The 230,686-nt window shown below is 72.2% G+C and carries 193 protein-coding genes, 10 pseudogenes and 1 riboswitch (2 of these 204 only partly in view); of the genes and pseudogenes, 90 read left to right on the top strand and 113 right to left on the bottom strand.

Features of this window, described 5'->3' with window-relative positions:
* From Q3Y56_RS25415 to ureA, 6 genes and pseudogenes are all read right to left on the bottom strand, one after another.
* Positions 1-1,003, bottom strand: a pseudogene (locus tag Q3Y56_RS25415) (LPXTG cell wall anchor domain-containing protein) (it extends 331 nt beyond the left edge of the window).
* Between the two features lie 95 nt (positions 1,004-1,098).
* Positions 1,099-2,718 (bottom strand): citramalate synthase, encoded by a 1,620-nt coding sequence (gene cimA, locus Q3Y56_RS25410; protein ID WP_304464144.1) that lies wholly within the window; start codon positions 2,716-2,718, stop codon positions 1,099-1,101.
* Between the two features lie 341 nt (positions 2,719-3,059).
* On the bottom strand, positions 3,060-3,668 hold the full coding sequence (locus Q3Y56_RS25405; RefSeq protein ID WP_304464143.1) for a TetR/AcrR family transcriptional regulator: 609 nt from the start codon (positions 3,666-3,668) through the stop codon (positions 3,060-3,062).
* 39 nt (positions 3,669-3,707) lie between these two features.
* Positions 3,708-4,751 carry an agmatine/peptidylarginine deiminase gene (locus Q3Y56_RS25400; protein ID WP_304464142.1) on the bottom strand — a complete coding sequence of 348 codons (1,044 nt, stop codon included), beginning with the start codon at positions 4,749-4,751 and terminating at the stop codon, positions 3,708-3,710.
* Between the two features lie 33 nt (positions 4,752-4,784).
* Positions 4,785-6,476 carry an urease subunit alpha gene (locus Q3Y56_RS25395; RefSeq protein ID WP_304464141.1) on the bottom strand — a complete coding sequence of 564 codons (1,692 nt, stop codon included), beginning with the start codon at positions 6,474-6,476 and terminating at the stop codon, positions 4,785-4,787.
* The gene (gene ureA / locus Q3Y56_RS25390) at positions 6,473-7,171 is read right to left on the bottom strand and encodes an urease subunit gamma (protein WP_304464140.1); all 699 of its coding nucleotides are present in this window, start codon (positions 7,169-7,171) and stop codon (positions 6,473-6,475) included. The genes Q3Y56_RS25395 and ureA overlap by 4 nt, the downstream gene beginning before the upstream one ends.
* 176 nt (positions 7,172-7,347) lie before the next feature.
* Between ureA and Q3Y56_RS25385 the strand changes: the two genes are divergently transcribed.
* Entirely contained in the window at positions 7,348-8,772 is a 1,425-nt protein-coding gene (locus tag Q3Y56_RS25385; RefSeq protein WP_304465793.1) for a cytosine permease, read from the top strand.
* Between the two features lie 76 nt (positions 8,773-8,848).
* Here the strand turns inward: Q3Y56_RS25385 and Q3Y56_RS25380 are convergent, their stop codons facing one another.
* Together Q3Y56_RS25380 and Q3Y56_RS25375 are read right to left on the bottom strand one after the other, a co-directional pair.
* The gene (locus Q3Y56_RS25380) at positions 8,849-9,943 is read right to left on the bottom strand and encodes a branched-chain amino acid aminotransferase (RefSeq protein WP_304464139.1); all 1,095 of its coding nucleotides are present in this window, start codon (positions 9,941-9,943) and stop codon (positions 8,849-8,851) included.
* 203 nt (positions 9,944-10,146) lie between these two features.
* Positions 10,147-11,190: a 3-isopropylmalate dehydrogenase gene (locus tag Q3Y56_RS25375; protein ID WP_304464138.1), complete on the bottom strand. Its 1,044-nt coding sequence runs from the start codon at positions 11,188-11,190 to the stop codon at positions 10,147-10,149.
* Between the two features lie 130 nt (positions 11,191-11,320).
* Here Q3Y56_RS25375 and Q3Y56_RS25370 point away from each other — a divergent pair, with 130 nt between their 5' ends.
* A complete protein-coding gene (locus Q3Y56_RS25370) occupies positions 11,321-12,907 on the top strand; it encodes a metallophosphoesterase family protein (protein ID WP_304464137.1) in 1,587 nt (528 codons plus the stop codon).
* Between the two features lie 10 nt (positions 12,908-12,917).
* On the opposite strand, the gene Q3Y56_RS25365 is transcribed toward Q3Y56_RS25370, so the two are convergent.
* From Q3Y56_RS25365 to Q3Y56_RS25355, 3 genes are all read right to left on the bottom strand, one after another.
* On the bottom strand, positions 12,918-13,055 hold the full coding sequence (locus tag Q3Y56_RS25365) for a hypothetical protein (protein WP_304464136.1): 138 nt from the start codon (positions 13,053-13,055) through the stop codon (positions 12,918-12,920).
* A 292-nt stretch (positions 13,056-13,347) separates the two neighbouring features.
* Positions 13,348-14,979 carry an L-glutamate gamma-semialdehyde dehydrogenase gene (pruA, locus tag Q3Y56_RS25360; RefSeq protein WP_304464135.1) on the bottom strand — a complete coding sequence of 544 codons (1,632 nt, stop codon included), beginning with the start codon at positions 14,977-14,979 and terminating at the stop codon, positions 13,348-13,350.
* A 113-nt stretch (positions 14,980-15,092) separates the two neighbouring features.
* Positions 15,093-16,019 carry a proline dehydrogenase family protein gene (locus Q3Y56_RS25355; protein WP_304464134.1) on the bottom strand — a complete coding sequence of 309 codons (927 nt, stop codon included), beginning with the start codon at positions 16,017-16,019 and terminating at the stop codon, positions 15,093-15,095.
* 223 nt (positions 16,020-16,242) lie between these two features.
* Here Q3Y56_RS25355 and Q3Y56_RS25350 point away from each other — a divergent pair, with 223 nt between their 5' ends.
* Positions 16,243-17,694 (top strand): CdaR family transcriptional regulator, encoded by a 1,452-nt coding sequence (locus Q3Y56_RS25350; RefSeq protein WP_304464133.1) that lies wholly within the window; start codon positions 16,243-16,245, stop codon positions 17,692-17,694.
* Between the two features lies 1 nt (position 17,695).
* On the opposite strand, the gene Q3Y56_RS25345 is transcribed toward Q3Y56_RS25350, so the two are convergent.
* The 4 genes from Q3Y56_RS25345 to Q3Y56_RS25330 all read right to left on the bottom strand — a co-directional run bounded on the left by Q3Y56_RS25345 (position 17,696) and on the right by Q3Y56_RS25330 (position 20,894).
* A complete protein-coding gene (locus Q3Y56_RS25345) occupies positions 17,696-18,370 on the bottom strand; it encodes an HD domain-containing protein (RefSeq protein ID WP_304464132.1) in 675 nt (224 codons plus the stop codon).
* Positions 18,371-18,535: 165 nt separating this feature from the next.
* Positions 18,536-19,231, bottom strand: coding sequence for a DJ-1/PfpI family protein (locus Q3Y56_RS25340; protein ID WP_304464131.1), 696 nt, complete (start codon positions 19,229-19,231; stop codon positions 18,536-18,538).
* Positions 19,232-19,437: 206 nt separating this feature from the next.
* Positions 19,438-20,385, bottom strand: a complete 948-nt coding sequence (locus Q3Y56_RS25335) for a GlxA family transcriptional regulator (RefSeq protein WP_304464130.1) — start codon at positions 20,383-20,385, stop codon at positions 19,438-19,440.
* A gap of 11 nt (positions 20,386-20,396) precedes the next feature.
* A complete protein-coding gene (locus Q3Y56_RS25330; protein WP_304464129.1) occupies positions 20,397-20,894 on the bottom strand; it encodes an Lrp/AsnC family transcriptional regulator in 498 nt (165 codons plus the stop codon).
* 108 nt (positions 20,895-21,002) lie between these two features.
* On the opposite strand from Q3Y56_RS25330, the gene Q3Y56_RS25325 reads away from it, so the two are divergent.
* Positions 21,003-21,989, top strand: a complete 987-nt coding sequence (locus Q3Y56_RS25325) for an EamA family transporter (protein WP_304465792.1) — start codon at positions 21,003-21,005, stop codon at positions 21,987-21,989.
* 31 nt (positions 21,990-22,020) lie between these two features.
* The gene (locus Q3Y56_RS25320) at positions 22,021-23,232 is read left to right on the top strand and encodes a serine hydrolase (protein ID WP_304464128.1); all 1,212 of its coding nucleotides are present in this window, start codon (positions 22,021-22,023) and stop codon (positions 23,230-23,232) included.
* A gap of 59 nt (positions 23,233-23,291) precedes the next feature.
* Here Q3Y56_RS25320 and Q3Y56_RS25315 read toward each other — a convergent pair whose 3' ends face one another.
* The 8 genes and pseudogenes from Q3Y56_RS25315 to Q3Y56_RS25280 form a co-directional block, all read right to left on the bottom strand.
* Positions 23,292-24,797, bottom strand: a complete 1,506-nt coding sequence (locus Q3Y56_RS25315) for an MFS transporter (protein ID WP_304464127.1) — start codon at positions 24,795-24,797, stop codon at positions 23,292-23,294.
* Positions 24,798-24,859: 62 nt separating this feature from the next.
* On the bottom strand, positions 24,860-25,522 hold the full coding sequence (locus tag Q3Y56_RS25310) for a TetR/AcrR family transcriptional regulator (RefSeq protein ID WP_304464126.1): 663 nt from the start codon (positions 25,520-25,522) through the stop codon (positions 24,860-24,862).
* Positions 25,523-25,772: 250 nt separating this feature from the next.
* Positions 25,773-27,377, bottom strand: a complete 1,605-nt coding sequence (gene serA, locus Q3Y56_RS25305) for a phosphoglycerate dehydrogenase (protein WP_304464125.1) — start codon at positions 27,375-27,377, stop codon at positions 25,773-25,775.
* Positions 27,378-27,972: 595 nt separating this feature from the next.
* Positions 27,973-28,971, bottom strand: coding sequence for a ketol-acid reductoisomerase (ilvC, locus tag Q3Y56_RS25300; protein ID WP_304464124.1), 999 nt, complete (start codon positions 28,969-28,971; stop codon positions 27,973-27,975).
* Positions 28,972-29,138: 167 nt separating this feature from the next.
* On the bottom strand, positions 29,139-29,663 hold the full coding sequence (ilvN, locus tag Q3Y56_RS25295; RefSeq protein WP_304464123.1) for an acetolactate synthase small subunit: 525 nt from the start codon (positions 29,661-29,663) through the stop codon (positions 29,139-29,141).
* 47 nt (positions 29,664-29,710) lie between these two features.
* A complete protein-coding gene (locus Q3Y56_RS25290) occupies positions 29,711-31,591 on the bottom strand; it encodes an acetolactate synthase large subunit (RefSeq protein ID WP_304464122.1) in 1,881 nt (626 codons plus the stop codon).
* A 243-nt stretch (positions 31,592-31,834) separates the two neighbouring features.
* A pseudogene (locus Q3Y56_RS25285) lies at positions 31,835-34,827 on the bottom strand (putative bifunctional diguanylate cyclase/phosphodiesterase).
* Between the two features lie 351 nt (positions 34,828-35,178).
* A complete protein-coding gene (locus Q3Y56_RS25280) occupies positions 35,179-36,147 on the bottom strand; it encodes a 2-hydroxyacid dehydrogenase (RefSeq protein WP_304464121.1) in 969 nt (322 codons plus the stop codon).
* Positions 36,148-36,222: 75 nt separating this feature from the next.
* Here Q3Y56_RS25280 and Q3Y56_RS25275 point away from each other — a divergent pair, with 75 nt between their 5' ends.
* From Q3Y56_RS25275 to Q3Y56_RS25265, 3 genes are all read left to right on the top strand, one after another.
* Complete coding sequence (locus tag Q3Y56_RS25275) at positions 36,223-37,335, top strand: aldo/keto reductase (RefSeq protein WP_304464120.1); 1,113 nt, start codon at positions 36,223-36,225, stop codon at positions 37,333-37,335.
* 118 nt (positions 37,336-37,453) lie between these two features.
* The gene (locus tag Q3Y56_RS25270) at positions 37,454-38,614 is read left to right on the top strand and encodes a sorbosone dehydrogenase family protein (RefSeq protein WP_304464119.1); all 1,161 of its coding nucleotides are present in this window, start codon (positions 37,454-37,456) and stop codon (positions 38,612-38,614) included.
* A gap of 73 nt (positions 38,615-38,687) precedes the next feature.
* Positions 38,688-38,855, top strand: a complete 168-nt coding sequence (locus tag Q3Y56_RS25265) for a DUF6191 domain-containing protein (protein WP_304464118.1) — start codon at positions 38,688-38,690, stop codon at positions 38,853-38,855.
* Here Q3Y56_RS25265 and Q3Y56_RS25260 read toward each other — a convergent pair.
* From Q3Y56_RS25260 to Q3Y56_RS25230, 6 genes are all read right to left on the bottom strand, one after another.
* Positions 38,833-41,967: an AAA family ATPase gene (locus tag Q3Y56_RS25260; protein WP_369696798.1), complete on the bottom strand. Its 3,135-nt coding sequence runs from the start codon at positions 41,965-41,967 to the stop codon at positions 38,833-38,835. The genes Q3Y56_RS25265 and Q3Y56_RS25260 overlap by 23 nt on opposite strands.
* 12 nt (positions 41,968-41,979) lie before the next feature.
* Entirely contained in the window at positions 41,980-42,147 is a 168-nt protein-coding gene (locus Q3Y56_RS25255) for a hypothetical protein (RefSeq protein ID WP_304464117.1), read from the bottom strand.
* Positions 42,148-42,335: 188 nt separating this feature from the next.
* A complete protein-coding gene (locus tag Q3Y56_RS25250) occupies positions 42,336-43,124 on the bottom strand; it encodes a DJ-1/PfpI family protein (protein WP_304464116.1) in 789 nt (262 codons plus the stop codon).
* On the bottom strand, positions 43,121-44,125 hold the full coding sequence (locus tag Q3Y56_RS25245; protein ID WP_304464115.1) for a GlxA family transcriptional regulator: 1,005 nt from the start codon (positions 44,123-44,125) through the stop codon (positions 43,121-43,123). Before Q3Y56_RS25245 ends, Q3Y56_RS25250 begins: the two co-directional genes overlap by 4 nt.
* Complete coding sequence (locus Q3Y56_RS25240; RefSeq protein WP_304464114.1) at positions 44,122-44,349, bottom strand: DUF397 domain-containing protein; 228 nt, start codon at positions 44,347-44,349, stop codon at positions 44,122-44,124. Before Q3Y56_RS25240 ends, Q3Y56_RS25245 begins: the two co-directional genes overlap by 4 nt.
* A 151-nt stretch (positions 44,350-44,500) precedes the next feature.
* Entirely contained in the window at positions 44,501-45,430 is a 930-nt protein-coding gene (locus tag Q3Y56_RS25230; protein WP_304464113.1) for an oxidoreductase, read from the bottom strand.
* An 80-nt stretch (positions 45,431-45,510) separates the two neighbouring features.
* On the opposite strand from Q3Y56_RS25230, the gene Q3Y56_RS25225 reads away from it, so the two are divergent.
* Together Q3Y56_RS25225 and Q3Y56_RS25220 are read left to right on the top strand one after the other, a co-directional pair.
* Positions 45,511-46,104 (top strand): TetR/AcrR family transcriptional regulator, encoded by a 594-nt coding sequence (locus Q3Y56_RS25225; RefSeq protein ID WP_304464112.1) that lies wholly within the window; start codon positions 45,511-45,513, stop codon positions 46,102-46,104.
* 136 nt (positions 46,105-46,240) lie between these two features.
* Positions 46,241-47,071 carry an SDR family NAD(P)-dependent oxidoreductase gene (locus Q3Y56_RS25220; protein WP_304464111.1) on the top strand — a complete coding sequence of 277 codons (831 nt, stop codon included), beginning with the start codon at positions 46,241-46,243 and terminating at the stop codon, positions 47,069-47,071.
* Here Q3Y56_RS25220 and Q3Y56_RS25215 read toward each other — a convergent pair whose 3' ends face one another.
* From Q3Y56_RS25215 to Q3Y56_RS25205, 3 genes are all read right to left on the bottom strand, one after another.
* Positions 47,072-47,176 (bottom strand): DUF397 domain-containing protein, encoded by a 105-nt coding sequence (locus Q3Y56_RS25215; RefSeq protein ID WP_304464110.1) that lies wholly within the window; start codon positions 47,174-47,176, stop codon positions 47,072-47,074.
* A 66-nt stretch (positions 47,177-47,242) separates the two neighbouring features.
* Entirely contained in the window at positions 47,243-48,490 is a 1,248-nt protein-coding gene (locus Q3Y56_RS25210; RefSeq protein ID WP_304464109.1) for a PQQ-binding-like beta-propeller repeat protein, read from the bottom strand.
* Positions 48,491-48,580: 90 nt separating this feature from the next.
* Positions 48,581-50,848, bottom strand: a complete 2,268-nt coding sequence (locus Q3Y56_RS25205) for an MMPL family transporter (RefSeq protein ID WP_304464108.1) — start codon at positions 50,846-50,848, stop codon at positions 48,581-48,583.
* 459 nt (positions 50,849-51,307) lie between these two features.
* Between Q3Y56_RS25205 and Q3Y56_RS25200 the strand changes: the two genes are divergently transcribed.
* Positions 51,308-52,513 (top strand): hypothetical protein, encoded by a 1,206-nt coding sequence (locus Q3Y56_RS25200; protein ID WP_304464107.1) that lies wholly within the window; start codon positions 51,308-51,310, stop codon positions 52,511-52,513.
* Positions 52,514-52,593: 80 nt separating this feature from the next.
* Positions 52,594-52,848 carry a hypothetical protein gene (locus Q3Y56_RS25195; RefSeq protein ID WP_304464106.1) on the top strand — a complete coding sequence of 85 codons (255 nt, stop codon included), beginning with the start codon at positions 52,594-52,596 and terminating at the stop codon, positions 52,846-52,848.
* Between the two features lie 81 nt (positions 52,849-52,929).
* On the opposite strand, the gene gatB is transcribed toward Q3Y56_RS25195, so the two are convergent.
* The 7 genes from gatB to Q3Y56_RS25160 form a co-directional block, all read right to left on the bottom strand.
* Positions 52,930-54,438, bottom strand: coding sequence for an Asp-tRNA(Asn)/Glu-tRNA(Gln) amidotransferase subunit GatB (gene gatB, locus Q3Y56_RS25190; RefSeq protein WP_304464105.1), 1,509 nt, complete (start codon positions 54,436-54,438; stop codon positions 52,930-52,932).
* A gap of 14 nt (positions 54,439-54,452) precedes the next feature.
* Complete coding sequence (locus tag Q3Y56_RS25185) at positions 54,453-54,692, bottom strand: hypothetical protein (protein ID WP_304464104.1); 240 nt, start codon at positions 54,690-54,692, stop codon at positions 54,453-54,455.
* Positions 54,689-56,182, bottom strand: a complete 1,494-nt coding sequence (gene gatA, locus Q3Y56_RS25180; protein WP_304464103.1) for an Asp-tRNA(Asn)/Glu-tRNA(Gln) amidotransferase subunit GatA — start codon at positions 56,180-56,182, stop codon at positions 54,689-54,691. The genes Q3Y56_RS25185 and gatA overlap by 4 nt, the downstream gene beginning before the upstream one ends.
* A 5-nt stretch (positions 56,183-56,187) precedes the next feature.
* Positions 56,188-56,484, bottom strand: a complete 297-nt coding sequence (gatC, locus tag Q3Y56_RS25175; RefSeq protein WP_304464102.1) for an Asp-tRNA(Asn)/Glu-tRNA(Gln) amidotransferase subunit GatC — start codon at positions 56,482-56,484, stop codon at positions 56,188-56,190.
* 325 nt (positions 56,485-56,809) lie between these two features.
* Positions 56,810-58,900 (bottom strand): bifunctional diguanylate cyclase/phosphodiesterase, encoded by a 2,091-nt coding sequence (locus Q3Y56_RS25170; protein ID WP_304464101.1) that lies wholly within the window; start codon positions 58,898-58,900, stop codon positions 56,810-56,812.
* Between the two features lie 236 nt (positions 58,901-59,136).
* Complete coding sequence (gene ligA, locus Q3Y56_RS25165; protein WP_304464100.1) at positions 59,137-61,326, bottom strand: NAD-dependent DNA ligase LigA; 2,190 nt, start codon at positions 61,324-61,326, stop codon at positions 59,137-59,139.
* 15 nt (positions 61,327-61,341) lie between these two features.
* Positions 61,342-62,352, bottom strand: coding sequence for a methionine synthase (locus Q3Y56_RS25160; protein WP_304464099.1), 1,011 nt, complete (start codon positions 62,350-62,352; stop codon positions 61,342-61,344).
* A 121-nt stretch (positions 62,353-62,473) separates the two neighbouring features.
* Here Q3Y56_RS25160 and Q3Y56_RS33585 point away from each other — a divergent pair.
* Positions 62,474-62,653: pseudogene (locus Q3Y56_RS33585) on the top strand (DUF3592 domain-containing protein); the annotation flags it as partial.
* A 53-nt stretch (positions 62,654-62,706) separates the two neighbouring features.
* On the opposite strand, the gene Q3Y56_RS25155 reads toward Q3Y56_RS33585, so the two are convergent.
* From Q3Y56_RS25155 to Q3Y56_RS25135, 5 genes are read right to left on the bottom strand one after another with little or no spacing between them, the layout of a single operon-like run.
* Positions 62,707-63,396, bottom strand: coding sequence for an SDR family oxidoreductase (locus Q3Y56_RS25155; RefSeq protein ID WP_304464098.1), 690 nt, complete (start codon positions 63,394-63,396; stop codon positions 62,707-62,709).
* A gap of 24 nt (positions 63,397-63,420) precedes the next feature.
* Positions 63,421-63,960 carry a TIGR00730 family Rossman fold protein gene (locus Q3Y56_RS25150; protein ID WP_304464097.1) on the bottom strand — a complete coding sequence of 180 codons (540 nt, stop codon included), beginning with the start codon at positions 63,958-63,960 and terminating at the stop codon, positions 63,421-63,423.
* Between the two features lie 59 nt (positions 63,961-64,019).
* Positions 64,020-66,554 carry a tetratricopeptide repeat protein gene (locus Q3Y56_RS25145; protein WP_369696797.1) on the bottom strand — a complete coding sequence of 845 codons (2,535 nt, stop codon included), beginning with the start codon at positions 66,552-66,554 and terminating at the stop codon, positions 64,020-64,022.
* Positions 66,555-67,178: a DUF6879 family protein gene (locus tag Q3Y56_RS25140; protein WP_304464096.1), complete on the bottom strand. Its 624-nt coding sequence runs from the start codon at positions 67,176-67,178 to the stop codon at positions 66,555-66,557.
* Positions 67,165-67,440 carry a hypothetical protein gene (locus Q3Y56_RS25135; protein ID WP_304464095.1) on the bottom strand — a complete coding sequence of 92 codons (276 nt, stop codon included), beginning with the start codon at positions 67,438-67,440 and terminating at the stop codon, positions 67,165-67,167. The genes Q3Y56_RS25140 and Q3Y56_RS25135 overlap by 14 nt, the downstream gene beginning before the upstream one ends.
* Before the next feature lie 197 nt (positions 67,441-67,637).
* On the opposite strand from Q3Y56_RS25135, the gene Q3Y56_RS25130 reads away from it, so the two are divergent.
* A complete protein-coding gene (locus Q3Y56_RS25130) occupies positions 67,638-68,525 on the top strand; it encodes an alpha/beta fold hydrolase (RefSeq protein ID WP_304464094.1) in 888 nt (295 codons plus the stop codon).
* A gap of 15 nt (positions 68,526-68,540) precedes the next feature.
* On the opposite strand, the gene mnmA is transcribed toward Q3Y56_RS25130, so the two are convergent.
* Entirely contained in the window at positions 68,541-69,698 is a 1,158-nt protein-coding gene (mnmA, locus tag Q3Y56_RS25125) for a tRNA 2-thiouridine(34) synthase MnmA (protein WP_304464093.1), read from the bottom strand.
* A gap of 123 nt (positions 69,699-69,821) precedes the next feature.
* Between mnmA and Q3Y56_RS25120 the strand changes: the two genes are divergently transcribed.
* Positions 69,822-70,604 (top strand): N-acetylmuramoyl-L-alanine amidase, encoded by a 783-nt coding sequence (locus Q3Y56_RS25120; RefSeq protein WP_304464092.1) that lies wholly within the window; start codon positions 69,822-69,824, stop codon positions 70,602-70,604.
* A 27-nt stretch (positions 70,605-70,631) separates the two neighbouring features.
* On the opposite strand, the gene Q3Y56_RS25115 is transcribed toward Q3Y56_RS25120, so the two are convergent.
* Positions 70,632-71,801 (bottom strand): cysteine desulfurase family protein, encoded by a 1,170-nt coding sequence (locus Q3Y56_RS25115; RefSeq protein ID WP_304464091.1) that lies wholly within the window; start codon positions 71,799-71,801, stop codon positions 70,632-70,634.
* A gap of 101 nt (positions 71,802-71,902) precedes the next feature.
* Here Q3Y56_RS25115 and Q3Y56_RS25110 point away from each other — a divergent pair, with 101 nt between their 5' ends.
* Positions 71,903-72,346, top strand: a complete 444-nt coding sequence (locus tag Q3Y56_RS25110) for a carboxymuconolactone decarboxylase family protein (protein WP_304464090.1) — start codon at positions 71,903-71,905, stop codon at positions 72,344-72,346.
* Between the two features lie 32 nt (positions 72,347-72,378).
* On the opposite strand, the gene Q3Y56_RS25105 is transcribed toward Q3Y56_RS25110, so the two are convergent.
* The 8 genes from Q3Y56_RS25105 to Q3Y56_RS25070 all read right to left on the bottom strand — a co-directional run bounded on the left by Q3Y56_RS25105 (position 72,379) and on the right by Q3Y56_RS25070 (position 81,305).
* Entirely contained in the window at positions 72,379-73,041 is a 663-nt protein-coding gene (locus tag Q3Y56_RS25105) for a trimeric intracellular cation channel family protein (RefSeq protein WP_304464089.1), read from the bottom strand.
* 87 nt (positions 73,042-73,128) lie between these two features.
* Positions 73,129-74,169 carry an ABC transporter ATP-binding protein gene (locus tag Q3Y56_RS25100; RefSeq protein WP_304465789.1) on the bottom strand — a complete coding sequence of 347 codons (1,041 nt, stop codon included), beginning with the start codon at positions 74,167-74,169 and terminating at the stop codon, positions 73,129-73,131.
* A gap of 23 nt (positions 74,170-74,192) precedes the next feature.
* Positions 74,193-75,290, bottom strand: a complete 1,098-nt coding sequence (locus Q3Y56_RS25095; protein WP_304465788.1) for an ABC transporter ATP-binding protein — start codon at positions 75,288-75,290, stop codon at positions 74,193-74,195.
* Between the two features lie 50 nt (positions 75,291-75,340).
* On the bottom strand, positions 75,341-76,339 hold the full coding sequence (locus Q3Y56_RS25090; RefSeq protein ID WP_304464088.1) for an ABC transporter permease: 999 nt from the start codon (positions 76,337-76,339) through the stop codon (positions 75,341-75,343).
* 116 nt (positions 76,340-76,455) lie between these two features.
* Positions 76,456-78,249, bottom strand: coding sequence for an ABC transporter substrate-binding protein (locus tag Q3Y56_RS25085; protein ID WP_304465787.1), 1,794 nt, complete (start codon positions 78,247-78,249; stop codon positions 76,456-76,458).
* Between the two features lie 40 nt (positions 78,250-78,289).
* A complete protein-coding gene (locus tag Q3Y56_RS25080; RefSeq protein ID WP_304464087.1) occupies positions 78,290-79,288 on the bottom strand; it encodes an ABC transporter permease in 999 nt (332 codons plus the stop codon).
* Between the two features lie 343 nt (positions 79,289-79,631).
* Positions 79,632-80,426 carry an enhanced serine sensitivity protein SseB C-terminal domain-containing protein gene (locus Q3Y56_RS25075; RefSeq protein WP_304464086.1) on the bottom strand — a complete coding sequence of 265 codons (795 nt, stop codon included), beginning with the start codon at positions 80,424-80,426 and terminating at the stop codon, positions 79,632-79,634.
* Positions 80,427-80,537: 111 nt separating this feature from the next.
* A complete protein-coding gene (locus Q3Y56_RS25070; protein WP_304464085.1) occupies positions 80,538-81,305 on the bottom strand; it encodes an enhanced serine sensitivity protein SseB in 768 nt (255 codons plus the stop codon).
* Between the two features lie 224 nt (positions 81,306-81,529).
* Here Q3Y56_RS25070 and Q3Y56_RS25065 point away from each other — a divergent pair, with 224 nt between their 5' ends.
* Entirely contained in the window at positions 81,530-82,048 is a 519-nt protein-coding gene (locus Q3Y56_RS25065; protein WP_304464084.1) for a hypothetical protein, read from the top strand.
* Positions 82,049-82,084: 36 nt separating this feature from the next.
* Here Q3Y56_RS25065 and Q3Y56_RS25060 read toward each other — a convergent pair whose 3' ends face one another.
* The gene (locus tag Q3Y56_RS25060; RefSeq protein ID WP_369696796.1) at positions 82,085-82,705 is read right to left on the bottom strand and encodes an AAA family ATPase; all 621 of its coding nucleotides are present in this window, start codon (positions 82,703-82,705) and stop codon (positions 82,085-82,087) included.
* Positions 82,706-82,930: 225 nt separating this feature from the next.
* Positions 82,931-83,038, top strand: a riboswitch (glycine riboswitch).
* A gap of 142 nt (positions 83,039-83,180) precedes the next feature.
* On the opposite strand from Q3Y56_RS25060, the gene gcvT reads away from it, so the two are divergent.
* The 4 genes from gcvT to Q3Y56_RS25040 all read left to right on the top strand — a co-directional run bounded on the left by gcvT (position 83,181) and on the right by Q3Y56_RS25040 (position 87,644).
* Positions 83,181-84,299 (top strand): glycine cleavage system aminomethyltransferase GcvT, encoded by a 1,119-nt coding sequence (gcvT, locus tag Q3Y56_RS25055; protein WP_304464083.1) that lies wholly within the window; start codon positions 83,181-83,183, stop codon positions 84,297-84,299.
* A 131-nt stretch (positions 84,300-84,430) separates the two neighbouring features.
* Positions 84,431-84,808 (top strand): glycine cleavage system protein GcvH, encoded by a 378-nt coding sequence (gene gcvH / locus Q3Y56_RS25050; protein ID WP_304464082.1) that lies wholly within the window; start codon positions 84,431-84,433, stop codon positions 84,806-84,808.
* A gap of 12 nt (positions 84,809-84,820) precedes the next feature.
* Positions 84,821-86,077, top strand: coding sequence for a serine hydroxymethyltransferase (gene glyA / locus Q3Y56_RS25045; RefSeq protein ID WP_304464081.1), 1,257 nt, complete (start codon positions 84,821-84,823; stop codon positions 86,075-86,077).
* A 184-nt stretch (positions 86,078-86,261) separates the two neighbouring features.
* Positions 86,262-87,644: an L-serine ammonia-lyase gene (locus tag Q3Y56_RS25040; RefSeq protein ID WP_304465785.1), complete on the top strand. Its 1,383-nt coding sequence runs from the start codon at positions 86,262-86,264 to the stop codon at positions 87,642-87,644.
* Between the two features lie 9 nt (positions 87,645-87,653).
* Here the strand turns inward: Q3Y56_RS25040 and Q3Y56_RS25035 are convergent, their stop codons facing one another.
* Positions 87,654-88,310, bottom strand: a complete 657-nt coding sequence (locus Q3Y56_RS25035) for a flavin reductase family protein (protein ID WP_304464080.1) — start codon at positions 88,308-88,310, stop codon at positions 87,654-87,656.
* 66 nt (positions 88,311-88,376) lie between these two features.
* Here Q3Y56_RS25035 and Q3Y56_RS25030 point away from each other — a divergent pair, with 66 nt between their 5' ends.
* Together Q3Y56_RS25030 and Q3Y56_RS25025 are read left to right on the top strand one after the other, a co-directional pair.
* Positions 88,377-89,105: a helix-turn-helix transcriptional regulator gene (locus Q3Y56_RS25030; RefSeq protein ID WP_304464079.1), complete on the top strand. Its 729-nt coding sequence runs from the start codon at positions 88,377-88,379 to the stop codon at positions 89,103-89,105.
* Between the two features lie 107 nt (positions 89,106-89,212).
* Entirely contained in the window at positions 89,213-92,131 is a 2,919-nt protein-coding gene (locus tag Q3Y56_RS25025; RefSeq protein WP_304464078.1) for a CHAT domain-containing protein, read from the top strand.
* 14 nt (positions 92,132-92,145) lie between these two features.
* On the opposite strand, the gene Q3Y56_RS25020 is transcribed toward Q3Y56_RS25025, so the two are convergent.
* From Q3Y56_RS25020 to Q3Y56_RS24985, 8 genes are all read right to left on the bottom strand, one after another.
* Positions 92,146-94,008, bottom strand: coding sequence for a caspase family protein (locus Q3Y56_RS25020; protein WP_304464077.1), 1,863 nt, complete (start codon positions 94,006-94,008; stop codon positions 92,146-92,148).
* Complete coding sequence (locus Q3Y56_RS25015) at positions 93,930-94,994, bottom strand: 1-acyl-sn-glycerol-3-phosphate acyltransferase (RefSeq protein WP_304464076.1); 1,065 nt, start codon at positions 94,992-94,994, stop codon at positions 93,930-93,932. The genes Q3Y56_RS25020 and Q3Y56_RS25015 overlap by 79 nt, the downstream gene beginning before the upstream one ends.
* Positions 94,991-95,752: a GNAT family N-acetyltransferase gene (locus tag Q3Y56_RS25010; protein WP_304464075.1), complete on the bottom strand. Its 762-nt coding sequence runs from the start codon at positions 95,750-95,752 to the stop codon at positions 94,991-94,993. Before Q3Y56_RS25010 ends, Q3Y56_RS25015 begins: the two co-directional genes overlap by 4 nt.
* A 147-nt stretch (positions 95,753-95,899) precedes the next feature.
* Positions 95,900-97,150, bottom strand: coding sequence for a cytochrome P450 (locus Q3Y56_RS25005; protein ID WP_304464074.1), 1,251 nt, complete (start codon positions 97,148-97,150; stop codon positions 95,900-95,902).
* Positions 97,147-97,692: an ATP/GTP-binding protein gene (locus tag Q3Y56_RS25000; RefSeq protein WP_304465784.1), complete on the bottom strand. Its 546-nt coding sequence runs from the start codon at positions 97,690-97,692 to the stop codon at positions 97,147-97,149. The genes Q3Y56_RS25005 and Q3Y56_RS25000 overlap by 4 nt, the downstream gene beginning before the upstream one ends.
* Before the next feature lie 85 nt (positions 97,693-97,777).
* Positions 97,778-98,140 (bottom strand): DUF742 domain-containing protein, encoded by a 363-nt coding sequence (locus Q3Y56_RS24995; RefSeq protein ID WP_304464073.1) that lies wholly within the window; start codon positions 98,138-98,140, stop codon positions 97,778-97,780.
* Positions 98,137-98,565: a roadblock/LC7 domain-containing protein gene (locus Q3Y56_RS24990; protein WP_304464072.1), complete on the bottom strand. Its 429-nt coding sequence runs from the start codon at positions 98,563-98,565 to the stop codon at positions 98,137-98,139. Before Q3Y56_RS24990 ends, Q3Y56_RS24995 begins: the two co-directional genes overlap by 4 nt.
* Positions 98,562-99,974: an ATP-binding protein gene (locus Q3Y56_RS24985; RefSeq protein ID WP_304464071.1), complete on the bottom strand. Its 1,413-nt coding sequence runs from the start codon at positions 99,972-99,974 to the stop codon at positions 98,562-98,564. The genes Q3Y56_RS24990 and Q3Y56_RS24985 overlap by 4 nt, the downstream gene beginning before the upstream one ends.
* A 240-nt stretch (positions 99,975-100,214) precedes the next feature.
* Between Q3Y56_RS24985 and Q3Y56_RS24980 the strand changes: the two genes are divergently transcribed.
* Both Q3Y56_RS24980 and Q3Y56_RS24975 read left to right on the top strand, forming a co-directional pair.
* On the top strand, positions 100,215-100,775 hold the full coding sequence (locus tag Q3Y56_RS24980; RefSeq protein ID WP_304464070.1) for a glycoside hydrolase family 25 protein: 561 nt from the start codon (positions 100,215-100,217) through the stop codon (positions 100,773-100,775).
* Positions 100,776-100,832: 57 nt separating this feature from the next.
* Positions 100,833-101,141 carry a hypothetical protein gene (locus Q3Y56_RS24975; protein ID WP_304464069.1) on the top strand — a complete coding sequence of 103 codons (309 nt, stop codon included), beginning with the start codon at positions 100,833-100,835 and terminating at the stop codon, positions 101,139-101,141.
* 46 nt (positions 101,142-101,187) lie between these two features.
* On the opposite strand, the gene Q3Y56_RS24970 is transcribed toward Q3Y56_RS24975, so the two are convergent.
* The 6 genes and pseudogenes from Q3Y56_RS24970 to Q3Y56_RS24940 form a co-directional block, all read right to left on the bottom strand.
* Positions 101,188-101,406, bottom strand: a complete 219-nt coding sequence (locus Q3Y56_RS24970) for an EF-hand domain-containing protein (protein WP_304464068.1) — start codon at positions 101,404-101,406, stop codon at positions 101,188-101,190.
* A 70-nt stretch (positions 101,407-101,476) separates the two neighbouring features.
* Complete coding sequence (locus tag Q3Y56_RS24965) at positions 101,477-102,073, bottom strand: N-acetylmuramoyl-L-alanine amidase (RefSeq protein ID WP_304464067.1); 597 nt, start codon at positions 102,071-102,073, stop codon at positions 101,477-101,479.
* A 412-nt stretch (positions 102,074-102,485) separates the two neighbouring features.
* A pseudogene (locus Q3Y56_RS24960) lies at positions 102,486-102,988 on the bottom strand (ATP-binding protein).
* Between the two features lie 286 nt (positions 102,989-103,274).
* Positions 103,275-104,042 carry an enoyl-CoA hydratase/isomerase family protein gene (locus Q3Y56_RS24955; RefSeq protein WP_304464066.1) on the bottom strand — a complete coding sequence of 256 codons (768 nt, stop codon included), beginning with the start codon at positions 104,040-104,042 and terminating at the stop codon, positions 103,275-103,277.
* 64 nt (positions 104,043-104,106) lie between these two features.
* Positions 104,107-105,231: pseudogene (locus Q3Y56_RS33580) on the bottom strand (Ig-like domain-containing protein); the annotation flags it as partial.
* Between the two features lie 246 nt (positions 105,232-105,477).
* Positions 105,478-106,704, bottom strand: a complete 1,227-nt coding sequence (locus Q3Y56_RS24940) for an Ig-like domain-containing protein (protein WP_304464065.1) — start codon at positions 106,702-106,704, stop codon at positions 105,478-105,480.
* Between the two features lie 410 nt (positions 106,705-107,114).
* Here Q3Y56_RS24940 and glgX point away from each other — a divergent pair, with 410 nt between their 5' ends.
* From glgX to Q3Y56_RS24925, 3 genes are read left to right on the top strand one after another with little or no spacing between them, the layout of a single operon-like run.
* Complete coding sequence (gene glgX, locus Q3Y56_RS24935) at positions 107,115-109,568, top strand: glycogen debranching protein GlgX (protein WP_304464064.1); 2,454 nt, start codon at positions 107,115-107,117, stop codon at positions 109,566-109,568.
* A gap of 51 nt (positions 109,569-109,619) precedes the next feature.
* The gene (locus Q3Y56_RS24930; protein WP_304464063.1) at positions 109,620-111,530 is read left to right on the top strand and encodes an ABC transporter ATP-binding protein; all 1,911 of its coding nucleotides are present in this window, start codon (positions 109,620-109,622) and stop codon (positions 111,528-111,530) included.
* Positions 111,527-113,338 carry an ABC transporter ATP-binding protein gene (locus Q3Y56_RS24925; RefSeq protein ID WP_304464062.1) on the top strand — a complete coding sequence of 604 codons (1,812 nt, stop codon included), beginning with the start codon at positions 111,527-111,529 and terminating at the stop codon, positions 113,336-113,338. The genes Q3Y56_RS24930 and Q3Y56_RS24925 overlap by 4 nt, the downstream gene beginning before the upstream one ends.
* A gap of 93 nt (positions 113,339-113,431) precedes the next feature.
* On the opposite strand, the gene Q3Y56_RS24920 is transcribed toward Q3Y56_RS24925, so the two are convergent.
* Positions 113,432-113,791, bottom strand: coding sequence for a DUF6463 family protein (locus Q3Y56_RS24920; protein ID WP_304464061.1), 360 nt, complete (start codon positions 113,789-113,791; stop codon positions 113,432-113,434).
* 86 nt (positions 113,792-113,877) lie between these two features.
* On the opposite strand from Q3Y56_RS24920, the gene Q3Y56_RS24915 reads away from it, so the two are divergent.
* The 3 genes from Q3Y56_RS24915 to Q3Y56_RS24905 are packed head-to-tail and all read left to right on the top strand — an operon-like array spanning position 113,878 to position 115,135.
* Complete coding sequence (locus Q3Y56_RS24915) at positions 113,878-114,600, top strand: TetR/AcrR family transcriptional regulator (RefSeq protein ID WP_304464060.1); 723 nt, start codon at positions 113,878-113,880, stop codon at positions 114,598-114,600.
* On the top strand, positions 114,597-114,896 hold the full coding sequence (locus Q3Y56_RS24910; protein ID WP_304464059.1) for a hypothetical protein: 300 nt from the start codon (positions 114,597-114,599) through the stop codon (positions 114,894-114,896). Before Q3Y56_RS24915 ends, Q3Y56_RS24910 begins: the two co-directional genes overlap by 4 nt.
* Positions 114,893-115,135 (top strand): hypothetical protein, encoded by a 243-nt coding sequence (locus tag Q3Y56_RS24905; RefSeq protein ID WP_304464058.1) that lies wholly within the window; start codon positions 114,893-114,895, stop codon positions 115,133-115,135. The genes Q3Y56_RS24910 and Q3Y56_RS24905 overlap by 4 nt, the downstream gene beginning before the upstream one ends.
* 147 nt (positions 115,136-115,282) lie before the next feature.
* On the opposite strand, the gene Q3Y56_RS24900 is transcribed toward Q3Y56_RS24905, so the two are convergent.
* Positions 115,283-116,458, bottom strand: a complete 1,176-nt coding sequence (locus tag Q3Y56_RS24900) for an alpha/beta hydrolase (protein WP_304464057.1) — start codon at positions 116,456-116,458, stop codon at positions 115,283-115,285.
* A 218-nt stretch (positions 116,459-116,676) separates the two neighbouring features.
* Here Q3Y56_RS24900 and Q3Y56_RS24895 point away from each other — a divergent pair, with 218 nt between their 5' ends.
* The gene (locus Q3Y56_RS24895) at positions 116,677-117,642 is read left to right on the top strand and encodes a helix-turn-helix transcriptional regulator (RefSeq protein WP_304464056.1); all 966 of its coding nucleotides are present in this window, start codon (positions 116,677-116,679) and stop codon (positions 117,640-117,642) included.
* 77 nt (positions 117,643-117,719) lie between these two features.
* Here Q3Y56_RS24895 and Q3Y56_RS24890 read toward each other — a convergent pair whose 3' ends face one another.
* Entirely contained in the window at positions 117,720-118,265 is a 546-nt protein-coding gene (locus Q3Y56_RS24890; protein WP_304464055.1) for a DinB family protein, read from the bottom strand.
* 452 nt (positions 118,266-118,717) lie between these two features.
* Here Q3Y56_RS24890 and Q3Y56_RS24885 point away from each other — a divergent pair, with 452 nt between their 5' ends.
* The 3 genes from Q3Y56_RS24885 to Q3Y56_RS24875 all read left to right on the top strand — a co-directional run bounded on the left by Q3Y56_RS24885 (position 118,718) and on the right by Q3Y56_RS24875 (position 124,921).
* Positions 118,718-120,958 carry a M4 family metallopeptidase gene (locus tag Q3Y56_RS24885; protein WP_304464054.1) on the top strand — a complete coding sequence of 747 codons (2,241 nt, stop codon included), beginning with the start codon at positions 118,718-118,720 and terminating at the stop codon, positions 120,956-120,958.
* 338 nt (positions 120,959-121,296) lie between these two features.
* Positions 121,297-122,943, top strand: a complete 1,647-nt coding sequence (locus tag Q3Y56_RS24880) for a M4 family metallopeptidase (protein ID WP_304465782.1) — start codon at positions 121,297-121,299, stop codon at positions 122,941-122,943.
* Positions 122,944-123,253: 310 nt separating this feature from the next.
* Positions 123,254-124,921 (top strand): M4 family metallopeptidase, encoded by a 1,668-nt coding sequence (locus Q3Y56_RS24875; protein WP_304465781.1) that lies wholly within the window; start codon positions 123,254-123,256, stop codon positions 124,919-124,921.
* A gap of 94 nt (positions 124,922-125,015) precedes the next feature.
* Here the strand turns inward: Q3Y56_RS24875 and glgP are convergent, their stop codons facing one another.
* Entirely contained in the window at positions 125,016-127,676 is a 2,661-nt protein-coding gene (gene glgP / locus Q3Y56_RS24870) for an alpha-glucan family phosphorylase (RefSeq protein ID WP_304464053.1), read from the bottom strand.
* Positions 127,677-128,082: 406 nt separating this feature from the next.
* Here glgP and Q3Y56_RS24865 point away from each other — a divergent pair, with 406 nt between their 5' ends.
* From Q3Y56_RS24865 to Q3Y56_RS24830, 8 genes and pseudogenes are all read left to right on the top strand, one after another.
* Positions 128,083-130,086 (top strand): alpha-1,4-glucan--maltose-1-phosphate maltosyltransferase, encoded by a 2,004-nt coding sequence (locus tag Q3Y56_RS24865; protein ID WP_304464052.1) that lies wholly within the window; start codon positions 128,083-128,085, stop codon positions 130,084-130,086.
* The gene (treS, locus tag Q3Y56_RS24860) at positions 130,083-131,804 is read left to right on the top strand and encodes a maltose alpha-D-glucosyltransferase (protein WP_304464051.1); all 1,722 of its coding nucleotides are present in this window, start codon (positions 130,083-130,085) and stop codon (positions 131,802-131,804) included. Before Q3Y56_RS24865 ends, treS begins: the two co-directional genes overlap by 4 nt.
* Before the next feature lie 341 nt (positions 131,805-132,145).
* Positions 132,146-133,374, top strand: a pseudogene (locus Q3Y56_RS24855) (phosphotransferase); the annotation flags it as partial.
* A gap of 308 nt (positions 133,375-133,682) precedes the next feature.
* Positions 133,683-133,898 (top strand): annotated as a pseudogene (locus Q3Y56_RS24850) (maltokinase); the annotation flags it as partial.
* A gap of 516 nt (positions 133,899-134,414) precedes the next feature.
* The gene (gene glgB, locus Q3Y56_RS24845) at positions 134,415-136,637 is read left to right on the top strand and encodes a 1,4-alpha-glucan branching enzyme (protein WP_304465780.1); all 2,223 of its coding nucleotides are present in this window, start codon (positions 134,415-134,417) and stop codon (positions 136,635-136,637) included.
* A gap of 72 nt (positions 136,638-136,709) precedes the next feature.
* Positions 136,710-137,197: pseudogene (locus Q3Y56_RS24840) on the top strand (DUF3515 domain-containing protein).
* Between the two features lie 119 nt (positions 137,198-137,316).
* A pseudogene (locus tag Q3Y56_RS24835) lies at positions 137,317-138,333 on the top strand (glycoside hydrolase family 16 protein); the annotation flags it as partial.
* A gap of 227 nt (positions 138,334-138,560) precedes the next feature.
* A complete protein-coding gene (locus Q3Y56_RS24830) occupies positions 138,561-138,980 on the top strand; it encodes an RDD family protein (protein WP_304464050.1) in 420 nt (139 codons plus the stop codon).
* 58 nt (positions 138,981-139,038) lie between these two features.
* On the opposite strand, the gene Q3Y56_RS24825 is transcribed toward Q3Y56_RS24830, so the two are convergent.
* Positions 139,039-140,169, bottom strand: a complete 1,131-nt coding sequence (locus Q3Y56_RS24825) for a methyltransferase (RefSeq protein WP_304464049.1) — start codon at positions 140,167-140,169, stop codon at positions 139,039-139,041.
* Between the two features lie 136 nt (positions 140,170-140,305).
* Positions 140,306-141,697: a cation:dicarboxylate symporter family transporter gene (locus tag Q3Y56_RS24820; protein WP_304464048.1), complete on the bottom strand. Its 1,392-nt coding sequence runs from the start codon at positions 141,695-141,697 to the stop codon at positions 140,306-140,308.
* 254 nt (positions 141,698-141,951) lie between these two features.
* Between Q3Y56_RS24820 and Q3Y56_RS24815 the strand changes: the two genes are divergently transcribed.
* The 8 genes and pseudogenes from Q3Y56_RS24815 to Q3Y56_RS24780 all read left to right on the top strand — a co-directional run bounded on the left by Q3Y56_RS24815 (position 141,952) and on the right by Q3Y56_RS24780 (position 156,416).
* Entirely contained in the window at positions 141,952-143,799 is a 1,848-nt protein-coding gene (locus Q3Y56_RS24815; RefSeq protein WP_304464047.1) for an ATP-binding protein, read from the top strand.
* Complete coding sequence (locus tag Q3Y56_RS24810) at positions 143,796-144,512, top strand: response regulator (protein ID WP_304464046.1); 717 nt, start codon at positions 143,796-143,798, stop codon at positions 144,510-144,512. Before Q3Y56_RS24815 ends, Q3Y56_RS24810 begins: the two co-directional genes overlap by 4 nt.
* 146 nt (positions 144,513-144,658) lie before the next feature.
* Complete coding sequence (locus Q3Y56_RS24805) at positions 144,659-147,025, top strand: Orn/Lys/Arg decarboxylase N-terminal domain-containing protein (protein WP_304464045.1); 2,367 nt, start codon at positions 144,659-144,661, stop codon at positions 147,023-147,025.
* A 152-nt stretch (positions 147,026-147,177) separates the two neighbouring features.
* Positions 147,178-148,625, top strand: a pseudogene (locus Q3Y56_RS24800) (alpha/beta hydrolase family protein).
* Positions 148,626-149,019: 394 nt separating this feature from the next.
* Positions 149,020-152,910, top strand: coding sequence for a helix-turn-helix domain-containing protein (locus tag Q3Y56_RS24795; RefSeq protein ID WP_304464044.1), 3,891 nt, complete (start codon positions 149,020-149,022; stop codon positions 152,908-152,910).
* A 124-nt stretch (positions 152,911-153,034) separates the two neighbouring features.
* Positions 153,035-154,399, top strand: a complete 1,365-nt coding sequence (locus Q3Y56_RS24790) for an ABC transporter substrate-binding protein (RefSeq protein WP_304464043.1) — start codon at positions 153,035-153,037, stop codon at positions 154,397-154,399.
* A gap of 26 nt (positions 154,400-154,425) precedes the next feature.
* On the top strand, positions 154,426-155,376 hold the full coding sequence (locus tag Q3Y56_RS24785; protein WP_304464042.1) for a carbohydrate ABC transporter permease: 951 nt from the start codon (positions 154,426-154,428) through the stop codon (positions 155,374-155,376).
* A gap of 29 nt (positions 155,377-155,405) precedes the next feature.
* Positions 155,406-156,416 (top strand): squalene/phytoene synthase family protein, encoded by a 1,011-nt coding sequence (locus Q3Y56_RS24780; protein ID WP_304464041.1) that lies wholly within the window; start codon positions 155,406-155,408, stop codon positions 156,414-156,416.
* On the opposite strand, the gene Q3Y56_RS24775 is transcribed toward Q3Y56_RS24780, so the two are convergent.
* Together Q3Y56_RS24775 and Q3Y56_RS24770 are read right to left on the bottom strand one after the other, a co-directional pair.
* The gene (locus Q3Y56_RS24775; RefSeq protein WP_304464040.1) at positions 156,406-156,618 is read right to left on the bottom strand and encodes a DUF397 domain-containing protein; all 213 of its coding nucleotides are present in this window, start codon (positions 156,616-156,618) and stop codon (positions 156,406-156,408) included. The genes Q3Y56_RS24780 and Q3Y56_RS24775 overlap by 11 nt on opposite strands.
* Positions 156,615-157,487, bottom strand: a complete 873-nt coding sequence (locus Q3Y56_RS24770) for a helix-turn-helix transcriptional regulator (RefSeq protein WP_304464039.1) — start codon at positions 157,485-157,487, stop codon at positions 156,615-156,617. The genes Q3Y56_RS24775 and Q3Y56_RS24770 overlap by 4 nt, the downstream gene beginning before the upstream one ends.
* 246 nt (positions 157,488-157,733) lie before the next feature.
* Between Q3Y56_RS24770 and Q3Y56_RS24765 the strand changes: the two genes are divergently transcribed.
* The 5 genes from Q3Y56_RS24765 to Q3Y56_RS24745 all read left to right on the top strand — a co-directional run bounded on the left by Q3Y56_RS24765 (position 157,734) and on the right by Q3Y56_RS24745 (position 160,045).
* Entirely contained in the window at positions 157,734-157,994 is a 261-nt protein-coding gene (locus Q3Y56_RS24765; RefSeq protein WP_304464038.1) for a hypothetical protein, read from the top strand.
* Complete coding sequence (locus tag Q3Y56_RS24760) at positions 157,966-158,415, top strand: hypothetical protein (RefSeq protein WP_304464037.1); 450 nt, start codon at positions 157,966-157,968, stop codon at positions 158,413-158,415. Before Q3Y56_RS24765 ends, Q3Y56_RS24760 begins: the two co-directional genes overlap by 29 nt.
* A gap of 243 nt (positions 158,416-158,658) precedes the next feature.
* Positions 158,659-159,021, top strand: a complete 363-nt coding sequence (locus Q3Y56_RS24755; protein WP_304464036.1) for a hypothetical protein — start codon at positions 158,659-158,661, stop codon at positions 159,019-159,021.
* Between the two features lie 15 nt (positions 159,022-159,036).
* The gene (locus Q3Y56_RS24750; protein ID WP_304464035.1) at positions 159,037-159,618 is read left to right on the top strand and encodes a hypothetical protein; all 582 of its coding nucleotides are present in this window, start codon (positions 159,037-159,039) and stop codon (positions 159,616-159,618) included.
* A 184-nt stretch (positions 159,619-159,802) separates the two neighbouring features.
* Entirely contained in the window at positions 159,803-160,045 is a 243-nt protein-coding gene (locus Q3Y56_RS24745; RefSeq protein WP_304464034.1) for a chaplin, read from the top strand.
* A gap of 100 nt (positions 160,046-160,145) precedes the next feature.
* On the opposite strand, the gene Q3Y56_RS24740 is transcribed toward Q3Y56_RS24745, so the two are convergent.
* Entirely contained in the window at positions 160,146-160,688 is a 543-nt protein-coding gene (locus Q3Y56_RS24740; RefSeq protein WP_304464033.1) for a DapH/DapD/GlmU-related protein, read from the bottom strand.
* A 155-nt stretch (positions 160,689-160,843) separates the two neighbouring features.
* Here Q3Y56_RS24740 and Q3Y56_RS24735 point away from each other — a divergent pair, with 155 nt between their 5' ends.
* From Q3Y56_RS24735 to Q3Y56_RS24700, 8 genes are all read left to right on the top strand, one after another.
* Complete coding sequence (locus Q3Y56_RS24735) at positions 160,844-161,194, top strand: DUF6191 domain-containing protein (RefSeq protein WP_304465779.1); 351 nt, start codon at positions 160,844-160,846, stop codon at positions 161,192-161,194.
* 59 nt (positions 161,195-161,253) lie between these two features.
* Entirely contained in the window at positions 161,254-161,700 is a 447-nt protein-coding gene (locus Q3Y56_RS24730; protein WP_304464032.1) for a DUF3995 domain-containing protein, read from the top strand.
* Between the two features lie 121 nt (positions 161,701-161,821).
* A complete protein-coding gene (locus tag Q3Y56_RS24725; protein WP_369696865.1) occupies positions 161,822-162,328 on the top strand; it encodes a hypothetical protein in 507 nt (168 codons plus the stop codon).
* Positions 162,292-162,795, top strand: coding sequence for a helix-turn-helix transcriptional regulator (locus Q3Y56_RS24720; protein ID WP_304464031.1), 504 nt, complete (start codon positions 162,292-162,294; stop codon positions 162,793-162,795). Before Q3Y56_RS24725 ends, Q3Y56_RS24720 begins: the two co-directional genes overlap by 37 nt.
* Positions 162,796-162,998: 203 nt before the next feature.
* On the top strand, positions 162,999-163,838 hold the full coding sequence (locus Q3Y56_RS24715) for an alpha/beta fold hydrolase (protein WP_304464030.1): 840 nt from the start codon (positions 162,999-163,001) through the stop codon (positions 163,836-163,838).
* Positions 163,839-163,931: 93 nt separating this feature from the next.
* Positions 163,932-164,834 (top strand): carbohydrate ABC transporter permease, encoded by a 903-nt coding sequence (locus Q3Y56_RS24710; protein ID WP_304464029.1) that lies wholly within the window; start codon positions 163,932-163,934, stop codon positions 164,832-164,834.
* A gap of 158 nt (positions 164,835-164,992) precedes the next feature.
* Positions 164,993-165,613: a helix-turn-helix transcriptional regulator gene (locus Q3Y56_RS24705; protein ID WP_304464028.1), complete on the top strand. Its 621-nt coding sequence runs from the start codon at positions 164,993-164,995 to the stop codon at positions 165,611-165,613.
* A gap of 162 nt (positions 165,614-165,775) precedes the next feature.
* Positions 165,776-166,456, top strand: coding sequence for a helix-turn-helix domain-containing protein (locus Q3Y56_RS24700; RefSeq protein ID WP_369696794.1), 681 nt, complete (start codon positions 165,776-165,778; stop codon positions 166,454-166,456).
* Between the two features lie 25 nt (positions 166,457-166,481).
* Here Q3Y56_RS24700 and Q3Y56_RS24695 read toward each other — a convergent pair whose 3' ends face one another.
* On the bottom strand, positions 166,482-167,507 hold the full coding sequence (locus tag Q3Y56_RS24695) for a 6-phosphofructokinase (protein WP_304464026.1): 1,026 nt from the start codon (positions 167,505-167,507) through the stop codon (positions 166,482-166,484).
* 218 nt (positions 167,508-167,725) lie between these two features.
* Between Q3Y56_RS24695 and pta the strand changes: the two genes are divergently transcribed.
* The 3 genes from pta to pyk all read left to right on the top strand — a co-directional run bounded on the left by pta (position 167,726) and on the right by pyk (position 172,500).
* The gene (pta, locus tag Q3Y56_RS24690) at positions 167,726-169,852 is read left to right on the top strand and encodes a phosphate acetyltransferase (RefSeq protein ID WP_304464025.1); all 2,127 of its coding nucleotides are present in this window, start codon (positions 167,726-167,728) and stop codon (positions 169,850-169,852) included.
* The gene (locus Q3Y56_RS24685) at positions 169,849-171,003 is read left to right on the top strand and encodes an acetate kinase (RefSeq protein ID WP_304464024.1); all 1,155 of its coding nucleotides are present in this window, start codon (positions 169,849-169,851) and stop codon (positions 171,001-171,003) included. The genes pta and Q3Y56_RS24685 overlap by 4 nt, the downstream gene beginning before the upstream one ends.
* A gap of 72 nt (positions 171,004-171,075) precedes the next feature.
* Positions 171,076-172,500, top strand: coding sequence for a pyruvate kinase (gene pyk / locus Q3Y56_RS24680; RefSeq protein WP_304464023.1), 1,425 nt, complete (start codon positions 171,076-171,078; stop codon positions 172,498-172,500).
* A 120-nt stretch (positions 172,501-172,620) separates the two neighbouring features.
* Here the strand turns inward: pyk and Q3Y56_RS24675 are convergent, their stop codons facing one another.
* The 4 genes from Q3Y56_RS24675 to Q3Y56_RS24660 all read right to left on the bottom strand — a co-directional run bounded on the left by Q3Y56_RS24675 (position 172,621) and on the right by Q3Y56_RS24660 (position 176,756).
* Positions 172,621-173,970, bottom strand: a complete 1,350-nt coding sequence (locus tag Q3Y56_RS24675; RefSeq protein ID WP_304464022.1) for a hydrogenase expression protein HypF — start codon at positions 173,968-173,970, stop codon at positions 172,621-172,623.
* Positions 173,948-174,478 (bottom strand): DUF6114 domain-containing protein, encoded by a 531-nt coding sequence (locus Q3Y56_RS24670; protein ID WP_304464021.1) that lies wholly within the window; start codon positions 174,476-174,478, stop codon positions 173,948-173,950. The genes Q3Y56_RS24675 and Q3Y56_RS24670 overlap by 23 nt, the downstream gene beginning before the upstream one ends.
* A 125-nt stretch (positions 174,479-174,603) precedes the next feature.
* Positions 174,604-175,221: a DUF6230 family protein gene (locus Q3Y56_RS24665; protein WP_304464020.1), complete on the bottom strand. Its 618-nt coding sequence runs from the start codon at positions 175,219-175,221 to the stop codon at positions 174,604-174,606.
* A gap of 575 nt (positions 175,222-175,796) precedes the next feature.
* Positions 175,797-176,756, bottom strand: coding sequence for a tetratricopeptide repeat protein (locus tag Q3Y56_RS24660; protein WP_304464019.1), 960 nt, complete (start codon positions 176,754-176,756; stop codon positions 175,797-175,799).
* 318 nt (positions 176,757-177,074) lie between these two features.
* Here Q3Y56_RS24660 and Q3Y56_RS24655 point away from each other — a divergent pair, with 318 nt between their 5' ends.
* Entirely contained in the window at positions 177,075-177,662 is a 588-nt protein-coding gene (locus Q3Y56_RS24655; protein WP_304465777.1) for a TetR/AcrR family transcriptional regulator, read from the top strand.
* On the opposite strand, the gene Q3Y56_RS24650 is transcribed toward Q3Y56_RS24655, so the two are convergent.
* The 5 genes from Q3Y56_RS24650 to Q3Y56_RS24630 all read right to left on the bottom strand — a co-directional run bounded on the left by Q3Y56_RS24650 (position 177,637) and on the right by Q3Y56_RS24630 (position 183,253).
* Entirely contained in the window at positions 177,637-179,142 is a 1,506-nt protein-coding gene (locus tag Q3Y56_RS24650) for a hypothetical protein (RefSeq protein ID WP_304464018.1), read from the bottom strand. The genes Q3Y56_RS24655 and Q3Y56_RS24650 overlap by 26 nt on opposite strands.
* A gap of 46 nt (positions 179,143-179,188) precedes the next feature.
* On the bottom strand, positions 179,189-180,889 hold the full coding sequence (locus Q3Y56_RS24645; protein ID WP_304464017.1) for a methylmalonyl-CoA mutase: 1,701 nt from the start codon (positions 180,887-180,889) through the stop codon (positions 179,189-179,191).
* A gap of 85 nt (positions 180,890-180,974) precedes the next feature.
* A complete protein-coding gene (locus tag Q3Y56_RS24640; protein ID WP_304464016.1) occupies positions 180,975-181,307 on the bottom strand; it encodes a DUF3817 domain-containing protein in 333 nt (110 codons plus the stop codon).
* Between the two features lie 70 nt (positions 181,308-181,377).
* Positions 181,378-181,884: a MarR family winged helix-turn-helix transcriptional regulator gene (locus Q3Y56_RS24635; protein WP_304464015.1), complete on the bottom strand. Its 507-nt coding sequence runs from the start codon at positions 181,882-181,884 to the stop codon at positions 181,378-181,380.
* 70 nt (positions 181,885-181,954) lie between these two features.
* A complete protein-coding gene (locus tag Q3Y56_RS24630) occupies positions 181,955-183,253 on the bottom strand; it encodes an MFS transporter (protein ID WP_304464014.1) in 1,299 nt (432 codons plus the stop codon).
* A gap of 81 nt (positions 183,254-183,334) precedes the next feature.
* On the opposite strand from Q3Y56_RS24630, the gene Q3Y56_RS24625 reads away from it, so the two are divergent.
* Positions 183,335-184,342, top strand: a complete 1,008-nt coding sequence (locus tag Q3Y56_RS24625) for a DUF5937 family protein (RefSeq protein WP_304464013.1) — start codon at positions 183,335-183,337, stop codon at positions 184,340-184,342.
* Between the two features lie 14 nt (positions 184,343-184,356).
* Here Q3Y56_RS24625 and Q3Y56_RS24620 read toward each other — a convergent pair whose 3' ends face one another.
* The gene (locus Q3Y56_RS24620; protein ID WP_304464012.1) at positions 184,357-184,701 is read right to left on the bottom strand and encodes a DUF3817 domain-containing protein; all 345 of its coding nucleotides are present in this window, start codon (positions 184,699-184,701) and stop codon (positions 184,357-184,359) included.
* Positions 184,702-184,824: 123 nt separating this feature from the next.
* Between Q3Y56_RS24620 and Q3Y56_RS24615 the strand changes: the two genes are divergently transcribed.
* The 4 genes from Q3Y56_RS24615 to Q3Y56_RS24600 all read left to right on the top strand — a co-directional run bounded on the left by Q3Y56_RS24615 (position 184,825) and on the right by Q3Y56_RS24600 (position 187,385).
* Positions 184,825-185,463 carry an AIM24 family protein gene (locus Q3Y56_RS24615; RefSeq protein ID WP_304464011.1) on the top strand — a complete coding sequence of 213 codons (639 nt, stop codon included), beginning with the start codon at positions 184,825-184,827 and terminating at the stop codon, positions 185,461-185,463.
* Positions 185,463-186,113 (top strand): AIM24 family protein, encoded by a 651-nt coding sequence (locus Q3Y56_RS24610; protein WP_304464010.1) that lies wholly within the window; start codon positions 185,463-185,465, stop codon positions 186,111-186,113. The genes Q3Y56_RS24615 and Q3Y56_RS24610 overlap by 1 nt, the downstream gene beginning before the upstream one ends.
* 14 nt (positions 186,114-186,127) lie before the next feature.
* Positions 186,128-186,814: an AIM24 family protein gene (locus Q3Y56_RS24605; protein ID WP_304465776.1), complete on the top strand. Its 687-nt coding sequence runs from the start codon at positions 186,128-186,130 to the stop codon at positions 186,812-186,814.
* A gap of 94 nt (positions 186,815-186,908) precedes the next feature.
* Positions 186,909-187,385 carry a MarR family winged helix-turn-helix transcriptional regulator gene (locus Q3Y56_RS24600; RefSeq protein ID WP_304464009.1) on the top strand — a complete coding sequence of 159 codons (477 nt, stop codon included), beginning with the start codon at positions 186,909-186,911 and terminating at the stop codon, positions 187,383-187,385.
* A gap of 18 nt (positions 187,386-187,403) precedes the next feature.
* Here Q3Y56_RS24600 and Q3Y56_RS24595 read toward each other — a convergent pair whose 3' ends face one another.
* Together Q3Y56_RS24595 and Q3Y56_RS24590 are read right to left on the bottom strand one after the other, a co-directional pair.
* Positions 187,404-188,828 carry a cell wall metabolism sensor histidine kinase WalK gene (locus Q3Y56_RS24595; RefSeq protein WP_304464008.1) on the bottom strand — a complete coding sequence of 475 codons (1,425 nt, stop codon included), beginning with the start codon at positions 188,826-188,828 and terminating at the stop codon, positions 187,404-187,406.
* Positions 188,821-189,483 (bottom strand): response regulator transcription factor, encoded by a 663-nt coding sequence (locus Q3Y56_RS24590; RefSeq protein ID WP_304464007.1) that lies wholly within the window; start codon positions 189,481-189,483, stop codon positions 188,821-188,823. Before Q3Y56_RS24590 ends, Q3Y56_RS24595 begins: the two co-directional genes overlap by 8 nt.
* Positions 189,484-189,612: 129 nt before the next feature.
* Between Q3Y56_RS24590 and Q3Y56_RS24585 the strand changes: the two genes are divergently transcribed.
* On the top strand, positions 189,613-190,050 hold the full coding sequence (locus Q3Y56_RS24585; RefSeq protein ID WP_304464006.1) for a PepSY domain-containing protein: 438 nt from the start codon (positions 189,613-189,615) through the stop codon (positions 190,048-190,050).
* Positions 190,051-190,136: 86 nt separating this feature from the next.
* Here Q3Y56_RS24585 and meaB read toward each other — a convergent pair whose 3' ends face one another.
* Positions 190,137-191,096 (bottom strand): methylmalonyl Co-A mutase-associated GTPase MeaB, encoded by a 960-nt coding sequence (meaB, locus tag Q3Y56_RS24580; protein ID WP_304464005.1) that lies wholly within the window; start codon positions 191,094-191,096, stop codon positions 190,137-190,139.
* Positions 191,097-191,148: 52 nt separating this feature from the next.
* Entirely contained in the window at positions 191,149-192,357 is a 1,209-nt protein-coding gene (locus Q3Y56_RS24575; protein ID WP_304464004.1) for an acetyl-CoA C-acetyltransferase, read from the bottom strand.
* A 139-nt stretch (positions 192,358-192,496) separates the two neighbouring features.
* Here Q3Y56_RS24575 and mce point away from each other — a divergent pair, with 139 nt between their 5' ends.
* The 8 genes from mce to Q3Y56_RS24535 all read left to right on the top strand — a co-directional run bounded on the left by mce (position 192,497) and on the right by Q3Y56_RS24535 (position 203,973).
* A complete protein-coding gene (gene mce, locus Q3Y56_RS24570; RefSeq protein WP_304464003.1) occupies positions 192,497-192,937 on the top strand; it encodes a methylmalonyl-CoA epimerase in 441 nt (146 codons plus the stop codon).
* Positions 192,938-193,123: 186 nt separating this feature from the next.
* Positions 193,124-197,419 carry a polarized growth protein Scy gene (scy, locus tag Q3Y56_RS24565; protein ID WP_304464002.1) on the top strand — a complete coding sequence of 1,432 codons (4,296 nt, stop codon included), beginning with the start codon at positions 193,124-193,126 and terminating at the stop codon, positions 197,417-197,419.
* A gap of 254 nt (positions 197,420-197,673) precedes the next feature.
* A complete protein-coding gene (locus Q3Y56_RS24560) occupies positions 197,674-198,612 on the top strand; it encodes a cellulose-binding protein (protein WP_304464001.1) in 939 nt (312 codons plus the stop codon).
* Between the two features lie 176 nt (positions 198,613-198,788).
* A complete protein-coding gene (locus Q3Y56_RS24555; protein WP_304464000.1) occupies positions 198,789-199,796 on the top strand; it encodes an ABC transporter ATP-binding protein in 1,008 nt (335 codons plus the stop codon).
* Positions 199,797-199,798: 2 nt separating this feature from the next.
* Positions 199,799-200,569: an ABC transporter permease gene (locus tag Q3Y56_RS24550; RefSeq protein ID WP_304463999.1), complete on the top strand. Its 771-nt coding sequence runs from the start codon at positions 199,799-199,801 to the stop codon at positions 200,567-200,569.
* The gene (locus tag Q3Y56_RS24545) at positions 200,566-201,480 is read left to right on the top strand and encodes a hypothetical protein (RefSeq protein WP_304463998.1); all 915 of its coding nucleotides are present in this window, start codon (positions 200,566-200,568) and stop codon (positions 201,478-201,480) included. The genes Q3Y56_RS24550 and Q3Y56_RS24545 overlap by 4 nt, the downstream gene beginning before the upstream one ends.
* A 187-nt stretch (positions 201,481-201,667) precedes the next feature.
* A complete protein-coding gene (locus tag Q3Y56_RS24540) occupies positions 201,668-202,945 on the top strand; it encodes an ABC transporter ATP-binding protein (protein WP_304463997.1) in 1,278 nt (425 codons plus the stop codon).
* Entirely contained in the window at positions 202,942-203,973 is a 1,032-nt protein-coding gene (locus tag Q3Y56_RS24535) for an ABC transporter permease subunit (protein WP_304463996.1), read from the top strand. The genes Q3Y56_RS24540 and Q3Y56_RS24535 overlap by 4 nt, the downstream gene beginning before the upstream one ends.
* Positions 203,974-204,003: 30 nt before the next feature.
* Here the strand turns inward: Q3Y56_RS24535 and Q3Y56_RS24530 are convergent, their stop codons facing one another.
* On the bottom strand, positions 204,004-204,327 hold the full coding sequence (locus tag Q3Y56_RS24530) for an ATP/GTP-binding protein (RefSeq protein WP_304463995.1): 324 nt from the start codon (positions 204,325-204,327) through the stop codon (positions 204,004-204,006).
* A gap of 206 nt (positions 204,328-204,533) precedes the next feature.
* Here Q3Y56_RS24530 and Q3Y56_RS24525 point away from each other — a divergent pair, with 206 nt between their 5' ends.
* Positions 204,534-205,568: an LLM class flavin-dependent oxidoreductase gene (locus Q3Y56_RS24525; RefSeq protein ID WP_304463994.1), complete on the top strand. Its 1,035-nt coding sequence runs from the start codon at positions 204,534-204,536 to the stop codon at positions 205,566-205,568.
* A 221-nt stretch (positions 205,569-205,789) separates the two neighbouring features.
* Here Q3Y56_RS24525 and Q3Y56_RS24520 read toward each other — a convergent pair whose 3' ends face one another.
* Positions 205,790-206,182, bottom strand: a complete 393-nt coding sequence (locus Q3Y56_RS24520) for an SCO5389 family protein (protein WP_304463993.1) — start codon at positions 206,180-206,182, stop codon at positions 205,790-205,792.
* A gap of 212 nt (positions 206,183-206,394) precedes the next feature.
* Between Q3Y56_RS24520 and nucS the strand changes: the two genes are divergently transcribed.
* On the top strand, positions 206,395-207,057 hold the full coding sequence (gene nucS / locus Q3Y56_RS24515; protein ID WP_304463992.1) for an endonuclease NucS: 663 nt from the start codon (positions 206,395-206,397) through the stop codon (positions 207,055-207,057).
* A 107-nt stretch (positions 207,058-207,164) separates the two neighbouring features.
* On the opposite strand, the gene Q3Y56_RS24510 is transcribed toward nucS, so the two are convergent.
* From Q3Y56_RS24510 to Q3Y56_RS24495, 4 genes are all read right to left on the bottom strand, one after another.
* Positions 207,165-209,636 carry an ATP-binding protein gene (locus tag Q3Y56_RS24510; protein WP_304463991.1) on the bottom strand — a complete coding sequence of 824 codons (2,472 nt, stop codon included), beginning with the start codon at positions 209,634-209,636 and terminating at the stop codon, positions 207,165-207,167.
* 390 nt (positions 209,637-210,026) lie between these two features.
* Positions 210,027-210,350 carry an STAS domain-containing protein gene (locus Q3Y56_RS24505; RefSeq protein WP_304463990.1) on the bottom strand — a complete coding sequence of 108 codons (324 nt, stop codon included), beginning with the start codon at positions 210,348-210,350 and terminating at the stop codon, positions 210,027-210,029.
* Between the two features lie 292 nt (positions 210,351-210,642).
* Entirely contained in the window at positions 210,643-211,491 is an 849-nt protein-coding gene (locus Q3Y56_RS24500; RefSeq protein WP_304463989.1) for a 3-hydroxyacyl-CoA dehydrogenase family protein, read from the bottom strand.
* Positions 211,492-211,569: 78 nt separating this feature from the next.
* Positions 211,570-212,223 (bottom strand): TetR/AcrR family transcriptional regulator, encoded by a 654-nt coding sequence (locus Q3Y56_RS24495; protein WP_304463988.1) that lies wholly within the window; start codon positions 212,221-212,223, stop codon positions 211,570-211,572.
* A 79-nt stretch (positions 212,224-212,302) separates the two neighbouring features.
* On the opposite strand from Q3Y56_RS24495, the gene Q3Y56_RS24490 reads away from it, so the two are divergent.
* The 3 genes from Q3Y56_RS24490 (at position 212,303) to Q3Y56_RS24480 (ending at position 214,588) form a co-directional block, all read left to right on the top strand.
* Positions 212,303-213,094 carry an ABC transporter ATP-binding protein gene (locus Q3Y56_RS24490; protein ID WP_304463987.1) on the top strand — a complete coding sequence of 264 codons (792 nt, stop codon included), beginning with the start codon at positions 212,303-212,305 and terminating at the stop codon, positions 213,092-213,094.
* 117 nt (positions 213,095-213,211) lie between these two features.
* Entirely contained in the window at positions 213,212-213,967 is a 756-nt protein-coding gene (locus tag Q3Y56_RS24485) for an ABC transporter permease (RefSeq protein ID WP_304463986.1), read from the top strand.
* Positions 213,968-214,015: 48 nt separating this feature from the next.
* Complete coding sequence (locus Q3Y56_RS24480) at positions 214,016-214,588, top strand: cob(I)yrinic acid a,c-diamide adenosyltransferase (RefSeq protein ID WP_304463985.1); 573 nt, start codon at positions 214,016-214,018, stop codon at positions 214,586-214,588.
* A gap of 22 nt (positions 214,589-214,610) precedes the next feature.
* Here Q3Y56_RS24480 and Q3Y56_RS24475 read toward each other — a convergent pair whose 3' ends face one another.
* Positions 214,611-215,222, bottom strand: coding sequence for a hypothetical protein (locus tag Q3Y56_RS24475; protein WP_304463984.1), 612 nt, complete (start codon positions 215,220-215,222; stop codon positions 214,611-214,613).
* 158 nt (positions 215,223-215,380) lie between these two features.
* On the opposite strand from Q3Y56_RS24475, the gene Q3Y56_RS24470 reads away from it, so the two are divergent.
* The 3 genes from Q3Y56_RS24470 (at position 215,381) to Q3Y56_RS24460 (ending at position 219,249) form a co-directional block, all read left to right on the top strand.
* Positions 215,381-216,628, top strand: a complete 1,248-nt coding sequence (locus tag Q3Y56_RS24470) for a sensor histidine kinase (RefSeq protein WP_304463983.1) — start codon at positions 215,381-215,383, stop codon at positions 216,626-216,628.
* Positions 216,625-217,275: a response regulator transcription factor gene (locus Q3Y56_RS24465; protein ID WP_304463982.1), complete on the top strand. Its 651-nt coding sequence runs from the start codon at positions 216,625-216,627 to the stop codon at positions 217,273-217,275. Before Q3Y56_RS24470 ends, Q3Y56_RS24465 begins: the two co-directional genes overlap by 4 nt.
* Positions 217,276-217,629: 354 nt before the next feature.
* On the top strand, positions 217,630-219,249 hold the full coding sequence (locus Q3Y56_RS24460) for a glycosyl hydrolase family 18 protein (RefSeq protein WP_304463981.1): 1,620 nt from the start codon (positions 217,630-217,632) through the stop codon (positions 219,247-219,249).
* Between the two features lie 167 nt (positions 219,250-219,416).
* Here Q3Y56_RS24460 and Q3Y56_RS24455 read toward each other — a convergent pair whose 3' ends face one another.
* The 12 genes from Q3Y56_RS24455 to Q3Y56_RS24400 all read right to left on the bottom strand — a co-directional run.
* Positions 219,417-219,866, bottom strand: a complete 450-nt coding sequence (locus Q3Y56_RS24455) for a DUF2550 domain-containing protein (protein ID WP_304465775.1) — start codon at positions 219,864-219,866, stop codon at positions 219,417-219,419.
* A gap of 118 nt (positions 219,867-219,984) precedes the next feature.
* Complete coding sequence (locus tag Q3Y56_RS24450; RefSeq protein WP_304463980.1) at positions 219,985-220,362, bottom strand: F0F1 ATP synthase subunit epsilon; 378 nt, start codon at positions 220,360-220,362, stop codon at positions 219,985-219,987.
* A gap of 129 nt (positions 220,363-220,491) precedes the next feature.
* Positions 220,492-221,934: a F0F1 ATP synthase subunit beta gene (atpD, locus tag Q3Y56_RS24445; protein WP_304463979.1), complete on the bottom strand. Its 1,443-nt coding sequence runs from the start codon at positions 221,932-221,934 to the stop codon at positions 220,492-220,494.
* Positions 221,934-222,854, bottom strand: a complete 921-nt coding sequence (locus Q3Y56_RS24440) for a F0F1 ATP synthase subunit gamma (protein ID WP_304463978.1) — start codon at positions 222,852-222,854, stop codon at positions 221,934-221,936. Before Q3Y56_RS24440 ends, atpD begins: the two co-directional genes overlap by 1 nt.
* 2 nt (positions 222,855-222,856) lie before the next feature.
* Complete coding sequence (gene atpA / locus Q3Y56_RS24435; RefSeq protein WP_304463977.1) at positions 222,857-224,428, bottom strand: F0F1 ATP synthase subunit alpha; 1,572 nt, start codon at positions 224,426-224,428, stop codon at positions 222,857-222,859.
* Positions 224,429-224,549: 121 nt separating this feature from the next.
* Positions 224,550-225,365 (bottom strand): F0F1 ATP synthase subunit delta, encoded by an 816-nt coding sequence (locus Q3Y56_RS24430; RefSeq protein ID WP_304463976.1) that lies wholly within the window; start codon positions 225,363-225,365, stop codon positions 224,550-224,552.
* The gene (locus tag Q3Y56_RS24425) at positions 225,362-225,910 is read right to left on the bottom strand and encodes a F0F1 ATP synthase subunit B (RefSeq protein ID WP_304463975.1); all 549 of its coding nucleotides are present in this window, start codon (positions 225,908-225,910) and stop codon (positions 225,362-225,364) included. Before Q3Y56_RS24425 ends, Q3Y56_RS24430 begins: the two co-directional genes overlap by 4 nt.
* Before the next feature lie 40 nt (positions 225,911-225,950).
* Positions 225,951-226,199 (bottom strand): F0F1 ATP synthase subunit C, encoded by a 249-nt coding sequence (locus Q3Y56_RS24420; protein WP_304463974.1) that lies wholly within the window; start codon positions 226,197-226,199, stop codon positions 225,951-225,953.
* A 73-nt stretch (positions 226,200-226,272) separates the two neighbouring features.
* Positions 226,273-227,082, bottom strand: a complete 810-nt coding sequence (atpB, locus tag Q3Y56_RS24415; RefSeq protein WP_304463973.1) for a F0F1 ATP synthase subunit A — start codon at positions 227,080-227,082, stop codon at positions 226,273-226,275.
* A 264-nt stretch (positions 227,083-227,346) separates the two neighbouring features.
* A complete protein-coding gene (locus Q3Y56_RS24410) occupies positions 227,347-227,802 on the bottom strand; it encodes a hypothetical protein (protein WP_304463972.1) in 456 nt (151 codons plus the stop codon).
* A 318-nt stretch (positions 227,803-228,120) separates the two neighbouring features.
* Positions 228,121-228,432 carry a hypothetical protein gene (locus Q3Y56_RS24405; RefSeq protein ID WP_304463971.1) on the bottom strand — a complete coding sequence of 104 codons (312 nt, stop codon included), beginning with the start codon at positions 228,430-228,432 and terminating at the stop codon, positions 228,121-228,123.
* Positions 228,433-228,593: 161 nt separating this feature from the next.
* Positions 228,594-230,686: the 3' portion of a LuxR family transcriptional regulator gene (locus Q3Y56_RS24400; RefSeq protein ID WP_304463970.1), read on the bottom strand. The gene runs 652 nt beyond the window's last position; 2,093 of the gene's 2,745 nt are visible here — the last part of the coding sequence; the start codon falls outside the window, past its right edge; it ends in the stop codon at positions 228,594-228,596.

Raw genomic sequence — 230,686 nt, 5'->3', positions numbered from 1 at the left:
GGGACGTCGCGGGGCGCGCCGCCGGCCGGGGCCCAGGAGGCGTCGGTGGTCGAGGGGCCGTGCCGGGGGTCGAAGAAGCACGGTGGGCGGCGCTCGGGCGGCGGGTCGCCCGAGCGGCGCGCGGCCAGCGCCGCCAGCGCGAAGCGGCCGTCCCCCAGCGCCTCGGTGACCGCGCGGACGTCGTCCGGCTTGGTGGCGGCGGCCATGCGCGCCTTGGCGGTCTCGTAGGAGTCCAGGGCCCGTTCGTAGTCGCCGCGCATCGCGTCGTCGGCGGCCGGGTCCGCGGGGTGGAAGTCGAGGCGCTCCAGCTCCTCGCCGAAGGCCGTGATGTCCTCGTCGACCACCACGCGCAGCTTGTCCAGCGCCAGCCGCTCGCGCTCGGCCCGCCGGCTGCGGCGGCGCCGCGTGGTGACGTACATCGTGCCGCCGATCATGACGGCGAGCAGGCCGAGGACGACCAGGCCGGTGACGCCGGAGCCGGTCTGCCGGGAGCCGTCCCAGGAGGCGGGGCGTCTCCCCTGGCCTGTGCCAGCGCGCGGTCGACGAAGTCGTTGAGCTGGGCGGCCGCGTCGGTGCCGCCGGACCGTTCGACGGAGGCGGTGAGGTTGCGCACCGCCTGGTTGGACATGACGGCGGCGTCGGCGCGCGCGTCGAAGCCGTCGCCGAGGCGGACCGCGTAGACACCGGTGATCCCGGTCCTGGCGCGCAGGTCGGGCAGCAAGCCCTCCGGCGGGAACTGATCGCTCTTGGGCAGTACGGCGACGAAGACGGCCCGGTCGGCGTCCTCGATCTTCTGGGCCAGGTCGTCGGCCTCGGCGGCGGACAGCTGGTCCCTGGCACCGGGGTCGACGTAGACCGGCCCGTGCCGCAGGGCGTCGGCCGCGGCGTCCAGCCCGCTCTCGGCCGCCCGCGCACCGGGCGCGGCGACGGCCAGCACGGCGAGCAGGACGCCGCACAGGGCCATGAGCAGCCCGGCGAGAAAGACGATGGGCCTCGTCCGCATACCTTGACGCTACCCGAATGGGGTAATAAGCGACATAGCACCCAAGGGCGGAGTCCGGCGTCGCCCGCCGGACCCGCCCGCAGGTGTTCGGCTCGCTATTCCTGCGGCTCCACCCCGGCCCGTCGCAACCCGTACGCGTACGCGTCGTCCAGCGCCTGCCACGACGCGGCGATCACGTTCTCCGCGACGCCGACGGTGGACCACTCGCCTCGCCCGTCCGTCGTGGAGATCAGCACGCGCGTCGTGGACTGCGTGCCGTGCTTGCCTTCCAGGATGCGGACCTTGTAGTCCACCAGCTCCATGTTCGCCAGCTGCGGATAGATCGGTTCCAGGCCCACTCGCAGCGCCCGGTCCAGGGCGTTGACCGGGCCGTTGCCCTCTGCCGTGGCGACGATGCGCTCGCCCTTGGCCCACAGCTTCACGGTCGCCTCGTTGGCGTGGGTGCCGTCCGGGCGGTCCTCCACGATGGCGCGCCAGGACTCGACGCGGAAGAAGCGGCGGGCGCGGCCTTCGACCTCCTCGCGGAGCAGCAGTTCGAAGGAGGCGTCGGCGGCCTCGTAGGTGTATCCGGCCAGTTCGCGTTCCTTGACGCGCTCCACGACCCGGCCGATGAGCGCGCGGTCGCCGCCCAGGTCGACGCCGAGCTCCTTGCCCTTGAGCTCGATCGAGGCGCGCCCGGCCATGTCGGAGACGAGCATCCGCATGGTGTTGCCGACCCGCTCGGGGTCGATGTGCTGGTAGAGGTCGGGGTCGACCTTGATGGCCGAGGCGTGCAGCCCGGCCTTGTGGGCGAAGGCGGACAGGCCCACGTACGGCTGGTGGGTGGAGGGGGTGAGGTTGACCAGCTCGGCGATGGCGTGCGAGATCCGGGTCATCTCGGCCAGCGCGCCGGGCGGCAGCACCCGGCGGCCGTACTTGAGCTCCAGGGCCGCGACGACCGGGAAGAGGTTGGCGTTGCCGACCCGCTCGCCGTAGCCGTTGGCGGTGCACTGGACGTGGGTGGCGCCCGCGTCCACGGCGGCGAGGGTGTTGGCGACCGCGCAGCCGGTGTCGTCCTGGGCATGGATGCCCAGCCGGGCGCCGGTGTCGGCCAGGACGGTGCCGACCACCGCCTGCACCTGGGCCGGGAGCATGCCGCCGTTGGTGTCGCACAGGATCACCACGTCGGCGCCTGCCTCGTGCGCGGCGCGCACCACGGACTTGGCGTACTCGGGGTTGGCGCGGTAGCCGTCGAAGAAGTGCTCGCAGTCGACGAAGACCCGGCGGCCCTGGGAGACCAGATGCGCGACGGTGTCGCGGACCATCTCCAGGTTCTCCTCCAAGGTGGTGCGCAGCGCCAGCTCGACGTGGCGGTCGTGCGACTTGGCGACCAGGGTGATCACCGGGGCTCCGGAGTCGAGCAGCGCCTTGACCTGCGGGTCGTCCTCGGCGCGGGCGCCCGCTTTGCGGGTCGCGCCGAACGCGACGAGCTGCGCGTGCCGGAAGTCGATCTCCGCGCGGGCGCGGGCGAAGAACTCGGTGTCCCGCGGGTTGGCGCCGGGCCAGCCGCCCTCGATGAAGCCCACGCCGAAGTCGTCCAGGTGCCGGGCGATGGCCAGCTTGTCCGCGACCGTCAGGTTGATGCCCTCGCGCTGCGCGCCGTCGCGCAGGGTGGTGTCGAAGACATGGAAGCTGTCGTCCGGAACACCCGGGCGGGTATTGGCTGCGTCCGTCATGCTGATCTGACTCCATCTGGGATCTCGGTCTTCTACCGGAAGGACCGGTTCCGCGCCCTCCTATGATCCCTCGCGCTCCGCGTCCCCGACGGGGTGGGCCGGGAAACGAAAAGACCCCTCGCGGGTGCGAGAGGTCTGCGCGCGGGTCTGGGGACACGGTGCCCGCGCCGTACCGGGTCGTACGGGGCGGTCACTGCGGACCGGCGCGCCTGCTGCCCATAATCATGGCCAACGAGAGCATGGGGGCAGTCTTGCACAGGGCCGCCGCACGCGGTGCGCCGTCTCAGGATGCGAGCCGCGGCGCGTCAGCCCTCCGCCCATGCCCGTCCTGCCCGCACGGCCTATGGCAGCAGCGCCTCGTCCAGGAACTCCCGCATGTGCCCCAGCGCCAGTTCCCGGTCCACGCCCGGCAGCCCGACCACCAGGTGGGTGCCGAAGCCGTCGAGCATCGCCCGCGTACGCACCGCGAAGCGCTCGGCGTCCACCGCGCGGAACTCGCCGCGCGAGGCGCCCTCCACCAGCAGCGCCACCAGGTCGCGGTGCCAGGCCAGCTCCAGTTCCAGCTGGCGGGTGCGGGTGGTGTCGGCGGCGGCCTGCGAGCGGTTCCACACCTCCAGCCACAGCGTCCAGCGCGGGTCGCGTACCGCGTCGGGGAGGTACAGGTCGACGAACGCGTCCAGCCGCTCGCGGACCGGCACCGGGCGGGACAGGGCCGCCCGGCGCTCCGCGCCGAGCTGGTCCTCGCTCCACATCAGGGTCTCCAGCAGCAGGGCGTCCTTGCTGTGGAAGTAGTACAGGAGGTGTCCGCTGCTCATGCCGACCTGGCGACCCAGCCCCGCCATGGTGAGCGAGGCCAGCCCCTCCTCGGCGATGGTGCGCATGGCGGCGGCCAGCACCTCCTCGCGCGGCGGGCTGGGGCGCCGCTTGTTCCGGCCGGCGTTCCCCGCCATCGCTCCCCCTTCGTCACCTGGTCGCGTGCCGTCACCTGGTCATACGCGCGGCTGCTGCTGGGTGATGCAGTGTATGCCGCCGCCGCTGGCGAAGATCTCGCGGGCGTCGACCAGGGTCACCGTCCGGTCGGGGAAGAGGCGCCGGAAGATCCCGGCCGCGTGCTCGTCCCGCGGGTCGCCGAAGGCGCACAGCACCACGCCGCCGTTGCAGAGGTAGTGGTTGACGTACGAGTAGTCCACCGGCTCGCCGTCCGCCTCTGTGATCGTCGGGGCGGGCAGCTCCACGACCTCCAGCGCGCGGCCGCGCGCGTCGGTGGAGTGCCGGAGCAGCTTGACGATCTCCTGGCACACCTCGTGGTCGGGGTGGAGCGGGTCGGGCTGGGTGTGCGCGACGACCACGCCGGGCGCGGCGAAGGCGGCGACGATGTCCACGTGCCCGCGGGTGCCGAACCGGTCGTAGTCGCGGGTCAGTCCGCGCGGCAGCCAGATGGCCTTCTCGGTGCCGAGGTGGGCGTGGAGTTCGGCCTCGACCCGCTCGTGGCTCCAGCCGGGGTTGCGGCCCGGGTCGAGCTGGACGGTCTCGGTGAGCAGCACCGTACCCTCGCCGTCCACATGGATCCCGCCGCCCTCGTTGACCAACTCGGAGGCGTAGGCCCGGGCACCGGCCTTGCGGGCGACGAACGCGCCGATCTCCCGGTCCCGGTCCCATACGGCCCAGTCCTGTGCGCCCCAGCCGTTGAACACCCAGTCGGCCGCGGCGAGCCGGCCGTCGTCGGAGGTGAGGAAGGTCGGGCCGATGTCCCGCATCCAGGCGTCGTTCAGCGGTGCCTCGAAGACGTCGATGCCGGGGCCGAGGTACCTGCGGGCCATGCGGCCCTGGCCGGGGCCCGCGACGACGGACACCGGCTCGAAGCGGCGCACCGCGCGCGCGACGGCCGACCAGGCGTGGCGGGCCCGCGCCAGCACCTCGCCGCCCTCCTCCCCGAAGGTGAAGTTGGGGCCGGGCCAGGCCATCCAGGTGCGGTCGTGCGGCGCCCACTCGGCGGGCATGCGGAATCCGTCGGCGGCCGGGGTGCTGGTCATGGGGGTCCTTGGGGAGTGCGAACGGGGCAGGCGTCAGAGGAAGTACAGGCGGGAGAGGGAGACCTGGTCGGCCGGGTCGGAGCGCAGCGGGTCGCCGTCGAGGGTGACCAGGCCGCTGCGGTCGTCCACCTGGACGTCGCCCAGGCGGGCGTTGCGGACGAGGTCGGCCGGGCCGATGCCGCGGGTGCCGCGCACGGCGACCCGGCGCCGCCGCGTGGGCATCGTGTCGTGCTCCCGGTCGACGGCGGCCTGGGCGGTGAAGGCGACCGAGATGTCGGCGGGGGTGGCGCCGTACGCGCCGAACTGCGGGCCGAGGACCAGGGGTTCGCAGGTGTCCGTGGCCGCGTTGGGGTCGCCGGTCACGCCGTACGCCGGGAAGCCGGCCTTCAGCACGAGCTGCGGCTTGGCGCCGAAGAACTCCGGGCGCCACAGCACGATGTCGGCCAGCTTGCCCACGGAGATCGATCCGACCTCGTGCGCGAGGCCGTGGGCCAGCGCCGGGTTGATGGTCAGCTTGGCCATGTAGCGCAGTACGCGCGCGTTGTCGTCGTACGCCCCGTCGTCGACCATGGGGCCGCGTTCGGCCTTCATCTTCCCGGCCATGGCGAAGGTGCGGCGCACGGTCTCGCCCGCGCGTCCCATGCCCTGGGCGTCGGAGGAGGTGATGCCGATCGCGCCGAGGTCGTGCAGGACGTCCTCGGCTCCCATGGTCCCGGCGCGGATGCGGTCCCGGGCCATGGCCGCGTCGCCCGGCAGGTCGGTCTTGAGGTCGTGTACGGAGACGATCATGCCGTAGTGCTCGGCGACCGCGTCCCGGCCGAACGGCAGCGTGGGGTTGGTGGAAGAGCCGATGACGTTCGGCACGCCCGCCATCTTCAGCACGTTCGGTACGTGTCCGCCGCCGCAGCCCTCGATGTGGAACGCGTGGATGGTGCGGCCTTCGAGGGCGGCGAGGGTGTCCTCGACCGCGAGGCACTCGTTGAGGCCGTCGCTGTGCAGGGCGACCTGGACGTCGTGGTCCTCGGCGACGCGCAGCGCGGTGTCCAGCGCGCGGCGGTGCGCGCCCATGTCCTCGTGCACCTTGAAGCCGCAGGCACCGCCCTCGGCGAGGGCCTCGACCAGCGGGGCCGGGTCGGAGGAGGAGCCGCGGCCCAGGAAGCCGATGTTGACCGGCCAGGCGTCGAAGGCGTTGAAGGCATGGCGCAGCGCCCAGGGCGAGTTGACGCCCACGCCCCACACCGGGCCGAACTCCTGCCCGATGATCGTGGTCACGCCGGAGGCGAGGGACGCCTCCATCACGCGCGGCGACAGCAGGTGGACATGGGTGTCGACGGCGCCCGCCGTGGCGATCAGGCCCTCGCCGGAGACGATGGCGGTGCCGGTGCCGACGACCACGTCCACGCCGTCGAGCGTGTCGGGATTGCCCGCGCGGCCGATGGCGTGGATGCGGCCGTCGCGGATGCCGACGGACACCTTGCGGATGCCCAGCAGCGCGTCGATGACCAGCACGTTGCTGATGACCACGTCGCAGGTGTCGCGGACGGCGGCGGCCTTGAGGTGCATGCCGTCGCGGGCGGTCTTGCCGAAGCCCGCGAGGAACTCGTCGCCGGGCTTCTGCGAGTCGGACTCGACGCGGACGACCAGGCCGGTGTCGCCGAGGACGACGCGGTCGCCGGCGCGGGGGCCGTGGACGGCCGCGTAGTCGCGGGGATCGATGGCGGTCATGGGTTCTCCTCCTTCACCTCGGCACCGAGATAGCCGCAGGCGGCGGCGGTGCGCAGAGCCTCCTCGCGGGCCCCGGGCGCGTCCAGCGGGCCGTCCACCAGTCCGGCGAAGCCGATGGCGATCCGGGCGCCGCCGATGGGGACCAGGCCGACCTCGACGGCGGCGCCCGGGTCGAAGCGCCGGGAGGACCCGGCGGGCACGCACAGCCGCATCCCGTACGCCGCCGAACGGTCGAAGTCCAGCCGCGGGTTGGCCTCGAAGAAGTGGAAGTGCGAGGTGACGCTGACCGGCACGGTCGCGGTGTTGGTGACGGTCAGCCGCACGGCTGGCTCGGGCTCGGGGTCCGCCGGGCCCGGTAGGACCGCGCCCGGGGCCCGGTCCCCCAGCGAACCGGCGGATATCGGGTCGGAGACCACCGCGAGCCGGGAGCCGTCGTCGAAGACCGCCTCCACCATCACCTCGGTGACCACGTCCGCCACGCCCGGGAGCACGTCGTCGGGGCCCAGCACCTTGCGGGCCGCGTCGATCGCCTCGGCCAGCCGCCGGCCGTCGCGGGCGGCCTCGCAGACCGTGTCGGCGATGAGGGCCGTCGCCTCCGGCACATTGAGCCGCAGGCCCCGCGCCCGGCGCGCCCGCGCCAGCTCCGCGGCGCCGAACAGCAGCAGCCGGTCGCGCTCCGTAGGGGTCAGCCGCACTCCGTACACCTCCTCGATTTAGAGCGTCACTCTAAACGAGGAGTCGAGCCATGAGAAGGGGGTTCAACCAGCGAGAAGGGGTTGACGGGCGGCCCCAGCTGGTTCACATTGAACGCCACTCTAAAAGCCGCCGTCCCCGGCCCCCGCCCTACGTCCCCAGGGAGATCGCCATGGCGATAGCGAGAGAACAACGCGGAGTCGACACCATCCCCGACGAGGAGCGCACCAGCTCACCGCGCGACCTCGTCAGCATCCTGCTCGGCTCCAACCTCGCGCTGGGGGTCGTCATCTTCGGCTGGCTGCCGGTCTCCTTCGGACTCGGCTTCTGGCCCTCGGTGACGTCACTCGTCGCGGGCACGCTCGTCGGCACCCTGCTCACGGCACCGCTCGCCCTGGTCTCCCTGCGCACCGGGACCAACCTGTCCACCTCCAGCGGCGCCCACTTCGGCGTCCGCGGCCGCCTCGTCGGCTCGGTGATCGGCCTGCTGCTGTCGCTCGGCTACACGGCCCTGACGCTGTGGGTCGGCGGCGACGCCATGGTGGGCTGCCTGACCCGGATGGTCGGGATGCCGGACAGCGGCCTCACCTACGCGGCCGTCTACGCGCTGCTCGCCGGGTGCACCGTGGTGGGCGCGGTCTACGGCTACCGCGTACTGCTGCGGCTCAGCCGCCTGCTGGCCCTCGGCATGACGCTGCTGCTGGCCGTCGGACTGGTCGCGTACGCGGGCGAGTTCACCACCGCCGCCCCGGCCGGGAGCACCTACCTGCTCGGCGGCTTCTGGCAGACCTGGCTGCTGGCCGCCGTCTCCGCCGGGCTGAGCGGGCCGATCGCCTTCATCACGCTGCTGGGCGACTACACCCGCTACATCTCGCCCCGCCGGCACAGCTCGCGCAAGGTCTTCTGGGGCGCCTCGCTGGGCCTGGTGATCGGCCTGCTGGTGCCGCAGCTCTTCGGTACGTTCACGGCGCTGGCGGTGGGCGCGGGCGCGGACTACGCGGGTCCCCTGGTGGCCGGCTCCCCGGCCTGGTACCTGCCGCCGCTGCTGCTGGCCGCATCGGCCGGCTCGATCGGCAACGCCGGCCTGATGCTCTACAGCATGGGACTGGACCTGGACGCCATCGTGCCCCGCGCCACCCGCGCCCAGGCCACGTATGTGGTCTCCGCGGTCTCCACCGTCCTGGTCTTCGCCGGCCACTTCGCGTGGGACGCGCAGGACGCGATGACGTCGTTCGTCCTGGTCCTGACCGCCGTCGGGACGCCCTGGGCTGTCATCACGGTGATCGGCTACGTCCGCTGCGGCGGCGCGTACGACGCGGAGGCGCTCCAGGTGTACAACCGGCGGGCGCGCGGCGGGGCTTACTGGTACACGGCGGGCTGGCACGTGCGCGCGACGGCGGCCTGGGCGCTCGGCGCGGCGGTGGGCCTGGCGGCGGTGGCCACCCCGCTCTACAGCGGCCCGCTGCTGGACAACACCGGTGGCATCGACGTCAGCTTCCTGCTGTCGGCGGCGGTCACCGCCGCGGTCTACCTCACGCTGACGGCCCGCGACCCCCGCCCGGCGCCCCCCGTACGGGCCATGGCCTCGGCCGAGGTCTCCTGAGACGGTTGAGGCCCGCCCGGACGGGGGCGGGCCTCAACCCTGGTCAACGGCGATCGGCCGGCAGCGTCAGCGTCGATCAGCCTGCAGCGCCGAGGCGATGCATCCAGCCGTGCATGTCCGGCGCCGCGCCCGTCTGGATGTCCAGCAGCGCCTTGCGCAGCTTCATCGTCACCTCGCCCGGCTGCCCGTCCGCGACCGTCCAGTCGCCGCGGGCGGACTTCACCGAGCCGACCGGCGTGATCACCGCGGCCGTACCGCAGGCGAACACCTCCGTCAGCGAACCGTCGGCGTTGCCATCGCGCCAGTCGTCGACCGAGATCCGGCCCTCGGAGACCTCGTAGCCCAGGTCCGCCGCGATCCGCAGCAGCGAGGCGCGGGTGATGCCCGGCAGCAGCGAACCGGTGAGCTCGGGCGTCACGATGCGGTTCCCGTACACGAAGTACAGGTTCATGCCGCCCATCTCCTCGATCCAGCGGCGCTCGATCGCGTCCAGCCAGACCACCTGGTCGCAGCCCTGGTCGGCGGCCTGCGCCTGGGCCACGAGCGAGGCGGCGTAGTTGCCGCCGGCCTTGGCCGCGCCGGTGCCGCCGGGGGCGGCGCGCACGTACTCCTCGGAGAGCCAGACCGAGACCGGCTTGACGCCGCCGGGGAAGTACGCCCCGGCGGGCGAGGCGATGACGACGAACAGGTACTCGTTCGACGGCCGGACGCCGAGCCCGACCTCGGTGGCGAACATGAACGGCCGCAGGTACAGCGACTGCTCACCGTGGCCCGGCACCCACGCCTTGTCCTGGGTGACGAGCGCGTCGCACGCCGCAACGAAGGTCTTCACGGGTAGTTCGGGCATGGCCAGCCGACGGGCGGAGTCCTGGAAGCGCTTGGCGTTCTCCTCGGGGCGGAAGGTCGCGACGCCGCCGTCCGGCTGGCGGTAGGCCTTGAGCCCCTCGAAGATGGTCTGCGCGTAGTGCAGGGTCATGTTGGCCGGGTCGATCGACAGCGGCGCGTACGGCACGAGCTGGGCGTCGTGCCATCCCAAGCCCTCCGTCCACCGGATCGTGACCATGTGGTCGGTGAAGTGCCGGCCGAAGCCGGGGTTCGCCAGGATCTGCTCCCGCTCCGCGTCGGACAGCGGATGCGAGGAGGGCTTGAGCGCGATCGTGGTCGTCGTCATGTGTTACGTGTCCTTCACCTTTTGTCGTGGCGGACCGCGCTCGCCTGGACGTCCCGCGAGTTACTAGGACGTCCGAGTTTCCCCCCAGCCTCGTGGCGCGGCTCCACGTTCGATTATCGCCCGCGTGGCAGCGGCATGGGAACGGCACCGCGCGGTATGGGTCGATGGTCGCACCCAACCGCGCGGTAACCCAGCCTCGGAATTCAGTTCGTGACGGCCGTGGCGAGCGCGTCGCCGATCTGGTCGGTGGTGCGCCGCGCCGCCGGGTCGCGCTCGGCGAGGTCGGCCGCGACGGCCGCCTCGACCCGGGCCGCCTCGCCCTCGTACCCGAGGTGCCGCAGCAGCAGGGCCACCGACAGGACCGTCGCGGTGGGGTCGGCCTTGCCGGTGCCCGCGATGTCCGGCGCGGAGCCGTGGACCGGCTCGAACATCGACGGGAAGGCGCCGGTGGGGTTGATGTTGCCGCTCGCGGCGAGCCCGATGCCGCCGGTCACGGCGGCGGCCAGGTCGGTGAGGATGTCGCCGAAGAGGTTGTCGGTGACGATGACGTCGAACCGCTCGGGCTGGGTGACGAAGAAGATCGTCGCCGCGTCCACGTGCAGGTAGTCGGTGGTGACGTCGGGGTACTCCTCGCCGACCTTGTCGAAGATCTTCTTCCACATGTGGCCGGCGTAGACCAGGACGTTGTTCTTGTGGACCAGCGTGAGCTTCTTGCGCGGGCGGGCCTGGGCCCGCGCGTAGGCGTCGCGCACCACGCGCTCCACGCCGTAGGCGGTGTTGACGCTGACCTCGGTGGCGACCTCGGCGGGGGTGCCGGTGCGCAAGGACCCGCCGTTGCCGGTGTACGGGCCCTCGGTGCCCTCGCGGACCACGACGAAGTCGATGTCGGGGCGCCCGGCCAGCGGGGTGGCCGTGTTGGGGAACAGCTTCGAGGGACGCAGGTTGACGTAGTGGTCGAAGGCGAAGCGCAGTTTGAGCAGCAGCCCGCGCTCCAGGACGCCGGAGGGCACCGACGGGTCGCCGATGGCGCCCAGCAGGATGGCGTCGTGCCGCTTGAGCGACTCCAACTCCGCGTCCGGCAGGGTCTCCCCCGTGGCGTGCCAGCGCTTGGCGCCGAGATCGTACTCCCGGGTCTCCAGCTTCACGTCCTGAGGAAGGACGGCGGAGAGCACCTTCAGGCCCTGGGCCACGACTTCCTGGCCGATACCGTCACCGGGGATCACTGCGAGGCGAATGCTGCGAGACATACCGGGACCCTACTCCGCGTCCCATTGCATGACACGCGACGTCCGCCATTCGGACTCATGGGGCGCCGTACGCGCCGCGTTCACCCGGAATACCGCGTGATGTCGCCGCTGCCTGGCACCGTCACGATCCATGGACACACCACGGACCGGCATCCCCGACCACCTCGCCAGCCGTATGTCGATGGCCGAGCAGCACGCGTATCTGCGCGAGCGGTTCTCCCGCAGACGGCTGCTGCGGACCGGTGCGGCGGGGGCGGGCGGCGTGGTGGGCGCGGGGCTGCTGAGCGGCGCCGCGTGCGGCGGCCCGTCGCGGTCGGCGTCCCCGGCACCCACCCTGGTGCCGTCGTCGGCGGCGACCCGCGTGGACGGCTCGCTGGTGGCGCCGTTCGGCCGCCACCTGGCGTTCGGCGCCGATCCGCGGACGCAGATGCGCGTCTCCTGGCAGGTGCCCCTCGCGGTGCGCAGGCCGTACGTCCGGGTCGGACTGCGGCCGTGGGAGCTGAGCCGCAAGATCGAGGCGGAGGTGCGCCCGCTGCGCACCCCGCCGCTGAGCGACAGGCTGCCGAGCGTCGACCAGTTCTATCTGCACGCCGCGCTGGACGGGCTGCGGCCGGGCACCACCTACTACTACGGCGTCGGCCACGACGGCTTCGACCCGGCCGACCCGCGCCGCTTCGGCGCCCTGGGCACGTTCCGCACCGCGCCGGCGAAGGCGGAGAAGTTCGTCTTCACCGCCTTCGGCGACCAGGGCGTCAGCTATGACGCGCTCGCCAACGACCAGGTGATCCTGGGTCAGAACCCGTCGTTCCACCTGCACGCCGGAGACATCTGCTACGCCGACTCCTCCGGGCAGGGCAGCGATGACGACACCTACGACGCCCGGGTGTGGGACCAGTTCCTCGCCCAGACCGAGTCGGTGGCCTCGCGGGTGCCGTGGATGGTGACGACCGGCAACCACGACATGGAGGCGTGGTACTCGCCCGACGGCTACGGCGGCCAACTCGCCCGCTGGTCGCTGCCGGAGTCCGGCCCCGACCCGCGCAAGGCGCCCGGCGTGTACGCGTTCAGTTACGGCAACGTGGGCGTCGTCGCGCTGGACGCCAATGACGTCAGCCACGAGATCCCCGCCAACCGCGGCCACACCGGCGGCCGCCAGACGCGCTGGCTGGACCGGACGCTGCGGCGGCTGCGCGGCGACGACGACATCGACTTCATCGTCGTCTTCTTCCACCACTGCGCGTTCTCCACCACGTCCGCGCACGCGTCGGACGGCGGGGTGCGCGACGCGTGGGTGCCGCTGTTCGACAAGCACCAGGTGGATCTGGTGATCAACGGCCACAACCACATCTACGAGCGGACCGACGCCATCCGGCGCGGCGCCGTGGGCCGGCGGGTGCCCGTCGGCGCGACCACCGACCCCACGCGCGACGGCACGGTCTACGTCACCGCGGGCGGCGCCGGGGCCAGGCTCTACTCCTTCCCCGTTCCCGACAGTTACGAGGGGCACGAGAAGGACCTCGACCACGTGGACACCTACCACTGGACGAAGGACCGGAAGAAGGCACCGGAGGAAGTGGAGTGGTCGCGCGTGCGCTACACCGGCTTCTCGTTCCTGGCGGTCGAGGCGGAGCCGGGCGGCCGGCCGACGCTGCGGGTCACCGCGCTCGCCGAATCCGGCGAGCGGGTGGACCACTTCACCGTGCGGCGCGGCCGCTGACCGTCGGCGGTCAGTGGCCGGTGGCACCACCGTTGTCGCGGCGGTCGAGCGCGCGCTGGAGCGCCGCGGCGGCGTTCCTGCGGTCGGTGTCGTCGGTGGCGCGGCGACGGGCGGTCGTGCGGGGCTTGCGGACAGCGGTCTCGGCCATGGGTCACGTCTCCTCTTACGGTGGAACCCGAGAAGGTGGACGCCGGAAAGGGCGGGGGCCGGGGTGCGACAGGGGTCGCCTGCGCGGGCACCGGGCCGCGGCCGCCAACGCTGGATGGAGCGAGACGTTCGGCTTCCACCAACGTAAGGCAGCCGGGCCGAGCTGTCTGCACAGTTACTCGGACTTCCTACTATCTGAGACGGCTGCCGGTGCGAGCGCCGACATGGCGACCGCCCCCGGGCGGCGCGGCGGCCGGCCCGGGGGCGGTGGTCATGGGTGGGACGGAAGACCGTTAGCCCATGTGGGGGTAGCGGTAGTCGGTCGGCGGGACCAGCGTCTCCTTGATGGAGCGCGTGGAGGTCCAGCGCATCAGGTTCTGCTTGGCGCCCGCCTTGTCGTTGGTGCCGGAGGCGCGGCCGCCACCGAAGGGCTGCTGGCCGACGACGGCGCCGGTGGGCTTGTCGTTGATGTAGAAGTTGCCCGCGGCGAAGCGCAGCGCCTCGCAGGTGGCCGCGGCGGCGGCGCGGTCCCGCGCGATGACGCAGCCGGTGAGGCCGTAGGCGGAGGCGGACTCCATCTGCTCCAGCATCGCGTCGTACTGGTCGTCCTCGTAGACGTGGACGCCGAGGATCGGGCCGAAGTACTCGTCCTTGAAGATCTCGTTCTCCGGGTCGGTGGAGACCAGGACCGTCGGGCGGACGAAGTAGCCCTCGCTGTCGTCGTAGGTGCCGCCGGCGACGACCTCGATGGTCGGGTCGGCCTTCGCCCGGTCGATGGCGGCCTTGTTCTTGGCGAACGAGCGCTCGTCGATGACCGCGGACATGAAGTTCGACAGGTCGGTGACGTCACCCATGGTGAGCGAGTCGACCTCGGCGGCGAACTCCTCCTTGAAGCCGCCCTCCCAGATGGAGCGCGGGACGTAGGCGCGGGAGGCGGCGGAGCACTTCTGGCCCTGGAACTCGAAGGCGCCGCGGGTCATCGCCGTCTTGAGCACCGCCGGGTCGGCGGACGGGTGGGCGACGATGAAGTCCTTGCCGCCGGTCTCGCCGACCAGCCGCGGGTACGTCTTGTACTTCTCGATGTTGGTGCCGACCGTCTTCCACAGGTACTGGAAGGTCCGGGTCGAGCCGGTGAAGTGGATGCCGGCGAGGTCGGGGTGGTTCAGCGCCACCTCGGAGACGTCCTTGCCGTCGCCCGTCACCAGGTTGATGACGCCCTTGGGCAGACCGGCCTCCTCCAGCAGCCGCATCAGCAGCACGGCGGCGTGCGTCTGGGTCGGGGACGGCTTCCAGACCACCACGTTGCCCATCAGGGCGGGCGCGGTCGGCAGGTTGCCCGCGATGGCGGTGAAGTTGAAGGGCGTGATCGCGTAGACGAAGCCCTCCAGCGGCCGGTGGTCGCTGCGGTTCCATACGCCCGGGGAGTTGACCATGGGCTGCTCGGCCAGGATCTGGCGGGCGAAGTGGACGTTGAAGCGCCAGAAGTCGACCAGCTCGCAGGGCGTGTCGATCTCCGCCTGCTGGGCGGTCTTGGACTGGCCGAGCATGGTGGAGGCGGCCAGCGTCTCGCGCCACGGGCCCGCCAGCAGGTCCGCGGCCTTGAGGATGATCGCGGCGCGGTCGTCGAAGCTCAGCGCGCGCCAGGCCGGGGCGGCGGCCAGGGCGGCGTCGATGGCGTCCTGCGCGTCCGCCTGGGTGGCGTTGGCGTACGTGCCGAGAACGGCGGAGTGGTTGTGCGGCTGCACCACGTCGAAGCGCTCGCCGCCGCCCATCCGCTGCACGCCGCCGATGGTCATCGGCAGCTCGATCGGGTTGTCGGCCAGCTCCTTGAGCTTGGCCTCGAGCCGCTGCCGCTCGGGGCTGCCGGGGGCGTAGGTGTGCACCGGCTCGTTCGCCGGCACGGGGACCTGGGTCACAGCGTCCATGGTGGCCGTTGTCTCCTTCGATCGTCGGGTCGTACGGGGCGTACGGAGGTTCTGGGGCGGCGGATCGGCGGCCGGCCGGCCGCGGGTCAGCGGGTCAGCCGCGGGTCAGCGGGTCAGCCGCGGCTGACCAGCGACCGCAGGAAGAACGTGAGGTTGGCGGGGCGCTCCGCGAGCCGCCGCATGAAGTACCCATACCAGTCTGTGCCATACGGGACGTAAACCCTCATACGGTGACCTTCCGCTACGAGCCGCTCCTGCTCGGCCTCGCGGATGCCGTACAGCATCTGGAACTCGTACTCGTCCAGCTTGCGCCCGTAGGAGCGGGCCAGTTCCTGCGTGATGGCGATCAGCCGGGGGTCGTGCGACCCGATCATCGGGTAGCCCTCGCCCGCCATCAGGATCTTCAGGCAGCGCACGTACGCCCGGTCCACCTCGCGCTTGTCCTGGAACGCGACGCTCGCGGGCTCCTTGTACGCGCCCTTCACCAGGCGCACCCGGGAGCCTTCCCCGGCCAGCGCGTGGCAGTCGTCCTCGGTGCGGAACAGGTAGGACTGGACGACGGCGCCGGTCTGCGGGAAGCGCTTGCGCAGCTCGGCCAGGATCGCCAGCGTGGAGTCGACCGTGGTGTGGTCCTCCATGTCGAGGGTGACGGTGGTGCCGACCTCCGCGGCGGCCTCCACGACCGGGGTGACGTTGGCCAGCGCCAGGTCGTGGCCGCCGGGCAGCGCCTGCCCGAAGGCGGACAGCTTCACCGACATCTCGGCGCGCTCGCCCAGGCCCTCGCCCTTGAGCGCCTCGGTCAGCGCGAGGTACGCGTCGCGGTTGCGCAGCGCCTCGACCGGGTCGGTGATGTCCTCACCGAGGTGGTCCAGGGTGACCTCCATGCCGCGGCCGGTCAGCGCGCGCACGGCCGTCATGGACTCGGCCAGCCGCTCGCCTGCCACGAAGCGGTCCACCACTGGGCGGGTGACCGGCGTGGCCGAGACGATACGGCGGATGGCGTCGCTGCGCGATGCGGCGAGCAGCACGGGACCCAGCACGGGGCACCTCCGTTGTGGTGTTCTTCGGGTGACCGCGGCGACGGGCCGCGCGAACAAATCGAGCCACCGTGAAACCTAAGGATCTCTCCGGGGCCGGGCCATCGACAGGTGTCACGCGTTCGTGGCCGAGATCTCATACAGATGTATGACAATGGCTGTGGGGGTTCTGTCCGTTCGGGCGACACCCCGGCCCGGGAGTGTGAGGAAGGGGGCGGCGCGGCCGATGCGCGGCGACTATCAGCAGCTGGTGGACGAGGTCTCGGCCACGCTCGGCGCGCCCGCGACGCTGGAGGACCGCGACTTCGCGCTGATCGCGTTCGGCGCGCACGACAGCGAGGGCGACGTCGGCGAGCTCGCGCTGGACCCGGTGCGTACCCGGTCGATCCTCCAGCGGCGCTCGACGGCGGCGGTGCGGGCCTGGTTCGAGGGCTTCGGCATCGCACGGGCCCAGGCGCCGCTGCGGATCCCGCCGGACCCGGCGGCGGGCGTCTTCATGGGCCGGCTCTGCCTGCCCGCGCTGCACCGGGGCATCGTGCGCGGCTACGTGTGGCTGCTGGACGACGGCCACCTGTCGGACCTGGAGCTGGGCGGCCCCGGAGTCCCGCCGGACCCGCGGCTCGCGCACGCGATGGAGACGGCGGCCCGGATCGGCAAGCTGCTGGCCGCGGAGGCGCGGGCGGACGTGGAGCTCGGCGAACTCCTGCGCGCCCTGCTGGTGGGGCCCCCGACCGGCCGCGAGGCGGCGAGCGCCGACCTGCGGGAGGCACTGCGCCAGGTGGCGGACGGCCCGCTGGCGGTGGTGGCGGTGACCCCGTGGAGCCCGGACGACGGCGAGAGCTCCCCCGCGCCGAACGTGCCGGGGGTGGCGGCGGTGTGCACGATCCCGTACGCCGCCTCGGCGGGCCACGCGGGGGCGGGTCACGCCGGGGCAGGGCACGCGGGGGCGGGCGGCGGCCGGGAGGAGACCACCGGGCGCGGCGACCTGGCCGCGCTGGTGCGGCTCCGGACGACCGGGGCACTGGACCCGGCACGCACGGCGGGCGAGCAGCTGCTGAGGTCGCCAGGTGCGGCGGGGAGCGGCGCGGCGGGGCACGGCGGTGCGGCGGCCGGGGCCGGAACGGCAGGAACGGCGGGGGCCACACGGGCCGGGGCCGGAACGGCGGGAGGCGCGAGAGCCGGGACGGCGGGGGCGGCCGGCGCCGCCAGGGCCGCCGATGCGCGGACCGGGGCCGCAGGCCCCGCCGAGGCGGTGGCCGGACGGGGCGCCGCGGCGGGCGTCAGCGATCCGCGACGCGGGCTGGAGGAGCTGCCCACCGCCTGGCGGGAGGCACGGGCCGCCGCCCGCGCGGCGCGCGCGGAGCCCCGGCTGGGCCCGGTGGCGGCGTGGTCGGAGGTGGGGCCGTACCGCCTGCTGACCGGGTTGCCTGGCACCGGCGCGGACCCGGCCGCCCGGCCACTGCTGGAGCGTGCGCACGCCGAACTGGCGCGCACCGCCGAGGTGTTCCTGGACTGCGCCGGGCAGGCGGGCCGCGCGGCGCAGACGCTCGGCATCCACCGGCAGACGCTGTACTACCGGCTGTCACGAGTGGAGCAGCTGACCGGGCTCGACCTCGACGCGGGCGAGGACCGGCTGCTGCTGCACATGGCGCTGAAGGCGGCCCGGCTGCCGTCGTGATCTAGGACGCGTAGCCGTCGTAGCCGTCCCAGTCGGCGGCCACGGTCAGCTGCTCCCAGGTCGGCCATGGGGAGCCGGTCCGAGCGCGGTGGAGGTCGCCGGGCACACTGAACAGAGGGGCCTTGCCCGGCTTGTCGAGCGTCTGGGCGACGATCGCGTCCCGCAGCACCGGGGAGGCGTGCAGGCGGGGCAGCGCGGCGTGGACGCGGTCGACGTACGCGGCCGGGAGGGGGTCCGGTCCGCCGATGATGTCGAATTTGGTACCGGCGGACACCAGGGCGATCTCGGGGCGCTTGCGGATGGCGATGCCGTCGCTGGTGTGCAGGGCGATGGCGTCCCAGACGACCTCCACCTCGCCCGCCGGAACTCCCTGCTTGGTGAGGAACTCGGCGGCCAGGTCGGCGCCGTCGACCTCGAAGCGCTGGTCACCGTCGCCCTGGGCGCTGAGCCCGACATCGTGCAGTACGCAGCCCAGGAACAGCAGTTGGTCGTCGTAGTCGCGGCCGGGCTGCAGGCCCCGTCGCTCACCGAGCAGGCGACCGTAGAAGTAGGTGCGCACGCTGTGGTGGAAGATGGCGGTGTGCTCGATGCTCTCCGCGAAACGCAGTGCGGCCAGCGCCACCTCGGTACGCGGTAACGGCAGTCCGTCGCGGGCAAGGTCGTGGGCGAGGTCCATCAGGTCATCCTTCCGAGCGGGTTCGGTAACGGGGCGGTGTGCCGTGCCAGGTGAGCGCGGACCACGGAGTGAAGGGCCGGCGCGGGTGTGGCCGGAGCGCTCCGGCGCCGGAGCGCTCCGGGTGCCGGCGGGTGCGGCGCGTCCGACGCGCCGGGGCCGAGTGGCCTACGCGGCTTGCCAGACGGTGCCGCGGCGTTCGTACTCCAGTACCTCTTCGGCGAACACCGCGGTCCCCGGGCCGTAGGAGCGCTCGACGAGCCACAGGGCCAGGTCGATCCCGGAGGTGACGCCCCCACAGGTGACCAGGTCGCCGTCGTCGACGACCCGGCCGCCGACCACCTTGCCGCCCTCCGCCGCCAGGTCCTTCTTGGCGATGTGGTGCGTGGTGCAGGGCCGTCCGTCGGTGATCCCGGCGGCGGAGAGCAGCATCGTCCCGGTGCACACTCCGGCCAGGGTCAGCCCGGGCCGCCGCGCGGCGGCCAGTGCCTTGGGCAGGGTGCCGCGGCTGATCTGCTCACTCAGCGCCGACCCGTCCCCGTAGCCGCCCCCGGGCACCATGATCAGGTCGGCCGTCCGGGGCGACCACGGTGCACGGATCACGATCTCCATACCGGAGTGCGTGATCACCGTCCCCGGGCCGTCAGCGGTGACGAAGGTCTGTTTGATCCGGTCATCGATGATGCCGAAGACCTCCACCGGACCGGCGAAGTCCTGCTCCTCCACTCCGTCGTAGAGCACCGTGTGCACCCGCAGCGGTCTGGGGCGCCTCCCGGAGGGCGACGCCGGGCCTGCGGTGACCGCCCCGAGTCCGAGGCCGGTCGTGGCGACCACGCCGGAGCGAAGAAGATTCCGTCTGCGCATGGAGTGCTCCAGAAAGTGCTGGGCGAATCGGTGCGTCGCCAAGTCTGTCGGCGCCGGAGGCCGTCCGACAGTGGCACGACTGCCCATGATCCGTAAGATACGGCCACCTTCGGCGGGTGCCGGCGCGAGCGCTCTCCCCCGTGCTGCCCGAGCCGCGCCCGGGACGCGTGCCGCCCGAGCCGCGTCCGGGGCGCGTGCCGCCGCTCTCAGCCCCGGAACGTCGCGCGGTACGACGTCGGGGTGGTGCCGACATGCCGGGCGAAGTGGTGCCGCAGCGTCTCGACCGATCCGAACCCCGCCGCCTGGGCGATCCGCTCCATGGTGAGGTCGGTCGTCTCCAGCAGCTCTCGCGCCCGCTGCAGGCGCCGGTTGAGCAGCCAGCGCAGCGGCGTGGTCCCCGTCTGCGCCCGGAACCGCCGCGACAGGCTGCGGGGGCTCATGGCGGCCCGGCGGGCGATGTCGGCGATGGTCAGCGGCGTGTCGAGGTTGTCGTGCATCCACTCCAGAGTCGGGCCGAGGCCGTCGGTGTCGCCGACGGGGTCGCGGTAGTCGATGAACTGCGCCTGGCCGCCCGCGCGCTGCGGCGCCATGACGATCATGCGGGCGGTACGGGCCGCCGCGGCCGCCCCCAGGTCGCGCCGCACCATGTGCAGGCACAGATCAAGGCCCGCGGCGACGCCCGCGGAGGTCAGGATCCGGCCGTTGTCGACGAACAGGACGGAGGGGTCCACCTCCACGTCCGGGAAGGACTCCGCCAACCGGTCGGCGAACATCCAGTGCGTGGTCGCCCGTTGCCCGTCGAGCAGCCCGGCCGCCGCGAGCACGAACGCCCCGGTGCAGATGGACGCCACGCGTCCGCCCCGGTCGGCCACCTCGCGTATCAGCCGCACGGCTCGCGGCGAAGGCGCCCGGTCCGGGCCGATGCCCGGCACGATCACCGTGTCGGCGTCGCGGGCGGCGTCCAGACCGTACGGTGAGGAGACCCGGAAGGACGGCTGCTTGCCGGCGGTCGCGGTGACCGTCCGCTCGGCGCACACCCTCACCTCATAGGCAGGCGTGGCATCCTGGCGCCACGTCATGGCGAACACCTGGCAGGGGATGGCCAGATCGAAGGCAGCCACGTCCTCAAGGGCCAGGATGGCAACTACGTGCATGCGGCCAGAGCTTAGTTCCCGGGCGCCGCCGGCCCCGATCCGTGTGCGGCGCCGCCCGCCAGCAGAGGCCGCTCGAAGATCGTGCGCAACGCGATCGTCGTGCCCGTGCCCTGGATCGGAGGGATGGCGCGGATACGGTCCAGGACATCCGCCAGCTCACCCGTCGAGGCCACTCGCACCTTGATCAAGTAGCAGTCGTCCCCCGCGACCTGATGCGCCTCCAGCACGCAGGGCTCGCGCCGCAGGGCCTCGTCCACCGTGGCGCGGGCCTCTTCGCCGGGGCCGAACCTCAGGGCGATGAACGCGGCCGTGGCGGCGTCGACGCTCTCCGGTGCCACGGCCGCCTGGTAGCCGGTGATCACTCCATCGCGCTCCAGGCGCTGTATCCGCTCGCGTACAGCCGGCTCCGACAGCTCCACATCCTTGGCCAAGGCCCGCAGGGTCCTGCGCCCGTCGGCACTCAGCGCGCGGAGCAGGGCCCGGTCGGTGTCGTCCAGTCGGCGGCTCATCGAAGACAGCTCCTCCATCACACGGCCCGCATATGGCTTGTCGCCGAACTCTCCCATACCTAATATACGGAAGCGATCAGGTTGCATCTCTTAAAAAGATAAGGCTTGGTGACCACAGTGGCTCATTTAAGGAAAGATCACGCCCTGTCATGGACGGCCCTGGTGACCGTCTGGATCGTCTGGGGGTCGACCTATCTCGGCATCAGCGTGGCCGTCGAGACCATCCCGCCGTTCCTCATGGCGGGCACCCGCTTCCTGGTCGCGGGTGCGCTGATGTTCGCCTTCGTGGCACCACGCCACGCCCGCGGTGAGCGGCGTCCGACCTGGCCGCACATCCGATCCGCGATCATCATCGGCGCCTTGATGCTCGTCGGAGGGAACGGCCTGCTCAGCGCGGGCGAGGAGCATCTCGACTCGGGCCTGGCGGCGTTGATCGTCGCCACCGTGCCGGTGTGGATGGTGCTGATCAACGCCCTCGTCACCCGCACGCGCATACCGGCGACCCTGGTCGCGGCGCTGGTGCTCGGTACGACCGGGATCGCGATCCTGGTCGGCGGCCCCGGCGGCGATGTGGACGTCGGGGCCGCCGTCGTGGTGGTCATCGCCTCCGCGCTGTGGGCCGCCGGGTCGGTGTACGCCCGGAGCGCGCCGCTCCCCTCGCACCCGATGGTGGCGGCCTCGACCCAGATGATCGCCGCAGGCGTGATGCTGCTGGCCCTGGGAGTCGTACGGGGCGAGCCGGCGCGGGTGGACGTCGCGGAGATCTCGGGGGCCTCGCTCGCCGGGCTCGCCTGGCTGGTGTTCGCCGGCTCGATCGTGGCGTTCACCGCGTACGTGTACGCCAACAGCACCCTGCCCAACGACACCGTGGCGACCTACGCCTACGTCAACCCGGTGATCGCGGTGATCCTGGGCGTGACCCTCGGGGACGAGACCGTCGGCGCCAATGTGTACCTCGGCGGCGCGGTCATCGTGGGCGCGGTGGCCCTCATCGTCACCGGCCGCTCCAAGGGCCGCCCGCCGCGGCGCCATGACCCGCCGCGGACGCGCCTTAGGGGGCGTGTCAGGGACCGGCGGGGGACATCCCCCGTGTGACCGCGGGCGCACGCCCGCCACGGTGGGAGGCATGACGACGACACCCCACTCCCCCGCGTCGCGGCGCGCCCTGCTGGGCGCGGCCGCGGCCGGTACCGCCCTGGCCGCCGTGGGCCTTCCGGCCCCGCGCGCGGCCGCGGCGACCGGCCCCACCCCCGCGCCCGCCGCCCCCGCCCCCGTACCCCTGCCGCCGCTCGACCCCGCCGCGTTGCACGCCGCGATCGGCGATCTGGAGCATCCTCCGGCCACCGCCGCCCAGTTACAGGTCAGCGGCTCCGCGGGCCGCTGGTACGGCACGTCCGGGGTGGCCGACCTGAGGTCGGGGCGCTCCGTCAGGGCGGGCGACAAGGTCCGTATCGGCAGCATCACCAAGATGTTCGTCGCCACGGTCGCGCTCCAACTGGTAGCCGAGCGCCGGCTCTGCCTCGACACGCCCGTCCGGCGCTGCCTGCCCGGTCTGCTCCCCGCCCGGTTCGGCACCGTCACGCTCGCCCATCTGCTCGGCCACGGCAGCGGGTTGCCGGACGAGCAGGGCGTCCCGCACCTCAGTACGCCGGAGAAGGTCTTCGCGCACCGTTTCGACCCGTGGACGCCCGAACAGATCGTGGCCATGGTGACCGTCGGCGACAGAGAGCTGAAGTTCGCCCCCGGCTCGAAGCAGGAGTACCGCGGCATCAACTACGTCCTGGCCGCGCTGGTCGTCGAGAGGCTGACCGGCCGCCCGTACGGCGAGGAGATCGCCCGCCGGATCCTGCGCCCGCTGGGCCTGCGCGACACCTCGGTGCCCGGCGACGAGCGCCGTATCCACGGCCCGCATGTGCATGGCTATCTGCGGATGTCCGACGGCGGGCTGCGCGACATCACCGAGATCAACCCCTCGGGTTCCTGGGGCGAGGGCGAGATGATCTCCACCACCGACGATCTGACGCGGTTCACGCACGCGCTGTTCTCCGGCGCGCTGCTGCCGCCGCACGTGCTGCGGGTGATGTTCACGATGCCGCCCGACGACGTACGCATGGTCGACGGCGGCCCGGCGCGCTTCAGCACCGGGCTCCAGACGGTGACCGTCAACGGGGTCACGTTCTGGGGCAAGACCGGTGAGCAGTACGGCTACGCGTCGTTCGCCTTCGCCACCCGCGACCAGCGGCGGTGCATGGTGCTGTCGTTCAACCCGACCCAGCGGGACCGCAGCCAGGAGCAGATGAGCCTGCGGGTCGCGAACGCGGTCACCGGAGGGGCCTGAGCGGACAGGCTCCTCCGGTGCGGCGTGCGGCGTGCGTGCGGGTCCCGGGCGCGGGGCGGTCAGCCCATGTGGACCGTCAGCGGCTCGGCGTCGTCGACGCCGGAACCGCCCTTCGGGCGCGGGGTGTTCATCAGCACCGCCACCGCCGCCGCGGCCACCACGAGGATCACGGCGGCGTAGACGAACGCGTGGGAGAAGCCCTCGACGAGGCCGTCCCGCAGGACCTGCGGCGTCACCTCGTGCCCGTTCCTGGCCGGGTCCACGTACTCGGCGGTGGCGTCGGCGGCGACGGTGTTGAGCAGCGCGGTGCCGATCGAACCCCCGACCTGCTGGGCGGTGTTGATGGTCGCCGACGCGATGCCGGCGTCCTCGGCGCGCACGCCGTGGGTCGCGTAGTTCATCGACGGGGCCATCACCAGGCCCATGCCGAAGCCGACCAGCACTTCGCCGGGCAGCACCCCGGCCGCGTACGAGCTGCCCGCGTCCAGCGGCACCAGCAGGGCCACGCCGGTGGCCGCGATGAGCAGTCCGGGGGCGATGAGGACGCGCGGCGGGACCTTGGGGATCAGCCGGGAGGCGATGCCGCCGGCCGCGACCAGGACGGCGGCGGTCATGGGCAGGAAGGCCACGCCGGTGCGCATCGCCGAGTACTCCTTGACGACCTGCATGTAGTAGGTGAGGAAGAGGAACATCGCGAACATGCCGACCACCGACAGCCCGACGGCGAGGTAGGCGGCGCCGCGGGTGCGGTCGGTCACCACGCGCGGCGGCAGCAGCGGCCGCGCGACGCGGCGCTCCACGGCGACGAAGGCGAGGAGGAGCACCGCGCCGAGGGTGAGCAGCCCGGTGACGGTCAGGGAGTCCCAGCCCTCGGACTCCGCCTCGCTGCACCCGTAGACCACGGCCACCAGGCCCGTCACGGCCAGCAGCACACCGGGGATGTCGAAGCGGGAGGACGCGCTGCCGGCCCGGGTGTCGGCGGGCAGGACGTACCGGCCGAAGGCGGCGATGACGGCGATGGGCACGTTCACGTACAGGCACCAGCGCCAGTCGAGGTACTCGGTCAGCACGCCGCCCAGGACGAGGCCGATGGCGCTGCCGCCGGCCGCGATGGCGCCGAAGATGGCGAACGCCTTGGCGCGTTCGCGCGGTTCGGTGAAGCTCACCGCCAGCAGGGACAGCGCCGAGGGGGCCAGCAGCGCGGCGAACGCGCCCTGGAGCGCGCGGGCCGCGAGCAGCACCCCGAACTCGGGGGCGGCGCCGCCGAGCGCCGAGGCCGCGGCGAAGCCGAGCAGTCCGATGAGGAAGGCGCGGCGGCGTCCGGTGTAGTCGGCTATCCGGCCGCCGAGCAGCAGCAGGCTGCCGAAGGCGAGGGTGTAGGCGGTGACGACCCACTGCCGGTCGCCGTCGGAGACGCCCAGGTCCTGCTGCGCGGAGGGCAGGGCGATGTTCACGATGGTGATGTCGAGGACGATCATCAGCTGGGCGAGGCCGATGAAGATCAGGGCCAACCAGCGGCGCGGGGCGGCCGCGGCGGTGGCGGTGCCGGTGGTGTCCGTGCTCATGACGCTGCCTTTCGTCAGGCGTGGCGATGTCGCGGGGCGTGAGATGCCGTCGGGCGTGGGTGTTACGCGTCGGGGCCGCGGTCGGTCGCCGAGGAACCGGCGATGCGCGACCGGAGGGCCTTGAAGCCGTCGGCGTCGATCGCGGGGCCGGGTGGGCCGCCCGCGGGGCGGTCGGCGCCGGGCGCGCGCAGCCCGTCGAGGTAGAGGTCCAACTGGCGGTGGGCGAGGGCGTCGTCGTACGGGACGACGCCGCCGGGCAGCGGCCGGCTCAGCCGGACGATCATCAGGGAGATGTCGCCGAAGGCCGCGTCGTCGCGGATCAGGCCGGCCCGCTGCGCGCGGGTGAGCATCTCCTGGACCGCGTCGACCGCGTCGCCGTGCACTCCGTCCAGCACCTCGTCCAGGTCGAACCGGCCCGAGAGGGCGGGCATCACGGCACCGACCTTGAGATCGAGCGCGGCGTGGGCGTACCGGCGCAGGCCCTCGGCCGGGTCGGTCTCCTCCGACAGCGCCGACCACGCGGCGCGGCCGAGCGCGGTGAGCACGTCGGTGGCGACCGCCGCGATCAGGGCGGCGCGCTCGGGGAACCGCCGGTAGAGCGTGGCGATGCCGACGCCGGCGCGCTGCGCGATCTCCTCCAGCGGAGCGTCCGGGCCCAGGTCGACGAAGACCTCACGGGCGGCTCGCAGCAGCTTCTCGCGGTTGCGCTGGGCGTCGGCGCGCATGGCAGACCTCCGGTGACCGGCAGGGAACGACCCATCAGGTGGATGAATTTTCTCCACTTAGAAGCCAGCGTAGCGGCGGGGCCCGCGATATTCAACGCACGATGAAAAAACCTCGGAGGCCGAACGGGAGCGGGCCCGGGAGCCGACCGGGAAAAGCACCGGGGCCCGGCCCTCGCGCGGTGGCGAGGGGCCGGGCCCCGGTGCTCGGTGGTGGGTGGTGGGTGGTGGGTGGCCGGTGTGTGTCGGCCGGTCAGTCGACCAGGTTGACCGAGCGCGCGCTCGTGGCGCCGATCTCCTCGGCGATCTCGCCGAGGACCGCCGCCGGGATGGTGTCGTCCACGGTCAGCGCCACCATCGCGGCACCGCCCGCCGTCGCCCGCGAGACCTGCATGCCGGCGATGTTGATGCCCGCCTCGCCCAGGATGCGGCCGAGGGTGCCGACCACGCCGGGCCGGTCGGTGTAGTGGAGGAACGCCATGTGGTCCGCGAGCGCGAGGTCCACGTCGTGGTCGCCGACCGCGACGATCTTCTGCAGGTGCTTGGGACCGGCCAGGGTGCCGGAGACGGCGATCTCGTCGCCGCCGGCCAGGGTGCCGCGCACGGTCACCACGTTGCGGTGCTCGGACGACTCCGAGCTGGTGGTGAGCCGGACCTCCACGCCGCGCTCCTGCGCGAACAGCGGCGCGTTGACGTAGGACACGGTCTCGTCGACGACGTCCTCGAACACGCCCTTGAGCGCGGAGAGTTCGAGCACCTTGACGTCGTGCTGGGTGATCTCGCCGTACACCTCGACATCGAGCCGGACCGCGACCTCGCCGGCCAGCGCGGTGAAGATCCGGCCGAGCTTCTCGGCCAGCGGCAGGCCCGGCTTGACGTCCTCGGCGATGACGCCGCCCTGGACGTTGACCGCGTCCGGGACCAGCTCGCCGGCCAGCGCCAGCCGTACGGACCGGGCGACCGCGATGCCCGCCTTCTCCTGCGCCTCGCCGGTGGAGGCGCCCAGGTGCGGGGTGACGACCACGTTGTCGAACTCGAACAGCGGGGACTCGGTGCACGGCTCCTTGGAGAACACGTCCAGGCCCGCGGCCGCGACCCGGCCCTCCTTGAGGGCGCTGGCCAGCGCCTCCTCGTCCACGATGCCGCCCCGGGCGGCGTTGACGATCCGCACCTCGGGCTTGACCTTGTGCAGCGCCTCGTCACCGATCAGACCGAGCGTCTCGGGCGTCCTGGGCAGGTGCACCGTGATGAAGTCGGCGGTCTCCAGCAGCTCGTCCAGCGTGAGCAGCTTGACCCCCATCTGCGCGGCCCGAGCCGGCTGCACGTACGGGTCGTACGCGACGATCTTCATCCCGAACGCGGACATCCGCTGGGCGACCAGCACGCCGATCCGGCCGAGGCCCACGACGCCGAGGGTCTTCTCGCTCAGCTCGACACCGGTGTACTTGCTGCGCTTCCACTCGCCGTTCTTGAGCGCGGCGTTGGCCTGCGGGATGTTGCGCGCGGTCGCGACCAGCAGGCCGCAGGCCAGCTCGGCGGCGGTGACGATGTTGGAGGTCGGCGCGTTGACGACCATCACGCCGGCCTTGGTGGCGGCCGCGACGTCGACGTTGTCCAGACCGACACCCGCGCGGGCGACGACCTTGAGCCGCTTCGCGGCGGCGATGGCCTCGGCGTCGACCTTGGTCGCACTGCGCACCAGGATGGCGTCGACGTCGGCGATGGCGGGGATCAGCTCGGCGCGGTCCGCGCCGGTGCAGTGCCGGATCTCGAAGTCCGGTCCCAGGGCGTCGACCGTGGCGGGCGACAGCTCCTCGGCGATCAGTACAACCGGTTTGCTGGACGAAGCAGTGCTCACGGGGTCCTCAGTCCTCACTAGTCCTTCGCGGACGACCGTCCCGACGGCCGAAGGCGGTGAAGGGGGCAGCCGCGCGGAAGACGCACGACGCTGTGAGCCTGAACGCGCTTGTGGAGAGCAGTGTAGTGGCGTACGGGCGGGAGTCCTGCGCCGTGACGGAAGTATCACCCGCGCGTGGCCCTTCCCACCCACCCGCCCTGACACCGGGGACCGCCCCCGGCCCCCTGTTACGTCGGGCAGGGCACCCGCACCTCCCGCGAGGCGGAGCCGAGCTCGACACACGCGCCCCGGCCGGCTCCCCCGCGCGGAGGCGCCCACGGCCGAGCCCCGCACCGGGCGAGACCTTCCCCAGCCCCGCCCCTCCCCGTAACCGGGGGCAGAGCCCCCGGACCCCCTGCTACACGGGCGGGCCCCCGCGAGGCGGGCGGGCCCGGGGCACGCGCCCCGGCCAGCTCCGCCGCGAGGAACTCCGCCCCGGCGATCGGCTCGGCGCGCGGGGCCGGCGGCCCGGCGACGGGCCCACCTGAACCACCGTGGTTCCGGGCTCGCCCGTCGATGGGCGAGCCCGGAACCACGGCCCCTAGCCGGGAGGCGGTTACGCCTCCTCGTCGACCCAGCTCATCAGCTTGCGCAGCTCCTTGCCGGTGGTCTCCAGCAGGTGGTCGCCGTCCGCCTTCTTGTACTCGTTGTACTTCGGCAGACCCGCGTGGTACTCGGCCATCCAGTTCTTGGCGAAGGTGCCGTCCTGGATCTCGCCGAGCACCTTCTTCATCTCCGCCTTGGTGGCGTCCGTGATGATCCGCGGGCCGGTGACGTAGTCGCCCCACTCGGCGGTCTCGGAGATCGACCAGCGCATCTTCTCCAGGCCGCCCTCGTACATCAGGTCCACGATCAGCTTCAGCTCGTGGAGGCACTCGAAGTACGCGATCTCCGGCTGGTAGCCGGCCTCGGTCAGTGTCTCGAAGCCCGCCTTCACCAGCGCGGCCGTACCACCGCACAGCACGGCCTGCTCGCCGAACAGGTCGGTCTCGGTCTCCTCGGTGAAGGTGGTCTTGATGACGCCCGCGCGGGTGCCGCCGATCGCCTTGGCGTAGGACAGGGCCAGCGGGAACGCAGCTCCCGAGGCGTCCTGCTCGACGGCCGCGATGCACGGCACGCCGCGGCCCTCCTCGTACTGGCGGCGGACCAGGTGGCCCGGGCCCTTCGGGGCGACCATGCAGACGTCGACACCGGCCGGCGGCTTGATGAAGCCGAAGCGGATGTTGAAGCCGTGGCCGAAGAACAGCGCGTCGCCGTCCTTCAGGTTGTCCCTCACGGACTCCTCGTAGACCTTGGCCTGGATCGGGTCCGGCACCAGGATCATGATGACGTCGGCCTCGGCCGCCGCCTCGGCCGGCGTGACCACGCGCAGGCCCTGCTCCTCGGCCTTGGCCTTGGACTTGGAGCCCTCGTGCAGGCCGACCCGCACGTCGACCCCCGAGTCGCGCAGGGACAGCGCGTGGGCGTGGCCCTGGCTGCCGTATCCGAGAACCGCGACCTTGCGGCCCTGGATGATGGACAGGTCGGCGTCGGCGTCGTAGAACAGCTCGGCCACTTCGGGTATCTCCTAAAGTTTCGGGGTGTGCGTCCCACCGTATGACGGACGGGTGGGGGCAGGTGGCGGGGTCTCGCTATACGGTCCGGGGTGCGGACCGTATCGGCCTGCGGTCCGGGTGCGGATCGCCCGGCCTGCGGTCCGGGTGCGGACCGTGGGCCGCGGGCTTACGCGGACCGGTCGAGCGCGCGCAGGCTCCGGTCGGTGATGGAGCGGGCGCCGCGCCCTATGGCGATGGTGCCGGACTGCACCAACTCCTTGATGCCGTACGGTTCCAGCATCTTCAGCATGGCTTCGAGCTTGTCGGCGCCGCCGGTGGCCTCGATGGTGACGGCCTCCGGCGAGACGTCCACGGTCTTGGCGCGGAACAGCTGGACGATCTCGACGATCTGGGAGCGCGTCTCGTTGTCGGCGCGCACCTTCACCAGAACGAGTTCGCGCTGGATCGCGGAGCTGTCCTCCAGCTCGACGATCTTGAGCACGTTGACGAGCTTGTTGAGCTGCTTGGTCACCTGCTCCAGCGGCAGTTCCTCGACGTTCACCACGATGGTGATCCGGGAGATGTCGGGGTGCTCGGTGACGCCGACAGCGAGGGAGTCGATGTTGAAGCCCCGGCGGGAGAAGAGGGCGGCGATCCGGGCGAGGATGCCGGGAGTGTTCTCCACCAGGACGGAGAGCGTGTGCTTGGACATGGGCTCGTCTCTCTAGGACTCGGAAGTCTCTCTCGAATCGTCTTCGCTCAGTCGTCTTCGCTGTAGTCGCCGAAGTCCGGGCGGACGCCGCGCGCCGCCTGGATCTCGTCGTTGGAGGTGCCCGCGGCCACCATCGGCCAGACCATCGCGTCCTCGTGGACGATGAAGTCGATGACCACCGGGCGGTCGTTGATCGCGTTGGCCTCGGCGATGACCTTGTCCAGCTCGTCCGGGCTCTCGCAGCGCAGCGCGACGCAGCCCATGGCCTCGGACAGCTTCACGAAGTCCGGGACGCGGGTGCCGGCGCCGGGCTGCGTGCCGTCCGCCTCCGGGCCCGAGTGCAGCACCGTGTTGGAGTAGCGCTGGTTGTAGAAGAGCGTCTGCCACTGGCGGACCATGCCCAGCGCGCCGTTGTTGATGATCGCGACCTTGATCGGGATGTTGTTGAGCGCGCAGGTGACCAGCTCCTGATTGGTCATCTGGAAGCAGCCGTCGCCGTCGATCGCCCAGACCGTGCGGTCCGGCTGACCGGCCTTGGCGCCCATCGCCGCCGGGACCGCGTAGCCCATCGTCCCGGCGCCGCCGGAGTTCAGCCAGGTGGCGGGCTTGTCGTAGTCGATGAAGTGGGCGGCCCACATCTGGTGCTGGCCGACGCCCGCCGCGTAGATGGTGCCCTCGGGGGCGAGCCGGCCGATGCGCTGGATGACCTGCTGGGGCGAGAGGCTGCCGTCCTCGGGCAGGTCGTAGCCCAGCGGGTAGGTCTCGCGCCAGCGGTTCAGGTCCTGCCACCACTCGGCGTACCGGTCCCGCGCCGCCGCCCCGGCGTGCCCGGAGGAGTCCAGCTCGGCCTGGACCGCGACGACCAGGTCCGCGATGACCTCGCGGGCGTCGCCGACGATCGGCACGTCGGCGGCGCGGTTCTTGCCGATCTCCGCCGGGTCGATGTCGGCGTGCACCACCTTGGCGTGGGGGGCGAAGGAGTCGAGCTTGCCGGTGACGCGGTCATCGAACCGGGCGCCGAGCGCGACCAGCAGGTCGGCCTTCTGCAGGGCCGTGACGGCGGCGACCGTGCCGTGCATGCCCGGCATGCCCAGGTGCTGCGGGTGGGTGTCGGGGAAGGAGCCGAGCGCCATCAGCGTGGTGGTGACGGGCATGCCGGTCAGCTCCGCCAGCACCTTGAGCTCGGCCGTGGCGCCGGCCTTCATCACGCCGCCGCCGACGTACAGCACGGGGCGCTTGGCCTGGGTGATCAGCCGGGCGGCCTCGCGGATCTGCTTGGCGTGCGGCTTGGTCACCGGACGGTAGCCGGGCAGGTCGGTCTGCGGGGGCCAGACGAAGGTGGTGCGGGCCTGGAGGGCGTCCTTGGCGATGTCGACGAGCACCGGGCCGGGGCGGCCGGTGCTGGCGATGTGGAACGCCTCGGCGATGGTGCGCGGGATGTCCTCGGCCTTGGTGACCAGGAAGTTGTGCTTGGTGATCGGCATGGTGATGCCGCAGATGTCCGCCTCCTGGAAGGCGTCCGTGCCGATCGCCTTGGAGGAGACCTGGCCGGTGATCGCGACGATCGGGACGGAGTCCATGTGGGCGTCGGCGATCGGGGTGACCAGGTTGGTGGCCCCCGGCCCCGAGGTCGCCATGCAGACCCCGACCTTCCCGGTGGCCTGGGCGTACCCGGTGGCGGCGTGGCCCGCGCCCTGCTCGTGGCGGACCAGAACGTGCCGGACCTTCGAGGAGTCCATCATCGGGTCGTACGCGGGAAGGATGGCACCGCCGGGGATACCGAACACGGTGTCGGCCCCGACCTCCTCAAGCGAGCGGATGAGGGACTGCGCACCCGTGACGTCGTGCTCGACGGTGGCGGGCTGCTGCTGCCCGCCGCTACGGGTCCGCGGCTGCGGATGGTGGGACCCGGAGGCCTGCTCGGTCATCGCGTTCTCTTCTCGAAGATGAGGGTGTGTGCGGGGGCCGGTGGAGCGCCCCCCGGTTGTGTTTGCGGGGGTATGTCAGGTTCTTGTGCAAGAAAAAACCCCTCGTGCCGTGAGGCAAGCGAGGGGAGCGCGCCGGAGAGGTCCGCAGGGCTTCATGGATGGCCCTGCTCAGCCGACGCGCTTTCCAAGTACGAGAATTCGGGTGCGCATGGCTCCGACCCTCTCCCCGAGACCTGGTGAGTGTCAAGTGGGTGGGACGGGGGTCTCATTATTTGAGCGCAACGGGGGATGGGTATGCGGCTCCGGGCGCCTGCTGCCGTGCGGGGTGCCCAGGTGCTGAGCGCCGCCCGGACCCGCGCTCAGCGCCGTGCTGTGGCCTCCGGCGTGCCGCACGGGCAGCGCCGCGGCGGCCAGTACGGGCGCGTCCGTACGCGGCACGGCGTACGCCCCGCGGGTCAGCGCCCGGCGCAGCCGGTTCTCGTCCAGCGGCCCGGAGAACGCCGGGCCCTGGGCGTGGGTGCAGCCCATGGCCCGCAGGGCCACGACCTGCTCGGGCAGGTCCACTCCCTCCGCGACGGACTGCATCCCCAGATCGCCCGCGATCCGCAGCAGCCCCGAGGTGATCTTGTGCAGCCGGGAGGACTCCACCACGCCTTCGACCAGGCCGCGGTCCAGCTTGAGGATGTCGATGGGCAGCCGTCGCAGGGCCCGCAGCGCCGCGTACCCGCCGCCGAAGCCGTCCAGCGCGATCCGCACGCCCAGTCGGCGCAGCGAGGCGAGGCGGTGCTCCAACTCGTCCAGCGGGACGCGCGGATCGCTGTCGGTCAGTTCCAGGATCAGTGCGCCGGACGGCAGGCCGTGCCGGGCCAGCAGGGTCTCCACGGCGCGGGGCGGCATGGCCCGGTCCACCAGGCGCCCGGCCGGGAGCCGGACGGAGACCGCGGTCACGTGGCCGGCGGCCCGCCGCCGGGCCGCCTGTTCGACGGCCGCCTCCAGCGTCCAGCGGCCCAGCTCGGCCATCCGGGCCGCTTCCTGGGGGCCGCTGCCGCCGCGGCCTGATCCGAACTCTGTTCGGGAGGTGCCCCCGGAGGTCACGCGCAGGAACTCGGCCGGGGTGAAGAGGATGCCCTGGGCCGAGCGCCAGCGCGGCTGGGCGGCGACGGCGGTGATGCGGCCGGTGCTCAGCTCGGCGACGGGCTGGTGCAGCAGCACGAACTCGCCTTCGTGCAGGGCGGCCCGCAGCCGGGTGGCGAGCTCGGCGCGGCGCGCGACCTCGGCCTGCATCTGCGGCGCGTACAGCTCGACGCGGTTCTTGCCGGCGGACTTGGCGCGGTACATCGCCAGGTCGGCGTTGCGCATCAGGGCGCCGGGGCCGATGCCGGGCTCGGCGAAAGCGACGCCGATGCTGGCCGCGACCCGGACCTCGGTGCCGCCCTCCACCCGGTAGGGCTGGGAGAGCGCGACCCGCAGCCGGTCGGCGATCTCCAGGACGTGGCACTCGCGGGCGGCGTGGTCGTCGTCGCCGTCGCCGAGGATGAGGGCGGCGAACTCGTCGCCGCCGAGCCGGGCGGCGCAGTCGCCGGAGCCGGACCGGACCGATTCCTGGAGCCGGCGGGCGGCCTGCACCAGCAGTTCGTCGCCCGCCTGGTGGCCGACGGTGTCGTTGACCGCCTTGAAGCCGTCGAGGTCGATGAAGAGCACGGCGGTGCCCGCGTCGGTACGGCGGCGGCCGCCCAGCGCCTGGCGGACGCGCTTGGTGAACAGGGCCCGGTTGGGCAGGTCGGTGAGCGGGTCGTGTTCGGCGTTGTGCTGGAGCTGCGCCTGGAGGCGGACCCGCTCGGTCACGTCGCGGCTGTTGAAGATCAGCCCGCCGTGGTGGCGGTTGACGGTGGACTCCACGTTGAGCCAGTCGCCCGAGCCGGAGCGGAACCGGCACTCGATCCGAGTGGTCGGCTCCTCACCGGCCGGGGCGGCCAGGAATCTGCGGACCTCGTGGACGACCGCGCCGAGGTCCTCGGGGTGGATGAGCGAGGCCAGTTCGGAGCCGACGAGTTCGTCGGCGTCCCGGCCGTAGACCCCGGAGGCGGCCGGGCTGACGTAGCGCAGGATGCCGGTCGGGGCGGCGATCATGATCACGTCGCTGGAGCTCTGCACCAGCGAGCGGAAGTGGTTCTCCTTCTGCGCCAGTTCCTGCGTGAGGGTGATGTTGTCGAGCAGCATGATCGCCTGCCGGACGACCAGGGCGAGCACCACGCCGCAGGCGGTGAAGATCACCGTACCGTCGACAGGACTGCCGTCCATGACGTTGTAGAGCACGCCCAGGGTGCACACGGCGGCGGCCAGGTACGGCGCGAGCGCGGCGAGGGAGCCGGCGATGGGCCGGGGGGCGGCGCGCCGCGGCGGGCCGGGGCGGACGGCCGGTCGGCGCCGGAGGCGGAGCGGGTGATCCACGGGGCGTAGGCCAGCAGGATCGAGCCGGCGAACCATCCGGCGTCCAGGATCTGTCCGGAGCGGTAGTGCTGGCGCAGCACGGGCAGCGTGAACAGGGCGTCGCACAGCACGGTCAGGGCGAGCGCCGCGATGGCGGTGTTGATCGCGGAGCGCTGGGCGGGCGACCTCTTGAGATGAAGGGCCAGCACCATGGAGACCAGGACGATGTCCAGCAGCGGGTAGGCGAGGGAGAGCGCGGCGCGCGCCACGCTGGCGCCCTCGCCGCTGAGTTGCGCGCTGTGCGCGAGGGCGAGACTCCAGGAGAGGGTCAGCAGGGATCCGGCGATCAGCCACGCGTCCAGGGCGAGGCAGATCCAGCCGGCCTTGGTGACCGGGCGCTTGGCCAGGACCAGCAGTCCGACGATGGCGGGCGGCGCGAAGAGCAGGAAGCAGAAGTCCGCGACCGAGAGGGTGGGGACGGACCGGCCGAGCACGACCTCGTACCACCCCCAGACGGCGTTGCCCAGCCCCGCCATGGCGGAGGAGACGGCGAACAGCATCCAGGCGGGGCGGAACCGGCCGGAGCGCGTCCAGCCGAACCAGAAGCAGGACGCGGCGGCGGTGAAGGCGGCGGCGCTCAGCCCGAAGTCGCCCATGATGACGGCGACGCGCGGCGATCCCCAGCCGAGCACGGCGCCGGTCGCGTAGCCGCCGCACACCAGGGCGAGCACGACCTGCCGCAGCAGCCCGCCACCGCCGCGGGAGGTCACCGACGGCCGGGCCAGGACCGCCCCTGTGGTGCTCATCGGACTGCCGTCCGCCGCGCCGCACGGCGGGTGCCGGGCCGTATGGCACGCCGCGACCGGTGTGCCGTACGTCGCGCGAGGGGGTGGGATAGCCGCCCTCGACACCTGAGTCGCGTCGGGTCGTTGATCCATCGGCTGTACATCGCCCGTCGCCCCCCTCACGTTCTGGTCCTTCGCTGCCGCCGTTCGGACACTGGCGCAGCCCCCGCTCGGGACGATACACCAGTCGGTCACTCAGGGACATAGGCCATGTACGTAGCGTAAGCACGGAGAGCCGGATGGACACGGACCGCATACATTCGGTGCCTGTGCGTGGTGCCAGCGGCATGTGGAGCCCGTCCGGGCCCCCGGTCAGCCGGTGACGGCGACCACGTGACCCAGCGGCTCACCCGCCGCGAACCGGTGCAACTGGGCGCGCAACAGCCGCTTGGCGCGCGGCAGGAAGGCCGACGAGGGACCTCCCACATGCGGGGTGATGAGCACTCCAGGAGCGTGCCACAGCGGATGGCCCGGGGGCAGGGGTTCGGGGTCGGTGACGTCCAGCGCGGCGCGCAGCCGGCCGCTTCGCAGCTCCGCCACCAGAGCCTCAGTGGTCACAACCTGCCCACGGGCGACATTCACCAGCAGCGCGCCGTCCTTCATCCGCGCCAGGAAACCCGCGTTGACCAGGCCACGCGTGGCCTCGGTGAGCGGCGTGCACACGATCACCACATCCGCCTCGGGCAGCAGCCGCGGGATTTCATCGACCGGGTGCACGGGGCCGCGCTCAGTGGCACGTCCGGAGCGCGCGACGCGCACCACCCGCTCACACTCGAAGGGCATGAGCCGGTCTTCGATCGCACTCCCGATCGCACCGTACCCCACGATGAGTACGGACTTGTCGGCGAGGGCCGGACGGATGGTCGGAGCCCACTCCTGGGCGTCCTGTGCGCGGACGAAGCCGGGGATGTCGCGCAGGGCGGCGAGGGTGAGGGTGAGGGCGAGTTCGGCGGTGGACGCGTCGTGGACCCCGGCGGCGTTGCACAGCCGCACCCCCGGCGGCAGCGAGGCGAGGGCCGGCTCCACGTGGTCGATGCCCGCGGTGAGGGTCTGGATGACACGTAGCCCGGTCATGGCGGGCAGCGGGCGCACCGAGACCTCCACGCCCTTCATGTATGGCACGCAGTAGAACGCGCAGCGCGCCGGATCGGTGGGGAAGTCGGGGCCGCCGTCCCAGTGCGCGTACTCCAGGCCGTCGGGCAGGCCGTCGATCTCCTCCGGCGGGATGGGCAGCCACGCCAGTGGCGGGGAGTTGGGGACATCGCTGTGATCTGCGCTCATACGTGGAGGCTAAGCGAATGCGCGCGGGAGGCAGACGTTAGTTTGGGGGCCGAGGAACGGGGAGGGTCACAGCAGGTGGAGCGCAGGACGATCGGTGCGGCGGCACTGGAAGTGGGGGCGATCGGCCTCGGGTGCATGCCCATGAGCTGGGCGTACACCGCGTCCCAGCGCAGCGGCGAGGGCTCGGTACGCGCCGTGCACGCCGCGCTCGACCAGGGGGCGAGCCTGCTCGACACCGCCGACATGTACGGGCCGTATCTGAACGAGCTGCTGGTGGGCCGGGTCCTCAAGGAGCGGCGCGAGGACGCCTTCGTGTCCACCAAGTGCGGCCTGCTGGTGGGCGAGAGCCACATCGTGGCCAACGGGCGGCCCGGGTACGTGAAACGGGCCTGCGACGCCTCGCTGCGTCGGCTGCAGACGGACGTGATCGACCTGTACCAACTGCACCGGGCCGACCCCGAGGTGCCGATCGAGGAGACCTGGGGCGCGATGGCCGAGCTGGTCGCCGCCGGGAAGGTACGGGCCCTGGGGCTGTGCGCGGTGGGCGCACGGGCCCAGCGCGAGGCGGACCAGCGGGCGAAGCGCGTCCAGGGCAGGTCGGGGGCGCCGGACGGCCGGCCTGGTGCCGGGACGCAGGGGGACAGCCGGCCGGGTGCCGGGATGCACGCGGACCGCCGGTCCGGTGCCGGGATGCACGATGGGACGCTCCGTCAACTGGAGCGGGTGCAACAGGTGTTCCCGGTCAGCTGCGTGCAGGCGGAGCTGTCGGTGTGGTCGCCGGAGGCGCTGGCGGCGCTGGTGCCGTGGTGCGCTGCGCGCGGGGTGGGGTTCCTGGCCGCGATGCCGCTGGGCAACGGCTTCCTCAGCGGCACGCTGACGCCGGGTCAGGGCTTCGAGCCCGACGACGTACGGGCCCGGCACCCCCGGTTCACGGCCGAGATGATGGCCGCGAACCAGCCGATCGTGGCCGGGCTGCGGCGGGTCGCCCGGCGGCACGGCCCGGGTACGACGGCGGCGCAGGTGGCGCTGGCGTGGCTGCTGGCGCAGGGCCGGCACGTGGTGCCGGTGCCGGGCGCCAAGCGGGAGCGGTGGGCGGTGGAGAACTGCGCGGCCGCGGAACTTCGCCTGACGGACGAGGACTTCGCGGAGATCGCGTCGCTGCCGCCGGCGCGGGGTTCGTGGGACTGAGATCGGCGCTTCGCACCGCCCCGGCCCCGGCTCCCGGACGGGCCTGTGGATAACCCGAAATGGGGCGGTGGGGGCGGCTAGTCTGGCCGCAGCCGATGCCACCGAGAGGATCCCGATCGTGCGACGCCCTGGTGTGACCGCTGTGCTCGCCGCTGCCGCGCTGTTCGCGGCGGGGTGTTCGTCCGACAGCGACGGCAGGCCCTTCGAGCGGCGCACCAGCGGCTCCCCCCGCGCCAGTTCCCCGCACTCCGGCAGCCCGTCCCCCACCCGGCCCGCGGCACCCGAGCGCGGGTCGGCGAAGGTGGTCCGCACGGTCGCCACCGGCATCGAGTCGCCGTGGGGGCTCGCGCCGCTGCCCGAGGGCGATCTGCTGGTGTCCTCGCGGGACTCCGGGAAGATCTTCCGGGTCGCGGCCGACAGCGGCAAGACGACCGAGGTGGGCTCGGTGCCGGGGGTCTCCCCCGGCGGCGAGGGCGGGCTGCTGGGCCTCGCGGTCCCGCCGGACTTCGCCACCAGCCGCATGGTCTACGCCTACTTCACCACCGCGTCCGACAACCGCGTCGCGCGGATGCTGTACGACCCGGAGCGCCCCGCGGGCGACCAGCTGGGCGCCCCCGACACGATCTTCCGGGGCATCCCCAAGGGCACCGTCCACAACGGCGGGCGGATCGCCTTCGGCCCGGACAAGATGCTGTACGTGGGCACCGGCGAGGGCGGCGACCGGGGACTGGCCCAGGACAAGAAGTCCTTCGGCGGCAAGATCCTGCGGATGACGCCGGACGGCGAACCGGTGCACGGCAATCCGGACGCCGACTCGGTCGTCTACTCGTACGGCCACCGCAACGTCCAGGGCCTGGCCTGGGACCGCGACAAGCGGCTGTGGGCGAGCGAGTTCGGCCAGGACACCTGGGACGAGCTGAACGTGATCGAGCCGAACGGCAACTACGGCTGGCCCGAGGCCGAGGGCAAGGCGGGCGAGGACGGCCTGGTCGACCCGGTCGAGCAGTGGAAGCCCGCCGAGGCCTCGCCCAGCGGCATCGCGTACGCCAAGGGCTCGATCTGGATGGCCGGGCTGCGCGGGGAGCGGCTGTGGCGCGTCCCGCTGCGCGGGAAGGAGCCGGTGGCCGAGCCGCAGTCCTTCCTGGAGGGGAAGTACGGCCGGCTGCGCACCGTGGTGGCCACCGATGACGGCGGGCTGTGGCTGACCACGAGCAACACCGACGGGCGCGGCGACCCGGACAAGCAGGACGACCGGATCCTGCGGGTCGAGATCTCCTGACTTCTCTCCCCCGGTCCTTTTCGAACCCCCGTGCCTACACTGGCCGGTATCCGCATACAGGGACGGGGGCCTGATGTTCAACCCCATCGAGGAACTGTTCGCACCCGGTCGCAAGCACACCGAGGACGAGCGCAACCGCCTGGAACTCACCCGCGAGGACCAGGGCGACGGGGATCCGGGCCGGGGCCCGGTGGACCTGGACTCCGGCCACGTGGTGATCAGACCGCGCCGGGCAGGCTGACCAGCCGCAGGCGGTGCGCCACCGCGCCCGCCTCGCCCCGGCTGGACACCTCCAGCTTGGCCAGGATGTTCGACACGTGCACGCTGGCCGTCTTCGGGGAGATGAACAGTGCCTCGGCGATCTGCCGGTTGGTGCGGCCCGCGGCGACCAGCGCCAGGACGTCGCGTTCGCGCGGCGTGAGCCCGAGCGCGTCGGCCGGGTCGAGGTCGCAGGCCGGGGCGGAGGCGGGGGCGGCGTCAGGCGCGGTAGCGGGGGCAGGGGCGTCGGCGGCGTCCAGCGGGAGCCGCGCGCGGCGGGCGAGCAGGACGATGCCCTCGCCCAGCGGCCGCGCGCCCAGTCGCTCGGCGGTGGCGTGCGCCTGGGCGAGCAGCCGGCCCGCCTGGTCGCGCGCCGCCCTGGCCCCCGTACCGCCGGAGGCGGTGGCCAGCAGCGCCTCCGCCCAGCGGTGGCGGGCCTGGGCGAGCTGGTACGGGCGGTGCAGCGGCGCGAAGGCGGCGGCCGCGCGTGCCCAGGCGTCGGCGCTGTCCCGGCCCTCGGCGCGCAGGAGTTCGGCCTCCAGCATCAGCGCGTGCGCCTTCCAGACCGGTACGGACTGCGCGACGCCCCGCGCCGTGGCACGTATCCGGCACAGCACGGCCTCCCGGCCGTCGTCGGCGGCGGGCAGGCCGCGGGCGTCCGCCTCGGCCGTCGCGGCGGCCAGCAGCAGCGGCCAGGCGTATCGCTGGGTGCCGGGCGCGAAGCCGGTGCGCAGCACCTCGTCCAGGGCGGCGCGGGCGTCGAGGATCCGGCCGCGGGCGGCGGCCAGCTGCAACGCGTACCGCAGGAGGAGGAGCACGAACTGCGGTTGGGGGTCGTGCGTGCCGTAGTGCTCGGCGGCAATCGCCCGTTCGCGTTCGGCGGTCTCCCAGTCGCCGCGGAGCAGCGCCAGGTGAGCCAGGCGACTGGCGGCGGTGCCCAGTGGTTTGAGCCCCACGGCCAGTCTGCGGGCGTCGGCGGCCGCGGCTTCCGCCTCGGCCCAGCGGCCCAGGGACAACAGCGCTTCAGCCTGGTTGCCGCGGACCCACGCCTGGGCGTCCGGCATACCGAAGCGCCCCAGGACCTGGATGCCGGCCTCGGCGACCTCCAGGGCCTCGGCGGACCGGCCCAGGGCCTCCAGGATGGAGGTGAGGTTGGTGTAGGCGCGTCCCAGGACGGTGATGTCGCCGCGCTCCACGGCGCGTTCGCACACGGCGCGCATCTCGGCGAGGCCGCCGGCCTCGTCCCCGGCGTCGACGGTCAGCCAGCCGAGGGTGACCCGGGCGTTGAGTTCGGTGCTCTCCGCGCCGACGAGCCGGGCCAGTTCCACGGCGCGTTCGGCGGCGGTGCAACTGTCGGGACCCGGCTGGTGCATGGTGCCCCAGATGGCCGCGTACGCCAGGACCTCGGCGTGCACGGCGGACGGCGGCAGGCCGCGCACCAGCTCCTGGGCCCGGCTCAGCTCGGCCGAGCCGTCGCCGCGCCCCAGCACCTCCATGAGCTTGGCGCGCTGCAGCCAGAACCACGCTGCCCGCAGCGGATCGTCCCCGTGCTTCAGCTTGCGCAGCGCGCGCTTGCTGATGGCCAGGGCCCGCTCGCCCTGCCCCGACATGTGGGCGGCGACCACCACCTCTGCCAGTAGGTCCAGGTGGCGCAGGGCCTCGTCGTCACAGCCGCAAGCGGGGTAGACCTCGGCGTAGTCGAAGGGGCGCTGGGCCTCGCGGATCTCGCGCGGCACGTCGTCCCACAGCTCCATGGCCCGCTCCAGCAGCCGCAGTTGCTCGGCGTAGGCGTAGCGGCGGCGGGCCTGGACGGCGGCGCCGAGGACGGCGGGCAGTGCCTTGGCCGGATCGTGCGCGTGGTACCAGTAGCTGGCCAGCCGGGCGGCCCGCTGGTCGGCCCGGACCAGTCCGGGGTCGGCTTCCAGCGCCTGGGCGTAGCGGCGGCGGAGCCGTGCCCGCTCGCCGGGCAGCAGGTCGTCGGTGACGGCCTCGCGGACCAGGGCGTGCCGGAAGCGGTAGCCGTTGTCGTCGCCCGTGGGCTGGAGGATGTTGGCGCCGACGGCGGTGCGCAGTGCCTCGATCAGCTCGTCCTCGCCGAGCCGGGCGACGGCCCGCAGCAGCCCGTACTCGACGGTCGAGCCGCCCTCGGCGAGAATCCGCACCACACGCTGGGCGTCCTCGGGCAGTGCCTCGACGCGGACCAGCAGCAGGTCCCGGAGGGATTCGCTGAGCCCGCTGGAGCAGCCCTCGCTGATGCTGCGGGCGATCTCCTCGACGAAGAAGGCGTTGCCGTCGCTGCGCCGGAAGACCTTGTCCACCAGGGTCTCGTCGGGCTCGGTGCCGTTGATCCCGGCGATCTGCGCCCGTACCTCGCCGCGGGTGAACCGCGCCAGTTCGATCCGGCGCACGGTGCGGGCGCGGTCGGTCTCGGCGAGGAAGGGCCGCAGCGGGTGGCGGCGGTGGATGTCGTCGCTGCGGTACGTGGCGACGAGGACGAGCCGGGCGCGGTGCGGCGACCGGGCGGGGTGCAGGGACCGGAACAGGTACCCGAGGAGTTCGCGGGTGGAGCGGTCGGCCCAGTGCAGGTCCTCGATGGCGACGACGAGCGTGCGGTCGGCGGCCAGCCGCTCCAGCAACCGGGTGGTGAGCTCGAAGAGCCGGGCCCGGCCGTCCTCGTCGTAGGACTCGCGGGTGGTCTCGCCGAGTTCGGGCAGCAGCCGGGCCAACTCGCCCTCCTGGCCCGCGGCGGCCTGCGCGAGCACGTCGCCGCCGAGCTCGCGGTGCAGGGCGCGCAGCACGGCGGAGACCGGCGCGAACGGCAGGCCGTCGGCGCCGATCTCCACGCACCCGCCGACGGCGGTGACGGCCCCGGCGGCCTCCGCCGCGGCCAGGAACTCCTCGATGAGCCGGGTCTTGCCGACGCCCGCCTCACCGCCGACGAGGAACGCCGCGGTCTCACCCGCCGCGGCGCGGGCGAGCGCGTCGCTGAGCTCGGTCAGTTCGTGGTCGCGGCCGATGAACACCGGGCTGACGGAGGTGGTCTGCACGCCGTCGAGGATCGCACAGGGTTCCGGCGTGCCGACACCGTGTTCCATCGCGTCGCGGGGTCAGGCGGCGACGTCGTACCGCGGCGCGGCCGCCCGGTCCCGGCGCCTGCTCACCCGCCCCTCCGGTTCGTCGGGTACGGAGCGGCGGGCGCGGCCGACGAGCCGCTGCCGGTCCGCCTCGCGCATGAGGTCGGTCTGGCGGGCCTTGTGCAGTTCGAGGTGGAACATCGTGTTCTCCCGTGGTGACGAAGGGTCGTTGACGTGTCTCCACCTTCGTCTCCCAGGTAGGTAAGGCACATCGGGAGAGTGACTGATCTTCGCGCGCGTAAGGGCCTTAGGTCATGCCGGTGAACGGCGCCTGTGCTCCCTACCCGCCCGGTGCTTCCTACCCGCCCGGTGCTTCCTGCCCGGCCTCATCACCCGTGCGAGTCGTCCGATTCGGCGAGCAGCCGCAGCGCCAGCTCCTTGAGCCGGGGATCGGCGTCCGCCGCGCTGCCCGAGTCGAACGGGGGCCGCGGGTCGTACTCGATGGCCAACTGGATCGCCTTCGCCGTGGTGTCTCCGGCGATCAGGGACGCCAGGTACAGCGCCATGTCCACGCCCGCGGAGACCCCGGCCGCCGTGATGATCTTCCCCGACCGCACGGAGCGCTCGGCCACGTACGTCACATCGAACTCGGACTCCAGATAGTCCGCCGACGCCCAATACGTCGTCGCCTTCCGCCCGTCCAGCAGCCCCGCCGCCGCGAGGACCAGCGATCCGGTGCACACCGAGGTCGTCCACCGGCTGTTCCGGTGGATACGCCGTATCCAGCGCAGCAGCGCCTGGTTCTTCATGGCCGCGACCGTGCCGCGGTTGCCCGCGCCGGGCACGAGGAGGACGTCCAGGCGATCGACCTCGGCGATCGAGCGGTCGGCCACGACGGCCGCGTCCCCGGTGTCCGTACGGACCGGGCCGCGCCGCTCGGCGATCATCGTCACGTTGGCGCCGGGCAGCCGGGACAGCACCTCCGCCGGGCCGGTGGGGTCCAGCAGGCTGTAGCCGTCGTACAGCAGGATGCCGATCTCCGGCCCGCCCTTGGCCCGCCGCTCGCCGCGCCCCTCGGCGTGCGCGGTCCCGGCGGCTGGGATGCTGCCCGCGGCGGCGAGTACGGCGGTGGCCGCAGAGCCGCAGAGGACCGCCCTGCGTGAAGTCGAATGCGTCATGGGACGGCAGTCTGCTGCCCGGACGGAACGCGCGCCCGCGGCATGTCCGGCATCCTGCGAATCATGTCCCCGCCGGCCCCGTAATGGTCCAGGAACGCCTCCCGCAGCGTCTGCGCCGACCCGAACCCGCAGCGCCGGGCGATCACGGCCAGTGGCAGGTCGCTGGAGCGCACGAGATGGACCGCCGCCTCCGTGCGGGCGGCGCGTACGGCGCGTGTCGGGGTCGTGCCGAGATGCGCGGTGAACAGGCGGGTGAGGTGCCGCGTGCTCACCCCCGCCCGAGCGGCCAGCGCCCCGGGCGTCAGGTCCTCGGTCAGATGACCGGCGATGTAGCCGACAAGGTCCCGTACGAGCCGGTCGCCGGGCGGTGGCGCGGCCAGGAACATGCTGATCTGGGCCTGGTCGGCGGGCCGGTGCAGATACGAGACCAGTTCGCGGGCGACGGCGCGGGCCAGCGTCGGCCCGTGGTCGTCCTCGATCAGGGACAGCGTCAGATCAAGCGCGCTGGTGACCCCGGCGGACGTGTAGACGTTGCCGTCACGGATATGGAGCGGCCCGACGTCCACGGCCACGGCGGGATGGCGGGCGGCGAGCTGCTCGCCGAACCTCCAGTGCGTGGTCGCCCGCCGATCGTCCAGCAGGCCGGCGGCGGCGAGCACGTAGGCGCCGGTGCATACGGAGGCGACGCGCCGACTCCGCCCGGCGAGCCGCCGCACGTGCTCCAGCAACTGCCCGTCCGCCGCCGCGTCTTCGTACCCGGGGCCGCCGACGACGAGCAGCGTGTCCAGTGGCCCGGTGACTGACTCCAGCCCGCGCTGGGCCCCGAGCACGATCCCGGCGGAACTGCGGGCCGCCCGGCGGCCGAGGGTGCCCAACTCGACGGCGTAGGGAGGGGTCGCGCCGTGCCGGTTGGCGATGTCGAGAGCGCCGCTGGGGCAGGCGATGTCGAGGATCTGCGCGTCGTCGTACGCGACGATGAGGACGCGGCGCGGGTCGCTCACGCTCCGGCGGGGAACTCTCCGCGCTTGACGGCCGCGACGAAGGCCGCCCACCCGGGCGGGTCGAAGACGAGGGCGGGGCCGTGGGGGTTCTTGCTGTCGCGGACGGGGACGCCGGTGGGGTGGCCGTCGAGCACCTCGATGCAACTGTCCTTGTCAGGCCCGCTGTACGACGACTTACGCCAACCGCTCAGCAGGGATGCGTCTGGGATGGTGTGCTCAGTCACGGTGGCCGTAGTCCTTCGCTGTCGCCCTCATCAGGGCGAGAGACTCCTTCTGAGGCAGCGCCTCACCCATGGCCAGATGGTAGGCGCTCTGGAGTCGCTCGACCACGGCCGGGCAGTCATGCAGCCTGCCCGTAGAGGCTGTAGCGCTGTCTCAGCCCCGCGCCCTCACGGCGGGTTCGGGGAAGGTGACGCCGGTCAGTTCCTCGGAGACGGTCCACAGGCGTCGGGCGGTGGCCGGGTCGCTGGCCGCGGGCGAGCGGCCGACCAGGGTCGGGGCGCCGCGCGTTTCGAACATGCCCCCGGGGCCGACGTAGCTCGCGCCGGGCAGGTCCTGGACGGCGGCGTACAGGGTGGGCAGCGCACCGGCCTGGCTGTCCTGGGCGATGAGCCGGTTGCCCAGACGGAGAACGGCACGTCGCAGGACGTTGGCGTCGCGTCCCTGGAGGTTGGTGGCGGCCCAGCCGGGGTGCGCGGCCAGGGCGCGCACGGGCGAGCCCGCCGCGCCGAGCCGCCGCTGGAGTTCCAGCGTGAAGAGCAGGTTGGCGAGCTTGGACTGGCTGTAGGCGGTGATCGGGCCGTACTCGCCGGTCAGGTCGAGGTTGTCGAAGTGGATGCGGGGGCTGCCCGGGGTCCTGTGCGCGGCGGACGACAGGGTCACCACGCGGTCGGTGATGTGCGGCAGCAGCAGGTTGGTCAGGGCGAAGTGGCCCAGGTGGTTGGTGCCGAACTGCATCTCGAAGCCGTCCTTGGTGCGGGCCTCGGGGATGTTCATGACGCCGGCGTTGTTGATGAGCAGGTCCAGGTCGCCCTGCCAGCCGGCGGCGAAGGCGCGGACGGAGGAGAGGTCGGCCAGGTCGAGGCGGCGTACCTCCACGCTGCCCCGCACGGTCTCGGCCGCGGCCTCGCCGCGCGTGGTGTCCCGTACCGCGAGGACCACGTGGGCGCCCGCCCCGGCCAGCGCTCTGGCGGTGGCGAGGCCGAGCCCGCTGTTGGCGCCGGTCACGACGGCGGTGCGGCCGGTCTGGTCGGGGATGTCGGCGGTGTTCCAGGGCTGGGGCCGGGTGTTCTTGTTCTTTGCCATGCCACCAATGTATGCGGTGATAACAATGTTGGCAACGATAACAATGTGAGCATTGCTCACGCCGGGACTAGGCTGAGGGCATGAAGAACCGCCCCTACCACCACGGAGACCTCCCTGCCGCGCTGCTCGCGCGCGCCGAGCAGACGTTGCGCGAGCGGGGATCGGGCGCACTGTCGCTGCGGGAGCTGGCCCGCGACCTCGGGGTGAGCCCCGCCGCGCCCAGCCGCCATTTCAGGACCAAGCAGGCCCTGCTGGACGCCCTGGCGATGACCGGCTTCGAGCGGCTCTCCGAGGCCATCGCGACCTCCCAGGAAGGCGTCGGCGCGTCGTTCGCCGAGCGGCTGGACGCCGTGGCCCGCACCTACGTGGGCTTCGCCGTGGCCAACGCCGCCCTGCTCGACCTGATGTTCTCGGTCAAGCACAGCCCGGAGGCGTCGGAGGCGCTGGGCGCGACGGCCCACCGCTGGTCCGAGCAGATCCTCGGACTGATCGGTGAGGGACAGCGCAGGGGCGAGGTGCGGAAGGGGGCGCTGGACCGTGTCGCGCTGCCGGTCTTCGCGGCACTGCACGGCTACGCCGGCCTGACCGTGAGCGGCATGCTGCCGCCGGAGCTGGCCGAGCACGGGCTGGACGACGTGATCGCGTCCATCCTGCGCGGGTGTGAGCCGGAGTAGAACCCAGCGTTTCAGCACCTGGGGAGGCACTCGGTCCGCGCCGCAGTCGCGCCCCCTGGGGCCCCCGGCTGGTGGTCGCGACACCAGGCTCAGCACACACTCCCTCGTGCCGCGCCGCGCCGCCACGATCGTGGCCATGAACCGACGCACCACCTTGATCACCGGCGCGACCCAGGGGCTGGGCCGCGGCATCGCGCTCGACCTCGCCGCACGCGGCGGCACCCTCCTGCTCCACGGTCGCGACCAGGCCCGTCTCGACGCGGTCGCGGCCGAGGTCCGTGCCGCCGCCCCGGACACCGAGGTCCGCACCTACCTCGCGGACCTGTCCGACCTCGACCAGGTGCACGCGATGGCCGCCCAGGTGCGCGCGGCGGAGCCCCGGCTCGACGTACTGGTCAACAACGCGGTCGCCGGTGGCGGCGCCGAGCCCCTGCGCCGGGAGCTGAGCCGGCAGGGGCACGAGCTGCGGTTCGCCGTGAACCACCTCGCCCCGTACGCCCTCACCCGGGGCCTGCTGCCGCTGCTCACCGCGTCCGCACCGGCCCGCGTGGTGAACGTCGCCTCGATCGGGCAGGAGGCCGTCGACTTCGACGACGTCATGCTGGAGCGGGGCTACGAGGGGCTGCGCGCCTATTGCCGGAGCAAGCTCGCGCTGATCACGGCGACCTTCGAGCTGGCCGCCGAGCTCGACGGCACCGGCGTCACCGTGAACGCCCTCCACCCGGCGCATCTGATGGACACCGACGGCGTCCGCGCATACGGCCTCACCCCGCTGGTGGGCATCGACGAGGGCGTGCGGCCGACCGTGCGGCTGGCCACCGACCCGGACCTGGCGTCCACGACCGGCCGCTACTTCGACCGGTTCACCGACAGCCGCGCGCACGAGCAGGCGTACGACGCCGAGGCCCGCCGGCGCCTGATGGAGCTGACCCACCGGCTGATCGGCCGCTCCGGACCGGAGTCGTGATCACACGGGGAACTCTCCGTGCTGGACGGCCGCGACGAAGGCCGCCCACGCGGCCGGGTCGAAGACGAGGGCGGGGCCGTGGGGGCCACCTCGCCGGGGCGGCACCGGCTCCCTCTCGCGGCTGGCCGACGACATGGAGAAGCCGGGGCGGGCGGCTGCCCGCGCCCGAGGTCAGCCCACCGCCCGGTACGCGGTGAGGCCGGTCTCGTCCTCGGTTTCGGAGATGGCCACGTATCCGTCCGCGACGTACGGGGCGATCCCCGGCCGGGTCTCCTTGTCCTTCCCGCTGGCGGCGTCCAGGACGACGGGCTTGCCGTTGGCCTCGCCGTAGACCAGCCCCGCGCGGACCAGCGTCACCTCCGGCGCCACCCGCGTACCGGCCGCGTCGGGCAGCCGCCAGATCTCCTTGCCGCTCTTGGGGTCGTACGCGGCCGCCGCCTCATCGACCCCAGCGCTGCCCGTGCACACGGTGACGGCGGCGCCGTCATACGCGCAGTCCCAGCCCGGGGCGTCTTCCGGGAGCGCCCGGCGGGTGTGGCCGGTGACGGCGTCGAGCAGATAGTGCCGCCGGTCACGGACGTCATCGTTCGGGTACTCGTACGTCATCACGGCGTCCGGACCCGCGGCGGAGAGTCCGAGCCCCGAGCGCGGCGAGGTCCACACGTCCTGGCCGTCCGCCGCGCCGATCCCCACGACCTTGCCGCCGCGCAGTGCGACGACACGGTCGCCGACAACGACCGCGCCCTTCGCATACGTCCCCTTGGCCGTCCACACCTTCCGGTGGCTCTTGAGGTCCACGCCGAAGAGCCGGCCGCGTCCGAAGACGACGACGATGTCGCCGGACCGACCGACCACGTTGGCCTCGGCCCGGTCGCCGGAGTAGTACGCGTCGTCCGCCGGCAGTGGGATCTCCGTGAACCACGGCTTGGTGGCGGTCTGAGTGTCCGTGGCCATGAGCTCCACCGCGTCATGGGACTTGGCCGTCCCGGAGCCGGTCACCTTCGTCACCAGCGCGCTGAGTGCGAGGGTCTTGCCGCCAGTGGCGGTGATCAGCGGCGCCTCAGCGGGGTTCTCGCCCATCAGGTCGTCGAGCTCCAGCACGGGTTCGTGTTCCGGGGTGATGGTGACCGGCTTGCCCGACCGATAGCCGTTGACCACGTCGAGCCCGTCCGGCCGCGCGATGAAGGCCACCCCGTCGTGCAATGCCACCGCCAGCGGATGCCGTAGCCCACCGATGATGCGGACCTTGCCCAGGGACGCGGATTCGGGGAGCGGGACGCCCTGCTTCACCGAGAACTTCGTCGGCGCGGTGAAGCCCTTGCCGGGGCCGCCGTCCTTCCCGCCGCCCCCGCCCCCGCACGCGGTCAGCGTGGCAAGCATCGCGGCCACGGCGGTGCAGGTGATCCCCCGGAGTCTCATGCGCGCCCTTCTTCTGGTCGGTCGACCGGCGAAAGGAGCCTAGATCACCTCGCGTTGGGGGCGTTACGGCGGGGCGGGCGGTCCCAGGTCTCACCCAGCTGCCGTGGACGTCAGCTCCTCGTCGCGCTCGCCGCGCAGCTCCGCGCGCTGCCCCGGCAGGGCCACGCCCGGCTCCGCCGCCGGCGCGTCCGCCGGCACGACCGGTGCCGTGTCCTCCTCCGCCGGCTCGATGCTGATCCGCGGCAGCCAGCGGTCCAGCCACTTCGGCAGCCACCAGTTCGCGCCGCCCAGCATGTGCATCAGCGCGGGGACCAGCAGCGTACGCAGGACGAAGGCGTCCAGGGCGACCGCCGCCGCCAGGCCGATGCCGAACATCGCGATGATCCGGTCGCCGCTGAGGACGAAGGCGGAGAAGACCGCGATCATGATGACGGCCGCGGAGTTGATCACCCGGCTGGTCTCGGCGAGGCCGACGCGTACCGCGACGCGGTTGTCGCGGGTGGCACGCCACTCCTCGTACATCCGGCTGACCAGGAAGACCTGGTAGTCCATGGAGAGCCCGAAGAGCACCGAGACCATGATCACGGGCAGGAACGGTTCGATCGGGCCCGCGTTGCCCAGCCCCATCAGGCCGAGGCCCCAGCCCCACTGGAAGATCGCGACGACGACGCCGAAGGAGGCGGCGACGGCGGCGATGTTCATCAGGGCGGCCTTGAGCGGGATGCCGATGCTGCGGAAGGCCAGGAGGAGCAGGAGGCAGCCGAGGGCGACCACGACCCCGACGAACAGCGGCAGCTTGCCGATGATCACGGAGGCGAAGTCGTCGTAGCTCGCGGTGAGACCGCCCACGTACACGTCGAGGGTGGTGCCGTGCTCGGCCCGCGGGATGACGTCGTCGCGCAGCCGCTCCACCAGGTCGGAGGTGGCCTGGGACTGCGGCGCGGACTCCGGTATCACGGTGAGCACGCCGGTGCCGGTGCTGCCGCCCTGCGGGGCGCTGACGGAGGCGACGCCCTCGGTGCCGCGCAGGGTCTCGGCGAGGTCGGAGAAGGCGACCTTGTCGGCGGCGCTGTCGATGTCGGCGGCGAGGGTGAGCGGGCCGTTGACGCCGGGGCCGAAGCCCTCCGCGATCATGTCGTACGCCTGGCGGGTGGTGCTGGTGGCCGCGTTGTTGCCCTGGTCGCTGCTGCCGAGGTGCAGGCCGAGCGTGGGCAGCGCGAGGACCAGCATCATGACGGCGGCGACGGCGCCCAGCAGCTTGGGGTGGCGCTCGACGAACGCGGACCAGCGGGCGGCGAAGCCCGTGGGGATGCTCGGCTCCGGGCCGTGCTCGGCCAGCGCCCTGCGCTCGCGGCGGCTGAGCGCCCGGTGGCCGATCACACCGAGGAGCGCGGGCAGCAGGGTGACCGAGGCGGCCACGGTGAGCACCACGGTCAGGGACGCGGCGAGCGCCACGCCGTTGAGGAAGTTCAGCCGCAGGACGAGCATGCCCAGCAGCGCGATGCAGACCGTGACGCCCGCGAACACCACGGCCCGGCCCGAGGTGGCCACCGCCCGCTGGGCGGCCTCCGCGACGGGCAGGCCCTGCCGCAGGCCCCGCCGGTGCCGGGTCACGATGAACAGCGCGTAGTCGATGCCGACGCCCAGGCCGATGAGCAGGCCGAGCATGGGCGCGAAGTCGGCGACGGTCATCGCATGGCCGAGCAGACCGATGCCCGCGTAGGCGGTGCCGACGCCGACGACGGCGGTGGCGATCGGCAGGAACGTGGCGGCGAGCGAGCCGAAGGCGAGGAAGAGCACCACGGCGGCCGCGGCGATCCCGATGATCTCGCTGAGGTGCCCGGCGCCGGTGGATTCGGTCAGCGCGATCCCGGCGCCGCCGAGCGCGACCTCGAGATGGTCGTCGGCGGCGTCGCGGGCGGTGTCGACCACCCGCCGCACATCGGCCTTGTCGAGCCCAGACGCGGGCTTGTCGAAGGCGACGGTGGCGTAGGCGGTGCGCCCGTCCTGGCTGATGCGCTGGCCGCTCTCGGTGCCGTACGGGCTGGTCACGGAGGCGACGCCGGGCAGCTGCTCGATGTCGTGCAGCGTCTTCGTCATGCGCTGCTCGACGGCGGCGGCGCGCACCGTGCCCCGGTCGGTGTGCCAGACGATGCTGTCGCTGTCGCCCGCCTCGGCCGGGTTCGTCTTGGCCAGCAGCGCGGTGGCGCGGGCCGACTCGGTGCCGGGGACGTCGTAGTCGTTGGAGTACGCGGAGCCGACGGCGGCTGCCGCGGCGCCGGTGCCCACGAGGGTGGCGAGCCACAGCACGATGACGACGACGCGGTGCCGGAGGCACCACCGGGCGAGAGCAGCCATAGCCTGCTTTCCGGATCGGGGGTGGGTGGGACCCGCCGCCTTCCGCCGTTGGAGGCGGCGAGTCCCATCCGCAGCACTCTGACAGCCGGAAAAGATCCTTTGTCCCTTTTGTGGCTAGTCCCACATGACGGGCCGCAACGCCCGCCCCCTCGCCGGTGACGCTGCGTAGCGGTGGATGCCGGTCGGACCGCGGCTCTTCCGTACGCGGGCCGACTTCGGGAAGCTGGACCCGGCGCCGGTGCCGCCGCCCCGCACCCGCGCCCCCTGGCCTCGCGATCAGTTCAACTGACCTACGGAACAGGGGAGATCGGGTTGTCAGCCCGATATCCGGCAGGAAGGATCGGCGGAGAAGCTTATGTGAACCGGCACGGGCCGGATCGGCCCGTGCGGTGTCGGCGTCGTATGACGTACTGATCACGCGGTGGCGGTCCTCGCGACCCGTGAGAAGGAGTTGTCCCGATGTCGCAACCGCCTCCGCCGCCGAACCAGCCGTATCCCGGCTCGGGCATGCCGCAGGCCGGTCCCCCGGGTGTCGGCCCCGGAGCCCCGGGCGGCTACCCGCCGCCCGCCCCGCATCCCGGCGGCGCGTACCCCGGTGGCGGTGGCGGCGGGCGGCGCGCCGACCGTCGTCGGCGGTCCTCGCGCCGAGGGCCCGTCATCGGCGGCGTGGTCGCGGTCGCGCTGCTCCTCGTCGGCGGCGTCTGGTTCGCCACCAAGGATGATGGTGACGGCGACAAGGGCGGGGCCGGCGAGGAGGTCCCCCAGGCCCGCATCCTCAACAGGGTCCCCATGCCGAAGGGGCTCACCAAGGAGCCGGTCAAGGTCGCGGGCCTGTGGACGACCGACAAGAACTTCGTCAAAGGCGACGTCAAGAAGCTCGTCGGCTATCCGCTGAGCGGCGGCGCCGCCGCATGGGAGATACCGCTCGACGGTGAGATCTGCTACGCGTCGCCGCATGTCACCGAGGACGGCCTGACCGCGATCCTCTTCGAGGAGGCCAAGGACAACTCCACCTGCACCCAGGTGGGCCTGGTCGACCTCAAGAAGCACAAGCTCGTCTGGCAGCGGCAGGCGAAGGACGAGTACGGATCGGCCGAGAACTTCGACGAGGTGACCATCGGCGGTGGCACCGTCGCCGCGGGCGCGAGCGTCGGCGACGGCGGCGCGGGCTGGTCGCTGGCCGGCAAGCCGCTGTGGCAGCTCCAGGAGGACGAGGAGTGCCAGGACATCGGCTACGGCGGCGGCGCCGACAAGCTCGTCGCGGTGCGGGAGTGCGGTGACGGCGACCCCGCGGCCATGGACGTGCAGGTCATCGACCCGAAGACGCGGAAGGCGACGTCGACGTACAAGCTGCCGGCGGGTGTCGAGGCCGCGCATGTGATCTCCACCGACCCGCTCGTCATCGGCATCGAGGACGAGAAGAAGTCGGCCTCGGGCGGCGGGATCACGGACCTCCTGGCGCTCGACGACAGCGCCGCGCAGGCCAAGCTCCGCAGCACGATCGCCCTCGCGGGCGGCAAGATCGACCTGCCGTGCTCGGGCGGCGGCACCCACGTGGACGGCTGCGACAACATCGCAGTCAGCAAGGCCGCTGACGCCGTCTTCCTGGCGACCCCCAGGACGTCAACGCCGAGACGTACAACGAGGTCGTCCCCTTCGATCTGAAGACCGGCAAGGAGGCGGGGAGGATCCCCGGTACCGAGGACGCCAACCTGCAGGTACTCGGCACCGACAAGGACGGCTCCGTGATCGCGTACCAGGAGCCCGAGCTCTCGGGCGAAGGCGGCGCCATCTGGCGCATCGACGCGAAGTCCCGCACGAAGACGAAGCTGCTCCAGAACGGCTCCGAGGACGGGCATGAGGAGGACCTCGCCACGATAGGCGCCGACATCCGCTACGCGAACAAGCGGCTCTACATGGGCCAGGGCCTGGTCAGCGCCGAGTCCGCTTCCGACGGGGGTGGCAAGCACTCGCTCGCCATCGTCATCGGCACGAGCTGACGCGACCGGCGGCCTCAGGGCACAGACGCGGCGGCGGGCACCCCTCTTCAGGGGTGCCCGCCGCCGTGTGCGTACGGTGCGTCAGCCCTCGACGCCGAGCTTCTCCAGGATCAGCTCGCGCACGCGGGCCGCGTCGGCCTGGCCGCGGGTGGCCTTCATGACCGCGCCGACCAGCGCGCCCGCCGCCGCGACCTTGCCGCCGCGGATCTTGTCCGCGATGGCCGCGTTGGCGGCGATGGCCTCGTCGACGGCCGCGCCGAGCGCGCCCTCGTCCGAGACGACCTTGAGGCCGCGCTTGTCGACGACCTCGTCGGCGTCGCCCTCGCCCGCCAGCACGCCCTCGATGACCTGGCGCGCCAGCTTGTCGTTGAGGGAGCCCTCCTTCACCAGGGCGCAGACCCGGGCGACCTGGGCCGGGGTGATCTCCAGCGCGGCGAGCTCCGTACCGGCCTCGTTGGCGCGGCGGGCCAGCTCGCCCATCCACCACTTGCGCGCGGCCGCGGCGTCCGCGCCCGCGTCGATCGTGGCGGTGATCAGGTCGACCGCGCCCGCGTTGAGGATCGACTGCATGTCGTGCTCGGAGATGCCCCACTCCTCGCGCAGCCGGTTGCGGCGGACGCGCGGCAGCTCGGGCAGGGTGGCCCGCAGCTCCTCCACCCACTCGCGGCTCGGCGCCACCGGCACCAGGTCCGGCTCGGGGAAGTAGCGGTAGTCCTCGGCCTCCTCCTTCACCCGGCCCGACGTCGTGGAGCCGTCCTCCTCGTGGAAGTGCCGGGTCTCCTGGATGATCGTCCCGCCGCCGCCGAGGACCGCGGCGTGCCGCATGATCTCGAAGCGCGTCGCCCGCTCCACACTGCGCAGCGAGTTGACGTTCTTGGTCTCCGAGCGGGTGCCGAACTTCTCCGTACCGATGGGGCGCAGCGACAGGTTCACGTCGCAGCGCATCTGGCCCATCTCCATCCGGGCCTCGGAGACGCCGAGCGCCTTGATGAGCTCACGCAGCTCGGCGACGTACGCCTTGGCGACCTCCGGGGCGCGCTCGCCCGCACCGACGATCGGCTTGGTGACGATCTCGATGAGCGGGATACCGGCCCGGTTGTAGTCGAGCAGGGAGTGCGTGGCGCCGTGGATCCGGCCCGTCGCACCACCGACGTGCGTGGACTTGCCGGTGTCCTCCTCCATGTGGGCGCGCTCGATCTCCACGCGGAAGACCTCGCCGTCCTCCAGCTGAACGTCCAGATAGCCGCTGAAGGCGATCGGCTCGTCGTACTGCGAGGTCTGGAAGTTCTTCGGCATGTCCGGATAGAAGTAGTTCTTCCGGGCGAAGCGGCACCACTCGGCGATCTCGCAGTTCAGCGCGAGACCGATCCGGATCGCGGACTCGACGCCGCTGGCGTTCATCACCGGCAGGGAGCCGGGCATGCCGAGGCAGGTGGGGCAGGTCTGCGTGTTGGGCTCGGCGCCCAGCGCCGTGGAGCACCCGCAGAACATCTTGGTCTTGGTGCCGAGCTCGACGTGCACCTCGAGGCCCATGACGGGCTCGTAGGCGGCCAGCGCGTCCTCGTACGACACCAGTTCAGTGACGGTCACGGAAAACTAACCTCTCAGTCCGCGAGGACGTCGTCTTCGCCGAGACGCTTGAGCTCTCGTACGAGCAGGGCGACGGTGGTGACGACGGCAGCGGCGGAGATCACCGCGTCGACGAGCTGGAGCTTGTCCTGCTCGGCGCGGGCCTCCTTGATCTGCTTGTAGGCGCCGAAGGCGCCGAAGACGGAGCCGCCGATGGACAGGTACAGGCCGGGCTTGGACTTCTTGAAGCCCTTGGCCTTCTTGATCGCACTCACAGGGACGGTGCCTCCTCAAGCAGCGGGTGGCCCCACCGGGCGGTGAACGCGGCCTCGACCGCGGCGCCCACCCGGTACAGCCGGTCGTCGGCCATCGCGGGGGCGATGATCTGCAGACCCACCGGCAGCCCGTCCTCAGGCGCCAGGCCGCAGGGCAGCGACATGGCCGCGTTGCCCGCCAGGTTGGTGGGGATGGTGCACAGGTCGGCGAGGTACATCGCCATCGGGTCGTCGGCCCGCTCGCCGATCGGGAAGGCGGTGGTCGGGGTGGTCGGCGAGACGATCACGTCGACCTGCTCGAAGGCCTTCTCGAAGTCCCGCTTGATCAGCGTGCGGACCTTCTGCGCGGAGCCGTAGTAGGCGTCGTAGTAGCCGGAGGACAGGGCGTAGGTGCCCAGCATGATCCGGCGCTTCACCTCGGCGCCGAAGCCCGCCTCACGGGTGAGGGAGGTGACCTCCTCGGCCGACTTGGTGCCGTCGTCGCCGACCCGCAGGCCGTAGCGCATGGCGTCGAAGCGGGCCAGGTTGGAGGAGCACTCGGACGGCGCGATCAGGTAGTACGCGGCCAGCGCCAGGTCGAAGGACGGGCAGTCCAGCTCGACGACCTCGGCGCCCAGCTCCTTGAGCAGTTCGACGGACTCGTCGAAGCGCTGCATGACGCCGGCCTGGTAGCCCTCGCCGCGGAACTGCTTGACGACGCCGACCCGCATGCCGGCGACGTCGCCGTTGCGGGCCGCCTCGACCACCGGCGGCACCGGGGCGTCGATGGAGGTCGAGTCCAGCGGGTCGTGACCGGCGATGACCTCGTGCAGCAGCGCCGCGTCCAGGACCGTACGGGCGCAGGGCCCGCCCTGGTCCAGGGACGAGGAGAACGCCACCATGCCGTAGCGGGAGACGCCGCCGTAGGTCGGCTTGACGCCCACGGTGCCGGTGACGGCCGCGGGCTGGCGGATCGAACCGCCGGTGTCCGTGCCGATGGCGAGCGGGGCCTGGAAGGAGGCGAGCGCGGCGGAGGAGCCGCCGCCGGAGCCGCCGGGGATCCGGGTCAGGTCCCACGGGTTGCCGGTCGGCCCGAAGGCGCTGTTCTCCGTCGACGACCCCATGGCGAACTCGTCCATGTTGGTCTTGCCGAGGATGACGACGTCCGCTTCCTTGAGCTTGCGGGTCAGCGTCGCGTCGTACGGCGGGAGCCAGCCCTCGAGGATCTTGGAACCGACGGTCGTCGGGACACCCTTCGTGGTGAAGATGTCCTTCAGCGCCAGCGGCACGCCCGCGAGCGGCCCGAGCTTCTCGCCGTTCGCGCGCTTGGCGTCCACGGCACGGGCCTGGGCGAGCGCGCCCTCCCGGTCCACGTGCAGGAACGCGTGCACCTTCTCGTCGACGGCCTCGATCCGGGCGAGGTGCGCCTCGGTGACCGCGACGGCGGTGACCTCGCCGGACGCGATCTTCGCGGCGGTCTCGGCCGCCGTGAGCTTGGTCAGGTCTGCCATGGCCTTTACTCCTCCCCCAGGATCTGCGGCACCTTGAAACGCTGCTGCTCCTGGGCCGGGGCGCCGGAGAGCGCCTCCTGCGGGGTCAGCGACGGACGGACCTCGTCCGGGCGCATGACGTTGGTCAGCGGCAGCGGGTGGGAGGTCGGGGGTACGTCTTGGTCGGCGACCTCGGAGACGCGGGCGACCGCGCCGATGATGTCGTCCAGCTGTCCGGCGAAGTGGTCGAGCTCTTCGTCCTTCAGCTCCAGACGCGCCAGCCGGGCGAGGTGGGCGACCTCCTCGCGCGTGATGCCAGGCATGCAGGGATCCTCAGGGTGAGTGTGTAGGTTTCGCGCCCAATCCTATGGCGCGGCGGGTGCTGGGAGCGAAACGCTTTCGCCGTGCGGCGGGCATCCATGAACGGCGCACCCTGCGCCGTGCGGCGGGCACGCACGAACGGGGGCGCCCTGCGCCGCGGGGTACCCCCGGCTCTCACGGTGGCTGGTGCCGCGCGTGCGTGGTGCGATGCGGCGCCGTACGGGTGCGCCTGCCCGGTGGCCGCGCCGGGGCAACCCCGCCACCGCGCACACGACGTCGGCACCCGGCACCGCACGCGCACCCCGCGCACACGACGCCGGCGGCGGTTCACGTCACCGGCTGGTCCGCGTCGTGGTCGGCCGGTGCCGTGATGTCCGCGGCCGCGGAGCGGCCTTCGCCGCGGGCGCGCAGCCACGCCGTCGTCTCCTCCGGCGGCATCGCGGCCGCCACCAGCCACCCCTGCACCGCGTCGCAGCCCAGGTCGCGCAGCCGCTCCCAGGTCTCGTCATCCTCGACGCCCTCCGCGACGACGAGCAGTCCCAGCGAGTGGGCGAGGTCGACCGTGCAGCGGACGATCTCGGCGTCCTCGTTGTCCACCGCCAGTCTCGCCACGAAGGACCGGTCGATCTTCAGCTCGCTGACCGGCAACCGGCGCAGGTGCACCAGTGACGAATAGCCCGTGCCGAAGTCGTCCAGGGACATCTTCACGCCGTGGCCGGTGAGCCCGGCCAGCGTGTCCGCGGCGCGCTGCGGGTCCTCCAGCAGGACGTGCTCGGTGATCTCCAGCTGGAGCGCGCCGGGCGGCACCCCGTGCCGGGCCAGCCGGCCGGCGACGGCGCCCGCGAAGCCGGGGGTGTGCACGTCGCGCGGGGAGACGTTGACCGCGACCGGGACGAACAGGCCGGCCGCCCGCCACCTCGCGACCTGGCCCAGGGCCGTCTCCAGGACGTACTCCGTCAGGCGGGGCATCAGGCCGGAGCTCTCGGCGATGGCGATGAACTCGTCCGGCGGCACCCGGCCCCGGTCGGGGTGGACCCAGCGGACCAGGGCCTCCAACCCGGCGACGTGCCCGTCGAAGCCGACCTTGGGCTGGTAGTGCAGTTCCACGTCCCCCGCGTCCAGGGCCCGCCGCAGGTCGCCGAGGAGGCCGAGCCGGTCGGGGGTATTGCCGTCGCGCCGGGCCTCGTACACCTCCGCGCCGCTGCGGTCCCGCTTCGCCTGGTACATCGCGACGTCCGCGCGGCGCAGCAGCCCTTCCGCGTCCACCGCGTGGTCGGGGTAGACGGCGACCCCGGCGCTGGCTTCGAGGACCAGGGTGATCCCGTCGAGGTCGAGCGGGGAGCCGAGTACGGAGATGAGGTTGCGGGCCACCCGCTGGGCGCTGGTGAGGGAGTCGACGGTGGGCAGCAGCACGACGAACTCGTCGCCGCCCAGCCGCGCGGCCTCCGCGCCGCGGGGCAGCGCCGCGCGGAGCCGTTCGGCGATCTGGAGGAGGAGCCGGTCGCCCGCCATGTGTCCGAGGGTGTCGTTGACGGACCGGAAGCGGTCGAGGTCGATCAGGACGAGGGCGGCGCGGGCGCCCTCCCGCTCGGCCTGGTCCAGCGCGGCCCAGGTGCGGTCCAGCAGGTGCTGGCGGTTGGGCAGCCCGGTGAGCGGGTCGCGCAGTTGCTCCTCGGCGCGCACGCGCGCTATCCACAAGGTGGAGTCCAGCGCTATTAAGGGCACGGCGAACAGCGGAAGCATCAGGGGCCGGTGGGCGGCGACCACGACGATGAGCGGGGCGATGCCCAGCAGGGCCACGCCGACGAGGGCCTGCCGGACGAGGGCGGTGCGCGCGATGCCGCTCAGCGCGGCGCCGGGCGGGGCGAGGCTGTACCACAGCAGGGCCCGGGTGACCAGCAGATAGGTGAAGGCCGCCAGCACGATCTGCGGCATGTCATACAGCTGCCAGCTGTCGGGGGCCCAGGGGTCGCGCACGGACGGGACGGTGCCGCAGGCGGCGAGGGCGAGCGCGGCCGCGCCGATGCCGAGGAGGTCCACCGAGCCGTGCAGCAGGGCCTGCCGCCAGCGGTGACGGCGTGCGCCGCCGACCAGGACGACGACCGCGAGGCTGATCAGCGCGGCGGGCAGCCAGCCGTACAGCAGCAGGGCGGCCAGGGTTAACGCGGCGCCGGAGCCGGTGCCGCCCCACCAGCGGTCCCGGCCCAGGGCCACGAGATGGCCGACGATCAGGCCGGTGAGCACCGCCAGCGACCAGCCGACGGTGCCGCTGGGGAAGAGGGAGCCGCCGTTGTGGAGAACCCGGTAGACCCCGGTGCCGAACGACGCGGCGGCCACCCCGACCGCCGCGTACGGCAGGGTGGGCAGCGCCAGTCGGCGCAGCCGCGACGCCGGGGCGCCGCTGTCGGTCGGTTCCATACCCGTCCCTCTCCCAGCCGGTGCCCGCGCCATGGCAGGCGCATCTCTCAACAGTAGGCCGCGCAGGGCCGTGGCGGGCAGCGATCGGCAGGGCTCGCCCGATTGCCGCCTGACCATCCGCAAGCATCTGGTATGCGCTGTAAGGGTGATGCCCATTGGCTATGCCCGGAGTTGAGTCCTGGCATAGCCGTGGCTGCTTCTGATGGTTGTTCAGGCCGCCGATGACTCCGTTCGGGCTACTCGGCGGGGGTCAGGGCCGCCTCACGGGCCGCGTCGGGCCCTTGTTCGAGGAGCACGGCGAAGCCGCTGTCGTCGAGCACGGGCACCTTGAGCTGCACCGCCTTGTCGTATTTCGATCCCGGGTTGTCCCCGACCACGACGAAGTCGGTCTTCTTCGACACCGAACCGGTCACCTTCGCGCCCCGGCTCTGCAGCGCCTCTTTCGCGCCGTCCCGCGTGAACGACTCCAGCGTGCCGGTGACGACGACCGTCAGCCCCTCCAGCGGGCGCGGTCCCTCCTCCTCGCCGCCTTCCTCCTCCAGCCGGACTCCGGCGGCCCGCCACTTCTCGATGATCTCGCGGTGCCAGTCCACGGTGAACCACTGCTTGACGGAGGCGGCGATGATCGGCCCGACGCCCTCCACGGCCGCGAGCTCCGCCTCGTCCGCCTCGGCGATCCGGTCGATGGACCGGAACTCGCGGGCGAGCGCGTCCGCGGCCACCGGTCCCACATGCCGGATCGACAGGCCGGTGATGAGCCGGGCGAGCGGGCGCTCCTTGGCGGCCTCGATGTTGGCCAGCATGGCGAGGGTGTTCTTCTTCGGCTCGCCCTTCTGGTTGGCGAAGAAGGTGACGACCTTCGCCTCTCCCGTCTTGGGGTCGCGCTTGGGCAGCCCGCTGTCGGGGTCCAGGACGTGGGACCTGATGGGCAGCAGCCGCTCGACGTCGAGGGTGAACAGGTCGCCCTCGTCCTTGAGCGGCGGCTCGGCCGGCTCCAGCGGCTGGGTGAGCGCGGCGGCGGCCACATAGCCGAGGTTCTCGATGTCCAGGCACTTGCGGCCGGCGAGATAGAAGATCCGCTCCCGCAACTGGGCGGGGCACGACCGGGAGTTGGGACAGCGCAGGTCGATGTCCCCCTCCTTGGCGGGCTGCAGCGGGCTGTCGCACTCCGGGCACAGGGCCGGCATCACGAACTCCTGCTCGGTGCCGTCCCGAAGGTCGACCACCGGGCCCAGGATCTCGGGGATCACGTCGCCCGCCTTGCGCAGCACGACGGTGTCGCCGATGAGCACGCCCTTGGCCTTGACGACGTCCTGGTTGTGCAGGGTGGCGAACTCGACCTCGGAGCCGGCCACGGTGATCGGCTCCACCACCGCGTACGGCGTGACCCGGCCGGTGCGGCCGACGCCGACCCGGATGTCGACCAGCTTGGTGTTGACCTCCTCCGGCGGGTACTTCCAGGCGATGGCCCAGCGCGGTGCCCGCGAGGTGGAGCCCAGGCGGCCCTGGAGCGGGATCTCGTCCAGTTTGACGACCACGCCGTCGATCTCGTGCTCCACCGAGTGCCGCGTCTCGGTGTCCCCGTAGTGCGCGATGTAGTTCCGCACGTCCTCGATCGAGTCCACGACCTTGGCGTGCGCGGCGGTCGGCAGCCCCCATTCGTGCAGCAGCTCGTACGCCTGCGACAACCGGTCGATGTCGAAGCCCTCGCGGGCGCCGATGCCGTGCACCACCATGTGCAGCGGGCGGGACGCGGTGACCTTGGGGTCCTTCTGGCGCAGCGAACCGGCCGCCGCGTTGCGCGGGTTGGCGAACGGCGGCTTGCCCGCCTCCACCAGCCGGGCGTTGAGCGCGTCGAAGCGCTCGCGCGGGAAGTACACCTCGCCGCGGATCTCCACCAGTCGCGGCACCCGGTCGCCGGACAGCCGCTCCGGGATCTCGGCGATGGTGCGGACGTTGGGCGTGATGTCCTCGCCGGTGCGGCCGTCGCCGCGGGTGGCGGCGCGGGTCAGCCGCCCGTCCTCGTAGGTGAGGTTGACCGCCAGGCCGTCGACCTTGAGCTCGCACAGGAAGTGGTACGAGGCGCCCGTGCCCAGTTCCTTGGCGATGCGCTCGGCCCAGGCCGCCAGTTCCTCGTCCTCGAAGGCGTTGTCCAGGCTCAGCATCCGCTCGCGGTGCGCGACTTCGGTGAACTCCGTCTCGTAGGAGCCGGCGACCTTCTGGGTCGGCGAGTCGGGCGTGCGCAGCTCGGGGTGCTCGTCCTCCAGCGCCTCCAAGGTGCGCAGCAGCGTGTCGAACTCCGCGTCGGAGATGACCGGCGCGTCCTTCACGTAGTACCGGAAGCGGTGCTCCTCGATCTGCTCAGCGAGCTGGGCGTGCTTCTCCCGCGCCTCGGCGGGCACCGTCGACTGCTGTTCGCCGGCCACCGTATTGTCCTTCCGTTACTCAGGGTTGTCAGCGAGCGATCTCGCCGCCCGGACGCAGTGGGCCAGCGCGGCGCGCGCGTACGCGGGCGAGGCACCCGCGAGACCGCACGCCGGAGTGATCACCACGGACTCGGCGAGAGTCCCCGGCGACAGCCCCAGCCTGCGCCACAGCGTCCTGACACCCATGACGCTACCGGCAGGGTCTGACAATGGGGTGTCCAGCGAGGGGACCGCGCCGACGAACAGCGCCGTGCCGCCCTCGACGGCCTCCCCGATCGCCTCCTCCTCACGCTCGGTGAGCAGCGACAGGTCGAAGGAGACTCCGGTGGCGCCGGCGCGGCGCAGCAGCGCGAAGGGCACGGCGGGCGCGCACGAGTGCACGATGACCTCGCCGCCGCCGGCCACCGCGGCGAGGTCGCGCAGCGCGCCCTCGACCACCCCGCGGTCGACCGCCCGGTGGGTGCGGTAGCCGCTGGCGGTACGGACCGTTCCGGTGAGCACCGCCGTGAGGGAGGGCTCGTCGAGCTGGATCACGATCCGCGCGCCGGGCACCCGGCGCCGTACCTCCGCGAGATGGCCGCGCAGCCCCTCCACGAGCGAGCCGGTCAGGTCGCGGCAGGCGCCCGGGTCGCTGAGCATGACCTCTCCGTTGCGCAGTTCCAACGCCGCGGCGAGCGTCCACGGGCCGACGGCCGACACCTTGAGCGCACCGGTGTACCCCTGGGTGAACTCCTCCAGCGCGTCGAGGTCCTCGCCCAGCCAGGAGCGGGCCCGCTTGGTGTCCCGGCCCGGGCGGTCGCTGATCCGCCAGCCGCTGGGCTCCACGTGCGCGTACAGGTCGACCAGCAGCCCGGCGGTGCGCCCGATCATGTCCGCGCCGGGTCCGCGCGCGGGCAGCTCCGGCAGGTACGGCAGCGTCTCCAGCGACCCGGTGACGGTCTTGGCGGCTTCGCGCGCGTCGCCGCCCGGCATGGATCCGACGCCGGTCGCGGCACCGGGCCCCCAGCTCTTCTTCGTCTCGCTCACGCCGGAAGCCTACGAGTCCGCGGGCCGATCCCGGGAACCCGGCGGCGCCGGCCGCCGTCTCCTGCTGCGATCATGTGCCCCGTCCCCGAGCTGCGGTCCCCACGGGAACCGGAACGGCCCCATCCGCACCACGCTGCACCACGTCTACGAGTTCACGACGCCGGACGGGCGGCAGGTGCGCTTCACCGAGCAGGCCGGCCCGGTGACGCGGGTGGCGGGCGACCCGGTCACCGTGTACTACGTCCCCGAGCGCCCGGAGCGGGCGACGGCGTTCGGGCCGGGGGACCGGGCCCGGGTCCGGACGAACCGGTCCGGGCACCGCCCGACCAGGGGCGCACCGCCGCGCCGCGTGCCTCAGCCCTGCGGCCGCACCGACAGGTCGGTGATCTCCGTGCCGCGCGGCATGTCCAGCGCCGTCAGGACCGTGGTGGCGACCGACTCCGGCGCGATCCAGCGCGAGGGGTCGTACTCCTTGCCCTCCTGCTGGTGCACCTTCTGCTGCATCGGCGTCGCCGTACGGCCGGGGTAGACGGAGGTCACGCGCACGCCGTTGCCGCTCTCCTCCCAGCGCAGCGCGTCCGCCAGCGCCTTGAGGCCGTGCTTGCTCGCGGCGTACGCGCCCCACTGGGCGTTCGCGCGCAGGCCGGCCCCGGAGTTGACGAAGACGACGTGGCCCTGCGCGGCCCGCAGCTGCGGGAGGAGCAGCCGGGTGAGCTCGGCCGGGGCGACCAGGTTGGTGGCGAGCTGCTGGTTCCACACCTTCGGCGTCAGCTCGCCGACCTCGCCCAGTTCGACGACGCCCGCGATGTGCAGCAGTGAGTCCAGCCGGTCGGGCAGCGTCTGGTGGCTGAGCGCCCAGGACAGCCGCTCGGGCTCCGCGAGGTCGCCCACCAGGGTCTTCGCGCCGGGGAAGCGCTCGGCCAGGTCCTTGGCCCGCCCGGCGTCGCGGGCCAGCAGCCACAGCTCGTCCCCCCGTTCGGCCAGCCGCTCCGCGACCGCCGTGCCGATGCCCGAACCCGCGCCTGTGATCACATGTGTAGCCATGGCCCCATAGGTACCACGTGCCTGTCAGCGCAGGCCGTGGGCTTCCTCCAGATACGCCATCGCCCCGAGGCCGTCCTCCGCGAAGAAGACCAGATCGGTCAGCGGCAGCGGCAGGAACCCCTCCTTCTCCATACGCTGGAACTGCTCCTTCAACCCGTCGTAGAACCCGGCGGTGTTGAGCAGTACCACCGGCTTCGCGTGCAGGTTGTGCTTCTTCAGCTCCAGGATCTCGGTGGCCTCGTCCAGCGTGCCGGTCCCGCCGACCATGATCACGATCGCGTCGGCGCGGGCGAGCAGCTCCGCCTTGCGCGCGGCGAGATCCTTGGCGACCACCATCTCGTCGGCACCCCCGTGGGCCTTCTCCTGGAGGAACTCCACCGACACGCCGACCAGCCGCCCGCCGCTGTCCTGGACCCCGTCCGCCATCACCTTCATCAGGCCGACGTCCGAGCCGCCCCACACGAGGGTGTGCCCGCCCCGGCCGATGAGCTGGGCGAACTCGCGGGCCGGGGTGGTGTAGCGGTCGTCGAGTTCGGCGGCTGAGCAGAAGACGCAGATGTTCATGCCTGTACGGTATCCGCGACGTGGGGCGACCGCGCGGCTCGCGCGGCCGGGGCCGGCGGTCACGCGTCTCCCGCCGCCGCGTACGCCCGGCGCCGCAGCGCCTCGGCCCGCGGGTCCTCGTAGCCGGTCAGCGCGTCCAGCGCCGCCACCCAGTGGCCGCGCGCCTCCGCGTCCCGCCCCAGCTCGCCCAGCGCGACGGCGAGGCCGTCGAGGGCGAGAGCCAGCTGCCAGAGGTCGTGCAGCTCGCGGTGGGCGGCGGCCGCGGTCCGGTGGAAGTCGGCCGCCTCCTCGAACCGCCCCACCTGGCGGTACGTCTCCCCGGCGCCGTGCCACGCGCGGGCCTCGCGCGACCGGTCGCCCAGCCTGCGCTGGAGCATCGCGGCCCGCTGGTACGCCGTCAGCGCCTCCGGGGCCTGGCCGGTCGCCCGGTGGGCCGCGCCGAGGTCGAGGAGCCAGAACGCCTCCCATGCCTCGTTGCGGTGGGCCCGCGCGATGTCCACCGCTTCCTGGGCGGAGCGCAACGCCCCTTCCGCCGCCCCCGGTTCGCCGGACTCGCGCTGCACCGCGCTCAGGATCCGCAGGGCGTTGCCGACGCTGCCCTGGCTGCCGCTCGCGCGGTGGCGGGCCAGGGCCTCGGTGACGGCGTCGTGGGCCTCCGGCAGCCGCGACAGCTCGTACCGCGTCTCCGCGAGGTTCGACAGCATCACCGCCTCCCAGTGGGCGGCGTCGAGGTCGCGGAAGACGGCACGCGCCTGCTCGAAGTGCGCCTCCGCCTGCGCGAGCCCGCGCCCGCGCAGCCGCGCCAGCCCCAGGTCGTTCAGGGAGAATGCCTCGCCCATGCGGTCGCCCAGCTCCCGGCGGACGGCCAGCGCCTCCTCGTGGCAGCGGGCGCCGTCCGCCAGGCGGTGCGACTGCGTATAGGCCATGCCGAGGCTCTCCAGGAGGTCGGCCTCGGCCGCGCGGTCGCCCAGTCTGCGGGCGGCCCGCAGGCCGATGTGGCTCACGGCGAGCCACTCCTCGAAGGGGTTGAGCAGCATGTGGATGGCTTTGAGCACGGCGGCCAGTTGCCACGCCGCGCGGTCGGCCCCGGCTTCCTCGGCCGCGCGGGCGGCGGCCACGAGGTTGTCCCGCTCCTGCTCGTACCAGCTCAGCGCGTCGTCGTAGCCGGGGAATCGCAGGGGTACGACGCCGTCCTCCGGCGCGCCGAGCCCGATCGGCGACTCCTGGGGGTTGATCCACTCCTGGGCGGCGGCCGCGGTCCGCAGATACCAGGCGAGCACGCGGCCGAGGGCCGCGTCCCTGGCCTCCGGCGTCTCCTCGCTGTCCGCCTGGTCGCCCGCGTACGCGCGCAGCAGGTCGTGGAAGGCGTAGCGGTCGGGGCCGGTCTGCTCCACCAGGTGCGCGCCGACAAGGGTGTCCAGCAGCCGCCGGGCCTGGCCGGCGGGGACCCCGGCGAGCGCGGCGGCGGCCTCGGCCCCGAACTCCGGCCCGGGGTGCAGCCCCAGGAACCGGAAGAGCGACGCGGCCTCCGGGGTGAGGGCGCGGTAGGACCAGGCGAATACGGTCCGCACGGCCTCGGCCTCCTCGTCGTCCCCGATGCTCAGGGCGTCCCACAGGGCGGATTCGTCGCGGAGGTCTCTTATGAGGTCGTCCAGCCGCATACGGGGACGGCTCGCGGCCCGTTCCGCCGCGATCCGCAGGGCCAGCGGAAGCCGGGCGCACAACCGGGCCAGCTCGACGAGCTTCTCCCGGTCGTCCTGGTCCCGGTAGTCCGCGGTGATCGCGCGCAGCAGGGCGACCGCCTCCGTCTCCGAGAGGGTGTCCAGCGTCAGGCGGCGCGCTCCGTCGCGGACGCTGAGCCCGGACAGGCGGCTGCGGCTCGTGACGACGACGAGGCAGCCCGCGGTGCCGGGAAGCAGCGGGCGGACCTGTCCGACGGTGGCGGCGTTGTCGAGGACGATCAGCATGCGCCGGCCTGCCAGCGCCGACCGGTACAGCGCGGCCGCCGCCTCGGGGTCGGTGGGAATCGCCCGCGCGGGCACACCGAGCGCCGCCAGGAAGCGGTGCAGCGCCTCCTGCGGGGTGACGGGCGCGCCGGGGTCGTACCCGCGCAGGTTCACATACAGCTGGCCGTCGGGGAAGTGCGCCTCCATGCGGTGGGCCCAGCGCAGGGCCAACGAGGTCTTGCCGACCCCGGCCGTGCCCGCGATGACGCAGAGGGACATGAGCGGCTCGTCACCGCCGCCGGAGTTCCCGTCGGCAGTGGCGCCGCCGCCGGTGTTCCCGCCGCCGGTCGTGCCACCGGTCGTGCCGCCGCCCCCGCCGCCGCCCGTCAGGATCGCGTCGAGCCACGACAGTTCCTCGCGGCGGTTCACGAACCCCCTGGTGTCACCGGGCAGTTGGCGCGGCCTGGGGTTGTCGTACGAGGAGCGGGAAGCCGTGTCGGCACCGGCGTGGAAGTGGATGTCGCCGCTGATGTCCCGGGCCTGGACCACCTCGGACGCGGCCCCCGACATCTCCGACCGCACCCAGTGCGCGCCTGGCCCCGCCCGGCGCTCCCCGGCTTCCCTGTCCTCTGCGTGCTGATCGCTCATCTACCCCGGCCCCGGCGCTGGTAAGTGGGCCACCTCGCGGTCGAAATAGGGGATCACGTCCTCTCCGCACTCGTACAGGTCCCGGGTGAAGTCACGGCAGCGCGCCGTGACACGAGGGTCGACGAATCTCACGGCCCCGTCGAGGATCCCCTGGTCGTCGTAACGGATCTTATAGACCGTGTGGTCGCCGAGGGTGAGTAACTCCGGCAGCGGCCCCTCGGCCTCCAGCTCCCTGATCCGCTCGGGGCCGACCACCCGGATCCGCTCCCCGTACTCCGCGCGCAGCCGCAGCAGATGGAGCTCCCATTGCAGATACGGCGCGAGGGGCTGTTCGACGACGCGGACCCGGAAGAGGCTGATCCCGCGCTCGTCGTTCTCCCGGGCGAACTCCCGCAGCCAGTCGCGCTCGCCCTCCACCAGCCGCATGGCCGTCTCCCAGTCCCCTCGGGAGAACGCCTCCCAGCTGGGGAACCCGGGTTCCTTGAACTCCTGCTGCCGCTCCAGCTTCCAGGAGTCCTGGCCGTCGATCGTCCACTGTCGCGACCGGAAGTCCTCGCGATAGGCCGCGAGGGGCAGCGTCTCGCCTTGCGCCGGGTCGAGCCCGATCGTCTCAAGCCCGAGCATCGGGGATGTCCGGCTTCGCCGAGCTCAGCATGGCGCCGGGCAGGATGACCAGCCGCTCGTCGGAGCGCATGACGACCCCCTCGGGGAGCCGCTCCCGGTAGTCGTCCGTCAGATCACGGCCGATCACCGCGATGTCCCCGTTGTCCAACTCCCAGATCTCGGGGCAGCCGTCGCGGCCGTTGGTGGTCCCGAGCTCGCTCGCCGACTTGCCTAACCTGCGGTGGAACACCGCGGAGGAGTCGGCCTCCCAGGCACGTGTCACGTCTCATCCCCCAATGCATGAGTCCGTTGTCCGGCACGCCGCACCGCGCACCGCCCTGGTTACTCAACGTAACCATCCCGGCAACACAAGTCAACGACGCCAGCCGGTCACGCTCCACGTGGCCGGAACTTGACGACGCATTTGGAAAGCGAGACGATACGTCTCGTTCCGCATGCACACCGAAAGGGGCCACTGCCATGCACCACGTCTCCACCGCCTCCGTCGAAGTCGCCCCCGGCATCCGCCTATGGACTGAGCAGCGCGGGCCCGACGACGCCCCTCCACTGCTGTTGATCATGGGCGCGCAGGCATCGGGGCTGGGGTGGCCGGACGGCCTGGTCGACCGGCTCGCCGCGCACCACCGGGTGATCCGCTACGACAACCGCGACACCGGCCGCTCCCCCTGGGCGTTCGACCAACGCCCGTACCGCGTCACCGACTTGGCGGAGGACGCGGTGAAGGTCCTCGACGGGCTCGGTATCGAGCGGGCGCACGTCGTCGGCATGTCGCTCGGCGGAATGCTCGCCCAGCTCATCGTCGCCGACCACCCGGACCGGGTACTCAGCGCCACCCTTTTCGGCACCTGCGCCATGAGCACGGCGCCGCTCGTCCACCCCGACGGGACGGTGACCCCCGCCGACCAGCTCCCCGGCATCGACCCCCGGGTCCTGGAGGAGTGGGCCAAGCCCGTCGAGGACCACGGCCTCGAAGCCGAACTCGACCGGCGGGTGCGGCACTGGGAGCTGCTCAGCGGCGGCGGGATCCCCTTCGACGCGGACTACTTCCGCGACTTTGAGCGCGGCATCATCGAGCACACCGGGCATTACGGCACGACGGACGCGGTCAGCCGCGCCGACGACTCCGGGATGCTGCGCACGGAAGCCCTCGCCGCGACCGAGGTGCCCACGCTCGTCCTCGGGGCCCCGGCCGAACCGGTGTTCCCGCCGCCGCACCCCGCGCACATGGCACACGTCATCAACGGGGCCCGGCTGGTCGAGATACCCGGCATGGGCCACGCCCTGCCGCCGGAGGTCCACGGCCCGCTGGCCGAGGCGATCCTGGCGCACACGCTCGGGATGGGCTGAGCGCCGACCGGTGGGCTACTGCGCGGACGCCGTCCGCGCCCGCTGGGTGGTGGCGATCGTCGCCGAGCCGACCACCCGCGTCCCGTCGTACAGCACGATCGCCTGGCCGGGCGCCACGCCCCGTACCGCCTCAGTAAAGGAAACGCGCAGTTCCTCGCCGACCAGTTCCGCGCCGACCTCGGTCTCGCCGCCGTGGGCGCGGAGCTGGGCGGTGTACGTGCCGGGCCCCGCCGGGGGCGTGCCGCACCAGCGGGGCTTGATGGCGGTCAGGGCCGTGACGTCCAGGGACGCGGCCGGGCCGACCGTCACCGTGTTGTTCACGGGCGAGATGTCCAGGACGTAGCGCGGCTTGCCGTCCGGTGCCGGGACGCCGAGCCGCAGGCCCTTGCGCTGGCCGATCGTGAAGCCGTACGCGCCCTCGTGGGTGCCCACCGCGTTGCCGTCCTCGTCGACGATCTCGCCCTCCGCCTTGCCCAGCCGGGCGGCGAGGAAGCCCTGGGTGTCACCGTCGGCGATGAAGCAGATGTCGTGGCTGTCCGGCTTCTTCGCGACGGCCAGGCCGCGGGCCTCCGCCTCGGCGCGGATCTCGTCCTTGGTGGTGAGCGTGTCGCCGAGCGGGAACATCGCGTGGGCCAGCTGCCGCTCGTCCAGGACGCCCAGGACGTAACTCTGGTCCTTGGCCATGTCGCTCGCGCGGTGCAGCTCGCGCGTGCCGTCCTCGCGGGTGACCACCGTGGCGTAATGGCCGGTGCACACGGCGTCGAAGCCCAGCGCCAGCGCCTTCTCCAGCAGCGCCGCGAACTTGATCTTCTCGTTGCAGCGCAGGCACGGGTTCGGCGTGCGGCCCGCCTCGTACTCCGCGACGAAGTCCTCCACCACGTCCTCGCGGAAGCGCTCGGCCAGATCCCATACGTAGAAGGGGATGCCGATCACGTCGGCGGCACGGCGGGCGTCGCGCGAGTCCTCGATGGTGCAGCAGCCGCGGGCACCGGTACGGAAGGACTGCGGGTTGGCGGAGAGCGCGAGGTGCACACCGGTCACGTCGTGGCCCGCCTCAGCGGCGCGGGCGGCGGCGACGGCGGAGTCGACACCGCCGGACATGGCCGCGAGCACGCGGAGGCGGCGGCCGTCGCGGGGAGCGTTCGGATCGGGTGCGCCCGGGAAGTCAGTCATAGCCCCTCCAGGGTACGGGGCCCGCGCGCCCTGCCAGCGGTGTCCGCCCGGGGCGGGCGCCCGGAGTGACGTACGGCACGCGTGCGCGGAACCCCGACCGGCGGTCCGCGCGTTGAGCATCGCATGAGCGACACGCCTGCGGCCGACCGCGACGCGACACCAGCGCCCAGCCGCCGGGACGCGCCGACGGCGGTGGCGCCCGGCGGTGCGGGCACCGGGCCGGCCACCCGTTCCCGCGCGGTGAGCCGGCGCGCCCTGGTCCTGGGCGGGACCGCCGCGGCCGGGCTGGGCCTGGCCGCGGGGGCCTACGCGTTCCGGGACGAGCTGGAGCGGTGGTGGTGGCGGCTGCCCGGAAACGACCGGCCGCGCCGGGAGGGCGACGTCGACCACCCGGGCGCGCGGTGGATCGCCGCCTCGGAGGCGAACTGGCGGCGGGCCGACCGGCCCTACGACTACGGCATCGACCGCGTCGTCGTCCATGTGGTGCAGGGCGGCCACGACGACGCCGTGCGGGTGTTCCGCGACCCCGAGCACGGCGCGGCCGCCCATTACATCGTGCGCGGGGACGGGCGCATCACGCAGATGGTGCGGGAGCTGGACGTCGCGTTCCACGCCGGGAACCGCTCGTACAACGAGCGCAGCATCGGTATCGAGCACACCGGGTTCGTATCGCGTGCCGACTCCTTCACCGACGCGATGTACCGCGCGTCGGCCCGACTCACCGCCGGGATCTGCGAGCGGTACGGCATACCGGTGGACCGGGAGCACCTGGTCGGCCATGTGGAGGTGCCGGGGACGGACCACACCGACCCCGGTCCGCACTGGGACTGGGAACGGTATCTGCGCCTGGTCCGCACCGCTCCCCCACCGTCCACGCGGGGCCCGTCCGACAAGCCGCGCGACTGACCGGCAGGGTCAGCCGGCCCGCAGGGCTCAGCTCAGGCCCGCGCTGCGGGCCCGTTCCACCGCCGGGCCGATCGCCTCCGCCAGCGCCGCCACGTCCTCCTCCGTCGAGGTGTGCCCCAGCGAGAAGCGCAGCGTGCCGCGCGCCAGGTCGGGGTCGGTTCCCGTGGCCAGGACGACATGGCTGGGCTGGGCGATGCCCGCGGTGCACGCCGAACCGGTGGAGCACTCGATGCCCTGCGCGTCCAGCAGCAGGAGCAGCGAGTCGCCCTCGCAGCCGGGGAAGGAGAAGTGCGCGTTGGCGGGCAGCCTGCCGGCCGGGGCCGGGTCGCCGCCGAGGACCGCGTCGGGGACGGCGGCGCGGACGGCGGCCACCAGCGTGTCGCGCAGCGCCCCGATCTCGCGGGCGAAGCCCTCGCGGCGCGCGGCCGCCAGTTCACCGGCGACGGCGAAGGCGGCGACGGCCGGGGCGTCCAGGGTGCCGGAGCGCACCTGCCGCTCCTGCCCGCCGCCGTGCAGCAGGGGTACAGGGGTGTACTCGCGGCCCAGCAGCAGCGCCCCGATGCCGTACGGGCCGCCGATCTTGTGGCCGCTGACGGTCATGGCGGCCAGCCCCGAGGCGGCGAAGTCCACCTCCAGCTGGCCGAACGCCTGGACCGCGTCAGCGTGCAGCGGAACGTCGAACTCCCGGGCCGCCTCGGCCAGTTCGCGGACCGGCATGACGGTGCCGATCTCGTTGTTGGCCCACATGACGGTGGCGAGGGCGACGTCGGCGGGGTCGCGGGCGATGGCCTCGCGCAGCGCCTCGGGGTGCACCCGCCCATACCGGTCGACGGGCAGCCACTCGACCCGCGCGCCCTCGTGGTCGGCGAGCCAGTGGACCGCGTCGAGGACGGCGTGGTGCTCCACCGGGCTCGCCAGCACCCGGGTACGGGCCGGGTCGGCGTCCCGCCGGGCCCAGAACAGCCCCTTGACCGCGAGGTTGTCGGACTCGGTCCCGCCCGCGGTGAAGACGACTTCGCTGGGGCGCGCGCCGAGCGCGGCCGCGAGCGTCTCCCGGCCCTCCTCGACGGTGCGCCGGGCGCGCCGCCCGGCGGCGTGCAGCGAGGAGGCGTTGCCGACAACGGCCAACTGCGCGGTCATCGCCTGCACCGCCTCCGGAAGCATCGGGGTGGTGGCGGCGTGGTCGAGGTATGCCATGGTGTGACGATTCTACGAGCCGGGGGCCCGGCGGCGGCACGGCCGGGTGGCACAGCGCGGTGTCCGCGCCGAAGCGCGCTCCGACTCGTAACGTCGGGATCATGAGCAGTGAGAGCAGGAGTGAGACCCGGCAGGAGCGGTTCGACCGGGGCATGCGGGTACTGACGGAGATCGACGGCCAGGCCGGACGGCGCGTCGTCGCCTCCCTCGCCGGGATCTCCCCGGAGCTGGGCCACCAGATGGTCGCCTGGGGCTTCGGTGAGATCTACGCCCGGCCGGAGCTGGCGCCGCGCGACCGGCAGCTGGTGACCCTGGGCATGCTGGCGGCGCTGGGCGGCTGCGAGGCGCAGTTGGAGGGCCACGTGGACGCGGCGCTCAACGTGGGGCTGACGCCGGTACAGATCGTGGAGGCGCTCCTGCACTCGGCGCCCTACTGCGGCTTCCCCCGCGCCATCAACGCGACGATCGCGGCGAAGCGGGTGTTCGCGCAGCGCGGCCTGGCCCCCGTCGGCGCGGAGCCGGGCGAGGACGTCGACCCCATGTAGTCCTCATGTGGTCCTCGGCCTTCTCGCAGCCCTCAGGCGGTCTCCTCCGCCGCCGTGCTGCGCCGGTTCCAGGCGCGGGGCGCGCGCCAGCCGAACCGCATCGCCAGCAGGCGCAGGACGAACGCCGCCGTGGCCGCGAGCGCACTGGTGGTCGCGTTCAGCTCGTCGAAGCGGATGAGGAGCGCGGCCAGTGTGGCGCCGACCATGGCCGGGACCGCGTACAGGTCGCGGTCCCAGCGCAGGAGGGACGGGACCTCGTGCGCCAGCACGTCGCGGAGCACGCCGCCGCCGACCGCCGTGGCCAGGCCCAGCGTGGCGGACGCGGTGAGGCCGAGTCCGTGGTCGTGGGCCTTGGTGGTGCCGGTGACGCAGAACAGCCCGAGCCCCGCCGCGTCGAAGACGTTCACCGCCTTGGTGATCCGTTCGACCTCGGGGTGGAGGAAGAAGACGATCAGGGTGGCGACGAGCGGGGTGAGGAAGTAGCCGAGGTCGGTGAAGGCGGTGGGCGGTACGTCGCCGATCATCAGGTCGCGGAACAGCCCGCCGCCCAGCGCGGTGACCTCGGCGAGCACGGCCATGCCGAACACGTCGAAGTTCTTGCGTACGGCGAGCAGCGCGCCGGAGATCGCGAAGACGAAGATCCCGGCGATGTCCAGCGAGTGCTGGACGGAGGGGCTGAACAGATCGGTGAGCACGCGACATTCTTACCTGTCGCGCACATGATCTCCGGCCGGGCCCGCATGCCGGACCCGGTGCCGGTCCGGCCGGAGATCACGAATGGCTCACTCCTCGGAATCGGACACGTTCTCCGGGTGGTGGCACGCCACCTGGTGGCCGGTCTTGAGTGCCACCAGCGGCGGCTCCTGCTTTTTGCACAGGTCCGTCGCCTTCCAGCACCGGGTGTGGAACCGGCAGCCCGGCGGCGGCGCGATCGGCGAGGGCACGTCGCCCTTGAGCAGGATGCGCTCCCGCTTGGCGCGCCGCTTGGGGTCCGGCACCGGCACCGCGGACAGCAGCGCCTTGGTGTACGGGTGCATGGGCGCCGTGTACAGCGACGCGCGGTCCGCGAGCTCCACGATCTTGCCCAGGTACATCACCGCGATCCGGTCGGAGACGTGCCGGATGACCGACAGGTCGTGGGCGATGATCACGTACGTCAGGCCCAGCTCCTCCTGGAGGTCGTCCAGCAGGTTGACGACCTGCGCCTGGATGGACACGTCCAGCGCCGAGACCGGCTCGTCCGCGATGACCAGCTTCGGCTTGAGCGCCAGCGCGCGGGCGATGCCGATGCGCTGCCGCTGGCCGCCGGAGAACTCGTGCGGGTAGCGGTTGTAGTGCTCGGGGTTGAGGCCGACCACCGACAGCAGCCGCTGGACCTCCTTCTTGACGCCGCCCTCGGGCGTGACGCCCTGGAGCTTGAACGGCGCGCTGACGATCGTGCCGACCGTGTGCCGGGGGTTCAGCGAGGAGTACGGGTCCTGGAAGATCATCTGGATGTCGCGGCGCATCGGGCGCATCGCCGCGGTGCCCAGATGGGTGATGTCCCGGCCCTCGAACTCGATCCTGCCGCCGGTCGGCTCCAGCAGGCGGGTGATCAGCCGCCCCATGGTGGACTTGCCGCAGCCGGACTCGCCGACCACGCCCAGGGTCTCCCCCGGGCGGACGTCGAAGTCGAGCCCGTCGACCGCCTGCACCGCGCCGGACTGCCGCTGGAGCAGCCCCTTCTTGATGGGGAAGTGCTTGACCAGGCCGGTGACCTTGAGCAGGGGCTCAGGGGAGTCGGCCTCCGCCGCCTGCCGCTCGACCGCCGCCGTCTTCGCCATGTTCGGTTTCTCGGTCTTCTCGGTCACAGCTTCGGCGCAATCTCTTCGGTCCAGATCCGGGTGCGCTCCTCCTGCGACATGTGGCAGGCGGAGAAGTGGCGGTCGCCGACCTCGCGCAGTTCCGGGCGCTCGGTGCGGGTGATGCCGTCCTTGGGCACGTCGGCGTACGGGCAGCGCGGGTTGAAGGCGCAGCCGCCGGGGATGTTGATCAGGCTCGGCGGGGACCCCTTGACCGGGATGAGCCGCTCGGTCTGGTCGCGGTCGATGCGCGGCATCGAACCGAGCAGGCCCCAGGTGTAGGGGTGCTGCGGCTCGTAGAACACCTTCTCCGCGGGGCCGCGCTCCACGCAGCGCCCGCCGTACATCACCAGGATGTCGTCGGCGAGCTCGGCGACGACGCCCAGGTCGTGGGTGATGATGATGACCGCGGAGCCGAACTCCTTCTGCAGGTCGCGGATGAGGTCGAGGATCTGCGCCTGGACGGTCACGTCGAGGGCGGTCGTCGGCTCGTCGGCGATCAGCAGCTCGGGGTTGTTGACCAGCGCCATCGCGATCATCGCGCGCTGCCGCATGCCGCCGGAGAACTCGTGCGGGTAGTTGTCCACCCGCTTGTCCGGCTGCGGGATGCCCACCCGGTCCAGCATCTCGACGGCCCGCCTGCGGGCGGTCTTCTTGTCGACCTGGTGGTGGACCCGGTACGCCTCGCTGATCTGCTTGCCGACGGTGAAGTACGGGTGCATGGCGGACAGCGGGTCCTGGAAGATCATGGCCAGTTCGCGGCCGCGCAGCCGCCGGACCTCGTCGGGGTCGGCGGAGAGCAGCTCCTTGCCGTCCAGCCAGATCTCGCCGGAGATCCGGGCCTTCTGCCGGCCGTAGTTGCCGACCCGGTGCAGGCCCATGATGCCGAGCGAGGTGACCGACTTGCCGGAGCCGGACTCGCCCACGATGCCGAGCGTCTTGCCCTTCTCCAGCGCGAAGGAGAGCCCGTCGACGGACTTGACCAGGCCGTCGTCGGTCGGGAAGTGCACCTTCAGGTCGCGCACCTCAAGGAAGGCGCTCGGCCGCGACGAGTCGGCGGCCACCGGCTCGCCGACGGCGCCGGACTTGGCCACCGCGTCGATGGCGGCGGGCTGCTCCGGCTCGCCGGCGGCGCCCGTCTTCTCAAGGTCCGTCACGAGAGCCTCACTCGGGGGTCGATCACGGCGTACAGCAGGTCCACGACGAGGTTGGCGATGACCACGAAGAACGCGGCCACCAGCGTGACCCCGAGGATCACCGGCAGGTCCTTGTTCTGGATCGCGTTGACCGCCTCGTAGCCGAGGCCGCGGAGGTTGTAGGTCTTCTCGGTGAGCACCGCACCGCCGACCAGCGCGCCGAGGTCCAGGCCGAAGATGGTGAGGATCGGGGTCATGGTCGAGCGCAGCGCGTGCTTGCGGACGACCGTCGATTCCTTCAGGCCCTTGGCCCGGGCGGTGCGGATGTAGTCCTCACCCATCACTTCCAGCATGGTCGCCCGGGTCAGCCGCGCGTACATGGCCGCGTAGAGGAAGGCCAGGGTGATCCATGGCAGCATCAGGTTGGTGAACCATCCGCCGGGATCGTCCATGAAGGGGACGTACTCGGCGGAGGTCCAGCCGAGTTGATAGGAGAAGATGGACAGGGAGAGCAGGCCGGTGAAGTAGATCGGGAGGGACACACCGGCCAGGGCGCCGACCATGGCGGCGCGGTCCCAGATCGTGCCGCGTTTGAGGGCGGAGACGATGCCGACGCCGACGCCTCCGACCAGCCAGAGGGCGGCGGCTCCACTGGCCAGCGAGGCGGTGACGGGCAGCCGGTCCTTCAGGATCGGCCACACCTCCTGCTCGGTCTTGAAGGAGTAGCCGAAGCACGGGGCGGGGCAGTGGGTGACCTCGACGCCGTCGTCGTAGTCCCGGCCGGTGGCCAAGCCCTTGACGAACTCGCCGTACTGCACCAGGACCGGCTCGTCGAGGCCGAGCTTCTTGCGGGTGCCCTCGACCGAGGCCTTGTCGGAGTTCTTGCCGACGTACATCAGGGCCGGGTCGGTGCCGGTCAGCTTCGGCACCATGAAGAAGACCCCGAACGTGGCCAGGGTGACCACCAGGAGCATGACGACGACTGTGACGAGCCGCCGGATGATGTACACAAGCACTGTGGTCGGCCTCCGGGCGGCCGCCCCGGGGATCTCCCTCTGGGGCGGCCGCCCGGCAGGCCCTCACCTGCCCTTCGCTCTATCGGGACGGACCACCGGTCGCGTACCGGGACCGATTACTTGCCGCCGCCCTTGACACCGAGCGAGACGAAGTCGTACTTGCCGTTGAAGCCGTCCGACGCGTAGACGTTGGTCAGCTCCGGGCTGCGGTAGTTCAGCGACTTGTCGTAGACGAACGGCAGGTAGACCGCCAGGTCGCTCAGTCGCTGGTTCAGCGCCTTGTAGGTCTCCGCGGCCTTGGCCGGGTCGGGCTCGGCGATGGCCTTGTCGAACAGCTCGTCGATCTGCTTGTCGTCGACCATGCCGTAGTTGTTGTTGCCGGCCTCCAGGGTGAAGCGGCTGTCGACCAGCGGCTGCAGGAAGCCCGCGCCGGACTGGAAGTCCGCGCCCCAGCCGTAGACGATCAGGCCGTAGCCCTGCTTCTTGACGTTGTTGGGCGAGCCGATGACGGCGTTGCCCTGCGCTCCGTCGAACTTGTCGATGTCGACCTTGATGCCGACCTTGCCCAGGGCGTCCTGGATGGCCTCGGCCGAGGCGATCTCGGCGGGCTCGTTCTGGCGCACCGCGAGCTTGGTGGAGAAGCCGTTCGGCTTGCCGCACTGCTTCAGCTCGTCCTTGGCCTTCTCCAGCTGCGGCTTGCCGCCGTCCTTGCGCAGCTCGTACGGGTCGCTCTGCGGGTCGTGGCCGGGGACGGACGGCGGCAGCATGTTCATGCCGATGTCGCCGCCGAACTTGCCGCCGCGCGCCGCGAGCAGCGAGTTCTTGTCGGCCGCGTAGAGGACGGCCTTGCGGCAGTGCACGTCGTCGAACGGCTTGACCGTGTTCGGCATGACCGCGTAGCGGATGAAGCCGGTCAGCGGGTCGTCGGTGTTGGCCTTGTGCGAGGCGTCACGGAGGATCTTGGCGCGGGCGGACGTCTGCACGCCGCGCTGAGTGAGGTTGAGGTGGTAGTCCCCCGCCATCAGCTTGGCGTCCGCGTCGTTGGCGTTGGTGGTGAAGGTGACCTGGACCTTGTCCGGCAGGGCGGCGCGGATCGGGTCCGAGGACTTCTTCCACTTGTCGTTGCGCTCGAGGATGAGCTCCTTGCCCGGGTCGTACGACTGGAACTTGTACGGACCGGAGGAGAACGGGCGCAGGGTGTACTTGGAGCCCTTGTCCTTCGACGGCGGCACCGGGGTCGAGGTCGGCAGCGCCAGGATGCCCTCGAAGTCGTAGTTCGCCTTGGGGAGCTTGAAGATGATGGTCTTCTCGTCCGGCGTCTCGATGGACTTCAGCCCCAGCTTCTTGGGGTCCTTGTCCTTGTACGGGCCGGGGTACTTCTGCCCGTTGTCCAGGATCTGCATCAGGTACGGCGGGCCGCCGTTGACGACATCGGTGGCGAAGGTGCGCTCGATGCCGTACTTGATGTCCTGCGTCGTGATCTTGGAGCCGTCCTCGTAGTAGAGGTCGTCGCGCAGGGTGTAGGTGTAGGTCTTGCCGTCAGGGCTGACCTTGGCCTTGCCGGTGGCCATGTCGGGGACGATCTCCATCCCCTCCTTGCCGGGCTTGGGCGCGTAGGTCACCAGCTGGCGCGTGTAGAACCGGGCGAAGTCCCACATGAAGCCGTAGTAGCCGCGCTGCGGGTCCCAGAAGTCGGCGTCCTGGGTGCTGATGAACTTCAGCGTCCCGCCCTTTTCGGTGGACGGGTTGAGCACCTTGGTGAGCGCGGCGTTGAACCCGGCCCCGTCGGCGTCGTTGCTGTCCTTGTCCCTGTTACGGCCGTTTCCGCCGCCGCACGCCGCCGTCGCGGCGAGCAGCGCCGCGACCGCGGCACCGGCCGCGATCCGGCGGGTGGCTCTGCTCGTGGTGATCACTGTGTCGCATCCTCCGTGAAGTGCGGTACTGCCCCGCTCAGCGGGAACCCTTGGGGTCGAGCGCATCGCGCACACCGTCGCCGAAGAGGTTGAAGGCGAGCACGGTGATGAAGATGGCCAGACCAGGAATGATCATGAAAGTGGGGTCGAGGTCGTAGAAGTCGACGGCCGCCGACAGCATCTGCCCCCACGACGCGGTGGGTGACTTGACGCCGGCCCCCAGGAAGCTGAGCGCCGCCTCCGTAAGGATGTTGGTGGGGATCATCATGGTCGTGTAGACCAGGATCGGCGCGACCAGATTGGGCAGCAGCTCCTTGACCAGGATGTAGAACCGCCCGGCGCCGAGGCTGCGCGCCGCCTCGACGTACTCGCGCTCGCGCAGACTGAGCGTCTGCCCGCGCACGATGCGGCCGACGTAACTCCACCCGAAGAAGCCGATCACCAGGACCAGCACGCCGAGTCTGACGCCGCTGCCGGACAGCCCCCACAGTTCGCCGGGGATGACCGAGACCAGCGCGATGGTGAACAGCAGCTGCGGGAAGGCCAGCAGCAGGTCCATGGTCCGGCTGATGAGCGCGTCGACCCAGCCGCCGAAGTACCCGGCCAGGATGCCGAAGACCGTGCCGAGCACCACCGAGACCAGCGCCGCGAGGAACGCGACGAGCAGGGAGACGCGGGCGCCGTAGACGACGCGGCTGAACACGTCGCGGCCGTTGACCGGTTCGAGCCCGAAGAGGAAGTCGCCGCTCATGCCGCCCAAGCCGCCCTCCGGCAGGCCGGTTTCGGCGTTGAGCCTGTCGACGTGGAAGTCGTTCGGCGGATGGCCGAACAGCTTCACGATGAGCGGGGCGAAGACGGCCACCAGGATCAACAGGATCACGATGATGCCGCCGGCGAGGGCGACCTTGTCGCGCTTCAGCCGCGTCCAGGCGATACGCCCGGGCGACCGGCCCTGGATCTCCTTCTCGGGCACGCCGGCGGCAACCTCGACGGCGGAGGTCTCGGCCGCGCCGGTGTCATGCAATGGAGCCGTCATCGTTGTGGGGACCCCTCTCGCCGGCGGTGGCCGGCCCACGACCCGCCGCGCGGTGGCGGCATGGTTCACATCAGTGGTGCACAGCGTCGTGCTGATGGTGCGGTAGATCTCGCAAACGGGGCTCGTACGCTGGAGCGACGATCCTTGGAGCGGGAGTCTTCAACGGGCCCGCGATCAGCCGCCAGACCCCTCGGGCAATGGATGCGCAACCGTGATGTGGCGCACAACGTTCCGTTAACCGAACAGCCGATACCCGTGAGCGTGGTACGAGGCGGCCCAGGGCATGCCGAAAGCCGGCCGGGCGGAAGCCGCCCCGACGCCGGGAGGAGTCAATCGCCGCAGGTCAGAAGGTGGGGCGCGGCGGCGGGTAGCCGTAGCCGTAGGAAGCCGCGGGCGCGCCGCCGTAGGCCTCCCGGTCGAAGAACGGGCGGGAGTTGGCCCGCAGCCACATCGCGACCGGGTCGAACTCGTCCGACATCGCGACCGTGGAGACCGGCAGTCCGTCCGGCACCGCGCCGATGGACTGGCTCATCATCAACCGCGCCGCCTCGACGGACGGCCGGCTGGTGTCGTACAAATCCAGACCGATCACCAGATAGGGGGCGCCGAGGGCGGGTTGCACCCAAGCCCGGCGCAACGACCGCACAACGGGTGTACGGTGCGCGTTCTGCCCCAGCAGGGCGTAGAACTGCGGGATCTCGATCGCGGGTTCGCTGATCCGCAGGGGTCCGGCGGGCAGCCGGTCCAGGCCGACCGCGATCCGCCGCAGGTCGAGCCAGGGAATGCCGACGCCGCCGCCGGGGGCGTGCGGGTTGAGCCACAGTCCCCAGCGGTCGCGGTAGAGCGCGGCGGAGATCTGGCGGCCGCCGATCACCTCGTGCGCGCGGGTCCAGCCGCTGGCGGACAGCTCCTGCCCCGAGGTGACGCAGGGGGCGTAACCGAGGCCGTCGACCTCCATGTTGCCGTACTGGGCGTCGGGCGACCCGGGGGTCCCGTGCCACAGCAGCATCCACACGGAGCCGTCGGCGAGAGCGCGCAGCAGCGCCTCGTAGGCGTCGTACCGGCCGGGAGCGACCTGCTGCAGCATCTGCTCGATCTGACCGGCAGCCGCCGTACCTCCTCCCGCGACCGCGCTCACCTGTGTCCGCCCCTTTCCTGGGTCATCACCGCATCGCTCCGGGGCGCGGCGCCGCACCCCGCCCGGTCATCCAACCAGCTTACGAGTCCGCCGCGGCGGTGTCCGGCACGGTCACCGGTCACGGTCGTAGAACGGCCGGACCCGCTCCAGCATCCAGTCGCCGACCGGGTCCTGGGCGACGTCCAGCAGCACCAGCTGGACCGGCCAGGGCACGGGCACCGCGCCCAGCGCCCGGCCGAGCGCGTCGAGTACGAGCGCCTGGGTCTCGGGGGTCGCCAGGTCCACCTGGACGCCCACGAACAGCGTGGGGGCGCCGTCCTCGACACGGGCCAGGGCGCGCCGGGCGGTCCGTACGTCGGGCACCGTGGCGAACTCCAGCCCGGCGGCGGCCAGGAAGTCCACCGGTTCGTCCTGCCAGTCGGGCTGGAAGAGCAGCACCCGGCCGCCGGAGGCAGGGCCGTCCAGTTCCGTGCGGCCGGTCCGGCACAGCTCGGCGACGGCGGGCGGCGGCAGCGGCGCGCCGACCGCGCCGCCGGGGTTCACGGCGATGCCGAGCTGCGGGGGCAGGCCGCGGGCGAACTCCACGGCGGGGGCCACGGCGAAGGACATCCGGTCGCCGACGATCCGCAGGAACTGCTGTTCGGAGCTGAACACGGGGACGTACGCACCGCCGTCGATCTCCAGGGTCGGCAGATCGAGGTCGGTGCTGCCGGGGCCGCCGCCCTTGGGCAGCGGGATCCACACGTGGCTGCGGCCGAGGACCTCGACGATCCTGGCGCCCGCGCCCGGCACCCCGACGGAGGCGGCGAGCACCTCTTCGAGTTCGTTGCCGGGGAACGCGCCGTGCAGCGCCTCGGACCCGTCGCTCTGGATGCTCATCCCGTCCCCACCGCCATCTCGCCCAGCCTGCACAGCACCCTAACGGCTGCATGCCCGCCTTTGGTCGCCAGCCCGCGTCCGGCGCGGGATTCGCGCAGGTCGCGGGCCATGGCGGTCGTTCCGTACGGCGACTGCGGACCGTATCGGAAAAGTTGCGGACCGCAACTGGCCGTGCACACCGTGGTCGCGTACCCGGGTTGACATACCGAAGGGACTACCCATCCATGCGCACCAGCAAGGCGACCTATACCGCCGTATCCGCCGCGATCTGCGGCTCCCTGGTCCTGGGCTTCGCCGGCCCGGCTATCGCCGACGGGCCCATCCCGGACCGCCCCGCGTCCGCCAAGGCGGCCCCCCGCGAAACGTCCCACCGCCTCGTGGCCATCCACAAACTCCGCGACGCCATCCAGGACGCCGACGAGTTCATCGCGGAGGCCAGGCAGCGGGACCCGGACCGCTTCCGCCTCGGCTTGTTCCGGGACCGAGTGGAGACGAACGGCATCAACGCGGTCCAGGCCAGCAAGAAGGCTGCGCTGAAGGCCAAGATCCGAGGAAAGAAGGCCGACCCGTCCGACGACCTGGTGGGCCTGCTGGAGCGGCTGCTCGAAGGCGTCGACGAGCTGCTCGCCGCGGTCCTGGCCGACCGGGACAAGAGCGTGCGGATGACCCTGGAGCAGGACCTGTCGGACGTGCAGGAGGACCTGCGGCTCGTGCTGCCCAGGCTGCTGACCGTACTGCTCTAGCCCGACGGTCCGTGAAGACGGACAGCCCGGAAGACCTCACTCGAAGCCGATGCCCTCCAGGGCATCGGCGGCGGGGCGGTCCAGCAGCACCGCCGAGGCGCAGCCCCGCGGCGGGCTGCCGCCCTCGGCGTCGGCCACCAGGCGGGCCACGGCCCGCCGGTGCCGGAGGAAGGCGTATCCGGAAACCCCGCGACCACGTGCCGCCTGCCCCCTGAGCGCGAGGGCAGGCGGCACGTCCAACAGCACCAGGTGCAGCCTGCGGCCCCGCCGCCGGGCGTGCCACGCCAGCCAGCGGCGCACCCAGCGCAGGGTGCCGCAGTCGTGCACCACCACACTCGCGCCCGAGCGCAGCGCGCGGCGCAATCCCGCGTAGTGCGCCAGCCGCACCAGCGGGCGGTACAGCCCGTACGGCAGCCAGCCCGGCAGCCGCCGCTCCCAGCTCTCCCGGGTGTCCTGGGAGTCGACGCGCAGCACCGGGCCACCGCGCCGGTCCAGTCCGGGCACGGTCCGCCGCATCAGGGTGGACTTGCCGCTGCCGGGCAGTCCGGAGGCGACGGCGAGGTCCCCGGCCGGGAAGCGCAGCTCACCGGCCGGGGCGACGGCCCCGCGCAGATCGTGGACGGGCCGGCTCCGGCCGGGCCGGAGCACCGGCCGCAAGGGCCCCGCGACCTGCCCGCGCGGCAGCGGGCATCCCTGTGCGACATCGTTCTGACACCTGCGCTGCCTGTGCACGTGATCGTCCTCCTGGGTCCGGTCACCGCCGCCTACCCGAAGAGTGTCAAGGGAAGGTAATGGCGCACAAGGAACGACTGATTCCCGTCCGGGGGTTCCCTTGTGGCGCGTACGTGCGATGATGTGCGCGCCAACTGCATACCGGCCGCTTGAATCCGCGCGGGAGAGTCCCCGGACCGGCAGTCACTGCCGAGCACGGGGCGCCGAAGGAGCAAGTCCTCCCTTGAATCTCTCAGGCCCCGATACCGCGCGGGCGAGGCAGATCTGAAAAGCGAGCCGCCGACGCGGCTCCGCCGAAGGTGCAAGCCGTCCCCCGCCCGGGGTCACGGTGAAGCTCTCAGGTTCCGATGACAGATGGGGAGAAACGTCACCCATACGCCCTCGCCTGGGAGTAATGACCATGACAGACGCCCCCCGTCATACGGCTCTGGACGCGCTGCACCGCGCGCTCGGCGCCACCATGACCGACTTCGCGGGCTGGGACATGCCGCTGCGCTACGGCAGCGAGCGTGACGAGCACACCGCCGTGCGGACCCGCGCGGGCCTGTTCGACCTCTCGCACATGGGCGAGATCGCCCTCACCGGCCCGCAGGCCGGGCAGGCGCTGGACCACGCGCTGGTGGGGAACCTGTCGACGCTCGCGGTCGGCCGGGCCCGGTACACGATGATCTGCGACGCCGAGGGCGGCATCCTCGACGACCTGATCGTCTACCGGCTGGCCGACCAGGAGTACATGGTCGTGGCGAACGCCTCCAACGCCCAGGTGGTGCTGGACGCGCTGACCGAGCGGGCCGCGGGCTTCGACGCCCAGGTACGGGACGACCGCGACGCGTACGCGCTGCTCGCCGTCCAGGGACCGCAGTCCCCCGCCATCCTCGCCTCGCTCACCGACGCCGACCTCGACGGCCTGAAGTACTACGCCGGGCTGCCCGGCACCGTCGCCGGGGTGTCCGCCCTGATCGCCCGCACCGGCTACACGGGCGAGGACGGCTTCGAGCTGTTCGTGGACCCGGCCGACGCCGAGAAGCTGTGGCAGGCGCTGACCGAGGCGGGCGCGGACGCGGGCCTGGTGCCGTGCGGGCTCTCCTGCCGGGACACCCTGCGCCTGGAGGCGGGCATGCCGCTGTACGGGCACGAGCTGACCACCGCGACGACGCCGTTCGACGCCGGGCTCGGCCGGGTGGTGAAGTTCGAGAAGGAAGGCGACTTCGTGGGCCGGGCGGCGCTGGAGGCGGCCGCCGAGCGGGCGAAGGCCGCGCCCCCGCGGAAGCTGGTGGGGCTGGTCGCCGAGGGCCGCCGGGTGCCGCGCGCCGGGTTCTCGGTGGTGGCGGCGGACGGCACGGTGATCGGTGAGGTCACCTCCGGCGCGCCGTCCCCGACGCTGGGCAAGCCGATCGCCATCGCGTACGTGGACGCCGCGTACGCCGAGCCGGGCACCGAGGGCGTCGCGGTGGACATCCGCGGCGCCCACGAGCCGTACGAGGTCGTGGCCCTCCCCTTCTACAAGCGGCAGCGCTGACCTCTTCTCCTTCTACAACCGGCAGGGCCCACCTCGCGCACCGGCTTCGGCGGTGACGAATTGGTCACCCTCGTCCCACCTGGCAAGACCCACGGCACAGGCACACCTTCGGATCCAGGAGAATTCACGTCATGAGCAACCCCCAGCAGCTTCGCTACAGCAAGGAGCACGAGTGGCTGTCGCCCGCCGAGGACGGCGTGTCGACGGTCGGCATCACCGAGCACGCCGCCAACGCGCTCGGTGACGTGGTCTACGTCCAGCTTCCGGAGGTCGGGGCCACGGTGACCGCGGGCGAGTCCTGCGGTGAGCTGGAGTCCACCAAGTCCGTGAGCGACCTGTACTCGCCGGTGACGGGTGAGGTCACCGCGGTCAACGACGATGTCGTCACCGACCCGTCGCTGGTGAACACCGCCCCGTTCGAGGGTGGCTGGCTGTTCAAGGTCCGCATCACGGGTGAGCCGGACGACCTGCTCTCCGCTGACGAGTACACCGAGTTCTCCGGCTCTTAAGGACCCTGACGCATGTCGCTTCTGAACAGCTCCCTGCACGAGCTCGACCCGGACATCGCCGCCGCCGTCGACGCCGAGCTCCACCGCCAGCAGTCCACCCTGGAGATGATCGCGTCGGAGAACTTCGCTCCGGTCGCGGTCATGGAGGCCCAGGGCTCGGTCCTCACCAACAAGTACGCCGAGGGCTACCCCGGCCGCCGCTACTACGGCGGCTGCGAGCACGTCGACGTCGTCGAGCGGATCGCCATCGAGCGGATCAAGGCGCTCTTCGGCGCCGAGCACGCGAACGTGCAGCCGCACTCCGGTGCCCAGGCCAACGCGGCGGCGATGTTCGCGCTGCTCAAGCCCGGCGACACGATCATGGGTCTGAACCTCGCGCACGGCGGGCACCTGACCCACGGCATGAAGATCAACTTCTCCGGCAAGCTCTACAACGTGGTCGCCTACCACGTGGACGACACCGGCGTCGTGGACATGGCCGAGGTCGAGCGGCTGGCCAAGGAGGCCAAGCCGAAGCTGATCGTGGCCGGCTGGTCGGCGTACCCGCGCCAGCTGGACTTCGCCGCCTTCCGCCGGATCGCGGACGAGGTCGGCGCCTACCTGATGGTGGACATGGCCCACTTCGCGGGCCTGGTCGCCGCCGGGCTGCACCCCAACCCGGTGCCGCACGCCCACGTCGTGACCACGACCACCCACAAGACGCTGGGCGGCCCGCGCGGCGGCGTGATCCTGTCCACGGCCGAGCTCGCCAAGAAGATCAACTCGGCGGTCTTCCCCGGTCAGCAGGGCGGCCCGCTGGAGCACGTCATCGCGGCGAAGGCGGTGTCCTTCAAGGTCGCGGCGTCGGAGGAGTTCAAGGAGCGCCAGCAGCGCACCCTGGACGGCGCCCGCATCCTGGCCGAGCGCCTGACGCAGCCCGACGTGGCCGAGGTCGGCGTCTCCGTCCTGTCCGGCGGCACGGACGTGCACCTGGTCCTGGTGGACCTGCGCAACTCCGAGCTGGACGGCCAGCAGGCCGAGGACCGGCTGCACGAGATCGGCATCACGGTCAACCGCAACGCCATCCCGAACGACCCGCGCCCCCCGATGGTCACCTCGGGCCTGCGGATCGGCACCCCGGCGCTGGCCACGCGCGGCTTCACCGCGGACGACTTCCGCGAGGTCGCCGACATCATCGCCGAGGCGCTCAAGCCGACCCATGACACGGAGCCGCTCAAGGCCCGCGTCACGGCGCTCGCCGAGAAGCACCCGCTGTACTCCGGGCTGTAACCGCACGCCCACACGCCCGACACGGGGCACTGTGCACACTGGAAGGTGCGCGCAGTGCCCCCGGGTGCCGGCGCACACCGCGTACGCGCACCACATCCGCGCACCGCATCCGCGCACGCGCACCACATCCGCGCACGGCATCCACCGCACGACCGCTCACCAGCAGAAAAAGGGGTCCGCCACCGTGGCCATCTCCGTCTTCGACCTCTTCTCCATCGGCATCGGCCCGTCCAGCTCCCACACGGTCGGCCCGATGCGCGCCGCGCGCATGTTCACCGGCCGGCTGAAGAAGGACGGCCTCCTCGCCCAGACGGCCTCGGTCCGCGCGGAGCTGTTCGGCTCCCTCGGCGCGACCGGTCACGGCCACGGCACCCCCAAGGCCGTCCTCCTCGGCCTGGAGGGCCACTCCCCCCGCACCGTCGACGTGGAGACCGCCGACGACGAGGTGGAGCGGATCCGCAGCACCGGGCGGCTGCGGCTGCTCGGCGCCGAGATAGGGGCCGCTCACGAGATCGCCTTCGACGAGTCGACCGAGCTGATCCTGCACCGCCGCCGCTCGCTGCCGTACCACGCCAACGGCATGACGCTCTTCGCATACGACGCCGAGGGCGTGCCGCTGCTGGAGAAGACGTACTACTCGGTCGGCGGCGGGTTCGTCGTGGACGAGGACGCGGTCGGCGAGGACCGGATCAAGCTCGACGACATGGTCCTGAAGTACCCCTTCCGCACCGGCGACGAGCTGCTGCGCCTCTCCCACGAGACCGGCCTTTCCATCTCCGCGCTGATGCTGGAGAACGAGAAGGCCTGGCGCACGGAGGAGGAGATCCGCGCGGGCCTGCTGGAGATCTGGGAGGTGATGCGCGCGTGCGTGGCCCGCGGCCTGTCCCGCGAGGGCATCCTCCCCGGCGGCCTCAAGGTCCGCCGCCGCGCCGCGCACTCCGCCCGCCAGCTGCGCGCCGAGGGCGACCAGCAGGCGCACGCCATGGAGTGGGTCACGCTCTACGCGATGGCGGTCAACGAGGAGAACGCCGCGGGCGGCCGCGTGGTGACCGCCCCCACCAACGGTGCGGCGGGCATCATCCCCGCGGTCCTGCACTACTACCTCAACTTCGTGCCCGGCGCCGACGAGGAGGGCGTGGTCCGCTTCCTGCTCGCCGCGGGCGCCATCGGCATGCTCTTCAAGGAGAACGCCTCCATCTCCGGCGCCGAGGTCGGCTGCCAGGGCGAGGTCGGCTCGGCCTGCTCCATGGCCGCCGGCGGCCTGGCCGAGGTCCTGGGCGGCTCCCCCGAGCAGGTGGAGAACGCCGCGGAGATCGGCATGGAGCACAACCTCGGCCTGACCTGCGACCCGGTCGGCGGCCTGGTCCAGATCCCGTGCATCGAGCGCAACGGCATGGCCTCGGTCAAGGCCGTCACCGCCGCCCGCATGGCCCTCCGCGGCGACGGCCGCCACCACGTCTCGCTGGACAAGGTCATCAAGACCATGAAGGAGACGGGCGCCGACATGAAGGTCAAGTACAAGGAGACGGCGCGCGGGGGCCTCGCGGTCAACGTCATCGAGTGCTAGCCCCGCCGGTCAGCGCGGCCGGGTGGTCAGTACCGCGGTCTCGGAGCGGAAGCCGTGCCCCAGTTCCGGGCCGAGGCCGTGGTAGTGGCGGAAGTTGTAGATCAGCGGGCTCCACAGGGCGGGGTCGATGTGCTGGGTGCCGGGGATGACGACGCGCGGGTCGGCGTGGACGCGGAGCACCTCCGTCTCGACGGCCCAGAAGACCCCGTCGGCGCTGGGGGTGAGCTGTCGCACCCTGGCCTCCAGTTGGAGCGGGCACTCCGCGACGCGCGGCGGGCGGACCACCTCCGACTCCTGGGGGTGGAGCCCGGCGGCGGCGAACTTGTCGGGCTCGTGGCGGTAGAAGGCCCGCTTGCCCGGCGGCACCGGGTCCGCGCCCGTCAGCGGCGCCAGGCGCTCCACGGCCCGCCACAGCTCCGGTGACGGCAGGCTGATCACCAACTCCGGGCGGGCCGCGAGATTGTCCGCCGTCCGGCTCTCCCTGCCTATGCCGAGCACCACGGCCTGCCCCAGGGCCCAGGCGGAGGAGACGGGGGCGAGATTGGGCGTGCCGTCAGGGTTCTCGGTGCTGAGCAGGGCCACGGGCGTACCGAAGTACAGGATGCTCGGGGTGATGGTCAGATGCCGCCGGCCGGTGCCGGCCGGGGCCTGCGATGCGCTGTTCATGGCCGATGACCGTAGGCGCCCGACGCTTCGGTGACGGTCGAAGCGTCCGCCCGCCACAATGGCCGCGTGCACAGCTTCCACGCCTACGAGGACGGACCGGACCTCGCCGCGCTCGCGTCCCTGCTGGCCGACCGCACCCGCGCCGCGTTCTGTCTCGCGCTGCTGGACGGCCGGGCGTGGACGGCGACCGAGCTGGCCCGGCACGCGGGCGTCGCGCTGTCGACGGCGACCGGGCATCTCAACCGGCTGGTGGCCGGCGGGCTGCTGGCGGAGGAGCGGCAGGGCCGGCACCGCTACGTACGGCTCGCGGGCGCGGACACCGCGGAGATGATCGAGAGCCTGGCGACGCACGCGCCCTACCGGCCGGCCCCGGTGCGCTCGCTGGCGGACGCCAACCGGCGCCGCGCCCTGTCCCGCGCCCGTACCTGCTACGACCACCTCGCCGGCGTGCTGGGCGTGGCGGTGACCGACGCGATGACGGACCGGGGCTACCTCGGCTGGGACTACGGCCCCGCCCTGACGGCGGCGGGCCTGCGCTGGCTGCGGGAGACCGGTGTCGCGGACGACCGCCCGGTGGGCTCGCGCCGCCCCCATGTCCGTACCTGCCTGGACTGGACCGAGCGCCGTCCCCACCTGGCGGGAGCCCTGGGAGCCGCGTTGTTCCGGCACGCGATGGACGCCGGGTGGCTGACGCGGCGGGGCACCTCGAGGGTCGTGCTCGTCACCGAGGCCGGCGCGGTGGCGCTGCGCGAGCGGCTCGGACTGCCGGACGAGGTGCTGGCGCCCGCGCCGTAGACACGGGGACGCGGGTGTCGACCGCGAACCGATCGGGGAACGGTCAACAGGCGACCGGAAGAGGCCGGTTGGATACAGGGCGGCAGGAGAGACGGGGTGGCTGAGGAGTGCCAGAACGCGGGAGCTACGACCTCAACGCGGTCGTGTACGAGCTGCGGCGGGCGGGCGCCGGGGGTGTGCCGGACGCCGCGACCGCGATCCGGCTGACCGCGCTGATCTGCGACCGGCTCGGGTGCCGTACGCCGCGCGAGGCGTACGAGCGGATGTACGCGGACTGGCGTGACCTGGCGGAAGACACCGTGCGGGCGGGCATGTTCGCCGGACAGGTGCTCACCCTGCTTCCCCTGTTGCAGTACGAGGGGCCGTGCGCCACGCCGGCGCAACAGGAGGAGCTGTTCCGCTGCGCGATCGCCCACGGTCCGACGGAGCCGCAGTGGCGGGCGGGCGTTCTCGGGGCGGCCGGGATGGCGGTGCTCAACGGCACCATGTCCGCCGATCCGGCGCGGATGAAGGAGGCGCTGGCCCGGCTGGAGCAGGCCCGCGAGCTGATGCCGCCGGGCTCTCCCGAGCGGGACGCGATCGAGCTGTCCCACGCGGCCGTACGGGCGCACCTGGCCCAGCTCAGCGGCGGTGAGGAGGACTTCGACTCGGCCGTGGCGGATCTCCAGCGGCTGAGCGGTTCGGAGGTGCTCGATCCCGGCGCGCGCCTGGCCATGGAGGGCCAGCTCGCCGGGTTCCGCGCCCGGCAGGCCACCCGGCGCGAGGACGAGGCGGCGCTGGCCGCGGCCGTCCGCGAGTTGGAGGCCGTGCTGGCCCGGATCCCGCCCGACCACCTCGACCGCAGCCGCATCCAGGGGTTTCTGGACGCCTCGCGAGCCAACCTGCTGATGCTCCGGGCGCACCGCACCGGCACGTTTCCGCCCTCCGGCCTCGGCCCGGCCATGCCCCCGCTGGAGGAGGTGCGGCGTCTGCTGTCGACTCTGCCGACAGACGTGCGGATCGACGAGCTCGGGAGCACCGGGATCAACCGGGCGGGCTACGCGACGGCCGCCGACGACGCGAAGGGGGTCTCGGAGGGACTGGAACTGCTCGAAGAGGCCCTGGACCTGCTCGACGCCGACGACGACCGCTGGCTGCGCTTCGCCTCCAGCGCCGGGGTGGGCCACTGCGTCCTCTCCGGCCTGCCCGGCGTGCCGGTGACGCGCCGGAGGCACCACCTCGACCAGGGCATCTCCTGGCTGTCGCACACGCTGCGGCTCGCGGGAGGCCCGGAGCACCCGCTGTGGGCCACCATGGGGATGGCTCTGGCGACGGCCTACCGCAGACGGGGCGGCACGCTGCCGTTCGACCCGCGGTCGGCGCGCCGCAACCGCGAGGAGGCCCGGCGGATCGGCCTCGACGCCCTGCGCGGGACGACCTGGAGCGTGCTGCTCCAGTCCGGTACGGCACACGCGGCCGAGGTCGGCCGGCAGGCGGCGGAGAGCGCGCTCGACGTCGCCCGCTGGTGTCTGCTCGACGGCGCGTACGACGACGCCGTACGGGCCCTGGACGCCGGGCGCGGGCTGCTGCTGCACGCGGCCACGGTGGCGGCCACGGTCCCGCAGACGCTGGCCTCGCTCGGGCACGCCGACCTGGCGGCGGAGTGGGAGGCGGCGGGGCCCGATCCGGGCGGCCGGGCGATGGCGCTGGACGGAACGGCAGTCATGGGTCTGTCGAATGGAACGGGGGTCGTGGGCCCGTCGGATGGAACGGGGGTCATGGGCCCGTCGAGCAGACTGCGCCGCCGGGTGCTGGACGCGCTGAGCGCGTCCCCGCACGGACCGCGCATGCTGGAACCGCCCACGACCGGCGAGATCGGCGCGGCGCTGCGCACCCTGGGAGCCACCGCCCTGGTGTACCTGGTGCCGGGCGGCGAGCTGATGCCCAGTGAGGACCGGGTGCCCGGCGGTGCGCTGATCGTCTCCGCCGACGGGTCGGTACGGCACCTCCCGCTGCCCGGACTGGCGGCGGACGCGGCCCCGTTGGCGGAGTACCGGGCCACGGGCGCCCCCGGCCGCGACATGGGCGGGCCGCCGGCCGACCCGGCGCGGCCGCCACTCGACGGCCGGGCCGCGCTGGAGGGGCGGGCCGCGCTGGAGCGGCTGTGCGACTGGGCGGGGGAAGCGGTGATGGGCCCGCTGCTGGCGGCGCTGCCGCGCGGGTTCGGCCGCGCTCCGGCGGTCGTCCTGGTGCCGGTGGGCGCCTTGGGCATGGTTCCGTGGCACGCGGCCCGTACCGCCGGGCGGCGCGGGCCGCGCCACGCGTGCCAGGACGCGCAGATCTCGTACCTGCCCTCGGCCCGGCTGCTGTGCGAGCTGGCCGCCCGCCCGGCGCCGCCCGCGACGGCGGCCGGGCGGCGGTCCCTCGTCGTGGGGGACCCCACGGGCGATCTGCGGCACGCCGCCGAGGAGGCCGCGGCGATCCGCGCCGCCTTCTGCCCGGAGGCCGAGCTCCTGGACGACCGCACGGGGACGCCGGAGGCGGTACGGGACTGGCTGCGGCGGCAGCGCGGCGGGCTGCTCCACCTGGCCTGCCACGGCGTGGTGCGGCACGGGGAGCGGCACAGCTCCTATCTCGACCTGGCCGGGGGCCGCCTGACGGCGGAGGAGCTGACCGAGGGCGCCGATCGGTATCCGGACCTCGGCCTGGTGGTGCTCGCCGCGTGCAGCACCAACGTGTCCGGGCGGGGCTACGACGAGGCGTACAGCCTCGCCACGGCGTTCCTGGTCGCCGGGGCCCGCTCGGTGCTGGGCTCGCTGTGGACCGTGCCGGACGGGGCCACGTCCCTGCTGATGTACATGGCGCACCACTTCATGCACCGCGCGGGGCTGCCGCCCGGCGCGGCGCTGCGCCGGGCGCAGTTGTGGATGCTGGACGACCGCAGGGAGACACCCGCCGGGATGCCGCGGGAGCTGGCGGACCGGGTGCCGTCCATCGACGCGCGGGACCTGGCGGGGTGGGCCGGGTTCACCCACCTCGGCTGGTGAGCGGCGCCGTCGGCTCACGGGACCACGGTGCGGAGTGCGACCGTGGCGGTCCCCCAGCGGCCGGTCCCGTGCGGCGCGCCGCCCAGGTCGCGGCCGCCCGTGCCGGGGGCGTCGAAGCGCAGCATCGCGTCGGCCGGTCCGGTGGCATCCCGTCCCACAAGGTCGTCCGGGGGCCACGCCGGGAGCCGGAACGGCGCAGTGTTCAGCTCGTTCTCGGTCACGATCAGCTTCAGCCAATCCTGTACGGCCGCGCCCGGCCGGAGCGGGCGGGAGCCGGGCAGTTGCAGCCACACCGGGTCGCCGCCCCGCGCCAGGCCGGTCCGACCGGGGCCGACGAAGTCTCCCGGGTACAGCGCCGGATGGGCCTCGTGGCTGTCGGTCAGGTTCAGCAGCACGCACCACAGCTTCCGCCCGGAGTCGTTGTGGATGCGCACCCTCGTCAGCGGCGGGCTGCCGTCGGGCCCGTACGCGTACAGGTGCTCACCGGCCGCCGAGAGCCCGCCACCGCCTCTGAGCGGCTCCAGGGAGACGCGGACGAGGGCCGACAGGCCGGGGTCCGGGTTGTCGAGGTCGCGCAGGGCGCGCCAGCGGGCGATGTGCGTGAGGCAGGCGGCGACCTGCGCGGCGTCCCCGGGCGAGCTCAGCGGCAGGAACCGCCCGGCGTCCAGCCCCCGGTGCCGCACCCGGGCCTGCGCCCCGGTGATGTCGACGGTGACGTGGGCCGACGGCGGTGTGCGGCCCTCGTCTCCCGTCGGGACCAGGGTCAGCAGCGCGGCACCCGCGATCGCCTCTCGCAGCGCGGCGGCGGCGTGGCCGGTGGCTCCGGTGACCGCGACCGTGGTGGGCGGCAGCGCCAGCGCCGACGGCGTCACCGGATGGGCCGTCTCCCGGTCGGCCGCGCCCGGCTGCCAGCCGACCGGTTCCACGCGCGCCGTCTCCGGCTCCACCGTACGCACCACCACGCGCGCCCCGGCGCGCCGCCCGCCGCCCGGCGCCGCCAGCACGGTGAACTCGACGCCGGGGGCCCGCAGCCCGTGCGCGGCACCGCAGTTGACCTGCCAGCCGCCGATCGTGTGGCGGAGCCGGAAGGGCGCGGCCGGGAGCGGGTCACCGTGCAAGGACCGCCGGTCGCCGGCGCCGACCAGCTGCGGGTGCTGCCGGGGACTGAGCCGGCCCACCCGGTCGGCGACCTCGTCGTGCAGCTCCCCGTACGCGGCCAACGGACCGGTCGTGCCCAGCGCGTGCAGCAGCGCGTGGCTGAACAGACCGCGCGGGCGCCCGTCCAGATGTCCCTCGCGGGCCTTCTCGTCCAGTCGGCTCGCGGCCAGCAGCACATGCCGGGGGCGGTACGGTCCGGGCCCGGCCGCGCCGCGGCCGCCGGGCGTCCGCCACCACGGCTGCCACGCGGTGCCGCGCGGGACGAAGCCGTCGTCGTCGCCGCGCGTCGCGCCGCCGGAGTAGCAGCAGTCCAGTACGGCGACGACATGGGCGCCCCGGTCGGCGATGCCGTCCAGCAGGCCACCGAGTTCGGCGTCGGCGAGGAGGGGCTGCCCGCCGGGGGTGAGGCTGTCGTGGCACACGAGCGCCTGGGACATGCCGGTGGCTTCGCGGGGGTCGTCGGTCGGGGCCTGCGCGCCGTGGCCGCTGAACCACAGCAGGGCCGTGTCCCCGGGGCCGCCGAGCGCGAGGTGGTCCGCGATGCCCCGCAGGACCGCGGCCCGGGTCGCCTCCCGGTTGTGCAGCGGGCGCACGCGGGCGTCCAGGTCGGGCCGCCCACGGAGCCATTCCGCCGCGGCCGTCACATCGTTGACGCAGCCGCCCAGGGGCTGCTTCGGATAGTCGTCGATCCCCACCAGCAGGGCGTACACGGTGCGCATGCGGTGAGCATGGCAGGGTGCGGCGGGCGGATGGGGGGCGTTTGCCGGTCGGTTACCGGAGGGTCCGAGGCCGGATGGTCCGATGCCCGGTGTCGCGATGCCGGATGGTGCGATGCCGGATGGTGCGATGCCGGATGGTCCGGCGCGGCCACCGCGGCCCGCACCCCGGCCACCGCGGCCCGCGCGCGGGCCGCCAGCGCGCGGCGGTCGTCGCCGGGGGCGGGCAGCAGCGGCGGGTGGACCGTCACGCGGACGGTGAGGCCCGCGGCGCGGTTCACCCGGCGCAGCGAGGTGGCGAAGTCGTCGTCGCCGACGAACGCCGCCACCGTGGTCGGGCCGCGGTGCTGGAGGTAGTCGAGGGTCACCGGCCGGATGGGGGCGCCCGCGTCGAGGGCCGCCTGGAAGGTCGCCCGGCGGAAGGTGCCGCCCGTGCCGGCGCACCAGGTGACTCCCTGCGGGAAGACCATCACCGAGCGGCCGTCGCGCAGCAGCCCGGACATCCGGTCGACCGTGCCGGGCAGGGAGCGCAGGCTGTCGCGGTCGATGAACAGGGTTCCGGCCCGCCGCGTGAGCGGGCCGACCACGGGCCAGTCGGCCACCTGCCGCTTGGCCAGCATGGTGACCGGTTCGACGGCGAGCAACGCGATGACGTCCAGCCAGGAGATGTGGTTGGCGACGACGAGGGTGCCGCCGCGGCCGGGCACGGTCAGCGGCCCGGAGCCGCCCGGTACGGTCGCCGGTCCGCCTTGCCACTCCGGCCGTCCGGACATCCGTACGTCCAGCCGTACGTCCAGCGCGTCCAGCACCGCCTGCGCACGGGAGCGCAGCACCGCGGGTTCGGCGATGCGCCCGCCGCGCAGCAGGGCGCCGGCCACCGTACGCGCCAGGGCTCCGGTGCGCCGCCAGGCGACGGCGGCCGGAACCGGGGGCGCGGCGGGTGCGGCGCAGCCAGGGGTGCACGGGGACCACGGGCCCCAGGTGTTCACCGGGTTTCGCCCAGGAAGTAGCGGCGGTACCGGTCGTTGATCCGCTCGGTGTCGAGGACAACGAAGAAGTCGGCGTCGTCGAAGTCCCGTTCGTGGTGCGGCGCGCCGCACATCCAGGCGCCGACCCGCAGGTAGCCGCGCAGCAGCGGCGGCAGGTCGGCGTAGGCGGGCTCGGGGGTCAGGGTGCGGGTGGGCATCCAGGGCTCGAGGGGCTGGACCCGCAGCTCCGGCGGCGCGGCGTGCTTGGTGGTGCCCAGCAGCCAGGCGTTGGCGGCGGCCTGCCCGCCGTCGGCCAGCGGGACGGAGGCGCAGCCGGCGAGGTAGCGGTAGCCCGACAGCAGGACGTAGCGGGCGAGTCCGGCCCACATCAGGTTGATCACGGCGCCGGAGCGGTGGTCGGCGTGGACGCAGGCGCGCCCCGCCTCGACCATCGTGGCGCGGACGGTCGCGGGGAGGGCGCGCAGGTCGAACTCGGTGTCGGAGAAGAGCCGCTCGGAGCGCCCCGGCGGGAGCAGGCGGTAGGTGCCGACCACCTCGCCGGTGGCGGTCTCGGTGACGATCAGGTGGTCCATGACGTCGTCGAACGCGTCGACGTCGCGGCCGTCGCCGGTCACCTGGAGGCGGGCGCCCTTCTCCTGTCCGAAGACCTGGTAGCGCAGCCGCTGCGCGGCGTGGACCTGTTCCTTGGTGTCCGCTATGGAGGTGACGTAGTTGCGGGTGGCGGGTGGCGGGGCGGCGGAGGTCGAGAGCAGGGGCATGCCTGGGCTCCGTTCGAGGGAACTGCCGTGCCTATGACCCGACCACCATCGCGGCGGTGCCGAACGCCCCGGTGTCCGCGCGGTGACCGGCGCGGGAACGCTCGCGGCAGCGCTCGCGCGGCATGCGCGCCATCCCCCCGTCACGCCCTAACGCGGTGGGGCGCCCGTCCACGGGGTGATGCCCGCCTGCTCGGGATGGATCGGGGTGAACCGCACCGGGAGGTGTGCCAGCGCCGTGTGGAAGGGCCCGGGGCGCCAGGGCAGCCCTGGGCGCGGGGTGGTGAGCTCCATGTCGCACAGATGGCTGGTGATCTGCTCGATGGCCGTCGTCGCCATGAGCAGCGCGTGGCCGCGTACGGGGCAGGCGTGCGGGCCCGCGGACCAGGCGAGGTGGGCGCCGCCGTCGGTGCGGGGGCCGGGCGGCAGTCCGTCGGGCGTGGTGTTCGCGGCGGCGTACGAGACGAGGACCAGCTGCCCGGCCTGGATGCGCACGCCGTGGAAGTCGACGGCGGTCCGGGGGAAGTGGGCGCCGTAGTTGGCGAGCGGCGGCTCGTTGCGCAGGACGTCGTGGACCGCGTCCCGGGCGGTGAGGGCGCCCCCGGCCAGCGAGCTGTAGTAGCGGTCGTCGCTGAGCATGCGGGACAGGGCGTTGGAGATGAGGTCGGCGGTGGGCTCGTTCCCGGCGGCGAGGGTCAGGATGACGTGGTGGACGACCTCCTCGGCGCTCAGGCCCGCCGGGTGGTCGAGGTAGCGGGAGATGAGGTCCGGGCCGCGCCGCCGCTGTTTGAGGGCGACGAGTTCGGTGACGTAAGCCTCGAACTCGGCCACGGAGCGGGTGGTCTCCTCCGGGTTCTGCGCCTCCAGTATCCCGGCCAGCGGGGCCAGCAGCCGGTCGTGGTCCTCGTACGGCACGCCGAAGAGCTGGTTGAACAGGACCAGCGGCAGCGGTCGGGCGTAGCCGGCGACCAGGTCGGCGCTGCCGGTGGCGGCGAACCGGCGGATCAGCGAGTCGGCGGCACGCGCGGTCTCCGCCCGCAGCGCGTGCGGGTCGATCATGGCGAACGCGTCGGTGATGACGCGCCGGTAACGGGCGTGCGTCTCGCCGTCGTTGGTCAGCGCGGTGGGCCGCCAGCCCAGCATCGGCAGCACCGGGCAGTCCGGCGGCACGGTGGCCTGCCAGGCGCGGGGGTCCTTGCTCCAGGTCGCGGTGTCGTGCAGCAGGTCGAGGGCGGCGCGGTAGCCGACGACCAGGTACGCGCCGACGCCGGGCGCGATGTCGACGGGGGCGACCTGCCCGTACTCGCGCAGCCGCGCGTACACCGCCTGCGGGTGTGCGGCGAAGTCCGGCCCGTACAGCGGGATCGCGGGCATGTGGTGCGGTTGCGCGGGCGAGGTCATGGGGCGGCGTCCAGGGTGGTGTGGGCGATCAGGTACGAGACCAGCGCGATCAGCGCGTCGACGGCGGAGTCGGCGTCGCGGGCGTCGCAGCCGACCAGGGGGGTGTGCGGCGCGAGGTCGAGGTGGTCGCGGATGACGTCCAGGCTGTGGGCGGGCGAGTCGGGGAAGGTGTTCACGGCGACGGCGTAGGGCGTCCCGGCCTCCTCGATCAGGTCGAGGACCTCGAAGGACGCGTCCAGCCGCCGGGTGTCGACCAGCACCAGCACGCCCAACGCGCCGTGGGCGATCTCCTGCCACAGGCGCAGGAAGCGGCGCTGCCCCGGGGCGCCGAAGAGATAGAGCACCAGGTCGCCGGGGAGGGTGCGGCGGCCGAAGTCGAGGGCGACGGTGGTGCCGGTCTTGTCGCGGATGCCGTGCAGGTCGTCGACGAGTTCCCCGGCCCGGGTCATCACCTCCTCGGTGTGCAGCGGCCGGGTCTCGGAGACCGTCTGGACCAAGGTGGTCTTGCCGACGCCGAAGGCCCCGGCGATGACGATCTTCACGAGTGTCTGCCGGGTGTCCGTCAGATAGCCGGGGAATCCGGTGCGTGCCCCGCCCGCGGGGGCCGCCGGGATCGCCGGTGTGCTGTCATTCGCCTCGTATGGCACGGAGCCCACTGAGCACCCTCTCCAGTAACTGCGTGTCCTGCTGGTCCGCCTGGGGCACGGGGGCACGGGCCCGCAGATGGCCCTGGTCGACGAGCTCGGCCACCAGCACCTTGGCGACGCCGACGGGCAGCCGGGCGTACGCGGCGACCTCCGCGAGCGACAGCGGCCCGCCGCTGAGGAGTTCGGCGATGCGGTAGCGGGGCGGGTCGAGTCCGGGCGGCACCTGGTCGGTGGCCGCGCTGAGCAGCGAGAGCGCGTCCAGGGTGTTGCGGCTGGGCTCGGCGCGGTCGCCGAGCGCCATGAAGGACGGGACGAACGGTCTGCTCTGCCGCCCGCCCGTCATGAGGCCGTCGCGCCGCTGTCACGCGCCTCGGCGGTCATGACCTTCTCGCCCAGGGTGGTGACCTGGATCTGTACGTGGTGGGAGAGGATCTCCATGTCGCAGCCGCGGTCGGCGAAGACCGCCAGAAAGGTGTTCTCCCCCGCCGGGACGGCGAAGACGTAGCCGTTGTCCGTGGCGACGACCACCTGTTCCACCGCGGTCCGCGGGTCGCCGGACAGCTCCCTGGCCAGGGTGCGGGCGGCGCCCTGGAGCGCGGACATCATCGCCGCCGCCCCCTCGCCGGCCTCCCGGGTCAGCCGGGGGGAGGCACCGGTCACCATGCCGTCGGAGGACAGCACGACCCCGTGGCGTACGCCCTTGAGGACCAGCAGGGGGTCCAGGACCCAGGACATGTCGGGGCGGACGGTGCGCTTGGGGGCGGTCATGAGGAGGTGTTCCCTTCCTGGCGGTCCTGGCCGTCGTGGGGGTCCAGGGGGTGCGGGGGGTGCGGGGCGTCCTGGTGGCCGGACCGGCGCGCGCTCGCCGCCCGGCCGGAGGCGGTGCCGCGCTGGAACGAGCCCCAGACGGCGCCGGTCTGCTCGGGGCTGCGGGCGGCGGGTGGACGGGGGGCGGGCGGCGGGGCGGCCGCCCCGGTCCCCCGCGCGGCGCCGATGGGGTGGTCCTCGGGCGGCTGCGGCGCGCGGCGACGGCGGCGCGGCAGCCCGGTGTCGGCGTCCCGCGGGGCGTGGGCCGGGTCGGCGGGCCCGGTGGTGGGGCGCGGCGGCAGCGGGGCCACCACGGACATGGGGGTGGTGGTCTCGTCGAGGATGGTCAGCAGCCGGCCGGGGATGTGCACGATGGCGCGGACCCCGCCGTACGGGGCGGGCTTGTCGACCGAGACGCCGAACCCGAACTGCCGCACCAGGCGGCCGATGGCCGCGAAGCCCGCGCGCGGCGGGTCGCCCAGCTCGGTGAGCAGCACCGGGTGCTGCCCGGACATCATGCGCGTCGCGTAGTCGATCTCCTCCGGGTGCATGCCGACGCCCGCGTCGTCGATGACGATCACGGCGCCGCTGTCGCTCTGGTGGAGGCTGACGTCCACCTCCAGGGTGCCGTGGGAGTGGTGCACGGCGTTGGCGAGCAGTTCGGCGACGGCGATGGCGACGGGCTCGGCGGCGCGGGCGACGACCCCGATGGGGTCGGTCAGCCGGCTGGTGACCCGGACCCGCTCGGGTCCGACGATGCGGGACTGGGCGCCGACGACGATGTCTCCCAGGTGGGAGTCGGCGCGGGTGAGGCCCGCGGTGGCGCCGCAGACCACGCCGGTGGCCTGAATGCGCCGCAGGATCTGCTCGTTGAGGCGGCTGAGGGCGACCGTGTCGGCGATGATGCGCGGGTCGTCGTACCGGTGCTGCATCGCGTTGACCAGGTCCTGGAGCTGGTAGCTCTTGGCCTGCATGACGGTGGTGGTGCCGCGGACGGTCGCCTGCGCCGCCTCGTCCACCCGGTGCCGCTCGGCGAGCACGGCGCGCGAGACCAGGTCCAGCACCGCGCGGTGGTCGCGGTCGGTCTCGCTGCCGAGGAGGCCGGGGTCGGCGAGGCCGGGGACGGGGACGTGGCTGTGCCGCAGATGGCTGGTGAGCGCGGGCAGCCGGTTGGCGACCAGGTGCCGGGTCTCCTCCGTCAGGGCCGTGACCCGCGCGGTGAGCCGGGTGACCTCCTCGGCCGCGGCGTCGCGTTCGGACCGCGCCCGGGCCGCGTGCCGGCGGGCCCGTACCAGGAACGGCACCAGCGCCACGGCGACGAGGGAGCCCAAGCCCAGGCACGCGGTCAGCGCCAGAGGTAAATCGGTCATCGCGGTCCTCGGTCGGTGCGGGCGGGTGGCCGGAACCGTCCCGCTGCGGGCGGCAGTCGCGACCCGCGACGATACGGCGGCCCATGGCCCGACGGCCGTGGAACCGCTGACAGTTGACGGAACCCACGCCATGCGCGCACATGCCGCCACCACGGGCAACGACGTTGCACACCGTCTATATCCGGGCACGCTGTGTGTAAACCCCGCTCCCTTCCCACGCAGAGCCCGGGAGGCGATCGCATGCTGCGAGGCATCGACGTCAGTTCACACCAGTCCTCCACCTTCGACACCGACGGACTGTCCTTCGTGTTCGTCAAGGCCACCGAGGGCCGTTCGTACATCAACCCCAAGCAGTCCGCCCAGGCTTCGCACGCCCGGAAGGCGGGCTGCGTGGTGGGCTTCTACCACTTCCTGTGGCCGGGCAACATCGCGGCGCAGGCGCGCTACTTCGTCGAGAAGTGCGCGTCGAAGGAGGGCGACCTGCTGGCCGTCGACTGGGAGACGACCGGCTCGGGTACGCGCGCGAGCAACGCCGAGAAGGACCGGTTCATCCGGGAGGTGAAGGCGCTGCGCCCCCGCCCCACCCACAGAGTGCTGCTGTACTGCAACCGGTACTTCTGGCTGAACCACGACACCACGTCGTACGCCGGTGACGGGCTGTGGATAGCGGACTACGTGACGGCGGGCAAGCCGCGGATCAAGGCAAAGTGGCGGATCCACCAGTACACGCGCGACCCCCTGGACAAGGACGTCGCGGCGTTCGGCAGCAAGGCCGCGCTGCGGGAGTGGGCCACGTCGTAGGCCCGCCCTGGTGCTCCGGCCCGGCCGTTGTCAGTGGGTGCGCCTAGCCTCGTGGGCATGGGTTACGCAGACCTGCGCGAGCTCCAGAGCGCGCTCAGTACGGCATCGGACATCGCCTTCTCCCTGGAGGCCGCGCCCAGCGGCCATGAGGCCGACCAGCTCACCGACGCCCTGCGCCGGGCGCTGGCGGCCGCCCAGGCGCTGGGGGCCGGGCATGGCGCGACGGGGTGCGCCGAGCATCCGCGTGGCGCCGTCGACCCCTTGTACGGGGACAAGGACGACCCGCTGCCGCCCGGTTACGGGCGCTGTCTGCTGTGCAACGACCGGCGCCGGCGGGCCGGGGCGCAGCGGCGCGGCTGGCGCTGACCGGCGGCCGCGGCCCGCATGCGGTGCCGCGGCCGGCGGTTCGGGCTCAGCCCTCGTGGTTCAGGGAGGCCCAGAACTCCTCGAAGCTGAGCAGGCCGTCGTGGTCGGTGTCACGCGAGTTGATCAGGGCCTGGGCCACCGGCTCCGTGACGTACGGGTCACCCAGCTGCGCCATGACGCTCTTGTACTCGGCCGCGGTGATGAACCCGTCACCGTCCACGTCGAATCGCTCGAACGCCTTCTTGGCCGCCTCGATGTCAGCCACCTGGGCCCACCCCTTATTACTTGTGTGCTTGTTCGACAGGCACAGATTAGCGGCCCCGGCCCTCGGGCCGTCAGGCGGCGTTGACCAGCGCCATGTAGCGGTCCCAGTCCCAGTGCCTGCCGGGGTCGGTGTGGGTGGAGCCGGGCACCTCGTAGTGGCCGATGATGCGGGACCGGGTCCGGGGGATGCCGTACCGGGTGCAGATCGCGGCGGTCAGCCGGGCGGACTGCCGGTACATGACGTCGGTGAAGTACTCCGGCTTGTCGACCCAGCCCTCGTGTTCGATGCCGATGCTGCGGGTGTTGTAGGTCCAGTTCCCGGCGTGCCAGGCGATGTCCTTCTCCCGGACGAACTGGCCGATGTAGCCGTCCGCCGAGGCGAGCATGTAGTGCGCGGAGACCTTCCTGGCCGGGTCCTGGAAGATCCGCATCGCGTCCTGGAAGGTCTCCTGGGTCACATGGATGACGACGAGGTCGATCGGATAGGCCGTCGGGCGGCTGGAGGCGGTGTAGTTGGAGCTGCTGGCCGGGATCCAGTGGGTGGGGGGATACGTGGTCCCGGCGGCGGCGGTCGCGGGGGCGAGGCCGAGCGCGGCGGCGCCCAGGCCGACGCCCGAGCGGAGCAGGCCGCGCCGGGTCGGCGGGGTGTCGGTGTCGTGGGCTTCCATGGGGGGCTCCCGATTCTCGAGCACGTTGCCTCCATGCTGAGGCGCTCGACAAGGACATGCCAAGCCTGGTGACCACTGAAAGTAATCGCGCGGTGGCCTGAACCACTGAAGAACGGGAGATGGCCACATAAACGTCAGCGAGAACGGTCGTTCACTAATCATTAATAAGGCACGTGGCATAGTTCACCTTGGATCGGCTGGCGAAATGATCCGATCGAGGGGTTCTGTCCACAAATGCCGCTTTGAAAAGGGCCCACCCTGTCTGCGATAGTCGATTCCAGCGACCCCCATTGACCCGGGCTCGGTCGTCCTCCGCCGCGGATCACACCCCCTTCGATCCGCGACGCACCCGAAGAGGTCCCAGGCAGTCACCAACGGCGCCGCGGGGCCTCTTCGCGTAGGCGGGCGAACGTCAGCGGTCGATGACCCGCATCTCGAACCAGGTGGTCTTGCCGCGCGGCAGCAGATCCACGCCCCAGCGGTCGGAGAGCTTGTCCACCAGGAACAGCCCCCAGCCGCTGGTGTCCGTCAGGCGCACCGGCATCAGGCACGGCAGCCCGCGCGAGGGATCGCTGACCTCCACCCGGAGCCAGCCCCGGCGGCGGTGCATCCGCAGTCCGAACGTGCGGGCCCCGGCGTGCCGTACGGCGTTGCCGACCAGCTCGGAGACGAGCAGCACGGCGTACTCCGAGATCTCCGCGGAGAGCCCCAGCGCCGGAGGACGACCAGCTCGGTCAGCCGCCGGGCGACGGCCGCGGACTCGGAGCGGGACGACAGCCGCACCTCGTCGGCCGTCGGGTCGCCGAGCAGGTCGAGCGCCCGCGCGGTCAACTCGTCCTCGACGGACGGCGTCCGCCGCTCAGCGGCCGTCACGGCACGCTGCTGCGGCTGCTCCATTCCCTCCAAGCCCGCCATGCCCCCCATGATGGCCGCCCGCGGGGGCCTCGGTGGCGGAACCGTGGGATTCCGCACACCCGGCCCGCAGGCCCCGCACACCGGATCCGACATATGCCAGTGGCAGCCAGAGCCCCCTGGAACCCCATCTGACCAGCCATGACACGATGCGTATGAATGATCGCCCAGCGTACCGGAACCGGTCGTAGAGCAACCTTGAGGCGGTCAAAATAATTCGCCCGCACGAGGCACGGGGCGCAGCGAAGGCACTTTCGTGCGCCCCCGAGCGCCCTTAACGCGCCCTCCCCTACCGGAACTTGGCCTTGCCCGGCCCCTCCTCGACGAAGCTCCGCATGCCGATCTCGCGGTCCTCGGTCGCGAAGAGCCCGGCGAACCAGTTCCGTTCGATGGCCAGGCCGGTGTCGATGTCCGTCTCCAGGCCGGCGTCCACCGACTCCTTCGCGGCGCGCAGCGCCAGCGCCGGGCCCTGCGCCAGCTTCGCCGCCCACGCGTGCGCCTGCTCGTAGACCTCGCCGGCCGGGACGACCCGGTCCACCAGCCCGATGGTGAGCGCCTCGTCGGCCTTGACCATGCGGCCGGTGAAGATGAGGTCCTTGGCCCGCGACGGGCCGACCAGCCGGGCCAGCCGCTGGGTGCCGCCCGCGCCGGGGATCAGCCCGAGCAGGATCTCCGGCTGCCCGAGCTTGGCGTTCTCCGCGGCGATCCGGAAGTCGGCGCACAGCGCCAGTTCGCAGCCGCCGCCCAGCGCGTAGCCGGTGACGGCCGCGACGACGGGCTTGGGGATCCGGGCCACCGCGGTGAACGCGTCCTGCAGGCCACGGGACCGCGCCACCATCGCGGCGTGGTCCATGACCTGCATCTCCTTGATGTCCGCGCCGGCCGCGAACACCTTCTCCCCGCCCCAGACGACCACCGCCCGCACGTCGTCGCGGCGGGTCGCCTCCTCGGCCAGTTCGCGCAGCCGGTCCTGGGTGGCGATGTCCAGGGCGTTCATCGGGGGACGGTCCAGCCGGATGGTGCCGACGCCGTCGGCCACCTCGAGGTTCACAGTCATGGCCGCAGGTTAGCGCGCGTTCACCGTCGACCGGCAGCGTGCGTTCCCCGCGGCCACCGGACCGCTACTTCTTCCATTCCTCCCAGGACATGTTCCAGCCGTTGAGCCCGTTCTCCGGCTGGATGGTGGTGTCCTCGGAGTTCTTCACCACGACCACGTCGCCGACGATCGACTCCTTGAAGAACCAGGCGCCCGGGGTCCCGTTGTCCCCGCCGCCGCGCATGTCGCGCAGTCCCACGCAGCCGTGGCTGGCGTTGACCGAGCCGAAGGTGCCCGCGCCCGCCCAGTAGTTGCCGTGGATGAACGTGCCGGAGGTGGACAGCCGCATCGCGTGCGGTACGTCCTTGATGTCGTACTCGCCGCCGAAGCCCACGGTTTCGCCGTTCATGCGCGTCACCGGGTGCTTCTCGCTGATGACCATCTGCCCGTTGTACGTCTCGGTGCCCGGGGCGCCGGAGGTGATCGGGATCGTCTTGATGGTCTTTCCGTCGCGCTTGACCGTCATCTTCTTCGACTTGGCGTCGACGACGCTCACCTGGCTGCGGCCGACGGTGAACGTCACCGTCCTGGTCTGCGAGCCGTAGACGCCCGGGCGGCCCTCGACCCCGTCCAGGTCGAGCCGCAACGTCACCTTGGTGCCCGGCTTCCAGTACTGCTCCGGCCGGAAGTCCAGCCGGTCGTTGCCGAACCAGTGGCCCTCGATCGGCACCGACGGGGAGGCGGTGACCCGTACCGCCTTCTCCACCGCCTCGGGGGCGGTGATGCCGCGGTTGAACCGCAGCGAGACCGGCATCCCGACGCCGACCGTGGAGCCGTCCTCGGGGTGAACTGGCCGAGGAAGGTGTGCTTCGGGACCAGCGTGGTGAAGCTGGCCTGCTCGGCGGCCTCGCGGCCCTCGGAGTCCTTCGCGACCGCGTTCACCGTGTAGGTCGTGCCGGCGCCCAGGTGCCGGTCCGGGATCCAGCGCGCACCGCCGGCGGCGATCTTCCCCGGGACCTTGCGGCCCTTGGCGTCCTTGACCTCGACCGAGCTGAGCTTGCCCTTGCTCGCGGTTATCTTCAACGCGCCGCTGGTGGCCACGTCCCGCGCACCGCTCTTGGGCGCGATCGCGACCACCGCCTCGGACTGGCCGTCGGCCTTGCCGCCGTTCTTCTTGCCGCCCTTGTCGTCGGAGTCGTCCCCGCCGCACGCGGTCGTCAGCGCCAGCAGCGCCCCCAGCGGCAGCGCGATCAGCGCTCTGCGCCCCCGGGCACCGGACATCCCTGTTGCGTTCACCACGGCTTCTCCCCTTCACACGGCCCGCGGCCCCCGCGGCACCCCCGTCTCGCGCACCAGCGCGTATGGCGATAGATAACCACATCGCCTACGGGGAGAACTCCCCGAGATTGTCACCGTTCAGTCTCAAGTAAGCGCAGGTGGGGGCGCGAGGGAAAGGTCAGGGCCGGTCGTCCAGGGCGGAACCCGCGCGCCAGGCGGCCCACGGCATGTTCCAACCGCCCAGCCCGTTGTCCGGAGCGACCTGGCGTTCCCGGGAGTTGACCACCTCCACCACGTCGCCGATGAGGCTGCGGTGGTAGAACCAGCCGGCCGCGGTCTGCGGGCTGCCGCCGCGGACGTCGCGCAGTCCGATGCAGCCGTGGCTGGCGTTGGCCGCCCCGAACGTGTCCGCTTTGGCCCAGTAGTTGCCGTGTACGAAGGTTCCCGACGAGGTGAGCCGCATGGCGTGCGGCACGTCCGAGATGTCGTACTCGCCGCCGAAGCCGACCGTCGAACCGTCCATCCGCGTCTCGGCCAACTTCTCCATCACCACCATCTTGCCGTTGTACGTCTCGTGGCCGGGCGCGCCCGCGGTCACCGGCAGGACGGCCAGTACCGCGCCGTTGCGCCGTACGGTCATGGTGTGGGCGGCGGTGTCCACAGTGCTCACCTGCGAACGGCCGACGGTGAACCGCACCTTCTTGTGCTGGATGCCGTACACGCCCCGGGCGCCGCGCACATCACGCAGCCGCAGGTCGAGCGTGACCTCGGTGCCCGGCGTCCAGTACGCGCTCGGCCGGAAGTCCAGCCGCCGGTTGCCGAACCAGTGCGCCGCGACGTCGGTGCGCGGCCGCGAGGTGACCCGGATCGCGCGCTCCACCGCGGCCCGGTTGGTGATCGGCCGGTTGAAGGTGAACGAGACGATCGTGCCGGTGCCGACGGTCGCGCCGTCCTCGGGCGTGAAGTAGCCGATGAACCGGTGCGGGGGGACGACGGTGGTGAACGTGGTGTGCCGGGCGAACCGGCGGCCCCGCTCGTCGACGGCGACCGCGTTGACGGCGTACCGGGCGGCGAGCGCGAGCCGCGGGCCCGTCGGCCGCCAGGCCCGCCCGTCCACGGTCATCCGGCCGGCGACCGGCTCCGTCGTGCCGGTCTGGTCGGTGCGCGTGACCCGGACCTGCTCCAGCCGTCCGTCGGGCACCGTCACCGTCAGCCGCCCGCCGGGCGGGATGCCGCGCGCGCCGTCGTGCGGGGTGACCCGGACGACCTCCGCGGGCGGCCGGGGCGCGTCGTCGCTCCCGAAGCGGGTCAGCGAGCACCCGGCGAGCGCCACCGCCACGGCGGCCACCGCGATCGCCCGCCGCCCCGCCCGCACGTACGTCCCCCAGTTCGATCCCTTGTCCACGCCGGACCCAACGACCGCTCCCGCGCCGGGAAACGAAAGCTCCACCGGACGGAGGGCGGTGGCCAGGGCCACAGGAGTGAGGGGCGGCCCGTTCTGGGCACAACTGGGGTGAAGGACGGGACCGGATCCGCGCGGCACGGGACGCCTGCGGCGGGCCGTTCCCCTGACCCTCCCCCTACGCCCCGCGGGCGTGGGGGCCCACTTTCCCGAACCTGGGGCTCCGCCCCAGACCCGGGAGGGGTCCAGGGGTGAAACCCCTGGCTACCGGCCGCCGCGCGTCCCGGCACGCCGCCGTGGGGCACGCCGGGTCCGCTCGCGCGCCACGTGGTGCGCGAGCGGCGGTCCGGAACCGTCCGCCGCGGCCTGCCATGGGTCGCGGGCCGAGCCGCGAGCCGCCGGAGGCGACCCACATGTCGAGCGCAGCCGAGCAGGAGACAGTCCGGGACGCACCGCGGGAAGGTGCCGCGAGCCGGGAGCCGCGAGCCGCGCACGGCGGCTCGGCCGCCGACGCGACGTCGAGCACCACCGCCGACGCACCCACCGACGCGACACCAGGCACCACCACCGACGCACCCACCGCGGCGACGTCAGGCGCCATCGCCGACGCGCCCGCCCGCGTCCCCGCTCCCCGTGGCGGGGAGCCGCTCGGCGTCCCCGTGTGGCCGGGCGCTCCGCAGCCGCTGGGCGCCCGCGTGCACCTCGGGCCCGGCGGTGTCGCCGGGACCAACTTCGCACTGTGGGCGGGCGGTGCGGAGGGCGTGGAGGTGTGCCTGTTCGACGAGGAGGGCCGGGAGACCCGCTGTCCCCTGCCGGAGCGCACGCACGAGATCTGGCACGGCTTCGTCCCCGGTGCCGGGCCGGGGCTGCGGTACGGGTTCCGGGTGCACGGCCGCTGGGACCCGTGGACCGGAGCCCGCTGGAATCCGGCGAAGCTGCTGCTCGATCCGTACGCGCGGGCCGTGGACGGGGAGTTCGCGGGCCCCGGCCCCGGCGGCCGCGGCCCGCTGCCCGCCGAGGTGTACGCCCACGTACGGGACTGGCCGCAGCAGCACATCGCCGACACCGTGCGGGACGACCGCGATTCGGCCCCGTACGTCCCCAAGGGGGTGATCGTCGGCGACGACACCACCGCCGGGGCGCCCGACGAGTGGTGTGAGGACCGGCGGCCGAAGACCCCGTGGGCCGACACCGTGCTGTACGAACTCCATGTACGCGGCTTCACCATGCGCCACCCGGGTGTCCCGCCCGAACTGCGCGGCACCTACGCGGGCCTGGCGCACCCGGCCGCGCTGGAGCACCTGACCGCGCTCGGGGTGACCGCCGTCGAGCTGCTGCCGGTGCACCAGTTCGCGCACGAGGACCATCTGCTGCGCCGCGGACTGCGCAACTACTGGGGCTACAACTCCATCGGCTACTTCGCCCCGCACTCCGCGTACGCCGCCACCGGCACCCGCGGCCAGCAGGTCGGGGAGTTCCGGCGGATGGTCCGCGCCCTGCACGAGGCGGGCATCGAGGTGATCCTTGACGTCGTCTACAACCACACCGCCGAAGGCGGCGAGCTGGGCCCGACGTTCTCGCTGCGCGGCGTCGACAACCGCGGCTACTACCGGCTCCAGGGCGACGCCCGCCGCTACGCCGACTACACCGGCTGCGGCAACACCCTCCACGTCGTCCAGCCGCAGGTGCTGCGGCTGATCACCGACTCGCTGCGCTACTGGGTCACCGAAATGGGGGTCGACGGCTTCCGGTTCGACCTGGCCGCCGCGCTGGCCCGGTCCATGCACGACGTCGACATGCTCTCCCCCTTCCTCGCCGTCATCGCCCAGGACCCGGTGCTGCGGCGGGTGAAGCTGATCGCCGAGCCGTGGGACGTGGGGGCCGGGGGCTACCAGGTCGGCGCGTTCCCGCCGCTGTGGACCGAGTGGAACGACCGCTACCGCGACGCGGTACGGGACTTCTGGCGCGGCGCGCTGCCGGACGTGCGCGACCTCGGCTACCGGCTGTCGGGCTCCAGCGACCTGTACGGCTGGGGCGGCCGCGCCCCGTACGCGTCGGTCAACTTCATCACCGCGCACGACGGTTTCACCCTGCGCGACCTGGTGTCCTACGAGCACAAGCACAACGAGGCCAACGGCGAGGACAACCGCGACGGCACCAACGACAACCGCTCCTGGAACTGCGGCGCCGAGGGCGAGACGGACGACCCGGAGGTCACCGCGCTGCGCCGCCGGCAGGTGCGCAACCTCCTCACCACGCTGCTGCTGTCCACCGGCGTGCCGATGCTGGTCGCGGGCGACGAGATGGGGCGTACGCAGGGCGGCAACAACAACGCGTACTGCCAGGACAACGCGGCGAGCTGGGTCGACTGGTCGCTGCTGCGGGAGGACGGCGGGCGGGAACTGGCCCGGCTCACCGCACGGCTGATCGCGCTGCGCCGGGCGCACCCGGTGCTGCGCCGCCGCGCGTTCTTCTCCGGCCGCCCGCAGACCCCGGATGGGCTGCGGGACCTGGCGTGGTTCACGGCGCACGGGCGGGAGATGACCGAGGCGGACTGGTACGCGCCGGTCGGCGCGCTGGGCATGTATCTGTCGGGGCGGGACATTCCGCAGACGGACGAGCGGGGGGTCCCGGTCACCGATGACAGCTTCCTGGCGATCTGGCACGCGGGGGCGGAACCGGTCTCCTTCACGCTGCCGGGGCCGCCGTGGGCGGACGCGTACGAGGTCCTGGTGGACACCGCGCGGGAGGACGGCGGGGCGGCGGGGCCCGAGCAGCGGCACCCGGCGGGCGCGGAGATACGGCTGCCGGGACGCTCGGCACTGCTGCTGAGAGCGGTTCCGCCTCCGGGACCAGGCAGGTCCTAGGCCGAAAAACCGAGTGAGCGGTGTCAGTGCCGAACCGTAGTCTCGGTGCTGATGTCTGCGACCAGTGAAGGCAACCAGGAGACCGGGTCCCGGTCCGCCGTGCGCTCGCTGCTGCGCCTGTGGCCGTACGTACGCCCCGTGCGGGCGCGGCTGTTCACGGCGGCGGGTGTGGCGATCGTCGCGTCCTGCCTGAGCCTGGTGATCCCGCTCGTCCTGAAGTGGCTGGTGGACGGGCCGGTGGCCGACCGCGACCCGGGCGGGGTGTGGCTGGGCGGCGCCCTGCTGCTGGGGCTGGGGCTCGCCGAGGCGCTGCTGTTCGGGCTGCGCCGATGGCTGGTGGCGCGTCCGCTGGCGGGCGTCGAGGCGGCGATGCGCGCCGACCTGTACCGCCGTCTGCAGCGGCTGCCGGTCTCCTTCCACGACCGCTGGCCGTCCGGTCAGCTGCTGTCGCGGGCGACGACGGACCTGATGCTGCTGCGGCTCTTCCTGGCCTTCCCGATGACCTTCCTGGTGGTCAACGGCGCCACCATCCTGGTCGGTTTCGCGATCCTGCTGACGCAGGACTGGGCGCTGGGCCTGGTGCTGCTGGGGCCGGTCGTCCCGCTGGTCATCCTGTGCTCGCTGTTCGAGACGCGGTACTCGGCGGTGGCGCGCACCGCCCAGGACCAGCTGGGCGATCTGACCACGGTCGTCGAGGAGGGCGTCCTCGGCATCCGCATCATCAAGGGGTTCGGGCGGCACCGCGCGCAGGCCCGCGCCTTCCACTCGCTGTCGCACCGGCTGCGCACCACCGAACTGCGCAAGGCCCGCCTGCTCGCCACCCTGTGGGCCCTGATCATGGCGCTGCCGGAGCTGGCGATCGGCGCGGCCCTGGTGCTGGGGACGGTGCGGGTCGCCGACGGCGACCTGTCGGCGGGCACCCTGGTCGGCTTCCTGTCGACGGCGCTGGCGCTGCGCTGGCCCGTGGAGTCGATCGGCTTCCTCCTGGCGATCAGCCAGGACGCGGCCAACGCGGCGGACCGGTACTTCGAGGTGATGGACGAGCCGCCGGCGGCGGACGAGGACGGGGACGGACAGCGGTCCCCCGGCGGGAAGCGGCTGGGCGGCGGTGGACAGCACTCCCCCGGCGGGAAGCGGCTGGACGGCGAGGGCGCGAGCACCGGCGGCGGAGCGAGGTTCGAGCCCGCGAGCACCGGCGGCGGACTGCGGTTCGAGGGCGTCGAGTTCCGTTACGCGGACGCGCCCGACGGCGATCCGCCGGTGCTGCGCGGCATCGACCTGCACATACGGCAGGGCGAGTCCATGGCGCTGGTCGGCGCGACCGGCTCCGGCAAGACCACGCTGACCGCGCTGGTGCCCCGGCTGCACGAGGCGACCGGCGGCCGGATCACCGTCGACGGCCGGGACATCACCGCCATGTGCCGGGACGACCTGCGCACGCTGGTCTCGGTCGCGTTCGAGGAGCCCACCCTGTTCTCGGCGACGGCCGGGGAGAACGTGCTGATGGGCGCGGCGGACGGCGGGCCGGAGGATCTGTCCCGGGCGCTGGCGGTGGCCCAGGCCGACTTCGTCCACGCGTTGCCGGACGGTACGGACACGAAGGTCGGCGAGCAGGGGCTGAGTCTGTCGGGCGGTCAGCGGCAGCGGCTGGCGCTGGCCCGCGCCGTCGTGGGCCGGCCGCGCTTCCTGGTGCTGGACGATCCGCTGTCCGCGCTGGACGTGCACACCGAGGCGCTGGTCGAGGCCGCGCTGCGGGAGGTGCTGACGGACACCACGGCGCTGATCGTCGCGCACCGGCCGTCCACGGTGCTGCTCGCCGACCGGGTGGCACTGCTGTCGGAGGGCCGGATAGCGGCGGTCGGCACGCATCAGGAACTGCTGCGGAACAGCGCGGAGTACCGGCTGCTGATGTCCGGCGCCGCCGAGGCCGCGACCGGCCTCGAGGGAGGAGCGGCACGATGACGACCGGCGCCGAGACCACCGATCCGTTCGACCAGGACGCGCTGCCCGCGCCCAAGGGCGCCGCCCGCGCCCTGCTGTGGTCGCTGCTCGCCCCGCGCCGCGCCCGGGTCTGGCTGGGCGCCGTGCTGCTGCTCCTCCAGCAGGCCGCGGTCCAGGCGGGCCCGCTGCTGGTGGCATACGCCATCGACCGGGCCGTACCCGCCTACCGCGACGGCGACCACGGCCCCCTGATCGCCGTCGGGGCGGTGTACCTGGGCAGCGCCGCGGCGTCCGGGCTGCTGCAGTACGCGTTCATCCGCACCTCGGCCCGGGTCGGCCAGGACGTCCTGCTGGATCTGCGCGGCCGGATCTTCCGGCACGCGCAGGCGCTCAGCGTCGACTTCCACGAGCGCTACACCTCCGGGCGGCTGATATCGCGTGCCACCACGGATGTGGAGTCGCTGCGCGAGCTGGTCAACGAGGGCCTGGAAGAGCTGGTGGGCGTCGTGGTGTCCGTGGTGTACATCTCGCTGACGCTGCTCTACCTGGACTGGGGGCTCGGCGGCGCCGCCGTGCTGTCGTTCTGGCCGCTGTACCTGCTCATACGGCTCTTCGACCGCCGTTCCAAGCGGGTCTACCGCAAGCGGTCCACGGCCATCGCCGCGGTGATCGTGAAGTTCACCGAGACGATGAACGGGATCCGGCCGGTGCAGGCGTTCCGCCGCGAGCGGTCCAACGAGGCGCACTTCGACGAGCTGAACCGCCGGCACGAGCGGATCAACGGCGACTCCATCCTGGAGATGGCCCGCTACGTGGTCGGCTCGCGGCTGGTGGCCAACGTCGCGCTGGCCGCCATCGTGCTGTGGGGCGCCTACCGCGTCGCCGCCGGCGACCTGGCGCTGGGCGTGCTGGCCGCCGCGGCGCTGTATCTGCGCCGGCTGTACGACCCGATCGACCGGCTCGGGATGTTCCTCAACTCCTACCAGTCGGCCGCCGCCTCACTGGAGAAGATCGCGGGTCTGCTGGCGCAGCGGCCGTCCGTTCCGGAGCCGGAGCGGCCGCGTCCGCTGCCGGAGCGCCGGGGTGGACTGCCGGGCCGGGAGGTCGTCTTCGAGGGCGTGCGGTTCGCGTACCGCACCGGCGGCGAGGTGCTGCCGCCCTTCGACCTGACGCTTCCGGCGGGGCAGACGGTGGCGGTGGTCGGCTCGACGGGGGCGGGCAAGTCCACCCTCGCCAAGCTGCTGGCCCGGTTCTACGACCCGACATCGGGCCGGGTGCTGCTGGACGGCGTGGACCTGCGCGAGCTGGCCGTGCCGGAACTGCGGCGCGGGGTGGTGATGGTGACGCAGGAGGCGTTCCTGTTCTCCGGCACGGTGGCGGACAACATCGCCATAGGCCGCCCGGACGCCACCCGGGCCGACATCGAGCGGGCGGCGAAGGCCATCGGCGCGCACGACTTCATCACCGCGCTGCCGGACGGCTACGACACGGACGTACGCAAGCGCGGCGGCCGGATCTCGGCGGGCCAGCGGCAGCTCGTGGCCTTCGCCCGCGCGCTGCTGGCGGACCCGGCGGTGCTGATCCTGGACGAGGCGACGTCGTCGCTGGACATCCCGGGCGAACGGGCCGTGCAGCGGGCCATGCACACCGTGCTCAGCGGCCGTACGGCCGTGGTCATCGCGCACCGCCTGTCGACGGTGGAGATCGCGGACCGGGTCCTGGTGATGGCGGACGGCCGCGTGGTGGAGGACGGCACCCCGGCGGAACTCATCGCGGACGAGGGCCGCTTCGCGGGCCTGCACAAGGCGTGGCGGGACAGCCTGGTCTGAACGCTCTTCGGGCAGCGGGCGGCCGTGGACGACGTTCCTCGTCATGAAGAGGGCCTCGAAGTCCAGGCCGACGGCGGCATGGTCGGCGCGCCGTCACGCCGCGCTGTCCCGCCGGGCCGCGATCAGGGCCAGTACGCCGAGCACGATCAGTCCGGGCGCGCCGGACACGGGATAGAGGATCTGCAGCGGCACTCCGATGGAGAGCAGGTACCAGCCCAGCTGCGCCGGGAGCCTGCCGGTCTCGCGGACGATATGGCCGCTCAGGGTGCCCAGGCCCAGGAGGCCGAACCCGGCGAGGAAGAACCACATCTCGTACTCGCGCAGCGGTTCCCCGGGGGCGGCGTTCCACAGTCCGTCGCGGGCCATGTCGTCGAAGGTGCTCGAGGCGATCAGTGAGACCGCGAAGTGCAGTGCGGCCAGCCCGATCACCAGCCGGGGAATCCATCGCGTCATCGTCGACTTCTCCCACGTCCTCATGCTGTTTCCCCCATTCACTCCGTACACCCCTGTACGGAGTGACCATACAGTACTGTACGGACATGGCGAGAAGGCACCTCACCCCCCAGGACTGGTCGACCGCGGCGCTGCGCGCGATGGCACGCGGCGGCGTCGCCGCGGTGTCGGTCAACGCGCTCGCGGGCGAGCTGGGGGCGACCCGGGGCAGCTTCTACTGGCACTTCGCGGACCGCGACGCGCTCCTGAAGGCCGCGCTCGAGATGTGGGAGCAGGTCCACACCGCGGCCACGATCGCGGAGTTGGGCGACATCGCCGATCCGCGGCAGCGGCTGGCAGCCCTGTTCTCCACCGCCCTGGGAGAGGAGCACATCAACGGCCTGGAGCCCGCGATCGTCGCCCACGCCGACCACCCGGCCGTCGCCCCGGTCCTGCGCCGGGTCACCGAGCGGCGGATCGCCTACCTCACGGACCTCTACGCCGACCTGGGCCTGGCCGCCGCCCCCGCCCGACGCCAGGCGGTCACCACGTACGCCGCCTACCTCGGCTGGCTCGAACTGCGCCGCTGCGCCCCCGACATCGTGCCCGAGGTCGCCACCACCGGGGCCACCGCCACCGCCGCGCTCGACCACCTCGTCACCGAGCTGTCCCGAGGGGGCACTGAGCGGCCCCCACCAAAGGACCCCGGGAAGGGGCATCCCCCTCGGGAGGAGTACCCCCTCGCGAGGAGCATCCGCCTCATGGCGGATCCGCCTCGTTCTGTGGTGGGTCGCCGGGGCCACCACCGCGACATACGTTCAGGCGCATGAGCGTTGAAGCCCAGTCAGCCGTCGCGGCCGGTGTCATCGCGCCCCCGCCCCGGTGGGCGCGCGTCGCCGCCCACCTGGCGGTGGCGAGCACCGTCCCGTCCAGCCTGTGGCGGGCGGCCCTGGCACTGGGCGTCCCACTGGGGGTCGGCGAGCAGGAGTTGCTGGAGAACTACCACTCTCCCGGTTGGGGCACGGTGTACATGCTCGGCCTCAGCGCGCTCGTCGAGTGCCTCGCCTACCTCACCCTCGGCCTCGTGCGGCCGTGGGGGAGGTGGTCCCGCGGTGGATTCCGGTGATCGGCGGCAGAGCCGTCCGCCCGATGGCCGCGGTGATCCCCGCGGCGGTCGGTGCCGGGATCCTCACCCTGCTGTGGTGGTCGCAGGTGGTCGTGATCCTCTTCGTACCGCATGAGCACGACGCACCGTACGGCGGATACCGCGCCTTCGCGCTGGCCTGTTACGCGCCGCTGCTGCTGTGGGGCCCGCTGCTGGCCGCCGTCACGGTGTCCTACCACCGGCGGCACCGCACGGCATGACACCGCCGGTGGGCGGGCTTCGCATCGCGCTGCCTCAGTGCGCGGGCAGGTGCCGGGCGAAGAACGAGCGGACGTGGCCGCGGACCGCGGGCACCGAATCCGCCGGGTCGGCGGCGCCGACCAGGGCGGTCCGGTCGGCGGCGGTCATCAGCCCGGCGGCCTGCAACTGGGGTGCGATGGCGGCGTAGTCGGTGAACACCCAGTGCGTGGCGTTGCCGAGCTGCCGCCTGCTGACACGGCCCCGCGGGTGGGCGAGGACGGCCGACCAGGAGCGGTCGAACCGTTCGTCGCGGAAGCCGTCGGTTCCCAGCAGGAGGAGCGGCCGGTCCACTCCGTACCGGGCGATCGGGAACAGCTCCCCGGCCGGCCGTTCTCGTCCGGTGGGTAGTCCAGATAGCCCTCCAGGTCGACCGCCGCGCCGATGCGGCGGTCCTCGTACATCGCCTCGGCCACGGCGGTGCCGCCCGCCGAGTGGCCGTACACGCCCACGCGTCGCAGATCCAGCGCACGGTCGAGGCTCTCCGGCAGGGGGCGTCCCGCCGCGTCCGGGTTCCGGCCGGCCGCCAGCGCCGCCAGCCGGTCCAGCACGAAGGCGAGGTCCGCGACCCGGGTGTCGATCATCGTGCGGAACTGCTCCGGCGTGGGCGGTGCGAAGAAGACGGTCTCACGGACCTGTCCCCGTCCCGCCCGCTCGTTCGGGAACTCCACCTCACTGGCGTCGCCGGGGTGGTCGACGGCCACCACCACCCAGCCGTGGCTCGCCAGTTCCTCGGCGAGTGAGGTGCCCACGGTGCGCGGGTCGCCGCCGCCCGGGCTGTAGAGCAGCACCGGTCGCCGCACGGGCTGCGCGGGCGCGTCCGTGTGCGCGTGGGTCATGGTGGCGGCCCAGTTCACGCCCGCCGTCGGCAGGTGGCGCATGGGGACGTCGATCTGCGGGAACAGCCGCACGGCACCCGCGCTGATCTGCGGCGCGACCGGGTAGCCGCGCACGGTGCGGGCCGGGTAGAACACCGTGGCCATCACCTCCCGGACGGGGATCGCGGGCTGCCACGGGTCCCGCCTGCCCTTGTCGACCAGATACAGCGTGGTGGCCCCGACCCGGTGCCGGCCGGTCGGCGCGGGCAGCCGTACGGTGACGCCGCCGGCCGACCGCGCCCGCGAGCGGGCCGCGGCCTGCGCCCGGGCGGCGTCCGCGGTCCGTGCCCGTGTGCCGTCCGCCTGCGCCCGTGCCGCGCCGGTGCCGCCCGCGAGCAGCAGACCGGCGGCGGCCGCGGCCGCCGCGGCCCCCGCGGCCGACCTGGCCACGGTCCGCCGGGACACCATGCGCCGACCGTCCGTGCGCCGACCCTCCGTCCGCTGCCCCTCCGTGCGCCGACCCTCCGTCCACCCGTACCTCTCGCCCGTCATCGCTCTCCCCTTGTGCCGTTGTGACGTCGGCCCTTGCGTTCTCGGGCCCGGGTCGAATGCTGGTATCAACGGGAAGCGGGGGCGATGGTTCAGGCCCTGCCCGAAACGATGGCGCGGCGCAGGCGGGGGCAGTAGTGATCCGGATCCATTTCACGGCCGCGGACTTCGCCCGCGTCCGTTTCGCGTCCCGCCCGGCGCCGCTGCAGGCGCTGAACACGGCCTTCATGCAGATGTCCCACCCCCACGACGCGCTGCTCTTCGGCCGCTGGCGGCAGCGGTTCCTGCGATCCTTGCCGGCCGCCGTCGAGCCGTTGGCCGATCTGGTCCCGGCGGGGGAGGCCCCGGCGTTCCTGGACGTGTTCGGCGACACCCTCACCGAGGGGCTGGACGCCGTCCGCGCCGCGCCTCCGGACCGGGTCCGCGCCGAGCTCGAGCGGGTCTACGCCCGCCACGCGCTCCCGGCCCCGCCCTGGATCCGCGACCTGCACCGGGGTGACGCGGACGCCTGGCAGCTCCTCCGCCGCGCCCAGCACGCGGCCTTCGAGACGGCGCTGCGCCCCGTATGGCCGCTGGTGCAGGACCTGCACCAGGCGGAGTTCACCCGCCACGCCCTGGCCGTGGCCGAGCACGGCATCGGCGCCGCGCTCGCCGAACTCGTTCCGGGGGCCCGCCTGCACGAGGGCACCTGGGAGCTCAAAGCGCCCCTCGAGCGGAACATCACGCTGCGCGGTCGCGGCGTCGTCCTCGTCCCCACCTTCCACTGGACCGGCCACCCCCTCATCGCCGACCTGCCCGACCGCCCCCTGCACCTGACCTATCCGGCGGGCCCGGGCCTCCCCCTCACACCGACCGGGGCCGACGGCACGGCCGACGCGCTGGCGGAGGTCCTGGGCCGCACCCGCTTCGAGACCCTGCTGCTGCTCGCCGAGGAGCACACCACGACCGGGCTCGCCCGGCGCCTGGGCGTCAGCAACGCCACCGCCTCGGCCCACGCCAGCGCCCTGCGCGGCGCGGGCCTGATCACCACGGTCCGCACCGGACGCTCGGTCCTGCACCAGCGAACCGCACTGGGCAGCCTGCTGGTACGGCGCCGAGGCTGAGCGCGGCGGAACCCGGGGCGCGAACCGGCTGAGAAGCTCCAGGTCGGCAGCCCTGCCCAAACGACCTCGGCCGTCACCTACTCCCCCACCCGCCCGTCCGCCAGTTCCCGCGCCACGTCCAGCTGCCCCGCGTGCCTGGCGTACTCCTGGAGGACGTGGAAGAGGATCCAGCCCAGGGTCGGCGCGTCCGCCTCCGTCGGGAAGCGGCCGCCGGTGCGGGCGCGTTGCTCGGTGGGGACGCCCGCGACCAGTTCGCGGGACCGGGCGCACTGCGCGTGGAAGTCCGCCCGCACGTCCTCGGCCGACTCCTCGGGCGCCACGTGCCAGCGGTCGTCCGGGCCCCGGTCGCCCCACGCGTCCGCCATCGGCTCCGCCGCGAAACCCCACTGGAACCAGCGGCGTTCGACCCACGTGAGGTGCTTGAGCAGCTCCAGCGGGGTCCAGCCGGAGGGCAGTGCGCTGTGGCGCAATACGTGTTCCGGGAGGCCCGCCAGCTTTCGGAGCACCACGGACCGGTAGTAGTCGAGGTACGCGTCCAGCAGTTCTCGCGGATCGGCGAGCGAGATCGGGGGCTCGGAGCGCGAAGCCCAGGATTCCGGGCGGGAGTTGGCGATGTCGGTCATGGACTGATCGTACGGAGCCCGTGGGCGGCGTCGGGGGAGTTCGTGATCACAACCCCGGTTCGTTATGCGAACACCACTGTTGTATCAACGAACAGTTTCCGGCCAAGTTTTTGTCGCGCTCCTGACATTCACTGGTGCGGGGTGGCACTCTTCCCTCGGCCGACGCACAGCATCCCCCACAGCCTGCCGCCGCGCGTCGGAGATCTTCCGCGTCTTTGCGCAACGCACCTCCCGTGCCCTCGCGCACACCCCGTGCCATTCGGCACACCCGTGCCGCTCGGCACACCTCCCCCACGTGTTCTGCCTCGCTCGGCCCGGACGGCGCCCCAGCCGACCGGTGTTGGCCGGTCCGCGTATCCAGCGCGGCCACCGCAGAAGGAGTCAGCGTGAGATCCACCCCCCATAGATCCACCCCCCATCGGCGCGCCACCGCGGTCGGCGCACTCGTCGCCGTGACCGCCCTGCTCGCCGTCGGCACGGCCACGGGCGCCGCGTCCGCCCGGCCCGACGACGACGCCGGCGCACGCACCACCCCCGCCTCGGGCACGATCATCGCCAAGGCGGACCCCGGCGCCCTGCCCGCGAAGCTGTCCCCCGCGCAGCGGGCGGAGCTGATCCGCGAGGCCAACGCGACCAAGGCGGACACCGCCAAGGCGCTGGGCCTGGGCGCCAAGGAGAGGCTGGTCGTCAAGGACGTCATCAAGGACGTCGACGGCACCACGCACACGCGCTACGAGCGCACCTACGCCGGCCTGCCGGTGCTCGGCGGCGACCTCGTCGTCGACGAGAGCAGGAGCGGCAAGGTCGAGACCGTCTCCAAGGCCACCAAGGCCCGAGTGAAGGTCGCCTCCACCACGCCCGCGGTCGCGCCCGCGACCGCCGAGAAGGCCGCGGTCAAGCGTGCCCGCGCCCAGGGCTCGAAGGACACCCGGGCCGCCAAGGCGCCCCGGAAGGTGGTCTGGGCGGCCAAGGGCACGCCCGTCCTGGCCTGGGAGACCGTCGTGGGCGGGCTCCAGGAGGACGGCACGCCCAACGAGCTGCACGTCATCACCGACGCCACCACCGGCGCGAAGCTCTTCGAGTACCAGGGCATCAAGGAGGGCACCGGCAACAGCCAGTACAGCGGCCAGGTGACCATCGGCACCGCCCCCTCGTACACGATGACGGACACCGGCCGCGGCAACCACAAGACGTACGACCTGAAGCACGGCACGTCGGGCACCGGCACGCTGTTCACCGACGCGGACGACACCTGGGGCGACGGCACGCCGTCCAACGCCCAGACCGCCGGCGTCGACGCGCACTACGGCGCGGGCCTCACCTGGGACTACTACAAGAACGTGCACGGCCGGTCGGGCATCCGCGGCGACGGCGTCGGCGCGTACTCCCGGGTGCACTACGGCAACAACTACGTCAACGCCTTCTGGTCCGACGACTGCTTCTGCATGACCTACGGCGACGGCTCGGGCAACACCCACCCGCTGACCTCCATCGACGTCGCCGCGCACGAGATGACGCACGGCGTCACCTCCGCCACGGCCGACCTCACCTACAGCGGCGAGTCCGGCGGTCTCAACGAGGCCACCTCCGACATCTTCGCCGCCGCGGTGGAGTTCAACGCGAACAACAGCAAGGACGTCGGCGACTACCTCGTCGGCGAGAAGATCGACATCAACGGCGACGGCACCCCGCTGCGCTACATGGACAAGCCCAGCAAGGACGGCGCGTCCAAGGACAGCTGGTACTCGGGCATCGGCGGCATCGACGTCCACTACTCGTCCGGCCCCGCCAACCACTGGTTCTACCTGGCCTCCGAGGGCAGCGGCGCCAAGGTCATCAACGGCGTCAGCTACAACAGCCCGACCTCCGACGGACTGCCCGTCACCGGCATCGGCCGGGCCAACGCCGAGAAGATCTGGTTCAAGGCGCTGACCCAGCGGATGCAGTCCAACACCAACTACGCGGGTGCGCGCGAGGCGACACTGTGGGCGGCGGGCGAGCTGTTCGGCGTGGGCAGCGCCACGTACAACAACGTGGCCAACGCCTGGGCCGGCATCAACGTCGGCTCCCGCGTCTCCAACGGCGTCACGGTCACCCCGCCCGGTGACCAGACCTCCATCGTCAACCAGGCCGCGAGCCTCCAGATCAAGGCGACCAGCACCAACGCGGGCGCCCTGTCCTACGCGGCCACCGGGCTGCCCACCGGGCTGTCGATCAACGCCTCGACCGGCCTGATCTCCGGCACCCCGACCACCACCGGCACCAGCAGCGTGACGGTCACGGTGACGGACTCCGCGCGCCAGACCGGCACCGCCTCCTTCAAGTGGACCGTCAACACCACCGGCGGCGGCAACGTCTTCGAGAGCACCACCGACGTCGCCATCCCGGACGCGGGCGCCGCGGTGTACTCGCCGATCACCGTCAGCCGGTCCGGCAACGCGCCCTCCACCCTCCAGGTGGCCGTGGACATCGTGCACACCTACCGCGGTGACCTGGTCATCGACCTGGTGGCGCCGGACGGCACGACCTACCGGCTGAAGAACTCCAGCACCTCGGACTCGGCCGACAACGTCCAGGCGACGTACACCGTCAACGCCTCCTCGGAGGCCGCGAGCGGCACCTGGAAGCTCAAGGTCCAGGACGTCTACTCGATCGACACCGGCTACATCAACAGCTGGAAGCTGACCTTCTAAGCCCTTCCGGGCCCAGGTAGGCCCTTCCGGCCATCTGTGACCCAGGCGCCGCCCAAGGTGACCCGACTCCCTTGGGCGGCGCCTGCTGTTCTCCCCTCCCGTGTTCGCCCCTCCGGCGTCTTACCGGAAGGCGTCCGGTATACGGAGGCCCGATGGTCGGCAGCGGACAATTTCCGGCCGTCCTCCCGTAAGACGCGTGACATGTACGCCTCTTGTGTGACAGTCTGCCCACGAACTTTGCACCCGCACCTCATGTTTCGGGCCGGCCGGCGCTTCCCTGCCGTCCGGCCCAACCCCCCACAGCACTGAGGAGTTTGAGCGTGAGCAAGCACTCTCGCATGCCCATATTCGCGTCCCGCAAGCGCCGTACGGCCGCTGCCGCGGGCGCCGCGGTCGCCGCGGCCGCGCTGATCGCCACCGGCATGACCACCGGCTCCGCCGGGGCCGCGCCCGGCAAGGGATCCCAGGCCGCAACGGGCGCCATGCCCGTCAAGCTCTCCCCGTCCCAGCGCGTCGAGCTGCTGCGCGACGCCAACGCCACCAAGGCGGACACCGCCAAGGCTCTGCGCCTGGGCGCCAAGGAGAAGCTGGTCGTCAAGGACGTCATCAAGGACGCCGACGGCTCGACCCACACCCGCTACAACCGCACGTACGAGGGCCTGCCGGTGCTCGGCGGCGACCTGATCGTCCACGAGACCAAGTCCGGCAAGGTCCGCGGCGTCACCAAGTCCACCAAGGCCGCCGTCACGGTCGCCTCCACGACGCCCAAGCTGGCGCCGGCCGCCGCCGAGCGGTCCGCGGTCAAGCTGGCCAAGGCCGACGACACGTCGAAGGCGGAGGCCAGCCGCGCCCCGCGCAAGGTGATCTGGGCGGCCACCGGCAAGCCCGTGCTGGCCTACGAGACCGTCGTCGGCGGCCTGCAGAAGGACGGCACCCCCAACCAGCTGCACGTCATCACCGACGCCACCACCGGCAAGAAGCTCTACGAGTACCAGGGCATCGAGACCGGCAGCGGCGAGAGCCAGTACGGCGGCAAGGTCGAGCTGGGCACCAGCAAGGAGGGCAGCGGCTTCACGCTGAACGACGCCGAGCGCGGTGGCCACAAGACGACCAACCTCGACCACGGCGAGAACGGCGAGGGCGAGCTGTTCACCGACGAGGACGACGCCTGGGGCACCGGCAAGCCCGAGGACGCGCAGACCGCCGCCGTCGACGCCCACTACGGCGCCGCGCTCACCTGGGACTACTACAAGAGCGTGCACGGCCGCGACGGCATCAAGGGCGACGGCAAGGGCGCGTACTCCCGGGTCCACTACGGCGACAACTACGTCAACGCCTTCTGGGACGACAGCTGCTTCTGCATGACCTACGGCGACGGTGACGGCAACAAGAAGCCGCTGACCTCCATCGACGTGGCGGCGCACGAGATGACCCACGGCGTCACCTCGAACACCGCGGGCCTGGAGTACAGCGGCGAGTCCGGCGGCCTGAACGAGGCCACCTCCGACATCTTCGCCGCCGCGGTGGAGTTCAACGCCAAGAACGGCGAGGACGTCGGCGACTACCTCGTCGGCGAGAAGATCGACATCCGCGGCGACGGCACCCCGCTGCGCTACATGGACAAGCCGAGCAAGGACGGCTCGTCCAAGGACGACTGGTACGACGGCGTCGGCAACGAGGACGTCCACCACTCCTCCGGTGTCGCCAACCACTTCTTCTACCTCGCCTCCGAGGGCAGCGGCGAGAAGGAGATCAACGGGGTCAAGTACGACAGCCCGACGGCCGACGGCTCCACGGTCGAGGGCATCGGCCGGGAGAAGGTCGAGAAGATCTGGTACAAGGCCCTGACCACGTACATGACGTCGACCACGGACTACCACGCCGCCCGCGAGGCGACGCTCAAGGCCGCGACCGACCTCTTCGGCGCCGACAGCGCCGAGTACAAGGGCATCGACGCCGCCTGGGCCGGGGTCAACGTCAAGTAAGCCCCCTCCGCGCGGCCGGCGGACCGCCTTGGGCGGCGGACTGAACGGCGGTGGCGCGAGCACGTGATGCCGAACGAGCGGTGTCCGGAATATCTCCTTCCGGGCACCGCTCGTCGTCGTTATCCGGATTTGACAATCCCTTTACCGGACATCTTCCTGTCAATCAGTCATATCGCCCGTGACATGAACACTTGTCTGATGGCAGTCTTCCCCCCACATGCGACACAGCCGCACCCTTGCCGTCTCGGGTGACGCTGCCGCCTGCCCAACTCCCCACGTCACCAGGAGTCTCCGCGTGCGCTCTGGTTCCATATCGCCCCTGAGAAGCCGCCGCACCGCCGTCGCCGCCTCCGCGACGGCCATCGCCGCCGCGCTGATCACGGCCGCCACGATCACCGGCTCCGCCGATGCGGCCACCCCCAAGACCGCCGAGTCCGGCGCCACGACGCTGAACCTCTCCGCCTCGGTCCGCGCCGAGCTGCTGCGCACGGCCCAGGCCCACACCGCCGACACCGCCGACGAACTGCGCCTGGGCGGCAAGGAGAAGCTGGTCGTCCGCGACGTCGTCAAGGACGCCGACGGCACCACGCACACCCGGTACGAGCGCACCTACGACGGCCTGCCGGTCCTCGGCGGCGACCTGATCGTGCACACCTCCGCCGACGGCGCCACGCAGGAGGTAACCAAGGCCACCAGCGCCACCATCAAGGTCGCCGACACCAAGGCCGACGTCGCCCCGGCCGGCGCCGCGAAGAAGGCCCTGGGCATCGCGAAGTCCTCCGGCGAGACGAAGGGGGCCGAGGCCGACGGCGCCCCGCGCAAGGTGGTCTGGGCCGCCACCGGCAAGCCGGTCCTGGCCTACGAGACCGTCGTCGGCGGGCTCCAGCACGACGGCACCCCGTCCAAGCTGCACGTCATCACCGACGCCGACACCGGCGCCAAGCTGTACGAGTACGAGGCCATCGTCACCGGCACGGGCACGGGCCAGCACAACGGCGACGTCAAGCTCGGCACCGTCAAGGGCTCCGACGGCCGGTACACGCTGACGGACAAGGCCCGCGGCGGCCACGTCACGTACAACCTCAAGCACGGCGGGAGCGAGGAGGACTACCTCGACATCCCGAAGTGGCGCTACTACGACGCCGACGACAAGTGGGGCAACGGCAAGCCGTCCAACGGCCAGACCGCCGCCGTCGACGCCCACTACGGCGCCGCCATGACCTGGGACTACTACAAGAAGGTCCTGGGCCGCAACGGCATCAAGAACAACGGCAAGGCCGCCCCCTCCCGCGTCCACTTCGGCAACGGGTACGTCAACGCCTTCTGGGACGACGACTGCTTCTGCATGACCTACGGCGACGGTGAGGGCAACAACAACCCGCTCACCTCGCTGGACGTCGCCGGCCACGAGATGAGCCACGGTCTGACCTCGGCCACCGCCGGCCTGGTCTACAGCGGCGAGTCCGGCGGCCTCAACGAGGCCACCTCCGACATCTTCGGCACCGCCGTGGAGTTCTACGCCAAGAACCCCAAGGACCCGGGCGACTACCTCATCGGCGAGAAGATCAACATCAACGGCGACGGCACCCCGCTGCGCTACATGGACAAGCCCAGCAAGGACGGCGCGTCCTTCGACTACTGGAAGAGCGGCATGGGCGCGGAGGACCCGCACCTGACCTCCGGCCCCGCCAACCACTTCTTCTACCTGCTGTCCGAGGGCAGCGGGCGGAAGGTCATCGGCGGCGTGACCTACGACAGCCCGACGAAGGACGGCCGCACGGTCAAGGGCATCGGCCGGGCCAAGGCCGAGAAGATCTGGTACAAGGCGCTCACCACGTACATGACCTCGACCACCAACTACAAGGGCGCGCGCGACGCGACGCTCAAGGCGGCCAGGGCGCTGTACGGCCACAACAGCACCGAGTACAAGGCCGTGAACAACGCCTGGGCGGGCATCAACGTCAAGCACACCGCCTAGGACGACAACGCACCACCCCCCACAATCCGGGCGGTGCCCGGGGCTGCCAGAGCCGCCCCCGGCACCGCCCACCCAAGCACTCAGAGGCCGCCGGTCAGCGCAGCAGCACGCCGGCGGCCTCGTCGCTGCCCGCGCCCGTCCGGGGCGGTACGGCGACCAGCCCCAGCTCGGCCGCGTCGGCCAGCAGCGGGTGCGCGGGCAGCACCCGCACCGTGTAGCCGAACGGGCCGGTGCGGTCCAGGGCCAGCGGGCCCTCGTACACCACCCGGCCCTCCAGGTCCGGGCCGCCGGCCGGCTTCAGCGGCGTGACGACCGGCTCGATGATCCGGTCGTCCGCGCCGACCCGCCCCGCGACCACCTGCACCTCCACGTCGGCCGGTGCCAGCCCGCCGAGACCGACCCCCACCCGCAGCGGCAGCACCGTCCCCAGCTCCGCCGCCGCGCCGTCGCCCGCGAGAGCCGCGCCGTCGGCCGCCGGAGCCGAACGCCCCGCCTCCACATGGTCGACGGCGACCCGCGGCCACGCCTCGCGCACCCGTGCCTTCCAGGCCGCCAGCGCTCCGGCGGCCGCCGGGTCCAGCGCGCGGTGGGCGCGGGCCGCGGGGGCGTACAGCCGCTCCACGTACTCCCGGACCATCCGCCCGGCCAGCACCTTCGGGCCGAGACCGGCCAGCGTGCGGCGGACCATCTCGATCCAGCGGCCCGGCAGCCCGGCCGCGTCCCGGTCGTAGAAGCGCGGCGCGACCCGCTCGGCCAGCAGCTCGTACAGCGCCGCGGCCTCCAGGTCGTCGCGGCGGGCCTCGTCGGTGTCCGCGCCGTCCGCGGTGGGGATCGCCCAGCCGAAGTCCGGCTCGTACCACTCGTCCCACCAGCCGTCCAGCACCGAGAGGTTGAGGCAGCCGTTGAGCGCGGCCTTCATCCCGGAGGTGCCGCACGCCTCCAGCGGGCGCAGCGGGTTGTTCAGCCAGACGTCGCAGCCGGGGTAGAGCGTGCGGGCCATGGCCATCCCGTAGTCGGGCAGGAAGACCACGCGGTGCCGCACGTGCGGCTCGTCGGCGAACCGCACCAGCTCCTGGACCAGGCGCTTGCCGCCGTCGTCGGCGGGGTGCGCCTTGCCCGCGACGACGATCTGCACCGGCCGCTCGGGATGCAGCAGGAGCTCCGTCAGCCGGTCGCGGTCGCGCAGCATGAGGGTCAGCCGCTTGTAGGAGGGGACACGGCGGGCGAAGCCCACCGTCAGCACGTCCGGGTCCAGTACGCCGTCGATCCAGCCGAGTTCGGCGGCGCCCGCGCCGCGCTGCCGCCACGACGCGTACAGCCGGGCCCGTACCTCGGCGACCAGTCGGGCGCGCAGGGACCGGCGCAGCTCCCAGATCTCGCGGTCGGGGACATCGGCGACGAAGTCCCAGCTCCCGGCGCCGCCGACGGACAGCGCCCGCTCGGATCGGCGCGCGCCGATCCGGTCGGCGCCGAGCCGGTGGACCTCCGGCGCCACCCAGGTGGGGGCGTGCACCCCGTTGGTGACGGAGGTGATGGGCACCTCCTCGGCGTCGAAGTCCGGCCACAGGTCCGCGAACAGCTCCCGGCTGACCTGCCCGTGGAGGACGGACACGCCGTTGGCGCGCTGCGCCAGCCGCAGCCCCATGAGGGCCATGTTGAACAGGTCGGGCCGGGCGTCGGCCCCGGTCTCCGCGCCCAGCTCCAGGATCCGTTCGACGGGGATCGCGGGCAGCTCGCCGTCGGGCCCGAAGTGGCGGGCGACGAGCCGCCGGTCGAAGCGGTCGATCCCGGCCGGGACCGGGGTGTGGGTGGTGAAGACGGTGCCGGCGCGGACCGCCTCGAGCGCGGCGTCGGTCTCGGCTCCGGCGGCGACCAGCTCCTGGAGCCGCTCCAGGCCGAGGAACCCGGCGTGGCCCTCGTTGGTGTGGAACACCTCGGGGGCCCGGTGCCCGGTCAGCCGGCAGTACGCGCGCACCGCGCGCACCCCGCCGATGCCCAGCAGCATCTCCTGGAGCAGCCGGTGCTCGCTGCCGCCGCCGTAGAGCCGGTCGGTGACGCCGCGTTCGCCGGGCGCGTTGTCCTCCACGCCGGAGTCGAGCAGCAGCAGCGGCACCCGGCCGACCGCCACCTGCCAGATCCGGGCGCGCAGCAGACGCCCGCCGGGCAGCGCGAGGACGACCTGGGCGGGCGCGCCGTCGGGCTCGCACAGCAGGGTCAGCGGCAGCTCGTGCGGGTCGAGTACGGGGTAGTGCTCCTGCTGCCAGCCCTCGCGGGACAGGCTCTGCCGGAAGTAGCCGTGCCGGTACAGCAGCCCGACGCCGATGAGGGGTACGCCCAGGTCGCTGGCGGCCTTGAGGTGGTCCCCGGCGAGGATGCCGAGCCCGCCGGAGTACTGGGGAAGGGCGGCGGTGATGCCGAACTCGGGCGAGAAGTAGGCGATGGCGGCGGGCCCGCCTTCCCGGCGCTGGTACCAGCGGGGTTCGCCGAGGTATCGGGACAGGTCCTCGGCGGCGGCCGACAGCCGCCGCAGGAAGCCGGGGTCGGCGGCGAGCGCGGCCAGCCGGTCGGCGGGGACGGAGCCCAGCAGCCGCACCGGGTCGCCGTCGGCGGCCCGCCAGCCGTCGGGGTCGACGGACTCGAACAGGTCGCGCGTCTCGGGGTGCCAGGACCAGCGCAGATTGCGCGCCAGGTCGCTGAGGGGTCGTAGGGGTTCGGGAAGGACGGGACGTACGGTGAATCGACGGATGGCCTTCACCCTTCGACGGTATCCGGGGCACGGCCCCGTACACCGGTCCAACAGCGGCGAGTTCGCCGCGCCGTGGTGCGGCATCCGGTGCGCGAGCCCACCGGGCACGGCTGCCGACCGGCACCGGCGGCGCCCCCGCGGCCGGCCCCCGACGCCGCCCGGCAGGGCCCCGCGGCGCACAGCCCGCGCCGTACACCACACGCCCCGCAGAAGCGCACCGCATCCTGATTGTCTCCCCGTACCCGGTGGGAAGGCTTCTCTCCTGACGCCCCCCATGGCCCATGCCATCCGCCCACCAGAGTGAACGCGGACAGGAGCAGTCATGCGCGCGACCCTGCGCACCACAGTGGAGCAGTTACAAAGGACGAACGCCTCCAACGAACATCAACCCGCGACGCCGCAATCAGGTGATCCCATGATCGGACGTATCCCCGTCCTGGACATCCGCCCGCTCATCGACTGCGGCCGCCGCCCCGCCAAGGCGGTGGTCGGCGAGACCTTCGAGGTCAGCGCCACCGTGTTCCGGGAAGGCCATGATGCGGTCCGGGCCAATGTGGTCCTCCGCGACCCGGCCGGGCGCTCGGGCCCGTGGACCCCGATGCGTGAGCTGGAGCCCGGCACCGACCGCTGGGGCGCCGAGGTCACCCCCGGCGCGGAGGGCCACTGGACCTACACCATCGAGGCGTGGAGCGATCCGGTGGCCACCTGGCGGCACCAGGCCGGGATCAAGATCCCGGCGGGGATCGACACCGGTCTGGTCCTGGAGGAGGGTGCCCTGCTGCACGAGCGGGCCGCCTCCGGGGTGCCCAAGAACGACGGCCGGGACGCGGTGCTGCGCGCCGTCGACGCGCTGCGCGACGAGAAGCGGGCGGCGGCGGACCGGCTGGCGGCGGCGCTCGCGCCCGACGTGGTCACCGCGCTCGACCGGCATCCGCTGCGGGATCTGGTCACCGCCTCCCGCGCGATGCCGCTGCGGGTGGAGCGCGAGCGCGCGCTGTACGGATCGTGGTACGAGTTCTTCCCGCGCTCGGAGGGCGCGGTGGTCAGAGAGGGCAGGCCGCCGGTGAGCGGCACCTTCCGCACCGCCGCCGAACGGCTTCCGGCCATCGCCGCCATGGGCTTCGACGTCGTCTACCTGCCGCCGATCCATCCCATCGGCACCACCTGCCGCAAGGGCCCCGACAACGCCCTGACCGCGGGCCGGTACGACGTGGGCGTGCCGTGGGCGATCGGCTCGGCCGAGGGCGGCCACGACGCGATCCACCCGGACCTGGGCGGCTTCGAGGACTTCGACCGCTTCGTGGCCCGGGCGCACGGGCTGCGGATGGAGGTGGCGCTGGACTTCGCGCTCCAGTGCTCGCCGGACCACCCGTGGGTCTCCAAGCACCCGGAGTGGTTCCACCACCGCGCCGACGGCACCATCGCGTACGCCGAGAACCCGCCCAAGAAGTACCAGGACATCTATCCCGTGGCCTTCGACGCCGACTTCCGCGGCATCGTCCGGGAGACGGAGCGGGTGCTGCGGTTCTGGATGGACCGGGGGGTGCGGATCTTCCGGGTGGACAACCCGCACACCAAGCCGGTGGTGTTCTGGGAGAAGGTGATCGGGGACATCAACCGCACCGACCCGGACGTGGTCTTCCTGGCCGAGGCGTTCACCCGGCCCGCGATGATGCACACCCTGGCCGCGATCGGCTTCCAGCAGTCGTACACGTACTTCACCTGGCGCAACGGCAAGCAGGAACTGACCGACTACCTGCGGGAGCTCACCGGGGACGCCGCCTCGTACATGCGGCCCAACCTCTTCGTGAACACCCCGGACATCCTGCACGCCTATCTACAAGAAGGCGGCCGGCCCGCGTTCGAGGCGCGCGCCGTGCTCGCGGCCACCCTCTCTCCCTCCTGGGGCGTCTACGCCGGGTACGAGCTGTGCGAGAACACCCCGTTGCGGCCGGGCTCGGAGGAGTACCTGGGCTCGGAGAAGTACCAGCTGAGGCCGCGCGACTGGGCGGCGGCCGAGCGCGAGGGCCGGACCATCGCCCCGCTGATCACCGCGCTCAACCGGGCCCGGCGCCGCCACCCGGCGCTGCGGCTCCTGCGGAACCTGCGCTTCCACCACGCCGACAACGACTCCGTCATCGTCTACTCCAAGCGCACCGCCGGGCCGCGCGAGGACTGTGTGCTGACCGTGGTCAACCTCGACCCCCACCACACCCAGGAGGCCACGGTCTCGTTGGACATGCCGGAACTCGGCCTCGACTGGCACGAGTCCTTCGCCGCGCGGGACGAACTCACCGGCGAGACCTATCACTGGGGCAGGGACAACTACGTGCGCCTCGACCCGAGCCGGGAGCCGGCTCCGGCGCACGTGCTGTCCCTGCGACCGTCTCCACAGATCGGAGGGTCACCCACACCATGACCGTCAATGAGCCCGTCCAGGACACTTTCGAGGACACCCCCGCCAAGGACCGGGATCCCGAATGGTTCAAGCGTGCCGTCTTCTACGAGGTGCTGGTGCGCTCGTTCCAGGACAGCAACGGTGACGGCATCGGCGATCTCAAAGGACTCACGGCCAAGCTCGACTACCTCCAATGGCTGGGCGTCGACTGCCTGTGGCTGCCTCCGTTCTTCGCCTCGCCGCTGCGCGACGGCGGCTACGACGTGTCCGACTACACGGCGGTCCTGCCGGAGTTCGGGGACCTCGCCGACTTCGTCGAGTTCGTGGACGCCGCCCACCAGCGCGGCATGCGGGTGATCATCGACTTCGTCATGAACCACACCAGCGACCAGCACCCGTGGTTCCAGGAGTCCCGCAGCGACCCGGACGGCCCGTACGGCGACTACTACGTCTGGGCCGACGACGACAAGCAGTACGCCGACGCCCGCATCATCTTCGTGGACACCGAGGCGTCGAACTGGACCTTCGACCCGGTGCGCAAGCAGTACTTCTGGCACCGCTTCTTCTCCCACCAGCCCGATCTGAACTTCGAGAACCCCGCCGTGCAGGAGGAGGTCCTGGCGGCCCTGCGGTTCTGGCTGGACCTGGGCATCGACGGGTTCCGGCTGGACGCGGTCCCGTATCTGTACGCGGAGGAGGGCACCGACTGCGAGAACCTGCCGCGCACCCACGAGATGCTCCGGCGGGTGCGGGCCGAGATCGACGCGCACTACCCGGACACCGTGCTGCTGGCCGAGGCCAACCAGTGGCCGGAGGACGTGGTCGACTACTTCGGCGACTTCGAGTCCGGCGGCGACGAGTGCCACATGGCCTTCCACTTCCCGGTCATGCCGCGCATCTTCATGGCGGTGCGGCGCGAGTCCCGCTATCCGGTCTCGGAGATCCTCGCCAAGACCCCGGCCATCCCGTCCGGCTGCCAGTGGGGCATCTTCCTGCGCAACCACGACGAGCTGACGCTGGAGATGGTCACCGACGAAGAGCGCGACTACATGTACGCGGAGTACGCCAAGGACCCGCGGATGCGCGCCAACATCGGGATCCGGCGGCGGCTGGCCCCGCTGCTGGACAACGACCGCAACCAGATCGAGCTGTTCACCGCGCTGCTGCTGTCCCTGCCCGGATCTCCGATCCTCTATTACGGGGACGAGATCGGCATGGGCGACAACATCTGGCTGGGCGACCGGGACGCGGTGCGCACCCCGATGCAGTGGACACCGGACCGGAACGCGGGCTTCTCGTCCTGCGACCCGGGGCGGCTGTACTTGCCGACCATCATGGACCCGGTCTACGGCTACCAGGTGACCAGCGTCGAGGCGGCCATGAGCAGCCCGTCGTCCCTGCTGCACTGGACCCGCCGGATGATCGAGATCCGCAAGCAGAACCGGGCCTTCGGCCTGGGCAGCTTCACCGAGCTGCCGTCCAGCAACCCGGCGGTGCTCGCGTTCCTGCGCGAGTACAAGGACGACCTCGTGCTGTGCGTGAACAACTTCTCCCGCTTCGCACAGCCGACCGAGCTGGATCTGCAGACCTACAACGGACGGCATCCGGTCGAACTGATCGGCGGCGTCCGCTTCCCGGCCATCGGCGAGCTGCCGTACCTGCTGACGCTGGCGGGCCACGGCTTCTACTGGTTCCGGCTGCGCCAGGCCGAGGCCGTGCCCGGCCAGTTGTCCGCGTGAGGCAGCGGTCCGCCTGAGCGGCAGCACCAAGCCCGGTTGAGCGGCACCACAGCCCCACCCGTCCGTACGCGTCCATCCGGGGCGCGTACGGGCGTTTTCCCCACGGGAGCATGGGCAGCCTCCCTACTACCGCTCGGGCCCGGCAGGTCGCGTTCCCCGTACATCTCGTCGCGACGTATGTCCCAGGATGCGCCGTAACGATTCACCGTACGGACGATCACCGCCCGGCACCCCTCCAGACTCCGTCTGGGGGTACCCCCACCGCGCCGTCGCACAGCTAATGCCACAATCCGGGACACTTTGGGCTATCTGTGGGTGCCCCGGGGAAAGGACGCGACGTCATGCCGGAAGCTCCCTTCGTCCGGGGCACACAGCACCCTCAGTCACCCGCCGGACGGGCCGTCAGCAGCGTGGACGCCCGCGGACCGAGCGGGCTGCTGCCCTCACTCGCCCCCCTGCTGACCGAGTGGCTGCCCCGGCAGCGCTGGTTCGCGGGGAAGGGCCGCCCGGTCACGGGGTTCACCCTCGTCTCCACGACCGAACTGCTGCCGTGCGCCGCGGGCGGCGCCGCCCCCGGACTGCTCCATCTGCTCATCCGCGCCAAACAGCCCGGCTCCCCCGCGGGCGAGCCCACGGCCGACTGCTACCAGATCCTGCTGGGCGTACGGGCCGCGCCACTGCCGCCGCCGCTCGCCCCGGCGTTCATCGGCCGCCCGGACGGCGGCCCGCTGCACGGCCACACCGTCTACGAGGCGCTGTACGACCCCCGGCTCGCCGCGCTGCTGCTGGAGCGGCTGCGGGTGCCGGGTCGGCTCGGCCCCCTGCTCTTCGTGCGCGAACCCTCGACCGCGATCCCCTCGGTGCTCACCCCTCGGCTGGTGACCGCCGAGCAGTCCAACTCCTCCGTGGTCTTCGGGGACACGTACATCCTCAAGCTCTTCCGGCGGGTCAGCCCCGGCGTCAACCCGGACCTGGAACTGCCGCTGGCACTGGCCAGGACCGGCTGCACCCGGGTGCCGTCCCCCGCCGCCTGGTTCGAGACCGCCCCGGCCTCGGACGGCTCGTCACCCTTCACGCTCGGCGTGCTCCAGCCGTATCTGGCCGGTTCCACCGACGGCTGGCAGCTGGCCCAGCGGGCCCTGGCCGTCGGCGCGGACTTCAGCTCCGCCGCGCACGCGCTGGGCCGGGCCACGGCCGAGGTGCACCTGGCGATGGCGGACGCGCTGCCGGCCGCGGTGCTGCGCCGCCCGCAGATCGAGCATCTCGCGGCGGCCATGTCCGAGCGCCTGGACGCCGCCGCCTCCGCCGTCCCCGCCCTCCACCCGTACCGCGCACGGCTGCGCACCGCCTTCGAGGACCTCGCCGCGCTCGGCCGGGCGGGCCGCACGTGGGCGGCCCAGCGCATCCACGGCGACCTGCACCTGGGGCAGGTGCTGCGGACGGCGGAGGGCGAGCCGTGGTCGCTGATCGACTTCGAGGGCGAGCCGTCCCGCCCCTGGCCGAACGCCGCCGCCCGCAGCCGGCCGTCCGGGACATCGCGGGGATGCTGCGCTCGTTCGACTACGCGGCGGCGGTGGCCGGCCGCACCGCCGCCGAGACCGGCGGCGGTGGCGCCGGGGGGCCAGCGGCACCGCGGAGGCCGGGGGTGCCGCGGGGGCGTGCGTCGGGACGGCCTGGACGGGGCCGGGCGACGGAGCGGCGGCGACGGGCTCGGCGCCCCGGGCGGGCGCGCGGACGGAGACCCGATCGGAGGCGAGGCAGGCGGCCGGCGCCGGAACCGCCGTCGCGTTCGGAAACGGGCACGGCTGCGGCCCCGGGTGCGGTTGCGGCCCCGGTTGCGGTTGCGGCCACTCCTCCGGCCCCGAACGGGCCGACGACTGGGCCCGGCGCACCCGCGCCGCGTACTGCGCCGGGTACGCGGCGGTCTCCGGCCGCGACCCGCGCGACGAACCGGAGCTGCTGCGCGCGTACGAGACCGACAAGGCGGTGTACGAGGTGCTCTACGAAGCGCGGCACCGCCCGGACTGGCTCTCCATCCCCATGTCGGCCGTCCGCCGCCTGTCGGGCACCACCCGCCCGGCGGACGACCGATGACGCGGCGCCCACGCGCGGCTCGTGCCCCGTTCCCACCCGTAGCCAGCCCTCCGTACGTCTTGACCGCGCGGTCCTGCTCGCGCAGACCTGGCGCCCCCTCACCGACCTTCCGTTGACGAAGGCCGCCGCCTCCGGGCGGGGCCGCAAGGAGGACCACCCGTGACCGTACGACCGCCGTCCCCCGACCCGTCCGAAGAGGTGCCGGTGCCCGGCCACGAGCCCTCCGCCGCCGCGCCCGGTCCGCTCCGGCCCTCACCCCTCCCGGCCACCTTCCTGCGCGGCGGTTCCGGGGACACACCGCGTGCGGACGCGCCGTCGGCTGCGGGCGGCCGGTCCTCGTACACCGCGCCGCCCACCCCGCGCGCCCCCCACACCCCGCGCACCAGCACCAGCACCAGCACCAGCACCAGCACCAGCACCAGCACCAGCACCAGCACCGACGGAAACAGCAACGGCGGTCGGCAGCGGCCCCTGACCGGCCGTCCGCCCGCGGCGGGGGCCGCCAGAGCCGGGGCGGTGACCAGCGAAGCCAGGGCCGAGCGCGGGGTGCGCCCCGCCCCGCCCCTCGACCCCGCCGACCGGCGGCGGCTGCTGGCCGGCGAGCACCACGACCCGCACGGCCACCTCGGCGCCCACCCGGTGCCCGGCGGCGTGGTCTTCCGCGCTCTGCGGCCGTTCGCGCGCTCCGTGGCCGTGACCGCCAAGGGGCTCAGGGCCCAGCTGCGTTCGGAGGGTGACGGCTTCTTCGCCGGGGTGCTGCCGCTGACCGAGGTCCCCGACTACCGGCTGCTGGTCACCTACGACCACGACGAGCTGGAGCTGCACGACCCGTACCGCTTCCTGCCCGCCCTCGGCGAACTCGACCTGCACCTGATCAGCGAGGGCCGGCACGAGCAGCTGTGGCAGGCGCTCGGCGCGCGCCCGATGACGCACCAGGGGGTGACCGGCACCCGCTTCACCGTGTGGGCGCCCAACGCCCGCGGCGTCCGGGTCGTCGGCGACTTCACCTACTGGGACGGCACGGCCTTCCCGATGCGCTCGCTGGGGCACAGCGGGGTGTGGGAGCTGTTCCTGCCCGGCGTCGGCGAGGGAGCGCTGTACAAGTACGAGATCACCCGCCCGGACGGCGGCCACACCCAGCGCGCCGACCCGCTGGCGCGGCGCACCGAGTGCCCCCCGGCCAACGGCTCCGTCGTCCACGCCTCCCACCACCAGTGGCAGGACGCGGCATGGCTGGAGCGCCGGACCGAGCACCGGATCCACGAGTCGCCGTTCTCCGTGTACGAGGTGCACCTGCCGTCCTGGCGGCCCGGCCTGACCTACCGCCAGCTCGCCGAGCAGCTCCCCGCGTACGTCAAGGATCTCGGCTTCACACATGTGGAGTTCATGCCGGTGGCCGAGCACCCCTTCGGCGGCTCCTGGGGCTACCAGGTCACCGGCTTCTACGCGCCCACCGCCCGGCTCGGCACCCCCGACGACCTGAAGTTCCTGATCGACGCGCTGCACCAGGCGGGCATCGGCGTGATCGTCGACTGGGTGCCCGCGCACTTCCCCCGGGATGACTGGGCGCTGGCCGCGTTCGACGGGACCTCCCTGTACGAGCACGCCGACCCGCAGCGCGCCGCGCACCCCGACTGGGGGACGCTGGAGTTCGACTACGGCCGCACCGAGGTACGCAACTTCCTGGTCGCGAACGCGGTCTACTGGTGCGAGGAGTTCCACATCGACGGGCTCCGGGTGGACGCCGTGGCCTCGATGCTCTACCTGGACTACTCCCGCGAGGACGGCCAGTGGACGCCCAACGCCCGCGGCGGCCGCGAGGACCTGGACGCGGTCGCCTTCCTCCAGGAGATGAACGCGACCGTCTACCGGCGGTGTCCCGGCGTGGTCACCATCGCCGAGGAGTCCACCGCCTGGGACGGGGTGACGCGCCCGACCCATCTGGTCGGCGCGGGCGGCTTCGGCGGACTCGGCTTCGGGCTGAAGTGGAACATGGGCTGGATGCACGACTCGCTGGGCTACGTCGCGCACGAGCCGGTGCACCGCAAGTACCACCACAACGAGATGACCTTCTCCATGGTCTACGCGTACAGCGAGAACTACGTCCTGCCGATCTCGCACGACGAGGTGGTGCACGGCAAGCAGGCGCTGGTGTCGAAGATGCCGGGCGACTGGTGGCAGCGCCGCGCGGACCACCGCGCGTACCTGGGCTTCATGTGGGCGCACCCCGGCAAGCAACTCCTCTTCATGGGCCAGGAGTTCGCCCAGGGCGCGGAGTGGTCGCACGAGCACGGGCCGGAGTGGTGGCTGCTCGACGACTCCTACGCCTCGGCGGGCGACCACCGGGGCGTACGGGACCTGGTCCGCGACCTGAACCGCCTCTACACCGCCACGCCCTCGCTCTGGCAGCGGGACACGATGCCGGAGGGCTTCGCCTGGGTGACCGGCGACGCGTGGGAGGACAACGTCTTCGCCTTCCTCCGCTTCGACGCCCAGGGCGGCCCGCTGCTGTCGGTGAGCAACTTCTCGCCGGTGGTACGCCACGAGTACCGGCTGGGGGTGCCGGAGCGGATCGCCGCCTGGCACGAGGTGCTGAACACGGACGCGGCGGCGTACGGCGGCAGCGGGGTGGCCAACGACGAGCCCATGAAGGCGGAACCGATCCCCTGGCACGGCCGCCGCACCAGCATCGCCCCGGTGCTCCCGCCCCTGGCGACGATCTGGCTCCGGCCCGCCTGAGCGGCTCCTGCCCCCTCCCCCTGGCTGGGGGAGGGGGCAGGAGCCACCGGCCACGACCTATACCGTCGACGCATGCACCCGCACCGCCGCCGCCACGCCATACGCACCGCACCGCTCGCCGTCCTCCTGCTCGCCGCCGCGACGTGCCTGTCCTCGTGTTCGTCGTCCGGCGACGGCGTGGCGGTGTCGGCGCCCTCTCCGGACGCGGACGTCGCGCGGATCTGCGACGCCCTGCTCGACGCGGTCCCCGATTCCCTGGTCGGTGGCAAGCGGAGGGAGACGGAACCCTCGTCGCGGTTCACCACGGCGTGGGGGATCCCGCGATCACCCTCCGGTGCGGTGTCGAACGACCGGCGGAGATGAACAACGCCAGGGCGGCGGGAGGACGGTTCCGGGGCGTGGACTGGATGTTGGAGAGCCCGCAGGGGGGCCGCCACCGCTGCACCACCACGTACCGCGAGGCGTACGTCGAGGTGAGCATTCCCGACGAGTACGGCGACGTCCAGGCTCTGGAGGAACTGGCCGACGCCGTTCGGAAGACGGTGCCCAAGAGCGTGTGACGCCGGGTTCACAGGCCCTCAGCTCAACCCATTGACGCCGGCAGGCACCGCAACCACCATGTGAGAGCGCTCTCATGCATCCGTGCGCATCCCCCACACCTCCCTGGAGGCGTTCTCCCATGAGCACGAACGCAAGCACCCAGGCACCAGCCGTACCATCCGCACCCTCCGCGTCGACCGCGGCATCCGCACCGCCGCGCACCCCGCGCCGCCGCCGCACGGCCCTGCTCTCCGCCCTGTCCGCGGCGGCCCTCGCGACCGCCGCGCTGGCCACGCTGTTCGGGGCCGCGCCCGCCACCGCCGAGGTGCCGCCCGCCCCCGGCTGGAACCTCCAGTGGAGCGACGACTTCGACGGCCCCGCCCGCAGCCTGCCCTCGTCCGACGACTGGCAGATCGACACCGGGCACAACTACCCCGGCGGGCCCGCCGACTGGGGCACCGGCGAGATACAGAACTACACCGACTCCCCCGACAACGTGAGCCTGGACGGGGCGGGCAACCTGCGCATCACCCCGCTGCGGGACGGGGCGGGCAACTGGACCTCGGCGCGCATCGAGACCAGGCGGGCGGACTTCAAGGCCCCCGACGGCGGTGTGCTGCGCATCGAGGGCCGGATCAGGATGCCGGACGTCACCGGGGACGCCGCGCTCGGCTACTGGCCGGCGTTCTGGGCGCTCGGCTCGCCGTACCGCGGCAACTACCAGAACTGGCCGGGCATCGGCGAGTTCGACGTCATGGAGAACGTCAACGGGGCCAACACCGTATGGGGCACGCTGCACTGCGGCGTGAACCCCGGCGGTCCCTGCAACGAGACCAACGGCATCGGCGCCAGCCGCACCTGCCCGGGAGCGAGCTGCCAGACCGCGTTCCACACCTTCCGCTTCGAGTGGGACCGGGGCACCGCGCCGAACGAGCTGCGCTGGTACGTGGACGACCAGTTGTTCCACCGCGTCGGCCAGAACGAGGTCGACGCCGGTGCGTGGAACGACATGACCGGCCACGCGGGCTATTTCATCCTCCTCAACGTCGCCGTCGGCGGCGCCTTCCCCGACGCGATCGCGGGGACGAGGACGCCCGGCGCCGCCACCGATCCGGGCCACCCGATGCTCGTCGACCACGTCGCGGTGTGGACGCGTCCGGCCGCCGGACGGTCCTAGCCGGGACGCCCACCGCCCCGTCGCCCTCTCGGGCGGGGCGGTGGGCGTCCCGGCATCGCTCGCGCATCAATCTGAGACTCAGCTGTCACAGGCGTACGGCAGGATGGTGCTCCGTGATCGATTACCAGCGCCACCCGTCTCCGAACCAGCCGTACGCTCCCCAGCCCCCGTACCCGTACCCGCATCCGACCCCACAGCCCCCCTCTGTGCCCGAGGAGGTCGGTGACATACGCCGCATGCTCTTCGCCGGGATCGACTGCGCGATCACGATAGTCGGCGGTTTCAGCCTCGCCGCACAGCTCGCGCACGGCAAGGGCGCGGCCACCCTGGGGATCGGGGCCACCCTGGGGATCTACGTCGGGTGTGTCTTCGGCGTCTCGTTCGTCAACCATGTGCTGGGAACCCTGCTGTTCCGGACGACCGTGGGCAAGTTCCTGCTCGTGACGCGCGTGGTGCGCGAGGCGGACGCGGGCCGGCCCCGCTTCTGGCAGACCGTGGGCCGCTGGCTCCTCGGCCTGACCTGGCTCCCGATGCAGCCGCTGCGCGCCCTGATCCTCGCGGACGGCGACCCGTACGAGGACGCCTGCGGACTGCGGTACGTACGGAGCAGGGACCTGCGCCGCTGAGCGCAACCGGCCGCAACGGCGCGGTCGTCTGCCCGTCGCACGACCTGTCGGACCCCGCCTAGGACGCCACGGCCACGCACTCGAAGACGTGGTGTCCGCCCGCGAGCCGCTCCGCCGACAGCAGCGTGAACCCCGCCGTCTGCACCAGCTTGTGCATCTCCGGCCCGGTGAACAGCTCGGTGTCCTTCCCGCACATCACCATCTGGAACAGCGTGTGCGCGCCGTCCGCGTCGCTCTCCTGGAGCGGCTCCACGATGAGCAGCCGAGGCGTCGCCCGCGTCGCCTCGGTGCGCAGCATCGCCTCGCGCACCACCGTCAGGATGCGCAACCGCCGCTCGGCGTCCCAGTCGTGGAGGACGTTCTTCAGCAGATAGCGGTCGCCACCCGCGGGCACCTCCGCGAAGATGTCCGCGGGCCGGAAGGCCAACCGCCCGTCGGCGGGCCGCTCACCGGCGCCCGCCCGCAGCCTCGCCCGGGCCCGCTCGCACACGCTGGGCCGGTCCACGCACACGCCCTCCAGCAACGGGTGGGCGGCGAGCACCCCGGCCAGCACCGTGCCGTCCCCGCCGCCGATGTCGATCACCCGGCGTACGGTGCCGAAGTCGGCGCGCCGGGCGAGTTCGGCGACCACGGGCCGGGCGAGTTCGGCCATCGCGGCGTCGAAGACCCGCTCGGCCTCGGGGTCGCCCGCCAGATACGCGTACAAGGGCTTGCCGAAGACCCGCTCGAAGCCGGACTCCCCGGTCGCCACGGTGTGCGGCAGCCCGGCGAAGGCGTCGTCGTAGGTCTCGGCCATCAGGACGCAGAAGTTCCGGAGCGACCGCGGATGGCTGCCGCGCAGTCGCGCGAAGGCGGCGGCGAGCCCGTAGTCGCCGCACGCGTCGCGCTCGAACACCCCGCAGAGCGTGAGCGTCTCCATCAGGCGCCGCGTGACGTCCGGGTCCGCGCCGCCGCGTGCGGCGATCTCGTGGTACGGCAGACGCCCGCCGTCCAGGATGTCGGCGATGCCGAGCCTGGCGGCGACGGCCAGGGCACGCGCGAAGCCGCCACCGGCGGCGAGCTGCATGATGCGCGCCTCGTCGGCCGCCGACGCGTCCGGCACCGACTTGCCCGGCACCGACTCGTCAGCCGCCGGCTCCTCAGGCCGCGGTTCTTCCGCTTCGTATGCGTACCGCTGATCGATGTCCATGCCCCATCGATAGCGGTCGCCGCTCGACATCGCGCTGACTACGGCCTGAACAGCGGGTCGGGCGGGGGCGGTACGGACCGTGGCACCCGCGGCCCGGCCCGTACCGCCCCCGCCCCGTAGGTCGGGACGTCGATCGTCAGACGCCCGCGGCCTCCTTGGGCGCGTTCTCCTTCGGCCCCTCGTGCCCGTCCGCCCCGCCGCCGTGCGCGTCGTCCGCCAGCGTCGCCTCGTCGAACGGCAACCGGCCCGCCAGGACCTCCCGCATCCGGTCCTTGTCGATCTCCTTGGTCCAGGTGCCGACCAGCACGGTGGCGACGGCGTTGCCCGCGAAGTTGGTCACCGCCCGCGCCTCGCTCATGAAGCGGTCGATGCCGACGATCATGCCGACGCCGTCGACCAGTTCGGGGCGGTGGGACTGGAGGCCGCTCGCCAGGGTCGCCATGCCGGCGCCGGTGACCCCCGCCGCGCCCTTGGAGGCCACGATCATGAACAGCAGCAGCGAGATCTGCTGGCCGATCGAGAGCGGGTCGCCCATCGCCTCGGCGATGAACAGCGACGCCATGGTCAGGTAGATCGCGGTGCCGTCCAGGTTGAAGGAGTACCCGGTCGGGACGGTGATGCCGGCCACCGGCTTGCTGACGCCCGCGTGCTCCATCTTGGCGATCAGCCGCGGCAGCGCCGACTCCGACGACGACGTCGAGACGATCAGCAGGAACTCGCGCCCCAGGTACGTGAGCAGGTGCAGGATGTTGACGCCCGCGACCAGCCGCAGGAGCGTGCCGAGCACCAGGAAGACGAAGAGGGCGCAGGTGACGTAGAAGCCGATCATGATGACGGCCAGCGACTTCAGCGCGTCCGTGCCGGTCTCGCCGACCACCGCCGCGATGGCGCCGAACGCACCCACCGGCGCGGCCCACATGATCATCGACAGCACGCGGAAGACCAGCCGCTGGATGTGCCCGATGCCGCGCAGCACCGGCTCCCCGGCCTTGCCCATCCCCTGGAGCGCGAAGCCGACGAGCAGCGCGACGAGCAGGGTCTGGAGCACCTTCTCCGTGGTGAAGGCGGAGACCATCGTGGTCGGGATGATGCCGAGCAGGAAGGCCGTGGTGGACTCGCTGGCGCCCTCGGCCTGGCCCTGTCCGGCCTTGGCCGCCTCCGAGGTCAGGTGCAGCCCGCTGCCCGGCTCCAGAATGTTGCCGACGAGCAGGCCGATGGCGAGCGCGACGGTGGACATCAGCAGGAAGTAGCCGAGCGCGAGCCCGCCGACCGCGCCGACCTTGGCGGCCTTGCGGACCGATCCGACGCCGAGCACGATCGTGCAGAAGATGATCGGCGAGATCATCATCTTGATCAGATTGACGAATCCCTTGCCGATGGGCTTGAGCTCCACGGCGACGTCGGGCGCGGCGAAGCCCACCGCGACGCCGAGGAGCACCGCGGCGATCACGGCGAGGTACAGATAGTGGGTCCGGTCCCGCGGGGTCCGCCGCGTCGGCTGTCCCGCGGGCGAGGTCTGCGCAGCCACGGCTGCCTCCTTGAAATCCTGGTCGGTCCGTGCGGCTCACACGTCCCGGACGGCCCCGGACTCCCGTGTCCCGGACGGTCCCGGTGACTATGCACCCCGCCTGTGACGGCGGTCACCCTTGTGTTCATTTCGTTCACACAACGACTCGCGTGCACACTGAGCGACATGCGCGTTCACCGCCCCGGGTCGACCGGGGGCCTCGAAGACCCCGGCGCCCCCGCAGGCCGCGGAGCCTGGCCGGCCAGCTCTTCGCGATGCAGGTCGTGCTCGTCGCCGTGGTCGTCGCCGGATGCGCGGTCTTCACCTACCTCACCGACCGGAGCCAGGCCGAAACCGCCGCGCGCCGCCAGGCGACCGCCGCCGCGACCGCGGTCGCCGACTCCCCCTCGGTCGTCCGGGCCATCCGTACCGCGGACCCCACCGCCGCGCTCCAGCCGTACGCGGAGCAGGTACGCAAGAGCACCGGCGTCACGTTCGTCACGATCATGGACCCGCGGGGCATCCGCTGGACGCACCCGGACCCCGAGCGGATCGGCGAGGAGTTCCTCGGCCACACCGCCCCCGCGCTGCGCGGCGAGACCTTCACGGAGACCTACACCGGCACCCTCGGCCCGTCGGTACGGGTCGTGACCCCGGTGCGCGACGGCGGCCGGATCACCGGGCTGGTCAGCGCGGGCATCACGGTCGACGAGATCAGCGCGCGGCTGCGGGACCAGTTGCTCACGCTGCTGGGCGTGGCACTGGCCGCCCTCGCGCTCGGCGGGGCGGGCACGTACGTGATCAACCGCCGCCTGCGGCACCACACCCACGGCATGAACGCCGGCGAGCTGAGCCGGATGTACGACTACCACCAGGCCACGCTGCACGCGGTGCGGGAGGGGCTGCTGATGCTCGACGGACAGCGGCGGGTGGCGCTGGTCAACGACGGGGCGCGGGAGTTGCTGGGCCTGACCGACCCCGTCGGACGGCTCATCAGCGACCTGGGCCTGCCCGCCCCGCTGACCGGCGCGCTGCTGGCCGCCGAGCCGCGGGTGGACGAGCTGCACCTGACCGCCGAGCGGGTGCTGGTGGTCAACACCTCACCGGTGAGCAGCGGGGGGCAGCGGGGTACGGTCGTCACCCTGCGCGACCACACGGAGCTGCAAGCGCTCTCCGGGGAGCTGGACTCGGTCCGCGGGTTCACCGAGGCGCTGCGCTCCCAGGCGCACGAGGCCGCCAACCGGCTGCACACGGTGGTGTCCCTGATCGAACTGGGCCGGGTGGAGGAGGCCGTGGACTTCGCGACGGCGGAACTGGAGCTGGCGCAAGCGCTCACCGACCAGGTGGTGGCCGCGGTCGCCGAGCCGGTCCTGGCGGCCCTGCTGCTGGGCAAGGCCGCCCAGGCCAACGAGCGCGGCGTGGAGCTGGTGCTGGCCCCCGACAGCCGGATCGACGACGGCCTGCTGCCGCCCGGCCTCCCGGCCCGCGACCTGGTGACGGTCCTGGGCAACCTGGTGGACAACGCGATCGACGCCGCCGCCGACCACCGCGACGCGGTCCGCCGCCCCCTCGTCACGGTCACGGCGCGCGCGGCCGACGGCGAACTGCTGCTGCGCGTCGCGGACACCGGTGCCGGGGTGGACCCGGCGGCGGCCGAGGCGGTCTTCCGGCGCGGCTGGACGACGAAGACCGCGGCAACGGAGGGTGCGCACGGCACGGCGGGCGCGCGGGGGACGACGGGAGTGCCAGGCGCGGCGAGGGTGCCGGGGACGACAGGGGTGCCGGGCGCGGCGGGCCCGGCGGGCCGCGGCCTGGGGCTCGCCCTGGTCCGCCAGGCGGTGCGGCGGAACGGCGGCACGGTGGAGGTGGGCCCGGCGGCGGACGGCGGCGCGGAGTTCACCGTACGGCTGCCGCTGACATCCGGCACGCCGCGCCGGTCCGACGCCCATCCGCTCGCCGGCGCCGCCGGCACCACCGATACCACGCCGTCCACGGAGCACGACGGCACGCGACACCACGCGGAACCACCCCCGGCACCGGCCGACCAACCCCGCACCCCGGCCCCGCGCCCCGCGCCGAAGGGCGCGCCCCGTACCGCCGATGCCCCGGAGTGGCGAAGATGACCGGGGCGGCAGGGAGCGGCGCGGCGCACGGGCACGCCATCCGGGTACTCGTCGTCGAAGACGACCCCGTGGCGGCAGACGCCCACGCGCTCTACGTGTCCCGCGTACCCGGCTTCACCGTGGCCGGGACGGCGCACTCCGCGGGCGGGGCCCGGCGCCTTCTGGAGCGCTCGCCCGTGGACCTGCTGCTGCTGGATCTCTATCTCCCCGACGGGCACGGCCTCCAGCTCATCCGTTCGCTGCGCGCGGCGGGCCACAGCGCCGACGTGATCGCGGTGACCTCGGCCCGGGATCTGGCCGTGGTCCGCGAGGGCGTCTCGCTCGGGGTGGTGCAGTACGTCCTGAAACCGTTCACGTTCGGCACGCTGCGGGACCGGCTGCTGCGGTACGCGGAGTTCCGGGCCACCGCCGGCGAGGCCAGCGGGCAGGACGAGGTGGACCGGGCCCTGGCCGCGCTGCGCGCCCCGCAGCCCGCCGCCCTGCCGAAGGGGCTGACGCCCGCCACGCTCGACGCGGTGACCCGCGCCCTCCGGTCGGCGCCGGACGGGATCTCGGCGGGGGCGGCGGCCGAGACGGTCGGCATCTCGCGGATCACCGCGCGGCGGTATCTGGAGTACCTGGTCGACGCGGGCCGGGCCGACCGGGCCCCGCAGTACGGCCAGGTCGGCAGGCCGGAACTGGTCTACCGCTGGCAGTCCCACGACAGAACCTGAGACCGCGACCACATCCCAAGTTCCCCCTGGGGCCCGCGCGTTCCCTCATCGGGGTGGTTTCGTACCCGTCCCGCCGTCCCCGCCGCCGCGCGTCCGGTTGCCTCTCAGCGAGAGACGCCGATCGCCGACACACACAAAGGGGCACCATGGCAGACGACGGCACGGTTCTGTTCGCGGTACGCGAGTTCCCGGAGAGCGGAGGCGCGGGAGCCGAGCAGCTCCGCAGGATCCGCAAGGAGTTGGAGAGCGGCGGCTTCGAGGTGCGCTGGGCCGCCACCGCCGACGACGCGCAGGCCGTGCTGCGTACCGAGGCGGGCCTGGCGGCCGCCGTCGTGGACTGGGGCCTCCCGGGAGACGGGGACTGCAAGTCCGGCGGCGAGCCCGGCGGCGCCGACGTGCTGCGCCAGGCCGGCCGGCGCTTCCGGGACCTCCCGGTCTTCCTCGTCACGGCGGGCGAGGACCTGGACCACCTGCCGCTGTGGGTGGCGGAGACGGTCATCGGCTACATCTGGCCGCTGGAGGACACCGCGGCGTTCATCGCCGGACGGATCGCCGGCGCCGCCCGCGACTACCAGCAGGACCTGCTGCCGCCGTTCTTCAAGGCGCTGCGCCGCTTCGACGACGCGCACGAGTACTCCTGGCACACCCCCGCCCACTCCGGCGGCGTCGCCTTCCTCAAGTCCCCGGTCGGCCGGGCCTTCCACGACTACTTCGGGGAGCGGCTGCTCCGCAGCGACCTGTCGATCTCCGTCGAGGAGCTCGGCTCGCTGTTCGAGCACACCGGCCCGGTCGGCGCGGCGGAGCGCAACGCCGCCCGCGTCTTCGGCGCCGACCGCACGTACTTCGTCCTGCACGGCGACTCCACCTGCGACCGCATGGTCGGCCATTTCAGCGTCACCCGCGACGAGATCGCGCTGGTGGACCGCAACTGCCACAAGTCGGTCCTGCACGGTCTGGTCCTCTCCGGGGCCCGGCCGGTGTATCTGGTCCCCACCCGCAACGGCTACGGGCTGGCGGGCCCCCTGCCGCCCGCGGAGATCGAGGCCGGTGCGGTGGCGTCCCGGATCGCCCGCAATCCGCTGGCGAACGGGGCGGTCTCCCCCGAGGCCCCGTACGCGGTCCTCACCAACTCCACGTACGACGGCCTGTGCTACGACGCCCTCCAGGTGGCCCGGGCGCTGGCGCCCAGCACGCCCCGGCTGCACTTCGACGAGGCGTGGTTCGCCTACGCCCGCTTCCACCCGCTCTACGCCGGGCGGTACGGCATGGCGGTGGGCCCCGACACCTTCCCCGGCCCGGAGCGCCCCACCGTCTTCTCCACCCAGTCCACCCACAAGCTGCTGGCAGCGCTGTCGCAGAGCGCCATGGTGCACGTCAAGCCCGCGCCCCGGGCGCCGGTCGAACACGACCGGTTCAACGAGGCGTTCATGATGCACGGCACCACCTCGCCGCTGTATCCGATGATCGCCTCCCTGGACGTGGCCACCGCGATGATGGACGGGCCGCAGGGCCGCTGGCTGATCGACGAGGCGGTGACCGAGGCCGTCCGCTTCCGCCAGACGGTCGTGCGCGTCGGTCGGCGCATCGCGGCCGCCGGTGACCGGCCCGGCTGGTTCTTCGGCGTCTGGCAGCCCGAGACCGTGACCGACCCGGCCACCGGCGAGCGGCTGCCCCTCGCCGACGCCCCGGCCGAACTCCTGCGTACGGAGCCGTCCTGCTGGCAGTTGGAGCCGGGCGCCGACTGGCACGGCTTCACCGGCCTGACCGAGGGCTACTGCCTGCTCGACCCCGTCAAGGTCACCCTCACCTGCCCCGGCATCGACGCCACCGGCCGGATGTCCGACTGGGGCATTCCCGCGCGCGTCCTCACCGCCTATCTGGCCACCAGGAACATCGTGGTGGAGAAGACCGACAGCTACACCACGCTCATCCTGTTCTCCATGGGGATCACCAAGGGCAAGTGGGGCACGCTCATGGACGCTCTGATGGACTTCAAGGCGCTGTACGACGAGGACGCGCCGCTGGAGCGCGTGCTGCCCGAGCTGGTCGCCGAGTACCCGCGGCGCTACACCGGCCGGACCCTGCGCGAGCTGTGCCAGGAGATGCACGACCACCTGCGCCAGGCCCGCCTGGTCGAACTGCTCGACACCGCCTTCCAGGACCTGCCCGAGCCGGTCACCCCGCCCCAGCACTGCTACCAGCGCCTGATCCGCGGCGGCACCGAGCGGGTACGGCTGGCCGACGCCGCCGACCGCGTGGCCGCCGCCATGGTCACGGTCACCCCGCCCGGCATCCCCGTCCTGATGCCCGGCGAGAACACCGGCACCCCCGACGGCCCCCTCCTGCGCTACCTGGCGGCCCTGGAGTCCTTCGACCGCCGCTTCCCCGGCTTCCGCAGCGAGACCCACGGCGTCACCGTCGACCCGGACACCGGCGACTACCTGATCGAATGCGTACGCCGCATCCCGGCCCAGCAGAGCGGCCCCACGGCCGCGGAACGCCAGGAGGCGTAAGCAGGGGGCACGGCGCCGCCACAGCGGCACGAAAGACCTCCAGAAGTACGCATACAGGTTGACGGCGGGCGGCCCTGGCATGCGACTGAGGTCGCATACGGCCGCGACTTGGGAGCGATGCGGCACCGCGCATCGCTCCCAAGGATGGTCGTGTGACCGACACGACCACGGGACTGCACCTGTCCCCACTCGAGTTCCTCGTGGAGCTGGGGGCTGTCGCGCTGGTGCTGGCGCGCTGGCTTCCCCCCGGCGCCCGCCGACCCGTCACGCTCGGCGCGGGAGCGGTTGTCCTGCTGTCCGGGACCGTGCTGAGCGTGGTGGGGATGCGCTGGCAGATGATGCCCGTCTGTACGGGCGCGGCTCTCGCGTTCCTCCCGTTCGCCATCTCCTGGCTGCGGCAACGCCGTACCGGACGGCCCGCGCGGCGGGCCCGGTGGTGGCTGGCGCTGCCGGGATCGTTGGCATGCGCCGGCCTGATCGCCGCGGGTCCGGTGGCGGCCTGGGCCTTCCCCGTACCCGTCTTTCCCGAGCCCTCGGGCGACTTCGCGGTCGGCACCAGCGTGCTGCAGTGGACCGCCCCGAGGCCGCTACGTCCGACCCCGGCGACCGGCGCACTGTCGTGGTCCAGTTCTGGTACCCCGCTCAGGAGAGCCCCGCGGGCGGGCGGCGGGCCCAGTACCTCGGCCGCACGGAACGCGAAGCGCGCACCGTCTCCGGCGCCCTCGCGGACTACGCCGGCGTGCCGGGCTTCCTGTTCGACGGCGTCCCGCGCGCCCGTACGCAGGCGGTCTTCGACGCCGCGGTGGCCGACCGAGGCGGGCGCTTCCCCGTCGTGCTGTTCTCCCCGGGGCTGGGCGGAGTGCGCACCCAGAACACGGCCTGGGCGGAGGAACTGGCCAGCCGCGGCTATGTCGTCGTGGGACTTGACCACCCGTACGACTCCGCCGCCGTCGTCCTCGCCGACGGCCGGAGGATCGACACGAAGGTGGACTCGACAGGTGATCCGGACAAGGACGAGAAGCGGGCGGCCGGCTGGACCGGGGTCCGGGCCGCCGATCTCAGCTTCGTTCTGACGCAGTTGGGCCGTCTCGACCGAGGCGAGGTCGCGGGCCCTTTGACCGGTCGCCTGGACACGGATCGCGTCGCGGCCGCCGGTCATTCCCTCGGCGGCGGTGCCGCCTTGCAGGCAGCCCGCCAGGACCGGCGGTTCGCCGCCGTCATCGACCTGGACGGCTTTCCGCACGACCCTGCCCCCCGCTCCTTCCGGCAGCCGGTGCTCGCGGTCACCCAGGCCATCGGCCCCGACACGGACCCGGACTACATCCCGCGCCTCACCCGGGTCCTGAAGCTCAGCACCGCGACGAGCTACCGGCTCACCATCCCCGGTGCGGCACACCTCACCTTCACCGACGCCCCGCTCTACATGCCGCCGGTGCCCTCCCTCGTCGGGTCGCTGGGCCGTACCAAGGGCCCGCGTGTCACCGCCGCCGTTTCCGCCGCGTTCCTGGACAGCACACTGCGGCGTGATCCCGACGACGTGACCGCCGCGCTGTCGGCCTACGGCGACCTCAGCGTCTACCGCCCGGACGACAGCCGCTGAGGTGCCGGGGGGGAACGCGGCCCCGGCCCTGCTAGTCCCGTACGTAGTACCCGGCGACCGCCAGCACCCCCGCGCCCAGCAGCAGCGCCTCCGGCCCGAACCCGGGGACGAACACGATGAGCGGCCAGGCGATGAAGAGGGCCGCCATGAGCGCTGTTGTTATGCGAAGTTGGACGGACATTCCTGCGCCTCTCCCAGGTCGCGTGCGAAACACGGCGTCACGCCGTGCGCCCTTACCCCCGCGAGGGACGCACGGCGCGACCACTCCGCCATTCCAGCGGCTGTACGGTTGTTCGGCAGCCCCTTCCGGAGGACCAAACAATCGCGAAAGCGCTGGTGGTCGGGGGTGCGTCAGGCAGAACAAGCGCGGGGGAAGCCGGGGGTGGGGGAACGCGTGGGTCGCCGTGAGAGTCCGCTGGATCCGAGCGCGGGGCCGGTCCAGCGCTTCGCGTACGAGCTGCGGAAGCTGCGGCAGGAGGCCGGCGGCCTGACCTACCGGGCGATGGCGCAGCGCGCCCGGTACTCGGTCACGACGCTGTCCCAGGCCGCGGCGGGCGAGCAGCTGCCCTCGCTGCCGGTGGCGCTGGCGTACGTCGAGGCATGCGGCGGGGACCGGGCCGACTGGGAGGCGCGCTGGCGCGAGGCGGCCGCGGAGGCAGCGGAGGCCGCGGCCGGGGAGCGGGCCGAGGACGACGCCGCCGCCGAACCGCCGTACCGGGGCCTGGCCCGCTTCGAACCGGGCGACCACGCACACTTCTTCGGCCGCGACCGGCTCGTGGCCGACGTCACGGACCTGGCGCGCGGCAACCGGTTCGCCGCCGTCTTCGGTCCTTCCGGCAGCGGCAAGTCCTCGCTGCTGCGGGCGGGTCTGATCCCCGCGCTCAGAGGTGACGGCGGGCCGGACGGCCGCGGCAGTGGCAAGCCGGGCGACCGAACAGGCCGCTCGCCGGACGCGCCCGGCGAGCCGCCGCCGCCCCCCGCCGTCATCCGCGTCCTCACGCCGGGCGAGCACCCGGCCCGTACACACCGCGACGCACTGGTCCCGAGGACCGGAGGCGGCGACACCTGGCTGATCGTCGACCAGTTCGAGGAGGTGTTCACGCTCTGCCAGGACCCGGCGGAGCGCGCGGAGTTCATCGACGCCCTCCTCGCCGCGCGCGACCCCGGCAGCAGGCTGCGCGTCGTCGTCGCCGTACGGGCCGACTTCTTCGGCCGGTGCGCCGAACACCGCGCGCTGACCGCCGCGCTGCGCGACGCCACGCTGCTCGTCGGCCCGATGGGGCGGGCCGAGCTGCGCGAGGCGATCGTGCGGCCGGCCGCCGCCGCGGGCCTGATCGTGGAGCGGGCCCTGACCGCCCGGATCGTGGCGGAGGTCGCCGACGAACCGGGCGGTCTGCCGCTGATGTCCCACGCCCTGCTGGAGACCTGGCGCCGGCGGCGCGGCCGGACGCTGACGGAGGAGGCGTACGAGGCCGTGGGCGGGGTCCACGGCGCGATCGCCGCGACGGCGGAGCGGGTGTACGGCGAACTCTCCCCGCACCAGGCGGACCTCGCCCGCCGCCTCCTGCTCCGGCTGATCACCCCGGGCGAGGGCGCCCAGGACACCAGGCGCCCGGTGGACCGCGCGGAGCTCGCAACCGGGTCGGGTGACGCGGCGGCGGTCCTGGAGCGCCTGGTACGGGCCCGGTTGGTCACGGTGGACAAGGGCGTCGTCGACCTCGCCCACGAGGCGCTGATCACGGCGTGGCCGCGGCTGCGCGGCTGGATCGAGGAGGACCGCGGACGGCTGCGCGTCCACCGGAAGCTGACGGAGGCCGCGCGGGCGTGGGACGAGCTGGACCGCGACCCGGGGGCGCTGTATCGCGGGGCGCGGCTGGCGGAGGCGGAGGAGGCGTTCGGCTCGGAGGCGGAGGAGGCGTTCGGCTCGGAACCGGAGCGCGGCGACCTCACCTCCCTTGAACGGGCGTTCCTCACCGCGAGCCGCGGCGGCCGCACCCGCGAGCGCCGCCGCGTGCGGGCCGCGATCGGCACGCTGTCCCTGCTGCTCGTCCTGGCCGTGGTGGCGGGCGCGGTCGCCTGGCAGGCCGACCGCGAGGGCGACCAGCGCCGCGCGGAGGCCACCTCCCGCCGCGTCGCGTCGATCGCGGAGAACATGCGCGCCACGGACCCGGCGACGGCGATGCGGCTGAGCGCGGCGGCGTGGCGGATCAGCCACACGGTGGAGGCGCGGGCGGCGCTGCTGGGCGCTGTCGCGCAGCGCGAGCAGGACGCCTTCATCCTGCCGGGAGCGGGCGCCGACAGCCGGCTGGTGCTCAGCGCCGACGGGCGGAGGCTGGTGACGGCCGCGCCCGACCGCGTGCGGGGTTGGGACGGGGCCGCCCACCGGCAGACAGGCGGCTTCCGGGTGACCGGCGAGGAGCAGTTGGCGGATCTCTCCCCGGACGGTCGGCACGTGGTGATGTCCGCGGGCGACCGGCTGCGGATCCGCGACCTCGCCTCCGGGAAACCGGTCGGCCCGCCCATCGGTCTTCGTTCCGTCGACGAGACCGTTGCTTATGCCCCCAGCGGCCGCACGCTCCTCTTCGAGAGCGAGGAGGGGGTCCGGCTGTGGGATGTGCGGCAGGGGCGCGTGGTGTTCCAGCGCAAGGGCGCGTATGTCGCATCGTCGGCCGTCAGCCCGGACGACCGGTTCGTCGCACTGTGCAGGGGAAACGCCCTGGAGGTGTGGGACGTCGGGGCACGACGTGAGGTGCGTACGCTCCGCAGGCCGGCGGTATCGCGCGCGCTGTGCGGCGTCAGCGACGACGACCTCGGCAGGGTGTCGGAGCTGCTCTTCGATCCGCGGAGTCACAGCCTGGTGGCGGTCGAGGAGGGCTTGCGCAGCTGGGACCTGCGGTCGGGGAGGGAACGGCCCCGGCTGGACCACGACGGCCTGCTGGGCGAGGTCCGGTTCAGCCGCGACGGACGGTTCGTGGCGGCAGTGGACGACGAGAAGATCCTGCTGTGGCGGATCCTCCCCGACTCATATGAGCTGGTCTACCGGAATCGCGCGGTCGGCGAGGACGTCTCGGACCTCCGGCTGGATCCGGATCACGGGGTGATCCGGTACCGGGAGGGGGAAGGCTCCGGGTCCGCCGTCGTTCGCACGCTCTTCCTGGGCGACGCCATGGCCTCCCCATGGCACCAGGCCCCCTCCGAAGGATCCCGGATCGGCCCGGATGGACGCCTGGTCGTCATGGCCCGCCGCGCCGGAGAGCGGATGCGGTTCGAACTGCGGCCCACCGGCGGTGGGGGCCGGGCGACCGCTCTGCCGCCGCTCTACTGCGGGACGGGCGACCGCCCGGACGAGGTGTGCTGGGCGCACATGGCGTTCAGCGGCGACGGGGGGACCCTGGCCTACGGGGTCGGCAGGCTGAGCCTTGCGGACCCGGTGGGCGCGGAGCAGGGCGAGCAGCCGCTGCCCCCGGAGCGGATCAGGTTCTGGGACCTGCGCCGGAACCGTGAACGGGCGGACCTCGTGCTCTCCTCGCAGAAGAAGCGGACAACCGGCCTCGACTCGATCGCGCTCAGCTCGGACGGCGCCTTCCTGCTCGCCTTGCGGCAGGGCCCCGGAGCCACTCTGGAGAAGTGGGACGTAGCCCGCCGCACCAAGGCGGTGCGGAGGGCCGAACCGGAGTACGGCAGCGGAGGCGGCTGGTCGACCCCTCCGAGCGATGCGATGGCGGTACGGCCCGACGGGCGACGGCTCGCCACCACCCACGGGATGAGCTTCGCCTTGCCGTCGGGCCGCTGGACCCACAACAACGTCGGACAGATAGAGGCCCTCTCGCTCGCCTACAGCCCCGACGGCAACCGGCTGGCCATGGGCGAGCGCAGCGGCCGGGTGACCGTGTACGACGGCGACGTGACACGGCGTCTGGGCTCGCTGACCGGCACGTACTCGGATCTGGGCCACGGAGAGGAGTCGGCGGGCGCCCTCGCCTACTCCCACGACGGCACCCTGCTCGCCGTGGCGGGAGACCAGGGCACCGTGCGGCTGTGGGACACCGCCTCCGGCCGCCCCCTCGGCGGCCCGCTGCCCACCGCGGGCGACGGCATCCAGGCCGTCGCGTTCAGCGAGGACGACCGGACGCTGCTGGTGGCCGGTGAGCACGTATCCCCTCGCTCGTACGCCATCGACCCCGACCGCGTCACCGCCACCGTCTGCGAGCGCGCGGGCGGCGGCCTGTCCCGCGCGGACTGGAAAACGTACATCCCGGAGGTGCCGTACCGCGACGTCTGCTGACACCTGCTCAGGTGTTTCGGTGGCGGGCCGCAGGTCGCGACCGGCCGCCCCGGGGATTGATTTTCACCGAGAGCGACCATAGCGTCACGGGGCAGCCCACCGAGGCTCCAAGGAGGTCGTGCCCGTGCGCCCCACCGCCCCGCTGATCCTCGCCGCCGCCCTCACCGCCACCGCCGCCGCCACGCTCACCGCCTGCGGCGGCACCGGGAGTGATCCGGACACCGTCAAGGTCGCGTACAACCGCAGCACCGACAACAAGATCCGGTTCCAGGACCGCTTCCTCGACGGCGTCAAGAAGCAGTTCGAGAAGGCCCATCCCGGCAAGAAGATCAAGCTCATCCCGATCCAGGCGTCCCAGAACGACTACGCCACCAAGATCCAGCAGATGATGCGGTCGGCGAAGACCGCGCCCGACGTCGTCTACGAGGACACCTTCCGCATCAACTCCGACATCGCGGCCGGGTACCTTCGCCCGCTCGACGACCACCTGAAGTCGTGGCGGGACTGGGACCAGTTCGTCGACACCGCGAAGGCCGCGGCCAAGGCGGAGGACGGCAGGACCTACGGCGTCCCGGACGGCACCGACACCCGCGGCCTGTGGTTCAACAAGGAGGTCTTCGCCAAGGCCGGACTGCCCACCGACTGGCACCCCAAGAACTGGAACGAGATCCTCCAGGCCGCCCGCACCATCAGGAAGAAGGTCCCCGGCGTCACCCCGCTCAACGTCTACACCGGCAAGGCCCCGGGCGAGGCGGCCGTCATGCAGGGCTTTGAGATGCTGCTGTACGGCACGGGCGAGAACCCGCTGTACGACCCCGGCGAGAAGAAGTGGGTCGCCGGCGGCAAGGGCTTCGAGGACGCCCTCGGCTTCGTACGGACCGTCTTCGCCGAGAAGTTGGGCCCGGACGCCTCCGACGCCCTCGACGCCAACGTCGGCACCATCGTGGCGAACGAATGGCTGCCGGAGGGAAAACTGGCCATCGCCCTCGACGGTTCCTGGATGGGCCAGAACTGGATCGAGACCGGCGGCAAGCCCTGGCCCGAGTGGTCGAAGGTCCTGGGCCGGGCACCGATGCCCACCCAGCACGGCCAGGCCCCCGGCACGGTCAGTATGTCCGGCGGCTGGACCTGGTCGATCACCGCCAAGTCCACCAAACCGGACCTGGCGTGGAAGGTCATCGAGACCCTCCAGACGAAGGCCAACGCCGTCAAGTGGGACGTGGTCGGCGCGCAGATCGCGGTGCGCGAGGACGTCGCCGAGGACCCGAAGTACCTCGCCTCGATGCCCGGCGTCGCGTTCTTCACCGCACTGGTGCGGCACACCCACTACCGGCCCGCGCTGCCGGTCTATCCGCAGGTGTCGTCCGCGATCGGCGAGGCGATGGAGGCCGTGACGACGGGCGACGCGTCCCCGGCGGAGGCCGCGGACGCCTACGCCGACCAGCTCGGCGACATCACCGACGGCGCCGTCGTGAAGCGGGACCGATGACGCCGGGTGCGGAACAAACGGGCCCGATGGCGCCGGGTGCGGAAAGGGCCACCGCCGAAAAGGCCGCCGTCGAGACGGAGGTGGCGCCCCCGGCACGCCGCCGTGCCGCGCGCGACGTACGCCGCCGGGGCCCGCTGCGCTGGCTGCCGCTGGCCCCCGCCACGACCCTGCTGCTGCTCTTCCTCGGCGGGCCGATCTGCTATTGCGTGTACATCGCGTTCACCGACATGCAGCTGACCGGCTCCTCCTCCACCCACTTCGTCGGCTTCGACAACTTCCAGCGCGCCTTCCAGGACCCGGACTTCCGCAACGCCGTCGTCCTGACCTTCGTCTTCACCGTCATCTCCGCGGTCGTCGGCCAGAACACGCTGGGGCTGGTGCTGGCGGCCCTGATGCGCCGCGCGTCCCGACCGGTCCGGACACTGACCGGGTCGGTGGTCATCGCGGCCTGGGTGGTGCCGGAGATCGTCGCGGGCTTCCTGCTGTACGCCTTCTTCCGCCGCGAGGGCACGTTGAACGCGGTCCTGGACTGGCTGCACCTGCCGTCGCAGAACTGGCTGTACACCATGCCCATCCTGGCCGTGTCCTTCGCCAACGTCTGGCGCGGCACGGCGTTCTCGATGCTCGTCTACTCGGCGGCGCTCGCCGAGATCCCCCAGGAGGTCACGGAGGCGGCGGAGGTCGACGGGGCGAGCGGCGCGCGGCGGCTGTGGTACATCACGCTGCCGATGATCCGCCGCTCCATCGGCACCAACCTCATGCTCAACACCCTCCAGACACTCTCCGTCTTCGGCCTGATCTGGGCGATGACGCGCGGCGGCCCCGGCAACCGCAGCCAGACCCTGCCGGTGTTCATGTACGACCAGGCGTTCATGAAGGCCCTGATCGGCTACGGCACGGCGGTGGCACTGCTGCTGTTGCTGGTGGGCGCGCTGTTCTCGGCGGTGTACCTGCGGCTGCTGCGCACAGAGGTGTGACAGGCGGCTCCGACGGATACCGTCCCTTTGTGACAAGAGTCCCGTACGTACCGATCCGGAGCATTCCCTCGTGGCTGCGCCTGCCGGGGGTGATCGCACCGTGGAACCACGCGCTGGACACCGCCGGACTGCGTGACGACCGGACGCGCGACGACTACACCCAGGTGGCACGGCAGTTGGCCCGACGGCACCCGGCCGAGTACGCGTGCGTCCGGCTACTGCTGCCGGCCCGGTGGCAACCCCACCTGTTTGCCCTCGCCCTGTTCGGCACCCATGGAGACAGCCTGGTCGATGCGCCGGTGCACCAGCGCGACCACGGGCAGTTCCGCCTGTGGGCCGACCGGGTCCGCAGCGGCCTGGCCACTGGCCGGGCCCACGAGCCGTACCTGCGCGCCTTCCTCCACACGATGGCCGCGCGCGGCATTCCGCACGACGACGTGCACACCTATCTGGCGGCCCAGGCCGAGCAGCTCTGCTGCACCGGATACGCCACCGAGCAGGACTACTACGACTACGTCGACCACGCGGGCCTGCCCGTGATTCGCCTCATGCTGGCCGTCTGTCACCCCGGGGGCGGCGACATGCCCGGCCCCGGCCCTTGGGCGCGGCTGGCCGTGGACGCGGTACAGCGCGTGGACGACCTCGCGGACCTGGCCACGGATCTACGCGCAGGCAAACTCACCTTGCCGGAGGTGGATCTGGCGCGTTTCGGCGTCACCCGCAGGGATCTGGAATCCGGCCGCGACACCCCGGCCGTCCGAGCCCTGCTGGCACACGCCTGCCAGCGGGCCCGGACCGCCGTGACCGCAGCCGACGAGGCACTCGCCCACGCCACCCCGGAGGGACAGCTTCTGCTCCGCCCCCCGCTGGCCGCCGTGCAACTCCTCATGGACACCGTCGAGAGCCGGGGCACCGCGCTGACGCGCGCCCCCGTCACCATCCCCACCAGCCGCCCGTCGGCGACCCGCCTCATCGACGACACGCTGGGCATCGTGCACGCCCGCCTCCGGGTGGCGGCGGGGACGGCCCCTACGGGGTAGGGAACTCGCCGCGCCGGACGGAGGAGATGAACGAGGCCCAGCCGTCGGGGGTGACGAGGAGGGAGGGGCCGTCGGGGTTCTTGGAATCGCGGATGGCGACGCCGCGGTTGGCGGTGTGTATGAGGTTGGCGACCTCTACGCAGTCGTTACTGTTGCCGGCGCTGTGGGAGGACTTGAACCAGTTGTAGGTATGGGTACTCATTCCGTGGTCTCTCGTGCTAGTCGTTGCAGGAACTTCGGGGTGTCCTCGGGCGGCAGGGCTGACGCCACCAAGGCATTGAACATCCGGGTGAACCTCCCGACCTCGCGGGGCTTGTCGGCGTACGCCGAACTGCCCCAGGCGGTGTCCACCTGAATCGTCGACGGCAGGGCTTCGCCGAGGTGCATGATGCTGAAGTCGTGCGGGGGCAGGTACCCCCGGTGCGTCTGCGGGAGCACCTGGACTCTCACGTTGTCGCGCGCCACCAGCTTGGCGATCGCGTCATACTGCTCGCGCATCACGTCGACACCGCCGATGGTGTAGCGCAAGGCTGGTTCGTAAAGCACCGCCCAGAACTTCAGCGGCTCGTCGTCTCGCGTCAGAGGCTCCTGCCGCTTCATCCGAGCCGCGACGTTCTCCTGCACGAACTCCGTCGTGTGCTCCTCGATCGGCTTGTAGAGGTCGAAGAGGGCCTGAGCGTATGCCTCGGTCTGGAGAAGACCCAGGACGAGCAGCGGATGAAACGCGTGGATCTCCTGGGCGACGGACTCGGTGGCAATGCGCCTCGCCAGTCCGGATGACAGCAGATTCGCGGGCCGCGTCCACCACTCCTGGCTGGACGCCTCTCGCTGGAGCGCCAGAAGCTTCTCGACCTTGTCCTCGTCGGTGACGCCGTAGCGAACAAGCAGCTTGCGCAGGACGCCGGAGGTTCGCAGATCCTGTAACCCGGTCTCGGCGCGTTGCAGCTTGGTCTCACTGAACGGCAGCCCGCGAACAGCCTGTTCAAGCGTGAGTCCGGCCTGCTTCCGTAACTGACGGAGCTCCTGGCCAAGTGCGATGCGCCGTGCTGTTGGCCTGGCTCGTGGGGCCATGTGCGTGCCTCTCGGGTCGTTGTGCTCAGTCTGCCGCGCCTTGCGTCCGCGGCAACAGCCCATGTGCTCGCCGAGGCATGTGCCACTTTCCCAGCGAGGGCTGAAGCCACCTGGATTCCCTTGCGGATTAACACCGCTACGCGCCACGGTAGTTGAGCCCGAAGAACGAAGAGGGCGAAACCCCTAACTCTGCGCCCAGGGACAGCTATGCCTGCATACAAGCCATCCGAACACTTAAACGACAAAGTGCCCTTCCGTATCGGTGACCGCGTACGCGGCCTCTCCTACGTCCACCCGGAACGGCTCCGCTGGGAGCGGCCCGAGCCGTTCGAGGGCGTCGTGGTCCAGGTCGGTAGCGGGTGGGCGGGCGTGGACGCCGATCAGGCCTACGTCTGGTCGCGCCTGGAGGACCACACCGAACGCAAGTCGCTGATCACCGAGACCGAACTCGTACAACGAGCCGAGGAGGGAGCCCACGATGGACCACACCGTCATCAAGGGCGCTGAGTGGATGCTCGGCCCCGAGACCGCCGAGGGCGCCCCTCAAGGCATCTACGGCGCGCAGTGCATCACGTGCGCGCAAGAGTCCGGGCTCGTCGACGACGACACCCGCCCCGTCGGCGCATGGGCGATCGCTCACACGCGCGAGAACCCGACCCACCGCCAGTTCCTGGTCACCACCCACAGGCACTGGCGGGTCGACCCGACGCCCCCAACCCAGCCCCCGGAACCCACCCCCGAGCCCGAGCCCACGCACGAACCGCCCCGACTCCCCCGCTCCCACGCCAAGCCACCGCGCACCCCACGCCTCCCTCCCGCCTTGCGACTCGCGGCCCGCCGCGTCCTGGCCTACTCAGGCGTGCTCTATCTCCTCGGCATGTCCCTCGCGTGCGGCGCCGCCGTCGCGTTGTCACTCGCTACGGGGTGAACGCAACACCCCGTATGGCAGAGTCACGCCATGTGCCCTTCAATGTCTGGTCGGCGCCGAACCTTCGCCGTTACGGCCCTGCTCCTGGCCTCCGCCGTATCACTCACCGCCTGCGGTGAGCAGAGCACCACGAGTACGCCTCAGAGCTCCGCTTCCGGCGCCGCGGGGCCCTCACCGTACGAGGAACCTGGGGGCGGCGCTCCGCACCACAACGAGAACAACGCATACCGCCACCCGGGCGACATGTCTCCCACCAGCGAGAAGGACGCACAGAAGGAAGCCGACCGCATCGAACCGGTGCTCAAGCGGCTGTGGGAAGAGAAGAAGTGGGACCCCGCGACGGTGCGCAAGGAACTGCTCCGGCTCGGCTACAAGGAAGAGCGATTCAGCGCGAGCGGGAAGCGGCTCGGCGGGTCGCTGACGGTCCGGGGGATGAACCAGCGTTACGAGGGCGACCACTACGTCACGCCCGAGGGGGCGAAGGTCGGTCTTCGCGTCCACGACGACGCCTGCGTCACGGCGTGGGTGCAGAAGACCAACTACGAGGTGAAGACCAACGGCCCGTTCCCGGAGACCGGGTGCTTCGAGCCGCCCTACGGCCACTGAATGTGCACGACAGACATGAGCGAACTCTCTTTCGTGCTGCAACGCACGGGAAGCACGAACCGGATCGACCTCCGCGACCAGGTGTTCACATGGTCCGGAACGGTCGGCAGCCTGGGCGCCGTCGAGGTGGCGTACCCCACCGAGCGCGCCGACTATCGGGGGCTTCATTTCCGGGCCTCCGTCACGGGGCAGCACCTTCCGCAGACCTCGTACTTCGGCCGCGAGTACGCCGGACGCCCGTCGCTGGCCGAAGGTGAACTGAGCGTCGCCGGCAATCCGGCTTCCTTCTCCCGGAACGCCTGGGGTCTCACCAGACGAGGGCGGGCACTTCGCATCGCGGCGGAGGGCCGGGAATACCTCTATGCGGAGCACCGGAACAAGCGCAGCCACGAGCTTCGGCGCAGCGGCGCCGGTGTCCGGATGACATGCTCACACGGGAAGAATCCGCAGACGATCTCCGGAGTCTGCCAAGGCGCGGCGGATGGCCTGGACATCAGTCTGGCGATTCTCCTGGAGAGCGTGTACACGCGGAACTTGTCCGTCCGTGGCGCGCTGATCTCCGCGCCGGGGCGCATGATGAGCCGACTGGGCGAATAGCTCAATGGCCTCCGGAAATCCGATACTTCGCACGACGAGGGCGGCCTGGCAGCCGACCTCTACCCGCTCCTGTCGACCACGGATGGATGACGCGCTCGTTCGGCAGGTCACCCGCAGGTGCCGTGTCCTGCCGAACGACCGGGCAGTTGGGTTGTCCGACGATCCTCTACCCGTAGGAGATGACATGCTCGCTCGTACCGCCGTCGCCGCCGCGGCACTGGCTTCCGCCGCCACCCTCGCCGGCGCGGGCACCGCCCTCGCACACGGCGGGGCCCACGCAGATGGCAAAGCCACGAACTCGCCGGGCATCGTGTCCGGAAACGTCATCCAGGTGCCGGTGCACGTGCCGGTGAACGCCTGCGGGAACACGATCAGCGTCGTCGGGCTGCTCAACCCGACCTTCGGCAACTACTGCGTGAACAAGTAGCCGCGCTGGTTGCCAGGTTGTCTCGAGGAGGGGCGCCAAGCTTCCGATGTAGTTGATGACCGCCCGTAGTCCGGGGCTCGGTGTGGCCCCGGCGAGGGCGTCACCACTGTCGGTGCACGGTTGCCTTGCTGCCGGTCACCAGGCTTGCCGGCGGAACGTCATCGGCCACGACCGCGCCGGCGGCGATCACGGCATCACGGCCGATGCTGACGCCAGGAAGGATCGTGGCACCGGCGCCGATCCACACGTTCTCTGCCACATCGATGGGCCCGCCGCTCAGCCACCCCCGTCGCTCCTCAGGATCGACCGGGTGGCCGACGGTGATGAACGTGGCCTTTGGTCCGACCATCACGCGCTCTCCGAGCCGGATGCCGGCGTAGTCCAGGAACGTGCAGTTCTGGTTGATGAACACGCGCTCCGCGAGATCCAGACGAAGGCCGTGGTCCGTGTAGAACGGCGGATAGATCGTGACTCTCGTCGGCAGCGGCCTGCCAAGGATCTGTTCGAACAGTTCCGCCTTGCCCGCTTCGTCCTCGAACGGCAGGACGTTCAGGCGGGAGGTGAGCTCGGTGACCCGCAGGACCCTCTCGGCCATGGCCTGGAACTCGGCGCTGTGGATGCGCATAAGACGGTCGCTGGACATGCCACGATCCTCTCCGGTGTACCGGTGACTGGACAAGACTCACAAGGCGCTGGCGGAGGCTCCCCATCCGCACGTCTGTTGGGAACGACGCCGACCCGTCCGTCGTTTCCCGACCGTCGACTGTGTTGAGGATGATGGGGGGGCCAGCTGTGGCGATGTGGGCCATGTCGTTCCCGGCGCTCGCGTGCCTACTGGCCTTGTTCGCCCTGGTGGAGAGCGTGTGGCGATGGTTCACGGGGCTGGGCTTGATGCCGTGGCTGCGCAGGCGCACGGGGCGGTCGTTGTCGAATACGGCCTTCGATGAATTCACGGCGGTCGTGAACGGAAACAAGACGGTAGAGCTGGAGCAGCGGCGGGTGGAACTGCTGCAGCGGGACGACGAGAGCGACGGTGCGCCGCCCCGCTCCAGCATCGACCTGACCAAGGGCACCGCGTTCATCGTGGTGCCACAGCACGCGGACGGCTCGTGCGCTGACAGGCGCGATGCCCTTGAGGGCAGGCGGTGAAACGCGAACCGGCGGGAACGGGGGCGGAATCGTCCACGCTGTCGGGGCGAATCGCGTGCTTGTGGGCGGCCGCGTTCGCCGGGTTGCATTTCTACTGGGCCGTCGGCGGTGATGTGGGGCTGAGCGTCTCCGCCGGTCCGCTGGCCACCGAGCGCCCGCTGTGGTTCGTCGTAGCCGGTTTGTGGGGTGTGGGTGCGCTCTGCCTCCTCGGCGCCCGGCTGGCATGGCTGCTTGCCCGGTCCAGGCTCCGGGGCGTTCCCGCTCTGCCGGCGAGGTGGCTGGGGTGGGGCGTCAGCGCCCTCCTCCTGGCCCGTGGCATCGGTATCGAGGTGCTGCTGCTGACCGACACCACGCACCTGGACGCCTCCGTGAGCGCGGAGCAGCGGGCCTGGACGCTGGCCCTCTGGAACCCCTGGTTCATCGCCGGAGGACTGGCCTTCGGCCTCGCCACCCTTCGGTCCGGCAGACATACCGGCGCAGAACCGCCCCCCGCGTCCAGAGGCTGATTGCTCCGCCCGTCGATTCCGCTTCGCGGCCCCGGTTCCGTGGAACCGGGGCGTCCACTCCACCGTGTATCACCCGGTGGGGCCCTTTTGATCAGCGGTTTCAGAGACGGTGAACAGACAGATGCTGGACGAGATGGTGTTCCGGAGTGAGGACGTGTGCCGGGCGGACCGGTTCGACTACTGGGTCGAGCTGTTGGCCCGTACCCATGCCCCCATGGAGCTGCGCAGCGACCACGCCGACGACTTCCGGGCCGCCCAGCACGTGCTGGACCTCGGTGCCGTCACGGTGTGGTCCGCCACGTTCCAGCCGCTGGTCTTCCGGCGCACGCCGAAGCTGATCCGGCAGTCCGACCCCGAGACGTATCACGTGTCGCTCGTCGTACGCGGGGCGGGGCGGGCGTGTGGCGGCACCGGGAGACCGCGTACAAGCCGTACGACCTGTTCATCAACTCCTCCTCGCTGCCGAACGACGTCCACAGCAGCGGGGAACCGGTCCAGACGGTCGCGCTGGAGGTTCCCAAGGCCCTGCTGCCGCTGCCGCGCGACACGGCCGGCCGGATCGTCGGGGCGCCGGTGTCGGGCCGGGAAGGGATGGGTGCGCTGCTGGCGGGGTTCCTCACCCAGCTGATCGCGGACACGACCCCGTACCAGCCCGCCGACCGGCCCCGGCTGGGCACGGTCCTGGTCGATCTGGTCGCCGCGCTCTTCGCCCACACGCTCGAAGCCGAAGGCTGCCTCCCCCCGGAGACCCACCGGCGGGCCCTCGTCCTGCGCATCAAGTCGTTCATCCGGGAGCGCCTGCACGATCCGCGCCTCACCCCGGCCACCGTCGCCGCCGCGCACCACATCTCCACCGGCTATCTGCACCGCCTCTTCCGGGACGAGGAGTCCACGGTCGCCGCGTGGATCCGCCGCCTGCGCCTGGAGGGGGCCCGCCGCGATCTCACCGAACCGGCACGGCACGCCACCCCCATCCACGCCATCGCCGCCCGCTGGGGCTTCCCCCGCGCGACCGACTTCAGCCGCGCCTACCGCGCCGCCTACGGCACAACTCCCCAGGATCACCGGCGGCAGGCCCTCCACGGAGATGAGTGAACTGATCGCCAACACGGTTGTGCACTCAGCGCTCACGACTCGACGGCCGAATTCCGGCAGGCTGGAAGGACGTTCACCGACGTCGATCGGGGCGCGCGGTACGGGGGTCCGCGCGCGCCCCCGGCCGTCAGCCGACCGCGCCTGAGCGGGGGCGGGGCGGGAATCCGATTGCCCTTGCCGAACGCCGGTGACAAGGTCTCGCCATGCCTACCTTCTCCGCGCATGACGGGACCGAGCTCGCCTACCACGTCTCGGGACACGGCGCTCCCGTGGTCTGCCTGCCCGGCGGGCCGATGCAGGCGTCCGCCTACCTCGACGACCTCGGCGGGCTCTCCGCGCACCGGCAGCTGATCACGCTGGATCTGCGGGGCACCGGCCGGTCCGCGACACCGCGGGACGCGGCCTCGTACCGCTGCGACCGGCTTGTCGACGACGTGGAGGCCCTGCGCGAGCACCTGGGCCTCGACCGGATCGACCTGCTCGGGCATTCCGCCGGCGCGAACCTGGCCGCCCTGTACGTCGGCCGCCATCCGCAGCGCGTCGGCAGGCTCGCGCTGATCACGCCGAGCGTCGCGGCCGTCGGGATCACCGTCACCGGAGACGTCCGGCGCGAGACGGCGCTGCTCCGCAAGGACGAGCCGTGGTTCCCGGCGGCGTTCGCGGCCTTGGAGGCGGTCATGGCCGGCACGGCGGGCGCGGACTCCCGGCAGGCCATCGCGCCGTTCCTCTACGGACGCTGGGACGAGGCGGCTCAGGCCCATCAGGCCGCCGGGGCCGAGCAGAGGAACAACGACGCCGCGGCCGTCTTCGGCGCAGAAGGCGCTTTCGCGCCGGACGCGACCCGCGCGGCGCTCGCGCGGTTCGGCTCGCCGGTGCTCCTGCTCGCCGGGGAGGTCGATCTGAATTCCCCGCCTGAGGCGATGGCCGAGTTCGCCGAGCTGTTTCCGGACGCCGCGTTCGTCATGCAGCCCGGGGCCGGGCACTTCCCCTGGCTCGACGATCCCGCCCGATTCGTGGCGGCCGCCGCCGACTTCCTGGGATAGCGGACAGCGGACCGCCCGGTCGCCGGGCCACCACCCCGTCGAACGGGTGCGTGCCGTCTTCCCCAACGGCACGGCGGGCGCTTCCATGGACGGATGCCCGCCGTGTCCGCGGCGCCCGCCGCACCCTCACCCGCGTCCCTACCCGCCGCCGGTCCCGCCCGCCCCGTCCGGCGCTCTCGCCGCAGGCGGCGCCGGCTGGCCGCCGACCTCGCGCTGCTGACCGTCGCCGCCGCCTTCCTCGTCCCGCTGCTGTGGCTGGTGTTCGCCTCCGTGGACGCGGAGGCGTCCCTCCGCGTCGAGGCGCCCGGCTCGCCCACCCTCGACAACTTCTCCGCCGTGTGGACGGACGAGATCACCTTCACGCCGATGCTCAACAGCCTGCTGATGTGCGGCGGCGCGGCGGTGGTCACGGTCGGCTGCGCGGCGCCGGCCGCCTATCCGCTCTCCCGGTATCAGTCCCGGCTGGTGCGGCCGTACCTGCTGACGATCCTGTTCAGCACGTGCCTGCCGATCACGGCGATCATGGTGCCGGTCTATGGGCTGTTCGTACAGACCGATCTCATCGACACCTTGTACGGCACGGCGCTCTTCCTGGCCGCCTCGCAACTCCCCTTCGCCGTCTGGCTGTTGAAGAACTTCATGGACGGGGTCCCGGTGGCGCTGGAGGAGGCCGCGTGGACGGACGGGGCGTCGTGGCTCCAGACGCTGACGCGGGTCATCCTGCCGCTGATGGGGCCGGGCATCACGGTGGTGACGATCTACAGCTTCATCATGATGTGGGGCAATTTCTTCGTCCCTTTCATGCTGCTGCTCTCACCCGACCAGCTTCCGGCCTCGGTCAGCATTTTCACGTTCTTCGGCAACTACGGTTCGATCGCCTACGGCCAGCTCGCGGCGTTTTCCCTGCTGTATTCGACCCCGGTTGTGCTGCTTTATGTCCTCATCGCCCGGCGGCTGGGCGGGGGATTCGCGCTCAGCGGTTCGGTCAAGGGTTGATGGCAGGGTCATGACGATGTAGGGACGATATACGGACGCGTCATGCAAACGTACGGACGTGCCGCTACGGTTCGCTTGTGCACCCGTCCAATACGGCCGAGCGCCGCCCCCCGTCGTTTGATCCCAGTGCCGCACGCCGACTCCGCGAGGCGCTGGGCATGACGCACGCCCACGTCTCCTATGGCATCCAGGCCGCGTACGGCCTCCAGGTGCACCCCGCGACCGTCGCCGCCTGGGAGCTGGGCGAGGCGTTCCCCACCGAGACCGAACTCACCGCGCTGGCGGGGGCCTTGTGGTGTTCACCGGGCGACCTGCTGGGGTCGCCGAGCACGCTGCGCGAGCACCGCGTGGCGCAGGGCCTCGCGCCGATCGACGTCGCGATGCGGATCAGTATGGACCCGCAGGAGTACGAGCGGATGGAGCAGTCCGGCACGTGGACGGGCAACGACGCCCAGGCCGCCCAGCTCGGCGACGTGCTCCGGCTTCCGCTGCGCGCCCTGTTCGAGGTCACCGGGCGGGACGCGGCCCTGGCCGAGCTGCTGCGGTCGGCGGTCGACACCCGCTGGCAGGCGTACGTGAAGAAGGTCGGCAAGCTGGTGCCGCTGCCCAAGCCGCAGCTCGAAGGGGCACTCAAGTCCCTGTACGCGGACTATCAGGTGCGGATCGCGGCGACGCTGAGCCGGGGCGCGGTGGCGGACAACGCGGCGGTGCAGGCGCGGGAGTTCCTGGACGGGATCGTGCACCACTTCTGGGACCGGGTCGAGGGCGCCGCGCGCTAGGCGAGGTTTCCGCCCAGGCCCCGTTCGTACCTCCGCCCAGGCCCCCGGTTCCTGCCTCCGCCAGGCCCCACCCCCGTCCCCGTTCCCGTACCTTCGTACGACGTGCGGGCTTGGGCGATCGGAGGGTGTACCCGGCCCGGCGGCCGACCTTACGTTGTGCGCGTGCACCAGCCACCACCGCCGTTCAACGCCCCGGCCGCCCGTCGCCTGCGCGAGGCGCTGGGCATGACGCATGCCCACGTGTCCCACGGCATGTGGGCGGCCTACGGACTCAGGGTGCCCCCGGCGGACGTGGCCTCCTGGGAGCGGGGCGAGACCGCGCCCGGCACGACGGAGCTGGCGGCACTGGCCGGGGCCCTGTGGTGTGCGCCCGCGGACCTGATGGCGACGCCGACCACACTGCGTGAGCACCGTATGGCGCGCGGGCTGGCGCCCGAGGACGTGGCGCATCGCATCGGGATGGGCCTGCCCGCGTACCAGGAGGCGGAGCGTACGGGCCGGTGGCCGGGCGACGAGCGGCAGGACGTGCTGCTCGGCGAGGTGCTGGGGCTCTCCCTGCCGGACCAGTTCGAGCTGACCGGGCGCGACGAGAAGCTGGCGGACCTGCTGCGCAGCGCGGCGACCACCCGCTGGCAGGCGTACACGCGCCCGGTCGCGAAGGTGGTGCCGCTGCCGCGCACCCGCATCGACGCCGTACTCCAGCAACTGCACGGCGAGTACCAGGCCCGCATGGTCGCCTCCCTCAACTGGGGCGAGGGCGACAGCGCCGCGGCGTCGGGCGACTCGGGACGGGAGTTCCTGGAGGGCGTGCTGGACCGCTTCTGGGAGCAGGTGCTCCCGTGAAAAGGGGGCCGGGGCGAAGCCCCGGTCAGAACACCGACTCGGCCTCGTCCATCCGCGCGACCGGCACCGTCTTGAGCTCGGCCACCGCGTCCGCGATCGGCGCCATCACGATGTCCGTGCCGCGCAGCGCCGTCATCATGCCGAAGTCGCCGCGGTGCGCCGCCTCGACCGCGTGCCAGCCGAAGCGGGTGGCGAGCACCCGGTCGTAGGCGGTGGGGGTACCGCCGCGCTGCACGTGGCCCAGGATGACCGGGCGGGCCTCCTTGCCCAGGCGGCGCTCCAGCTCGACCGCGAGGCGGTTGCCGATGCCGGCGAAGCGCTCATGGCCGTACTGGTCGATCTCGCCCTTCTGGTACTCCATGCTGCCCTCGGCCGGGTGGGCGCCCTCGGCCACGCAGACGACGGCGAACTTCTTGCCGCGCGCGAACCGCTCCTCGACCATCTCCACCAGGTCGTCGACCTGGAAGGGGCGCTCCGGGAGGCAGATGCCGTGCGCGCCCGCCGCCATGCCGGACTCCAGCGCGATCCAGCCCGCGTGCCGTCCCATGACCTCCACGACCATGACGCGCTGGTGCGACTCGGCGGTGGTCTTGAGCCGGTCCATGGCCTCGGTGGCGACGCCGACGGCGGTGTCGAAGCCGAAGGTCCGGTCGGTGGCCGAGATGTCGTTGTCGATGGTCTTGGGCACGCCGACGATCGGCAGGCCGGAGTCGGCGAGCATCCGCGCGGCGGTCAGGGTGCCCTCGCCGCCGATCGGGATCAGTACGTCGATGCCGTAGTCGCGGGCCAGCTCCTTGGAGGTCTCGCAGGCCTCGCGCAGCCGGGCACGCTCCAGGCGCGAGGAGCCGAGGATGGTGCCGCCGCGGGCCAGGATGCCGCTGACCGCGTCCAGGTCCAGCTTGCGGTGGCGGCCTTCCAGGAGGCCCTTGAAGCCGTCCTCGAAACCGATGACCTCGTCCCCGTGGCCGGCGACTGCTCTGTGCACGACCGACCGGATCACAGCGTTGAGGCCGGGGCAGTCGCCGCCTGCGGTGAGAACTCCGATGCGCATCGTGCTGTGTCTCCTGCTCGCTGACCGGTACATGTGAGCCGGTCCGATTGTTTCATGGGTGGAGGCATGCCGCGTCCCCCATCCCGGGGAGCGCCCTATCCGGGCGCGCAGGTATTGTCAAGGGGGCAGGGGCATTCTTCTGGCCTTTTCCGGTCTTTTTCCGGCCGGATGCGCACAGTCACACCGTCAGCACACGTCAAGGGATCGGAGAAGCGCGCGTGACACGCAGCGTGTACGTGACCGGGATCGACCGGGGCGACGGCCGCCAGGTCGTCGAACTGGGAGTGATGGAGCTCCTGACCCGCCACGTGGACCGGGTCGGGGTCTTCCGCCCCCTGGTCCACGACAACCCCGACCGGCTCTTCGACCTGCTGCGGGCGCGCTACCGGCTCAGCCAGGCGCCCGAGACCGCGTACGGCATCAGCTACCAGGAGGCGGCGACCCTCCAGGCCGAGCGGGGCACGGACGAGCTGGTCACGCAGCTGGTCGAGCGCTTCCACCAGGTGGCCCGCGACTACGAGTACGTCCTGGTGCTGGGCAGCGACTACGCCGACACCAGCCTCCCGGACGAGCTGGGCCTCAACGCCCGGCTGGCGAACGAGTTCGGCGCCTCGGTGATCACCGTCGTCGGCGGCCAGGACCAGGAGGCGGACTCGGTACGCGCCGAGGCCCGCAACGCCTTCCGCGCCTACCGGGCGCAGGGCTGCGACGTGGTGGCCCTGGTGGTCAACCGGGTCGCCCCCGCCGACCGGGAGTCCATAGCCGAACGGCTCGCCGCCCGCCTCCCGGTCCCCTGCTACGCGCTCCCCGAGGACACCTCGCTGTCCGCGCCGACCGTCGACCAGGTGGTGCGCACCCTCGGCGCCGAGGTGCTGCTCGGCGACGGCTCCGGGCTCTCCCGGGACGTACGGGACTTCGTCTTCGGCGGCGCCATGCTGCCGACCTTCCTGCCCGCGCTGACCGACGGCTGCCTGGTGGTGACCCCCGGGGACCGCGCGGACCTGATCATCGGCGCGCTGGCGGCGCACAGCGCCGGGGCCCCGCCGATCGCCGGCGTGCTGCTGACCCTCGACGAGCGGCCGGGCCCGGACATCCTCGCGCTGGCCTCGCGGCTCGCCCCCGGCACCCCGGTGGTCTCGGTGCCCGGCAAGAGCTTCCCGACCGCGGAGCAGCTGTTCGCGCTGGAGGGGAAGCTGCACGCGGGCACGCCGCGCAAGGCGGAGACCGCGCTGGGCCTGTTCGAGCGGCACGTGGACACCGCGGAGCTGACGAACCGCATCTCCGTGGCGCGCTCCAGCCGGGTCACTCCGATGATGTTCGAGCACGAGCTGATCGAGCGGTCCCGCGCCGACCGCCGCCGGGTGGTGCTGCCGGAGGGCACCGAGGAGCGCGTCCTGCGCGCGGCCGACGTCCTGCTGCGCCGCGACGTGTGCGACCTGACGCTGCTGGGCGAGGAGGAGGCCATCCGCAAGCGCGCCGCGGAGCTGGGCCTGCGGATCGACGACGTCCAGATCATCGACCCGCAGACGTCCCCGCTGCGGGAGCGGTTCGCCGAGCGGTACGCGCAGCTGCGCGCCCACAAGGGCGTCTCCTACGAGCTGGCGTACGACGTCGTCTCCGACGTCTCGTACTTCGGCACCCTGATGGTGCAGGAGGGGCTGGCCGACGGCATGGTGTCCGGCGCGGTGCACTCCACCGCCGCCACCATCCGGCCCGCCTTCGAGATCATCAAGACGGCGCAGGGCGCCGGGATCGTCTCCTCCGTCTTCTTCATGTGCCTGGCGGACCGGGTGCTGGTCTACGGCGACTGCGCGGTCAACCCGGACCCGGGCGCCGAGCAGCTCGCGGACATCGCCATCCAGTCGGCGGGCACCGCCGCCCAGTTCGGCGTGGAGCCGCGGATCGCGATGCTGTCGTACTCCACCGGCACCTCCGGCTCCGGCGCGGACGTCGACAAGGTGCGCCGGGCGACCGAGCTGGTGCGCGAGCGCCGCCCCGACCTGCTGGTCGAGGGGCCGATCCAGTACGACGCGGCGGTGGACGCCGCGGTCGCGGCCACCAAGCTGCCGGGCTCCGAGGTCGCCGGAAAGGCAACCGTCCTGGTCTTCCCGGACCTCAATACCGGCAACAACACCTACAAGGCGGTGCAGCGCTCGGCGGGCGCGGTGGCCGTGGGCCCGGTCCTCCAGGGTCTGCGCAAGCCGGTCAACGACCTGTCGCGCGGCGCGCTCGTCCAGGACATCGTCAACACCGTCGCGATCACCGCGATCCAGGCCCAGACGCCCGCCGACCAGGCCCGGACGCCCGACCCGGCCGACCCGACACAGAAAGCACCCTCCGCGTGAACGCCACCCGAGTACTGGTTCTCAACTCCGGCTCCTCCTCCCTCAAGTACCAGCTGCTGGACATGGCGGCGGCCGACGGGGGGTCGCGGCTGGCCTCCGGGATCGTGGAACGGATCGGGGAAGGCCCCGTCGCGGACCACGAGGCCGCGCTCAAGCAGGTCGCCGACGAGCTGGCCGGGCAGGGGCTGGGGCTCGACTCGCCCGCGCTGGCGGCGGTCGGGCACCGGGTGGTGCACGGCGGCACCCGGTTCACCGAGCCGACGCTGATCACCGACGAGGTGGTCGCCGAGATCGAGAAGCTGGTCCCGCTGGCCCCGCTGCACAACCCGGCGAACATCTCCGGGATCAAGGTCGCCCGGGGCCTGCGCCCGGACCTGCCGCAGGTCGCGGTCTTCGACACCGCCTTCCACGCGACGATGCCGGAGTCCGCCGCGCGGTACGCCATCGACATCGACACCGCGGACCGGTACGGGGTGCGCCGCTACGGCTTCCACGGCACCTCGCACGCGTACGTCTCGCGGGCCACCGCGGCGCTGCTGGGCAAGGACCCGGCCGAGGTCAACACGATCGTGCTGCACCTGGGCAACGGCGCGAGCGCGTCCGCGGTGCGCGGCGGCGTGTGTGTCGACACCTCGATGGGCCTGACCCCGCTGGAGGGCCTGGTCATGGGCACCCGCTCCGGCGATCTGGACCCGGCGGCGATCTTCCACCTGGCGCGGGTGGGCGGGATGTCCACCGACGAGATCGACACCCTGCTGAACAAGCGCAGCGGGCTGCTCGGCCTGTGCGGCGACAACGACATGCGGGAGATCGGCCGCCGGATGGGCGAGGGCGACGAGGCCGCACAGCTCGCCTTCGACGTCTACATCCACCGGCTGCGGAAGTATGTGGGCGCGTACACCGCGGTGCTCGGGCACGTGGACGCCATCGCCTTCACGGCCGGGGTCGGCGAGAACGCGGCGGCGGTGCGGGAGGCGGCGCTGGGCGGCCTGACCGCGCTGGGCATCGAGGTGGACGCGGTGCGCAACGCCGTCCGCGGCTCCGCGGCGCGGCTGATCTCGGCGCCGTCGAGCCGGGTCGCCGTGGCGGTGGTCCCGACCGACGAGGAGCTGGAGATCGCCACGCAGACGTACGCCCTGGTCAACGACTAGACCGTTGATCGTTATTGGTCGTTCACACAGCTCAAATATTCCGCCCCGAAACAAACGGATAGGATCTGCCTCATGCGCCGTTCCAAAATCGTCTGCACCCTGGGCCCTGCCGTCGACTCCTTCGAGCAGCTGAAGACGCTGATCGAGGCCGGCATGAACGTGGCCCGTTTCAACATGAGCCACGGCACCCACCCGGAGCACGAGGAGCGGTACCACCGGCTCCGCAAGGCGACCGAGGAGACCGGCCACGCGGTGGGCGTGCTCGCCGACCTCCAGGGCCCCAAGATCCGCCTGGAGACCTTCGCCGACGGCCCGGTGGAGCTGGTGCGCGGTGACGAGTTCACCATCACCACCGAGGACGTCCCCGGCGACCGGACGATCTGCGGCACCACCTACAAGGGCCTGCCCGGCGACGTCGCCAAGGGCGACCAGGTCCTGATCAACGACGGCAACGTGGAGCTGCGCGTCACCGACGTCGAGGGTCCGCGGGTCAGGACCATCGTCATCGAGGGCGGCGTGATCTCCGACCACAAGGGCATCAACCTGCCCGGCGCGGCGGTCAACGTCCCGGCGCTGTCCGAGAAGGACATCGAGGACCTGAAGTTCGCCCTGCGGCTCGGCTGCGACATGGTCGCGCTGTCCTTCGTCCGGGACGCCGCCGACGTCCGGGACGTGCACCGGGTCATGGACGAGGTCGGCCGCCGGGTGCCGGTGATCGCCAAGGTCGAGAAGCCGCAGGCCGTCGCCAACATGGAGGAGGTCGTCGCGGCGTTCGACGGCGTCATGGTGGCCCGCGGCGACCTGGCGGTGGAGTACCCGCTGGAGAAGGTCCCGATGGTGCAGAAGCGCCTGGTGGAGATGTGCCGGCGGAACGCCAAGCCGGTGATCGTCGCGACCCAGATGATGGAGTCGATGATCACCAACTCGCGCCCCACGCGCGCGGAGGCGTCCGACGTCGCCAACGCGATCCTGGACGGCGCGGACGCGGTGATGCTGTCCGCGGAGTCCTCGGTCGGCCAGTACCCGATCGAGACGGTCAAGACGATGTCGAAGATCGTCCAGGCGGCGGAAGGGGAACTGCTCTCCAAGGGCCTCCAGCCGCTGGTGCCGGGCAAGAAGCCGCGTACCCAGGGCGGTTCGGTGGCCCGCGCGGCCTGCGAGATCGCCGACTTCCTGGGCGGCAAGGCGCTGATCGCCTTCACCAAGTCCGGCGACACCGCCCGCCGCCTGTCCCGCTACCGCACCCAGCAGCCGATCCTGGCCTTCACGACCGACGCGTCCACCCGCAACCAGCTGACGCTGAGCTGGGGCGTGGAGTCCTTCGTCGTGCCGTTCGTGGACACCACGGACGCGATGGTGGACCTGGTCGACGCGGAGCTGCTGAAGCTGAACCGGTACAACGAGGGCGACACGATGATCATCACGGCGGGCTCGCCCCCCGGTGTCCCCGGCACCACGAACATGGTGCGGGTGCACCACCTGGGCAACGAGGGCTGACGCTCTCGCGCTCGCGCGCCGCACGCGCCTGTGGGCGCCGCCCCAACCGGGGTGGCGCCCACAGGCGTTTGCCCTCCTTGAGGAGGGACTTGCGGCTCCCGAACGGGTCGTCGGGGGACGTCAGTCGTCGTAGGTCGGATAGCCGTGCATGCCCGGCACCGTCAGGTCGCCGCCGAACTGGCCGGCCTGGATGACCGTCACGTCGGTGAAGAACAGCTCCGGCAGGGTCAGCGGCGGCGGGGCCTTGGGAGTGAACGTCACCGGGATGAGGCCGAGCAGCTTTCCGCTCAGCTCCTCGGTGTACATCGTCACCTCGCCGTTCCGGATCGTGGAGCGGCTGCCCTTGCGGGCCTCCACGTGCTGGGTCGAACCGCCGGGGCCCTTCACCAGCTGGTGCAGATCGTCGATGTCGACGCCCGAAGCGCGGAACTTCAGGACCTTCTTGACCTTCCCGCTCTGGGTCTTGACCTCGACGATGCCGTCGTACTTGAGGCCGTGCAGTCCCAGCCGGCTGGACTTGAGGATCCACGGGTCCTCGGGGAGCAGTGCCTCCGCCCGGTCGGCCTTGGCGTTGTTGTACGCGTCGGCGTCGAAGGTCGGGCAGGGGTAGCCCTCCTTGCCGTCGGCGCCGGGTTCGGAGGAGGCGGAGGGCGACGGCTTCGGGGTGGCCTTGTCGGCCGTGTCCTTCGCCTTGTCGGCTGTCTCCGTGGCCTTGTCGGTGGTGTCCTTCGCCGTGTCGGTGGCGTCCTCGGCCGTCTTCGCCGCGTCGTCCGTCGCCTTGTCGACCTGGTCGGCCGGGCTCTTGGCGTCGGAGTCGGACGGCTTGGTCGTGGGCGTGGGCGTCGGGCTCGGCGAGGCGCTCGGCTCCGCCGGCTGTTCGTCGTCGTCCCCGCCGCCGAGCAGGTCCTCCAGCTTCTCGCCGAGGCCCAGCGGGTCGAGCGGGTTGGTGCTCTCGCCGGTGCTCGGTTCGGTGCTGGGCTCCGTCGGCTCCGACGGCTGGGTGGGCGCCGGCTCCGGGTCGGGCTTCGCCGGCTCGGACTGCTCCGGTGCGGGCTTCTGCGGCGTGGGCGTCGGGCTCGGCGAGGCGCTCGGCTTCGCCGTCGACCCGCCGGACGTACCGGCCTTGTCCTTGTCGTCGCCGGGCTTGTCGTTCTCGGACGTGTCGCTCGTGGCCTTGTCCTGCTGGTCGCCCTGGTCCGGTTCGTCGGACTGGGTGACGCAGGGACCGGGCTTGAAGCCGTCCGCGCCCCGGGGGCTGGCGTTGGCGAGCTGGGGGGTGAGCCCCATGCCCATCAGCACCGCCGTCGGCATGGCGGCCAGGGCTATCGCCTTGCCCGCGGGCAACTGGAGGCGGGTGAGCACCGACTTCTTCGGTGCCGCGTGCCGCGGTCCTGTCCTCGCTCGGCGCGGGCTGCCGGCTGCCTCCTCCCCGGCTCCCCGCTCCTGTTCACCCCGCACGGTGCCTCCCATTCCTGGATTCCTGGTCCGGCGCGGTCCCGGCCCCCGCCGGTTCCGACGCGCCCTCGCCGACCCCGTCACCCGCCGGCTCCGGCACCGCTCGCTCCACGGGCCGGGCCTTCGGCTCCTCGCCGGGGCCCCAGGCCACGGCCATGGCGCCGCCGAAGAGCGCCAGGAGATAGCCGAGGAGGAAGCCCCCGAAGTTGGAGACGACCAGTGAGACCAGGGCGAGCAGGATCGCCGCGACGCCCGCGAAGACCCGCACGACGGGCTGGAACCACATGGTCAGGCCCAGCACGATCAGCAGCACGCCGATGATCAGCGATGCGGATCCGGTGGTGGTGCCCATGCGGACGGTCAGTTGACCCAAGGTGAGGTTGGCGTAGGGGAAGTACACGATCGGCAGTCCGCCCAGCAGCGTCAGCGCGCCCGCCCAGAACGGGCGCTGCCAGCGCCATTCACGGTAGGACTGGCGCCAGCCACTGATACGGACACGCGCCCCCGGCGACTCGGCACTCATCGAAAACAGCTCCCTGGGGCTGGCGATCTTGTCGATCGGAAGTTGTTCATGCGTTGCGACGGGTGAGGGGGGTACGGGTGAGGGGCCGGGTGTCGCCTGCCCCTCACCGCACCGCACTCAACGCGTCAGAAGCACTCGTGCTTGCCCTTGGCCACCGACATGGAGAGGCCAGAGAGCTTGAACGTACCCGCGCTGGTGGCCCAGGCGGTCTGCTTGACGTCGGTCAGGGTCGCCGAGTCGGCTTCCTGCGCGAAGGAGCCGGGGACGACCCGGTCGCCCTTCTTGATGCCGGGACCCTTCGTCGTGTCGTTCGCCGACACACCGATGTTGATGTCGCGGAACACCGCGTCCGCGTCGAGCTGGTCGAGGTCGATGTAGAGGTTCTTGGCCTCGACCGGCTTGTCGCCGTCGCCGGCCTTCAGCTTCAGCGACACATCGCCGAAGAGCGGGACCGGGACCACCACCGACTGGCACAGACCCTTGATCTTGGCGCTCTTGAACGCCGACACGGCGACCGGGATGTTCTTCCCGCCGTGCTGTGCCTCCATGGCTCCGTACTGGACGAAGCCCTCACCGTCGAGCTGCTTCGCGGTGACCTTGAACTGCTGGCCGGACACGCTGAACGACGCCGCGAGCACACCCTGGGACAGGGCGACTCCGATCGCGGCCGTAGCAGCGACGCTCGGCACCATGACGACGGCGAACCGCTTCCATCTGGTTCCGCCACGAGCCACGGACTCCATGACTTTCCTCCTTCTCGGACGTACATCTCCGGTCGGGCCCTTGCGTGACCTCGAACCTGGGATGGGAGAAGTGCTACGTCCTCGGGAAGGAGAGCGCCCGCCCCGGATGCCTGCGGCGAACCGAAGCAGGCGAACCGAGAAAGCCGGCGATCACCCCGAGCGACAACCACTGGCCACGCTCTCGCGCAACCTCATGGACAGGCCCTGCCGGCCTGGCAGAGACCCCCCTGTCCAAGGCCGGCGCCACTGCCGCCGGCCTGCCCGGTGGGGACCCGCTCCCCGGGAAAGCGCCGACCGGATGCCGAGCTTTGGGGAAGGACCGAGCGTGGCCGATCGTCGTGCATTCGCGCCCGGGGCACAAGGGGTTCGTTACTAGCGAGTAACGGCCGGATAACCGGACTGCTGCGGGAGGGTTGAGGCCCGGCACGCAGGGTCGCCAGGAGGAGGGAGGAAAGAAGCGGACATGTCCAGCATGGTAGGGCAAATGACCCGCTGTCACTTACTGCAAGTAACAGCGGCCGCGATTACCAAGTTTTGGTAAAGCGCGGCCGCTCAGGCGTCGTCGGTGTGATCGATCAGAACAGGACGCGGGCGAGGGCGCTACGGGCCGTGACCACCCGGGGGTCCTCGGCGCCGATCACCTCGAAGAGCTCCAGCAGATGCACCCGGGACTTCTCCCGGTCGTCACCCACCGTCCGCTTCACGGTGTCGACCAGCCGCCCGAAGGCGTCCTCGACATGACCGCCCACCAGGTCCAGATCAGCGGCCGCGATCTGCGCCGCCACGTCGGCCGGGGCGTCGGCCGCCGCCTTGCGTACGACCTGCGGGTCCATGCCCTGCACCCGCTGGAGCAGCTTGGCCTGAGCCAGACCCAGCCTGGCCTCGGTGTTGCCCGGGTCGTCGGTCAGCACGTTGCTGTACGCCTGCACCGCGCCGCCGAGGTCGCCCGCGTCCAGCGCCGCGTGCGCGGCGGCGAGCGCGCCGTCGTACGGGGACGCGGGCTGGGCGGCCGCGGGCTCCGCGCCCTGCGCCTCCGCGTCCACCGGCGCGCCGACGATGCCGAACTGCTGCTCGGCGGCCTGGATCAGCTGGTCCAGCACCTGCCGGATCTGCGCTTCGGGGGCCGCCCCCTGGAACAGCGGGATCGGCTGCCCGGCCACCACCGCGAAGACCGCGGGGATGCCCTGCACGCCGAACTGCTGGAAGAGCATCTGGTTGGCGTCGACGTCGATCTTCGCGAGGACGAACTTGCCGGCGTACTCCTGCGCCAGCCGCTCCAGCAGCGGGCCGAGCTGCTTGCACGGCTCGCACCACTCGGCCCAGAAGTCGATCACGACCGGGACCTCGGTGGAGCGCTGGAGGATCTCCTGCTGGAACCCCGCCTCGTCGACGTCGATCACCAGACGGGAGGGCGCGGGGGCACCGGTACGCGCCGCCTGGGCGCGCGCCTGCTCCGCCTTCTGCCTCGCCTCCCCGGCCGCCTTCACCGCGGCGAGGTCGACCACTCCACTCATGGACATGTTCCGTGGCTGCATGGCCCTATCCTCCCCCCTCCACGCGGCGATCGAAAAAACAGCGTGCCCGACGCCCGCACACTCTGGTACGCATCGCCTACCGGAATGCGGGCCGCGATGGTGAAACTTGGAACGAACGCGCCCGGTCCCCACCTGGCGCCAGTGGTCATCACTCTTTCGCTACGCGTCGTAGCGTAACTGCAAGCGCCCGCGCCCCGCCAGGGTGCGACGGTGATCTGCCTCACCCCGGCCGGTGGCCGTACTGGCGGGTATCGTCGCGGCCATGAGCCCGTCCCCCGTCGCACCGGCCGCCCCCGCAGCGCCGACGCCGATCGCGCCATCCTGGACGCGACCCGCGCCGCGCTGGTGGAGCTGGGCTGGTCGAAGCTGTCGATGGGGGATGTCGCGGCCCGCGCCGGGGTCGCCAAGACCACGCTGTACCGCCGCTGGGCGAACAAGAACGAGCTGGTCGTGGACGCGGTGGCGGCCGTCTTCGACGAGCACCTGGAGCTGCCCGACCTCGGCAGTCTCCAGGCCGACATCGAAGCGGTGGTGCTGAGCTTCGCCAGCCTGCTGGAGCGCCCCGAGACCCGGACGGCGCTGATGGCGGTCGTCGCCGAGTCCACCCGCGACGAGGCCCTGCGCGACCGCATCCGCACGGCGATCGTGGACCGCCAGAAGCACCTGGTGCTGGTCGGCCGCGAACGCGCCCAGGCCCGCGGGGAGCTGCCCCGCGAGACGGACCCGGCGACGGCGGCCAGGACCGCCGACCTGATCTTCGACGTGATCGCGGGTGCGGTGGTGCACCGCGCGCTGGTCAGCGGGGAGCGCGTCGACGCGGAGTGGTCACGCGGCTTCACCACGCTTCTGCTGCACGGGCTCGCGGCCGCGGCGGGCGGGGTCACGCCCGCCGATCCCCGCACGTGACGCGGCCCGACTCCGCCGGGACGAGCCGCACCCTGGACGCGGGCAGCTTGAGCGGCTCCCCGCTGCCCGGGCTCAGCAGTACGGCGCTGCCGCCGGCGACCCCCATGAGCAGATACGGCCGCGCCGGATCGAGGCGCCCGCCCTCGCCCGGCAGCCGCGCGGCCGGGACGGTCGGCTGTACGCAGGTCCACTCGGGCTCGACGCCGAAGTAGCCGGGCGCGGGCCTGCGCTGCTTGGCGGCGGCGATGGTCGCCTGCGCACCGCTGGCGGCGTAGTGGGCGGCGAGTGCGGAGACGCCGGAGACGCACAGGACGAGCATGACGATGTAGAAGAAGCCGTTGAACCGCTCCGTCGGACCCACGTAGTGCAGATGCTTGGCGACGCCCCACAGGGCGGGCACGACCAGCACCAGGACCAGGTACGTCAGCAGCTTGGCCGCCGACAGGGCCTGCCACACCCCGGGGACGTCGAGATCGTCCGCGGTCAGGGAGAGGGATTCGGCATAGAGCGCGTGGAGGACGGAGCCCGCGCCCAGGAGCGTGGAGACGACCACCGACACGACCAGCGGTACGGCCCAGGCCACCCACTCGCCCCAGGTCCAGCGCCGGGCCATGAACCACAGGCCGTAGCCCACCCCGGCGATCAGGGGGACGGCCCATGTCGACGACGCCGCGGGGCCGGTCATCTCGGGCATGCGCCCACCCGACACCACGATGATGGAGGCGAGGAAGCAGGTGACGCCGAGGACGATGGTGACCGCACCGGCGTTGTCGCGGCCGCCGCGCTGCAGAGCGCTTCCCGCCCACATGACCGCGCACGTCGCCAGGGCGCACAGGACGGCCCAGGGGAACCGGTCGGTGCCCACGCTCACCGCGGCGAGGAGGCAGGAGTACACCACCGCGAGGAAGGCCGTCACCTTCTCCCTGGGGTCGGCCAACCGGCCCCGGTCGCTCCACCGCTCGTCCAACGGGCGTACGGCGACGTCGGTGCGGGCGCCCGGGCCGCCCGGCACCGCCATCCGGGACAGTCGTAATGCCTCCCTGGGCGTGCCCAGCGTGATGGCCCCGGTGTCGTAGCGCCCCATCCGCCGGTCGACCCGCGTGCGCAGTCGCGGGCCCAAGGCCCGGTGGGCCGTGGTGTGGACCCGCCACTCCGGCAGTTGCTCCCGTTCCCGGATCAGCCGCTCGGCACGCCGCACGTACATCGTCAGCCGTGCCGACCTCGCCGCCCGCTGCACGCGCCAGACCGCGCCTCGCTCCGCCCGGTAGGCCGCACCGTAGAGCCGCACCTCGACGGCGTACAGGCGCGATGAGGGGTCGGCGGGCAGCAGGCCCAGGGACGGACCCTGCCCGCAGGGGAACGCGTCGATGAGAGGCCAGCCGTGGGTCGCGAAGAGCGCTTCGGCCTCCTTCCACTCGCGCGCCCCGCCGCGGACTTCTATCAGTGCGAGGACACGTTGGTCATACGGAGGCCGCCGCATGGCCCGCATGATCCCATAGGAGGCTCAGGCGGGCCATGACCCGGCGTCAGAAGCCCGCGGGCTCCGTGTAGACGCCCCACTCGTCGCGCAGCACCCCGCAGATCTCGCCGAGCGTCGCCTCCGCGCGGACCGCGTCCAGCATCGGCTCGATCATGTTCGAGCCGTCGCGGGCGGCGGCCAGCATCGCGTCCAGGGCGGCGCGGACCGCCGCGTCGTCGCGGGCGGCCTTGCGCGCGGCGAGCACCCGCACCTGCTCGCGCTCGACCTCGTGGCTGACGCGCAGGATCTCCAGGTCACCGGTGACGGAGCCCTCGTGGCAGTTGACGCCGACGACCCGCTTCTCGTCCTTCTCCAGGGCCCGCTGGTAGCGGAAGGCGGATTCCGCTATCTCGCCGGTGAACCAGCCGTCCTCGATGCCGCGCAGGATGCCGCTGGTCATCGGGCCGATGGGGTGCCGGCCGTCCGGGTGCGCCCGCAGACCGCGCTCCTTGATCTGGTCGAAGATCTTCTCGGCGTCGGCCTCGATCCGGTCGGTCAGCGCCTCGACGTACCAGGAGCCGCCCAGCGGGTCGGCGACGTTGGCGACGCCGGTCTCCTCCATGAGCACCTGCTGGGTGCGCAGGGCGATCTCCGCGGCCTGCTCGCTGGGCAGGGCCAGGGTCTCGTCCAGGGCGTTGGTGTGCAGCGAGTTCGTGCCGCCGAGCACGGCCGACAGGGCCTCCACCGCCGTGCGGACGACGTTGTTGTACGGCTGCTGTGCGGTGAGGGAGACGCCGGCCGTCTGCGTGTGGAAGCGCAGCCACTGCGCCTTGTCGGTCCTGGCTCCGTACACGTCGCGCATCCAGCGGGCCCAGATACGGCGGGCCGCGCGGAACTTGGCGATCTCCTCGAAGAAGTCGAGGTGCGCGTCGAAGAAGAAGGACAGGCCGGGCGCGAAGGTGTCCACGTCCAGGCCCCGGGAGAGGCCGAGCTCGACGTACCCGAAGCCGTCGGCGAGGGTGTACGCCAGCTCCTGCGCGGCCGTCGCGCCCGCCTCGCGGATGTGGTAGCCGGAGACCGAGAGCGGCTTGTACGCGGGGATGCCGCGCGTGCAGTGCTCCATCAGGTCGCCGATCAGGCGCAGGTGCGGCTCGGGCTGGAAGAGCCACTCCTTCTGCGCGATGTACTCCTTGAAGATGTCGGTCTGCAGCGTGCCGTTGAGGACGGCCGGGTCGACGCCCTGCCGCTCGGCCGCGACGATGTACATGCAGAAGACCGGCACGGCCGGGCCGGAGATCGTCATGGAGGTGGTGACGTCGCCGAGCCGGATGTCCTTGAACAGGACCTCCATGTCGGCGGCCGAGTCGATGGCGACACCGCAGTGGCCGACCTCGCCGAGCGAGCGGGGGTCGTCGGAGTCGCGGCCCATCAGGGTCGGCATGTCGAACGCGACGCTCAGCCCGCCGCCGCCGTTGGCCAGGATCATCTTGTAGCGCTCGTTGGTCTGCTCGGCGTTGCCGAAGCCGGCGAACTGGCGGATGGTCCAGGTGCGGCCCCGGTAGCCGGTCGCGTACAGGCCGCGGGTGAACGGGTACTCGCCGGGCCAGCCGATCCGCTCGAAGCCCTCGTACACATCGCCCGGCGCGGGTCCGTAGACGGGCTCGACGGGATCTCCGGAGAGCGTGGTGAAATCCGCGTCCCGCTTGCGGGAGGCGTCGTACCGGGCTTGCCAGCGGCGGCGGCCCTCTTCGATCGCGTCAGCGTCCATGCTTCGAATTTACTAGGACGTCCTAGTAAATGTCGATGGGCAGCCGCCGCACGAGTGGATTCGTACGGCGGCCGGGTGCGGCGGGCTACGCCTTGGCGACCGCCGGGGCGGCATCCGCGATCAGCGGCTCGACGTCCCGGGCGACCTTGCGCTCGACGAAGAAGGCGGCGGCCGGGATGGTCCCGGAGACCAGCACCCACAGCAGCTTGGCGAACGGCCACTTCGCCTTGGAGCCGAGGTCGAAGGCGAAGATCAGGTAGATGATGTAGAGCACGCCGTGGACCTGGGAGACCACGAGCGTGGTGTCTGCGCCCTTGTCGAAGCCGTACTTGAAGATCATGCAGGTGCACAGCACCAGCAGCATCACGGCGGTGACGTAGGCCATGACCCGGTAGCGGGTCAGCACGCTCTTCTTCATGGCGATGAGCCTAACCGTCCGTTTTGCGCGATCTACGGGCGGGTGGGCGCCGCTGCGCCGGTGGGCGCCGCTACTCCTCGAAGTCCTCGGCCGCGATCCGCAGCGGGCGCAGCATCCGGAAGATCTCCACGCACTCGTCGTCGCCGTACGTCCCGAGGCCGAAGTCCATCGCCATCAGGTCGCGGGTGGCCGCCTCCACGACCTCGCGCCCCTTGTCGGTGATCGAGGCGAGCGTGCCGCGCCCGTCGTTGGGGTTCGGGCGCTTGTCGACCAGGCCGGAGCGGACCAGGCGGTCCACCGTGTTGGTGACGGAGGTCGGGTGGACCATCAGCCGCTCGCCGATCTTGGACATCGGCAGCTCCCCGGCCTTGGAGAAGGTCAGCAGCACCAGCGCCTCGTAGCGCGCGAACGTCAGTCCGTACGGCTTCACCACCGCGTCGACCTGGCCGAGCAGGATCTGGTGGGCCCGCATGATCGACGTGATGGCGGCCATGGACGGCACGGCGCCCCACCGCTGCTTCCAGAGCTCGTCGGCACGGGCGATGGGGTCGAACGTCAGACTGAGAGGCTTGGCCACACCTCGACCCTATCGGGAGGCCATATAACGGGCGGCGGAGTCTCGTTAAATGGACCGGTTCGGCAGGCACTCAGCGCGCGGTACGCCGCGCCTCGGCCGCGACGAGCACGACGCACGCCGTACCGAGCACGCCCGCGCCCGCGACCACCTGATGGACGGGAGCGAACTCGGCGGCGGCCCCCGCCAGCGCCATGCCCAGGCCCTGGGTCGTCATCAGCCCGGCGGTCAGCACGGTCATGGCCCGCCCGCGCACCTCCTCGGGCACCGCCGCGATGAACCACTGGTCCAGCCCCAGGGTGTACGAGCTGCCGCAGCCGGCCAGCAGCAGGCACAGCAGGGCCCAGGGCAGGGACGGCCGGAACAGGTAGCCCAGGGCCGGCAGCATCGCCAACACGGCGACGGGGAGGGTGAGCGCGGCGCGGGCGCGCGGGCTCAGGCGCGAGCCGACCACGACCTCACTGGCGATCGCGCCGACCGGCATGGCGATCATGAGGAGTCCCAGCCCGGCAGGGCCGAGACCCAGGTCGTCGGCGTACGGGGTCGCCAGCGCCTCCGGAGCCACCACGAACATCGGCGGGACCCAGCTCAGCAGGAGCAGCGCGCGGATACGGCGGTGCGCGAACAGCCACCGGATGACGCGCAGCGACTCGCCCAGCAGCGCGCCGCCGCTCCCGGCCCCCTCGCGCGCCGGGCGGCGGCGGGTCCCCAGGCGCAGCACGAGGGCGGACCCGAGGAAGGCCACGGCGGTGATCACCAGGACGGCGCGCGGCGCCACGGCGGTGAGCAGCAGCCCGCCCACCGCGAAGCCGGCGAGCTGCGCGCTCTGCGCCGTGATCCGGATGACGGACCGGCCCAGCACGAACAGGTCGCCCTCCCCGAGGATGTCGCCGAGCGTCGCGGCGCGCGTCCCGCTGAACACCGGCGAGATCGCCGCCGCCACGCAGCGCAGCGCGAGGAGCGCCGCCACGGGCATCCCGGGCACCACCATGGCGGCCGTGCAGAGGGCGCTCAGCAGATCGCAGACGACGAGGACGCGGCGGGCGGGGTAGCGGTCGGCGACGGCGGACAGCAGTGTGCCGCCGATCATGTAGGGCAGCAGGGCGAGGGCGAACGCCAGGGCGCTCATCAGCGGCGATCCGGTGAGCCGGTAGATGAGGACGGACAGCGCGATCGCGCAGACGACCTCGCCGAGCATCGACATCAGGTGCGCGGCGAAGACGGCGCGGAACTCCTTGACGGCGAACACGGCCCGGTAGCCGGTCCCCTCGCCGGGGTGGCCGCCGGTCCCCTCGCCGGGGTCGCTGCTCTGCTCCGCGGGTGGGCGCGCGTCAGTGGGGCCCGGATTCACGGGCCCGGAGGGCGTCGGCATGGTTGAGAGGGTGCCGGGCGCGCGAACCGCGCCCTAGTCTTTCGGGTCCAGCCGAACCTCGACGGCCACCGATGGGGCCCCATGCCACTGCACCTGCGCTTCGGCGCCGACGACCTCCTGCGGTGCCGGTTCGCCGTGTCCCCGTTGTGCCAGACCCACGAGGCCGTACGGACCCTGCGGCGGCGCGAGCGGCACGGCTACCACCTGCCCTGGCTGCGCCGGATCCGCGGCGCCCTGGCCGGTCTCGACCTGTCCGAGCTGTGGCTGTTCATGCCGCCGCGCGGCGGCTACACGCCCGACTTCCTGGGCGCGCCGCCGGACGTGCCGTACGCGTCCTTCGAGGACGAGCTGGAGCGGATGCGGGCCGGCGATCCGGCGGCGGCCCGCGCGGAGATGGCCCAGTCACTGGCCTGCACGCCCGGCGCGGCCGACTCGCCGCTGGGCCGGGCCGCACTGGACGATCCGGCGGCGGCCGTGCAGCGGCTGGCGGACGTCACCGAGCGGGCCTGGCGGGCGCTGCTCGCCCCGGACTGGCCCCGGCTGCGCGCCCTGCTGGACGCCGACATCGGCTTCCGGTCGCGGCAGTTGGCCGAGGGCGGCCTGGAGCGGCTGTTCGCGGATCTGCATCCGGGGCTGGCGTGGGCGGACGGCACGCTGACCGTCCGTACGCCCGGCCACCCGCCCGCGCGGCAGGAGCTGGACGGGCGGGGGCTGCTGCTGATGCCGAGCGTCTTCGTGTGGCCGGACGTGGTGAGCGGCTTCGCCCCGCCCTGGCAGCCGACCGTGATCTATCCGGCGCGCGGCGTGGGCGGGCTGTGGCGGGAACCGTCGCGCGGCGCCGCCGACGCGCTCGTACGGCTGCTGGGCGCGAACCGCGCGGCCATCCTCTGCGACCTCACGGAGCCGGCGTCGACGACGGCGCTCGCGCACCGGCACGGGCTGGCGCCCTCCTCGGTGTCGGCGCATCTGTCGGTGCTGCGCGGCGCGGGTCTGCTGACCTCGCGCCGCCAGGGGCACCAGGTGCTGTACGAGCGCACTCCGCTGGGAATCGCGCTGGCGGCCGGGGAGGAGCCGCACCGCCCCGGCTGACAGGCGCCCGACGATCAGGCGTTGACGATCCCTTCCTTGCGGGCGCGCGCGGCGATCACGCTGGCCTCGGCCTCGCGCTTGAGCATCCGCTCGGCGAAGAAGCCTCCGGTGGGCAGGACCGAGAGCACGAAGTACAGCGCGGCGGTCTTCCACTGCCACTTCGTACGGTTCCAGGCGTCGGCCCAGAAGATCACGTACAGGATGAACAGGACGCCGTGGACCGCGCCCATCACCGGCACCGCGTTGAAGTCCGTCGTGCGCTTGAGCACCGAGCAGACGAGCAGCAGCAGGAAGGACACGGCCTCGGGCGCGGAGACCAGGCGGAGGCGGCGGAGCGCGGTGGCGGTCTTGAAGTCCATGGAGGGGAACCTTCGGGGCTTGGGAGGGGTGGACAGCGAGCGAGCTTGTGCTCAGCTTCACAAGCTCCGTCTCATTGTCGCAGGAGCACCAACGATCACTGCCGGGGGGCTAACGTCTGTCCCGTGGCTCACTTTCGACTTCAGGGGAGCAAGGTCCTCGCCGTCGACCTGGCCGGCGACTCCGTCAAGGCCAAGAAGGGGTCGATGGTCGCGTACGACGGCGAGATGTCCTTCAAGAAGATGACCGGCGGAGGTGAGGGGCTGCGGGGGATGGTGACGCGGCGGCTCACCGGAGAGCAGATGGCCGTCATGGAGGTGAAGGGGCACGGGACGTGCTACTTCGCCGACAACGCCAACGAGATCAACCTGGTCGTGTTGCAGGGGGAGAAGCTGTATGTGGAGGCGAGCAATCTGCTGTGCACCGACGCGGCGCTGCGCACCGGCACCACCTTCACCGGACTGCGCGGCTCGGCCCAGGGCAACGGGCTGTTCACCACGACGGTCGAGGGCAGCGGACAGGCGGCGATACTGTCCGAAGGTACGGCGGTGGTGCTGCGGGTGACCCCGAGGACGCCGCTCCAGGTGGACCCGGGCGCGTACATCGCGCACACCGGGAACCTCACGCAGCACTTCCAGTCCGGTGTGAACTTCCGCACGTTCATGGGCGAGAGTTCCGGGGAAGCGTTCCAGATCCGCTTCGAGGGCGACGGACTGGTGTACATCCAGCCCAGCGAGCGCGACACCGTCGGAGGTGACCTCTGATGGCGTTCACGGTGCTCAACTCGCGGATGGTCCAGAGCCAGCTGATGCCGGGTCAGAAGCTGTTCAGCCAGCGTGGCGCGATGCTCGCGTACACCGGTGACGTGCACTTCACGCCGAGCATCACCGGCGGGCAGGGCGGGGTGATGGGCATGATCGGCCGCCGCCTCGCGAACGAGGCGACCCCGCTGATGACGGTGGAGGGCAGCGGCACGGTGATGTTCGGCCACGGCGGCCACCACGTCGAGGTGATAGAGCTGACCGGCGAGACCCTCTACGTCGAGGCGGACCGGCTGCTGGCCTTCGACGGCACGCTGCGGCAGGGCACGATGTTCATGGGCTCGCAGGGCGGGGTGATGGGCATCGTGCGCGGCCAGGTCACCGGACAGGGGCTGTTCACCACGAAGCTCGACGGGAACGGCTCGGCGGCGGTGATGGCGCACGGCGGGGTGATCGACCTGCCGATCGTGCCCGGGCGCCCGGTGCATGTGGATCCGCAGGCGTACGTGGCGCACCGGGGCGACGTCCGCAGCAAGGTCACGGCCGCGCTCGGATGGCGGGAACTGGTGGGCCGCGGCTCGGGTGAGGCGTTCCAGCTGGAGCTGTCCGGCAGTGGCACGGTGTACGTCCAGGCATCGGAGGAGAAGCTGTGACCGTCCACCCCGGCATGGGACAGCTGGGTCCCGTCATCCATGACGCCGACACGCTGCCGGTCAACGACAACATCAACCCCTACGCCTTCAGCGTGGATCTGGACGGCCAGTGGTTCCTCCAGAAGGGGAAGATGGTCGCCTACTACGGGAAGATCGACTTCCACGGCTTCGGCATGGGGCACCTCGACCGGCTCGTGGCGCACAGCTTCCACTCCCCGCTGCACGTCGCGGACTGGGTGGTGGCGGAGGGCCGGGGCAAGATGGTGCTGGCGGACCGGGCCTTCGACGTCAACTCCTACGATCTGGACGACGGGAACCTGACCATCCGGTCGGGCAACCTGCTCGCTTTCCAGTCGTCGCTGTCACTCAAACAGTCGATTGTGCCGGGCTTCTACACCCTCATCGGAACCGGGAAGTTCGTCGCCGCGTCCAACGGCCCGGTGGTCTTCATGGAGCCGCCGATCCGCGTGGACCCGCAGGCCCTGGTCGGCTGGGCGGACTGCCCGACGCCCTGCCATCACTACGATCACCGCTATCTGCGCGGGTTCCTCGGTGCCGTACGCGGGCGCACGGGCATCGGCGGAACCTCGGGTGAGGAGCACCAGTTCGAGTTCGTCGGGGCGGGTACGGTGCTGCTCCAGTCGACCGAGCAGGTGCTGGAGGAGCGGCCCACCGGCAGCACTGGGGGTACCGGTTCGTAAGCGCGGCGGTGCGGAGTGTAACGTCGAACGGGTGACCTCCAGTCAGACACATCCATTGGTTCGAAATTCAACTTCTTTGGGTAGAATACATCCTATGGAGACCGAGAACGGCACCCGCTGGCTCAGCGACGAGGAACAGTGTGCGTGGCGCACCCATCTGGACGTCAGCCGACTGCTGACGTACCAGCTCGAACGGGACCTGCAACCGTTCGGTCTGACCATCAACGACTACGAGATCCTGGTCAACCTCTCGGAATCGCAGGAGCACCGGATGCGGATGAGCGACCTCGCCGCGGCCACCCTGCAGTCCAAGAGCCGGCTCTCCCACCAGATCACGCGGATGGAGAACGCCGGGCTGGTCCGCCGGGAGAACTGCGAGTCCGACCGCCGCGGACTGTATGCGGTACTCACCGAGACCGGGTGGGAGACCATGCGCAAGGTCGCCCCGCACCACGTCGACTCCGTCCGCAGGCACTTCATCGACCTGCTGGACCCGGCCGACCTGGCGGCGCTGCGCAGCTCGCTCGGCCCCGTCGCCGAACATCTGCGGTCCCAGCGCAACCAGCCCTAGAACGACGGGATCCGCGGCTCACAGGGACGGGATCCGCGCCTCGAAGAGCGCACCGCCGCCCGCCGCCACGCCGACGGTGAGCGAGCCCGCGTGCCGCAGCACCACGTCCCGCGCGATGGCGAGGCCGAGCCCGGCCCCGCCATCGTCGCGGGTGCGCGCCTCGTCCAGCCGGACGAACCGCTCGAAGATCCGCTCCCGCTGGTCCTCGGGCACCCCGGCGCCGTCGTCGGCGACGGCGAGCACGGCCTGGCCGCCCTCGGCCCGCAGCGAGACCCGTACCCGGGTGGCGGCGTGCCGCTGCGCGTTGTCCAGCAGGTTGCCCAGCACCCGCGCCAGTTGCCCGCGCGACCCGGCGACCGCCACCTCGGCCAGTGCGTCCACGGTGACCGGCAGCCGGTCCCCCGTACGCTGCGCCAACTCCTCCCGCACCAGCCGGGCCAGCTCCACCCGGGCCGTCGGCGGCGGCCGCTCCCCCGCGTCCAGCCGGGCCAGCAGCAGCAGGTCGGCGGCGAGCCGCTGCAGCCGCACCACGTCCGCCACGGCCCCGTCCACGTCCAGGAGTTCCGGATGGGCGGCTCCCACCTCCAACTGCGTGCGCAAACTGGCGATCGGGCTGCGCAGCTCGTGCGAGGCGTCCGCCACGAAGCGCCGCTGCCGCTCCACGGACGTCTCCAGCGCGGCGAGGGTCTCGTTGGTGGTACGGGCCAGCCGCGCCACCTCGTCCCGCGAGGCGGGCTCCGGCACCCGCCGGGACAGGTCCGTGCTCGCCGTGATGGCGGCCATCTCGCGCCGGATGCCCTCCACCGGCCGCAGGGCGCGCCGGGTCACCAGCCAGGTCACCGCGGCCACCACCGCGAGCAGCGGCGGCAGCCCGATCAGCATCGCCTGGCGTACGGTGCGCACGGCGCCGCGCTCGGCGGCCAGCGGGGCGCCCGCGTAGACGGTGGCCTCCTCGTCGCGCGGGGTGGCGACGTCGACCACGGCGAAGCGGTAGTCGGCGCTCTTCCCGTCGACCCGGGCGGTTCCGGTGACGAACCGGACCTCGGTGGAGATCTTCCCCGGCCCCAGTTCCTCGGCCTCGTCGTCATCGTCGTCGTCTTCGTCGCCGGACGGCGCCGGCGGCACGGTGACCACCTTGACGGAGGTGCTCCCGGTGCCGGTCAGCGCCTGGAGGTCGTCGCTGACGGCCCGTACCCGCCGCCGGTCGTCCACGACCTGCACCGGCGGGTCGTCGTCCAGGTCGAGCCGGTCGAACGCCGTGCCCGTCGCCAGCCGCGAGGCGACCTCGCGCGCGGCGACCTGGGCCTTGAGCTCGGCCTGGTTGCGCAGATGGCCCTGGAGCACCTGGAGCACCGCGACACCGGCGGCCACCAGGGCGACCGCGACCACCAGCGTCGCACCGAGCGCCGCCCGGGCCCGTACCGAACCGAACGCCTTAAGCACGCGTCACCAGCCGGTATCCGGCGCCCCGCACGGTCTCGATGAGTCCGGCGCCCAGTTTCCTGCGCAGAGTGCTCACGTACACCTCGACGATGTTGGGGTCGCCCTCGTACGCGAAGTCCCACACGTGCTCCAGGATCTCGGCCTTGGACACCACGTCCCCGGCGCGCAGCGCCAGTTGCTCCAGGACGGCGAACTCCTTGGCGGTGAGCGCCACCGCCGCGCCGTCGCGCGCCACGCGCCGCGCGCCCCGGTCGACGGTCAGGGAGCCGGCCCGCAGCACGGGCGAGGCCCCCTGGCCGCGCCGCCGCACCAGGGCCCGGACCCGCGCCAGCAGGACCACGTAGCTGAACGGCTTGGTCAGGTAGTCGTCGGCGCCGGTGTCCAGCCCCTCCGCCTCGTCGTACTCGCCGTCCTTGGCGGTCAGCATCAGGATCGGGACGTCGTTTCCGGCCGCGCGCAGTGTCGAGCAGACCCGGTACCCGTTCATGCCGGGCAGCATGATGTCGAGGATGACGAGGTCGTACGCGCTCTGGCCCGCCTGATGCAGCCCTTCGAGCCCGTCGTGCACCACGTCGACGGCGAAGCCCTCGGCCGTCAGCCCCTTGGCCAGCGACAGGGCGAGCCGCCTCTCGTCCTCCACGATCAGCACGCGCATGGGTCCAACGATCGCAGAGCGCACCTGAAGAGCTCTTCAGGTGCCTTCAGGCTGCCTTCAGCATCGCCCCGCGATGGTGGATCACGTCAGCCCGACGAGGGCCTTCGACAACGACCCGGAGGAACACTCATGAAGCGCAACATCGTCATCACCGCCGTCGCCGCCCTGGCCCTGATAGGCGGCGGCACCGCCACGGCGTTCGCGGTCGCGGACGACGACGCCCACGCCGCGACGGCGACGGCCTCGACGGTGGGCGTGACGGACCGCGACGACGACGCCCACGAGGACGCGCGGGACGACGCACGGGACGACGCCGCGGACGCCCGCGCGGTCCGCGACGCGCTCAAGGGCGCGGAGATCGACGCCTCGGAGGCGGCGAAGGCGGCCGCCGCGCAGGGCACGGTGGTCTCGGTCGACCTGGACGACGACGGCAAGGACAAGGGCTGGGAGGTCGAGGTCCTGGGCAAGGACGGCAAGGAGCGGGAGTTCCTGGTCGACCTGAACACCGGCAAGGTCACGGCCGCCCCGGCGGACCACGACGACGACACGCACGACGACGAGGACTGATCGACCCCGTTCCGGCCCACCCCCGGGGGCGAAGGTGCCACCGGGGGCGCGGGGCACGCCGCCCCACGGCCCCTCGCCGGGAGGCGCTACGCGCCGTTCGTCAGGCCCGTCACCAGTTCGTCCGCCGCCGCGTACGGGTCCAGCTCGCCGCCCGTGATCCGATCCGCCAGCGCGTCCAGTCGGCGGTCGCCGTGCAGGTCGCCGATCCGCTCCCGCAGCGTCGTGACCGCGATCGTCTCCACCTCGACCGCCGCCCGCCGGTGCCGCCGCTCCGCGAGGACGCCCCGCTCCTCCATCCAGGCGCGGTGCTTCTCCAGCGCCTCGACGAGTTCGTCGACGCCCTCGGCGCGCGCCGCCACGGTCTTCACGATCGGGGGGCGCCAGTCCCCCGGCGCGCGGGCCTCGCCCAGGCCCAGCATGTGGTTCAGCTCGCGCACCGTCGCGTCGGCGCCGTCCCGGTCGGCCTTGTTCACCACGTACACGTCGCCGATCTCCAGGATTCCGGCCTTGGCGGCCTGGATCCCGTCGCCCATGCCGGGGGCGAGGAGCACCACGGACGTGTCGGCCTGGGCGGCGATCTCCACCTCCGACTGGCCCACGCCCACGGTCTCCACCAGGATCACGTCGCAGCCGGCCGCGTCCAGGACCCGGATCGCCTGCGGCGCGGCCCAGGCCAGGCCGCCCAGGTGGCCGCGGGTGGCCATGGAGCGGATGTAGACCCCCGGGTCCGAGGCGTGGTCGCTCATGCGGACCCGGTCGCCGAGCAGCGCGCCGCCGGAGAAGGGGGAGGACGGGTCCACGGCCAGCACCCCGACTCGCTTCCCGGCCTTGCGGTAGGCGGTGACCAGGGCGGAGGTGGAGGTGGACTTGCCGACTCCCGGGGAGCCGGTGAGCCCGACGACGTACGCGTTGCCGGTCAGCGGGGCGAGCGCGGCCATCACCTCGCGGAGCTGCGGCGACGCCCCCTCCACCAGGGAGATCAGCCGGGCCACGGCCCGGGGCCGCCCCTGCCGTGCCTGCTCCACCAGCTGGGGGACGTCAACCATCGTGCGCACTCCGCTCCGTCGTTCCGTACGGCCTACCTCGCCCCGCGCCCGGTTACTTGCCGTTGGCGGGGACGCGGATGATCAGGGCGTCGCCCTGGCCGCCGCCGCCGCACAGCGCCGCCGCGCCCACCCCGCCACCGCGCCGCTTCAGCTCCAGCGCCAGGTGCAGCACGATCCGCGCGCCGGACATGCCGATCGGGTGCCCCAGGGCGATGGCGCCGCCGTTGACGTTCACCTTTTCGGTGGACACGCCGAGGTCCTTCATGGACTGGACGGCGACGGCGGCGAACGCCTCGTTGATCTCGATGAGGTCGAGGTCCTCCACGCCCAGGCCCTCCTTGCCCAGCGCGTGGGTGATCGCGTTCGACGGCTGCGACTGGAGGGAGTTGTCCGGGCCCGCGACGTTGCCGTGCGCGCCGATCTCGGCGATCCACTCCAGGCCCAGCTCCTCGGCCTTGGCCTTGCTCATCACCACGACCGCGGCGGCGCCGTCGGAGATCTGCGAGGAGGTGCCGGCGGTGATCGTGCCGTCCTTGGCGAACGCCGGGCGCAGCTTGCCCAGGGACTCCGCGGTGGTCTCGGGGCGGATGCCCTCGTCCTTGGCGAAGAGCACCGGCTCGCCCTTGCGCTGCGGGATCTCCACCGGCGTGATCTCGGCCTCGAACAGGCCGTTCTTCTGCGCGGCGGCGGCCCGCTGGTGGGACAGCGCGGCGATCTCGTCCTGCGCCGGGCGCTCGATGCCCAGCCGGGTGTTGTGCTTCTCGGTGGACTCGCCCATGGCGATGCCCTCGAAGGAGTCGGTCAGGCCGTCGTGGGCCATGGCGTCGAGCATCTCGATCGCGCCGTACTTGTAGCCCTCGCGGGACTTGGGCAGCAGGTGCGGGGCGTTCGTCATGGACTCCTGGCCGCCCGCGACGACCACGTCGAACTCGCCGGCGCGGATCAGCTGGTCGGCGAGCGCGATGGCGTCGAGCCCGGACAGGCAGACCTTGTTGATGGTCAGCGCGGGGACGCTCATCGGGATCCCGGCCTTGACGGCGGCCTGGCGGGCGGGGATCTGCCCGGCGCCCGCCTGGAGCACCTGCCCCATGATCACGTACTGCACCTGGTCGCCGCCGATCCCGGCCCGGTCCAGCGCCGCCTTGATGGCGAAGCCGCCGAGGTCGGCCCCGGAGAAGGAGCGAAGGCTGCCCAGCAGCCGGCCCATGGGCGTACGCGCGCCCGCGACGATCACTGAGGTGGAGCCGGTCGTACGAGTCATGGTGCTGCCCCTTCAGGAGAAGAAGGAAGTTAACGAGGGTTACCTGCAATGTACTGAGCGGTACCCTCCCGGTCACCGGGCCGTAGGTGTGATCGCGCGCACGTTGCGTAACCACGTCGGCGAGCGGTGCACTGAACACATGCTGACGAGAATCGACCACATCGGGATCGCCTGCTTCGACCTCGACAAGACCGTCGAGTTCTACCGTGCCACGTACGGATTCGAGGTGTTCCACAGCGAGGTCAACGAGGAGCAGGGGGTCCGCGAGGCCATGCTGCGGATCAACGGCACCGACGACGGCGGCGCCTCCTACCTCCAGCTCCTGGAGCCGACCCGGGAGGACTCCACGATCGGCAAGTGGCTGGCGAAGAACGGCGAGGGCGTCCACCACATCGCCTTCGGGACCGCGGACGTCGACGGCGACGCCGAGGCCATCCGGGACAAGGGCATCCGGGTGCTGTACGACGCGCCGCGACGCGGGTCGATGGGCTCCCGCATCACCTTCCTCCACCCCAAGGACTGCCACGGCGTACTCACCGAACTGGTCACCGCGGCACCACCCGCCGAAGCGGACCACTGACCTTCCCCTTCCCCGGCCGGTAGAGTGCAGGCGCGGCCAGGGTCACGGGAACGGGAGAATGCACGGGGCCCGGTCCAGGCTTTGCCGATGATCTGACACCATTTCTTCGGAAGGGCCGGCTCCGGGTACCACCACGCAGGACGGAGCCGGCTGCCGACGCGACCAGGGGACGGATGGGACCGCGCAGTGCGGGGCTACGACCGCTACGAGCCTGACGACCACCTCGCGAAGTTCGAGGCCGAGATGGAGCGGCTGAAGACGGAGCGGGAGAAGGCCGTCCAGCACGCCGACGACCTCGGCTACCAGGTCGAGGTGCTGCGCGCCAAGCTGCACGAGGCGCGCCGCACGCTCATGTCCCGTCCCGCCTACGACAGCGCCGACCTGGGCTACCAGGCCGAGCAACTGCTGCGTAACGCCCAGATCCAGGCCGACCAGCTGCGCGCCGACGCCGAGCGCGAACTGCGCGAGGCCCGTGCCCAGACCCAGCGGCTGCTCCAGGAGCAGGCCGAGCGGCAGGCCCGGCTGGAGGCGGAGCTGCACGCCGAGGCGGTCGCCCGCCGCCAGGAGCTGGACCGCGAGCTGGCCGAGCGCCGCGCCACCGTCGAGAGCCACGTCAACGAGAACGTGGCCTGGGCCGAGCAACTGCGCGCCCGCACCGAGTCGCAGGCCCGTCGGCTGATGGACGAGTCGCGGGCCGAGGCCGAGCAGTCGCTGGGGGCCGCCCGCGCCGAGGCGCAGCGGCTGGCCGAGCAGACCCGGCAGCGGATCGCGGCCGAGGCGGAGGCGGCGCGCGCGGAGGCGGAGGCGATCCAGCGCCGGGCCCGCTCGGACGCCGAGCGGCTGCTGAACGCCGCGTCCACGCAGGCGCAGGAGGCCACCGACCACGCCGAGCAGCTGCGCACCAGCACCACCACCGAGTCGGAACAGGCGCGGCAGCAGGCCGCGGAGTTGACCCGGGACGCCGAGCGGCGCATGCAGGAGGCCGAGGAGGCGCTGCGTACGGCGCGTGCCGAGGCCGAGAAGGTCCTCGCCGAGGCCAAGGACGCGGCGGCCAAGCGGCTTTCGGCCGCCGAATCGGACAACGAGCAGCGCACCCGGACCGCCAAGGCGGAGATCGCCCGGCTGGTGGGCGAGGCCACCAAGGAGGCCGACGCGCTGCGCGCCGAGGCGCAGGCGCTGCGGGACGACGCGCGCGCCGAGGCGGAGCGGGAGATCGCCGAGGCCCGGGAGGCGGCGCGCGCCAAGGCCGTGGAGGACTCGGCGGCGCAGCTGGCCAAGGCCGCCCGGAGCGCCGAGGAGGTGCTGTCCAAGGCGTCGCAGGACGCGCAGGCCACCACCAAGGCGGCGGCGGAGGAGGCCGAGCGGATCCGCCGGGAGGCGGAGGCGGAGGCCGACCGACTGCGGGCCGAGGCGCACGACACCGCGGAGCAGCTCAAGGGCGCGGCGCAGGACGACACCAAGGAGTACCGCGCCAAGACCGTCGAACTGCAGGAGGAGGCCCGCCGACTGCGCGGCGAGGCCGAGCAGTTGCGCGCCGAGGCGGTCGCGGAGGGCGAGCGGATCCGGGGCGAGGCGCGCCGGGAGGCGGTGCAGCAGATCGAGGAGGCGGCCAAGACCGCCGAGGAGCTGCTGACCAAGGCCAAGGCGGACGCGGAGGAGACGCGTTCGGGTGCCACCGCGGAGAGCGAGCGGGTGCGGACCGAGGCCGTCGAGCGGGCCTCGGGCCTGCGCCGGCAGGCCGAGGAGGCCCTGGAGCGGGCGCGCGGCGAGGCCGAGGAGCTGGTGTCCGCCGCCGAGGAGCACGCGGGTACGGTCCGGTCCGAGGCGGCCGACGCCGCCGAGCGGCTGCGCGAGGAGACCGAAGCGGCGCTCGCGGAGCGGCGGAGCGAGGCCGAGGAGGAGCTGACCCGCCGCCACGAGGAGGCGGAAGCGCGGGTCGCCGCGGCCGAGGAGGCGCTGCGCGAGGCGCGCGCCGAGGCGGAGCGGCTGCGCAAGGAGGCCGCCGAGGAGAGCGAGCGGCTGCGGGCGGAGTCCGCAGAGCGGATCCGGACCCTCCAGGAGCAGGCCGAGACCGAGGCGGAGCGGCTGCGCAACGAGGCGGCCGAGGAGGCCGCCGGCACCCGGGCCGAGAGCGAGGCCGCGGCGGCCAGGCTGCGCGGCGAGGTCGCCGCGGAGGCCGAGCGGCTGCGCGCCGAGGCGCAGGAGGCGGCGGACCGGACGCGGGCGGAGGCGAAGGCCGCAGCCGAGCGGCTGGGCGAGGAGGCCGCGGAGGCGCTGGCCGCCGCGCAGGAGGAGGCCACCCGGCGTCGCCGCGAGGCCGAGGAGCTGCTGGGGGACGCGCGCGGCGAGGCCCAGCAGGAGCGGGACCGGGCGCACGAGCAGAGCGAGGAGCTGCTGGCGTCGGCCCGCAAGCGGGTCGCCGAGGCGCAGGCCGAGGCGCAGCGGCTGGGCGAGGAGGCCGATCAGCGGGCGTCCGAGCTGGTGGCCGCGGCCGAGCAGAAGGCGCAAGCGGTACGGGACGCCGTGGCGGGGCTGCACGAGCAGGCCGAGGAGGAGATCGCCGGGCTGCGGTCGGCGGCCGAGCACGCGGCGGAGCGCACCCGTACGGAGGCGCAGGAGGAGGCGGGCCGGGTCCGCGCCGACGCCTACGACGAGCGGGAGCGGGCCGCGCAGGACGCGACGCGGATCCGCGGCGAGGCGCGGGAGTCGGCCGAGGCCGCCAAGGCGCTGGCCGAGCGCACGGTCGCGGAGGCGCTCGCGGAGGCCGAGGAGCTGCGCGCGGAGGCCCGCAAGGACGCCAACAAGCGGCGCGCGGACGCGGCCGAGCAGGCCGACCGGCTCGTCACCGAGGCCACCTCCGAGGCGGAGCGGCTGGTCTCCGAGGCGACCGAGGAGGCGGAGCGGCTGCGGGACGAGGCCGACCGGCTCCGTACCGAGGCCCGCGAAGAGGCCAACAAGCGCCGCACGGACGCGGCCGAGCAGGCCGACCGGCTCATCACCGAGGCCACCACGGAGGCGGAGCGGCTCGCTGCCGACTCCACCGCGGAGGCGGAGCGGCTCGTCGGTGAGGCGACCGCGGAGGCCGAGCGGCGGGTCGGCGACGCCACGGCGACGGCGGAGCGCCTGGTCGGCGAGGCGACGGCGGAGGCCGAGCGGCTCACGGCGGAGGCGCGGCGGCTGGTCTCGGACGCGAACGCCCGGGCGCAGCAGCTGCGTACGGAGGCCACGGACGCGCGAGCGGCGGCCGAGCAGGACGCGTCGCGGACCCGAGCGGAGGCGCGCGGGGACGCCAACAACATCCGGTCGGAGGCGGCGCAGCAGGCGGACCGCCTCCTCACCGAGGCCCGTGAAGAGGCGGAGCGGCTGACCGTCGAGGCGCGGAACGACGCCAACAAGCGGCGCGCGGACGCGGCCGAGCAGGCCGACCGGCTGGTCTCGGAGGCTTCCGGCGAGGCCGATCGGCTGGTCTCCGAGGCGACCGCCGAGGCCGAGCGGCTGCGTACCGAGGCCGCGGAGACGGTCAACTCGGCGCAGCAGCACGCGACACGGACCCGGGCCGAGACGGAGAAGGCCGCGGCGGCGGCCACCGCGGAGGCGGAGCGGGTCCGAAGCGAGGCGCGGGCGGAGGCCGAGCGCACGGTCGACAAGGCCCGTCAGGACGCCAACAAGCGGCGCGCGGACGCGGCCGAGCAGGCGGACCGGCTGGTCAGCAAGGCCGGAAGCGAGGCCGACAAGCTCACGAAGGAGGCGCAGGAGGCCGCGCTGCGGACCGCCACCTCCGCCGAGGAGCAGGCGGACGCGATGGTCGGCGCGGCCCGCAAGGAGGCCGAACGGCTCGTCAAGGAGGCCACGGCCGAGGGCGCCGCTCTGGTGGAGCAGGCCCGTACGGACGCCGACACGATGCTCGGCGAGGCGCGCGGGGACGCGACGGCCATCCGGGACCGCGCCGAGGAGCTGCGGACCCGGGTGGAGGCCGAGGTCGAGGAGCTGCACGAGCGGGCCCGCCGGGAGTCGGCGGAGCAGATGAAGGCGACCGGGGAGCGCGTCGACAAGCTGGCGGCGGCCGCCGAGGCGCAGCTGGCGGAGGCAAAGGAGAAGTCCGAGAAGGTGCTCTCGGACGCCAACAGCGAGGCCAGCAAGGTGCGGATCGCCGCCGTGAAGAAGGCCGAGGGGCTGCTCAAGGAGGCGGAGCAGAAGAAGGCCGACGCCACGCGGGACGCGGAGCGGATGCGCGCGGAGGCCCGGGACGAGGCGCAGGCACTCGTCGACGAGGGCAAGCGGGAGCTGGAGGTGCTGATGCGCCGCCAGGAGGACATCAACGCGGAGATCTCGCGGGTCCAGGACGTGCTGGAGGCGCTGGGGTCGCTGGAGGCACCGGCCGGCGGCGCGGCCAAGGGCGGCGGTGCGGCGAAGGACGGCGGGGTCAAGGCGGGGGCCGGGGCGGGCGCGGCCCGTTCGGGCGGCAAGTCGTCGGGTTCCTAGGCGCCGGCCGCTCTATGCTCGCGGTTCCTGAGGTGGTATGGCGGGGCGCGGAAGCGGTACGGCGCGGGTCGGCACTGTCGCCGCGTCAGACCCGCGCCGGAACTATCCCTCTCCCGGGTGACAAGCGTTCGGTTGACACTCCACTCAAAAGGCTGGACATTCTCCAGATCAAACGGGCATTGACTCGATGACACGCCGGTCGGCCCCCTAGGATTCCCTCTATCACCTCACCGGTCTCTTTCGACAGGAACCCCATGAGCGACACTTCCTCCCCCTTCGGCTTCGAGCTCGTGCGGCGTGGATACGACCGCGGTCAGGTGGACGACCGCATTACCAAGCTCGTCGCCGACCGTGACAGTGCACTGGCCCGTATCACCTCTCTGGAAAAGCGCATCGAGGAGCTGCACCTCGAAACGCAGAACGCTCAGGCCCAGGTCACCGACGCCGAGCCGTCCTACGCGGGACTGGGCGCGCGCGTCGAGAAGATCCTCCGGCTCGCGGAGGAGGAGGCCAAGGACCTGCGCGAGGAGGCCCGCCGGGCGGCCGAGCAGCACCGCGAGCTCGCCGAGTCGGCGGCCCAGCAGGTGCGCAACGACGCGGAGTCCTTCGCGGCGGAGCGCAAGTCCAAGGCCGAGGACGAGGGCGTCCGGATCGTCGAGAAGGCCAAGGGCGACGCGGCCACGCTGCGGGCGGAGGCGCAGAAGGACGCGCAGTCCAAGCGCGAGGAAGCCGACTCGCTGTTCGAGGAGACCCGGGCCAAGGCCGCGCAGGCGGCGGCCGACTTCGAGACGAACCTCGCCAAGCGGCGTGAGCAGTCCGAGCGCGACCTGGCCTCGCGTCAGGCCAAGGCCGAGAAGCGGCTGGCGGAGATCGAGCACCGCGCCGAGCAGCTGCGCCTGGAGGCCGAGAAGCTGCGGACGGACGCGGAGCGCCGGGCCCGCCAGACGGTGGAGACCGCGCAGCGCCAGGCCGAGGACATCGTGGCCGACGCCAACGCCAAGGCGGACCGGGTGCGCAGCGAGTCCGAGCGCGAGCTGGCGGCGCTCACCAACCGCCGCGACAGCATCAACGCGCAGCTGACCAACGTCCGCGAGATGCTGGCGACGCTGACCGGCGCGGCGGTGGCCGCGGCGGGCTCCCCGGCCGACGACGAGTCGTCGACGCGGGGTGTCCCGGCCCAGCAGAGCCGGTGAAGTCCGGGCGGTAGTCACCCGATTTCCGACATACGTGTGCGGCGGGCCCTTTGCCTTTAGGGTCCGCCGCACACGTTTTTCGCCGGTTAGCCGCCGATTTCTCGCCAGTTTCCTTATGACTTCTCCACGGATTCCCTCCGGTGGCGACGGCCGCGGGGCGCACTTAGCGTGGCTGCATGATCGAGTTGGCGGGGCTGACCAAGCGGTACGGCGACAAGCTGGCGGTGAACGGACTCACCTGCACGATCCGGCCCGGCATCATCACCGGATTTCTCGGCCCCAACGGCGCGGGCAAGTCCACCACCATGCGGATGATCCTCGGGCTGGACAACCCGACCGCGGGCAGCGTCCTCATCGACGGCAGGCACTACCGCCGGCTCACCGACCCGCTGCGGTACATCGGGGCGCTGCTGGAGGCGAAGGCCGTGCACGGCGGCCGCAGCGCGTACAACCATCTGCTGTGCCTCGCGCAGAGCAACGGCATCCCGCGCGCCCGCGTCGGCGAGGTGCTGGAGATGGTCGGCCTCACCTCCGTCGCGCGCAAGCGCACCAATGCCTTCTCGCTCGGCATGGCGCAGCGGCTGGGCATCGCCGCCGCCCTGCTCGGCGACCCGCGGGTGCTGCTGTTCGACGAGCCGGTCAACGGCCTCGACCCGGAAGGCATCCACTGGATCCGCAACCTCATGAAGCAGCTGGCGGGCCAGGGCCGCACGGTCTTCGTCTCCAGCCACCTGATGAGCGAGATGGCGCTGACCGCCGACCATCTGGTGGTCATCGGGCAGGGCAGGCTGCTCGCGGACACCTCCATGTCCGACTTCATCGCCCGGAACTCCCGGGCGTACGTACGGCTGCGCTCGCCGGACCGGGAGCGGCTGCACGACGTGCTCTCCGCGACCGGGTACAAGGTGTCGGCGGGGGCGGACGGCAGCATCGAGGTGGACGAGGCGGATCCGGCGCGGCTCGGCGAGCTGGCCGCCGAGCACCGGATCACGCTGCATGAGCTGAGCCCGCAGCAGGCGTCGCTGGAGGAGGCGTTCATGCGGCTCACGGCCGAGTCGGTCGAGTACCACGCACACGCCGCCGCGGCGGCCGCCGATGCCGCGACCGGGACGGAGCCGGAGGCCGGGCCCGTCCCGGTGCCGGGGGGCTGGGGGCACGACTGGCGGAAGCGGAAGGGGCCTTGAGGATGCCGGTGGTGACGCAGGTCCTGCGCTCGGAGTGGACCAAGATCAGGTCGGTGCGCTCCACGGTGTGGACCCTCGGGCTCGCGGTGGTGATCACCGTGGCGCTCGGCGGGCTGATCAGCGCGCTGGTCAAGAACGGCTACGACAACCTGTCGGCACACGACAGGCTCACCTTCGACCCGACCTTCGTCAGCTTCGCCGGGACCGGCCTCGGCCAGCTCGCGATGATCGTCTTCGGGGTGCTGGTGGTCTCCAACGAGTACAGCACGGGGATGATCCGCGCCTCGCTGGCCGCGGTCCCGCAGCGCGGCACGTTCCTCTTCAGCAAGATCGCGATCGCCACGCTGCTCGCGCTCGCGGTCTCCATGATCACCAGCTTTGCGGCGTTCTTCACCGGCCAGGCGATGCTGGGCCATCTCAGGGCGTCGCTGGGCGATCCCGGCGTCCTGCGCGCGGTCCTCGGCGGCGGGCTCTACATGACGCTGATCACGGTCTTCGCCATGGGCGTGGCCACCATGCTGCGCAGCCCGCTGCTCTCGCTGGCCATCCTGATGCCCTTCTTCTTCCTCGTCTCCAACATCCTGGGCAACGTCTCCGCCACCGAGAAGATCGGCGACTACCTGCCCGACCAGGCGGGCCAGAGGATCATGCAGGTGGTGACGGCGGGCGACGACGCGCCGTACGGACCGTGGGGCGGCTTCACGATCATGGCACTGTGGGTGGTGGGCGCGCTGATCGCCGGATACCTGCTGCTGAAGGAGCGCGACGCGTGAGCGACCGCAGTCTTGAGGCCCTGGGGTTCACGGACGTGCCCCTCGACCAGCCGCTCACCTACCCCGGCCGTCCCGTCTCCGGCCCGGCCCTGCTCCACGGCGGCGAACTGTGGGTACTGACGGCCCGGCGCGGGCCGCTGGGCGGCTGGCCGGTCGCCGGTCCCTACGGCCACGGCGCGGGCGGCGGCTACGGGCACGGCGGGGGCGGCGTTGAGGGCCATGGCGGGGGCCGCGCCGAGGGCCCCCGCGGGGGCGGCGAGCCGCTGGACGCGGTCCTCACCCGGTTGGGCGCGGCGGTCATGGCGGCACGCCACCCCGTCATCGCCGTGGGCTCCAACGCCTCCCCCGCGCAGCTGCGCCGCAAGTTCACCCGTCGCGGCGTCGGTATGACGCTGCCGATGGCGCGGGTGACCGTACGCGGGATCGGGATCGGGGTCTCGGCGCACATCGGGGCGGCGGGGTACGTCGCGGCCGCGCCGTACGCGGACCCGCTCGCCCGGACGGAGGTGGTGGTCAGCTGGTTCGACGACGAGCAACTGAGGGTCGTCGACGCCACCGAGCACCCCAACTACCGGCGCCTGCTGCTCCCGGGCGCGGACTTCCCGATGGCGCTGCCGTCCGCCGAACCGCTGACCGCGGCCTACGTGTACGCGGGCGTGCACGGCGTGCTCACCGGCCCCGACGGGACACCGCGGCGCGGCGGCGGCGACCAGAGCGAGCTGCTCGTCGCACTGCTCGCGGCCTCGGGGCGGCTGCGCGAGCTGCTCGGGCCCGATCCGCAGACGTGGGTGGCGCGGGCGCGCGCGGACGCGGCCGTACGCGCCGCGGGGCGGGCCATCTTCCGCGAGGAGGGCTGGGCGCTGCCGCAGGAGGCGTTCGCCGCCCTGGGACGGCGCCTCTCCGGGCGATAGACCAGGGTCCGCTCCCAGGTCACGGTCCGTCCGCCCCCAGGTCACGGTCCGTCCGCTCCCAGGTCACAGTCCGCTTTCAGGTCACGGTCCGCTCTCGGTTGAGGAGGCACGGAACCGGTGGCGCACAGTTATTCTCCTTACCCGCACGGGGGCACGAACGCCCTGCAATTTCGTTGAAGGGCGGAGAATGATCGAGGCAGTCGGTCTGACGAAGCGCTATGGCGCCAAGACAGCCGTATACAACCTGTCGTTCCAGGTCCGGCCGGGTGCCGTGACCGGATTCCTCGGCCCCAACGGATCCGGCAAGTCGACGACGATGCGCATGATCCTCGGGCTCGACGAGCCGACCGCGGGGCATGTGACCATCGGCGGCCACCCGTTCCGCCGGCTGCCGAACGCGCCGCGCCAGGTCGGTGCGCTGCTGGACGCCAAGGCGGTGCACGGCGGCCGCAGCGCGCGCCAGCACCTGCTGTGCCTGGCCCAGCTGTCCGGCATCCCGGAGCGCCGGGTGGACGAGGTACTCGGCGTCGTCGGCCTGCAGAACGTCGCCAGGAAGCGCTCCAAGGGCTTCTCGCTCGGCATGGGGCAGCGGCTGGGCATCGCCGCCGCCCTGCTCGGCGACCCGCAGGTGCTGCTGTTCGACGAGCCGGTCAACGGCCTCGACCCCGAGGGCATCCTCTGGGTCCGCAACCTGATGAAGCAGCTGGCGGCCGAGGGCCGCACGGTCTTCGTCTCCAGCCACCTGATGAGCGAGATGGCGCTCACCGCCGACCACCTGATCGTGATCGGCCGCGGCCAGATGCTCGCCGACATGAGCGTCAGGGACTTCATCTCCTACAACTCCGCCGACTTCGCGCGGGTGCGGGTGCCCGACGGCGAGCAGCAGCAGCGCGAGAAGCTGACCGCCGTCCTGAGCGAGGCGGGCGGCCAGGTGCTGCCGGAGACGGACGGCGCGCTGCGCGTCACCGGCCTGCCGCTGCCGCGCATCAGCGACCTGGCGCACGGCGCGGACGTCCGGCTGTGGGAGCTGTCCCCGCATCAGGCTTCGCTGGAAGAGGCGTACATGCGGATGACGCAGGGCGCGGTGGACTACCGCTCCACGGCGGACCAGCGGGCCGGTCTCCAGCAGCCGGTGCCGGGCGGGATGCCGGGAATGCCGGGGCAGCCGTTCGGAATGCCGCCCGGCCAGCCGGTGGCGGCGCCGCTGCCGCCCGGGGCGTTCACGGCGCCGCCACCGCCGCAGGCGGGGGCCCCGTTGCCAGGCCGGCAGTCGAATCCGTACGCCGCGGCGCCGGGCCCGTACGGGCCGGGAGCGCAGCCGGGCGTGGGCGCGCCCGCCGTCCCGGGCCAGGGCCCCTCCCCCTCCCCCACCCCCGCCGCTCCCCCGGCGCAGCCCGCCCCGCCGGCTCCGCCCGCCGCCGCCCCCGCCGATCTGACCAAGCGCGACAGCGAGGACGCCCGATGACCACCCCGCAGCAGCCCCAGGCGCCCGCCCACCCCCCGCAGCATCAGCCCCCGGCACCGCCGCAGGGCGCGGTGCCGCACGCCCAGGCCCCGGCGCCGCAGCAGCACGCGTATGCCGCACCCGGCGCGGCCCCGGCCCAGGTCCAGGCCCAGCAGGCGTACGCCGCGGCCGCCCCGGCCCAGCCCCAGCCCCAGCCCCAGGCCCAGGGCACCGGCTCCGTTCCGGGCTACGTCTCGCCGATCCCGATCCAGCGGACGCACCTCGGGCACGCCCTCGCCTCCGAGTGGACCAAGATCAAGTCGGTCCGCTCGACGATGTGGACGCTCGGCGTGATGATCGCCCTGGTCATCGGCATCGGCTTCATCACCGTGTCAGCGGCGGCTTCGAGCGACAACCTCGACCTCGACGGCAACTCGACCCTCTGGCTCGGCTTTTTCGGCGTCCTGCTGGGCACACTGTGCATCATCACGCTCGGTGTGCTGGTCATCTCCTCGGAGTACGGCACCGGGATGATCCGCACCACGCTGACCGCGTGCCCGAACCGGTCCCGCGTGCTGACCGCCAAGGCAGTCGTCTTCTTCCTGGTGGCCTTCGCCGTGACGCTGGTCTGCACGACGCTGGTCGCGCTCATCGCCGACTCGATGGTCGGCGACATGCAGGGCGCGGTCGCGGCCACCGACGAGGAGTGGTTCAAGTCGACGGTCGGCGTCAGCCTGTACATGGCGATGCTCGGGCTGTTCGCGCTCGGGGTCGGCGCCCTGATCCGGCACTCGGCGGGCGCCATCACCTCCGTCATCGGCGTCGTGCTGCTGCCGCTGGTGATGGCGCTGTTCATGCAGGGCGCGAGCCTGGAGGACATGCGGAAGTTCCTGATCGAGTACTCGGTTCCCATCCAGCTGGCCGTGATGTACGGCGACAGCGGCGCGGAGTCCGGCCCGTCCGGCTGGGAGCCTCTGTGGATCATGACGGGCATGGCAGCCGCCGCCCTGGTCGCCGCGTACGCCATGCTGGACAAGCGCGACGTGTAAACCCCGCGCCGCCCACCGCCACCCGACTGCTCAATATCTCGGCGCGTTACGAGACCGCTGGAGCCGCGCGCTCCGGCGGTCTCGGGCGTTCCAGCAGGCCGTGTGCCAGTGGCGCCGGTCGTCCGCCCCGGAGTGCTGCTGCCAGGCGACGACGTGCGGTCTGCCGGGCGGGATCTCCTGGTCGCAGCCGGGGCAGCGGTAGTGCTTGGTGGCGGCGGCACCGGCGACGCGCCGTACCACCCACTCCTCGTCCTGCCAGGTTTCCGTCCGGTCCAGTCCGGGGCGGTCGCGCGGCGCGGGATCGTGGGCGGGGGCCGTTGCACCGCCTCGCGGGCGGTTCCGGCGTGGTGACATGGGGCACCTCGGAAAGGGTGTTGGGCTACGGACTGTGACCAGCGTACGCGGGTTCGTCACGGGTCCGGAGGCGTCATCCACAGGCCCTCTGTGATCATCTGAAAACTTCCCTGCCGAGGCCGTGCCCTTGGCACGTGTCAGGCGTTGTTGCCAGTAAGGGGGTGCGCGTTCGGAGCGCCGAGCCATTAGAGGAGGCAGAGAGCGACATGCGCGTTGGGGCATTCATCCTGGCCGCTCAATTCCCGGGCCAGGGCCAGGCGGAGGCGCTGCACCGGGCGATCCGGTCCGCCGACGTCGCCGAGGCGGTGGGGCTGGACGCGGTCTGGCTCGCCGAGCACCACTTCGTTCCGTACGGAGTGTGTCCGTCCGCCGCCACCCTCGCCGCGCTGATGCTCGGACGCACCCGCCGGATAGGCGTCGGCACGGCCGTGAGCGTGCTGTCCACCGCGCACCCCGTCGCCCTCGGCGAGCAGGCGGCGCTGTTGCATCTCGCCTCCGGCGGCCGCTTCACCCTCGGCGTGGGGCGCGGTGGGCCGTGGGTGGACCTGGAGGTTTTCGGTACGGGCCTGGGGGCGTACGAGGAGGGCTTCCCCGAGTCGCTGGACCTGCTGCTGCGCTGGCTGCGGGAGCCGCGCGTGGGCGCGGACGGGGAGCGCTTCACCTTCCGCGAGGTGCCGGTGGTCCCCCGCTCCGACGAGCCCCTGGAGGGGCAGCCGGACTGCGGGCCCCCGGTGGTCGTGGCCTGCACCTCGCCCGGCACTGTCCGGGTCGCGGCGGAGCGCGGGCTGCCGATGCTGCTGGGCATGCACTGCGGGGACGAGGAGAAGGCCGACATGGTCGCCCTGTGGCGGGACTGCGCGCGGGCCGCCGGGCACGCTCCCGACCGGGTGGCGGCGGCGGAGCACGTCTCGGCCGGGGTGGCGCAGATCGCGGACAGCCCGGCCGAAGCCTCGGAGACGCTGACGAAGGCGATGCCGGGCTGGCTGCGCCAGGGGCTGGCCGCGCACACGACCGTCGACGGCCGGCACCGCGCGATGCGCGATCCCCAGGCGTACACGGAGATGCTGTGCGGGCTGCACCCGGTCGGGTCGCCGGCGCTGTGCGCGGAGCGGCTGGCGGCCACCGCGGAGCGCACCGGCATCCGGCGGTTCGCCTTGCTGGTCGAGGGCTCGGGGGATCTGGCCACCACCGAGGAGAACGTCCGGCGGCTCGGGCAGGACGTGCTCCCCCTGCTCAGCTGACATACGCCGACGCGCTTCAGCCGACGTACGCGGCCGGTCGTCAGCGGACGTACCCGGACGGTCGTCAGCCGAGGTAGGCAGACGGTCGTCAGTCGACGTACGCAGACGGGCATCAGCCTTCGTACACACACGGCCGGCGAAAGCGGCGTGCCGCAGTCGTGGGTTGCTGCCGCTCCTGCTTTGAAAAGCACCTCCCACCCCGGAGCGGCAGCCAAGGTAGGTCAGCAGTCGCGCAGTTCGGGGGACTGGTTCAGCAGTTGTCCTCGTATGGACGTGAACCGGGCCATGCGCTCGTCGGCCGAGGCGTCCAGGGGGAACACCGCCACCCGGTGGCAATTCTGGAACGCGAGCCGCACGCCGAAGTGCCGCTGCAGTGCACCGCGAATCGCGTCGCTCGCCAGTGCCCGCAGCAGCTGACCGCGCGCGTGCTCGTCCGGCGGGGGCGTCTGGTTGTCGGCGAACTCACCGCCGTCAACCTTGAGCTGGGCCACCAGAGAGCTGATCATCTCCCACGCGTACGGCAGGGAGGTCCGGACGCAGTCGACGAAAGCCGCTTCGTCGACCTCGCCTCGCTCGGCCTGTTCGAGGAGGGCCGGTGAGACGTCCAGCGACATTGGGTTCTCCTCTCGCGACCCCGGGGACAGGGTCTCAGGGATGGGCGGGCGGCCGACTCACGCAGCGTGCCCGTATGGCGACCGCCCGCTTCAACGGTAATTCGGCCACAGCATCGGCACCAGGAGAATGCACACACAACCAGCCAATGTCGAACAGCACCATCGGTGGACGAATCGCGTGCACCGCCCGCTGTCGAGTAGCGTTGCCGACCATGCGTCTCGTCATCGCCCGTTGCTCCGTGGACTACGCGGGCCGTCTCACGGCCCATCTCCCGTCGGCCCCCCGCCTCATCCTCGTCAAGGCCGACGGCAGTGTGTCGATCCACGCGGACGACCGGGCCTACAAACCCCTGAACTGGATGTCCCCGCCGTGCACCCTCAAGGAGGGCGACGGTTCCGTGTGGACGGTTGTGAACAAGGCGGGCGAGAAGCTCATCATCACCATGGAGGAAGTCCTCCACGACTCCTCGCATGAACTCGGGGTGGATCCGGGCCTGATCAAGGACGGCGTGGAAGCGCACCTTCAGGAACTGCTCGCCGATCGGATCGAGACACTCGGCGCCGGTTGGACGCTTATTCGGCGGGAATACGCCACTGCCATTGGCCCCGTGGACATTCTCTGCCGGGACGCCGACGGGGCGACGGTCGCCGTCGAGATCAAGCGGCGGGGTGAGATCGACGGCGTCGAGCAGCTCACGCGCTATCTGGAGCTGCTGAACCGCGATCCCCACCTGGCGCCGGTGAAGGGCGTCTTCGCGGCGCAGGAGATCAAGCCGCAGGCGCGGGTGCTGGCGACGGACCGCGGGATCGGGTGCGTGGTGCTGGACTACAACGCGCTGCGCGGCATCGAGGACGACAAACTGCGGCTCTTCTAGGCCGCGTCCGGGGCGGCGTGCCTGGGGGCGCGCCGGACCCGGCCCTCATAGCGCCGGACGGGCTCGGAGGACGAGCCCGTCCGGCGTTTTTTCGCGTGCCGTGGCGGTCAGGCCGGGGAGCCCGAGCCGGTCGGGGCCGAACTGGGGGCCGCACCGCTGGCCGTGGTCGAGGCGCCGTTCGTGGGTGCGGACGTGGCCGTGCTGGTGGGGGTCGGGGTCGGCGACGTCGTCGGCGGCTTCGTCGTCGGCGGCTTGGTCGTCGTCGGGGGCTTGGTGGTGGTCGGGGGCTTCGTCGTGGACGGCGGCTTCGTCGTGGACGGCGGCTTGGACGACGACGGCGGGCGGGTCGTGCTCGGGGACGACGGGTCCCCGCTCGTCGAGGGAGCACCTGTGGTCGGCGCCCCGCTCGTGCCGTCGCTGCCGGGCGTTCCGGGGGACGCCGACGTCGCCGGATGGCCACTGGTGCCCGGGCGGGGGCCGCCGGTGGTGCCGGCGGGCGTGTCGTCCTCCGGCAGGCCCGAGTTGTTCGCGTCGTCGGGCTGGGAGGTCGAGCGGTCCGGCCGGTTCGTGTTCGCGGGCGGCTCGTCGTCGTCCGAGGTGAGGCCGAGGGTGACGACGGTGCCGAGGACGGCGACCAGCAGGGCGCCCGCGCCCGCCGCGACCATGTTGCGCCGGGCGCCGACCGCCACCGCGGCCAGCGGCAGGCCGAGGCCGCGCTTCTTGGAGCCCCCCGCGGCGGCCGCGGACGGCGGCACGGTGCCGAACTCCGCCGGGGGCACGGCGCCGAGCGGCTCGGTGGCGGCCGTCGTCTCCGTCGCGGAGGCCGGATACGCGGACGTGGGGGCGACCGGGGCCGCGGGGGCGATGGGGGTCGGCGGCAGTTCCTCGGTGGGCGCGTCGCCGGGTGCGCCCGCGGGGGCCGGCGGCACCGGCCGGGCCGTGCGGTCGGCCACCAGCGCGAGCGCCCGGCGGCCCGCGACCGCGCCGCGCTTGTCGGCGAGGACGCCGCGCAGCCCGATGGACGCCTCCAGCTCGGCCCGCGCCCGGTCCAGGTTGCCGGTGCACAGGGCGAGCACGCCCAGTTCGTGGTGGAAGTACGCCTGCTCGGCGACCTCGCCCGCCAGCCGCGCGGCCGCCTGGCCGTGCCGCAGGGTCCGCTCCCAGGCGCTCCAGTGCAGCGCGGTGGCCAGCGCGGGCGCCGCCGTACGGGCCAGCAGCACGGCGGCGCTGGAGTGCCCCGCCTCCTGCCCGGCCATGAGGGCGGTGAGGGTGGCCAGGATCGCGTCGGACTCCCGGGCGACCCGGTCGGGGCTGACGGAGGGGTGCCCGGTCCACCAGGAGTAGTGCTGGGCCAGGCGCTGCGCGTGCGCGGGGGCCTCGTCGGCGTACCCGGCGCCGCTGAGCTGCGCCGCGACCCCGGCCGCGAGCCGGTAGCAGGGGCCGGCGGCGGTGATCAGGCCGCAGGCGGCGAGCTCGGAGACGGCCGCGTCGGCGTGGGTGTCGCCGGACAGGGCGGGCAGGTGCGCCTGGGCCGGGACCTCGCCGCCGATGGCGACCGCCAGCCGCAGGGTGTCGCGCGCCGCCTCGCCGAGCCGGGAGGCGAGCAGTGCGGCGGGGGCGGCGCCGTCGGCCAGTGAGGGCAGGGCGCCGCCGCGGGGCTCTCCGGGCCCGGCGGGTGCTCCCAGCCGCAGCAGGGCACCGGCCTGGACGAAGCGCAGCGGCAGTCCCTCGGACTCGAACCACAGGTCGGCGGCCCAGTTCGCCTCGTCCTCCGTCAGCGGCCGCTGCACGGAGTGCTCGAGCAGCTCCAGGCAGGCGGTGCGGCTGAGGCCGCCGAGGAACAGCTCCTCCAGGTGGGAGTCGGCGGACGGGGCGGCGACGTCGGGAGTGGTGGAGATCAGGAAGGCGCACTCGGGGGTGGCGTCGAGGAACTCGTCCAGCGCCGTGCCGCCGAACTCGACGTCGTCCAGGACCACGACGGCGCCGATCTCGGCGACGGCCGCGAGCAGCCCGTCCCGGTCCGGCCGGTAGTCGGGGGCGTCGTGGACGGCGGCGTAGAGCTCGTACAGCAGGTCGGTCGGGGTGCGGTGGCGGCCGCAGAGGCGTACGACGCCGTCGGGGGCCAGGTCCTCGCAGTCGGCGGCGACGGCGTCCAGCAGGACGGTGCGGCCGGCACCGGAGGGGCCGGTGACCCGTACCGAGCGGCCTCGGGAGAGCAGCCGGCCCAGGCGTACGCGCTCCTCGTTCCGCTCCAGCATCGGCGCGTCGGGTCCGGGGGCGCCGGAGGCGGCCGGGGTCAGCAGCGGCGGCGGGGTGGCGGCGCGCGTCAGCTCGGCCCGATCGCGGGCGTCCCGGCGGCCGGGGAGCTCGGGGCGCTCCCCGGGTGCGCAGGGCTCTATCTCGCTGCCGTCGACGGGGTTGACGGTCAGGACGTGGTCGCCGGTGACGATGCGTGCGGTCCGGGCGACGCCGGGTGGCGGCGACAGGTCCCGGGGCGGGAGCGGCGCGGGGCCGCCGTCGCCTGCGCGGCCCGGGTCGTCGTGCCCGTGCTCGTCCGGTCCCATATTCGTCGGCTCCATGGTTCAAGCCCCCAGATGCGTGGCGTGCTGTCTGCCTCCCCGGCCCGTCAGCACCCCCGGGGCCGGTGGGAAGGGTATCCCTCCGACCGTTTCCGGGTCCGGTGCCCGCCGAGGGCATTGGGTATGCGGCGGAGAACCGAACCCCAGACCGTCTCAGGTTATCCAGCGACCGGGGCCGCCGTGGCGGCGCCCCGCCGCTCTACGGGAGTCCGCGGTCAACCGCGCGCGACTCCCGGCTCACGCGCGAGGGACTCCTGGTCACCCGCGGGCGGGTCCACCGTCAACCGGAGGTGGTGTCCACGATCACCCGCAGGCGGGTCCACGGTCACCCGGGGATGAGGCCGGGGTCACCCAGGGGTGGGGCCAGGGTCACCCGGGGGCGGTCCGCGGTCACACGCGTGGCAGGGACTCCGCCTCCAGGCCGCCTTCGATCGCGAGGATCCGGTGCAGGCGGGTGGCCACGAGCAGGCGCTGCATCTGGGGCGGCACCCCGCGCAGGACGAGCCTGCGGCCCGCTCGTCCGGCCCGGCGGTGCGCCCCCATGATGACGCCGAGCCCGGTGGCGTCCCACGAGTCCAGTGCGGAAAGGTCGAGCACCAGGTCGCCGCGGCCGGAGTCGACGGCCCTGTGCAGGACCGTACGGGCGTCCGCCGCGCTTCGGACGTCGAGGCGGCCCCCGACGACCAGCTCGGCGTGGTCGCCCCTGATGTACATATGCGCTCCCTGATGTGCTGCGACGCGGTCGTTGGTGCGCCTATGTGTCTACAGAACTGACTGCCTCTCACACGGCAAAGTTGCCGCCTGTAAGCGAACCGATACCGAATTCACCCGTGAGGGTGAGGCGCCCTCACCTGACGTCACATCAGGTGAGGGCGCCGCCCGCTGGAACAGGGGGCTTCCGGGGATCGGAGCCCTCCGCCGGAACGCGGACCGGTCGGCTGGAGCAGCGGGGAACGGGCCGCGGGAACGGCGGCCCACCGCCCGGGATATCCCCGAACGGGGGATATCAGTACTGGTAGAAGCCCTGCCCGCTCTTGCGGCCGATGTCCCCCGCGTCGACCATCCGGCGCATGATCTCCGGCGGCGCGAACTTCTCGTCCTGGGTCTCGGTGTAGATGTTGCCGGTGGCGTGCAGCAGGATGTCCACGCCGGTGAGGTCGGTGGTGGCCAGCGGCCCCATGGCGTGGCCGAAGCCCAGCTTGCAGGCGATGTCGATGTCCTCGGCGCTGGCGACGCCCGACTCGTAGAGCTTGGCCGCCTCCACGACGAGTGCCGAGATCAGCCGGGTGGTGACGAAACCCGCGACATCGCGGTTGACCACGATGCAGGTCTTGCCGACGCCCTCGGCGAACGCGCGGGCGGCGGCGAGCGTCTCGTCGCTGGTCTTGTAGCCGCGCACCAGCTCGCACAGCTGCATCATCGGCACGGGCGAGAAGAAGTGGGTGCCGACGACCCGCTCCGGGCGCTGCGTGGCCGCCGCGATCTTGGTGATCGGGATGGCGGAGGTGTTGGACGCGAGGACGGTCTCGTCCTTCACCAGGCCGTCGAGGGTGCGGAAGATCTCCTGCTTGACCTCGATCTTCTCGAAGACGGCCTCGACGACGATGTCCGCGTCGGCGGCCGCGTCCAGGTCGGTGGTGGTGGTGATCCGGGCCAGGGCCTGCTCGGCGGCGTCGGCGGCCAGCTTGCCCTTGGAGACGAACTTCTCGTACGACGCCTCGATGCCGCCGATCCCCCGGGCGAGGGCCTCGTCCGTGACGTCGCGCAGGATCACGTCGTACCCGGCCTGGGCCGAGACCTGCGCGATGCCGGACCCCATCAGTCCGGCTCCGATGACGGCGAGCTTCTTCGCCACGACACACACCTCTCCTCGACGCTATTGGCCGGACCTTAACGTCCGTTCACCCCCGGCCGCATCAGGAAGTAAGGCGCGTCACGGTGTGTTCTTCACCGCATAGTTGAGAGTGAGCTCGCCCAGCATCGCCTCCAGGAGGTCGAGTCTGCCGAGCGCCTCCCGGGCCACGTCGTCGGGGTCACGGCCGGCCGCGACCAGCCGTATCACGCTGTTCTGGACGACGGAGGAGACCCAGGAGAGCTGATTGGCGATGAGCCGGGGCAGCGGGTCGTCCGGACCGGCGCCGGTCTCCTCCCGGAGGGTGTCGTACACCGCGTGGCAGATGAGCTCGTGCATGAGGGTCACACGGGCCGTCAGGGCGGCCGATTCGCGGATGACCTGGACGAAGCGCCGGAACTCCGGCCGCAGTCCGTCGGCAGTCTTCTCCTCAAGGCTTGTCCGCAGGTCGCGCAGGACGGCGCGGGCGGCGGACTCCCCCGCCTCGCGCGCCTCGATGACGCGCGACAGGTGCTGGACCTTCTCCTCCTGCCGGTCGAAGAACAGGTCCTCCTTTGCCGGGAAGTAGTTGTAGACGGTGTTGACGGACACCTCGGCGGCCTCGGCGACCTCGGCGATCGTCACCGCCTCGAAGCCGCGTTCCAGGAACAGCCCGGTCGCGATGTCCGCGATGCGCTGCCTGGTCTGCCGCTTCTTCCGCTCCCTGAGTCCTTCTGCGCGCGCGGTGCCGGTCATGAGCCCATGCTAGTCCGCTGGCCCCACTCTATTTTTGGAGTCATTGCAAACTTTCAATGACTATGCTTTTGTGGGTCGCATGCCGAACCAGCCCTGCATCACCACCTCCGGGCTCGCCCGGACCTTCCCGACCAAGCGCGGCCCCGTCGAAGCGGTCCGCGGGATCGACCTGACCGTCGAGCGCGGCGAGATCCTCGGCTTCCTCGGCCCCAACGGAGCGGGCAAGACCACCACCTTGCGGATGCTCACCACGCTGCTCGCCCCCACCGGCGGCCGCGCGACCGTCGCCGGGCACGACCTGGCCCGCGACCCCGCGGGAGTACGGATGAAGATCGGGTACGTCGCCCAGTCCGGCGGCGTCGCCCCCGACATCTCCGTACGAGAGGAACTGGTCACCCAGGGCCGCCTGTACCGGCTGACCAAGGCGCAGGCCGCCGCCCGTGCCGAGGAACTGGCGGCCGACCTCGACCTGACCGGGCTGCTGGACCGCAAGTGCGCCGCCCTGTCCGGCGGTCAGCGCCGCCGCCTGGACATCGCCATGGGCCTCACCCACCGGCCCGAGATCCTCTTCCTGGACGAGCCGACGACCGGGCTGGACCCCGGCAGCCGCGCCGACCTGTGGGCGCTGATCCGCCGACTCCGCGCCGAGCAGCGCATGACCGTCTTCCTGACCACCCACTACCTCGACGAGGCCGACGCGCTCGCCGACCGGCTCGTCGTCGTCGACGGCGGCCGGGTCGTCGCCGAAGGCACCCCCGAGCGGCTCAAGGCGGAGTACGGCGGCTCGCCCGAGGCCAGCCTCCAGGACGCCTTCATCGCCATCACCGGACGCCGCACCACGCCACGGGACGCCGCCCCCGTCGCCGTCTGATCCCTGTCGCCGTCCCACCCACACGTCTCCGTCTGACCCGCCGTCGCCGCCTGAGCCGGCCGTCGCCGTCCGGCCCCGCCGCCTCTCCCCGGCCCCTACGCACAGGAGTCACCACCGATGCGCCACGTCGCCTCCGACACCCTTCTGGTCTTCGGCCGCTACGGCCGCCAGACGCTGCGCTCCAAACTCGGCCTCGTCTTCGGGCTGCTGCAACCCCTGCTCTTCCTCGTCTTCTTCGGCCCGCTGCTGAAGGACGTGCCGCTCGGCGGGCGGGGCGACTCGTGGCAGACACTCGTGCCCGGTCTGCTCGTCCAGCTCGGCCTGTTCTCCGCCGCCTTCGCGGGCTTCGCCATCCTGCTCGAGAAGCAGTGGGGCGTCATCGAACGGATGCAGGTCACCCCCGTCAGTCGGCTGGCCCTGCTGATGGGCCGGGTACTCAAGGACGTCGTCGCCCTCTTCGTGCAATCGCTGCTGCTGGTGCTCGTCGCCGTCGCGATGGGGCTGCGCGCCCCGCTGTTCGGCGTGCTCCTCGGCTTCCTCTTCGTCGGCACGCTCACCATCTCGCTCGCCTCGCTGTCGTACGCGCTGGCCATGCGCGTCAGCACCCCGCAGGAGTTCGCCCCCGTCATCAACGCCGTCAACCTGCCCGCGATGCTGCTCTCCGGGATCCTGCTGCCCATGGCGCTCGCGCCGGACTGGCTGGACACCGTCTCCCACTTCGTGCCGTTCCGCTATCTCGTCGACGGCGTACGGGCGGCCTTCGTCGGCGACTACGGGGACGGGAAGGTCGCGCTCGCCGCCCTGGTCGCCGCCGCGCTGGCCGTGGTCTCCGTGACGATCGGCACCCGGCTGTTCCGGAAGTCCGGGGCGTAGACCGCGGGCGGTCAGGCCCGGCGGACGACCGGCGCGTAGGCTCGGAGCATGGTCAATCTCACCCGCATCTATACGCGTACCGGGGACAAGGGCACCACCGCCCTCGGTGACATGAGCCGCACCGCCAAGACCGACCTGCGGATCTCCGCGTACGCCGACGCGAACGAGGCGAACGCCGCGATCGGGGTGGCCATCGCCCTCGGCAACCTGCCGGCCGAGGTCACCACGGTCCTGGTCCGCGTGCAGAACGACCTGTTCGACGTCGGCGCGGACCTGTCGACGCCGGTGGTGGAGAACCCCAAGTACCCGCCGCTGCGCGTCGAGCAGAGCTATATCGACAAGCTGGAGGCGGACTGCGACCGGTTCCTGGCCGACCTGGAGAAGCTGCGCAGCTTCATCCTCCCCGGCGGCACGCCCGGCGCGGCGCTGCTGCACCAGGCATGCACGGTGGTCCGGCGCGCCGAGCGCTCCACGTGGGCGGCGCTCGCCGAGTACGAGGACGTCATGAACCCCCTCACGGCCACCTACCTGAACCGTCTGTCCGACCTGCTGTTCATCCTCGCGCGCACCGCCAACAAGGAACTGGGGGACGTCCTCTGGGTCCCGGGCGAGAACCGCTGATCAACCACTGACCAACCGCTGATCAGCGCTTGCTCATGCTGGGCCACGTCCGGGACCGCTCCTCCACATCGGTCCCGGATCGCTCCTTCTCCCCGGTCCCGGACGGCGCCTCCTTCGGCCATATCGTGTAGGTCAGCGCGATGATCACGTTGATGCCGATGACGAAGAGCATCCTGTGCTGCCACGCCCGCAGGGACTCCACGTCCCCGCCATCGCCCACGTACCAGACCGCCGCTTGCAGCAGCGCGATGGCTATGCCCGCCGCCGATATCCAGCGGCCCGCTTCCTTCCATTCGTACGCCGTGCGCGCACTGCCGTACCTGGGCTTCTTGACGGGCGGCGGACCACCCGCGAAACGGTGCGCGACGCGGGTGTCGACCCACTTGATCGTGCGGTGGCCCATGACCACCGTGAAGCCGATGTAGACCGCAGCGAGCCCGTGCTTCCAGTCGGGCTCCGCGCCGTTCTTCAGGTCGACCGCGGTCGCCACGAACAGCACCAGCTCCAATATCGGCTCACACAGCAGCACAGCGGCACTCGTCTTCGGCATCTTCGCCAGATACCGCAGCGCCAGCCCGGCGGCGAGCAGCACCCAGAAGCCGACCTCACAGGCGACGATCAGCGCGACGATCACGGTGGTCTCCTTCCTTCCCGACAACGGTCCCGCATCGCCCAGCCCCTCGCGTCGTCGTCGCTGACGAACCCGCACTGCATCCTTCGATGTACTCCGCCCGGCGCCGCTCCCACCCCCGAGTGGAGGCCCGCGCCCCACCCCCATGCTGTGATGGACCCATGCCGCCGCTCCCTCTCCCCCGCCCGAGCCGGGAGGAGGTGCTCATCTCCGCCGCCGGGCTGCTCGGCGGCCTGCTGCTGTGGAAGCTCGGGCTGGCCAGCACCGGGCTACTCCCCGTGCTGCCCGGGTGGCTCGCGCTGGTCGCGCTGGCCCTCATGTCCGGCGCCGAACTCCTGCGCCGCACGGCTCCGTGCGCGGGCCTGGCCATCGGGTCCCTGGCCTTCGGAATCGACCTCTGCGCCGGTTCCCTGATCGCGAACGTCGCGATGTTCACGGATCTGCTGTACGCGGCCGTGCTGTACGGGCCGCCCGTCGCGGCCCGCTTCCTGCCCCGGGCCACCGAAGTCTTCTCCGTCCTGGCCGCCGCCGTCCCGCTGGCGCTGCTGCGGGAGCCCGAGGCGCTCCTCATCGGCGTCGCCGCGGCCGTCGTCACCGCCACCCCCGCGTACACCGGCCTGATCGTCCGCAATCACCGCGAGGCCGCCGACGCCGCGCGGCTGCGCGCCGAACAGACCGCCCTGCTCGCCGAGATGGACCGCACCCAGGCGGTGACGGCCGAGCGCGCCAGGATGGCGCGCGAGCTGCACGACATGGTCGCCAACCATCTGTCCGCCATCGCCATCCACTCCACCGCGGCGCTGTCCATCAAGGATCCGGCGGCCAGCCAGGAGGCGCTCGGCGTCATCCGGGAGAACAGCGTGCAGGGCCTGGCCGAGATGCGCCGTCTCATCGGACTGCTGCGGGACGCGGGCGCCGGCACCGAACCGGCCGCCGCCCCCACCCTCGACGGCCTGGACGCACTGCTGCGGCAGGCCCGCACCACCGGCGAGGCCAGCGGGCTGCGGTTCCGGCTGCGGGACGAGCGGCCGGAAGGATCGGCGAGGCTGCCCGCCCCGGTGGAACTGGCCGCGTACCGCATCGTCCAGGAGGCCCTGACCAACGCGCTCAAGCACGCCGCGCCCGGCGAGGTCCTGGTGGAGCTGGCCCGCGAAGGGGATGCCGCGCGGGACCGGCCGACGGCCCGCGCCACGGACGGCCGCGGCCCGCTGCGGGTGCGGGTGACCACCCGGTTCGGGGACCGCCCGGGCCCCCGCGCGCCCGGCTCCGGCGCCGGTCTCGTCGGCATGCGGGAGCGGGTGGCGCTGCTGCGCGGGGAGTTCGAAGCCGGACCCGTGACCGGGCCGGACGGCAGGATCTGGGAGGTACGGGCCGTGCTGCCCGTCGAGGAAGGAGACGACCGCACATGACGATCCGGGTACTCGTCGCCGAGGACCAGACCGCGGTCCGGGCCGGGCTGGTGCTCATCCTGCGCGCGGCCGACGGTGTGGCGGTGGTCGGCGAGGCCTCCGACGGCGAGGAGGCGGTGCGGCTGGCGCGCGAGCTGCGGCCCGACCTGGTGCTGATGGACGTGCAGATGCCGCGCCTGGACGGGGTATCGGCCACCCGCCAGGTGGTCGGCGAGGGGCTGGCCGACGTCCTCGTGCTGACCACCTTCGATCTGGACGAGTACGTCTTCGGGGCGCTGCGGGCGGGGGCCGCCGGGTTCCTGCTCAAGGAATGCGAAGCGGCCGAACTGGTCGACGCGGTACGAACGGTGGCGCGCGGCGAGGGCCTGATCGCCCCGTCCGTGACCCGGCGGCTGATCGCCGAGTTCGCCCGGCCGCTGCCGGCACGCGCCCCGGACGCCCCCGACCCGGCCGTCCTGGACGCGCTCACCCGCCGGGAGCGGGAGGTCCTCGGCTGTCTGGGGCAGGGCCTGTCCAACGCGGAGATCGGCGAACGGCTGTCGATGGCGGAGGCCACGGTCAAGACGCATGTCAGCAGGCTGCTCGGCAAGTTGGAGCTGCGCAGCAGGGTGCAGGCGGCGGTGCTGGCCCAGGAATTGGGCGTCTGAGCCCGGCGTCCACGTCCGGCGTCCACGTCCGGCGTCCACGTCCGGCGTCCACGTCCGCTGTACGCGTCCGGCGTACGCGTACAGCCTGCGCGCCCGGCGTCCACGTCCGGCGTCCACGTCCGCTGTACGCGTCCGGCGTACGCGTACAGCCTGCGCGCCCGGCGTCCGCGCCCGGAGTCCGCGTCCGGCGATGCGCGTCCGGCACTCCCACAGCGGCCAGGTGGTCCAGACCTATTGACCGCTGGTCCAGACCTTTCTACGCTCCCCTCACTGCGGTGAGCTCCCCACGGCACCACGCTCACCGGGCGGCGCAGGTTCCCCCGTACCTCCCCTTCCCCCGTACGAGGAGCATCCGTGAGATCTGGAACCTCCCTACGCACCAAGCCCGCGCGGCACAGAGCCACCGCGGCCCTGGCCGCACTCGTCCTCCCCCTCGCCGGGCTGCTCGGCCTGGCCTCGGCAGCCCCCTCCCAAGCGGCCGAGTCCGCGACCGCCACGTACACCAAGGCATCCGACTGGGGCAGCGGCTTCGAAGGCAAGTGGACGGTGAAGAACACCGGCACCACGACCCTGAGCAGCTGGACCGTCGAGTGGGACTTCCCCTCCGGCACCACGGTCACCTCCGCCTGGGACGCGGACGTCACCGGCTCCGGCACCCACTGGACCGCCAGGAACAAGAGCTGGAACGGCTCCCTCGCCCCCGGCGCCTCCGTGACCTTCGGCTTCAACGGCACGGGCAGCGGCAGCCCCACCGGCTGTAAGTTCAACGGCGGGGCCTGCGACGGCAGTTCCACCCCGGGTGATCCCGATCCGGGCGACCCGGATCCCGGCGACCCGGATCCCGGGCCGGGCCCGAACCCCAGCGCCAAGGTCAAGCTCGGCTACTTCACCGAATGGGGCGTCTACGGCCGCAACTACCACGTGAAGAACCTGGTCACCTCCGGCACGGCCACCAAGATCACCCACATCAACTACGCGTTCGGCAACGTGCAGGGCGGCAAGTGCGCCATCGGTGACTCCTACGCGGCCTACGACAAGGCGTACACCGCCGACCAGAGCGTCGACGGCGTCGCCGACACCTGGGACCAGCCGCTGCGCGGCAACTTCAACCAGCTCAAGAAGCTCAAGGCGAAGTACCCGCACCTCAAGATCCTGTGGTCCTTCGGCGGCTGGACCTGGTCCGGTGGCTTCGGTCAGGCGGCACAGAACCCGGCGGCGTTCGCCCAGTCCTGCTACGACCTGGTCAACGACCCGCGCTGGGCCGGCCTCTTCGACGGCATCGACCTGGACTGGGAGTACCCCAACGCCTGTGGCCTGTCCTGCGACACCAGCGGCCCGGCGGCGTTCAGGAACATGGTGCAGGCGATGCGCGCCACGTTCGGGAAGCAGCTGGTCACCGCGGCCATCACCGCCGACGCCTCGGCCGGCGGCAAGATCGACGCCGCCGACTACGCCGGAGCCTCGGCTTACGTCGACTTCTACAACGTCATGACGTACGACTTCTTCGGCGCCTGGGCGGCCCAGGGCCCGACCGCCCCGCACTCGCCGCTCACCTCCTACAGCGGCATCCCCCAGCAGGGCTTCGACTCCGACGCCGCTGTGCGGAAACTCAAGGGCAAGGGCGTACCGTCGGCCAAGCTGAACCTGGGCATCGGGTTCTACGGACGCGGCTGGACCGGGGTCACCCAGAAGGAGCCCGGCGGCACGGCCACCGGCCCCGCGCCCGGCACGTACGAACAGGGCATCGAGGACTACAAGGAACTCAAGGGCAGGTGCCCCGCCAACGGGGAGGTCGCCGGAACGGCGTACGCCCACTGCGGCACCCAGTGGTGGAGCTACGACACCCCGGCCACCATCGCCGGAAAGATGGAATACGTGAAGCAGCAGGGCCTCGGCGGCGCGTTCTTCTGGGAGTTCAGCGGTGACACCGGCAAGGGTGAGCTGGCCACCGCGATCGACAGCGGACTGCGCTAGCCGTTCACCGAGCCGCGCGGGCCGTTCGCCGGACCGCGCTAGCCGTTCACCGGGCCGCACGGGCCGTTCGCCGGACCGCGCAGGCCACCCGGCAGCCCGGCCATGAACCGGCCGGGGAGGCGGTGTCGCCCCCGCCTCCCCGGCCTCTCAACGTTTCTGCAGGCCGCTCAAGCCACGTTCACTCTCTGGCCGGGCGGCGCCGCCTCCAGCCAGGCCAGGAACCCGGTCAGCGCGTCCTCGCTCATCGCCAGCTCCAGGCGCGTACCGCTGTGGAGACAGGCCAGCACGACGGCGTCGGAGAGCAGGGCCAGTTCCTCCTCGCCCTGCGGGGCGCGGCGCTCCAGCACCTCGATGGAGGCACGCTCCAGGATCCGGCGCGGCCGGGGCGCGTAGGAGAAGACCCGGAACCACTCGATCCGGTCACCGCTGTAGCGCGCCACGCCGTACACCCAGCCCTTGCCGCTGGGCTCGGCCCCGTCCTCCGGCGCGTTCCACCGCAGACTGCAGTCGAACGTCCCGCCGGACCGCTGGATCAGCCTCCGACGCAGCCCGAAGACGAAGAGTCCCACCAGAACCAGCGTGACGACCACGCCGCTCACGAGCAGGGCGAGAACCATCTTCACCGACCTCCTCGCGTCATCCGGAAAAACCGCACCTGCACTGCCTCAGCCGCGGACCACCCTGGAGAATTCCAGCGCGATCCGCGGCTGAGGATCTGTACTGTCCGTGACGGGCTCAGTGCACGACCGCCACCGCACGGAGCCGGACTTCGGCGCGGCGCTCGGCGGCGGCGTTCGCCTCGCCCTTGGCTCGCTCCAATGCCCGCTCCGCGCGCTCGACATCGATCTCGTCGGACAGCTCCGCGATCTCGGCGAGCAGCGAGAGCTTGTCGTCCGCGAACGAGATGAAGCCACCGTGCACCGCGGCGACGACCGTACCGCCGTCGCTCGTACGGATGGTCACCGGGCCGGACTCCAGCACACCGAGCAGCGGCTGGTGGCCGGGCATGACGCCGATGTCACCCGATGTGGTGCGCGCGATGACCAAGGTGGCCTCGCCGGACCAGACACTCCGGTCCGCCGCGACCAGCTCGACGTGCAGCTCAGCAGCCAACGTGGCTCCTCGGGTCTCCACCTGCCGGGTATGGCAGGTGTTCTGTCAAAGAATAACGGGCGTACGGAGAGGGACGGGGACGGACCCCGCCGACGGGGCCGAGCCGCCCCTCTCCGAGAGCTGCGAGGCTCAGGAGACGCCCAGCTCCTTGGCGTTCTTCTTCAGGTCCTCAAGGCCACCGCACATGAAGAAGGCCTGCTCCGGGAAGTGGTCGTACTCACCGTCGCAGATCGCGTTGAACGCGGCGATGGACTCGTCCAGCGGAACGTCCGAGCCGTCGACGCCGGTGAACTGCTTCGCCGCGTGGGTGTTCTGCGACAGGAAGCGCTCCACACGACGGGCGCGGTGCACGACCAGCTTGTCCTCTTCGCCGAGCTCGTCGATACCGAGAATGGCGATGATGTCCTGGAGGTCCTTGTACTTCTGCAGGATCCCCTTGACGCGCGAGGCGGCCTCGTAGTGCTCCTGCGTGATGTAGCGCGGGTCCAGGATGCGGGACGTCGAGTCCAGCGGGTCCACCGCCGGGTAGATGCCCTTCTCCGAGATCGGACGCGACAGCACGGTGGTGGCGTCCAGGTGCGCGAAGGTGGTGGCCGGCGCCGGGTCGGTCAGGTCGTCCGCGGGGACGTAGATCGCCTGCATCGAGGTGATCGAGTGACCACGGGTCGAGGTGATGCGCTCCTGCAGGAGGCCCATCTCGTCCGCCAGGTTCGGCTGGTAACCCACCGCGGACGGCATGCGGCCGAGCAGGGTGGACACCTCGGAACCGGCCTGGGTGAAGCGGAAGATGTTGTCGATGAAGAACAGCACGTCCTGCTTCTGCACATCGCGGAAGTACTCCGCCATGGTCAGACCGGCCAGGGCGACGCGCAGACGGGTGCCCGGGGGCTCGTCCATCTGGCCGAAGACCAGCGCCGTCTTGTCGAGGACGCCGGACTCCTCCATCTCCTGGATGAGGTCGTTGCCCTCACGGGTGCGCTCGCCGACACCGGCGAACACGGAAACGCCCTCGTGCAGCTTGGCCACACGCATGATCATTTCCTGGATGAGGACGGTCTTGCCCACACCCGCGCCACCGAACAGACCGATCTTTCCACCCTTGACGTACGGGGTGAGAAGGTCGACGACCTTCAGGCCGGTCTCGAACATCTCGGTCTTCGACTCGAGCTGGTCGAAGTCGGGGGCCTTGCGGTGGATCGTCCAGCGCTCGGCCTCCTTGCCGTTCTCCTCGGGAACGTTCAGCACCTCACCGAGGGTGTTGAACACCTTGCCCTTGGTGAAGTCACCGACCGGCACGGTGATGCCCTTGCCGGTGTCGGTCACCGGGGCCTGGCGGACCAGGCCGTCGGTCGGCTGCATGGAGATGGCGCGGATCAGGCCCTCACCCAGGTGCTGGGCAACCTCGAGGGTCAGCGTCTTCAGCGCGCCGTCCTCGGCCGGGTCGGCGACCTGGACGTGCAGTGCGTTGTAGATCTCCGGCATCGCGTCGACGGGGAACTCCACGTCGACGACCGGGCCGATGACCCGGGCGACGCGGCCCGTGGCGGCGGCCGTCTCAACAGTGGTCGTCATTACTTGTCACTCCCCGCGGTCGCGTCGGCCAGGGCGCTCGCGCCACCGACGATCTCGCTGATTTCCTGGGTGATGTCGGCCTGGCGGGCCGCGTTGGCAAGCCGCGTGAGCGACTTGATGAGTTCTTCGGCGTTGTCGGTCGCCGACTTCATCGCCCGGCGGCGGGCGGCGTGCTCGGAGGCGGCCGACTGCAGCAGGGCGTTGTAGATACGGCTCTCGACGTACCGGGGCAGCAGGGCGTCGAGGACGTCCTCCGCCGACGGCTCGAAGTCGAACAGCGGCAGGATCTCGGCCTTGCCGCCCGCCTCCGCCGCCTCCGCCGTGGCGAGGGACAGCGGCAGCAGCCGGTTGTCGATCGGCGTCTGCGTCATCATCGACACGAACTCGGTGAAGACGATGTGCAGCTCGTCGACGCCGCCCTCGGCGGTCTCCTTGACCACGGACTCGATGAGCGGGCCCGCGACCTTCTTGGCGTCCGCGTACGTCGGGCTGTCGGTGAAACCGGTCCACGAGTCCACGACCGTGCGGCCGCGGAAGCCGTAGTACGAGACACCCTTGCGGCCGACGATGTACGTGTCGACCTCCTTGCCCTCGGCGGTGAGCCGCTTGGCAAGCCCCTCCGCCGCCTTGATGGCGTTGGAGGAGTAGCCGCCGGCCAGACCGCGGTCGCTCGTGATGAGCAGCACCGCGGCGCGGGCCGGGCTGTCCACCTCGGTGGTCAGCGGGTGCTTCGTGTTGGAACCGGTCGCCACCGCGGTCACCGCGCGGGTGAGCTCAGTCGCGTACGGCATGGAGGCCGCCACCTGGCGCTGCGCCTTGACGATGCGCGAGGCGGCGATCATCTCCATCGCCTTGGTGATCTTCTTGGTGGCGGTGACGGACTTGATACGGCGCTTGTAGACCCGAAGCTGGGCGCCCATGCTCAGCCCTCACCCAGCAGCTTGCCGTCCGAGGTCTCGAACTGCTGCTTGAACGAGGCGATGGCGTCGCCGATCGCCTGGAGCGTGTCGTCCGACATCTTGGCGCCCTCGCGGATCGACGTCATCAGACCCTGGTGCTCCCGGCGCAGGTAGTCCAGCAGCTCGCGCTCGAAGCGGCGGATGTCCTCGACCGGCACGTCGTCCATCCGGCCGGTGGTGCCGGCCCAGATCGAGACGACCTGGTCCTCGGTGGCGTACGGGGCGTACTGGCCCTGCTTGAGCAGCTCGACCATGCGCTTGCCGCGCTCCAGCGCCGACTTCGAGGCCGCGTCCAGGTCGGAACCGAAGGCGGCGAACGCCTCCAGCTCGCGGTACTGGGCGAGGTCCACGCGGAGCCGGCCGGAGACCTGGCGCATGGCCTTGTGCTGGGCGGAGCCACCCACACGGGAGACGGAGATACCGACGTTCAGCGCCGGCCGCTGGCCCGCGTTGAACAGGTCCGACTCCAGGAAGCACTGGCCGTCGGTGATGGAGATGACGTTGGTCGGGATGAACGCCGAGACGTCGTTCGCCTTGGTCTCGACGATCGGCAGACCGGTCATCGAGCCCTTGCCCATCTCGTCGGAGAGCTTCGCGCAGCGCTCCAGCAGGCGGGAGTGCAGGTAGAAGACGTCACCCGGGTAGGCCTCACGGCCCGGCGGGCGGCGCAGCAGCAGGGAGACGGCGCGGTAGGCGTCGGCCTGCTTCGACAGGTCGTCGAAGACGATCAGCACGTGCTTGCCCTGGTACATCCAGTGCTGGCCGATGGCCGAGCCGGTGTAGGGGGCGAGGTACTTGAAGCCGGCCGGGTCGGACGCCGGGGCGGCGACGATCGTCGTGTACTCCAGGGCGCCGGCCTCCTCCAGCGAGGCGCGCACGCCCGCGATGGTGGAGCCCTTCTGGCCGATGGCGACGTAGATGCAGCGGACCTGCTTCTCCGGGTCGCCGGTGCGCCAGTTGTCGCGCTGGTTGATGATCGTGTCGATCGCCAGGGCGGTCTTGCCGGTCTGGCGGTCACCGATGATCAGCTGGCGCTGGCCGCGGCCGATCGGGGTCATCGAGTCGACGGCCTTGAGGCCGGTCTCCATCGGCTCGTGAACGGACTTACGGGCCATAACGCCCGGCGCCTGCAGCTCGAGCGCGCGGCGACCTTCGGTCTCGATCTCGCCGAGGCCGTCGATCGGGTTGCCGAGCGGGTCGACGACGCGACCCAGGTAGCCCTCGCCTACGGCGACGGAGAGGACCTCTCCGGTGCGCTGCACCGGCTGGCCCTCCTCGATGCCGCTGAACTCGCCGAGGACGATCGCACCGATCTCGCGCTCCTCGAGGTTGAGGGCGAGACCGAGCGTGCCGTCTTCGAACTTCAGCAGTTCGTTCGCCATGGCCGAGGGAAGACCCTCGACCTTAGCGATGCCGTCGCCGGCAACGCTGACCGTACCGACCTCCTCGCGCGAGGCCGCGTCCGGCTTGTACGACTGGACAAAGTTCTCCAGCGCGTCCCGGATCTCCTCCGGCCGGATCGTGAGCTCCGCCATCTGGGTTCCCTGCTCTCCTTGTTGGGCCCGAAGTGTTTCTGGGGGGTCTGGGGGCTTTCCCCCAGGACTGCGTCGGCCCAACTCGGGCCGCTTACATGCTTGTTGAGTTGGTGGCCTTGACTCAGCCGGCCATCCGGCGGCTCGCCTCTTCGAGACGGTCCGCGATGGTGCCGTTGATGACCTCGTCGCCGATCCGCACCACGACTCCGCCGAGGACCGCGGGGTCCACGTCGAGGTTCAGGTGGACCTGCCGGCCGTACAGCTTGGCGAGGGCGGCGCCCAGGCGCTGCTTCTGGCGGTCGCTGAGCGGCACCGCGGAGGTGACCACGGCGACCATCCGGTCGCGGCGCTCCGCGGCCAGCTTGGACAGGGCGGTGAGGCCCGCTTCCAGGCTACGTCCCCGCGGGTGTGCCACCAGCCGGACCACGAGCCGCTCGGTCACCGGGTTGGCCCGGCCACCCAGCAGGCGGCTCAGCAGCTCGGCCTTGGCCTGGTCGCCCGCCACGCGGTCGGTCAGCGCGGCGCGCAGCTCGGTCGACCCGGAGACGATCCGGGAGAACCGGAACAGCTCGTCCTCGACGTCGTCCAGCGCGTCGGTCCGCTGGGCCGCGACGAGGTCGGCGCTGTCGGCCAGCTCCTCGATCGCGTCCACCAGGTCGCGCGAGCGCGACCAGCGGGACCGGACCATGCCGGAGACCAGATCGACGGTCTCGCCGCCCACCTGGCTGCCGAGCAGGCGCCCGGCCAGCTCGGCCTTGGCCTCGCCGGCCTGCGCCGGGTCGGTGAGGACCCGACGCAGCGACACCTCACGGTCGAGCAGCGCGGTGACGGCGGCCAGCTCCTCGGCGAGCTTCACGGCGTCGACGGCGGTGTTGTCCGTCAGCGCGTCGAAGCGCTCGCGTGCGGAGGCCAGTGCCTCGCGGCTCGCTCCATTCATCGGGCGGCCTCGGCCTTCTCCTCAAGCTCGTCGAGGAAACGGTCGATGGTGCGGCTCTGCCGGGCGGCGTCCTGGAGGGACTCGCCGACCAGCTTGCCGGCCAGGTCGGTGGCGAGCTTGCCCACGTCCTGGCGCAGCGTCGCCGCGGCCTGCTTGCGGTCGGCCTCGATCTGCGCGTGGCCGGCGGCGATGATCTCCTCGCGCTGCCGCTGACCCTCCGCACGCATCTCGACGATGAGCGCGGCACCCTGCTCCTGCGCCTCCTGGCGCAGGCGCGCGGCCTCGTGCCGGGCCTCGGCGAGCTGGGCGCGGTAGTCCTCGAGGACCTGCTGGGCCTCGGCCTGTGCGGCCTCGGCCTTCTCCATGCCGCCCTCGATCGCCGCACGGCGCTCGTCCAGAACCTTGTTGATGTTCGGGAGGAGCTTCTTGGCGAGGAAGAAGAAGACGATGGCGAAGGCGATCAGGCCGATGACCAGCTCTGGGATCGGCGGGATGAGGGGGTTTTCAGCTTCCCCCTCGTTCGCCAGCTGTACCAGGTCGATCACGTCAGTGCCTTTCGTCAGATGTGGCTCGTCGTCGCTGGTGTCAGCTGCCGTAGACGAACGGCATGACGAGACCGATGAGGGCAAGCGCCTCACAGAAGACGAAGCCCAGGATCTGGTTGGCGCGGATCAGGCCGGCAGCCTCGGGCTGACGGGCCAGCGCCTGGGTGCCGTTGCCGAAGATGATGCCGATGCCGACGCCGGGGCCGATCGCGGCCAGGCCGTAGCCGATGGAGCCGAGGGCCTTGATGTCGCCTTCGAGGGCAGCGAGGTTCTGGAGAGCAGCGGACATGCCGTTTCTTCCTTCTTTTTCACGGACCGGCGGGGGTTGGCCGCCGGACGTCTGGTAGTTGAGGGGCCGAGGATCAGTGGTGCTCGGCGAGCGCGCCCTGGACGTAGGACGTGGCCAGCAGCACGAAGACATACGCCTGCAGCGCCTGGACGAAGAGCTCGAAGGCGGTCAACAGGATGGTCATGATGAACGAGACACCCGCGTAGGCGATGCCGATCCCGTTGAGCAGGTACCAGCTGGCGATCGTGAAGATCAGCAGCAGCACGTGGCCTGCAAACATGTTGGCGAAGAGTCGGACCGCGTGGGTGAACGGGCGCACGACCAGGTTGGAGAGCAGCTCCAGGGCCATGACCAGGGGCAGCACCGGGCCGAGCGACTTGTCGTAGCCGCTGATGTTCTTCAGTCCGCCGATGAAGCCGTGCTTCCTGAAGGTCAGGGACACCCAGAGGATGTAGACGATCGCGGCGAGGACCACCGGGAAGGCGATGATCGAGGACACCGGGAACTGGGCGACCGGAACGATCGACCACAGGTTCATGATCCAGATGAAGAAGAACAGCGAGACCATGAGGGGGACGTACTTCTCCCCCTCCTTCTTGCCCATGGCCTCGTAGACGATGCCGCGGCGCACGAAGTCGTAGCCGGCCTCACCCACCATCTGGAGCTTGCCCGGGACCACCTTCGCCTTGCCGAAGGCCGCCCAGAAGAACACCACGATGGCGACGGTGCCCAGCAGTGCCAGCAGCATCGGCTTGTTGAAGTCGACACCGCCGACGGTGAACATCGGCTCGAACGTGAACGAGTGAAGCCCTGGGGCCGGGAAGCCGCACCCATCGAAGATGTGGCAATCGGTCTCGAAGGCGAGCGTCTTGTCAGAACTCACCGCGAGCTCCTTCAGCGTGGCGCATAGGTACGGCAACCTCGTTGTGTCGGCGCGGCACGAAGCCGCGGAACGGCACTGGACTGGTCTTACGGATGTGGGTGCGGCTGGTCGGCACGCGACCGGGCGGCGTATGGGGTATCAGCGGCTCGGGCCGCCGATTCCGTCCCGCGGAATTCGGGAGTTCAGCTACCTGCGCCCGCTGTGCCTCAGATGGCACCGGACGATAGCAGGTGAGCGCGGAAGCCCTTATACCGCCCCTACGAATCACGACGGAGACCCGGCGGGCGCGGCCTTGCGGGCCCCGTCGGAGTTCCGTTCGTCCTCGGCTTCCGGCTGCACGTAAAGGATCTTGGCCTTCAGGTGGGCGCGGGCCTGGGCGCCGATCCACACCACGGTGGCGGCCAACAACGAGATGGCGAACGCCCTGGTGTTGAACAAGGTGGTGTCCTTGAACACGGCCAGCACGACCGCGATCAGCAGGAACTGCACCACGTAGAGCGCCAGGCCCATCATCTGGAACAGCTGCGGGAAGCGCTTGGCCGTGTGTTGGAGCACGAACAGATCGGCGATCATGACCGCACACACCAGGACGGCGCCGAACGCGGCCCCCAAAGCACCCTTGCCGCCGGCGAGGACCGTGCTGACGGCGACAGCGACGACACCGACGGCAGCGGTGGGCACGGCGCAGTGCAGGAGTGTCCGGGCGTCATTGGACTGCATGAGGGGTTCTCCGGCTCAGGGTCGGAAGCGAACGTTTCGTCATTGACGAGCGTATCCCCGGGGGCGAGGCGAGCCTCGCGCCAAAGGACCGGCGCGCTATGGTCCAACGGCTCTAGCCCCCGGTTCGTGAACGGTATCACAAACTATTTGATGAGGTCTTTACCATGTCAGCGTGGTGCCCGTCACACTCACGAGCGATACCCCGCACAGATGAGGCAGGCTCTTCGTCTCACTTGACCCCGTATGCACGGAAATGGTGAGCGGGCCGTCACACAGTCTGTGACGGCCCGCTCACCATTCTCGGTCAGTCGCGCTGGATCAGCACTGAACGACCTTGTCGTAATCCACCCACGGCTGACTCGACGTGAGCATGGCCGTCTTGCCCGGCTTCACCGTCTTGCACGACGAGTCATAACCCCACTTGAACTTGCCCTTGACCTTCTTGGCCTCCCGGCAGCCGTTCTTCACCTTGAACGCCTTGTACCCCTGGTCCGTGTGGGTCTTGTCCACATTCATGCAGGCCGGCGCAGGGCGTTCCCGCTGCACGGTAGAGGCCTGGGCCGGAACCGCCGCCATGAGCGGAATGGACAGCGCTGCGGCCGAGGTGATCAGCGCGAGACGCTTCTTCATAACCGTTCCCCCTAACTTGGTAATGCATCGAATGCACATATCTGCGGTGCGGGATCGAAACTAGCAGGGCGCCGCCCGCTAAAACGACTTCCGCCCTACTCAATTCGATGCCGCACACGCACGCACGCGTATGAGAAAGGTCGGGCTATTCATTGAGTCGGTTACTCAGGCCGACCCGATATGCCGAGGCTCTTGAGCTCGACCCGGGAAGTGATCCCCATCTTGGGGAAGGCGCGGTAGAGGTGGTTCCCCACGGTCCGCGGGCTGAGAAAGAGCTGCTCGGCTATTTCGGTGTTACTCAGGCCGTCGGCGGCCAGCTCGACGACTCTGCGCTCCATCGGGGTGAGGCACCCCAGGCGGTCCGGCTTCCGGCCCGGCTCCCGGTCAGGCTTACGGTCCGGCGACGTGCCCGCCGCGGCAGCCAGCTCCGCCTCCGCCCGAGCGGCCCAGGGCCGGGCACCGAGATCGGCGAAGGCCGCGGCGGCCGCGCTCAGCTGCCGCCCGGCCTCGGCCCGTCGGCGCTCGCGGCGCAGCCATTCGCCGTAGACCAGCTCCGTGCGGGCCCGCTCATACGGTTGCTCGGCTGCCTCGTGGTGGGACAGTGCCTCTTCGAAGTGCTTCTCGGCGTCGCCGCCGTCGGCGATGAGCCCCTGGCATCGGGAAGCCAGGGCCCTTGCCAGGCGCGAACGCTCGCGGGCGGCCCAGTCCTCGACCAGGGCGACGCGGGACTCCGCCGAGGCCGCTCGTCCGCAGCGCACGGCTGCCTCTATGTGGTCCGGGGCGCACCGCACCACGGCTGCCGGCGAGGCACGGCGGCCGAGGTCCTCCAACCGGTCGAACGCCTCGGCATTCCGGGCGTTCCCCAGGTCGAGGAGTGCGCGCGCCCATTCCCCCATCACCAAGGTCGAGACGATCCCTTTGGCCGTCGCATACGCGACTCCCTTTTCGGCCGCGCTCAGACAGCGATCGCGGTCTCCCTCGATCGCCGCAAGCCAGGCGAGACGGCATCGAAAATGGGCGGCGGAGGCGAGTTGACGATGCTCACTTGCCACGTCGAGGGCTTCCTCGAAGACCGCTCGGGCCTCTCCGTACCGCCCTGCGGAGAATTCGAGGTGGCCGACGTATTGCAGGGCGTGTGTCAACCGCACGGTGAGGGAACCCGCACGGCACTCCGCCAGCCACTCGATCGCGTGTTGTCGGCTCTCACGGCCGTCCGCGGGCGACGGATACGCGGCAGGCACCACCAGTCGGCGTTCCAGTTCGACAGCGCCGGGTGTGCGTCCGAGAAGCACCGCTTCGCTCCTCAGGTCCGCCGCGTCCACCGAGTCCTCCGCCGCCGGTCCCGTCAGCTCCGGCAACGCGGCCCGGAGCTCCGCCTCGGGTTCGTTCGCGGACCTCCGGATCCTCCGCAGGACCGTGGCCGCCTCGGCGAGCAGGACGGGGTCATCGGCGTGGTGCGCACAGCGCACGGCCTCCGCGAGCATGATCAGCGCTTGGTACTCGTCCTGTCCCGCCCTGTCCCTGCCGGCCTCGAGCAGCATCCGGGCAGCGGGCTGAACGGCACCGCGCTCGAAGAGCACGGCCGCTCGGCCGCGCTTGACGCCGGACTGCACCACGGGGTCGCCGGAGAGGCGGCCCGCCTCGGCGGACAGCTCCGCCGCCTCCTCCAGCAGGCCCACACCGATCGCCTCGCGTGCGGCTGCCGCCAACCGGACGGCCTTCACGTCCGGTTCGGTGGTGAGCACGGCGGCCCGCTCAAGGCTGATGAACGCCTCCCAGCCGTGCGACTTCGCACCGAGAAACGCGAGGAGTTCAGCCGCCGTCCCGGAGCCCTCCCTCATGGGGGTGGCGGCCAACTGCCAGGCACGCGCGGCCTCGTCCCCCTCGGCGGCCCGCGCGAGTGCGGTGTGGGCGACCTGTCGCCCCGCGGTCGTCGCGCTCTGGTAGACGACCTGGCCCATGAGCGGGTGAGTGAAGGTGACGGTTGCGCCTGCCACCCTGAGCACCCCAGCCCGTTCCGCGTGCGCGAGGTCCAGTGGGCCGATGCCGAGGCCGCGAGCCGCGGTCAGCACCAGGTCGAGGTCGTGCGTGCCGTCCGCGGCGACGAGCAGCGCCAACGACCGCGTCACCGCGGACTGTTGGTCAAGCAGTGCGCGGAGTTCCTCATGAGCGGGGCAGGCCGTGCGGAGCGCTCCGTCGTGAAGGACGTACGGGTTGAGCAGCCCGCGTCGCTGCCTGGGGCTCAAGGCGGCGG

Origin of the sequence: Streptomyces sp. XD-27 (assembly GCF_030553055.1) — a bacterium.
Lineage (GTDB): Bacteria > Actinomycetota > Actinomycetes > Streptomycetales > Streptomycetaceae > Streptomyces.
This window is presented reverse-complemented; position numbering and strand designations above follow the sequence as displayed.

Coding starts and splice junctions, on each gene's coding strand:
- cimA (WP_304464144.1), bottom strand. CDS start 2,718: ATGACGGACGCAGCCAATACCCGCCCGGGTGTTCCGGACGACAGCTTC.
- Q3Y56_RS25405 (WP_304464143.1), bottom strand. CDS start 3,668: ATGGCGGGGAACGCCGGCCGGAACAAGCGGCGCCCCAGCCCGCCGCGC.
- Q3Y56_RS25400 (WP_304464142.1), bottom strand. CDS start 4,751: ATGACCAGCACCCCGGCCGCCGACGGATTCCGCATGCCCGCCGAGTGG.
- Q3Y56_RS25395 (WP_304464141.1), bottom strand. CDS start 6,476: ATGACCGCCATCGATCCCCGCGACTACGCGGCCGTCCACGGCCCCCGC.
- Q3Y56_RS25380 (WP_304464139.1), bottom strand. CDS start 9,943: ATGACGACGACCACGATCGCGCTCAAGCCCTCCTCGCATCCGCTGTCC.
- Q3Y56_RS25375 (WP_304464138.1), bottom strand. CDS start 11,190: ATGTCTCGCAGCATTCGCCTCGCAGTGATCCCCGGTGACGGTATCGGC.
- Q3Y56_RS25370 (WP_304464137.1), top strand. CDS start 11,321: ATGGACACACCACGGACCGGCATCCCCGACCACCTCGCCAGCCGTATG.
- Q3Y56_RS25365 (WP_304464136.1), bottom strand. CDS start 13,055: ATGGCCGAGACCGCTGTCCGCAAGCCCCGCACGACCGCCCGTCGCCGC.
- pruA (WP_304464135.1), bottom strand. CDS start 14,979: ATGGACGCTGTGACCCAGGTCCCCGTGCCGGCGAACGAGCCGGTGCAC.
- Q3Y56_RS25350 (WP_304464133.1), top strand. CDS start 16,243: ATGCGCGGCGACTATCAGCAGCTGGTGGACGAGGTCTCGGCCACGCTC.
- Q3Y56_RS25345 (WP_304464132.1), bottom strand. CDS start 18,370: ATGGACCTCGCCCACGACCTTGCCCGCGACGGACTGCCGTTACCGCGT.
- Q3Y56_RS25340 (WP_304464131.1), bottom strand. CDS start 19,231: ATGCGCAGACGGAATCTTCTTCGCTCCGGCGTGGTCGCCACGACCGGC.
- Q3Y56_RS25335 (WP_304464130.1), bottom strand. CDS start 20,385: ATGCACGTAGTTGCCATCCTGGCCCTTGAGGACGTGGCTGCCTTCGAT.
- Q3Y56_RS25330 (WP_304464129.1), bottom strand. CDS start 20,894: ATGAGCCGCCGACTGGACGACACCGACCGGGCCCTGCTCCGCGCGCTG.
- Q3Y56_RS25320 (WP_304464128.1), top strand. CDS start 22,021: ATGACGACGACACCCCACTCCCCCGCGTCGCGGCGCGCCCTGCTGGGC.
- Q3Y56_RS25315 (WP_304464127.1), bottom strand. CDS start 24,797: ATGAGCACGGACACCACCGGCACCGCCACCGCCGCGGCCGCCCCGCGC.
- Q3Y56_RS25310 (WP_304464126.1), bottom strand. CDS start 25,522: ATGCGCGCCGACGCCCAGCGCAACCGCGAGAAGCTGCTGCGAGCCGCC.
- ilvN (WP_304464123.1), bottom strand. CDS start 29,663: ATGTCCAAGCACACGCTCTCCGTCCTGGTGGAGAACACTCCCGGCATC.
- Q3Y56_RS25290 (WP_304464122.1), bottom strand. CDS start 31,591: ATGACCGAGCAGGCCTCCGGGTCCCACCATCCGCAGCCGCGGACCCGT.
- Q3Y56_RS25280 (WP_304464121.1), bottom strand. CDS start 36,147: ATGAGCGCAGATCACAGCGATGTCCCCAACTCCCCGCCACTGGCGTGG.
- Q3Y56_RS25265 (WP_304464118.1), top strand. CDS start 38,688: ATGTTCAACCCCATCGAGGAACTGTTCGCACCCGGTCGCAAGCACACC.
- Q3Y56_RS25260 (WP_369696798.1), bottom strand. CDS start 41,967: ATGGAACACGGTGTCGGCACGCCGGAACCCTGTGCGATCCTCGACGGC.
- Q3Y56_RS25255 (WP_304464117.1), bottom strand. CDS start 42,147: ATGTTCCACCTCGAACTGCACAAGGCCCGCCAGACCGACCTCATGCGC.
- Q3Y56_RS25250 (WP_304464116.1), bottom strand. CDS start 43,124: ATGACGCATTCGACTTCACGCAGGGCGGTCCTCTGCGGCTCTGCGGCC.
- Q3Y56_RS25230 (WP_304464113.1), bottom strand. CDS start 45,430: ATGGCAAAGAACAAGAACACCCGGCCCCAGCCCTGGAACACCGCCGAC.
- Q3Y56_RS25225 (WP_304464112.1), top strand. CDS start 45,511: ATGAAGAACCGCCCCTACCACCACGGAGACCTCCCTGCCGCGCTGCTC.
- Q3Y56_RS25220 (WP_304464111.1), top strand. CDS start 46,241: ATGAACCGACGCACCACCTTGATCACCGGCGCGACCCAGGGGCTGGGC.
- Q3Y56_RS25210 (WP_304464109.1), bottom strand. CDS start 48,490: ATGAGACTCCGGGGGATCACCTGCACCGCCGTGGCCGCGATGCTTGCC.
- Q3Y56_RS25205 (WP_304464108.1), bottom strand. CDS start 50,848: ATGGCTGCTCTCGCCCGGTGGTGCCTCCGGCACCGCGTCGTCGTCATC.
- Q3Y56_RS25200 (WP_304464107.1), top strand. CDS start 51,308: ATGTCGCAACCGCCTCCGCCGCCGAACCAGCCGTATCCCGGCTCGGGC.
- gatA (WP_304464103.1), bottom strand. CDS start 56,182: ATGGCAGACCTGACCAAGCTCACGGCGGCCGAGACCGCCGCGAAGATC.
- gatC (WP_304464102.1), bottom strand. CDS start 56,484: ATGCCTGGCATCACGCGCGAGGAGGTCGCCCACCTCGCCCGGCTGGCG.
- Q3Y56_RS25170 (WP_304464101.1), bottom strand. CDS start 58,900: ATGGAACCGACCGACAGCGGCGCCCCGGCGTCGCGGCTGCGCCGACTG.
- Q3Y56_RS25155 (WP_304464098.1), bottom strand. CDS start 63,396: ATGGCTACACATGTGATCACAGGCGCGGGTTCGGGCATCGGCACGGCG.
- Q3Y56_RS25150 (WP_304464097.1), bottom strand. CDS start 63,960: ATGAACATCTGCGTCTTCTGCTCAGCCGCCGAACTCGACGACCGCTAC.
- Q3Y56_RS25145 (WP_369696797.1), bottom strand. CDS start 66,554: ATGAGCGATCAGCACGCAGAGGACAGGGAAGCCGGGGAGCGCCGGGCG.
- Q3Y56_RS25140 (WP_304464096.1), bottom strand. CDS start 67,178: ATGCTCGGGCTTGAGACGATCGGGCTCGACCCGGCGCAAGGCGAGACG.
- Q3Y56_RS25130 (WP_304464094.1), top strand. CDS start 67,638: ATGCACCACGTCTCCACCGCCTCCGTCGAAGTCGCCCCCGGCATCCGC.
- mnmA (WP_304464093.1), bottom strand. CDS start 69,698: ATGACTGACTTCCCGGGCGCACCCGATCCGAACGCTCCCCGCGACGGC.
- Q3Y56_RS25120 (WP_304464092.1), top strand. CDS start 69,822: ATGAGCGACACGCCTGCGGCCGACCGCGACGCGACACCAGCGCCCAGC.
- Q3Y56_RS25115 (WP_304464091.1), bottom strand. CDS start 71,801: ATGGCATACCTCGACCACGCCGCCACCACCCCGATGCTTCCGGAGGCG.
- Q3Y56_RS25110 (WP_304464090.1), top strand. CDS start 71,903: ATGAGCAGTGAGAGCAGGAGTGAGACCCGGCAGGAGCGGTTCGACCGG.
- Q3Y56_RS25100 (WP_304465789.1), bottom strand. CDS start 74,169: ATGGCGAAGACGGCGGCGGTCGAGCGGCAGGCGGCGGAGGCCGACTCC.
- Q3Y56_RS25080 (WP_304464087.1), bottom strand. CDS start 79,288: ATGACGGCTCCATTGCATGACACCGGCGCGGCCGAGACCTCCGCCGTC.
- Q3Y56_RS25070 (WP_304464085.1), bottom strand. CDS start 81,305: ATGAGCATCCAGAGCGACGGGTCCGAGGCGCTGCACGGCGCGTTCCCC.
- Q3Y56_RS25065 (WP_304464084.1), top strand. CDS start 81,530: ATGCGCACCAGCAAGGCGACCTATACCGCCGTATCCGCCGCGATCTGC.
- gcvT (WP_304464083.1), top strand. CDS start 83,181: ATGACAGACGCCCCCCGTCATACGGCTCTGGACGCGCTGCACCGCGCG.
- gcvH (WP_304464082.1), top strand. CDS start 84,431: ATGAGCAACCCCCAGCAGCTTCGCTACAGCAAGGAGCACGAGTGGCTG.
- glyA (WP_304464081.1), top strand. CDS start 84,821: ATGTCGCTTCTGAACAGCTCCCTGCACGAGCTCGACCCGGACATCGCC.
- Q3Y56_RS25035 (WP_304464080.1), bottom strand. CDS start 88,310: ATGAACAGCGCATCGCAGGCCCCGGCCGGCACCGGCCGGCGGCATCTG.
- Q3Y56_RS25020 (WP_304464077.1), bottom strand. CDS start 94,008: ATGCGCACCGTGTACGCCCTGCTGGTGGGGATCGACGACTATCCGAAG.
- Q3Y56_RS25010 (WP_304464075.1), bottom strand. CDS start 95,752: ATGCCCCTGCTCTCGACCTCCGCCGCCCCGCCACCCGCCACCCGCAAC.
- Q3Y56_RS25005 (WP_304464074.1), bottom strand. CDS start 97,150: ATGACCTCGCCCGCGCAACCGCACCACATGCCCGCGATCCCGCTGTAC.
- Q3Y56_RS24995 (WP_304464073.1), bottom strand. CDS start 98,140: ATGACGGGCGGGCGGCAGAGCAGACCGTTCGTCCCGTCCTTCATGGCG.
- Q3Y56_RS24990 (WP_304464072.1), bottom strand. CDS start 98,565: ATGACCGCCCCCAAGCGCACCGTCCGCCCCGACATGTCCTGGGTCCTG.
- Q3Y56_RS24985 (WP_304464071.1), bottom strand. CDS start 99,974: ATGACCGATTTACCTCTGGCGCTGACCGCGTGCCTGGGCTTGGGCTCC.
- Q3Y56_RS24980 (WP_304464070.1), top strand. CDS start 100,215: ATGCTGCGAGGCATCGACGTCAGTTCACACCAGTCCTCCACCTTCGAC.
- Q3Y56_RS24975 (WP_304464069.1), top strand. CDS start 100,833: ATGGGTTACGCAGACCTGCGCGAGCTCCAGAGCGCGCTCAGTACGGCA.
- Q3Y56_RS24965 (WP_304464067.1), bottom strand. CDS start 102,073: ATGGAAGCCCACGACACCGACACCCCGCCGACCCGGCGCGGCCTGCTC.
- Q3Y56_RS24955 (WP_304464066.1), bottom strand. CDS start 104,042: ATGACTGTGAACCTCGAGGTGGCCGACGGCGTCGGCACCATCCGGCTG.
- glgX (WP_304464064.1), top strand. CDS start 107,115: ATGTCGAGCGCAGCCGAGCAGGAGACAGTCCGGGACGCACCGCGGGAA.
- Q3Y56_RS24930 (WP_304464063.1), top strand. CDS start 109,620: ATGTCTGCGACCAGTGAAGGCAACCAGGAGACCGGGTCCCGGTCCGCC.
- Q3Y56_RS24925 (WP_304464062.1), top strand. CDS start 111,527: ATGACGACCGGCGCCGAGACCACCGATCCGTTCGACCAGGACGCGCTG.
- Q3Y56_RS24920 (WP_304464061.1), bottom strand. CDS start 113,791: ATGACGCGATGGATTCCCCGGCTGGTGATCGGGCTGGCCGCACTGCAC.
- Q3Y56_RS24915 (WP_304464060.1), top strand. CDS start 113,878: ATGGCGAGAAGGCACCTCACCCCCCAGGACTGGTCGACCGCGGCGCTG.
- Q3Y56_RS24910 (WP_304464059.1), top strand. CDS start 114,597: ATGAGCGTTGAAGCCCAGTCAGCCGTCGCGGCCGGTGTCATCGCGCCC.
- Q3Y56_RS24900 (WP_304464057.1), bottom strand. CDS start 116,458: ATGGTGTCCCGGCGGACCGTGGCCAGGTCGGCCGCGGGGGCCGCGGCG.
- Q3Y56_RS24890 (WP_304464055.1), bottom strand. CDS start 118,265: ATGACCGACATCGCCAACTCCCGCCCGGAATCCTGGGCTTCGCGCTCC.
- Q3Y56_RS24880 (WP_304465782.1), top strand. CDS start 121,297: ATGCCCATATTCGCGTCCCGCAAGCGCCGTACGGCCGCTGCCGCGGGC.
- Q3Y56_RS24865 (WP_304464052.1), top strand. CDS start 128,083: ATGATCGGACGTATCCCCGTCCTGGACATCCGCCCGCTCATCGACTGC.
- treS (WP_304464051.1), top strand. CDS start 130,083: ATGACCGTCAATGAGCCCGTCCAGGACACTTTCGAGGACACCCCCGCC.
- Q3Y56_RS24825 (WP_304464049.1), bottom strand. CDS start 140,169: ATGGACATCGATCAGCGGTACGCATACGAAGCGGAAGAACCGCGGCCT.
- Q3Y56_RS24815 (WP_304464047.1), top strand. CDS start 141,952: ATGCAGGTCGTGCTCGTCGCCGTGGTCGTCGCCGGATGCGCGGTCTTC.
- Q3Y56_RS24810 (WP_304464046.1), top strand. CDS start 143,796: ATGACCGGGGCGGCAGGGAGCGGCGCGGCGCACGGGCACGCCATCCGG.
- Q3Y56_RS24805 (WP_304464045.1), top strand. CDS start 144,659: ATGGCAGACGACGGCACGGTTCTGTTCGCGGTACGCGAGTTCCCGGAG.
- Q3Y56_RS24785 (WP_304464042.1), top strand. CDS start 154,426: ATGGCGCCGGGTGCGGAAAGGGCCACCGCCGAAAAGGCCGCCGTCGAG.
- Q3Y56_RS24775 (WP_304464040.1), bottom strand. CDS start 156,618: ATGAGTACCCATACCTACAACTGGTTCAAGTCCTCCCACAGCGCCGGC.
- Q3Y56_RS24770 (WP_304464039.1), bottom strand. CDS start 157,487: ATGGCCCCACGAGCCAGGCCAACAGCACGGCGCATCGCACTTGGCCAG.
- Q3Y56_RS24760 (WP_304464037.1), top strand. CDS start 157,966: ATGGACCACACCGTCATCAAGGGCGCTGAGTGGATGCTCGGCCCCGAG.
- Q3Y56_RS24755 (WP_304464036.1), top strand. CDS start 158,659: ATGTCTCCCACCAGCGAGAAGGACGCACAGAAGGAAGCCGACCGCATC.
- Q3Y56_RS24750 (WP_304464035.1), top strand. CDS start 159,037: ATGAGCGAACTCTCTTTCGTGCTGCAACGCACGGGAAGCACGAACCGG.
- Q3Y56_RS24745 (WP_304464034.1), top strand. CDS start 159,803: ATGCTCGCTCGTACCGCCGTCGCCGCCGCGGCACTGGCTTCCGCCGCC.
- Q3Y56_RS24740 (WP_304464033.1), bottom strand. CDS start 160,688: ATGTCCAGCGACCGTCTTATGCGCATCCACAGCGCCGAGTTCCAGGCC.
- Q3Y56_RS24735 (WP_304465779.1), top strand. CDS start 160,844: ATGTGGGCCATGTCGTTCCCGGCGCTCGCGTGCCTACTGGCCTTGTTC.
- Q3Y56_RS24725 (WP_369696865.1), top strand. CDS start 161,822: ATGCTGGACGAGATGGTGTTCCGGAGTGAGGACGTGTGCCGGGCGGAC.
- Q3Y56_RS24720 (WP_304464031.1), top strand. CDS start 162,292: ATGGGTGCGCTGCTGGCGGGGTTCCTCACCCAGCTGATCGCGGACACG.
- Q3Y56_RS24715 (WP_304464030.1), top strand. CDS start 162,999: ATGCCTACCTTCTCCGCGCATGACGGGACCGAGCTCGCCTACCACGTC.
- Q3Y56_RS24710 (WP_304464029.1), top strand. CDS start 163,932: ATGCCCGCCGTGTCCGCGGCGCCCGCCGCACCCTCACCCGCGTCCCTA.
- Q3Y56_RS24705 (WP_304464028.1), top strand. CDS start 164,993: ATGACGCACGCCCACGTCTCCTATGGCATCCAGGCCGCGTACGGCCTC.
- Q3Y56_RS24695 (WP_304464026.1), bottom strand. CDS start 167,507: ATGCGCATCGGAGTTCTCACCGCAGGCGGCGACTGCCCCGGCCTCAAC.
- pyk (WP_304464023.1), top strand. CDS start 171,076: ATGCGCCGTTCCAAAATCGTCTGCACCCTGGGCCCTGCCGTCGACTCC.
- Q3Y56_RS24675 (WP_304464022.1), bottom strand. CDS start 173,970: ATGGGAGGCACCGTGCGGGGTGAACAGGAGCGGGGAGCCGGGGAGGAG.
- Q3Y56_RS24670 (WP_304464021.1), bottom strand. CDS start 174,478: ATGAGTGCCGAGTCGCCGGGGGCGCGTGTCCGTATCAGTGGCTGGCGC.
- Q3Y56_RS24665 (WP_304464020.1), bottom strand. CDS start 175,221: ATGGAGTCCGTGGCTCGTGGCGGAACCAGATGGAAGCGGTTCGCCGTC.
- Q3Y56_RS24660 (WP_304464019.1), bottom strand. CDS start 176,756: ATGCAGCCACGGAACATGTCCATGAGTGGAGTGGTCGACCTCGCCGCG.
- Q3Y56_RS24650 (WP_304464018.1), bottom strand. CDS start 179,142: ATGCGGCGGCCTCCGTATGACCAACGTGTCCTCGCACTGATAGAAGTC.
- Q3Y56_RS24645 (WP_304464017.1), bottom strand. CDS start 180,889: ATGGACGCTGACGCGATCGAAGAGGGCCGCCGCCGCTGGCAAGCCCGG.
- Q3Y56_RS24640 (WP_304464016.1), bottom strand. CDS start 181,307: ATGAAGAAGAGCGTGCTGACCCGCTACCGGGTCATGGCCTACGTCACC.
- Q3Y56_RS24630 (WP_304464014.1), bottom strand. CDS start 183,253: ATGCCGACGCCCTCCGGGCCCGTGAATCCGGGCCCCACTGACGCGCGC.
- Q3Y56_RS24625 (WP_304464013.1), top strand. CDS start 183,335: ATGCCACTGCACCTGCGCTTCGGCGCCGACGACCTCCTGCGGTGCCGG.
- Q3Y56_RS24620 (WP_304464012.1), bottom strand. CDS start 184,701: ATGGACTTCAAGACCGCCACCGCGCTCCGCCGCCTCCGCCTGGTCTCC.
- Q3Y56_RS24610 (WP_304464010.1), top strand. CDS start 185,463: ATGGCGTTCACGGTGCTCAACTCGCGGATGGTCCAGAGCCAGCTGATG.
- Q3Y56_RS24605 (WP_304465776.1), top strand. CDS start 186,128: ATGGGACAGCTGGGTCCCGTCATCCATGACGCCGACACGCTGCCGGTC.
- Q3Y56_RS24600 (WP_304464009.1), top strand. CDS start 186,909: ATGGAGACCGAGAACGGCACCCGCTGGCTCAGCGACGAGGAACAGTGT.
- Q3Y56_RS24590 (WP_304464007.1), bottom strand. CDS start 189,483: ATGCGCGTGCTGATCGTGGAGGACGAGAGGCGGCTCGCCCTGTCGCTG.
- Q3Y56_RS24585 (WP_304464006.1), top strand. CDS start 189,613: ATGAAGCGCAACATCGTCATCACCGCCGTCGCCGCCCTGGCCCTGATA.
- meaB (WP_304464005.1), bottom strand. CDS start 191,096: ATGGTTGACGTCCCCCAGCTGGTGGAGCAGGCACGGCAGGGGCGGCCC.
- Q3Y56_RS24575 (WP_304464004.1), bottom strand. CDS start 192,357: ATGACTCGTACGACCGGCTCCACCTCAGTGATCGTCGCGGGCGCGCGT.
- mce (WP_304464003.1), top strand. CDS start 192,497: ATGCTGACGAGAATCGACCACATCGGGATCGCCTGCTTCGACCTCGAC.
- Q3Y56_RS24560 (WP_304464001.1), top strand. CDS start 197,674: ATGAGCGACACTTCCTCCCCCTTCGGCTTCGAGCTCGTGCGGCGTGGA.
- Q3Y56_RS24555 (WP_304464000.1), top strand. CDS start 198,789: ATGATCGAGTTGGCGGGGCTGACCAAGCGGTACGGCGACAAGCTGGCG.
- Q3Y56_RS24550 (WP_304463999.1), top strand. CDS start 199,799: ATGCCGGTGGTGACGCAGGTCCTGCGCTCGGAGTGGACCAAGATCAGG.
- Q3Y56_RS24540 (WP_304463997.1), top strand. CDS start 201,668: ATGATCGAGGCAGTCGGTCTGACGAAGCGCTATGGCGCCAAGACAGCC.
- Q3Y56_RS24535 (WP_304463996.1), top strand. CDS start 202,942: ATGACCACCCCGCAGCAGCCCCAGGCGCCCGCCCACCCCCCGCAGCAT.
- Q3Y56_RS24530 (WP_304463995.1), bottom strand. CDS start 204,327: ATGTCACCACGCCGGAACCGCCCGCGAGGCGGTGCAACGGCCCCCGCC.
- Q3Y56_RS24525 (WP_304463994.1), top strand. CDS start 204,534: ATGCGCGTTGGGGCATTCATCCTGGCCGCTCAATTCCCGGGCCAGGGC.
- Q3Y56_RS24520 (WP_304463993.1), bottom strand. CDS start 206,182: ATGTCGCTGGACGTCTCACCGGCCCTCCTCGAACAGGCCGAGCGAGGC.
- nucS (WP_304463992.1), top strand. CDS start 206,395: ATGCGTCTCGTCATCGCCCGTTGCTCCGTGGACTACGCGGGCCGTCTC.
- Q3Y56_RS24510 (WP_304463991.1), bottom strand. CDS start 209,636: ATGGAGCCGACGAATATGGGACCGGACGAGCACGGGCACGACGACCCG.
- Q3Y56_RS24505 (WP_304463990.1), bottom strand. CDS start 210,350: ATGTACATCAGGGGCGACCACGCCGAGCTGGTCGTCGGGGGCCGCCTC.
- Q3Y56_RS24495 (WP_304463988.1), bottom strand. CDS start 212,223: ATGACCGGCACCGCGCGCGCAGAAGGACTCAGGGAGCGGAAGAAGCGG.
- Q3Y56_RS24490 (WP_304463987.1), top strand. CDS start 212,303: ATGCCGAACCAGCCCTGCATCACCACCTCCGGGCTCGCCCGGACCTTC.
- Q3Y56_RS24485 (WP_304463986.1), top strand. CDS start 213,212: ATGCGCCACGTCGCCTCCGACACCCTTCTGGTCTTCGGCCGCTACGGC.
- Q3Y56_RS24480 (WP_304463985.1), top strand. CDS start 214,016: ATGGTCAATCTCACCCGCATCTATACGCGTACCGGGGACAAGGGCACC.
- Q3Y56_RS24470 (WP_304463983.1), top strand. CDS start 215,381: ATGCCGCCGCTCCCTCTCCCCCGCCCGAGCCGGGAGGAGGTGCTCATC.
- Q3Y56_RS24465 (WP_304463982.1), top strand. CDS start 216,625: ATGACGATCCGGGTACTCGTCGCCGAGGACCAGACCGCGGTCCGGGCC.
- Q3Y56_RS24455 (WP_304465775.1), bottom strand. CDS start 219,866: ATGGTTCTCGCCCTGCTCGTGAGCGGCGTGGTCGTCACGCTGGTTCTG.
- atpD (WP_304463979.1), bottom strand. CDS start 221,934: ATGACGACCACTGTTGAGACGGCCGCCGCCACGGGCCGCGTCGCCCGG.
- Q3Y56_RS24440 (WP_304463978.1), bottom strand. CDS start 222,854: ATGGGCGCCCAGCTTCGGGTCTACAAGCGCCGTATCAAGTCCGTCACC.
- atpA (WP_304463977.1), bottom strand. CDS start 224,428: ATGGCGGAGCTCACGATCCGGCCGGAGGAGATCCGGGACGCGCTGGAG.
- Q3Y56_RS24430 (WP_304463976.1), bottom strand. CDS start 225,365: ATGAATGGAGCGAGCCGCGAGGCACTGGCCTCCGCACGCGAGCGCTTC.
- Q3Y56_RS24420 (WP_304463974.1), bottom strand. CDS start 226,199: ATGTCCGCTGCTCTCCAGAACCTCGCTGCCCTCGAAGGCGACATCAAG.
- Q3Y56_RS24410 (WP_304463972.1), bottom strand. CDS start 227,802: ATGCAGTCCAATGACGCCCGGACACTCCTGCACTGCGCCGTGCCCACC.
- Q3Y56_RS24405 (WP_304463971.1), bottom strand. CDS start 228,432: ATGAAGAAGCGTCTCGCGCTGATCACCTCGGCCGCAGCGCTGTCCATT.